Origin of the sequence: Halochromatium roseum (genome assembly GCF_016653315.1) — a bacterium.
Classification (GTDB): Bacteria; Pseudomonadota; Gammaproteobacteria; order Chromatiales; family Chromatiaceae; genus Lamprobacter; species Lamprobacter roseus.
On record NZ_NHSH01000048.1, the window covers coordinates 1,225 to 182,714 of the forward strand.

142 protein-coding genes, 1 tRNA gene, 2 pseudogenes and 1 CRISPR repeat array are annotated in these 181,490 nt (G+C 62.2%); of the genes and pseudogenes, 98 read left to right on the forward strand and 47 right to left on the reverse strand.

Translation table 11 applies throughout. The features are described 5' to 3' along the window. The first annotated feature begins 7 nt into the window (after nucleotides 1–7). The 9 genes from CCR96_RS07555 (at nucleotide 8) to CCR96_RS07595 (ending at nucleotide 18,465) form a co-directional block, all read left to right on the forward strand. Nucleotides 8–5,617: a choice-of-anchor D domain-containing protein gene (locus CCR96_RS07555; protein ID WP_207191911.1), complete on the forward strand. Its 5,610-nt coding sequence runs from the start codon at nucleotides 8–10 to the stop codon at nucleotides 5,615–5,617. Between the two features lie 112 nt (nucleotides 5,618–5,729). After that, nucleotides 5,730–6,170 (forward strand): hypothetical protein, encoded by a 441-nt coding sequence (locus CCR96_RS07560; RefSeq protein ID WP_201219452.1) that lies wholly within the window; start codon nucleotides 5,730–5,732, stop codon nucleotides 6,168–6,170. A 37-nt stretch (nucleotides 6,171–6,207) separates the two neighbouring features. After that, the gene (locus tag CCR96_RS07565; protein ID WP_201219454.1) at nucleotides 6,208–6,492 is read left to right on the forward strand and encodes a hypothetical protein; all 285 of its coding nucleotides are present in this window, start codon (nucleotides 6,208–6,210) and stop codon (nucleotides 6,490–6,492) included. A 360-nt stretch (nucleotides 6,493–6,852) separates the two neighbouring features. Then, nucleotides 6,853–10,386, forward strand: coding sequence for a helicase-related protein (locus CCR96_RS24495; protein WP_338035838.1), 3,534 nt, complete (start codon nucleotides 6,853–6,855; stop codon nucleotides 10,384–10,386). Further along, the gene (locus CCR96_RS07575; RefSeq protein WP_201219456.1) at nucleotides 10,383–12,476 is read left to right on the forward strand and encodes a DUF1998 domain-containing protein; all 2,094 of its coding nucleotides are present in this window, start codon (nucleotides 10,383–10,385) and stop codon (nucleotides 12,474–12,476) included. The genes CCR96_RS24495 and CCR96_RS07575 overlap by 4 nt, the downstream gene beginning before the upstream one ends. 5 nt (nucleotides 12,477–12,481) lie before the next feature. Beyond that, nucleotides 12,482–13,729, forward strand: a complete 1,248-nt coding sequence (locus CCR96_RS07580) for an ATP-binding domain-containing protein (RefSeq protein WP_201219458.1) — start codon at nucleotides 12,482–12,484, stop codon at nucleotides 13,727–13,729. Nucleotides 13,730–13,938: 209 nt separating this feature from the next. Further along, complete coding sequence (locus CCR96_RS07585; protein ID WP_201219460.1) at nucleotides 13,939–15,669, forward strand: hypothetical protein; 1,731 nt, start codon at nucleotides 13,939–13,941, stop codon at nucleotides 15,667–15,669. A 21-nt stretch (nucleotides 15,670–15,690) separates the two neighbouring features. Next, entirely contained in the window at nucleotides 15,691–17,322 is a 1,632-nt protein-coding gene (locus CCR96_RS07590; protein ID WP_201219462.1) for an NERD domain-containing protein, read from the forward strand. A 165-nt stretch (nucleotides 17,323–17,487) separates the two neighbouring features. Next, complete coding sequence (locus CCR96_RS07595) at nucleotides 17,488–18,465, forward strand: metallophosphoesterase (protein WP_201219464.1); 978 nt, start codon at nucleotides 17,488–17,490, stop codon at nucleotides 18,463–18,465. 8 nt (nucleotides 18,466–18,473) lie between these two features. Here the strand turns inward: CCR96_RS07595 and CCR96_RS07600 are convergent, their stop codons facing one another. Next, nucleotides 18,474–18,968 (reverse strand): CDP-archaeol synthase, encoded by a 495-nt coding sequence (locus tag CCR96_RS07600; protein ID WP_201219466.1) that lies wholly within the window; start codon nucleotides 18,966–18,968, stop codon nucleotides 18,474–18,476. A gap of 222 nt (nucleotides 18,969–19,190) precedes the next feature. Further along, nucleotides 19,191–19,622 (reverse strand): IS630 family transposase, encoded by a 432-nt coding sequence (locus CCR96_RS07605; RefSeq protein ID WP_201219468.1) that lies wholly within the window; start codon nucleotides 19,620–19,622, stop codon nucleotides 19,191–19,193. Between the two features lie 13 nt (nucleotides 19,623–19,635). On the opposite strand from CCR96_RS07605, the pseudogene CCR96_RS07610 reads away from it, so the two are divergent. Then, nucleotides 19,636–19,884, forward strand: a pseudogene (locus tag CCR96_RS07610) (tyrosine-type recombinase/integrase); the annotation flags it as partial. Nucleotides 19,885–19,978: 94 nt separating this feature from the next. Here the strand turns inward: CCR96_RS07610 and CCR96_RS07615 are convergent. Together CCR96_RS07615 and CCR96_RS07620 are read right to left on the reverse strand one after the other, a co-directional pair. Further along, nucleotides 19,979–20,055: transfer RNA gene (locus CCR96_RS07615), tRNA-Arg, on the reverse strand. A gap of 250 nt (nucleotides 20,056–20,305) precedes the next feature. Beyond that, nucleotides 20,306–22,315, reverse strand: a complete 2,010-nt coding sequence (locus CCR96_RS07620; RefSeq protein WP_201219470.1) for a UvrD-helicase domain-containing protein — start codon at nucleotides 22,313–22,315, stop codon at nucleotides 20,306–20,308. 115 nt (nucleotides 22,316–22,430) lie between these two features. Here CCR96_RS07620 and CCR96_RS07625 point away from each other — a divergent pair, with 115 nt between their 5' ends. From CCR96_RS07625 to CCR96_RS07635, 3 genes are all read left to right on the forward strand, one after another. Next, nucleotides 22,431–22,808 (forward strand): DUF2782 domain-containing protein, encoded by a 378-nt coding sequence (locus CCR96_RS07625; protein ID WP_201219472.1) that lies wholly within the window; start codon nucleotides 22,431–22,433, stop codon nucleotides 22,806–22,808. A gap of 103 nt (nucleotides 22,809–22,911) precedes the next feature. Then, nucleotides 22,912–23,496 (forward strand): TRAP transporter small permease subunit, encoded by a 585-nt coding sequence (locus tag CCR96_RS07630; protein ID WP_338035839.1) that lies wholly within the window; start codon nucleotides 22,912–22,914, stop codon nucleotides 23,494–23,496. Then, complete coding sequence (locus tag CCR96_RS07635; RefSeq protein ID WP_201219474.1) at nucleotides 23,489–24,871, forward strand: TRAP transporter large permease; 1,383 nt, start codon at nucleotides 23,489–23,491, stop codon at nucleotides 24,869–24,871. The genes CCR96_RS07630 and CCR96_RS07635 overlap by 8 nt, the downstream gene beginning before the upstream one ends. Before the next feature lie 23 nt (nucleotides 24,872–24,894). Here the strand turns inward: CCR96_RS07635 and CCR96_RS07640 are convergent, their stop codons facing one another. Beyond that, nucleotides 24,895–25,245: a PilZ domain-containing protein gene (locus CCR96_RS07640; RefSeq protein WP_201219476.1), complete on the reverse strand. Its 351-nt coding sequence runs from the start codon at nucleotides 25,243–25,245 to the stop codon at nucleotides 24,895–24,897. Between the two features lie 248 nt (nucleotides 25,246–25,493). On the opposite strand from CCR96_RS07640, the gene CCR96_RS07645 reads away from it, so the two are divergent. The 3 genes from CCR96_RS07645 (at nucleotide 25,494) to CCR96_RS07655 (ending at nucleotide 28,703) form a co-directional block, all read left to right on the forward strand. Beyond that, on the forward strand, nucleotides 25,494–26,663 hold the full coding sequence (locus CCR96_RS07645) for a PilT/PilU family type 4a pilus ATPase (RefSeq protein WP_201219478.1): 1,170 nt from the start codon (nucleotides 25,494–25,496) through the stop codon (nucleotides 26,661–26,663). A 127-nt stretch (nucleotides 26,664–26,790) separates the two neighbouring features. Continuing rightward, nucleotides 26,791–27,846, forward strand: coding sequence for a PilT/PilU family type 4a pilus ATPase (locus CCR96_RS07650; protein ID WP_201219480.1), 1,056 nt, complete (start codon nucleotides 26,791–26,793; stop codon nucleotides 27,844–27,846). Nucleotides 27,847–28,121: 275 nt separating this feature from the next. Beyond that, nucleotides 28,122–28,703 carry a peptidylprolyl isomerase gene (locus CCR96_RS07655; RefSeq protein ID WP_201219482.1) on the forward strand — a complete coding sequence of 194 codons (582 nt, stop codon included), beginning with the start codon at nucleotides 28,122–28,124 and terminating at the stop codon, nucleotides 28,701–28,703. 192 nt (nucleotides 28,704–28,895) lie between these two features. On the opposite strand, the gene CCR96_RS07660 is transcribed toward CCR96_RS07655, so the two are convergent. Next, entirely contained in the window at nucleotides 28,896–30,497 is a 1,602-nt protein-coding gene (locus tag CCR96_RS07660) for an AmpG family muropeptide MFS transporter (protein ID WP_201219484.1), read from the reverse strand. A gap of 269 nt (nucleotides 30,498–30,766) precedes the next feature. On the opposite strand from CCR96_RS07660, the gene CCR96_RS07665 reads away from it, so the two are divergent. The 5 genes from CCR96_RS07665 (at nucleotide 30,767) to CCR96_RS07685 (ending at nucleotide 34,717) form a co-directional block, all read left to right on the forward strand. Continuing rightward, on the forward strand, nucleotides 30,767–32,218 hold the full coding sequence (locus CCR96_RS07665) for a phospholipase D-like domain-containing protein (protein WP_201219486.1): 1,452 nt from the start codon (nucleotides 30,767–30,769) through the stop codon (nucleotides 32,216–32,218). Nucleotides 32,219–32,326: 108 nt separating this feature from the next. Continuing rightward, complete coding sequence (locus tag CCR96_RS07670) at nucleotides 32,327–32,764, forward strand: secondary thiamine-phosphate synthase enzyme YjbQ (protein ID WP_201219488.1); 438 nt, start codon at nucleotides 32,327–32,329, stop codon at nucleotides 32,762–32,764. 6 nt (nucleotides 32,765–32,770) lie between these two features. Beyond that, the gene (locus CCR96_RS07675) at nucleotides 32,771–34,063 is read left to right on the forward strand and encodes a RuBisCO large subunit C-terminal-like domain-containing protein (RefSeq protein WP_201219490.1); all 1,293 of its coding nucleotides are present in this window, start codon (nucleotides 32,771–32,773) and stop codon (nucleotides 34,061–34,063) included. Between the two features lie 94 nt (nucleotides 34,064–34,157). Beyond that, a complete protein-coding gene (locus CCR96_RS07680) occupies nucleotides 34,158–34,403 on the forward strand; it encodes an addiction module protein (protein WP_201219492.1) in 246 nt (81 codons plus the stop codon). After that, nucleotides 34,403–34,717: a hypothetical protein gene (locus CCR96_RS07685; RefSeq protein ID WP_201219494.1), complete on the forward strand. Its 315-nt coding sequence runs from the start codon at nucleotides 34,403–34,405 to the stop codon at nucleotides 34,715–34,717. Before CCR96_RS07680 ends, CCR96_RS07685 begins: the two co-directional genes overlap by 1 nt. 64 nt (nucleotides 34,718–34,781) lie before the next feature. Here CCR96_RS07685 and CCR96_RS07690 read toward each other — a convergent pair whose 3' ends face one another. After that, nucleotides 34,782–35,990 (reverse strand): TsoY family (seleno)protein, encoded by a 1,209-nt coding sequence (locus tag CCR96_RS07690; protein WP_201219496.1) that lies wholly within the window; start codon nucleotides 35,988–35,990, stop codon nucleotides 34,782–34,784. A gap of 266 nt (nucleotides 35,991–36,256) precedes the next feature. On the opposite strand from CCR96_RS07690, the gene CCR96_RS07695 reads away from it, so the two are divergent. Then, nucleotides 36,257–37,570 carry a molybdopterin-dependent oxidoreductase gene (locus CCR96_RS07695; protein WP_201219498.1) on the forward strand — a complete coding sequence of 438 codons (1,314 nt, stop codon included), beginning with the start codon at nucleotides 36,257–36,259 and terminating at the stop codon, nucleotides 37,568–37,570. Between the two features lie 94 nt (nucleotides 37,571–37,664). Then, nucleotides 37,665–38,582: a c-type cytochrome gene (locus CCR96_RS07700; RefSeq protein WP_201219500.1), complete on the forward strand. Its 918-nt coding sequence runs from the start codon at nucleotides 37,665–37,667 to the stop codon at nucleotides 38,580–38,582. Here the strand turns inward: CCR96_RS07700 and CCR96_RS07705 are convergent. Further along, nucleotides 38,553–39,932, reverse strand: coding sequence for an ABC1 kinase family protein (locus CCR96_RS07705; protein ID WP_201219502.1), 1,380 nt, complete (start codon nucleotides 39,930–39,932; stop codon nucleotides 38,553–38,555). The two genes, CCR96_RS07700 and CCR96_RS07705, sit on opposite strands and share 30 nt — an antisense overlap. A gap of 252 nt (nucleotides 39,933–40,184) precedes the next feature. On the opposite strand from CCR96_RS07705, the gene CCR96_RS07710 reads away from it, so the two are divergent. After that, on the forward strand, nucleotides 40,185–40,568 hold the full coding sequence (locus tag CCR96_RS07710) for a hypothetical protein (RefSeq protein ID WP_201219504.1): 384 nt from the start codon (nucleotides 40,185–40,187) through the stop codon (nucleotides 40,566–40,568). 25 nt (nucleotides 40,569–40,593) lie between these two features. On the opposite strand, the gene CCR96_RS07715 is transcribed toward CCR96_RS07710, so the two are convergent. Together CCR96_RS07715 and pmbA are read right to left on the reverse strand one after the other, a co-directional pair. Next, a complete protein-coding gene (locus CCR96_RS07715; RefSeq protein WP_201219506.1) occupies nucleotides 40,594–40,866 on the reverse strand; it encodes a hypothetical protein in 273 nt (90 codons plus the stop codon). Between the two features lie 154 nt (nucleotides 40,867–41,020). Next, nucleotides 41,021–42,370 (reverse strand): metalloprotease PmbA, encoded by a 1,350-nt coding sequence (gene pmbA / locus CCR96_RS07720; RefSeq protein WP_201219508.1) that lies wholly within the window; start codon nucleotides 42,368–42,370, stop codon nucleotides 41,021–41,023. 349 nt (nucleotides 42,371–42,719) lie between these two features. On the opposite strand from pmbA, the gene CCR96_RS07725 reads away from it, so the two are divergent. From CCR96_RS07725 to CCR96_RS07745, 5 genes are all read left to right on the forward strand, one after another. After that, nucleotides 42,720–43,871, forward strand: coding sequence for an ATP-binding protein (locus tag CCR96_RS07725; RefSeq protein ID WP_201219510.1), 1,152 nt, complete (start codon nucleotides 42,720–42,722; stop codon nucleotides 43,869–43,871). 128 nt (nucleotides 43,872–43,999) lie between these two features. Beyond that, on the forward strand, nucleotides 44,000–46,630 hold the full coding sequence (gene cas3 / locus CCR96_RS07730; RefSeq protein ID WP_201219512.1) for a CRISPR-associated helicase Cas3': 2,631 nt from the start codon (nucleotides 44,000–44,002) through the stop codon (nucleotides 46,628–46,630). Nucleotides 46,631–46,702: 72 nt separating this feature from the next. Then, nucleotides 46,703–48,358, forward strand: a complete 1,656-nt coding sequence (gene casA, locus CCR96_RS07735; RefSeq protein WP_201219514.1) for a type I-E CRISPR-associated protein Cse1/CasA — start codon at nucleotides 46,703–46,705, stop codon at nucleotides 48,356–48,358. Between the two features lie 28 nt (nucleotides 48,359–48,386). Beyond that, entirely contained in the window at nucleotides 48,387–48,605 is a 219-nt protein-coding gene (gene relB, locus CCR96_RS07740) for a type II toxin-antitoxin system RelB family antitoxin (RefSeq protein WP_201219664.1), read from the forward strand. Beyond that, nucleotides 48,505–48,855: a type II toxin-antitoxin system RelE family toxin gene (locus CCR96_RS07745; protein WP_201219516.1), complete on the forward strand. Its 351-nt coding sequence runs from the start codon at nucleotides 48,505–48,507 to the stop codon at nucleotides 48,853–48,855. The genes relB and CCR96_RS07745 overlap by 101 nt, the downstream gene beginning before the upstream one ends. 109 nt (nucleotides 48,856–48,964) lie before the next feature. Next, a CRISPR array of direct repeats spans nucleotides 48,965–54,161; the repeat unit is 28 nt; unit sequence TTTCTGAGCTGCCTATGCGGCAGTGAAC. Between the two features lie 130 nt (nucleotides 54,162–54,291). Here the strand turns inward: CCR96_RS07745 and cas6f are convergent. The 13 genes from cas6f to rlmH all read right to left on the reverse strand — a co-directional run bounded on the left by cas6f (nucleotide 54,292) and on the right by rlmH (nucleotide 76,212). Next, nucleotides 54,292–54,858, reverse strand: coding sequence for a type I-F CRISPR-associated endoribonuclease Cas6/Csy4 (gene cas6f, locus CCR96_RS07750; RefSeq protein ID WP_201219518.1), 567 nt, complete (start codon nucleotides 54,856–54,858; stop codon nucleotides 54,292–54,294). Between the two features lie 4 nt (nucleotides 54,859–54,862). Beyond that, entirely contained in the window at nucleotides 54,863–55,903 is a 1,041-nt protein-coding gene (gene csy3 / locus CCR96_RS07755; protein WP_201219520.1) for a type I-F CRISPR-associated protein Csy3, read from the reverse strand. A 17-nt stretch (nucleotides 55,904–55,920) separates the two neighbouring features. Beyond that, entirely contained in the window at nucleotides 55,921–56,982 is a 1,062-nt protein-coding gene (gene csy2, locus CCR96_RS07760; protein WP_201219522.1) for a type I-F CRISPR-associated protein Csy2, read from the reverse strand. Beyond that, nucleotides 56,972–58,252, reverse strand: coding sequence for a type I-F CRISPR-associated protein Csy1 (gene csy1, locus CCR96_RS07765; RefSeq protein WP_338035840.1), 1,281 nt, complete (start codon nucleotides 58,250–58,252; stop codon nucleotides 56,972–56,974). The genes csy2 and csy1 overlap by 11 nt, the downstream gene beginning before the upstream one ends. Before the next feature lie 251 nt (nucleotides 58,253–58,503). Next, nucleotides 58,504–61,890 carry a type I-F CRISPR-associated helicase Cas3f gene (gene cas3f / locus CCR96_RS07770; RefSeq protein ID WP_201219524.1) on the reverse strand — a complete coding sequence of 1,129 codons (3,387 nt, stop codon included), beginning with the start codon at nucleotides 61,888–61,890 and terminating at the stop codon, nucleotides 58,504–58,506. Then, the gene (gene cas1f, locus CCR96_RS07775) at nucleotides 61,887–62,876 is read right to left on the reverse strand and encodes a type I-F CRISPR-associated endonuclease Cas1f (protein WP_201219526.1); all 990 of its coding nucleotides are present in this window, start codon (nucleotides 62,874–62,876) and stop codon (nucleotides 61,887–61,889) included. Before cas1f ends, cas3f begins: the two co-directional genes overlap by 4 nt. Before the next feature lie 120 nt (nucleotides 62,877–62,996). Continuing rightward, entirely contained in the window at nucleotides 62,997–65,852 is a 2,856-nt protein-coding gene (locus CCR96_RS07780) for a UvrD-helicase domain-containing protein (RefSeq protein WP_201219528.1), read from the reverse strand. Between the two features lie 170 nt (nucleotides 65,853–66,022). Continuing rightward, the gene (tldD, locus tag CCR96_RS07785) at nucleotides 66,023–67,480 is read right to left on the reverse strand and encodes a metalloprotease TldD (RefSeq protein WP_201219530.1); all 1,458 of its coding nucleotides are present in this window, start codon (nucleotides 67,478–67,480) and stop codon (nucleotides 66,023–66,025) included. Between the two features lie 104 nt (nucleotides 67,481–67,584). After that, nucleotides 67,585–68,412, reverse strand: coding sequence for a carbon-nitrogen hydrolase family protein (locus CCR96_RS07790; RefSeq protein ID WP_201219532.1), 828 nt, complete (start codon nucleotides 68,410–68,412; stop codon nucleotides 67,585–67,587). A 136-nt stretch (nucleotides 68,413–68,548) separates the two neighbouring features. Further along, a complete protein-coding gene (locus CCR96_RS07795; RefSeq protein ID WP_201219534.1) occupies nucleotides 68,549–73,279 on the reverse strand; it encodes a YhdP family phospholipid transporter in 4,731 nt (1,576 codons plus the stop codon). Between the two features lie 203 nt (nucleotides 73,280–73,482). Beyond that, the gene (gene rng, locus CCR96_RS07800) at nucleotides 73,483–74,937 is read right to left on the reverse strand and encodes a ribonuclease G (protein WP_201219536.1); all 1,455 of its coding nucleotides are present in this window, start codon (nucleotides 74,935–74,937) and stop codon (nucleotides 73,483–73,485) included. 55 nt (nucleotides 74,938–74,992) lie between these two features. Then, nucleotides 74,993–75,691 (reverse strand): Maf family protein, encoded by a 699-nt coding sequence (locus tag CCR96_RS07805; protein WP_201219538.1) that lies wholly within the window; start codon nucleotides 75,689–75,691, stop codon nucleotides 74,993–74,995. Next, nucleotides 75,688–76,212, reverse strand: coding sequence for a 23S rRNA (pseudouridine(1915)-N(3))-methyltransferase RlmH (gene rlmH / locus CCR96_RS07810; RefSeq protein ID WP_201219540.1), 525 nt, complete (start codon nucleotides 76,210–76,212; stop codon nucleotides 75,688–75,690). Before rlmH ends, CCR96_RS07805 begins: the two co-directional genes overlap by 4 nt. A 150-nt stretch (nucleotides 76,213–76,362) precedes the next feature. Between rlmH and CCR96_RS07815 the strand changes: the two genes are divergently transcribed. Beyond that, nucleotides 76,363–78,045: a lytic transglycosylase domain-containing protein gene (locus tag CCR96_RS07815; RefSeq protein ID WP_242518723.1), complete on the forward strand. Its 1,683-nt coding sequence runs from the start codon at nucleotides 76,363–76,365 to the stop codon at nucleotides 78,043–78,045. A 68-nt stretch (nucleotides 78,046–78,113) separates the two neighbouring features. On the opposite strand, the gene CCR96_RS07820 is transcribed toward CCR96_RS07815, so the two are convergent. Genes CCR96_RS07820 through CCR96_RS07830 form a run of 3 tightly spaced genes read right to left on the reverse strand, consistent with a single transcriptional unit; the run spans nucleotide 78,114 to nucleotide 82,532 of the window. Further along, nucleotides 78,114–80,474: a transglutaminase TgpA family protein gene (locus CCR96_RS07820; protein WP_201219542.1), complete on the reverse strand. Its 2,361-nt coding sequence runs from the start codon at nucleotides 80,472–80,474 to the stop codon at nucleotides 78,114–78,116. Beyond that, nucleotides 80,471–81,562 carry a DUF58 domain-containing protein gene (locus CCR96_RS07825; protein ID WP_201219544.1) on the reverse strand — a complete coding sequence of 364 codons (1,092 nt, stop codon included), beginning with the start codon at nucleotides 81,560–81,562 and terminating at the stop codon, nucleotides 80,471–80,473. Before CCR96_RS07825 ends, CCR96_RS07820 begins: the two co-directional genes overlap by 4 nt. Then, a complete protein-coding gene (locus tag CCR96_RS07830; RefSeq protein WP_201219545.1) occupies nucleotides 81,543–82,532 on the reverse strand; it encodes an AAA family ATPase in 990 nt (329 codons plus the stop codon). The genes CCR96_RS07825 and CCR96_RS07830 overlap by 20 nt, the downstream gene beginning before the upstream one ends. A 220-nt stretch (nucleotides 82,533–82,752) precedes the next feature. Here CCR96_RS07830 and CCR96_RS07835 point away from each other — a divergent pair, with 220 nt between their 5' ends. From CCR96_RS07835 to glmS, 17 genes are all read left to right on the forward strand, one after another. Beyond that, a complete protein-coding gene (locus CCR96_RS07835) occupies nucleotides 82,753–83,610 on the forward strand; it encodes a Uma2 family endonuclease (RefSeq protein WP_201219546.1) in 858 nt (285 codons plus the stop codon). Nucleotides 83,611–83,813: 203 nt separating this feature from the next. Continuing rightward, complete coding sequence (locus CCR96_RS07840; RefSeq protein ID WP_242518724.1) at nucleotides 83,814–84,692, forward strand: Rpn family recombination-promoting nuclease/putative transposase; 879 nt, start codon at nucleotides 83,814–83,816, stop codon at nucleotides 84,690–84,692. Between the two features lie 150 nt (nucleotides 84,693–84,842). Further along, entirely contained in the window at nucleotides 84,843–86,861 is a 2,019-nt protein-coding gene (mnmG, locus tag CCR96_RS07845) for a tRNA uridine-5-carboxymethylaminomethyl(34) synthesis enzyme MnmG (RefSeq protein WP_201219548.1), read from the forward strand. 1 nt (nucleotide 86,862) lies between these two features. After that, entirely contained in the window at nucleotides 86,863–87,594 is a 732-nt protein-coding gene (gene rsmG, locus CCR96_RS07850; protein WP_201219549.1) for a 16S rRNA (guanine(527)-N(7))-methyltransferase RsmG, read from the forward strand. Next, complete coding sequence (locus CCR96_RS07855; RefSeq protein ID WP_201219550.1) at nucleotides 87,587–88,381, forward strand: ParA family protein; 795 nt, start codon at nucleotides 87,587–87,589, stop codon at nucleotides 88,379–88,381. Before rsmG ends, CCR96_RS07855 begins: the two co-directional genes overlap by 8 nt. A 129-nt stretch (nucleotides 88,382–88,510) precedes the next feature. Then, the gene (locus CCR96_RS07860; RefSeq protein ID WP_201219552.1) at nucleotides 88,511–89,434 is read left to right on the forward strand and encodes a ParB/RepB/Spo0J family partition protein; all 924 of its coding nucleotides are present in this window, start codon (nucleotides 88,511–88,513) and stop codon (nucleotides 89,432–89,434) included. Nucleotides 89,435–89,730: 296 nt separating this feature from the next. After that, nucleotides 89,731–90,078, forward strand: a complete 348-nt coding sequence (locus CCR96_RS07865; RefSeq protein ID WP_274601087.1) for an ATP synthase subunit I — start codon at nucleotides 89,731–89,733, stop codon at nucleotides 90,076–90,078. A gap of 15 nt (nucleotides 90,079–90,093) precedes the next feature. Next, nucleotides 90,094–90,960, forward strand: coding sequence for a F0F1 ATP synthase subunit A (gene atpB, locus CCR96_RS07870; protein ID WP_201219556.1), 867 nt, complete (start codon nucleotides 90,094–90,096; stop codon nucleotides 90,958–90,960). Between the two features lie 56 nt (nucleotides 90,961–91,016). Continuing rightward, the gene (gene atpE, locus CCR96_RS07875) at nucleotides 91,017–91,250 is read left to right on the forward strand and encodes a F0F1 ATP synthase subunit C (RefSeq protein ID WP_200246175.1); all 234 of its coding nucleotides are present in this window, start codon (nucleotides 91,017–91,019) and stop codon (nucleotides 91,248–91,250) included. A gap of 61 nt (nucleotides 91,251–91,311) precedes the next feature. After that, the gene (locus CCR96_RS07880; RefSeq protein WP_201219558.1) at nucleotides 91,312–91,782 is read left to right on the forward strand and encodes a F0F1 ATP synthase subunit B; all 471 of its coding nucleotides are present in this window, start codon (nucleotides 91,312–91,314) and stop codon (nucleotides 91,780–91,782) included. Nucleotides 91,783–91,791: 9 nt separating this feature from the next. Further along, entirely contained in the window at nucleotides 91,792–92,331 is a 540-nt protein-coding gene (locus CCR96_RS07885; protein WP_201219560.1) for a F0F1 ATP synthase subunit delta, read from the forward strand. Nucleotides 92,332–92,344: 13 nt separating this feature from the next. Beyond that, entirely contained in the window at nucleotides 92,345–93,886 is a 1,542-nt protein-coding gene (gene atpA / locus CCR96_RS07890; RefSeq protein ID WP_201219562.1) for a F0F1 ATP synthase subunit alpha, read from the forward strand. Between the two features lie 115 nt (nucleotides 93,887–94,001). Then, nucleotides 94,002–94,871, forward strand: a complete 870-nt coding sequence (gene atpG / locus CCR96_RS07895; RefSeq protein ID WP_201219564.1) for a F0F1 ATP synthase subunit gamma — start codon at nucleotides 94,002–94,004, stop codon at nucleotides 94,869–94,871. 114 nt (nucleotides 94,872–94,985) lie between these two features. Beyond that, nucleotides 94,986–96,362: a F0F1 ATP synthase subunit beta gene (gene atpD, locus CCR96_RS07900; protein ID WP_201219566.1), complete on the forward strand. Its 1,377-nt coding sequence runs from the start codon at nucleotides 94,986–94,988 to the stop codon at nucleotides 96,360–96,362. A 29-nt stretch (nucleotides 96,363–96,391) separates the two neighbouring features. Further along, entirely contained in the window at nucleotides 96,392–96,814 is a 423-nt protein-coding gene (locus CCR96_RS07905) for a F0F1 ATP synthase subunit epsilon (RefSeq protein ID WP_201219568.1), read from the forward strand. Nucleotides 96,815–96,995: 181 nt separating this feature from the next. Next, complete coding sequence (gene glmU, locus CCR96_RS07910) at nucleotides 96,996–98,363, forward strand: bifunctional UDP-N-acetylglucosamine diphosphorylase/glucosamine-1-phosphate N-acetyltransferase GlmU (RefSeq protein ID WP_201219570.1); 1,368 nt, start codon at nucleotides 96,996–96,998, stop codon at nucleotides 98,361–98,363. A gap of 130 nt (nucleotides 98,364–98,493) precedes the next feature. Further along, entirely contained in the window at nucleotides 98,494–100,383 is a 1,890-nt protein-coding gene (gene glmS, locus CCR96_RS07915; RefSeq protein ID WP_201219572.1) for a glutamine--fructose-6-phosphate transaminase (isomerizing), read from the forward strand. Nucleotides 100,384–100,561: 178 nt separating this feature from the next. On the opposite strand, the gene hemE is transcribed toward glmS, so the two are convergent. Continuing rightward, nucleotides 100,562–101,626: a uroporphyrinogen decarboxylase gene (gene hemE / locus CCR96_RS07920; RefSeq protein ID WP_201219574.1), complete on the reverse strand. Its 1,065-nt coding sequence runs from the start codon at nucleotides 101,624–101,626 to the stop codon at nucleotides 100,562–100,564. Nucleotides 101,627–101,801: 175 nt separating this feature from the next. Here hemE and uvrD point away from each other — a divergent pair, with 175 nt between their 5' ends. From uvrD to hemW, 3 genes are all read left to right on the forward strand, one after another. Then, nucleotides 101,802–104,030 (forward strand): DNA helicase II, encoded by a 2,229-nt coding sequence (gene uvrD, locus CCR96_RS07925; protein ID WP_201219576.1) that lies wholly within the window; start codon nucleotides 101,802–101,804, stop codon nucleotides 104,028–104,030. Between the two features lie 203 nt (nucleotides 104,031–104,233). After that, entirely contained in the window at nucleotides 104,234–105,316 is a 1,083-nt protein-coding gene (locus CCR96_RS07930) for a TRAP transporter substrate-binding protein (RefSeq protein WP_201219578.1), read from the forward strand. Nucleotides 105,317–105,354: 38 nt separating this feature from the next. Continuing rightward, on the forward strand, nucleotides 105,355–106,632 hold the full coding sequence (gene hemW, locus CCR96_RS07935; RefSeq protein ID WP_201219586.1) for a radical SAM family heme chaperone HemW: 1,278 nt from the start codon (nucleotides 105,355–105,357) through the stop codon (nucleotides 106,630–106,632). 298 nt (nucleotides 106,633–106,930) lie between these two features. Here the strand turns inward: hemW and CCR96_RS07940 are convergent, their stop codons facing one another. Beyond that, nucleotides 106,931–107,410, reverse strand: coding sequence for an Hsp20 family protein (locus CCR96_RS07940; RefSeq protein WP_201219588.1), 480 nt, complete (start codon nucleotides 107,408–107,410; stop codon nucleotides 106,931–106,933). 215 nt (nucleotides 107,411–107,625) lie between these two features. Next, nucleotides 107,626–108,315, reverse strand: a complete 690-nt coding sequence (locus CCR96_RS07945; protein WP_201219590.1) for a TetR/AcrR family transcriptional regulator — start codon at nucleotides 108,313–108,315, stop codon at nucleotides 107,626–107,628. A gap of 460 nt (nucleotides 108,316–108,775) precedes the next feature. Between CCR96_RS07945 and CCR96_RS07950 the strand changes: the two genes are divergently transcribed. After that, the gene (locus CCR96_RS07950; RefSeq protein ID WP_242518725.1) at nucleotides 108,776–111,163 is read left to right on the forward strand and encodes a penicillin-binding protein 1A; all 2,388 of its coding nucleotides are present in this window, start codon (nucleotides 108,776–108,778) and stop codon (nucleotides 111,161–111,163) included. Between the two features lie 94 nt (nucleotides 111,164–111,257). Here the strand turns inward: CCR96_RS07950 and manA are convergent, their stop codons facing one another. Continuing rightward, nucleotides 111,258–112,625: a mannose-6-phosphate isomerase, class I gene (manA, locus tag CCR96_RS07955; RefSeq protein WP_201219592.1), complete on the reverse strand. Its 1,368-nt coding sequence runs from the start codon at nucleotides 112,623–112,625 to the stop codon at nucleotides 111,258–111,260. 356 nt (nucleotides 112,626–112,981) lie between these two features. Here manA and CCR96_RS07960 point away from each other — a divergent pair, with 356 nt between their 5' ends. Then, nucleotides 112,982–113,827 carry an amidohydrolase family protein gene (locus tag CCR96_RS07960; RefSeq protein WP_201219594.1) on the forward strand — a complete coding sequence of 282 codons (846 nt, stop codon included), beginning with the start codon at nucleotides 112,982–112,984 and terminating at the stop codon, nucleotides 113,825–113,827. A gap of 268 nt (nucleotides 113,828–114,095) precedes the next feature. Further along, complete coding sequence (locus CCR96_RS07965) at nucleotides 114,096–114,833, forward strand: competence/damage-inducible protein A (protein WP_201219660.1); 738 nt, start codon at nucleotides 114,096–114,098, stop codon at nucleotides 114,831–114,833. Between the two features lie 48 nt (nucleotides 114,834–114,881). On the opposite strand, the gene CCR96_RS07970 is transcribed toward CCR96_RS07965, so the two are convergent. Both CCR96_RS07970 and CCR96_RS07975 read right to left on the reverse strand, forming a co-directional pair. Beyond that, on the reverse strand, nucleotides 114,882–115,334 hold the full coding sequence (locus CCR96_RS07970) for a DNA polymerase III subunit chi (RefSeq protein ID WP_201219596.1): 453 nt from the start codon (nucleotides 115,332–115,334) through the stop codon (nucleotides 114,882–114,884). A 51-nt stretch (nucleotides 115,335–115,385) separates the two neighbouring features. Next, a complete protein-coding gene (locus CCR96_RS07975) occupies nucleotides 115,386–116,885 on the reverse strand; it encodes a leucyl aminopeptidase (protein WP_201219598.1) in 1,500 nt (499 codons plus the stop codon). Nucleotides 116,886–117,167: 282 nt separating this feature from the next. Between CCR96_RS07975 and lptG the strand changes: the two genes are divergently transcribed. The 16 genes from lptG to CCR96_RS08055 all read left to right on the forward strand — a co-directional run bounded on the left by lptG (nucleotide 117,168) and on the right by CCR96_RS08055 (nucleotide 133,631). Beyond that, the gene (gene lptG / locus CCR96_RS07980) at nucleotides 117,168–118,229 is read left to right on the forward strand and encodes an LPS export ABC transporter permease LptG (protein WP_201219599.1); all 1,062 of its coding nucleotides are present in this window, start codon (nucleotides 117,168–117,170) and stop codon (nucleotides 118,227–118,229) included. 225 nt (nucleotides 118,230–118,454) lie between these two features. Beyond that, nucleotides 118,455–119,348 (forward strand): cysteine synthase CysM, encoded by an 894-nt coding sequence (cysM, locus tag CCR96_RS07985; protein ID WP_201219601.1) that lies wholly within the window; start codon nucleotides 118,455–118,457, stop codon nucleotides 119,346–119,348. 102 nt (nucleotides 119,349–119,450) lie between these two features. Then, nucleotides 119,451–119,834, forward strand: a complete 384-nt coding sequence (locus CCR96_RS07990) for a CCDC90 family protein (protein WP_201219603.1) — start codon at nucleotides 119,451–119,453, stop codon at nucleotides 119,832–119,834. 34 nt (nucleotides 119,835–119,868) lie between these two features. Beyond that, the gene (rlmD, locus tag CCR96_RS07995; protein ID WP_201219605.1) at nucleotides 119,869–121,308 is read left to right on the forward strand and encodes a 23S rRNA (uracil(1939)-C(5))-methyltransferase RlmD; all 1,440 of its coding nucleotides are present in this window, start codon (nucleotides 119,869–119,871) and stop codon (nucleotides 121,306–121,308) included. Between the two features lie 193 nt (nucleotides 121,309–121,501). After that, nucleotides 121,502–121,969 (forward strand): CYTH domain-containing protein, encoded by a 468-nt coding sequence (locus CCR96_RS08000; RefSeq protein ID WP_201219607.1) that lies wholly within the window; start codon nucleotides 121,502–121,504, stop codon nucleotides 121,967–121,969. 60 nt (nucleotides 121,970–122,029) lie between these two features. Beyond that, nucleotides 122,030–123,694: an ABC transporter substrate-binding protein gene (locus CCR96_RS08005; protein WP_338035841.1), complete on the forward strand. Its 1,665-nt coding sequence runs from the start codon at nucleotides 122,030–122,032 to the stop codon at nucleotides 123,692–123,694. 248 nt (nucleotides 123,695–123,942) lie between these two features. Continuing rightward, complete coding sequence (locus CCR96_RS08010) at nucleotides 123,943–124,488, forward strand: C40 family peptidase (RefSeq protein ID WP_201219608.1); 546 nt, start codon at nucleotides 123,943–123,945, stop codon at nucleotides 124,486–124,488. Between the two features lie 437 nt (nucleotides 124,489–124,925). Continuing rightward, complete coding sequence (locus CCR96_RS08015) at nucleotides 124,926–125,282, forward strand: high-potential iron-sulfur protein (RefSeq protein ID WP_201219609.1); 357 nt, start codon at nucleotides 124,926–124,928, stop codon at nucleotides 125,280–125,282. Between the two features lie 373 nt (nucleotides 125,283–125,655). Continuing rightward, nucleotides 125,656–126,432, forward strand: a complete 777-nt coding sequence (locus tag CCR96_RS08020; RefSeq protein ID WP_201219610.1) for a hypothetical protein — start codon at nucleotides 125,656–125,658, stop codon at nucleotides 126,430–126,432. 63 nt (nucleotides 126,433–126,495) lie between these two features. Further along, nucleotides 126,496–127,119 carry a 23S rRNA (uridine(2552)-2'-O)-methyltransferase RlmE gene (gene rlmE / locus CCR96_RS08025; RefSeq protein ID WP_201219611.1) on the forward strand — a complete coding sequence of 208 codons (624 nt, stop codon included), beginning with the start codon at nucleotides 126,496–126,498 and terminating at the stop codon, nucleotides 127,117–127,119. A gap of 89 nt (nucleotides 127,120–127,208) precedes the next feature. Further along, nucleotides 127,209–129,131, forward strand: a complete 1,923-nt coding sequence (gene ftsH / locus CCR96_RS08030; RefSeq protein ID WP_201219612.1) for an ATP-dependent zinc metalloprotease FtsH — start codon at nucleotides 127,209–127,211, stop codon at nucleotides 129,129–129,131. 88 nt (nucleotides 129,132–129,219) lie between these two features. Next, on the forward strand, nucleotides 129,220–130,017 hold the full coding sequence (folP, locus tag CCR96_RS08035; RefSeq protein WP_242518726.1) for a dihydropteroate synthase: 798 nt from the start codon (nucleotides 129,220–129,222) through the stop codon (nucleotides 130,015–130,017). Nucleotides 130,018–130,148: 131 nt separating this feature from the next. Continuing rightward, nucleotides 130,149–131,489: a phosphoglucosamine mutase gene (glmM, locus tag CCR96_RS08040; protein WP_201219614.1), complete on the forward strand. Its 1,341-nt coding sequence runs from the start codon at nucleotides 130,149–130,151 to the stop codon at nucleotides 131,487–131,489. Between the two features lie 4 nt (nucleotides 131,490–131,493). Continuing rightward, complete coding sequence (locus CCR96_RS08045) at nucleotides 131,494–132,861, forward strand: sodium-dependent transporter (protein WP_201219615.1); 1,368 nt, start codon at nucleotides 131,494–131,496, stop codon at nucleotides 132,859–132,861. A 1-nt stretch (nucleotide 132,862) separates the two neighbouring features. Beyond that, nucleotides 132,863–133,297 (forward strand): SRPBCC family protein, encoded by a 435-nt coding sequence (locus CCR96_RS08050; protein ID WP_201219616.1) that lies wholly within the window; start codon nucleotides 132,863–132,865, stop codon nucleotides 133,295–133,297. A gap of 7 nt (nucleotides 133,298–133,304) precedes the next feature. Then, nucleotides 133,305–133,631 (forward strand): RnfH family protein, encoded by a 327-nt coding sequence (locus CCR96_RS08055; protein ID WP_338035842.1) that lies wholly within the window; start codon nucleotides 133,305–133,307, stop codon nucleotides 133,629–133,631. 199 nt (nucleotides 133,632–133,830) lie between these two features. Here CCR96_RS08055 and CCR96_RS08060 read toward each other — a convergent pair whose 3' ends face one another. Beyond that, complete coding sequence (locus CCR96_RS08060; protein WP_201219618.1) at nucleotides 133,831–134,226, reverse strand: outer membrane protein assembly factor BamE; 396 nt, start codon at nucleotides 134,224–134,226, stop codon at nucleotides 133,831–133,833. Between the two features lie 219 nt (nucleotides 134,227–134,445). On the opposite strand from CCR96_RS08060, the gene fur reads away from it, so the two are divergent. The 9 genes from fur (at nucleotide 134,446) to CCR96_RS08105 (ending at nucleotide 142,028) form a co-directional block, all read left to right on the forward strand. After that, the gene (gene fur / locus CCR96_RS08065) at nucleotides 134,446–134,892 is read left to right on the forward strand and encodes a ferric iron uptake transcriptional regulator (RefSeq protein WP_201219662.1); all 447 of its coding nucleotides are present in this window, start codon (nucleotides 134,446–134,448) and stop codon (nucleotides 134,890–134,892) included. Nucleotides 134,893–135,045: 153 nt separating this feature from the next. Next, nucleotides 135,046–135,516, forward strand: a complete 471-nt coding sequence (locus tag CCR96_RS08070; protein WP_201219619.1) for a L,D-transpeptidase — start codon at nucleotides 135,046–135,048, stop codon at nucleotides 135,514–135,516. Nucleotides 135,517–135,526: 10 nt separating this feature from the next. Then, entirely contained in the window at nucleotides 135,527–136,447 is a 921-nt protein-coding gene (nikB, locus tag CCR96_RS08075; RefSeq protein WP_201219620.1) for a nickel ABC transporter permease, read from the forward strand. A 3-nt stretch (nucleotides 136,448–136,450) separates the two neighbouring features. Beyond that, on the forward strand, nucleotides 136,451–137,248 hold the full coding sequence (locus tag CCR96_RS08080; protein WP_201219621.1) for an ABC transporter permease: 798 nt from the start codon (nucleotides 136,451–136,453) through the stop codon (nucleotides 137,246–137,248). Nucleotides 137,249–137,539: 291 nt separating this feature from the next. Continuing rightward, nucleotides 137,540–138,589, forward strand: a complete 1,050-nt coding sequence (gene nagZ / locus CCR96_RS08085; RefSeq protein ID WP_201219622.1) for a beta-N-acetylhexosaminidase — start codon at nucleotides 137,540–137,542, stop codon at nucleotides 138,587–138,589. Between the two features lie 167 nt (nucleotides 138,590–138,756). Beyond that, complete coding sequence (locus CCR96_RS08090; protein ID WP_201219623.1) at nucleotides 138,757–139,317, forward strand: hypoxanthine-guanine phosphoribosyltransferase; 561 nt, start codon at nucleotides 138,757–138,759, stop codon at nucleotides 139,315–139,317. Nucleotides 139,318–139,447: 130 nt separating this feature from the next. Further along, entirely contained in the window at nucleotides 139,448–139,891 is a 444-nt protein-coding gene (locus CCR96_RS08095) for a hemerythrin domain-containing protein (RefSeq protein WP_201219624.1), read from the forward strand. A gap of 365 nt (nucleotides 139,892–140,256) precedes the next feature. Then, nucleotides 140,257–141,012, forward strand: a complete 756-nt coding sequence (locus CCR96_RS08100) for an S-methyl-5'-thioinosine phosphorylase (protein WP_201219625.1) — start codon at nucleotides 140,257–140,259, stop codon at nucleotides 141,010–141,012. A gap of 149 nt (nucleotides 141,013–141,161) precedes the next feature. Further along, entirely contained in the window at nucleotides 141,162–142,028 is an 867-nt protein-coding gene (locus tag CCR96_RS08105; RefSeq protein WP_201219626.1) for a hypothetical protein, read from the forward strand. Nucleotides 142,029–142,259: 231 nt separating this feature from the next. On the opposite strand, the gene CCR96_RS08110 is transcribed toward CCR96_RS08105, so the two are convergent. The 3 genes from CCR96_RS08110 to CCR96_RS08120 all read right to left on the reverse strand — a co-directional run bounded on the left by CCR96_RS08110 (nucleotide 142,260) and on the right by CCR96_RS08120 (nucleotide 144,708). Continuing rightward, nucleotides 142,260–143,429, reverse strand: a complete 1,170-nt coding sequence (locus CCR96_RS08110) for an ABC transporter permease (protein WP_201219627.1) — start codon at nucleotides 143,427–143,429, stop codon at nucleotides 142,260–142,262. A 21-nt stretch (nucleotides 143,430–143,450) separates the two neighbouring features. Then, nucleotides 143,451–144,338 carry an ABC transporter ATP-binding protein gene (locus CCR96_RS08115; protein ID WP_201219628.1) on the reverse strand — a complete coding sequence of 296 codons (888 nt, stop codon included), beginning with the start codon at nucleotides 144,336–144,338 and terminating at the stop codon, nucleotides 143,451–143,453. A 169-nt stretch (nucleotides 144,339–144,507) separates the two neighbouring features. Further along, nucleotides 144,508–144,708 (reverse strand): YgaP family membrane protein, encoded by a 201-nt coding sequence (locus tag CCR96_RS08120; protein WP_201219629.1) that lies wholly within the window; start codon nucleotides 144,706–144,708, stop codon nucleotides 144,508–144,510. Between the two features lie 367 nt (nucleotides 144,709–145,075). Here CCR96_RS08120 and CCR96_RS08125 point away from each other — a divergent pair, with 367 nt between their 5' ends. Beyond that, on the forward strand, nucleotides 145,076–146,203 hold the full coding sequence (locus CCR96_RS08125; protein WP_201219630.1) for a S1C family serine protease: 1,128 nt from the start codon (nucleotides 145,076–145,078) through the stop codon (nucleotides 146,201–146,203). Nucleotides 146,204–146,214: 11 nt separating this feature from the next. Here CCR96_RS08125 and CCR96_RS08130 read toward each other — a convergent pair whose 3' ends face one another. Continuing rightward, nucleotides 146,215–146,478, reverse strand: coding sequence for an FmdB family zinc ribbon protein (locus CCR96_RS08130; RefSeq protein ID WP_201219631.1), 264 nt, complete (start codon nucleotides 146,476–146,478; stop codon nucleotides 146,215–146,217). Between the two features lie 126 nt (nucleotides 146,479–146,604). Further along, nucleotides 146,605–147,159 (reverse strand): protein disulfide oxidoreductase, encoded by a 555-nt coding sequence (locus CCR96_RS08135; protein WP_201219632.1) that lies wholly within the window; start codon nucleotides 147,157–147,159, stop codon nucleotides 146,605–146,607. A 183-nt stretch (nucleotides 147,160–147,342) separates the two neighbouring features. Between CCR96_RS08135 and CCR96_RS08140 the strand changes: the two genes are divergently transcribed. Next, nucleotides 147,343–148,032, forward strand: coding sequence for a rhodanese-like domain-containing protein (locus CCR96_RS08140; RefSeq protein ID WP_201219633.1), 690 nt, complete (start codon nucleotides 147,343–147,345; stop codon nucleotides 148,030–148,032). On the opposite strand, the gene CCR96_RS08145 is transcribed toward CCR96_RS08140, so the two are convergent. Together CCR96_RS08145 and cysG are read right to left on the reverse strand one after the other, a co-directional pair. After that, nucleotides 147,953–148,888 (reverse strand): substrate-binding periplasmic protein, encoded by a 936-nt coding sequence (locus CCR96_RS08145; RefSeq protein WP_201219634.1) that lies wholly within the window; start codon nucleotides 148,886–148,888, stop codon nucleotides 147,953–147,955. The genes CCR96_RS08140 and CCR96_RS08145 overlap by 80 nt on opposite strands. A 15-nt stretch (nucleotides 148,889–148,903) precedes the next feature. After that, nucleotides 148,904–150,331, reverse strand: a complete 1,428-nt coding sequence (gene cysG / locus CCR96_RS08150; RefSeq protein WP_201219635.1) for a siroheme synthase CysG — start codon at nucleotides 150,329–150,331, stop codon at nucleotides 148,904–148,906. Nucleotides 150,332–150,568: 237 nt separating this feature from the next. Here cysG and CCR96_RS08155 point away from each other — a divergent pair, with 237 nt between their 5' ends. The 3 genes from CCR96_RS08155 to dsrE2 all read left to right on the forward strand — a co-directional run bounded on the left by CCR96_RS08155 (nucleotide 150,569) and on the right by dsrE2 (nucleotide 151,846). Next, nucleotides 150,569–150,895: a rhodanese-like domain-containing protein gene (locus CCR96_RS08155; protein WP_201219636.1), complete on the forward strand. Its 327-nt coding sequence runs from the start codon at nucleotides 150,569–150,571 to the stop codon at nucleotides 150,893–150,895. A gap of 177 nt (nucleotides 150,896–151,072) precedes the next feature. Continuing rightward, nucleotides 151,073–151,303, forward strand: coding sequence for a sulfurtransferase TusA family protein (locus tag CCR96_RS08160; protein WP_201219637.1), 231 nt, complete (start codon nucleotides 151,073–151,075; stop codon nucleotides 151,301–151,303). Nucleotides 151,304–151,366: 63 nt separating this feature from the next. Next, on the forward strand, nucleotides 151,367–151,846 hold the full coding sequence (gene dsrE2 / locus CCR96_RS08165) for a sulfur carrier protein DsrE2 (RefSeq protein ID WP_200236251.1): 480 nt from the start codon (nucleotides 151,367–151,369) through the stop codon (nucleotides 151,844–151,846). 239 nt (nucleotides 151,847–152,085) lie between these two features. Here the strand turns inward: dsrE2 and CCR96_RS08170 are convergent, their stop codons facing one another. Next, nucleotides 152,086–153,402 carry an OmpP1/FadL family transporter gene (locus CCR96_RS08170; protein ID WP_201219638.1) on the reverse strand — a complete coding sequence of 439 codons (1,317 nt, stop codon included), beginning with the start codon at nucleotides 153,400–153,402 and terminating at the stop codon, nucleotides 152,086–152,088. Nucleotides 153,403–153,608: 206 nt separating this feature from the next. On the opposite strand from CCR96_RS08170, the gene CCR96_RS08175 reads away from it, so the two are divergent. The 3 genes from CCR96_RS08175 (at nucleotide 153,609) to CCR96_RS08185 (ending at nucleotide 156,167) form a co-directional block, all read left to right on the forward strand. After that, nucleotides 153,609–154,514 (forward strand): LysR family transcriptional regulator, encoded by a 906-nt coding sequence (locus tag CCR96_RS08175; RefSeq protein WP_201219639.1) that lies wholly within the window; start codon nucleotides 153,609–153,611, stop codon nucleotides 154,512–154,514. A gap of 72 nt (nucleotides 154,515–154,586) precedes the next feature. Continuing rightward, nucleotides 154,587–155,000, forward strand: a complete 414-nt coding sequence (locus CCR96_RS08180) for a hypothetical protein (protein ID WP_338035843.1) — start codon at nucleotides 154,587–154,589, stop codon at nucleotides 154,998–155,000. Nucleotides 155,001–155,075: 75 nt separating this feature from the next. After that, the gene (locus tag CCR96_RS08185; RefSeq protein ID WP_201219663.1) at nucleotides 155,076–156,167 is read left to right on the forward strand and encodes an AI-2E family transporter; all 1,092 of its coding nucleotides are present in this window, start codon (nucleotides 155,076–155,078) and stop codon (nucleotides 156,165–156,167) included. 158 nt (nucleotides 156,168–156,325) lie between these two features. Here the strand turns inward: CCR96_RS08185 and CCR96_RS08190 are convergent, their stop codons facing one another. The 5 genes from CCR96_RS08190 to trxA form a co-directional block, all read right to left on the reverse strand. Then, complete coding sequence (locus tag CCR96_RS08190) at nucleotides 156,326–157,765, reverse strand: glutamate-cysteine ligase family protein (RefSeq protein WP_201219641.1); 1,440 nt, start codon at nucleotides 157,763–157,765, stop codon at nucleotides 156,326–156,328. Nucleotides 157,766–157,812: 47 nt separating this feature from the next. Then, nucleotides 157,813–158,610 (reverse strand): nucleotidyltransferase family protein, encoded by a 798-nt coding sequence (locus tag CCR96_RS08195; RefSeq protein ID WP_201219642.1) that lies wholly within the window; start codon nucleotides 158,608–158,610, stop codon nucleotides 157,813–157,815. Beyond that, the gene (locus tag CCR96_RS08200) at nucleotides 158,607–160,025 is read right to left on the reverse strand and encodes a paraquat-inducible protein A (RefSeq protein WP_201219643.1); all 1,419 of its coding nucleotides are present in this window, start codon (nucleotides 160,023–160,025) and stop codon (nucleotides 158,607–158,609) included. The genes CCR96_RS08195 and CCR96_RS08200 overlap by 4 nt, the downstream gene beginning before the upstream one ends. Before the next feature lie 73 nt (nucleotides 160,026–160,098). Then, nucleotides 160,099–161,355, reverse strand: a complete 1,257-nt coding sequence (rho, locus tag CCR96_RS08205) for a transcription termination factor Rho (protein ID WP_201219644.1) — start codon at nucleotides 161,353–161,355, stop codon at nucleotides 160,099–160,101. A 191-nt stretch (nucleotides 161,356–161,546) separates the two neighbouring features. Continuing rightward, the gene (gene trxA, locus CCR96_RS08210; RefSeq protein WP_200344569.1) at nucleotides 161,547–161,873 is read right to left on the reverse strand and encodes a thioredoxin TrxA; all 327 of its coding nucleotides are present in this window, start codon (nucleotides 161,871–161,873) and stop codon (nucleotides 161,547–161,549) included. A 473-nt stretch (nucleotides 161,874–162,346) separates the two neighbouring features. On the opposite strand from trxA, the gene CCR96_RS08215 reads away from it, so the two are divergent. The 7 genes from CCR96_RS08215 (at nucleotide 162,347) to CCR96_RS08245 (ending at nucleotide 171,617) form a co-directional block, all read left to right on the forward strand. Beyond that, a complete protein-coding gene (locus CCR96_RS08215) occupies nucleotides 162,347–163,978 on the forward strand; it encodes a DEAD/DEAH box helicase (RefSeq protein ID WP_201219645.1) in 1,632 nt (543 codons plus the stop codon). Nucleotides 163,979–164,298: 320 nt separating this feature from the next. Beyond that, nucleotides 164,299–165,354, forward strand: coding sequence for a thioredoxin family protein (locus CCR96_RS08220; RefSeq protein WP_201219646.1), 1,056 nt, complete (start codon nucleotides 164,299–164,301; stop codon nucleotides 165,352–165,354). A 186-nt stretch (nucleotides 165,355–165,540) separates the two neighbouring features. Then, the gene (gene pta / locus CCR96_RS08225) at nucleotides 165,541–167,637 is read left to right on the forward strand and encodes a phosphate acetyltransferase (RefSeq protein ID WP_201219647.1); all 2,097 of its coding nucleotides are present in this window, start codon (nucleotides 165,541–165,543) and stop codon (nucleotides 167,635–167,637) included. Next, a complete protein-coding gene (locus tag CCR96_RS08230) occupies nucleotides 167,634–168,833 on the forward strand; it encodes an acetate/propionate family kinase (protein ID WP_201219648.1) in 1,200 nt (399 codons plus the stop codon). The genes pta and CCR96_RS08230 overlap by 4 nt, the downstream gene beginning before the upstream one ends. Before the next feature lie 86 nt (nucleotides 168,834–168,919). Then, the gene (ilvB, locus tag CCR96_RS08235; protein WP_201219649.1) at nucleotides 168,920–170,662 is read left to right on the forward strand and encodes a biosynthetic-type acetolactate synthase large subunit; all 1,743 of its coding nucleotides are present in this window, start codon (nucleotides 168,920–168,922) and stop codon (nucleotides 170,660–170,662) included. A gap of 189 nt (nucleotides 170,663–170,851) precedes the next feature. Further along, entirely contained in the window at nucleotides 170,852–171,298 is a 447-nt protein-coding gene (locus CCR96_RS08240; protein WP_200236298.1) for a hypothetical protein, read from the forward strand. 16 nt (nucleotides 171,299–171,314) lie between these two features. Continuing rightward, entirely contained in the window at nucleotides 171,315–171,617 is a 303-nt protein-coding gene (locus tag CCR96_RS08245) for a 4a-hydroxytetrahydrobiopterin dehydratase (protein WP_201219650.1), read from the forward strand. A gap of 74 nt (nucleotides 171,618–171,691) precedes the next feature. On the opposite strand, the gene ppk1 is transcribed toward CCR96_RS08245, so the two are convergent. Further along, nucleotides 171,692–173,923, reverse strand: coding sequence for a polyphosphate kinase 1 (ppk1, locus tag CCR96_RS08250; protein WP_201219651.1), 2,232 nt, complete (start codon nucleotides 173,921–173,923; stop codon nucleotides 171,692–171,694). 150 nt (nucleotides 173,924–174,073) lie between these two features. On the opposite strand from ppk1, the gene cmoA reads away from it, so the two are divergent. From cmoA to CCR96_RS08275, 5 genes and pseudogenes are all read left to right on the forward strand, one after another. Then, entirely contained in the window at nucleotides 174,074–174,811 is a 738-nt protein-coding gene (gene cmoA, locus CCR96_RS08255; protein WP_201219652.1) for a carboxy-S-adenosyl-L-methionine synthase CmoA, read from the forward strand. After that, on the forward strand, nucleotides 174,811–175,983 hold the full coding sequence (gene cmoB / locus CCR96_RS08260; protein ID WP_201219653.1) for a tRNA 5-methoxyuridine(34)/uridine 5-oxyacetic acid(34) synthase CmoB: 1,173 nt from the start codon (nucleotides 174,811–174,813) through the stop codon (nucleotides 175,981–175,983). The genes cmoA and cmoB overlap by 1 nt, the downstream gene beginning before the upstream one ends. 358 nt (nucleotides 175,984–176,341) lie before the next feature. After that, nucleotides 176,342–177,670, forward strand: coding sequence for an efflux RND transporter periplasmic adaptor subunit (locus CCR96_RS08265; RefSeq protein ID WP_201219654.1), 1,329 nt, complete (start codon nucleotides 176,342–176,344; stop codon nucleotides 177,668–177,670). A 12-nt stretch (nucleotides 177,671–177,682) separates the two neighbouring features. Continuing rightward, the gene (locus tag CCR96_RS08270; RefSeq protein WP_201219655.1) at nucleotides 177,683–180,925 is read left to right on the forward strand and encodes an efflux RND transporter permease subunit; all 3,243 of its coding nucleotides are present in this window, start codon (nucleotides 177,683–177,685) and stop codon (nucleotides 180,923–180,925) included. 39 nt (nucleotides 180,926–180,964) lie between these two features. Beyond that, nucleotides 180,965–181,490, forward strand: a pseudogene (locus CCR96_RS08275) (hypothetical protein); the annotation flags it as partial.

The window sequence follows — 181,490 nt, forward strand, 5'->3', positions numbered from 1 at the left end:
CGATGCGGTGACGCTGATCAACGACACGGATCATCGCATCCGTGGCGCTCAGGATGGCGGCACGGCGACGCTGTCGATGGATAACAATGTCACCTTGGTCAACCGTGGGCTGATCCAGGCTGATAGTGGTGATACGGTTGCACTTAGCGGTGGGCAGCTGGATAACACGGCAACTGCCGGCGGCACGGTTCAGGCTACTGGCGGCGGAACCCTCGCGCTGAATGCGATTGGGGTCGATAACGCTGGAGGTTTGATCCAAGCACTCGATGGGTCAAGACTGGAGATCCGTGAGAACACCAGCATCAGCGGTGGACTGCTCAGCACGGCGGGCACCGGGGTGATCGAGGTCACCAGCTCAAGCTACAGCAATTCCGCTCGACTGACTGATGTCACCAATGAAGGCCGCATCGAGCTGCAGCACTACGATGGTCTAACGCTGGAAGGCACCATCACCAACGATGGCACCATTGGCCTGAATTCCAGTGCTGGCTTTGGCTATCTGCACGTCGATGACGGCGGCACGGCGACGCTCACCGGCGCAGGGGCACTAGTCGTCGATGGAACCACCTATGTCGATAACCGCAGCAACAGCAGCGATTCCGGCGATGCGGTGACGCTGATCAACGACACGGATCATCGCATCCGTGGCGCTCAGGATGGCGGCACGGCGACGCTGTCGATGGATAACAATGTCACCTTGATCAACCGTGGGCTGATCCAGGCTGATAGTGGCGATACGGTTGCACTCAGCGGCGGACAGCCGATTGATAATACTGCCGGCAGGATCGACGCCCAGGATGGTTCTGCAGTAGCCATCCGCGATAACACCAGCATCAGCGGCGGACTGTTCAGCACGGCGGGCACCGGTGTGATCTCGGTCACTAGTGGTACATATAGCAATTCCGCGAGACTGACCAATGTTACCAATGAAGGCCGCATTGAGCTACAGACCATCTATGACGGCCTGACGCTAGAAGGCACCATCACCAACGATGGCACCATTGGCCTGAATTCCAGCGCTGGCTTTGGCTATCTGCACATTGATGACGGCGGGGCGGCGACGCTCACGGGCACAGGGGCACTAGTCGTCGATGGAACCACCTATGTCGATAACCGCAGCAACAGCAGCGATCCCGGCGATGCGGTGACGCTGATCAACGACACGGATCATCGCATCCGTGGCGCTCAGGATGGCGGCACGGCGACGCTGTCGATGGATAACAATGTCACCTTGGTCAACCGTGGGCTGATCCAGGCTGATAGTGGTGATACGGTTGCACTTAGCGGTGGGCAGCTGATTGATAACACGGCCGGCAGGATCGACGCCCAGGATGGCTCAGCATTGGCCATCGGAAATAACACCAGCATCAGCGGCGGACTGCTTAGCACGGCGGGCACCGGTGTGATCTCGGTCACTAGTGGTACATATAGCAATTCCGCACGACTGACCAATGTTACCAATGAAGGCCGCATTGAGCTACAGACCATCTATGACGGCTTGACGCTAGAAGGCACCATCACCAACGATGGCACCATTGGCCTGAATTCCAGCGCTGGCCATGGTTATCTGCACGTCGATGACGGCGCCACGACGACACTCACCGGCAGCGGGGCGCTGATCGTCGACAATACGACCTACCTTGATTCCCGCAGCAACAGCAGTGATCCCGCTGATGCGGTGACGCTGATCAACGATACGAACCATCTCATCCGTGGCGCTCAGGAGGGCGGTACAGCGACGCTGTCGATGGATAACATCGTCACCCTGGCCAACAGTGGCACGATCCAAGCCGACAGCAGCGACACCCTCAACATCAACGGCGGCACCTTCAGCAGCACCGGAACCGTGCAGGCTAGCGATGGTTCGACAGTCGCCTTCGGCTCTTCGGTCAACCAAGCCAACAACCAATCCGGTGTGCTGACCGACGGCCGCTGGGTCGCGGAATCGACCGGCAATGGGGCGACCATCGAGCTGAGCGGTGATGCCATCACGGAGAATGCGGCGGAGATTGTTTTGAGCGGTGCTGGTTCTGTGGTTGGTGTGCGAGAAAGCGCAAGCAGCTTTACCGCCCTTGAAGACAGTCTCACCAACAACCAGGCGGATGGCACCCTGCGTGTGCTCGATAACCGCGACTACAACAACAGCAATGCACTGACCAACGCCGGTGTGATCGAACTGGGTGGTGGCACCCTGGATACACAGGGGCTGACCAACGAGGCCGATGGCCTGATCACCGGCCATGGCACGGTGGCGGATCGGCCGCTGAACAGCGGCACCATCGAAGCCACCGGCGGCACCCTGACCATGCAGCAGGGCATTCAAGGCGGCAGCGGCACCGTGACCATCGCGCCCGATGGCGCGCTCGACCTCAGCAGCGCCACTCAGGCCAGTAGCGCCGATTACCTGGATCATCAGGGCGCTGCTACGAATAGCCTGAATCTGGGCGATCAGGACTTCGTGGTCTCGGTCGATTACACCAACGCCAACAGCGGCACGGGCAATGCTTACGATGCCCGCGCCAATGTGGTCGGCAGCGGCCAGATCATCGGCGAGAATGCCGACATGATGATCACCGGCGATGTCGCCAGCACTGGCACCGATACGGTGACCCTGGATCTCGGTCGGGTGCGCGAAGGCGAGGTGGTGACGGTCAATTATCAGATCGCCAATATCGGCACCGGCGCCGACATTCGGGGTGCTATCCAGACCGATGCCAATGGGGCCACCATCACCGACAGCCGTTTGAGCGGCAGCGGTGTGACCGCGCAAAACTTCGACGCCATCGGGGCGGGCGCGGACTCGGGGGATTTCAGCGTCACCTTCGCGGCGACCGAGGGCGGTTCGCTGGACGGGCAGCAAATCGCGGTGGTTAGCAACTTTGACAATGTGGCCCAGCAGACCATCACCCTCACCGGCGTGGCCTCCAGCTTGGCGCATGGCAACCTGTCGCCCGTGTCAGCCGACCTGGGCCACTTCCGTGTCGGCCAGGACGGCCTGTCGCAGAGCTTCCAGGTCACCAACACCACGGTTGGCGACCATGGCGAGCAACTCGGTATCGGCAGCGTCAGCACCAGCGGCAACTTCAGCGCCACCAACGACCTGGGCAGCGGCTTGGTCGACGGCGGCGACATTTACGCCAATGCCGCCACGGCGTCCATCAGCGGCGGCACGGCTGGGGTGAACAACGGCAGTGTCACCATCCAGTTCACCAGCGATGGCTCGGCGATCGATTCCAACTTCACCGCGGTGGATGCCAATGCCGAGACCGTCAACCTGACCGCCACGGGCTTCAACATGGCTCAGGGCGGCGCCACGCCGGACCCGGTAGTGGTCGCGAACCAGCGCGTGGGTGGCTCCGCGACCCAGACGCTGACAGTGAGCAACGCGGCTGAGGCGGGAGACTATACCGAGGGGCTGAATGCCAGCTTCAGCGGCAGCACGGGTGATGTGCACACCAACGGTGGCAGTATCGCGTTGCTCGCGGGCGGCGCCAGCGACAGCAGTGCCATGACGGTTGGCGTGGATACCTCCAGCGCCGGCGCGCGCACGGGCACCGTGACGCTGAACTATCAGACCGACGGCACCGGGACCAGCGGACTGGGCACGCTAGATGTGGGTAGCCAGACTGTCGAGGTTACGGGCAATGTCTATCAGGTGGCGGAAGGCCGACTGGACACCACGGCGATGGACTTCGGCACCGTGCAGGTGGGCCAAACGGTCAGCGAGGTACTGTCCATCAGCAATGTCGCCACCGGCCCTGATGGCTATGTCGAGGATCTGAATGCTTCCTTTGGTAGCAGCAGCGGGACCGGTGCCGGCCAGATCAGCGGCAGCGGCTCCATCAGCGGTCTGGTGGCTGGCGACACCAACAACTCGGACATGACGGTCAGCGTCGACACCAGCACCGCCGGTTCCATCGATGGCTCGATCGGGATCAACTACTACAGTGCCGGCACGGTCGCGGGCGTCAGCAATGGTCTTGGGCAGCTTTATGTCGGCTCCGACGCCTTCGGCGTGCAGGGGCTGATCGAGGCCACGGCCAACGTGATCGACGCGGCCAACCCGGTTATCGATACCGCGCAGCCGATCCTGCTCGGCAATGTGCGACAGGGCGCCAGCTCGCCGACGGCCCTGGTGAGCCTGACCAACCAGGCCACGGGCAATGACCAGGCGGCGCTCAATGCCTCCATCAGCGGCAATGGCGCGGTGACCGGGAGCGGCAGCTTCGACCTGCTGGGTCCGGGCGACACGGATGCGAGCAGTCTGCAAGTCGGGATGGACACCAGCACCGCCGGCGCGGTCAATGGAAATGCCACCATCGCCTTGGTCTCCGATGCCAGCAATGTCGGCGGATGCGAGCCGAATTGCGAGATGGCACTGGCCTCGCAAACAGTCACGGTTGAAGGCGCGGTCTATCGCCTGGCCAATCCCTCGGTGGATCCCACCGAGGTGGTCCTGGCCGCTCGCGTGGGCGATAGCGGGCCCAGTGCGAACATTGGCGTGACCAACCAGTCGCCTGATGCCTACACCGAGGCCCTGGACGCCAGCATCGCGACCAGTGCCACGGGCTTTAGCGCCAGCGGCAGCGTTGATAACCTGGCCGCGAGCGCAAGCGACAACAGCAGCCTGACGGTGGGGCTGGACACGGCCACGGCCGGCGAGTTCACCGGGACGGCCTCGGTGAGCCTGACCTCCACCGGTGAGGGGACCACGGGTGCGGCGGACTATGATCTGGGCAGCACGGATGTCGACCTAACCGGTCGCGTTTACACCGCCGCCTCAGCAGATGTGGTCGATACCCTCGACTTCGGCACCGTGCACGTCGGCGATTCGGTGACAGAGATGCTGAGCATCCTGAATGATGCCGAACTCACCGCGCTGAACGACACCCTGGCCGGCAACCTAACCGGGACGACCGGACCCTTCAGCGGCAGCGGCAGTTTCAGTGGACTGAGCGCGCAGGACAGCACCTCGCTCGGCATTGGGCTGGATACCTCGACGGCGGGTGTGTTCAACGGTTCGAGCAGTCTGTTGATGTCTTCGCAGAACCCAGATATGGCCGACCTTGATCTCGGGACGTTCGGGGTCGATCTGTTCGCTCAGGTCAACCACTACGCCAATCCTTGGTTCGAGCTGCTGAGTGGGCCGGGCTCGCTGATCGCCAGCAACACGGGCGGCTACAGCTTCACGCTGGATCTCGGCACCCTCTACAGCGATCAAGACAGCGTCGAGCTCAATCTGAGCTTCTTGAACGATGTCGATGGACCTGCTGACTGGCTCCGAGGCGATTTCGATCTCACGGGCGTGGATGCATTCGGCCTCGCTGGCTTTGATGATAGCTTCTCAGACCTCGGCTGGGGCGGCTCGATCGATGACTTGATGGTGTCGTTCAATCCGTTCGACTACGGGCTTGGTCTCTACGAGGAAACGATCTCGCTCACCGCCTTTGGCTACAACGACAGCGGATACGAGGAGCAATTCGACATCACGCTCGCCATGGCCGTCACCGTGCAGGATCGAGCGACGCAGGCAGTGGATGAGCCGCCGGTGTTGGTGTTGATGCTGATCGGGCTGGGTGCCTTGGTCGGTCTGCGCCGCCGGCAGATGATCGCGTAAAGCTGGAAAACGGCTCGGATCGCAGGACAAGGCAGGACAGTGCATCGATCGCATCGCCCTGTGATTCGAGCCTCATCAGCGTCTGGAAACTGGAAACCGATGGAGACTCTGTATGGATCGAATCCGCTATTGGATGCTGACCGCGATGGCTGCGGTCTCGTTGCTGTTGGTGCTGTTCAACATCGTCTTGCAGGCTGGTAATCGCAGCCTGCAAGCGGAGATCGCGGAGCGCAACCTCTACATTCAACAAAGCACCCAGTTGGAGGGCATCTACCAGCCATTGCTGCGGACGCTGGCTGAACTCTCGGTGCGACATCAGGATGCCGAGCTCAGTGCGCTGCTGGCTGAACAGGGCATCAGGATCAGCGTCAATCAAGCTGCGACGCAGCCCGCTGGGGTCCAGAACACCGGCAGGGTTAGGGCGCCAGCCGCGACGGTGAGCCCGGAGGCTGAGCCCACAGCCGCTAACGAGGAGCTTGGTGCCTCGATCGAAGAGCCTGCTGCCTCTGCTGAGGAGCCCGCGACCGCCACGGAGGAACCGAGCAGTGACTGATACCGACTTCAACTCCGAGGGCGCAAGGCGTTCGACCATGCCTGCACAGATCAACCGCTATTCTGGTTTTCTCCCCTTACTGATCCTGATTGCCGCTTGGCTGCTTTGGAGCGGTTTCCAATCGATCCAACTGCTTCAAGAGCGCGCTCAGCTCAAACAGCTGCACGACAATCAGGAGCAGACCGTGCAAACGGCGCAAAAGATGCGTCAACAGCTAGATGCCATTGCCGCTGGCACCAAACGACTGGCGGAAGCAGGCAACACGCATGCGCAGCAAGTAGTTGAGGCATTGGCCGAGCGCGGCGTCCAGATCAATCCTTGATCCCAAATAGCCTTGATCCCAAACACCCTTCTTGAGAAGCTTGGTGAAGCTCTGCCTCTGGTGTTGCAGGGCTTAGGGCAATGGCACCGCATCGGCATTCCAGCTGAGGGGCACGCATCCGCAGAAGCTGTCCACGACCACAAGGTCCGCGGCTGACCCTTCTCTGCGCTCTACCGTTATTGGCAGATGTGAGAAGACCGGCGGCGAGTGCCGGCTTCCGCCAATGTCTTGTCATAACTGACCGGTGATCCACTGATCCTGCGTCCTGGATTCGCATGCGATGACTTGGCGCCAACGCTCATTGGTGTACAGTGCGGCACTGGAGGGCAACGCGATTGGGAAAGAGCGGACATCGCACCTGTGAACTGGTCAAATGAGCGCGAGCGCGTTTATCGTTGGCTGCGGCATGCGCTGCTGGGTCCGTCTGCACCACCAAAAGCTGTTGCGGGTGCGACGCACCTGAACGGTATCAAGCCGCTGGAACGGTTTCAAACCGGCATCCTGTTTCCCATTGCCAGTGACGAATTCGGTCTCGATGCCGGCGAAGACGATAGCGGCGGGCCAGGGTCCAGTCTCGACGAGGCCAACAGCGATGGCGACAAGATTGCGTTCGCTTCCAGCGCTGGTCAGCCTCAGCGTCGAGTGGTGCCACCGGCATCGGTTGGGTTCTCGTTCTTCGTGCAAGGCGATCGCGCCGAGCTCCAGCTTATTCCCACTGCCGTGCGCTACGAGCGACGCGCAGACCGGCCGCGAGACCAGGCCGATCAGTGGCTGCGCATCCCGCTCGGAGAGGCGGACAGCGAAGCACGCGATGTTCGCGCGCCAATCTCCGCGCGGCCCTGGGCACGGATTCGGGCGGCGCCCGTCGTGGTCTTTGACGGCCGCGCGCGTTTGGATGTGCTCTGGCGCGCCCGGTCCGATGGCTGGCTGATCACCGTATCGCTCAGTAATCTTCAAGCCATGCCGGCGGCTGCGAACGCCAACACTGGCGCTAGCAACATCAGCGCTGGCGCGACCATGAATGCGCTTCTGAATCAGCAGAACGAGCGTGCACTGTTCGAAGTTGCGCTCGACTGCGTGATCGATCGCGGGCGCGTTGGCCCTTATCCTCGGGCCGACTTCCATCTGCTGGATGAGGAAGAACAAGAGCTGGAGCTGCGCTACCGCAGGCAGGTCATCTATGCCATTGGCCATGGTGCCGCGGTGGACTGGGCGCTGCGCGAGGATCGCGTCGTGCGTATCCACACCGAGTTTCTGCCCAAGGTCGAGGTCCCGCGCGTCGATCCCACCGCTGGCGTCGTCGAGGGTGCCGAGCTTGATGTCGAGCGCCTCGCGGCGATCGAGACCGATCGGGATCGCCTCTGTGACGCGCTGGAGCGATTCGCCGCTGGCTACCGCACCTGGAGCGATGCGCAGTCCAAGGTCGCTGATGGCCTGGAGGTGCGTTACCAAGCCCCAGCCGATCGGATTCGCGCTCGCATCGAAGCGGCTGCTGAACGGATGCTCGCAGGCGTTGCCTTGCTGCGCCAAGAGCCGTTGCTATTGCACGCGTTCGCGCTCGCCAATCAGGCCATGGCCCGACAGATGCGCCAGGCGGGCCGCCTGGCGCCGCGCTGGCGCCCGTTCCAGCTCGCCTTTCTGCTGCTGACGCTCGAGTCGGCGACCGATCCCGACGCCGAGCACCGTGATGTCCTCGATCTGATCTGGTTCCCGACCGGTGGTGGCAAGACCGAGGCCTATCTCGGACTCATGGCGCTGGTGATCTGGTGGCGGCGCCTGAAGTACAAGGCCAGCGGTGGCGGCACCACGGTGCTGATGCGCTATACCCTGCGCCTGCTGACCAAAGACCAGTTTCGACGCGCGGCCCGCCTGATCTGCGCCATGGAGCTGATGCGCCGCGAGCAGCCCGGCGGTCTTGGCCTCGAGCCGATCACGCTCGGCCTCTGGGTCGGGGGAGACTCGAGCCCGAACAGCTTCGCCGATGCCAAGGCCTGCATCGATGCGGCGCTGGCCGATGATTGCAGCCGTCCACCGAGCCTGCTGGTGTTGGAGTCCTGCCCCTGGTGTGGCACGCCATTCCGAGTGCCCGACAACCTGGATGCCAGCCGCCAGCACTTCGCCTTCCGCTGCACCGCCGCCGGCTGTGCCTTTGCCGCGACCGGCGATGGCAGACTGCCCTGCAACCTGGTCGATGCCGCGCTCTACGAGGCGCCACCGACGCTGCTGCTGGCCACCATCGATAAGTTCGCCAGGCTCGCCTGGGAGGAGCGCAGCTCGGCCTTCTTCGGCCGTAACGGTCAGCGGCCGCCGGAGCTGATCATCCAAGACGAGCTGCATCTGATCGCCGGCGCCCTCGGCTCGGTCGCCGGGCTCTATGAGGCGGGTTTGGAGACGGTGCTCTGTCGGCGCGGTGTCTATCCAAAATATATCGCCTCCACCGCCACCATCCGCATGGCGCAGGAGCAGGTCAGGCGGCTCTACGGTCGCGAAGCAGCGGTGTTTCCACCGCCTGGTCTCGATGCCGATGACGCCTATTTCGCGCGTACGATCGCGCCGACGCCCGAGCATCCAGGCCGACTCTATGTCGGTTATCTAGCCCCGGCGCGCAACCGTCGGCGCTGCCTGGCACCGCTGGCGGCGGCCCTCTTGTCGGCACCGGAGGCGCTATTCGGTGATCTCAGCGCAGACCGCGAGGCATTGCTCGATGCTTGGTGGACCTTGCTGGTCTATCACGGCAGCCTCAGCGGCATCGGTATCAGCCGCCATGCGCTGCGCGAGATCGAGGAGCGTATCGAGCGGCTGCAGCGCGAATGGCAGGATCTGCAGGCCCAGCAGGAACAGCCGGAACTGCAAGGTCAACAGGAGTGGCGAGCCGAGCAAGTACGGAGAGGACACCAAGCACACCAAGGTCGACAAGCACAAAAGAGAGAGCAGGCACACGAGGGTCGGCAAGCAAAGCAGGAACAGCAAGGACGGCCGGAACAACAAGCGCATGACACGCCAGATCAGCAAAAGCGGGCGCAGCAGGCACCGTCTGGCGAATTCGAGCAGGCATCTGCTCACCGGCGTTACGCGGGTCCGCGCTGGCGAACGCAGCTCGCTGAACGCCTCGCGCAGCTCACCAGCCAGATGTCGGCCGATGAGAACGCGCAAGGCTTCGAGCGCTTGGCGAAGAGCCGCGAGGCGCCGGATGCGCTGGACCTGGCCTTGGCCACGAATATGGTCTCGGTAGGCCTGGATGTGTCCAGGCTCGCGGTGATGATCATCAACGGTCAGCCGTTGACGACGGCTGAGTACATCCAGGCCAGCTCCCGCGTCGGCCGCGGCGAGGTGCCCGGGATCGTGGTCGCCAACTACTATCGCGATCAGGCCCGCAGCCTATCTCACTACGAGGACTTCCGCGCCTATCATCAGGCCTTCTATCGCTTTGTCGAGCCCACCAGCGTCACGCCCTATACCTATCAGGCGCGCTTGCGGGCGCTGCATGCCGCCTTGGTCATCGCGGTGCGCCATGCGAGCGATGCGCTGACCGCGAATGAACGGGCACAGGCCTTTGATCCGACCCAGCCGGAGACAGCGAAGGTGATCGAGGCATTGATCCGACGCACCCGCCAGGCCGATCCGGAGCGTGCTGACCAGACCGAGGCGCATCTGCGCCGTTTGGTCGCGCACTGGAGCGACTGCGCCCGACGCGCCAGCGAGCAGCGCCAGCGTCTGGTCTATTCCGGCCCGGATCGGGACCGCCGCGATCTGCGTCTGCTCTCTGCGCATGGGGCTCGGGTGACTGGCGAATGGGTCACGCTGCAGAACATGCGCAATGTTGAGAAGACGGCGTTGATCAAGATCCTGCCCACCAACCCCTCCCGGCATGGGTTGCTCGCGCAAGACGGATGAAACGCTTCATCCCAACGCGTTGGTCCCATCTGCTCGCGTTCAGCGGCGTCGGTGCGCTGGTGCGCGCCGACAACGATCTGTTCGTGGTGATGGATATCCGGCATTGGACCGATCAGGCTGGCGAGCTGGCCGGTGAGCCGTTGTGTTATGTCGACCTGCTCCGTGACGCGCTCGGTCTCGACGGCAAGCGACTGCTGCAACCGCCGCTCGCCCGGCTGGTCGATAACGGTGCTGGCGATGGCGCTGTTGATGGGACCTGCGTGCCGGCGATCCGTTTTCCGCGCTGGACGCGTTGCCCAAGCTGCGGGCTGCTCCATTACCGGCCATGGGACAACGGCGAGCGCGGTCGGCGCTCACTCGAAGACCCCCGCTGCAGCTGTGAGAAGCGCTCGCGTCTGCGGCAAGTGGATTGGGTCGTCGCGCATCCTGAGGGTGGGCTCTGGGAGGTGCCCTGGCATCTGCTCGCGCACAAAGACACCGAGCATCGCGATGCCTGCCGCCCGATCCGCGAGCAGCCCTACCTGCGACTGCGTCGCGACGCCGCTGGCTATTGGCAGTTGCGTTGCGAGCGCTGCCAGTCTCAGCAACCCTTTAGTCGAAACCAGCAGTTCAAGGATGCACGGCGCGCGCGCCTGCAGCCCTGGCAACAGGGCGAGGCCGCCCCGACCGTGCCAAGCCAACGCCCAGCGGCGATCATCGAGGTCAATGACTCGCGGCTCTATTCCGCTCGGGTGCGCGGTGGCTTGGTGATCCCGCCGGAGTCCCAAATAGCGCGGGGCGGCGTGCTGGATCGGTTGTATCGCCAGCCAGCGGCGCGACGCGAGCTCGAGCGCTGTCGCACCGAGCTGGCACGTAGGGCGCTGCTGCGGCGCTTGTCCGATGAGTTGGGCTGCACGCGCACTGACGTGGAGGACGCGCTGCAGCAGATCGAGGATGGCTGGCCACTCTACGGCGAGATGGCGACGCCTGGCCTGCTGTTGGAGAAGGAGTACCGCGCCCTGACAACGCCGATTCCGGATCAGCTCGAGAGCGAGGATTTCGTCACCGAGCATCACAGTCAGGCTTGGCGATCGCTGAAGTTAGTGCAGATCGACGCTTCACAGGTGCAAACTGACGCGTCTTCTGCGAAGACTGATACATCGTTCGCGCAGGCCGAGGCGTCTCCTGCCAAGACCGATTCATCCTTTGCGCAGACCGACGCCCCGTTTGCCCATGCTGATACGACAGGGGCGCAGACCGATCCGTCACCGATGCCGGCCGATCCGTCATGGGTATCGCCCGAGACAGCGCGATTGCAGCCGGTACGCGACAGCATCCAACAGCTTGTCTCTGTCAGCCGCCTGCGCGAGATCCGGATCTTCACCGGCTTCCATCGTGTCGAGCAATGGTTCGAGGACGGCATCAAGCCCGATCATGACGACGCCGCCGAGCCCGAGACCTCGCGCTTGGTGCCGCCGGATCTCGATGGACGTTGCGACTGGCTGCCGGCGATCGAGCTCTATGGCGAGGGCCTCTTCTTTACGCTCGACGAGGCGCTGCTGCGGCGCTGGGAGGCGCAAGATGGCTTGTGGCGCCGGGCCGAGCAGCTGCAAGCGCGTTTCGAGCGCACTGGTATTCGTCTGGCGGAAGACCCGCCGCTGCCGCTGACACCGCGTTTCATCCTGTTGCATACGCTGGCCCATCTGCTGATCCGCCATCTGGAGACCGCGGCGGGCTATCCGGCGGCCTCGATCCGGGAGCGCCTCTATTGCAGCAGCGGCGCCGAGCCGATGGCCGGCGTGCTGGTCTATGTCGCGGTCGCCGACGTGGCTGGCTCGCTTGGTGGTCTGGCCGAGCTGGCCGAGCCCAGGCGTTTTCTCGAGTTGCTGGTGGCGGTCTTCGATCATGCGAACTGGTGCTCGCTCGACCCGGTCTGTGCCGAGCATCCGGGGCAGGGGCCGAGCCAGCTTAATCGTGCGGCCTGTCATGCCTGCGCGCTGGTGCCGGAGCCGAGTTGCCAGTTCAGCAATGTGCTGCTGGATCGGGTCTTCATCGCCGGCGATCTCAGTGGCACGATCCGGCCGCTGTTGGACTTTGCGGTTGAGCGCTGATCGCGATGGCGGCGCGCAACTGGACCCTGCCCGACATCCAGAACCTGAGCAAGGAGCAGGAGCGCGCCCGCTTGCTGCCGCGTGAAGGCTGCCATCTGATCGTCGGTGGACCCGGCACCGGCAAATCGGTGCTCGCCCTGCTGCGCACCCGCCGTCATCATCGCGAACGAGGGGCGCAGGATTATGTCTTCCTGGTCTACAACCGGCTGTTGTTGGAGGCGAGTCGTGAGCTGGTCGGCGGCGCGGTCAATGCGCATCCTTGGATCAGCTGGTTTCGCGCCATGTTCAAGCGGGCCTTGGCGAAGCAGGCCTTGTCTCATCAGGCCTCGTCTCAGCAGGCCAGGTCGAAGCCGGCCTTGTCGGTGTCCTATGCCCAGGTCGCTGGACAAGGCTATCGTCTCGATTGGACCGCGATCCAAGATGCCATCGCTCGCGCTGCCGAGCTGCCAGCGCCGCTGACGCCCTTCCTGATCATCGATGAGGGGCAAGACATGCCGCGCGACTTCTATCAGGCGCTGGCGCAGCTAGGGTTTGAGCATGTCTACGTGGTCGCCGATCAGAATCAGCAAATCACCGACGAGTGCAGCACGCTGAGCGAGATTGCGACAGCCCTGGATATCGACGCTCGAGACCGCATCGAGCTGACCGAAAACTATCGCAACTGCGATCGCATCGCCCGCCTGGCGCTCGCCTTTTGTGTCGAGGATCTGGCCAGCCCCTGCGTCAAGCTGCCAAGCGCACGCCCCTGTGCGCGGGCCCCGATCCTAGTGGACTATGGCGCCGGCTGTCGCTGGAGCGCCGAGCAGCTGATCACGCGGATGCTGAAGCTGGCCGATCGTGATCCGGCGAAGCTGATCGGCATCATCACGCCGAACAACCAACGCCGTGAGTATTGGTTTCAGGCGTTGCGACAGCCGCGACTTGATCTGCACCTCGACCACGGACCTCCTCGGGTTCTGACCTATGCCTCGGGGCTTGAGGATGGCGACCATCGCTTCTCGGAAGGCGGTCTGTTCGTCATCAACGCACAGTCCGCGAAGGGGCTCGAGTTCGATATCGTCTTCCTCGCCGACATCCATGCGTATCCTTGCCAGCTCGAGAACAAGGCATGGATGGACGACCTGCGACGACGCTTCTATGTGATGGTCTCCAGGGCGCGGGAGCAAGTGATCCTGCTGCGCCAAGCCGGCCAGGAGTGCCCGGTCGAGGCGATCCTACCGAATGATCCGGACATCCTCAGACGTTGGAGATGACAGTGGCCGACCCCGAGAAACCTTCCCTGGAATTGACCCAGCCTGCGAGTGCTGCGGCGCCGACTGCGGCAGGCAGCGCGACCGCAGCGCCAACTTCGACTGCGACTGCGACTGCGACTGCGGTGCCGGCTGCCGCTGCCGTATCGGCTGCCACGCCGGGTCGAGCGCGATCGGGGCCTTGGTACTTCGTAACCAATCAGCTCAACCTGATGTACCTACTGGCCATGGGCTTGGTGACCGGTCCCAAGGGCTTTGGGTGCAAGTATTACGCCGATACGCTCGCTTGGGCGCCGGGCTGGATTCCGTTGTTTGCCGACGGTATCCCACCGGCGGCCCTGGCGCAGGTCACCTCCGAAGCGGACCATCTGCAGCCGGTGATCGCCAGCGTTGATCTGGGCGCGCTGCGGGGTCCGATTCAGGCGCTCGATCCACAGGGTCGGTTGCGCGCCCTGTGCTGGCCTGAGGAGGCGCAGGGCGACGAACCCCTGCTCTGCATCCCCGCGCCGCTGCCGATCGGCTGGCTGCAAGCGATCATCTTTGCGTCCAAGGAGCAGAAGGCGCTGATCCGCGAGCAAGCCGCCGATTATGCCAACGTCCCCCTCGGCGCTTATAAGCAGCGCGTCAACGCGCGACTGTTCGCCGCCGCGTCGAAGTCGGCATCGGCCTTGGCATTGAGATCCGCGTCGACGTCCGGATCGGCATTGAACTCGCCATCGGCATTGAGATCTGCATCGACATCCGAATCGGCATTGAGTTCTCCATCGGCATCGCTGTCAGCATCGATCTTGCCCGAGCCGATTGATGGGCTGTCGCTACCGCTGCCGGATCAAGACGCGTCGGTGCAGCAGGTCTCCGCGGTCGGCGCGGTGCAGGCGATGCTGGTCGGGCTTGGCAATCGCGGTGACGCCCTGGTGACTGCGGGGCAATCGCTGAGCGATCCTGAGCTGCCCAAGCCTGAGCTGCCCAAGCCTGAACTGCCCAAGCCTGAACTGCCCAAACCAGGGCTGACCGACCCTGAGGAGACGGCATCGCAGTCGTCCGTCGAAGACCCGCTGCTGCGTGCGCTGCTGGCCTGGGCGCTGGGCGAGAACAGCGCGGCAAACGCCGATCTGCATGGCCGCATCCTGGCGCAGTTGCTCAGCGCGATCGTTGATGCCAAGACTCAGGCTGACGAGGCGCCAGCGGGCGAGGGCTGCCCGCCGGATATCCAGCAGGTCATCTTGGATCTGCTCGAGGCCGAGCGAACCAGGCTCGCGGAGCCGAAATGGCAGGAGGCCCTGAAACGACTGATTGCTGATCTCAAGGGATGCCTTGGGCTAGGCGACGCGACCATCTCCGAGCTGTTTCAACGCCATCAAAAGCCGTTCTCCCGCGGGCTGCTGCTCTTCTTCCTGCGTCAGCGCGGTCAGGAATTGCTCGAGCTTTCGGAGCGCTTCGATCAGCCCCTGTTGACCGATCAGGATCTGGTGGTGGCGGCAGCCCTGTTCGGCGCCCGCGGTGGTTGGCTGGAGCTGCCAGGGTCGATCAAAGACCTGCCAGGTCTGCGTTCGGCGATTACCCATCGTATGGCCGCGCTGGCGCACCGGCAGCGCGGGACCGGTCTTGACTTAGGGCCTGCACCGGAACGTGTCGAGCCGCTGCGCGAACTGATGACGAGAAAGGGCGGGGGAGGTGGCTGGAGCAAGCGGCAGCAGGAAGGCGCGCTCGCGTTGGCCCGTGGCATGGGCTGGCAGGAGGTGCTGAAGACCAGAATCAGTCTCGGCAAAGGCGATTACCGGCTGCAGGTTGCTGGCAATGGCGTTCAACTGCTGCTCGACGGCGAGGTCAAGGCCGTGACCGTCGATGTTGATCAGGCGCAGTTGCTTACGCTGCTGGCGCGAACGGCGATTCCAGGCCGCATTGATGCCGAGGTGCGCAAGGCGTTGACGGGGCAGCGTTAAACGCTGACGCTTACTGCGACCATGAAGCTCATTCCCTCGACACCGCGAGAGACCAATAGCAGCGCCGAGCGTCGCGTCTTCGACCGGCTGCGAACGGCATTCAGGCAGGATCAATCCTCTGGCCGGGAGCAAGCTCCTTTCGAGCTTGGTCAACAGTCCGCATTGACTGCGTTTCACTCGCTGAATCTGACCCGCCATGCCTATAAGCGCTTCGGTGAGATCGATTTCGTCATTGTTGGGCCGGACGGGATCTTGGTGTTGGAAGTCAAGGGTGGCGGCATTGCTTGCCATGATGGCGTCTGGTCGACGAGCGATCGTGGCGGGGCCTTGACCCGGCTCAAGGAAAGTCCGTTTCGGCAGGCTGAATTGGCCATGCATGGCCTGCGCAGCCGCTTGGAATCGGCGTTGCCGCCGGGCATTGTCGGACAATTTCTCTGGGGCTATGGTGTCGTCTTTCCCGATTGTGATTGGTCCATCCAGGGGGCTGAGTGGGACCAGCCGATGGTGGCCGACGCGAGGGCGAGCCGGAACATGGCGTCTTGGCTCTCTAGGCTGTACCGTTATTGGCAGGAGCGGGAAGGCCGGCGGCGAGCGCCAGCGTCCGCCGACGCCCTGACGCAGGTGATCGGCTTCTTGCGCCCAGAGGTCGATGTCGGTATCCCGTTGCATTGCGTCTTGGATGAACTGGAAACGCGTGTCGCCTCGCTGACCGAAGAGCAGATGGCGCTGCTCGATATCGTCGACGCCAATGCCCGCGTCCTCTGTAGCGGTGGCGCAGGCACTGGCAAGACCTTTCTCGCGCTAGAATTGGCGCGCCGCTGGGCGGCTTCTGGCTGGCAGGTGTTGCTGGCCTGTCAATCACCCTGGCTGAAGCACTGGCTAGAGAAGCACTTCGCCATCGCCGGTGTCAGCGTCAGTGTCGCTCAGCACGTGCGATCCGCGGCACGGCGTGCTGGTCTCGATCGCTTCGATGCATTGATCCTGGACGAGGGGCAGGATCTCTTGACCATGGACCGGCTGCGGGATCTCGACGGCATCCTCTGCGGCGGCTTGCAGGCCGGGCGTTGGTGCTTCTTCCATGACGTCAACCATCAAGCCGGCTATTTTGGGCCGCCAGATGCCGCTGCATTGGCGTTGTTAGCGTCTTTCAGTGCAGCCAAGATGCCGCTCAGGCGCAACTGCCGAAATACACGCCAGATCATGGAGGCGATCCAGTCGAGATTAGGCTTGGACATGGGGGCGCGCGGGACTGGCGATGGCCCCGAGGTCGTCCATCATCAAGCCAAGGGCAGCGAGGAGGCGGCCAAACTATTGGCTTCGGAGCTCGAGCGGTTGATCGATCGCGGGGGACTCTCGCCAAGCGAGATCACCATCCTCTCGCCGCAGCCCTTTGCCGACTCGACAGCCGCTCGCCTCGCCGGCAAGCATGCCGCTGGATTGATCGAGCTTGATGAGTTCGCGCTGCGCCATTTTCCGCCCGCAAAGGTCAGCTTCGCCGAGATCGCCAGCTTCAAGGGCTTGGAGAACGAGGCCGTGATCCTAGTCGACCTTCCCCAGACCAGCAGTGCGCCTCGATCGGTTGCTGATCAGTACGTCGGCATGAGCCGCGCCCGCTCACTGCTGATCATCATCGTGAGCGAGGTTGGAGGTTAAGCTGAAGCTGACGCGATTCATGTTCAGAGGTGGATCATCGATGAGCTTCAACTCGAGTCGCGCGCGATTCATCTGCTGGGGCGTCCTGCCCCTTGCCGTGCTCGTGAGGGTGCTTGATGGGCTCGTATCACTTCAATCCGCAACGTCACAGAGGCAACGGCATCGATGACCACCGCACCGCTCCCGCCAGAACTCGAAGCACTGATCCCACGCATCGGCCGCACCCATCTGCGCCGGCGCCTTGGCCTCGAGCAAGAGCATGACGCCTTCGCCTTCAATCGCCCCGGCGCGCATTTCTTCTATCCGGAGAACTGGTATTCGGTGCATGGCTTTATCCGCCATGCGCTGCGCCTCGTTGGGTTCTATCAGCGGGCGCAAGAGAACACCCGCAAGATCCGGATTCAGCCGCACCGCTTGCTGATCCGTGGGCTGCCGGAGGCCTTCGTCGGCCTGCGCATCCTGCACCTGAGCGATCTGCATACCGATCTCGACCGGCGCATCACCACCGCCATCGCCGAGCGGCTCACCGGGCTCAGCTACGACCTCTGCGTGCTGACCGGCGATTATCGCGCCAAGACCTACGGCCCGATCGACGAGGCGCTGTCCGGCATGGCCAGCATCCGCACCCAGTTGCAAGGCCCGGTCTATGCGGTGCTCGGCAATCATGACAGCATCCGGCTGGTGCCTGGGCTGGAGGCGATGCAGATCCAGGTGCTGTTGAATGAGACCGCGGTGATCGAGCGCGAGGGCCAACGGCTGTATCTCGCCGGTATCGACGATGCGCACTACTACCAGGTGCACAACATCGACAAGGTCGCTGCTGAGATCCCCGAGGGGGCTGCCGCGCTGCTGCTCTCGCATACCCCGGAGATCTATCTGCATGCCGCCTATGCCGGCTTTGCCGCGATGCTCTGTGGCCATACCCATGGTGGCCAGATCTGCCTGCCTGGGCAGATCGCGCTGTTTTGGGATGCGCGTTGCCCGCGACGTCTCGCCGCAGGTGCCTGGCGGCATGGCGAGATGATCGGCTACACCTCGATGGGCACCGGTTCATCGGTGGTCCCGGCGCGCCTCAACTGTCTGCCGGAGATCACCCTGCATGAGCTGGTGGCGGCTGACGCGCGAGGGGACGGGGCGCGGTGACCCGCGCGCTAGTGGTCCGCCGAGCGCAGCAACCTCGGCAGCAGTTGGGTCAGCAGCAGATGGCTGATCAGAAAGGTCAACACCACCAGCGTCAGATCCCACCAGTCGAGATTCAGCCACAGGCTTGCGACCAGCGCCGGAAACAAGGCCTCCGGGATCTGATCGAGTCCCGGCGCGTTGGTGGTCGAGGCAAGGCCGAGTCGGCGCTTGAGGAAACTCGCCAGCAGATCGCCGATCATCGCCGCGCCGGCGATGGCGACGCCCAACTCGGCTGGCCAGCCGATCAGCCAGGCGAGCAGTGGTGTCGCGAGCAACGCCGCGGCCAGTCCGCGCCAGGTCTTGGATGGACCGAGCAACGGCTGGCCGTTGGCGAGTCGCCAGCCGCCATCGACAGGCCAGGCATCGTGGCGACCGAGCCAGCGTCCAAGGACCCAGGGCGCGCCGTTGGCCGCGGCGATCAGCGTGACTAAGAGCAGGTCGATCGTTATCCTGGATGTATCCATTACGCGCTCGTCGTGAAAGCGGATGAGTTGGCATGACAGGCAGCCGTCAAAACTATAAACGGTCTGATGCGATGTTTCGATCCGCCTCTACCCTGGCTACACGGACAGTCCTTCCGCCTTAAGCCTTGTGTTGGGCCACAACAGTGCTGACCGCTGGTTTACGCGGTGGGAAGGCGACGACGCGCTCGGGATGCGCGGCTTACTTTGCCATCAAGTCTATAGTCATCCGCAAAAATCCTTATAGTCTAAGATATGCGGCACCAAACGCTCCATCCAGTTGCGCGCATAGGAACAGTATTGGCTGGCTTCCTTGAAGGTCACGCGGATGTGGTGTTTCAGTTCGTCGAGCGAACCGATGAAGTTCACCGAGATGACCCGCTTGATGGTCTTCCAGATGATTTCGATCGGATTGAGGTCTGGTGCATACGGCGGCAGGAAGACCAGCTCGATGGCCTGTTCTTTGGCTGCCTTCTGGACGTCAGCGGCGTGATGGCTGCTGAAGTTGTCGAGGATCACGATGATGGCCCGGTAGTCGGCATTGGCGGCTCGGATGGCTTGGAAGAACTCGGCGATGGCCGTCTGATTGGACCGGGGCAGGAAATCCTGCACGGAGGCGCCAATGAGGGCGTAGAAGCCGATGGCGTTGGCTTTCATGCGCGCGGTTTGGCACCACCTCCATGAAAATGGGTTGCAGAAGGCGATCAAGCTTGCCGCTGAGCGTGCGGGTATCAACAAAAAGGTGAATTGCCACTGCTTGCGACATTCCTTTGCAACGCATCTGCTGGAGTCTGGCTACGATATCCGCACCGTGCAGGAACTGTTCGGTCATGCGGATGTGTCGACCACGATGATCTATACCCATGTGCTGAATCGCGGCGGGCAGGGTGTGCGGAGCCCCTTGGATCATCTGGGCTGAGGCGCGCTTAAAAGCTAAGGTCAGATGCGGTTTGACAGCGGATGGCGGCAAGCAGCGAGGTTGCAGCAAGCAGGGTTGCGTTGCGCCGCGAATTTGGCGCGCCCGACAGGATTCGAACCTGTGACCCCTGCCTTCGGAGGGCAGTACTCTATCCAGCTGAGCTACGGGCGCGTGTTTGGAGGGGTGCCCTGAATGGGGGCATGTGCTGCGGCTGTTTGCACCACTGCAAGGCCGTTAAGGATAACCCGATCGCTGGCGGCCGTCCATGGCCGTTGCGAGCCCGATGACGCAGCAGGCGGCGAAGAAGATCGAGACGGCTGAGCGGGGCGGGATTATGAGCCTGCCAAAATCGATAGGATGCGGCTCGACCCTAATGTGCCAGCTCGGCTGCCGGGCGGCCGGATAGGATAGTTGCACAGCATCAGCTCGGCCGCGCCAGCAACGCCTTCAGTGCCGAGAGATGAGCCTTGCCGCGCTCGCGTCGCTCTGACTCGTCCAGGGGCTCTTGATCGACGCGGTGCAGGTCAGCGATCGGCAGTTCGTCGAGGAACCGGCTCGGCTCGCAGAGCACCTGCTCGCCGTAGCGCCGACGGTGGCGCGCGAGGCTGAGGTTGAGCCGATTGCGGGCGCGGGTGATGCCAACATAGGCCAGTCGGCGCTCCTCTTCGATGTTGTCGTCCTCGATGCTGTTGCGATGCGGCAGCAGCTCTTCTTCCATGCCGACGAGAAAGACTTCGGGGAATTCGAGTCCCTTGGCGGCGTGCAAGGTCATCAGCGAGACGCGGTCGCCGCCTTCCTCCTCGTCCTGGCGCTCGAGCACGTCCATCAGGGTGAGATGGGCGACCATCTCCGGCAGCGTGCCCTCCTGCAAGGCGCCCTTGTGCAGTGCCTCGAGCCAGCCGATCAGCTCGTGGACGTTGTCGATGCGCCGCTCGGCGACCTTCAGGCTCGAGCTGGTGTCCTTGAGCCAGCCGCGATAGTCGCTCTGATCGATCAGGGCGCGGACGCTGCCGATCGGATGCGCATTAGCCTGCTGCTGATAGTGCTCGAGCCAGGTCTTGAACTCGGCCAGCCGCCGCCGCTGGCGTTCTGTCAGATGCTCGGCCAACGCGAGATCGGTGCAGGCGCTGAACAGGCTGGTCTGGCGCTGTGCGGCGACCGTTGCGAGCTTTTCCAGCGTACCGGGGCCGATCTCGCGGCGCGGTACGTTGATGATGCGCAGGAAGGCGGCATCATCGTCTGGGTTGGCGATCAGGCGCAGATAGGCCATTACGTCCTTGACCTCGGTGCGGGCGAAGAAGGCGGTGCCGCCGGAGAGGAAGTAGGGGATATTCAGCGTCCGCAGCGCCTTCTCGAACGGGCGCGCCTGATGATTGCCACGGTAGAGGATGGCGAAATCGCCGTAGGCGCGGCCTTTAGTCTGGTGCCCGTGCAGGATCTCGGTGGCGACGCGCTCGGCTTCGTGGGTCTCGTCGCGGCAGTGCAAGACGCGCGCGCGCTCGCCGGGCTCGAGCGCGCTCCACAGGCGTTTCTCGAACAGATGTGGATTTTTCGCGATCAGACCGTTGGCGAGGTTGAGGATGCGCCCGGATGAGCGGTAGTTCTGCTCTAGCATGATCACCTTGAGCAGCGGGTAGTCGTCCTTGAGGCGGGCTAGATTCTCGGGCCGCGCGCCGCGCCAGGCATAGATCGACTGGTCGTCGTCGCCGACCACGGTGAAGCGGCCGTCGGGGCCGACCAGGAGCTTGACCAGCTCATACTGAGCGTTGTTGGTGTCCTGATATTCGTCGACCAACAGATGCCGGATGCGCCCTTGCCAGTACTCGCGCACCGCCGGCACCTCGCGCAGCAGGCGCACCGGGCGCAGGATCAGGTCATCGAAGTCGACTGCATTGTAGGCGGCGAGGCTGCGCTCATAACGCAGATACAGTTGGGCAAGACCGGCCTCGAAGTCATCCTCCGCTCGGCTCTCAGCACGGGCTGGATCGACCATGCCGTTCTTCCACTGCGAGATGCGCGCCAGTGCCGCCGCCGGGCTGGTGGCTTCGCTCAGCCCGGCCTCGCGCAGATGCTCCTTGAGAATCTGCTCACCATCTTGCGGATCGACCAGCGAGAAACCGGGGCGGAGCGCGCCGTGGGCGGTTTCGCGCCGCAGTAGCTCGAGGCCGAAGGTGTGGAAGGTCGAGACCCGCAGTCCATGACCGGCGCGGCCTTTAAGCAGGCGTCCAACCCGCTGCTTCATCTCGCGCGCGGCCTTGTTGGTGAAGGTTAGCGCGACGATATTGCGTGCTGGCAGACCACGCTCGCCGATCAGATGGGCGATCTTCTGCGTGATCACGCGCGTCTTGCCGGAGCCGGCACAGGCGATGACCAGCAGCGGACCCTGAGCGTAGCGCACGGCCTCGATCTGCCGTGGGTTGAGGCCTTTCATCGAGTACTCCGGTGGAAAAGTTGACCATCTGAACAGCTGAGCAGCAGGCGGTTGGGCGCGGGGAGCCGCAGCGGGCTAAACTAGGCCATCACCCTATGCACCGAGTCCGAGGACTATGTCAGCGTCTGCCTCTATACCGCCACCCGCCCGTCACAGCCTCGCGGCCCTGTTCTTGCTTGCCCTGGCGCTCGCACCAGCGGCGTTGCTCGCGCAGGGTGACGCTGGCAGCTTCCTGTCCGCGCCTGAGGTGCCATCGATCCCCGGCCGCTATGCCGGCGATAGCGCGAGCGCTCCCGAGGTCACCATCACCGAGACCGAGGAAGGGACCGTCTACGAGTATCGCGTCAGGGGCCAAGTCTACATGGTCAAGATCCAGCCCATCGTCGGACCGCCCTATTTCCTGTTGGACACCAATGGCGACGGTGTCCTCGATGTGGACGAGCGGCGGGCGCCTGATCTCGCCGTGCCGCAATGGCTGTTATTCAGTTGGTAGGTCGCAATGTGCGAATCCTTACCGTGGCACAAGTGCTTCATTGTCCAGGTGCTGCGAGGCGCGATGTCCATTCGGCGTTCGATCTCATGAAGGACTGGAGCCAGTGACTCGCGTCTCTCCGGCGCCGGTAAAAGGCGGCTTGTTGCGGCTAGCGCAATGGCTGGAGTGGGTGAACCGTGCGGTCGGCGCGGTGGTGTCCTGGCTGGCGTTGGCGATGGTGCTGATGACATTCATCGTCGTCGTGCTCCGCTACGTCTTCGACTCCGGCTCGATCGCGCTGCAGGAATCGGTCACCTATATGTACGCGATGCTGTTCATGCTCGGCGCCGCCTATACACTGCAGCAGGACGGCCATGTGCGTGTCGATATCCTCTACCAAGGGTTTTCTCGGCGTGGCCGAGCCTGGGTGGATCTGCTTGGCACTCTGTTCCTTCTGGTCCCAGTGGCGGTGTTTCTGCTGGCCTCGTCTTGGACGTATGTCGCTGATTCCTGGGCCGTGTTCGAGGGCTCGCGCGAGGCAGGCGGTATTCCTGGGGTTTGGCTGCTCAAAACGCTGCTGTTGGTGATGCCGGTGCTGATGCTGGTGCAAGGGCTGATCTGGGTGCTGCGCAACGGGCTGTTTCTCGCCGGTGTCGATGCCGCCCTGGGTGAGCCGGACAAAGCTTCCGCGGGCAACGCCGATGGCTGAGTTCATGCCCCTCCTACTGGTCTTGGCGCTCGGCGTTGTACTGCTGCTCGGCTATCCGGTCGCGCTGTCTTTGGGCGGTACCGCGCTGGTGATGGCACTGGTTGGTGAATGGTTGGGCTATTTCGACCATGCCTTCATTGAGGCGCTGCCCAATCGGGTCTATGGCGTGATGACCAACGAGACCCTGATCGCGGTGCCGCTGTTCGTGTTCATGGGGGTCATGCTGGAGCGCTCGCGCGTCGCCGAGAACCTGCTCGACACCATGGCGCTGCTGTTCGGGCCGATGCGCGGGGGGCTCGGAATTTCGGTGACGGTGGTGGGCATGCTGCTCGCGGCCAGTACGGGCATTGTCGGCGCCACCGTGGTCACCATGGGGCTGCTGACCTTGCCGACGATGCTGAGGCGCCATTACGACCCCAGCGTGGCCGCTGGCACCATCTGCGCCTCAGGTACCCTGGGGCAGATCATCCCGCCGTCGATCGTGCTGGTGTTGCTCGGTGATGTGCTGTCGTCGGCCTATCAACAGGCGCAGCTCGACATGGGCATCTTCTCGCCGGACACGGTCTCGGTCGGCGATCTGTTCATTGGTGCGTTGATCCCCGGGCTGATGCTGGTGAGCGGCTACATCGCTTATCTGGTTGGCGTGGCCATCTTCCGCCCGCAGGCGGTTCCAGCCATCCCGGCCGCCGAGCGGCCACAGCACGATGCGCGCTTCTGGCTGCGGGTGCTGCAGGTGCTATTGCCGCCGCTGGCGTTGATCGTGGCGGTACTGGGCTCGATCCTGTACGGCATCGCGACCCCGACCGAGGCCGCCTCGGTCGGCGCGGTTGGGGCCATGCTGCTTGCGGCCGTGCACCGAGAGTTGAGTCTGGAGACGCTGCATGCGGTGATGCGTCAGACCACCATCGTCACCAGCATGGTGTTCCTGATCTTCATCGGCGCGGCGATCTTCTCGTTGGTCTTCCGCGGCTTCGGTGGGGACGAACTGGTGACTGAGTTTTTGAGTGACTTGCCGGGTGGCACGGTGGGCGCGGTCGCGCTGGTGATGGTGGTGCTGTTCCTGCTTGGCTTCATCCTTGACTTCATTGAGATCACCTTCGTGGTGGTACCCATCGTTGGCCCCGTGCTGTTGGCGATGGGGCTCGATCCGGTCTGGCTTGGGGTGATGATCGCAATTAACTTGCAGACCTCGTTTCTGACGCCGCCGTTTGGCTTCTCGCTGTTCTATCTGCGCGGTGTCGCGCCGCCTACACTCAGCACCGGCCAAATCTACCGCGGTGTCGCTCCGTTCATCCTGATCCAGTTGCTGATGCTCGCGACCTTGGCACTGTTCCCAGCGCTTGCGACCTGGCTGCCGGATCAGGTGTATCAGTAGGGCAACCGCAGATGAGTCTTTGATCAGGCTCGTATCTGCTCGCCGGTCTCGCCAGCGATGATCGGCGGCATTGCAGCCGTGTGTTGGTGCATCAGTTCGTGGAATAGGGCGTTTTGAGGGGATTCGAACATCACCCCGATACCGTTGTTGTCTCCATGGATCACGATCGCGGGCAGCAGCCAGCGCTTGCCAAGTGAGCGCAGCTCGAGTTCGATCGGTGTTCCGGCGGGTAGGGTCAAGGCCTTGACCGACAAGAACATGCCGCCGGCCGAGAGCGTGCGCGCCGTCGCCGTCAGGAATGGGCGCTTGTGGTAACGGATATAGACTGGCAGATCGAGCCGATGTCGTGCGTCATAGCGTCGTTCCCTTGGCATCTTTTATCTCCTCATTTTCTATGTTTCTATTGGTGAGACGAGATGTTAGACGCTTAACCTTACCATCAAGTTCAACTTTGATGACGAATGGATGACCGGAGTTGGCCTGCGCAGGTTGCCGTCGGTCGATGTGGCGCGGATACTGCCGTAGCGCTCGACCAAGTGCTGTTCGCAATCAGGCTAAGGATTAGAGCGCGTCGTCTCTACCGGAAGAGGCGGCGATCGCTTCACGATGACAGAGACCGCTTATGGATCGCCAACAAGCTGCCAAGTTCGTGCTCGATTGCTTGCGCACCATGCTTGCGCGCAAGGGCTCAGACCTGTTTATCTCGGCGGGCTTTCCACCCGCCTGTAAGTTTGATGGCAAGCTGACGCCGCTGAGTCAGCAGGCCTTGAAGCCGGAGCAGACGGCGCTCTTAGCGCGCTCGATCATGAATGATCAGCAGGTGCGTCAATTCGATGCCAGCAAGGAATGCAACTTCGCCATCAGCCCGCCTGGGATTGGCCGCTTTCGTGTCAATGCCTTCGTCCAGCAAGGCCATCCCGGCCTGGTCCTGCGCACCATCCCGACCGCGATCCCGACCGCCGAGCAGCTCGGTCTGCCAGCCATCCTGCCGGAGCTGGTGCTCTCCAAGCGTGGACTGATCTTGGTGGTCGGCGGCACCGGGTCGGGTAAGTCGACGACGCTAGCCGCCATGCTCGGGCATCGGAACCGCGAGACCTATGGCCATATCATCACCATCGAAGACCCGGTCGAGTTCGTCCACGCGCATCAGCATTGCCTGATCACCCAGCGCGAAGTGGGCGTGGATACCGAGACTTGGGACAACGCGCTGGTGAACACCCTGCGTCAGGCGCCGGATGTGATCCTGATCGGCGAGATCCGCGCGCGCGAGACCATGGAGCATGCGATCAACTTCTCCGAGACCGGTCATCTCTGCCTCTCGACGCTGCACGCGAACAGCGCCAACCAGGCCTTGGACCGCATCATCAACCTGTTCCCCGAGGAGCGCCGGGCGCAGCTGCTGATGGATCTCTCGCTGAATCTGCGCGCGATCATCTCGCAGCGGCTGTTACCGAAGGTCGGCGGTGGGCGCGTCGCCGCGATCGAGATCATGATCAACTCGCCGCTGATCCAAGATCTGATCTTCAAAGGCAAGGTGCACGAGATCAAGGCCATCATGCAGCGCTCCAAGGAGCAGGGCATGCAGACCTTCGATATGGCCCTGTTCGATCTCTATGAGGCCGGCGTGATCACCTATGAGGACGCGCTGCGCAGCGCCGATTCGATGAATGAGCTCCGGTTGCGTATCAAGCTAGAGGGCAAGGATGCGGTCGCGGCCGAGTCGTTGGGTGAGGAGGATGGCTTCTCGATCTTGGGCGAAAATGATCTGCCGGCCGAGCAGGATCACACCTAGCCGCGTCGTCACCCGAAATCAGCGCCTCATCGCCCGGGCGGCGAGGGGCGATGTCCGTTACTCTGAAATAGGCGCTGCATCGTCCGGGGTGGCGATGCACCATGTCCGTTAACCGAGCGAGGTCCGCATGGATTTCAAGCCCTATCTCGAGATGATGGTCGCAAAGAAGGCGTCTGACGTGTTCATCAGCGCGGGCTCGCCGGTGCAGATCAAGATCGACGGCAAGCTGCATCGGATCGGTGAGACCAATTACACGCCGGCGCTCTGCCGGGAGGCGGTCTACTCGCTGTTGAACGAGCCGCAGATCAGCGCGCTCGAGCGTGAGCGCGAGATCGATGTTGGTATTGGGCTGGAGGGGCGCGGGCGCTTCCGCATCAACGCCTTCCATCAATGTGGATCACTGGCGATGGTGATCCGCTATCTGCCGGCCGAGATCCCGAGCGTCGATGAGCTGGGGCTGCCGGAGGTGCTCAAGGGCATCGTCATGCAGCGGCGCGGCATCGTGCTCATGGTTGGCGCGACCGGTTCTGGCAAGTCGACCACGCTGGCGGCGATGATCGATCATCGCAACAGCAATAGCCGGGGCCACATCCTGACCATCGAAGATCCGGTCGAGTACGTGCATCCGCACAAGGGCTGCATCGTCAACCAACGTGAGTTGGGGATGGACACCCTGTCTTATGCAGCAGCGTTAGAGAGTTCGTTGCGTGAAGCCCCGGACGTGATTCTGATCGGCGAGATCCGCAATCGCGAGACCATGGAGGCGGCCATCGAGCTCTCCGGAACCGGCCATCTGGCCATCTCGACCTTGCATGCAAATAATGCCCATCAGGCCATGGAACGCGTGATCAATCTGTTCCCGCAAGTGATGCACAAGACCTTGCTGATGGACCTGTCGCTTAACCTGCGCGCAATCATCGCCCAGCGCCTAGTGCGAACGGTCGACGACAAACGTACCGCCGCGGTCGAGATCTTGATCAATACGCCGCATATCTCGGACTTGATTCGCGAAGGGCGGATCGATGAGATCAGCGAGGCGATGGCCGGCAGCAGCGAGGGTGGCATGGTCGTCTTCGACGATGCGCTGCTCGGGCTCTATCGCCAAGGGCGGATCAGCCTCGAAGAATGTCTGGCCCATGCCGATTCGGCGGCGAATCTGGAGGCGCGGATCAACTTTGGTTGATTGCTCCGCCGCGTCTCGCCGGCTTTAATCGAACAACTGCTGTTGCTCGTGGTGCCTTGATTCGGTGCTTGCTGTAACCTCTGCCAGCGGTTGACGCCCCGTCTGTTCGTCTTGCTTGATCACGGGGGTGTAGAGCGGCTTCCCCTGTCTAGCCGTTTGCAAGCCTTGCGTCGTCACGGCTTCTAATGTGGATGCCGTGCGGCCCAGATGGCCTAATGCCGCGTCATCAATTCATCCTGACCTTCGTCACCCATTCAAACTGAGGAGAGAGACCCATGGTCCGATTCAACACCCAGCCTGCTCGCCAGGCCCTTGCATTCAGTGCCCTACTGGCGCTTGGCAGCAGCGCGGTGCTGGCTGAGAACCCGAAGGTGGCGATGGATGTGACCATCGGCGGCGAGCCGGCTGGCACCATTGAGGCCGAGCTCTTCGCCGATGTGGTGCCGAAGACCGCCGAGAACTTCCGCGTGCTCTGCAGCGGCGAGCAGGGTGAAGATATGCGCTACGCCGGCAGCCCGTATCATCGCATCATCCCCGGGTTCATGATCCAGGGCGGTGACTTCACCAATGGTAATGGCACCGGCGGCAAGTCGATCTACGGCGACAAGTTCGCCGATGAGAACTTCGATCTCAAGCACACCGAAGCCGGTCTGCTCTCAATGGCCAACGCTGGGCCGAATACCAACGGCTCGCAGTTCTTCATCACCGTTGCGCCCACGCCTTGGCTCGACGGTCGCCATGTCGTCTTCGGCAAGGTGACCTCGGGAATGGATGTGGTCGAGGCAATGGAAGAGCAGGGTTCGCGCCAGGGGCGTACCAAATCTGAAGTGATGATGAGCGATTGCCGCGTGCTCTAATCGTTTTGCCGGGCCATACGATGTCGATCTGTTTTTAGCTCCAGCACCTCAAGTCGCTGGCTGCACGCTGACCTCGAGCCATTTCTGATACAGCGCTAGCCGCCCGTTGGACGGTGCCGGCGCCGCTAGCACAGCGTATTGAGATCTCTGCGTTAATCTGCGCCATCCGCGGCGCAGATGCTCCTTGCAGGATCAAGGCTCTTCCCTCAGTGCCAGCCGCCGTCCGGCGAGCCAGACCAGCAGCAGCACCGGCACCCCGATCAGCGTCGTGAAGATGAAGAAGCCGGGATAGCCGATGCCATCGACGATCGAGCCCGAGTAGCCGCCGATGACCTTCGGCAGCAGGGTCATCAGCGAGCTGAAGATGGCGTACTGCACGGCGGTGAAGGACACGCTAGTCAGGCTGGACAAGAAGGCGACAAAGGCAGCGCTGGCGAGGCCGGCGGCGAGATTGTCGGCGGCGACCGTCAGATAGAGCAGCGGCAAACTGTGGCCGACATAGGCGAGCGCGACGAAGATCAGATTGGTCAGCGCCGAGAGCACCGCGCCGAGCATCAGGATGCGCATGACGCCAAAGCGGGTTGCCATCAGGCCGCCGATGAAGCCGCCAGCGATGCTGACCACGACGCCGAAGGTCTTCACCGCCTGGGCGATCTCGGGCTTGGTGAAGCCCAGATCTTGATAGAAGACGTTGGCGATGACGCCGAGCACGATATCCGAGATCCGGTATAGGCCGATCAACGCTAGCAGCAACAGCGCGGTCTGCAGCCCGTAGCGGCGAAAGAAATCGAGCACTGGCGCCACCCAGGTCTGCCGGGCCATCTCGCGATTGACGGTGCCGAGGCGGACCAAGGCCCAGCCGACCAGCCCAGCGATGCCGAGCGCGAGCGCAAAATGCAGCGTTTCGAACAGGAAGGCGCCGAACGGACCGCCGCCGGCGGCCTGTTTGAGCGCGGCGACGCTGCTGCTGGTGAAGAAGAAGGTGCCGGCGAAGGCCGCCACAGCGAGCAGGAAGACCAGCACCAGACGGGCGTAGTCCGTGGGTCCATAGTGGTAGGCGTCGATGCGCTCCACCTCGGGCTCGCGCACCAGCAAGGTAGTGGCGACGCCGATCAGCATGGTTGCGGCCATGATCAGATAGGTCAGCCGCCAGGCCTGGTAGGAATACTGCTCCATCGATGACATGAACAGCGCTGCCAAGAACAGCGCGCCGGCACCGCTGGTGACCATGCCGATCCGGTAACCGGCGATATAGGCCGCAGAGAGCATGCCCTGCAGTGCCGGTGGCGCGATCTCGATGCGATAGGCATCGATGCAGATATCCTGAGTCGCCGCCGAGAACCCAAGCATCACCGCCGCCAGCGCCATCAGCACGAGACTGTGATCGCCCTGGGCCGGGTCGACCGAGGCCATCAGTGCGATGGCGGTGATGATCGCGATCTGCGACAGCAGCAGCCAGCCACGCCGACGCCCGAGATGGCGCGTCAACCAGGGCAGCGGCAGCCGATCGACCAGCGGCGCCCAGATGAACTTGAACGAGTAGCCAAGCGCAGCCCAACTGAAGAAAGTCACCGCACTGCGCTCGACCCCGGCCTCGCGCAGCCACAGCGATAGCGACGAGAAGATCAGTAGCAGCGGGATGCCAGCGGCAAAGCCGAGGAACAGCATCGTCAGCACGCGCCGGTCGCGCAGGGCGCTCAGTACCTTGCGCCAACCCTGATGTCCCTCGCCAGCGGTGGCTGAGAATGCGCTGGTCGTGGTCGATAAAGAGGCGCTGGTCTTGGAGGTCGTCATCAGGGTAGGCAGCTCGGTGAATGGCATTCAAGGTTGTTAGGATTGACGGCGTAGCCAATCTCAGCAAGGCGCGTCATGCTAACTGAATATTCAAGCGTAGCGCGAACCGAACAGGAGACAGGGGCACCATGTTGAGATCGATGATCTCAAGGATGCTGACAAAGCTGATAGCGTACCGACCAGCGTCGCTACCCCTAGCATCAGGCAGTTCACCACTCACCACTCACCACTCACCACTCACCACTCACCACTCACCAACCAACCGGCCCATGGACCTGAGCCACCTCTTATCCGACCTCTGGATCATCAGCTTTCTCGGCCTACAGTCGGCCGCGGTGATCCTGACCACCACGCATCTGGTCCTCAGCAACCGCGATGTGCCCTCGACCGTGGGCTGGACCGGGTTGGTGCTGCTGACGCCCCTGGTCGGCGTGGCGCTCTACTGGGTATTCGGCATCAATCGGATTCAGCGCAAGGCGCATCGGCTGCGGCCGGAGACCTCGATCCTGAGCGATGAGGCCAGCGTGCGCGCCGAGCAACGCGCCCATCGCCTGCTCGCGAGCCGCTTCCCGGGACTCATCCCGCTTGGGCATCTGGGCGATGAGTTGACCTACTCGGTGCTCGAGTCCGGTAATCGGCTGACACCACTGGTCAATGGCGATGCGGCCTATCCACAGATGCTCAGTGCGATCGATGGCGCGCAGCGCAGCGTCGCGCTCTCGACCTACATCTTCGATAACGACTTCGCCGGCCGCTTGTTCATCAACGCGCTGCAGCGGGCGCAGCAGCGCGGTGTCCTGGTGCGGGTGCTGATCGATGGTGCCGGTCAATGGTACAGCCGCCCGCATACACCCAAGGTCCTGCGCCAGCTTGGCATCCCGACCGGGGTCTTTCTCGAGTCCGCGCTGCCGATCCGTAACCCGTACCTGAACCTGCGCAATCACCGCAAGATCCTGGTAGTCGATGGACGCTTAGGCTTCACCGGCGGGCTCAATCTGCGCGAAGGCTGTCTGCTCGAGCGCAATCCGCCGAATCCCGTGCAGGATCTGCATTTCAAGGTCGAAGGGCCGGTGGTGCGCGGCTTGATGGATACATTCGGGCTCGACTGGGCCTTCACCACTGGCGAGCGGCTTGGTGGCGATGACTGGTACCCAGTGTTGGAGTCGGTCGGCGACAGCATTGCGCGCTGCGTGCCAGATGGTCCGGACGAAGACTTCGACGTGCTGCGCCGTTTGATCATGGGCGCGCTCGCCCATGCGCGGCAGCGGGTGCGGATCATCACGCCCTATTTTCTGCCGGATCTGACCTTGATGGCGGCGCTCAATGTCATCGCGATGAGCGGGGTCGAGGTGCAGATCCTAGTCCCACAGCGCAACAACCTGCGCTTCGTGCAATGGGCGGCTGAAGCCCAGGCCGAGCAGATCCTCGAAGGCCGCAGCCGCATCTTCGCCACCCCGCCGCCGTTCGACCACAGCAAGCTGATGCTCATCGACGATGCTTGGTGCTTCTTCGGCTCGGCGAACTGGGACCCACGCAGCCTGCGCTTGAACTTCGAGCTGAATATCGAATGCTACGACTCCGCGCTGGCACGTCGCCTCCATGCGTTGGTTGATGAGAAACTGGCGAGTGCAATCGAGATCCACGCCGCCGATATGCGCGCCCGAACGCTGCCAGTTCGGCTGCGCGATGGCTTCGCGCGCTTGCTCACGCCTTATCTTTGAAGCGATGCGCTGGGTTCCTCAACCTTGCTATCGTTGATGCAGTAGACTCTGCCGTCTTGCTCGCTCGCTTGCTTGCAGATTTGAGATTCGTCTCTGGGAGCCATCAATATGCTGACCCGCCTAGACACCATCACCCTGCAGACCACCGCGCCGATCCAACTCATCGACATCACTGAACAACTGCGCGAATGCTGCGCGCGCAGCGGGGTGCGCAATGGACTGGTGACGCTGCTCTCGCGCCATACCACGGCCGCGATCTGCCTCAATGAGCGCGAGACCCAGCTGCAGCGCGACATGGTGACCTTTCTCAAGCGCTTGGTGCCGCGCGATGGCGACTATCTGCACAACCTGGCGCCGGTCGATGATCGCGACAACGCCCATGCACATCTGATGGCCTTGTTCACCAATGCCTCCGAGACCATCCCGATCGCCGACGGCGAGCTGTTGCTCGGTAGCTGGCAGTCGGTGTTCTTCGTCGAGTTGGATGGGCCGCGGCCGGAGCGCGCGGTGACCTTGCAGTTCCTTGGCCAGGCCGCGGAGGATTGAGCGATCATGAAAGCCGCTGATATCGACGGTTTCTACAGCGATGCGTCCGCGCTCGACGCCGAGGCGCATCTGATCCTCGACTATCGCATCGAGTGCCAGGGCGATCCACGGGTTGCCGCCGCGCATCTGTGCAGCGAGCAGTCGACCGCGCAATGGCGCCGGGTCGATGTCGATGAAGACTATCGCCCGCGCTTCGCCGCCAAGGTGCTGGATCTCGAGGTCGAGGCCGAGCAGTCGGGCACCAGCTATCCGCTGCTGCCGCCGGTTGAGGGTCCGGTGAGCGTCTGTCGCGTCCGCATCGCGCATCCGCATGCGAACTTTGGCCCGCGCATCCCGAATCTGCTCAGTGCGATCCTTGGCGAAGGCCCCTTCTTTGCCCCCGATGTGCCGCTGATCAAGCTGCTGGATATCCAGTTTCCCGATGTGTTTCTCGCCGCATTCCAGGGGCCTCAGTTTGGGCTGCAGGGGCTAAGGGCGCTCTGGCGGGTGCGCGATCGTCCGTTCTTCTTCGGCGTGATCAAGCCCAACATTGGCTTGGCGCCAGAGCCCTTTGCCGAACTCGGCCATCAGGCCTGGCTTGGCGGGCTGGATATTGCCAAGGATGACGAGATGCTGGCCGATCCCGACTGGTCGCCGATCGCGCGCCGTTCGGCGCTGCTGGGTGCCGCGCGGCTAGAGGCCGAGCAGGCGACCGGCGAGCCCAAGGTCTATCTCGCCAACATCACCGATGAGGTCGACCGGCTGCTGCCGCTGCACGATCTGGTGGTGGCCAATGGCGCCAACGCGGTGATGGTCAATGCACTGCCGACCGGGCTGAGCGCGGTACGCATGCTGCGCAAGCAAGCCCAAGTCCCGCTGGTGGCGCACTTTCCGTTGATCGCCGCCTCGAGCCGGCTGCCTTATTTCGGGGTGCATACAAGGGTTTGGACCAAGTTGCAGCGTCTGGCCGGATTCGATGTCATCATCATGCCCGGCTTTGGCCCGCGGATGATGACGGCGGAAGATGAGGTGCTTGAATGTCTTGCCGCCTGCGTCGAGCCGATGGGGCCGATCAAGCCCTGTCTGCCGGTACCGGGCGGCAGTGATTCAGCGGTGACCTTGCCCGGGGTGCATCGGCACGTCGGCAATGCCGATTTCGGCTTTGTTCCAGGGCGTGGGGTGTTCAGCCATCCGATGGGGCCGCGCGGCGGAGCAGCGAGCTTAAGGCAAGCCTGGGATGCGATCGCCGCTGGCGTGCCGCTTGCTGAGCATGCCGCTCAGCATCCAGAGCTGGCGGCTGCAATTGATGCGTTTGGATGAGCGTCTATTATTGATTGATGTCTCGGTGGGCGGGTGGTGCCTGTCGATGCAAGCGTTTAACACAAATCATCGCGCCATTTTCGGGGTATAGGTCATGGCAACTGGATTACTAGGGCGACTGCGATCTGAAGTGCTCGGCTTGTCTCTGGCCGACCGGGCCGCTTTAGCTCACGAACTGATTAAGAGCCTCGACGGCGTTGAAGATCATCCGGTCGCGGTGGCTGAGGCTTGGGATCGGGAGATCGTGCAGCGGATCGATGACATTGATGGTGGTCGCGCGGAGTTCTTGGACCGCGCGGCCTTTCAGAGGAGGATGCAGTCAAGGCTTGCGAGGGATTGATGCGCCGCGTCAAGCTCTTGGAGGTTGCTGCAGCGGAAGCGAGTGCAGCAGCTGCCTGGTACGAGCGTGAACGCTCCGGGCTTGGAGCGGAATTTGCCGCTGCTGTTGAGGCGGTCCTTGATCTGCTCGAAGATGAGGCGACGCCGCTTTTGCCAATGCCTGCTGAAGCGGGCACTCGTGGAGCCAAGCGGTTGATGCTTGAACGGTTTCCTTATGATGTCGTCGTGATCGAGCGTGATGCCGAGCACATCGTCGTGGCGATCGCTCACCAGGCACGTAAGCCCGGTTACTGGCGGGAACGAGAGTGCATCTGAGAGAAGCACCGCGCGGCGCCCGCGCTAGCGGACGCCCCGCGAATTGGGCAGCCTCTCAGTCGAATCAGCTCGCGTGCGCTGTGATTGGCTGCACGGATTTCCGCAACAGCTTGCGATTGAGCTTGAGCAGGGTCTCAAGACTCTTCCACTGCACCAACACCAGCGGCACCATCAGCACGAAGAAGGCCGGGGTCAGTGGGGTGACGATGTCGTTGCCAACCAGGCCGAACATGATCCAGAACCAGCCGAAGACGAAGAAGGCGACGCCGGGGCAGATCAGGCTATAGGCACCGGGGCTGTATTGATCACCGTGCAGATAGTCGCGGAAGTAACCGAGCCGGCGCATCACCACGTAGCCAAGCAGGCCGAACAGGATCTCCAGTGAGAGGATGATCGAGGTCAGCACGAACAGTGCGGGCTTTTGCACCTCCAGATCGAAACCATGCTGTAGGCCCATGATCAGCCGCATCAGGGTGATGCCGGACAGGGTCAGGATCGGGATCAAGATCCACAGGCTCGGCGAGGCACTGGGGCTGAGGCCATGGCGAAACATCGAGTTGACGCCGACCACCAGCTTGACCACTCCCAGCAAGGCCGAGAGACTGAGGAAGAAGATCGCGAAGAACAGCCCGATGGCGTTGATGAGCTGATTCTGGCTCATCGCGCCGGGTGCGGCGAAGGCGACCGCGATCATCGCGAAGGCGAAGATCGGCATCATCTGGCCAAGGTTGGCATTGCCAATGAAATCAAAGGAGCCGGTCACCATCAGCCGCGCCAGGTAGCGACCGTACATGCGCAGCGCCACCGCGCCGATCAGGATCAGCACCAGGAGCACGCCGGGGAACAGGTACTCGGCGATCTCCCAGAGTCCGGGGATGGTCGCCGCGCCGACCGCGAACAGGACGTTGATGGTCATGGTCAGGGTCAGTGGGATGGCCATCAGCGCCACGTCCTTGTTACCAGACTGCAACTGCTCATCGCTGATCGAGCGCCGCCAGCGCCGATAGCGCAGCAGGTTCCAGACCAACAGGCGGACATGCATCACCGCCATGATCAGCATGCCGCTGATGCCGAGGATGATCAGCGGGCGCAGCCAATCCGCGCCGTCGGCCCAGAGCGCGAGCAGATGCTTGGCGGTGACCACCGGTGCGTCTGGGTGTGGCACCAGGAACATGAAGTAGAGGAAGAAGGTGACGGTCAGGCCACCGGCGCCGAGCGCGGCAAGGAAGTACAGCGGGTGATAATCCAGCCGCGAGGTCGAGGTCTCAGTCATGGTACAACTCCGATCGAAAGGGATTGCGGACAGTATTTAAGTATCCTCTAATTTTCTCATTGATCAATCGCAAGACAGGCTCAGGTTCCTTGCTAGCACGCGCGGTGAAATCCGCGGGTCTTGACCCCAGTTCCAGCGTTCGCTACCGTCCGGCTTAGGTTAGGTTTTGACAATGATCAAGACTGGCTGATAAATCCCCGACAGGGGTGCCGACGGGCGCTGACAAGAAAAAACTGAACCACCAAAGACGCTGGAGCGATGGCGAGATGAAAAAGACTGAGCCTAACCAGACAGAGCGTAATCTATTCGAGCTCTATGCAGAGGACCCGACCGAGGCCGATCGCATCGTCTTCGGGCGCGTCCCGAACGCCGACCGCCGCGGTTTTCTCAAGGGCGCCGGGCTGGCCACCATGGCGGCCATGCTCGGCGGCTTCATTCCGTTCCATCGGAACATGCCGGCGGGGATGATCCCGGTCGCCTTGGCCGAGGAGGCCTTCTCGATCGAGGGCAAGGACGGACTCGTCGTACTCAATGATCGACCGCTCAACGCCGAGACCCCGGCGCATCTGCTCGACGATGCGGTGACCCCCACCGACCGCCATTTCATCCGCAACAATGGTCTGCCACCGGAAACGGTCGACGTCGACAGCTGGACCCTGACCATCGATGGCGAGGTCGACAAGCCGCTCGAGTTGTCGATCGCCGACCTCAAGAAGCAGTTCGAGGTCGTGACCCTGCAACTGCAACTCGAGTGTGGCGGTAACGGGCGCGCCGGCTTCGAGCCCAAGGCCAAGGGCAATCAGTGGACGGTTGGCGCCATTGGCTGCTCGAAATGGACCGGCGTTCGGCTGGCCGACGTCCTGAAAGCCGCTGGCGTCAAGGATACCGCGGTCTACACCGCCAACTTCGGGGCGGACACCCATCTCTCAGGGCAGGCGGACAAGCTGCCGATCTCCCGCGGCGTGCCGATCGCCAAGGCGATGAACCCCTACAACCTGATCGCCTTCGAGCAGAATGGTGCGCCGATGCATCCGATGAACGGCCATCCGCTGCGCCTGGTCATCCCCGGCTGGCCTGGTTCCTGCTCGCACAAGTGGCTGACGCGGGTGCAGATCCGTGATCAGGTCCACGACGGCGCCAAGATGACCGGCTCCTCCTATCGAGTGCCGCGTTACCCGGTGGCGCCTGGGCAGGAGGTGCCGGACGAGGACTTCGTGATCATCGAGTCCTTGCCGGTCAAGTCCTTGATCACCTATCCGGAGAGCGGTACCGAGGTCTCCTCGTCGCATCCGGTAGCCTTGGTCCGTGGCCATGCCTGGGCGGGTGACAATAAGGTGTCGAAGGTGGAGATCTCGACCGACTTTGGCTCCACCTGGACCGAGGCCAGCCTGACCGAGCCGGTCAATGACTTCGCCTGGCAGCACTTCAGTGCCGATGTGCGCTTCCCAATGGCTGGCTACTACGAGGTCTGGGCGCGGGCCACCGATGATCAAGGCCGCGCGCAGCCCTTCGAGCCGGCCTGGAATCCCAAGGGCTATCTCAACAATTCCATCCACCGTGTCGCGGTGCGGGTGGTCTGAGCCGGGGTTGCCGGTGTGATCGCGCGCGCTGATCGCTTGGCGAGCTTGCGCGCGGTGGTCGGGGGTTGATCGAGCAGAGGGGGAAGATCAGAGCATGCAGCGTTTTGTGTTAGGCCGCTGGCTGGCGGCCCTCGGCTTGGCCGGTCTCGGCGCCCTGAGTCAGGGCGCTGGCGCCGAAACCAAGCTCGACCCGATCACTCCGCGGCTGGCCGAGGCCGATGCGGCTCGGGGTGAGAAGGTCTTTCTACAATGCAAGGCCTGCCATGTCGCCGCGCCAGGAGCGGCGCCAACGGTTGGCCCGAACCTCTGGGGCGTGGTCGGTCGGCCGGTCGCCTCGCAGTCGGGTTTCGATTACACCGAGGGTCTACGCGCCATCGGCGGGGACTGGGATTTCGAGACCCTGAGCCGCTATCTGTTCGATCCAGCGGCGATGGCGCATAACACGCGCATGGTGTTTGCCGGGGTCAAGTCGGCGCAGGAGCGCGCCGATCTGATCGCCTATCTGGCGACCCTGAGCGACACCGCCGTCGCCCTGCCGGAACCGCCCGAGCGCGAGGGACCGGCCTATGGTGGGCTGCCCGCCGGCGAGGGGCGCGAGGCGGTCTACTTCACCTGTCGCGCCTGTCATGCGCTTGAGCAGTTCACCGATCGCAAGAAGTCGCGCGATCAGTGGCAGGCGATCATCGAGCAGATGATCGCGGAAAAGGGCATGATCGCGCCGGAACACTGGGCGCGTGAACAGATGTTGAGCTACCTGTCGACCCACTTCGGCCAAGAAGAGAAGCGCAACTGGAGAGGGTTGCCTCCCGGCCCTGGCCGAGAGGAGGTCTACTATACCTGCACCGCTTGTCATTCGATTCGCATGGTGACCCAGCAGGGTCTGAGCCGCGAACGCTGGGATGAGACCTTGGAGTGGATGGTCGAGGAGCAGGGGATGGCGGAGATTGAGGACCCCGCCGTGCGTGATCTGATCCTGGATTATCTAGCGACCCATTACGGTGGCGCGGGCTGAATCAGGCTCCAGCGACTCTGGCTCGACCAGGTAGGGCTCGAGCATCGCGCGCAGATCGACCTCGGCCCGCAGGCGCCGGCAGAGCATGAAGATGCCGGCGAACTTGCGCTGCAGGAACATGGTCGCCGGCTCCGGCATGTGGCTGAACTGCTTGTCTTGGAACATCTCCCGGCCACGCGCGAAAACCCGCTCGAACAGGGTCGAGTTGCCGAAGTCGTAAGGACCATCGCTGCTGATGACCTCGCCAGAGAGCGCGATCAGATCAATCAGCCGAGCGGCCTGCTCCTCAGCCACCTCGTCGCCGAGATAGCCCAGCGCAACCGCGCCCTGCCGCATCCCCGCTGGGTCAGCAGCCAGTGTCGCGCGGGCCAGCGCCCGATAGCCGTCGATCAGCGCCGGCGGCACCGCCTGGGTGGCGCCAAAATCGAGCAGGACGATGCGGCGCGACCCGGCATCGTAGAGGAAGTTGCCGAAGTTCGGATCAGTCTGCACCAAGGCGAAGTCGAACAGCTCGCGGATCATTAGCCGCGACATCAGCGTGGCGACGCGATTGCGCTCGCCGCGGCTGTACTGGCTGTCGGTCAGTTGGTCGATCGACACGCCCTCGGCAAAGTCCATCGCCAACACGCGCGAGGTCGAGAGATCCTCATGCACGGCGGGCACCAGGAAATCCGGATCATCGCCGATCAGCGCCCGATAGGCGCGCAGCGAGGCCGCCTCGGCCACATAATCGGCCTCCTCATGCAGTTGCTTGCGCGCCTCCTCGAGCATCGGCGTCGGGTCGAAGCCCTCCGGCATCATGCCGAAGTTGCGGCTCAGGAAGCTGAGATTGGCGATATCGCTATCGATGCTCTCGCGCACGCCCGGAAATTGCACCTTGAGCGCCAGGCGGCGACCATCGCGGGTCTCGGCGCGATGCACCTGGCCGATCGAGGCGGCGGCGATCGGCTGGAACTCGAAGCGTCTGAACTGCTTGTTCCAGTCCTTGCCCAGCTCGGCGCTGAGCACGCGATTGAGCTGGCTGAGCGGCATCGGCTCGGCGCGATCGCGCAGCGTGGCCATGATCTCGGCGGCCTCGGGGGTGAACACATCGGAGCCGTCCATCGACATCAACTGCCCCATCTTCATCACCGCCCCGCGCATGCGGGCCAGGCGATGGGTCAGGCGCTCGGTGGCCGCCGGACTCAGGCGGATGCGCTGGCCATCGCCCTCGCGGCTGCGGGCCAGCTCGATCATGCCGCGCAGGCCGATGCCGGCGGCGAAATCGGTGGTCGCGCGCCCCATGTGCCATAGGCGGCTCAGACGCTTGCTGGGAACCGAAAGCCCGGTTGTCGATGTTTTGCTCGCCATGGATGGCCTCATAATCGGTATTATGTCGAGAGTTGTCGTAGTGGGTGCTCGACAATTAATGCACAAGCCTAACAGCGCCCATCATCGGTTGTAGATGACAGATCGCAGCCGAGGCTCGAGGCCCGATACCCGATGCCCTGATCCGATGCGCTCGCGTTGCCGCCTGATGGACGTTGCCGGCTGATGGACGCTGCCGCCTGATGGACGCTGCCGCAATCGCAACCCCCCATGCCGATACGAGGACTACACCCGATGAGCACTCTGATGGCCGTGCTGCTAAACGGCATCGCTCAGGTCGAATACGACCGCAACAAGCCCCTGCCGGACTATCAGGGGGCCTATCTCGACAAGATGGATCGGAAGATGGAGGCCGAGGGGATCGATGTCGATGGCGTGCGCATCCGCGCCCCTGACCTTGGCCAGCGGGCGCAGTTCGTCGCCGCCAACCTGGCGCATGCGATCCGCGACAACGACGAGGCCCTAGTGGCCGCCATGACCACCTGGCTCGCGCAAAGGATGCCGGATCTCAAGCAGGTCAAGCTGCGTGAGTTAGAGGAGGGCTTCGAGATCGATCTCGACTTTGCCGAGGACTACATCAAGCAACATCCGGTTCAGATCAGCCCTCGGCGCAAGTAGGTTTCACCCTCGGCTTCCGGCCTCTTTAGACCCCCCGAATCGCGCGATCGATCCGCGCCTTGGCCTCGACCCAGGCCGGATCACCGATGCCCTCGACCACCGAGCGCTCCATCAGCCCGTAGGCGATCTGTCGCTGCTCAGCAGACAGGTCGCCGAGCTTGCTGAGCTTGAACAGACGGCCGGCGCGGTCGTATTCCAGCGTCGTCACCAAGGCATAGAGCGTGAGGGCGGCAGCGGATTCCGGCGCGGCCTCGATGATGGCGATGGTCTGCGCAATGGCTTGGCTAGGATCGATCATGTCTCCGTCTCTGCTCGTTGTCACCGGTGCGGTTTTCAGGCCGGGCGAACCTCGGGGCTCACTGTCTCGATTGAGCGTTCACGCGTCATGCCGACAGGCCCATTGCTGGATGTTCCGCACGGTCAGCGGAGGGCCTAGACCGGCGCATTGACGCTTATTCGCCAGCAATGGTCATCTCCTCCAGCAGCCAGGAGCCCGTCGTGGTGCTGCCGACGAAGTCACAATCATTGCCGATCGCCACCAGCCCCTTGAACATGTCCTTCAGATTACCGGCAATGGTGATCTCCTCGACCGGATACTGGATCTCGCCATGCTCGACCCAAAAGCCGGTGGCACCGCGCGAATAATCGCCAGTGACATTGTTCACGCCTTGGCCCATCAAATCGGTGACGAACAGCCCGGTGCCGAGTTCGCGCAGCATTGCTGCCCGATCCCGATCGCTCATGCCGACGGTGAGATTGCGCACGCCGCCGGCATTGGCGGTGGTGGTCATGCCGAGCCGACAGGCCGAGTAGTGATCGAGCAGGTAGGTCTGCAGCACCCCATCGCGCAGCAGATCCTTGGGCGCGGTCGCCACGCCATCACCATCAAAGGGCGCGCTCGAGAGTCCGCGTGGGCGCAGCGGATCTTCGCTGAGCTGCACGAAGTCGGGGAAGATCGGCTCGCCAAGTTGATCGAGCAGGAAGCTCATCTTGCGGTAGAGGCTGGAGCCATTGATCGCGCCGCACAGATGGCGCAACAGCCCCGCCGCCTGCTCGGCGCGAAACAGCACCGGCGCGCGCCGCGTGCCGAGCCGCCGAGCGCCAAGCCGGGCGACGGTGCGCTCGGCCGCGCGTCGGCCAACGCTCTCGGCCGATTCCAGATCCTCCGGCGCGCGCGCCGAGGTCCACCAATAATCGCGCTGCATGTCGTCGCCGACCTTGCCGACCACGGCGACGCTGAGGCCATGGCGAGTGCTCGGATAGCCACCGACGAAGCCATGGCTGTTGCCATAGACCTTGATCCCGGCATGGGTGCTGAGGCTGGCGCCTTCTGAGTTGACGATGCGCGCATCCTGCGCACGTGCCGCGTCCTCGCACTCGGTCGCTAGGCGCACCGCCTCCTCGACGCTGATCCCCCACGGGTGCTCGAGATCCAGGTTCGGAAACGCGCGTGCCATCAGCTCCGCGGGTGCCAGCCCAGCGCAGGGGTCCTCTTGGGTGTGCTTGGCGATGCTGCAGGCCTGCGCGACGGCATCGCTGATCGCCGCGGCACTCAGGTCAGAGGTGCTTGCCGAGCCCTTGCGCTTGCCGAAGTAGACGGTGATGCCGAGCCCATGGTCACGGGTATGCTCAACGGTCTCGATCTCGCCCATGCGCACCGCCACCTCGAGCCCGGTGCTGGCGCTGACGCCGGCCTCAGCGGCGCTGGCGCCGCAGCGCTTGGCCTCGTTGAGGAGATGATCGATCGCTGCTTCGAGTTTCTGGAGCTGGGTGCTGCTGTCTGCGGTGGCCAAATTTGCCATGATGTGATGTGTAGCGCTGCTTGCTGAGTGTGATGGTTGGTCGGGTTGGTCAGGTTGGACGATCTAGGCGCTGACCACTAACCCCGAGATTGAACTAGGAGGTGGCGATCAACGGTGAAATCATCAACGCGGAAGCGATTGCGGCACCGATGTCCCCGGGGCGGTCGCTCCGGGTCTGCGCAGCGGACAGGGCGCTCGCCAATCTCATGGTCACCATGAATCATAGCGCTCCTGATCGCTTCCAGTCAGTGGCGCTCGGGCTGCGTCCTGTCGCACCCTGCTTGAACGCCTGCTTTACAATTTGAAGGTCGAATCTTCAATTTGTAACGTCAATGTGCAACAGAGCGCCATGATACCCCGCCAAGCCGCCCACACCGCTCAGCGCCTCGCGCAGGGCTTCCCGGTACTGCTGATTACCGGTCCACGTCAGTCTGGAAAGACCACGCTCGCGCGCGCGCTGTTTGCCGAGCGACCCTATGCCTCTCTCGAGAACCCGGAGACCCGTGAATTCGCCCTCACTGATCCGCGTGGATTTCTCGCGCGGTTTCCGGATGGCGCGGTGATCGACGAGGTGCAGCGGGTGCCAGAGCTGCTGTCCTACCTGCAGGGGCATGTCGATGCGCGCCAGCGTATGGGTGATTTCATCCTGACCGGCTCGCAGCAGTTCGGGCTGATCGCCGGGATCACGCAGTCGCTGGCCGGGCGCGTCGGGCGCATCGAGCTGTTGCCGTTCTCGATCGCGGAACTCACCGCGGTAGACGCGCTGCCGCCGACCTTGGATCAGATGATGTGGCAAGGCGGCTACCCGCCGCTCTACGATCGTCCGCTCTCGCCACAGGACTGGTTCCCCAATTACATCGCGACCTACTTGGAGCGCGATGTCCGCCAATTGCTGGCGGTGCGCGATCTCAGCCTGTTCCAGCGCTTCGTGAGGTTGTGTGCGGCGCGCACTGGGCAATTGCTGAACCTGTCCGCGCTGGCCAACGATGCCGGCGTCTCGCACAGCACCGCGCGCGAATGGCTGGCCGTGCTTGAGGCGAGCTATCTGATCGTCTTGCTGCAGCCCTATCACGAAAACTTCGGCAAACGACTGGTGAAGACGCCCAAGCTCTACTTCCTTGATGTCGGACTGGCAGCGGCCTTGCTCGGCATCAAGGACATCGATGGACTCAGTATCCATGCGCAACGTCGTGCCCTGTTCGAGACGCTGGTGGTCTCGGAGTTGATCAAGCAGCGCTTCAACCAGGGGCAACCGGCGGAGTTGTACTTCTGGCGCAACAACACCGGTCAAGAAGTCGATGTCTTGTTCGAGGATGGCACTCGCTTGCGAGCGGTCGAGATCAAATCCGGGGCCACGCTGGTCAACAGCTGGCTGCGCAGCTTGCACCGTTGGCAAGCGCTGGTCGGTGACCGGGCGCTGCCGCCTTGGCTGATCTATGGCGGCGACGAGGCTTATCAGCGTGAAGGAGTCGAGGTTAGGCCTTGGCGTGCCTTGGGCTGAGCGATTGGCCGAGCCCGTCATGTCCCTGCCGAACGATCCAGATGCCCGTGAGATCGCGATGAAGAGGATCTCATGATCTCAGGCTGGTAGGATCAGCGGCTACAGGGTGAAGAAAAAGGAGCTTTGGTATGTCTGGGATCGCTCTTCCGTCGTCTAGGGCTTTCGGGAAGCTGGAACGAGATGCGGATGGCCATTTGGTCGCCTGGCTGCCGCTGCTCGATCACCTGATCGATGTGGCTGCTTGCTTCGTTCGATTGTGTGCCTGCCGAAGCGTCCGTCGCGCATTGGAAGGATCCGCCGGGCGCAGGCTCACGCCTCGAGATATCGAGCGCCTTGCGTTGCTGGTGTTCCTGCATGATCTCGGTAAGGCCAATAGCGGCTTTCAGGCAAAGCGCTGGCTGCTGCACGAAGTCCCGCAAGGCTGGCCGCGCCCTGCTGGACATGGTGGCCAAGCCTTGGATCTGGTCTTCCGAGACGAGCACTTTCTTGCCCCATTGCTTGAGTGTCTTCCGCTAGAGGCGATTGATCAGTGGGGCGATGCAATCCCGGCGCTGTTTCGCGCGTCCGTGAGTCATCACGGCCGCCCGATCGCCGATCCCGACCCTGGCGATTGGCCCCGCGCCAACTGGAAGCCGGTGATCGGCGCGGATGGTCAAGCCGTCTACGATCCCGTGCCTGTACTGACCGAGATCGGTCAAGGCGCCATCAATCTCTATCCAGAGGCCTTTGCCACAGGTGGCGAGCCGCTCCCGGATGCACCCGCCTTCGGTCATCTGTTCGCGGGCCTGGTGCAGTTGGCCGATTGGCTCGGCTCGGATACCCAGTTCTTTCCGCTCTCCAATGCCATCGGCGATCGCGCCCAGGATGCGCCCGCGCTAGCCGAGCAGGCGGTGATGGCGCTGGGCCTGGATGCGACTTGCTGGCAGACGGGGCTAGCGCAGACTTCCCCCAGCTTTGAAGCCGTATTCGATGGCTACCCGCCTTATCCGATCCAGGCCGCGATGGCGGATGCGGCGCTTGGCCCTTTGCTCGTGCTCGAATCAGAGACCGGCAGCGGCAAGACCGAAGCGGCGCTCTGGCGGTTCGTGCATCTGTTCCAACGCGGCGAGGTCGACAGCCTCTACTTTGCGTTGCCCACTCGGGTGTCTGCAAGCCAAGTCTACGAGCGCATCTTGTCGGCCGTCGGGCGCCTTTGGCCCACTGATCCACCTGTCACGGTGCGCGCGCTGCCGGGGTACGCCGGCGCCGATGGACAGGAGCCAAAAGCACTGCCCAAGTTCAAGGTGCTCTGGCCGGATGAGCCGACCGACGCCGAGGCGCATCGGCGCTGGGCTGCTGAATCGCCAAAGCGCTTTCTCGCCGCATCGATCGCGATCGGCACGATCGACCAGGCGCTACTCGGAGCCCTTCAGGTGCGCCATTCGCATCTGCGCCATGCGCTGCTCGCGCGCAGTCTGCTGGTCGTCGATGAGGTGCATGCCTCGGACCCCTACATGACGGCCCTCTTGGAGCGCTTGCTGAAAGCGCATCTCGGTTGTGGCGGCCATGCGTTGTTGCTGTCGGCGACGCTTGGTGCCAGTGCCAGAGCGCGTTATCTGGGTCTTGGCGCGCAGGTCAAGGCTGCGCTACCGGCGTTCGATGTCGCTTGCCAGATGCCGTATCCAGCGCTTGCCGATCGCGACGGGCTGCGCGGCATCGCGTCGACCACACCAGCCAAGACCGTCGCTTGGGGTGTGCGTGATCTGATCGATGATCCCGAGGCGATTGCCCGTTTGGCGATCGAGGCCGCATCAGTGGATGCCAAGGTGCTGATCGTGCGCAACACCGTCCCGGCCGCGTTGGCCGTCTTCCAGGCACTGGAAGCGCTGATCCCAACAGTCGACTGGCTGTTCGCCGTCAACGGCGTTGCGACACTGCATCACAGCCGTTTCAGCCGCGACGACCGGCCGCTGCTGGATCAGGCCATTCAAGCCCAGCTTGGCAAACATCGCCCGCCAGGCGCGCGCATCGTCGTCGGTACCCAAACCCTGGAGCAAAGCCTGGATCTGGATGCCGATCTGCTCATCACTGATCTCTGCCCGATCGATGTGCTCTTGCAGCGCATTGGCCGGCTGCATCGTCATCAGCGCTCCGATGACAAGCGCCCGCTGGCGTATCGGACCGCGCAAGCCTGGGTGCTGACACCGCCGGGTCAGGATCTATCACCGCTACTCAAGCGCGCCCAGCATGGACTCGGACCCTTTCGGGATGGCGACGGCATCTATCCTGACCTCCGCAGTGTTGAGGCAACGCGCCGGCTCATCCAGGAACGGCCAACGATCAGCATTCCCGCCGACAATCGGACGCTGGTCGAGGCCGCCACGCACCCTGAGCCATTACGAGCAATCGAGTCCTTGGGCGAAGACTGGCGGCGGCTTGGGCAACAGATTGATGGCCGAACCGGGGCAGAGCGCAGCATTGCCCAGTTGCACGGCCTGGATGTCGATACGCCCTTCGATGAGCAGCAAGGTTTTCCAACGGATTTGAAGATTGCCACCCGCCTCGGTGAGCGTGACCGGCTGCTGATGTTCGAGCCCGCGCCGATTGGCCCCTTTGGCCAAGCGCTGCGGCAGTTGGCGGTGCGGCATTTCCTCGTCAAAGGCATTGATCCCGATGCGCAGCCATCGGCCATCGAATGCCAGGATGGAACCGTTCTGTTCAGCCTAGGAAACACACGTTTCCGCTATAGTCGTCTGGGCTTGGAGAAGATCGACGGCTGAATCTAACGGGGATGGTGCAGCAGCACCCCGGCAGATGAATCTTGCGAGATTCACGTTAAGGAGAAACTCACGATGACTACGGCCTTGCGTTACTCACTGCTTGATGAACCGCTGATCGGTGCGCGTTTGACCGATGCTCACCGGGTTCACCTCAGCCTGCCAGCGCTCTTCGTCGCCTTGGCCGCGGATGGTATCCGCGACTTTCCGGCACTGCGGCCGCATCAACGCCATCCTTGGCATGCCTTTCTAGTCCAGCTCGCGGCCATTGCTTTGCATCAAGCTGGTCGGAGTGAGCCATTTGCCGCTGAAGACGAATGGAAGTCGGCCTTGTTATCGCTGACCCCTGATGATCCGGATGGCGCGGCTTGGTGTTTGATTGCGCCGCCCGAGCGTCCAGCCTTGCTGCAGGCACCGGTACTCGAGGGCGATATCTCGGCCTGGAAGGGCCGACTCGAGGCACCCGATAAGCTGGACATGCTGGTGACCTCGAAGAATCATGACCTGAAAGTGTCGCGCATGAAGCAGTCAGCGCCCGAGGACTGGTTGCTAGCGTTGCTCAGCCTGCAAACACAGGAAGGCATTCTAGGCTCAGGGAAGTATGGGATCTCGCGCATGAACAGTGGGTACGGCAATCGACCCTCGCTCGGGGTGATGCCAATGGGCGGTTGGGGACGACGCTGGCTGCGCGATGTCAGCGCCTTGTTGGCATCCCGGACCGAGATCGTCAATACACTGGAATTGCGCGACCAAGAGGGGATCGCGCTGGTTTGGCTGCGCCCCTGGAATGGCACCGAGAGCCTTGCCTTCGCCGCGCTCGATCCGTTCTACATCGAGATCTGCCGTCGGGTCCGTCTCATCGAGACGCCTGATGGAATCCAGTGTCTGTCGACTGGCAGCAAATGCGCCCGCATCGAGGCCAAGACCCGCAACGGCGTCACGGGCGACGCCTGGATGCCGGTCGAAACCGCAGAGGGCAAGGCGCTCACCATCAGCAGCAAAGGGTTCGACTACAAGCTCACATCGGAGCTGCTCTTTGGTCACAAGTACCGCGCGCCGATTGCGCAAACACTAACGAACGAGGATGGCAAGCAAGGCATTGTCATGCTGGCGCGCGGGGTGACAAGGGGCCAAGGCAAGACTGAGGGCTACCACGAGCGGCGTGTCCCGATCTCACCCAAGGTTCGTGCGTTGATGATCAAAAAGAGCACCGACAAACTCGCGAAGATCGCTGAAGGTCGAGTGTCCGACATCAGCAAGATGCGCAAGGTGCTGTGGAAGGCGCTTGCGACGCTGTTCGCAAACGGTGTGTCGGCCTTCAATGACAACGACAGCGTGACCGACAAAGCAAGTCGCTTCGCCAAAGCCTTCGAGCAGAACGAGGACGCCAGATTCTTCGAGGGTTCGCTCGGACTGAACGAGGAACTCGACGCTGAAGATCCCGAGGCCGTGCGCCTGGCCTGGTATCTGGACATGGCCAGCCGCGCTGAAGACATCCTGCACAACGCCTTCGAGGCTGGCCCCCGTAGCGGCGAGCAACGTTATCGTGCCCGCGCTGCCGCCTTGGGACGATTCCACGGCGGGTTGCGCAAGGAGTTTCCGACGCTGGCGGAATACTGGGATAACGAACGCAAGAAACGATCGTTAGAGAGCACATCCTCAGCGGTACTCTCAGCTCCTGAGCCAAGCCAGAACATCAGCCTGCCTGCCCAACTCGAATTCAATCTGTAACGATCGCCTGACGCATCAGGAGCCTTCCATGCTTGCTCTCAATCCAAATCTTGAACAACGTTTGAACGCGACCGCGCAATCGCTCGGCATCCCCGTGCAAGCATTGCTTGACGAGGCTGTCCTGAGCTACTTGCAGGATTTGCAGGATGTTCAGACAGCCGAGGAGGTCTGCCGGCAGCTTGAGTCTGGCGAGGAAACAACAACACCTTGGTCTGAAGTGGAAAAGCGCCTTGGTCTGGCACGTTGAGGTCACGGGTCGGGCGCAGCGCGATCTCAAGCGCCTAGATCGCACGACGCAACGGCGAATTGGCACGTTCATTCGCAAGCGTCTGATGACAGAAGACAGTCCTCGCCGTTTTGGCAAAGCCTTACAAGGCACGCTGACAGAGTTGTGGCGCTATCGCATCGGCGATTACCGGCTGATTTGCCGGCTCATCGATGACCGTTGCGTGGTGTTGGCGCTTTCTATCGATCACAGGAGCAAGGTTTACCGCTGACTCGCCATGACATCCACGATAACCGTATCATCCGATATCGTAATCGTTTAGCCCCCCTGGGTTTAGAGGGGGGCTAAACGATTACCTTGGGGGAGGTTCACATGCAGTCTTTCTGAGCTGCCTATGCGGCAGTGAACCTGGCGCGATGTGAATGCAACCGGAGGCGTTGTTTCTGAGCTGCCTATGCGGCAGTGAACTTGCGCAACGCGGGCCAGGCCTCGGCATCAAATTTCTGAGCTGCCTATGCGGCAGTGAACTCGCCGGTGGTCTTGTCGCGCCACCGCTCGGATTTCTGAGCTGCCTATGCGGCAGTGAACCGTCTGATGGCGGTTAAGCGTGTTGAATCCTTTTTCTGAGCTGCCTATGCGGCAGTGAACCGGCTGAATGTGGTGCTGCAGTGGCTGTGCCATTTCTGAGCTGCCTATGCGGCAGTGAACCGTCGGTTCCAGGCGTAAGCCGAGCCGTCATATTTCTGAGCTGCCTATGCGGCAGTGAACGTGACTGGCTATTCATCGCGACATGGCCAGCGTTTCTGAGCTGCCTATGCGGCAGTGAACATTTCGACCAGGTAGGTTCCGTCGACACTGTATTTCTGAGCTGCCTATGCGGCAGTGAACCGAACATCTCGCCAACGTGCCAGACGCTTGACTTTCTGAGCTGCCTATGCGGCAGTGAACAGATCAAGCAGACGTATCCGATGCCAGTTGAGTTTCTGAGCTGCCTATGCGGCAGTGAACTCGTCACGCGGGTCATGTTCCAGCCGCCGATATTTCTGAGCTGCCTATGCGGCAGTGAACCAGATTCCCCTCCAGGGTCTGGTGCTTCTCAATTTCTGAGCTGCCTATGCGGCAGTGAACTCACACGCTCGGCAGTCCCGCCGAGGTTCGGTTTTCTGAGCTGCCTATGCGGCAGTGAACACAGGCACCGTCTTTCAGATCAGTCCCGATCGTTTCTGAGCTGCCTATGCGGCAGTGAACCTGACAGATAGGCGCCAACCTTTGCCGCAGTCTTTCTGAGCTGCCTATGCGGCAGTGAACGCATCGCAAGCCAGGCGTATGCGATCCATTCGATTTCTGAGCTGCCTATGCGGCAGTGAACTTTTTCACTGATGCGTTTCGCCTGTTTCGTCCGTTTCTGAGCTGCCTATGCGGCAGTGAACGCAGAGAATCGGCGCGCCGATAAAGACCTCACCTTTCTGAGCTGCCTATGCGGCAGTGAACAGCTGTGTTGGAGCCAGTGCCCAGCCATCGATTTTCTGAGCTGCCTATGCGGCAGTGAACATTTGCGCGGGTGCAGCAACTACTCCGAGATCTTTCTGAGCTGCCTATGCGGCAGTGAACACAACCAAGCATCGAGCGTGATGTTTACGCGTTTTCTGAGCTGCCTATGCGGCAGTGAACGCTACGACTGAAAAGTGGACGCTGCCGAAAACTTTCTGAGCTGCCTATGCGGCAGTGAACCGTCGTTCGTGTTGCGGTGCGCTTCACTGCTATTTCTGAGCTGCCTATGCGGCAGTGAACAAAGCACATCGAAGCGTGGACGCTGTCTCAGATTTCTGAGCTGCCTATGCGGCAGTGAACAGAAACAAGCACGCCTGAATCATAGAGATTCATTTCTGAGCTGCCTATGCGGCAGTGAACGACCACAGGAAACGCCGGTAGCAGGTTCCCCATTTCTGAGCTGCCTATGCGGCAGTGAACACTCCGGTGTTTTGCCTGAGTTGACTGATTCATTTCTGAGCTGCCTATGCGGCAGTGAACGTGCCGCCGTACTCGCAGACCTGGCCTTGGCATTTCTGAGCTGCCTATGCGGCAGTGAACGCTGCCGTAGCTTCCCGCGGGCATGCGCTCAATTTCTGAGCTGCCTATGCGGCAGTGAACGATGCTGTGCCCGATCGTGATGTCCCGGTTCGTTTCTGAGCTGCCTATGCGGCAGTGAACAGGCGTGCGCTCTTGGCTATTGTTGGGAGATCTTTCTGAGCTGCCTATGCGGCAGTGAACCGCACCCACCGCCACCAGCGGAGACCCCCGATTTTCTGAGCTGCCTATGCGGCAGTGAACATGAGGGCTTTTTTTTGGCGCCCATGCTGGCCTTTTCTGAGCTGCCTATGCGGCAGTGAACTTGCTGAGGCCGCGCTAGAGCACCCACAACACTTTCTGAGCTGCCTATGCGGCAGTGAACCACCATCTAGTCATCATCAGAAGTCCCCAACTTTTCTGAGCTGCCTATGCGGCAGTGAACAATCTAGAGATGTGATCTGTGATTTTGGGGATTTTCTGAGCTGCCTATGCGGCAGTGAACCATCATCGACCATTGCGCCGCCATCTTGGGATTTTCTGAGCTGCCTATGCGGCAGTGAACCCGGCGGCGAGGTCAGCCTACACGGCTGGAGCTTTCTGAGCTGCCTATGCGGCAGTGAACTGACGTGGGGAGCCACACCGTCTGTGCCGAACTTTCTGAGCTGCCTATGCGGCAGTGAACATCACAAGCAGCACCGCGCCGCCCACTGTCGCTTTCTGAGCTGCCTATGCGGCAGTGAACGCTCATCGCCAAGACCCGCGTGATCTTCGCCTTTTCTGAGCTGCCTATGCGGCAGTGAACATGGAGATCGAATGGTACGGGGCGTTTCGGGGTTTCTGAGCTGCCTATGCGGCAGTGAACATCAATACCCGACTAAACCGCTTGTACTATCTTTTCTGAGCTGCCTATGCGGCAGTGAACGCGACACCAGCGGACTGTGCCTCACTGAATCGTTTCTGAGCTGCCTATGCGGCAGTGAACCAGAGCGTGTGCCATGTCGTTGGCACGCTCTTTTTCTGAGCTGCCTATGCGGCAGTGAACGTTTCGGGGGGATAGCCGGGGCGATCCGTCGGATTTCTGAGCTGCCTATGCGGCAGTGAACCCGAACAAGCGACGCGAGCGCTCGTTAGTCACTTTCTGAGCTGCCTATGCGGCAGTGAACAGCGACGGCGCCAAGAGCATGGTGGCCGGTTTTTTCTGAGCTGCCTATGCGGCAGTGAACTGGATTAAACGCCGCCTCGACCGCCTTGAGCATTTCTGAGCTGCCTATGCGGCAGTGAACGCCCCGGCTTCGTCGCCTTCGGCCTGCATGATTTTCTGAGCTGCCTATGCGGCAGTGAACTCCGCGAGCTGCGTGGTATTCGTGATGGCATTTTTCTGAGCTGCCTATGCGGCAGTGAACTAGGCGAACATCGACATGCAGTTGATCTCGACTTTCTGAGCTGCCTATGCGGCAGTGAACGTCGATCCGGCGAGATAGAATGCATTGTCGATTTTCTGAGCTGCCTATGCGGCAGTGAACGTGTTCAGCGCGCTGTATGTCCCGGCGTTTGTTTTCTGAGCTGCCTATGCGGCAGTGAACCCGGAGACTTGGGCGAGTAGCCGCTGCTCAATTTTCTGAGCTGCCTATGCGGCAGTGAACCTCGGCAAAGCGCACGGCTTGGCGCCAGGTGATTTCTGAGCTGCCTATGCGGCAGTGAACACCACATCGTGGGCCAGCACGAATCGCTCAATTTTCTGAGCTGCCTATGCGGCAGTGAACCATGAAAGCCCCGTCATTGCTGGACTTGCGGGTTTCTGAGCTGCCTATGCGGCAGTGAACATGCGTCCATGAAGCAGCGGTCCATCTGCGTCTTTCTGAGCTGCCTATGCGGCAGTGAACATTGGCACCCGAGTAGCCGGAGAACTCAAAAATTTCTGAGCTGCCTATGCGGCAGTGAACCTGCACAAATTGACTGCGCAAGAGGCACCCAGTTTCTGAGCTGCCTATGCGGCAGTGAACTGGGTGTTACGGGGTCACACGATGGGCAACTTTTTCTGAGCTGCCTATGCGGCAGTGAACCAACGCGTAACGCTCAAGACGGACTTCCGCAGTTTCTGAGCTGCCTATGCGGCAGTGAACTTGCTGAGGCCGCGCTAGAGCACCCACAACACTTTCTGAGCTGCCTATGCGGCAGTGAACGCTTGTGGAATCCAGCCCGAAACGCCCCGGAAGTTTCTGAGCTGCCTATGCGGCAGTGAACCGGCTTTGGTCTGGCTCTGAGTCTCACCGTTCTTTCTGAGCTGCCTATGCGGCAGTGAACGGATTGCAACAAAAACAGATGCCGCCGGATCATTTCTGAGCTGCCTATGCGGCAGTGAACGATCGGAGCGACGAGCGAGAACGCAGCAGCAGTTTCTGAGCTGCCTATGCGGCAGTGAACACCAGGAGCAGGCTAACCGCTGCTCGCGGAGTTTTCTGAGCTGCCTATGCGGCAGTGAACATACGACTATGTATCAAGGGAAGCCCCCCAAACTTTCTGAGCTGCCTATGCGGCAGTGAACGCATCACCCACACCACGACCACAGGCCCTATTTTTCTGAGCTGCCTATGCGGCAGTGAACGCTGTTGACCGATGCCGAGGGCCTAACGCGGCTTTCTGAGCTGCCTATGCGGCAGTGAACCGCTTGCTGCACTGCTTCCGGGTCGCCGGGTATTTCTGAGCTGCCTATGCGGCAGTGAACGACCAAACACCAACGACCAAAAGCAACATATCTTTCTGAGCTGCCTATGCGGCAGTGAACACGACGACGACATGAGCCAAATACCGAAAATCTTTCTGAGCTGCCTATGCGGCAGTGAACAGCCAGCAATAACAAGCAAAGCGAACCAAATATTTCTGAGCTGCCTATGCGGCAGTGAACGGGTTCTTTAATGATTTCGTTGTCTGGTTCATTTTCTGAGCTGCCTATGCGGCAGTGAACTCGCCACAGAGTTATAGGACTTCCCCGAGCCATTTCTGAGCTGCCTATGCGGCAGTGAACAAAGCGTTGGCGGGGTCTTGGATGCCTTTTGATTTCTGAGCTGCCTATGCGGCAGTGAACGCTCAATCTTTGCCGATGATGCCGATCGGCAATTTCTGAGCTGCCTATGCGGCAGTGAACTTTACCTGTGCCTGATGCGTTCGCCCAGGTCGTTTCTGAGCTGCCTATGCGGCAGTGAACGGCGTATCCGAAGAAACAAGCGAAAGCGTTGGCGTTTCTGAGCTGCCTATGCGGCAGTGAACGGGGGATCGGCCTTTGTTCACACGCAACTTGATTTCTGAGCTGCCTATGCGGCAGTGAACTTTCGGACGGTCTAGCGGCCTCATTTCCCATCTTTCTGAGCTGCCTATGCGGCAGTGAACATATCATCATGCGATCTATGACGTCTTGGGCTTTTCTGAGCTGCCTATGCGGCAGTGAACATGTCGGGCCGATTGTGATCCGGGTTCGTATTTTTCTGAGCTGCCTATGCGGCAGTGAACAAGGCCAAAATTGACCTAAAATCTTGGTTTTTCATGTTTTTATAGAACTATCGATGCCTACGCCCTCTGTAATTTTAGCTATGGAGGAGGCTTAAGAAACAATAGCTTATGAGGAACGCCAAGAAAAGGGTCAGAACCAGGGGACTGTCGCTGTACTGCTCAAGCCGTAAGCGTTGAAGTCGCCCCGCGGCTGTGCTAGCGGCACGGGTGGACCTAGCTGCAAAAAGAGCGGAAAGGTCTGACCGGTACTTGCGCTTCTCAGGGTCACAAAAGGGAGATGTAGCGCCTTAGCCGCGGTATCTGGGACGCGAGCGCGTGCTTGGTTTTCGCTGAGCCCATGTCGACGCATCTGTCGGCGCCTCAAGCGCTCTGGACTACTCTTGGCCTGAACCCTACGCAGGTTGCGATGAACAGCGTCCTTCGGCACAGGCGCAATGTCCTTGACTTCGGCATGATCGCGCATCCCCTGTAGCCACGATTGTGCCATCAAGCGCGCCAGATCCTGTTCCGATCCAATCAGTCGAAGCGTTTGGCCCAGTGATGGAGGCTTTTCCTGATAGCCAGGGAAACTCACGCCAATGCTGGTTAATTGAAGTTGTGCTAATCCTCGGTGCAGCTTGGCATAGAGGGCGGCCATGAGTTGGTGAGCGGGAAATTCCGGGTCAGGACGCAGATGGATGTCGATGTAGTGATCCATGCGATCAATCCTTTCCAGCATCCCCGAAAACGCCGCCTCGGATCAGTGTGGCCATCACGAAATGCTGCTGTTCAAGCGGTGGCGTCTTGTCTTTCAGCAACCAGCCGTCGAGCAGGTTGTAGAAGTCGAGCTTGTCGGTAGGCTTGCGACAGGCCTTTCCAAGCGTCGTCACCGAGCCATAGGGCTCGACAGCGATGGGGCCAAGCTCGGCCACGTCGGGATGCCAGGTGTCGATCGTGCGCAGCGCGTTACCGAGCTTCTGCGAGTGCATGCCCGCGATACCCTGCACATCGTAAAGGGTCTTGCTCTTCTTGCTGCCGCCTTTGTCGAGAATCAGCTCTTGAGACGGGTAGACTTCCTGCCCGGCGCCGACTCGGGCGTAGGCCGTGATTTGGAGCAGGACATGCTTCGTGCCGGCAAGCCCTTCGGTGATTAGATCGGCGACCGCTTGCACATCCGCTTGCATCGTGGCTGGAACGTCAAACGTGCGAAGCGGTAGCTCCAGGCTCGAAAAGGTCCACGATGAGGCTGCTCGGCCTTGCACGAGGTGCTGGATGTGCACCTCGATCTGTTCGGCGCCCATGCGGTTACGCCAGAGGAAACGGCCATTGGCGAGGTTGTGCGCGTAGCGTCGGCCCAGCTCGGCAAACCCCTGGGAGTCGACGTAGCCTTGAACCGTACTGATGAGCTTCGCTTGATAGGCGGCATTGTTGCAGGCCGAGGGCGTGCCGGCGCCGCCGAGCACGCGCAGGGTGAAGCTGACCTTCAGCGTATCCGCATCGGCTGGCAGCGCTGCGACATCAACGGTTTGAAGATTGGGGTTCTCGATTGCGGCATCGAGCTTTGCTGGGTCTTGGTCCTTGGTCTTGAGCCGGTTGGAGATCGTCCCGCGTACGGATTTCTCGCGCAGGCCGATGGCCGACCAGGCGTTGGAATCGGCACGCTGCTCCCAGTCCCCGCTGAAGAACAGGGCGTCAGAGGGGTCGAGCTTGCGCTCGAAAGCGAGAACGGTGGCGGTCTTGAGGGTCGCGTCTTTGCTTGCCATGGGGCTCTCCTGATGGCTCATTGGGTGCTGTCGTTGCTGGGGGTTGCCGGTTCGGGCGGCTCCGGTGGTGGCTGGTACCCGTTGTGGCAGCGGTAGAGGCCGGATGCCATCGGATGCTCGGGGTCATGGACGGGCTCCCAGAGCAGATCGTCCAAGCGCTTGAGGCGATGTGGGCTAATCCACTGCCCCACAGACCACACCGTCTCGACAAAACGGAAAGGGGTGGTCATGTCGCGAGCGCCCCGCACACTGCCGGGCGGCTGTAAGTCTGAAAGTGCCGAGAAACCGACCGGGATCGGCACGATCCAGCCGGGTCGGTGGTCGGTCTGCCACTCTACCTTTACGGATGGCTCGCCCTGTGCGTTTGTGGGAGGCGCATCGGCATGGCTGTTCCAGCGCGACAGGTCGAGCCAGGCGTCCAAAGCGGTCGCGGTGGGATTTTCGGCCCGCAGCTCTGCCAGGCGCGCCCGTAAAAGGTCGTCTCTCGACACCAAGGCGAAGCCGGGTAGCCAGCGGCGCGCTAAGCGTCGGAACCACTTGTGCTGTTCACCCGCGTCGTTGTCGTCAGCGTCAGGCACAGGCTCCAGGACAGGACGTGTCGGCACGCGCGGCGACGTGCCTTGCAGCCTGGGCATGATGCTGCCGCCTGCCAAACGCATTCCGGCGAGTTCATCGGCGATGCGTTGTGCCAATGCCTGGCGCGGCACATCGGCCAGATGCGCATCGCTGATCTCGACGTCGAACACTAGCGTGACCTCCAAATGCACTCGGCCTTCCTCGACGATGGCGGCTGAGCGGCCATCGTGCTGGACCGGATTGCGCGTGAGGCGGAAGGCGTGGGTAAAGCCGCCGTGGTTGATCTGCGCCTCGAAGTCATGGCAAACCACACCGACAGCAAAGAAGGCAATGCCGGGATCGAGTCCTAAGCGACGTTCAAGCGCTCGCATCAAGCCGATGAAGGCCGTCATCGCCGGAAAGCCCCAGGTCAGTGGGCTGGAGATCGCGTTGGCGTTCTGGACCCGCAGATGGGGCAACGCCAGCACGGCGCGATGCATGGGTTGGCTGCTCTCAGTGGTCATGGCTGGCCTCCCAGGCGTATTGCCGCAATTGTTCGCCGGCGAGCTTGCGCCAGTACAGATACTCGGCGTCGCCAAGCGGAAGCGGATGCCGCAGCCGGTTATTCAGCCAACGCGAGAAATCGTCCGCGAGTCCGTCGATGACCTCGTCGTTCTGTTGCTGTTCGGCGTCCGGGTCCAGCCACGCCCGTTGCGTGGGCGGTAAGGCGCATTCCTGGTCCTTGCTCCAGCCGGGCTCGAGTGTTCGCAGTTCGGCGCTGAACTGGATCAATTCATCGATGAGGGCGTCGACCAGGGCATCACGCCGCCGGCGTGTGCGCAGGTTGTTGCTGGGGTCGCTCTCCAGGAAATGACGTAGTTGGCGTGTTAGCGACTTAACCTCACGGCGCCAGCCAAAGACATTGAACAGGGATTCGACGGCCAACAAGGGCTTAATCGTCAGGGACTGCCAGACCGGTGGCAATGAGGCGAGCAGAACATTGTCGCCGCGGCGCTCGCTGTTGAGTTGGCTGATGTTCTGCGGTTTGGTGCCGCCTAGCTTTTGCACGGCGAGGTTCGGATATTCATGCACTGGGCGTTCATGCCACTGCTGCGCCTTGCGGGCTGCGCGAGCGGCCTTGGCGTCTTCACTGAAGCGATCGTCTTGGAGGGTTTGGTAGAGGCGGTGGACAAGGGAGGTGGGATAGAGCGGCGCTAGCAAGTGGTAACCGGCATCGTCGTGTGGGTCAGGGCCGATGAGCCAGTAGAACTGTTTCGCGTGGGTATGGCTGCGCAGCGGCAATCTTGGCTGGGCGAGACCTGCAAACGCCTGCATCCACGCATGCGCCAAATCAGGGTCGTCATCGAGTGCGGCGGTGAGGTCTGCATCCTGCTCGAGCGCTAAGCTGAGTAAAGTCCGCCCGTCGTATTCGATCTTGAGGAATTTGTAGACATCCAACGCAGCGGCGTTGCCGACGACATCGATCTCGAAGTCGGCACCGAGCACATGGCTGCCGACTTCTTCGAGCGCCTCTAGTGAGGTGGGCTCGCAGAACAGGCTGGTGCCTTTCGCCTCTGGATGCAGAGGCTTAAGGGAGTGGGTCACGACCTGGATCTGTCCAGCCCGGTGGGCGGCATCTTTGAGCCAGGCGGCGGGCTCAAACTGCGCGATCAGCGCAGCGCGCTTGGGATCGTCTTCGGGAAGTTTTTCTAATTTGGCGTTGATGCGTTCGGCTAGAAACGCCTTGATAAGGTTATGAATTTGCTGTTTTCGTCCGTTCGCTTGTGCTGACACATGGCGCTCCGCAGTTGTGCAGGCGGCCGCTTGGCCGGTTCCTGAAGGGCGGTAATCTAGCTCAATCTTACAAGTAAGTAAACCAATTATGTTTGACCAATATTTTTAGGAGATTGGGGAAAGGTAAACTTCAACGGACTGCTGAAAAGCAGCTCAGAAAAATTAGGCTTGGCCAAGAGGCCATGGCCATCAACTGCCGCATAGGCAGTCGGCTCAAGCACGCTGTGAGCCATCTCCAGGTCCTTGTAAGATCAAGGCCTTCGCAAGGCAAATCCCAAGGATGGGTGATAGCGCCAGCCGTTATCGCTGGGTCGTACAGACGTCATCCCAAAACGCTTGGCACAGGTGGAAAGCGGTAGATCCAAGGTCGTCGCCAGGGCAGACAAGGACGCCATGTAGTCGGTCGTCCCCCAAGGCTCGATGCGCGCTCCCTGCACTTGTGCGTCGAGTAGACGTGCGCACATGTGCTGGTACGGGACGTAGATCGATTCACCGCGGCGGGTGCCATCCATCACCTGATGCAGCACGGCCTTTTCTTCATCCTCGTCTGGAAGCAACACGAGCGTGACATCCTCAGGGAGGGAGGCTTTGCGGAATGGCTGCTGCTGCGGTAGCACGGCGCTCAGCAAGGCGTCTTGGGGTGTTTGCTGCCACCAGGTGCTGGCATTGAGCCTGGATGTTGGCGATTTGCTCGAAGCACGAGGACGGCGTCCCGAAGGTGTTGCGGTGACGGTCTGTAACAGCGGCAACATCTGGCCATGAAGCCGCGCATGCTCGATGTCGATGAGGCGCTCTTTAGGGCGCAGCGCGGCGGCTTCCAGGGAGACAATGCGCGCGCGGGCGTCGATAACAGCGATGTCTTCGGCGCTGAGCAGATCGCGCAGATCGTGCGAGATGAGATGGAAGCGCTCGTCATCTGTCTCGAAGCCGGGTTTGATGAATGCCGCCCGGCCTGGATAGCGGTAATGGCGCAGGTTGTGACTCAGCACCAGGATGTTGGGAGCGGATACGGGCTCGTTGCGATGCCGCTGGACGCGTCCACCGAGTTGGATCAGTGAGCGCATCGACGAGGGCTCGACCACGGCCCAGTCATAATCGTGATCACGACCGACTTCCGTCACTGGGGAGCCGAGTACGATGAAGAGCTGATCGGGTTCTTGGGTGCGCTGCAGACGGCTGCGGATGTCTGGCAGGGCGAAGACCGCCTCGGGCTGATGACGGCTCAACGTTTGGTCGAGTTGGGCCTCGATGGCGGAGCGAATCAGCAGGGGGTGACGGGAGTGATAGACGCAGAGATGCACACGCAGGCCCGTCGGCGGGCGGAGTTGGAACAGCGCTAACGCGGTCTCGAACAAGGGTTCGATGTTGGCCATGCGCACCAGGCCAAAGCTGACGCGCTTGCCCGTCAGCGGATCGACACTGTGATGGGCCGCGTGCAGGCTTGCTGCGGCATCGAGGACTTGGGGCGCGAAGGCGTCTGCGAGCGGTTGCCACTGACGCGCGGCTTGCATTCCCTGCAATGGATGGATGACGGCTCGCCGTCGCGGCTGCGTCGCCTGCTTGGCCAGCTCACCGACTCGACGCTGCGCGAATGTCTCATGCGCCTGAGCGAAACAAGCCGGGTCGGCGCAGTCTTGAACCGACTGATGAAACTCATCGAACCACGCGCAGCACACGACGGGTGGCGCCGCTGCGCGTTCTGGCTGGGCGCTACGGTTGTGCTGAAAGTGTTGGCGACCGTTGCGATAGGCCTCGAAAAGACCCCGCACCAGTGACGGCGGTAGGGTTGCGGATGATAGCAGCACGCGCGCTCCAAGCAGCCCAGCCCAGTGCACGAGTCGGGTAAGGGCGGGGAGGTCGTCGAGGCCGAAATCATCGGGCTCATCGAGCACCAGATCGCCGCTCATCAGGCGCAGCATGGGGGCGATCTGGCGACCGCCACGCTGGCTCTCGGTGGCTGGTGTCAAGTGGTCGATGGTGCAGACCAGCAGCGGGGCGACCAAGAGCTTCTTGATGTTTGGATCGGTCAGCGCCTTGCGCAGCAGAGGATGCTCGTCGAGCTGGCCCTCATAGAGCACATGCGTCTCTTCATCCAGCAACGCTTGCCGCGAGGCCGAACCGGTGGCCTCCGCCTCGGCTTCATAGTGCTCGAAGAGTGCGCGGTTCGCTGAGCCACCGACTCGAATGGCGAGCTTATCGTCCCCCAAGCCGAGCAGGTCGCGGAATGCCTGGCCGGTTTGTAGCGTCAGGGTGCGCAATCCCAACGCGAAAGCACAGCGCATGCCGAGGGCGGGGTCGGCCAATGCGTACATGATGCGTGCATTGCCGAGCGTCTTACCGCAGCCAGTCGAGGCCATGTTGATGATGAAGGCCCCCTGCTGTTGGGAGCGTTCGCGCATGCCAATGGCCGCTTCAAAAGCCTTATCCTGCCAACGGAAACGGTCGTTTTTAGCGCGTTGTTTGAGGCTCCGATGGCGGCCAAGTCGGGGTAGATGTCGCTCGAATCGGGGCAGAAAGTGCGCGATCTCCGCGCCATGACGCGCAACCCCGACGAGATGTTCATCGAGCGTTTGGTTCGGTGCGCCACCTTTGCAGGTATTGGCTAATAGCGCTGTCCCGGGCGAAACCTTGACCCGCTCGGCGTGATCGCCCTCAAGGCTAGAGTAGTGATGGTCCGCCAGCATCAAGCTGAGCCGGCTGAGATGCATCACGAAGGGATTGTTGAGCACTGAGGCCGCCGCCGTTTGGGCCTGCGTCGATACGGCGAATGCACACAGACGGCGTGCGAGACGGCTCGCGCGCTTACGCCAGTCTGGCGTGGTGGCCGGAAGACCCTCGGGAAACGCCCAGTAAGGCTTCAGCGCGTCTGGCTCCGCGCCTTGAAAGGCGCGTTCATTCCAGGATGGCTGAATCCGGGTGAGAAGCCCGGACAGCGCGGACATTTGAAAGGGCTCACCAGGCGGAAGCTCCGGCAAGCGATGGTGAGTGAGCACGAGCCAGGCCAAGGCCTGCGCAAGGGGGGCGTTGCTCAGCGTCTTGAACGGGGAGTCGAAGGCACCGTCCAGACCATCGCAGCGCAGATCCCTGAGCCAACGTGCGTCATCGTCTGCATTGGGAGCGGCCAAACGCGCTAGCCAGGCGGCATCGTCGTCGACCCCGACGAAGGCCTCGAAGAGGCGCACCGACACCCATTCATGTCGAATGAGGTTGCGCCCATCAAGCCTCCCTGTTAGACGCTGCTGAAAGGCTTGGATCGCTTTGCCGAGATCATGCAGCAGCCCGGCGAGATCGACCAGCAAGCGGATCAGCTCGCCGCTGTGCCAGTCGTTCTCGTCCTCGGTGCGTAGCACATTACGTTGGGTGGTATTGGTTGGAACGGCTCCGAGCGAGTTGAAGCGTTTGCGATCCCCGACCACCCAAAGTAGCTCGGAATGATCGATGCCACGAATCCAATGGCAAGCGACCGCCGTATTCTTGCGCGCCGACTTGCGTAGGAGTCGGTGCAGCGTCTCAAGGCCGTCACGGGTGATGGGGGTTTGCCAGGTCCGGGTACCACGGCGTTCGGCAAACTGATCAAGAATGCGGCGGGTCTGGGTGAGCGCTCGTTTGTCACATTGCGAGATGAGCAGGATGTTCATGGGGTGGCTTGCTGCACCATTGCGCCCATCTGCCGGGCGATGTCCTTGAGGGTGTCAATCATGGCATCGAGCGCCTCACTGCGTGTGAGGGCTTCGATGCAGGCCTGCCGAAACTCTTGCTCGGTGTCGCCCCGCACCGCTGAGAGGAAGGCTTGCGGGAGGATCAGCGCGTCCTTGACGAGATCGGCCACGTCGAAGACGAGGCCACCGCGGCGGGTCTTGCCGTGGAGCACGGCGAGGCCATGAGGAAGGCCGAGCACCCAGGTTGCGGTCGCTGCCAAGCCGTAAGCCAGGTAATTTCCGTGATCGAGAAACTGGTTTGCGGCATCGGTCCCTTGGCCGCGCTTACCGCGGACGAAGTCGCCGTATTGGGTCGCTCGAGCGGCGAGCTTGTAGAGCTCCTTGGTCAGCCGGGCTTCCTCCATCAGCAATGCGGTGTGGTCGGATGCGACCTGGATGTTCGAGCCAGAACGGCTGAGCAGTGCACTCAGAGCGCTCACATCAGGCTCAAAGCCGGTTGATTGCAGATGGCGGGACGCGCTCCAGTGCGCTTGGATGTGTTGAAGTCGCTGCTGCTGGAACCGTTTGGCGGCCTCCAGCCGGAGGTCTTCGTCGAACCAAAAACGCACCCATGCCTGCAGATACTCGGTCGATCGATATTCGCTCTGCGGGGAAAACCAAACGATGTCGGTATCGCGCTCGGTGGCCGTAAACAACGGCGTCCCACCGCCACCGCAGAAACCCACCAAGACGCCGGCTTTAGCCAGTTCGCGCATGGCTGCCTGAGTGACCGACGTGCCGGTGCCAAGCAGCACGCAGGTCGTGTTCGCAATGGGGATGTTCCAGTACAGCGAACGCCTGCCTTCGTCGGTAACGTACTCGACGCGGCCACCGTTGACCAAGACTCGGCAATGCTCCAGATAGTAAAGATTAGCTCGCTTGGAGTGGAGGATGGTCTTGAGATCGCTTGCGTGAATGTCGTCCATTCGTTTTACTCACGATTAAGGTCGTCCTCGGTCGGTGCTGATGTGGGGCAAGCGATTGACCTGCAACTGGATATGCACCTCTACCAGTAGAGACGAACAGAGGCAGCGACCAGCCGTCGATTAAAACAACGACTTCAAATCCGCCCCCTCATTGAGCTGCTGTAACATCCCACGCAGCTTTTCGATCGCCTTGTCACTGTACGCGTTGGGGTCCCAGACCTGTCCGCCCCAGTGGTAGACATCCTGTAACTGCGCGGCCAGCCGCTGCGGTTGTAACAGCTCGTAGATGCGCAGCCATTGGTCTTCGATGCGCAGCGCGAGTTGTGGGTTAAACAGATAATGCCCCTGCTTCCAGCGCTGGAACAGCTTGCGGTTGTAGGGCGCGTCGCGGTTGAGCTCGTTCTTGGACAGGATCGAGGAGATATAAGGGCGCTTCTTGCGCCGCTCGGGTACGATGGATTCCGGAAAATGCTCGAGCACGGCGGCGAAATCGGGCGCTGAGAGCAGGTGGCGGCGATGCGCCCAGCGCTCGCCGAGCCCTTGATAGAACAGCACCATGGCAATGCTGAGCATCAGATATTCCATCAGCCGTTGATCGAGCTTGATCAGGCGGCCGTCGACCTGGATGTCGATGCTCGGGGGCGCCAGGCGCTCGAACACCGCCGGCAGCTTGGTGCGCGCGAAGCGTTCATCGGCGCAGGCGCGGTCGAGGGCGATCTGAAAGGCGTTCAGGCCATTGCCGTCGACCAGACTGGTGTCGGCGTCGCGGTCGAGCAGCGCCTCGATCAGCTCGGCATTGCCGGTGCGGCTGGCGATCATCAACGGCGTCTGGCCGAAGACGTTGCGGAAGTCGACGCCGTATTGGTCGACCTCGCGCAGCACGCCGGTGGCATGCTTGAGGCCGTAGTTGAAGAAGTGTTTCTTCTCCAGCATCGACAGCGCCTTGTCCGGCTGCTTGGCGGCCTTGAGGCCCTGCTGGATCAGCCGGTTCATCAGGCGTTGGTCGCGGTAGACCAGCGCATACTCCATCAGCGCGATGCCGGCCTTCTTCTCGCCTTGGTCGAGCGCCTTCTGCTCCAGTTCGGTGAGCGCGTCACCACGCAGCACGGTCCAGGGCACCTGGCGTTGCTTGAGGATCTGCTCGCGGATGTCGGCGGCCTGCTCGTCCTTGCCCTGCAGCTCGAGGCGATGGGCCTCTTTGCGCCATTCCTCCAGGCTCGAGGTCTGCTCTTCGACATCGTCGACGCCTTCGTGGACCTCCGTCAGCCCCAGCAGGGCGAGCAGGTGCTGTTTGGGTCGCGGCTCGATCAGATACAGGTTCTTGACCGCGCGGGTCACCGCCACGTACAGCGCGTTGATGTAGAACTTATAGATCTCCAGCGATTTGTCGGTCTTGTCGCGGCTGCGGGCATAGCGCAGCTCGCCCTGCAGATCGGCCTCGCTGAGCTGACCGGCGATGTCGCGAAAGCGCTTTTCCTCGCTGGAGAGGAAGCCGTAGAGCAGCACATTCTCGTATTCCAGGCCCTTGGCCTCGTGGATCGAGAACACCAAGGGGGTGCGAAAATGCTTGCGCACCTCGGCCTTTTGCTCCGGGTGCAGCACCAGGATGGCGAAGCGCGCCGAGGCGGCGGTGCGCCGGTCGAGGTCGCGCTTGATCTGCTCGCTATCCTGCAACAGCCCGACACGGCCGCGCGCCGGGCCGCGGCTGCGCACCAGATAGTTGCTCTCCTTGTCGACCGAGCCGAAGCGGGCGTGCTTGATGTGCAACAAGCGGTTGGCGATCTCGGTGACCTGGGGCGAGTTGCGGAAGTTGGCGTTGAGGATGCGGATCAGCTCGGTGCCAGTCGCCGTTTTGGACGCATCGGCCTGCTCGCGCCAGAACAGCGTCTTGACCTTGGACCAGGAGAAGAAGTTGGGGTGGACGATCTGGTTCGAGTCGCCGCAGAGCAGGAAGCCGCTGCTGTCGCGCAGCGCGCGCAGGATCAGCAGCAGCTGCACATTGGTCAGGTCCTGCACCTCGTCGACGACGACGAAGTCATAGCGCGGCCGTACCCGCTCGAGCCAGGCGTGGCTGACCAGATTGGTGTCGAACCAGCCCTCCTCATCGAGGAAGCGCCGATACTTCTCGAACAGATCATAGACGCCGGCGCGGGTCTCGGGCGGGTAGATCGACTGCTTCACGCCGAGGCCGAGATAGGCCTCGCGGCTGAGGTAGGCGGACTCGGGGTCGGTGCCGGTGATGGCGCCTTGAAACTCCTCGAACAGCTGGTGGCTGTCTTTCAGATCCTTGGGCAAGCGCTGGCGCCCGGCCCAGCCGGCGAAGATGCGCGGCGTGATCTCCTTGCCCTCCGGCACCTGGATGCTCTCCAGATACTCGCGAAACGAGAGGAAGTCGACCTGCTGATCGTCGTTGGACCAACCGTTGGCGTAGTACAGCTCGCGGGCGTTTTGGACGAGGAAGGCCGAGCGCGTCACATAGAGGATGTCGCCGCTGGCATCCTTCATCTTCTCCAGCGTCAGCGCGGTCTTGCCGCTGCCGGCGGAGCCGATGATCACCAGCGGCGGTGGCTGCTGGTAGACCTGCTCTTGGTCGTCGTCGAAGGACAGCACCTTATCGAGCAGATGGAAGCGCGGCAGGCTCGGATTCAGGTACGGCAGCTCGGGCGCCTCATCGGCGGCGTCCGCGGTGACGGCGGGGATGCGCTCCTCATCGATCTGCACGCCACGGGCGAGAAAGCGCGATTTGTCGTAGGCGTGCTGCGGGATGTATTCCAACAGCAGCGCACAGCGCTCGCCCTCATGGCGATAGAGGGCGAACAGCAGGCGATTGCTGCGATCGAGCCGCGCGCGATAGAGGTTGTCGCCGATCTTCTTGACGTCGGCGGAGCGGAAGTCGTCGGCGCTGAGGTAGGCGACGAGCTTGTCGTAGCCGGGGATGGCGCTGGTGTTCAGGCCACGGTAGGTGAGAATCTTCATGGGCGTCCCAGGTGTCGGTGAGCGAGCCGGTCTCTTGCCGCACGCATCCTACCGCAAGATCCGGCCGACGCCCCGGTCTGGACACCGATCCGGCTGGCGCCCAATTCAGCAACCAGCCAGGGGGGCGCGCTCCCGATCGGTGTCCATCCCGCGCCTACGGCATCAAGGCTTCAGTCGCCACCGGCCCCACCAGTGCCGCCCACGGTCAGCGCATCGACCCGCAGCGTCGGCTGGCCAACCCCAACCGGCACGCTCTGGCCATCCTTGCCGCAAGTGCCAACACCTTCATCGAGCTTGAGGTCGTTGCCGACCATGCTGACGCGGGTCAGTACATCGGGGCCATTGCCAATCAGGGTTGCGCCTTTGACCGGGCGACCGATCTTGCCGTTCTCGATCAGGTAGGCCTCGCTGGCGGAGAAGGTGAACTTGCCGGAGGTGATATCGACCTGGCCGCCGCCGAAGTTGGCCGCGTAGAGTCCCTTCTCGACCGAGGCGATGATCTCGCCGGGATCATGGTTGCCGGCCAGCATGTAGGTGTTGGTCATGCGCGGCATCGGCAGATGGGCGTAGGATTCTCGGCGGCCGTTGCCGGTCGGCGCCATGCCCATCAGGCGGGCGTTGAGCCGGTCTTGCATGTAGCCGACTAGCACGCCGTCTTCGATCAGCGTGGTGCAGTGGGTCGGTGTGCCTTCGTCGTCGATGTTCAGCGAGCCGCGTCGACCGGGCAGGGTGCCGTCGTCGACGACGGTGACGCCCTTGGCGGCGACACGTTGATTGAGGCGGCCGCTGAACGCCGAGGTGCCCTTGCGGTTGAAGTCGCCCTCGAGCCCATGGCCGACCGCCTCATGCAGTAGCACGCCGGGCCAACCGGCGCCGAGTACCACGGTCATGGTGCCGGCGGGGGCAGGGCCGGCCTCCAGGTTGATCAACGCTTGGCGCACCGCCTCGCGGGCGAAGCCGAGCGCGCGATCCTCGGCCAGCATCCAGCCCAGATCCAGGCGCGCGCCACCGCCGCTATGGGCCTGCTCGCGGCGGCCGTTTTCTTCGACTACGGCGACCACGTTGAGGCGGATCAGTGGGCGGACATCGGCGCTCAGCCGGCCATCATCGGAGATGACGAGGATGGTGTCTTGCACGGCGACTAGGCTGGTCATGACCTCCTTTACGCGCGAGTCGATGCGGCGCGCCTCGGCGTCGACCCGATGCAGCAGCTCGAGCTTGGCCGCATCATCGAGACTCTCGATCGGGTTCATCGGCTCGTACAGCCGTTGCCTTGCCGGCATGCCGCTGCCGATGCTAACCGGCGCTGCACCACCGCCCCGGGCGATGGCGCGTGCGGCATCGGCGGCCTTGGTCAGGGCTGCGATCTCGAGTTCGTCGGAGTAGGCGAAGCCGGTCTTCTCGCCGCTGATGGCGCGCAGACCGGCGCCTTGCTCGATGTTGAAGCTGCCGTCTTTGACGATGCCGTCCTCGAGCATCCAGGATTGTAGCCGGCTGCTTTGAAAGTAGACGTCGGCGGCGTCGATCGCGGGGCTGCGGAGCGCGCCGATCAGGCGATCGAGGTCGCTGTCGCCAAGGCCGAAGGGCGCGAGGATGCTCTGGCGGGCGATGTCGATGGAGTCGGTCATAAGATTGCGTTGTTCGGTCTCTGGAGACGGTGGGCATTGGCCCGATATTGAAGGGAGTTGGGAGGTCAGCGTCGCTTTTTCCAGTGGCGGGCGCTGATTCCAAATCAGCGGCACTTGAGCCGCCGATGGTCGAGTACAGGGAAGGTGCGGCGGATCGAGGCCTGACGGTCGCGGTCGAGCGCGCAGCAGATTTGCCCGACGCCGCGCTCGATCTGTGCCAGCACATTGCCCCAGGGATCGACGATCATGCTGTGACCATGGGTCTCGCGGCCGCTGAGGTGGAAGCCGCCCTGTGCGGCTGCGACCACATAGGCCAGGTTCTCGATCGCGCGCGCGCGGATCAAGGTCTCCCAATGCGCCTTGCCGGTCAGCGCGGTGAAGGCGGCGGGAATCGCGAGGATCTCGAGGCCGCTATCGAGCATCCGGCGGGCGGCCTCCGGGAAGCGCAGATCGTAGCAGACCAGCACGCCGAGGCGGCCAAAGGGCGTGTCGACCACGGGGCTTTGATCACCAGATTCGATCGTCGCCGACTCCTGGTAACGCTCATTGGCGTCGGGCAGTACGACGTCAAACAGGTGCATCTTGTCGCAGCGTGCCACCCGATCGCCATGGGCGTTATAGATCAAGGTCGCTGAGCGCACTCGCGCAGGATTATTGGCGCGCAATGGGATGGTGCCGCCGACGATCCAGACGCCATAGCGGAGCGCGGTCTTGGCCAAGAAGTCCTGCAGCTGGCCGCTGCCATCGGACTCGACCAACGAGAGCATGTCGCGATCCTGCTTGCCCATGAAGGCAAAATTCTCCGGTAGCACCACTAAGCCCGCGCCGGCCTCGGCGGCACGGCCGATGAGGCGTTCGGCTTCGATGAGATTAGCGGTTGTGTTTGGGCCGGAGGCCATCTGCACGGCCGCGAGCTTGGAGATATCGGTCATGGGTATTCGATATGGTCAATTTTCCGTAACCATAGCACCACCGACCGAGTGGCTGCGATTCGCTTGTGGTACATATCTTGAATTGGCCGCAGTCTGCCGCGGCTTCTGCTGATGGGTTGCTCAGAACCTTGGTTGCTCAGAACCCCTCAAGGAATGGGTTCGATGCGTCTTCGGCGCCTGCGGGCGCTGGGGCTTTGGGTTTCGCTTGAGTGCCGGTGCTCGAGCCGGGGGCGGCGTCGGTCACCGCTGAGCCCCCGGCGGGTGCGTCATCGACAAACAGATTACCGACCGACGGCGAGCCAACGGTATCGACTCGCTTGATGACCGGGTCACGCCAGGGCCCGGTGACCTGGTAGGCATAGCGTCCGAGCCGCTCGACAGCCCCTTCGGTGACCTTGTCTGCCAGATAGACGGCGGCGCCGACCACGGGGCCACCTGCCACTGCGCTGGCGAGGGCAAGACCCACGCCGATCTTGGGCGTGACCTCGACCTGCTGGTCGAGCAGGCCGTCGACGAGGTTGGTACGGCCGGTGATGCGGATGTCGGCGGGAGGCGCCAGGATGTTGAGGTCGCGGATCGTCGCCTCGCCGCTGCCGATCGCGATCTCGCCGGTCATGCTGTCGAAGCTGAGGCCGTCTTCGAAGACATCACTGAAGTCGAGACTGAGCCTGCGGCTGAGTGCGCCGGTGTTGAGGATGCCGAGCATGCGGCCGACACCGGGCTCCATCGCGAGCATGCGACCGGAGCCGATCTCGATCTTCATCGAGCCGCGCGCCCGCGCCAAGGATAGGTCGCTCGGACCACCTGGCCAGCTAAGCGCAAGCTGCAGCGTGCCGGGCGCACCGCTCAACGCGCTGTAGAAGCCGCTCTCACGCAAGAGTTCGCCGACGGCGCTGCTCTTGGCGCTGACCTGGAGCGATGACTCGATATAGTCGGTGGCGTCGATCAGCCAGTCGCCGCTGCCGGTGGCGTCGACATGGGGGCCCGCCAGGGTCAGGGTTTCAAAGCGCACGCCGTTCGCAACCGCTTGGCTGCGGATGCGCAGTTGGCCAAGCAGATCCTCGCCATAGCGCAGTTGCTCGATCCTGAGGTCCAACGGGCCGAATTTCCGTGGATCGGCTCGCGCAAGGGGTTTGGGCTCGGGCGTTGCTCTGTCGTGCGCGGCGAGGATCGGCTCCATGTCGAGTCGATCAAGGCGGATTCGGCGCGGCTGCTCCGGATCGGCCGTCGTTGCTGGTAGTCTGATCTGACCGTCACCGGTCTGTTGGGCGCTGAAGCGAATATCCCAGCCGCCGGTCGGCTCAGGGGTGAGGACGGCCTCGACATCGTTCAGCTGTAAGTCACCGAGGTTGAGATCGGCGACCCGCAGCTGGACCGGCAATAGGCGAAATCCAGGCTCTGCGCCGTTACTTTGGTCGCCACCCCGCAGCGCCTTGAGATCCGCCTGGCCGAACCAGGTTATCCAGGGTTCGAGCGCTAAGCGTTCGAGCGCACCGCTAATCTGGATCGCGTTTTCTGGCGGCAAGGCCGTTGGCTGGCGGTTCAGATCGATCACCAACCGTGGCAGCTCGATCGCGCCATTGGGCTGTCGATCGATCTCGAGCAAGCCGCCAATAGCACCGTACTCGAGGTTGACGCTGAGCGGCCATTGGTTCTGGAATCGCCCGCTCAACTGGAGGTTGCGCGGCTCGCGGGCCGGCTTGCCAACCGGTGCGGGCAGGGCCAGGCCGAGGCCGCGCAGGTCTGAGCTAAAGGCAAAACGGATCGGCGGCTTTTGTGCCGCGGCGTCGCGGTTGTTGAGTGTCAGGCCGAGGTGCCAATCGAGCGTGCCGCTCACGAGCGACCAGAGCGGGCTTGGCAGCATATCGGAGAGCCGATCGACGCCGGTTCGGCCGCGAAGGCTGATTAGGGTGCGGCCATCGTCGGTGCCGCTGTCGAGCGTCTTGACGTCGACGTCGAGGGCCTGCCTGCCGAGCTGCGTTTGGATGCCGTCGGCCTCGATGCCGGTCTCGTCGAAGCGCAGGCGGCCAGTGATCTGGTCGAACTTGAGTTCGGTGCCGTTGATGCTGAGCGTTCGGTCTTGGCTTGGGTTGTCGCTGCCCGAGGCGACGGTCTCAAGGCTGAGGTCAGTGCTCCGATTCGCGTTCTGGTCGGCGCCTTCCTCGGCGCTAATTTCCTCGGCGCTGATTTCCTCGGCGCTGATCTGCGAAGGTGGTTCCCAGAGCAATTCGCCGGCGTAGCGAAAGGGCAGGGCTTGGTTCAGCGGTACGCCGAGCTGTAGACGGATACCGCCGTCGCCGCTGACCGCGACCGTCGAGGCGAGGCCGCCGAGCTGCTGTGCCAAAGGCGAGGTTGCTAGCAGATGCATCCCATCGGCAAGGGGGCCTTCGCCCTGGGCGTCGATCTCCAGATAGGTCGGTTGCCACAGGTTGGGCAGGCTGACGTGCCCGGCGTCGACCTGGCTGTTGAGGATCTCGGCGCTAGGGACATCGATCTCGAGGCTGCGGTTCTCGAACCGCAGGGTTGCCGCAATCTGCTGGAGCGGCGGCCAGCTGAGCGCCTGCGTCTGCTCGGCGTTGCTGAGGCCTGTTGTCGGCGGCTCTGCGGCCTGCGCAGCAACGCCGTAGTCGAGCACACCGTCGACAGCGCGTAGCTCGAGGATGAAGCGCCCTTCTTGGTCATCGAATGGAAAGCGTTCGAGGGGGCCGCGTAGCAGTAGATCCCCAGATTCCAGACGGCCAGCAACCACGGCCTGGAGCAGCCAATCCTCTAGGCGGTCATCCATGATTCCGACTGGCAGCCAGCGTGGGAGTGCCGAAATGCGGCCATTGCGTAGATGTGTGTGCAGGTCGATGAAGGGATTGACGCCAGAGGGGTGGAGACAAAGACTGAGGCGGCTGAGGGTTTCCAGATCCTGGGTCTCGGCGCTGAGTGCTTCGGTCCAGAGGTGGATCGAGCCGGCCGGCATCAGGCGCCAAGCGAAGCGGCCCTTGAAGCGGGTGAAACGATGCGGCTTGGCGAACAAGGGTTGCAGGTCGATGCCGACGTTGCTGTCATCGACGCTGGCGTAGCCACCGCGTGGGCCGAGATCGATGCTGAGATCGAGCCCGGAGAGTGACGGGAGGGCGGCGCCAGTCGATGTGGCAGGCGATGCGCGCTGTGCCTTGGTGTCGATCGTCAAGTTCTCGATCTCGGCACTGAGACGCCAGTCGCTGATCGTGAGCGCTGTCCAGTCCAGCTCAGTCTGGTGTGCAGAGCCACTGCTGTGCTCGAGATCCTCAGGCTCGGTGTTGCTCGTTCTGGTTTGCTGCTGGAGCTGTTCGATAGCGGCGGTGGGGTTGCCAGCGAGTTCTGGCAAGGCGGGTTCTGGCAAGGCGTCCGTTGGCGCGGTGAGCGTCATGCGAAGCGCGAGATTCCGGGTCAGCCCATGGAGCCCGCCCTGACCGAGCGCGACGATCGGTTCGGGGAGATCAGGCACGATCAAGCTGAGCGCCTCGGCAATTGGCCCAATCTCGAGCGTGCCAATGGTGGCAAAGAGGTCGGCGGCGGGCACAGAGGCATGCTCGGTCCCGGAGGCCTGGTTGTCTCCGGGGTCATGGTCGAGCGCTGCGGTATGGTCGGGCGCGGATGCATGATGAGGCGCGGATGTACGATCGCTGGATGAGCCGGGCGCAGTCGCTCGGGGTGGGGCCGAGACCCGCAGGTAGCGGACCTGTGCCTTGGTCGGCGCTGATCGGGTTTCCCCAGGCAGCTCGAGATCGCCGAGGTCGAGCTGCCAACCGCGTGCCTGTCGCTGCCAGCGTGCCAGGCCCGCGAGGTCGCCGAGGTTGATCTGATGAGGTTGCCGCTGGTTCCTGAGATGGAGCCCTTGGATTTCGACGCGTGCCAGGGATTGCGTGAGCCGACCCTGCTCGAGCTGATTCCAGCTCTGGATTCGGAAGCGGCTCGAGTCTGGCGCGAGCTGATTCGGCAAGAGCCCGCGCGCGATCAGTCCGAGATGGGTCCCGTCGGTTCGCGCGTAGAGGCGACCGGACCAACGCTCGGGATGCTGTGGTGGGCCGTCGAGCTGGCCCAAGATTTCAAGTGTGCTAGCCCGATTCGTCTCCGTTGGCGCCTCTTCAGCCGCAATGTTTTCGTTAGCCGCAATGTTTTCGTTTTCGGTCGTATCGGGGCTAGGGTCCTGGGGGCCGGGCGCATGGCGTCCTTGCGCATGGCGTCTTGTCGCATCGATCGTGGCTGGGTCGAGCGCAACCGCACGCAGGCGAAGGTCGTGGCGTTGACCGTGATTGGCGAGTTCGGCAAGCTCGATGCGGACGTGGTAGCTGAGATCCCCTGCACTCAAATCGCGCCAGCTCAGATGGCTGTCGAGCAACCGGAAGCGCCCCTCGCGGAGGAAAAAGTCCAGTGCCTGGGTATCGTTTCCCTGCATCGAATCCAAGCCGAGCAGCCGAATGTGGCCGTCTGCGTCGCGCCGCACCTGCAGCTCGGCGCCGACCAGGCTCATTGCTTCGATCCGCGGCCGCAGCGCATTCAGTGTGGCCAGCAGGTCGAGATCGATGCGCAGGATACGTGCCGAGAGCAGCGGCTGGCGCGGCGCTGAGGCAGCCGCAGGTGCCAAAAGCCGGGCATCGGCAAAGCTGAGTGTCGGCGTTAGCCCGCGTAGCTGGATCGATAGGCTGCCGACCTCAACCTCGACGCCCAAGGTATCGCTGAGGCGTGCAATCAGTGTTTCGCGCAGTCCATCTGCCTGTGGCAACAGCAGCCGCACGCTGACGGATAAGACCGCGAGCGCGATGATCGCGGCCGCGAGAACGGCAGCTGTGCCGCTAACTAAGCGCCTTGAGCGCCGATGCAAGGTTTGCGTCATCTCGCTGTTGTCGAGGTTTCGGGCCCTGGCGGCCGCTGCACCTGTGCCTGCCCCCGCCGCTTTGGCTGCCTGTTGTGGTCCCAAACGCCCGTGGCGCGGCCCCCGCCTGGAACAGGCATGGCCTGAGATTCAGGCATCCGTCTCCGGGGGCAGGCCGCGCTGGCGAGCAGTTTGTGTGATGCAACGCGCCATCCGTATGGCGATCAGATCAAGACCACATCGTATTGCTCTTGAGTATAGAGCGATTCGGCCTGTAGCTTGATCGGCTTGCCGATGAACTCCTCGAGCTCGGCGAGATGCCCTGATTCTTCGTCCAGCAGTCGATCGATCACCTCTTGTGAGGCCAGCACCAACAGTTGCTCGACCTCGAACTGGCGCGACTCACGCAGGATCTCGCGGAAGATCTCATAGCAGGTGGTCTCGGCGGTCTTCAGTGATCCACGCCCATTGCAGCAGGGGCAGGGCTCACAGAGGATATGCTCGAGTGATTCATGGGTGCGCTTGCGTGTCATCTCGACCAGCCCGAGCGCCGAGACCTCGGTGATGTGGGTCTTGGCGTGATCGCGCGCGAGGCACTTCTCGAGCGCGCGCAGCACCTGGCGCTTGTGCTCCTCGTCGGTCATATCGATGAAATCGATGATGATGATGCCGCCGAGATTGCGTAATCGAAGCTGGCGGCAGATCGCTTGCGCTGCTTCCAGATTGGTCTTGAAGATGGTCTCCTCGAGATTGCGATGGCCGACGAAGGCGCCCGTGTTGACGTCGATGGTGGTCATCGCCTCGGTCTGGTCGATGACCAGATGGCCGCCGGACTTGAGCTGGACCTTGCGCTGCAGGGCCTTCTGGATCTCATCCTCGACCCCGTAGAGGTCGAACAGCGGCCGCTCGCCGCCATAGTATTCGATACGATCGACGATCTCGGGGATGTACTTCACCGCGAACGGGCGCGCCTTGTCGACGGTGGCGCGCGAGTCGATCCGCACCCGCTCAACCTCAGGTGTCACCAGGTCGCGCAGTGCGCGCAACGCCAATGGCAGATCGTCGTGAATTAGGCCGGTCTCGCTGGTGTTGCCCGCGCGCTCGCGGATGCCGTTCCAAAGCTTGGCGAGAAAGGCCATGTCGCGGCAGAGGTTCTCGTCACTCACCGTTTCCGCTGCGGTGCGGGCGATATAGCCGCCGACACCTTCGTGCTCATCGACGTAGGCTTGCAGCACCTCGCGTAGGCGCTTGCGCTCGTCGTCGTCTTCGATCTTTTGTGAGACGCCGGTGTTGCCGAGTCGCGGCATGAAGACCAGGTAACGCGAGGCAATGGAGATGTTGGTGGTAAGCCGTGCACCCTTGCTGCCGAGCGGGTCTTTGACCACCTGCACCAGAATCGGGTCGCCTTCCTTCACGAGGCTGTTGATGTTATCGCTGCGCGCCTCGCCTTCCGGGCTCATGATGTCGGAGGCGTGCAAGAACGCCGCGCGATCGAGGCCAATCTCGACAAAAGCCGCTTGCATCCCGGGCAACACCCGGCAGATACGCCCGCGATAGATATTGCCGACTAGCCCGCAGCGCTCGGCGCGCTCGATGATGATCTCCTGCACGACGCCGTTCTCGACGACGGCGACGCGCGTCTCCGGTGGCGTGATATTGATGAGGATCTCTTCGCTCATCGTCGGGCCGCAAGCAGTGCGGCGGTGTGGCTCAGTGGCATGGGTCTTGACCTCGTTATGATTTGATGAGCGACGCGAGCGGGTCGATGCCATGCTCGCGTAGTAGCTGCGCGGTTTCGAACAGTGGCAGACCGACGACGTTGCTGTAGCTACCGCGTACCGCCTCGATGAAGATCGCTCCCAAGCCTTGGACCGCATAGGCGCCAGCCTTATCCGCGGGCTCGCCGCTCGCCCAATAGGCGCGTGCCTCCGCAGACCTGATTGGACGCATCTGGACCTCGGTCTCGACTAAGACCTGTCGCTGTAAGGGTGGGTTGTGCGTCGGTGGATCGCCGGTTATGGCTGGCGCCAGCAAGGTCACGGCTGTGAGTACCCGGTGCCGACGCCCGGAGAGCAAGGCTAGCATCCGCAGCGCCGCATCGGCATCTACCGGCTTGCCCAGGATCTGCGGGCCGATGACGACCACGGTGTCAGCGGCGAGCAGGGGTTTGCTGGCGCGCCCGTTCAATGTGGCCCAACCGGCATGCGCCTTGGCCTGTGCGATGCGGACTACGAAGCGCTCTGGCGCCTCGTGCTCTGCGGGTGTTTCGTCGATCTCGGCGATGACGACTTCTGACCTTAAGCCCAGCTGCCCCAGTAGCTCGAGCCGGCGTGGGGAGCGCGAGGCCAGATAGAGGTCGGTAGCACGGGGAGCCGGCGTCGACACCTTAGGATCAGTCGCTGGGTCATCAGGGCTGTGGTTGTGATCGGTCATGCTGATCCGCGGTGGTAAGGATGGCCCTGCGTCAGGGTCCAGGCTCGGTAGAGTTGTTCCGCGAGGATGACACGCACGAGTGGATGGGGAAAGGTCAAGGGTGAAAGCGACCAGCGCTGCTCGGCCCGCGCCAAGCAGTCGCGCGAGAGGCCGTCGGGTCCGCCGACCAAGAACGCCAGGTCCCGACCATCCGCCATCCAGGCCTCAAGCTCGCGCGCGAGCGCCTCGGTGCTCCAAGTGCGCCCGCGCACGTCTAGCGCAACCGCCAGCGCGGTGCTCGGGGTCGCTTTCAGGAGTCGCTCGCCTTCATCCGCCAGCAACCGGTCGCGCTCTGCCGGTGACAGCTGTGCGCGCTGACCCGACTTGCTGCGACCGCGGCCTAAGCCCTTGCCCCGCGCCGCGGGCTCGATCTCGACCAGCGACAGGGCGCAGCTCGGCGGTAGACGCTTCGCATACTCGGCAAAGCCTTCGTTGACCCAGGTTGGCATGCGTCGGCCGACGCAAAGGAGTTGGATACGCATCGGGTTGCGGTAAACGGCTGCTCATCAGCATCGGTGGAGTGTCAGTGGAGTATCGCAGCGAATGCCGATCAGCTCTTGCGAAATCGTCTCAGGTAGGCGAGGATTCTCGCTGTTTTCATTCACAATACCTGAGGAGGTCGCGGTTGCGCCATGAGCAAGCCACTAGGGACCCGCATCGAATCGCCGATTGATCAACTTGCCCTGGGTGCCAGCGGCAGCATGCCAGGTGGCTTGGCCGGTGGCATTCCCCGTCGTCTGATGGAAGAGGTGCGGTTGCGCTCTCAGGGTGTGATAGAGGCTAGAACCCGCAGCCTGTTGTGGGCGTTTGCCTTGCTGGCGCTGGTTGCTCTCAGCGGCTGCGGGGGTGGCTCCAATCTACGCGGCGACTCCGTCTCCAAGATCGAATACGACAACAGTGGCCCGTTCCCGGTCCCCGAAGAGATCCAGCCCAATGTCGACTTCTGGCGCCATGTCTACGGCATCTGGAGTCGCGGCCAGGTCGCCTTCCATGACAATGAGCACATGGGGGTGATCTATGAGGTTGGCGAGTTGCCCGGCGCGGTACAGGAAGGCTACACCAATGAACAGCGCGCCTGGGTCAAGGCGCGCGAGGCGATGTATCGGGATCAGCTGCGCTCCCTCGAGCGTAAGGTGCGCGAGCGCGCACCGCTCTCCTCTACTGACAAGGCGCTGCTGGCAAAGATCGAGCAGGGTGCAGGCAAAGGGGCGGTCTATGGGGCCTCTGATCGGCTTCGCAGCCAGCGTGGGGTGCGCGAGCGCTTCAAGCGCGGATTGGAGATCAGCGGCCGCTACGATCCCCATTTTCGCCAGATCATGACTGCGAAGGGCGTGCCTGAGGATCTGGCCTACCTGCCCCACGTCGAGTCTTCATTCCAGACCCATGCACGCTCGAGCGTTGGCGCCGCCGGCATCTGGCAATTCATGCCGGCGACTGGGCGTGAATACGGCATGCGGGTAGATCGGACCATTGACGAGCGGCTCGATCCCATCACCTGTGCTGACAGCGCGGCCAGCTATCTATCGGCGGCCCATCGCAAGCTTGGTAGCTGGCCGTTGGCGATCACTTCTTACAACCACGGCAAGGGCGGCATGGCGAACGCCAAGGCCCAATATGGCGACGACATCGGCAAGATCGTCAAGCACTACAAGGGGCGTGCCTTCGGCTTTGCCTCGCGTAACTTCTATGCCTCGTTCGCCGCTGCCCGCGAGGTGGCCGATCATCCGCAGCGCTACTTCCCGGAAGGGGTGAACTACGAGCAGCCCTGGTCCTATGAGCGCTTGGTGCTCCGTAGCCCGATGCCGGCGCATCACGTTGCGAATCACTACGGCGTCTCGACCGCCAGCCTGGCGCGCGCGAATCTGCACTGGCGTGATCCGGCTGTCGATGGTCGCGCACAGCTGCCGGCCGGGAGCACAGTCTGGCTACCCGCTGGCAGTACGCGCCGTGTTGCCGCCCATCCCCCGGCCTACCGAGATCGCATAAGCGTGCCGTCCACCGCGACCCTCGTGGTTCGCAACGACAGCGGCTCTGGGGCGCAGGCAGCAAAGACCGGCTCGGTGAGGCTGGCGAGTAGCAGTACCGCCAAGTCGACAAGCGCAAAGGCCCCGGCCGCTAAGCCGGCGAGCGCACAATCATCGGCAACGACTAAAGCGACGCCAAAGGCGAAGTATCACATCGTCAAACCGCAAGAGACCCTCTATCGCGTCGCGGTCAACAACGGTATCTCAGTCGACAAGCTGCGTCAGCTCAATCAGCTTGACCCGAATGACAACACCATCCGGGTTGGTCAGAAGCTTAAGGTGAGCGGCTAGAGCGTCTCGAAGAGGCCCGAACATGAACCCTCTCGCAGGACCGCTCTGGCGCGGTGCCGTCAGGGGGATTATGGAAGAAGTTGATGGGATAGTTGCTCATCGCGGGATTGGCTGGTCGCGGCGGTTTCTATGTCTGGAGATCGCGGTCTGGAGATCGCGGTCTGGAGATCGCGCGACGGCCGGAATCGGTTAACCTGCCGGCACAGTATCCGATGCTCGGTCTCTGTTGGAGGCGCTTGGTAGCGCAGCCTAAGATAGCTGTCGACGATGGCGTCGACCGTCGGCTCTAAGTCGGGCCGCGCCTTGAGGATGCGTGCGCGATAATGCAGCGGGGCTTCGTGGTGTTGCGGCCCAAGGCCGATGCGGCTGAGCCGTTGGCCAAAGCGTTGCCAGCAGCGTTGGATCGGATCGCGTGACCTTGGCCGGCGTGCGAGCGCGAATGCCCAGCCAAGCATCACCGCTGATCCGGCGACCGTCATCAGCAGCGCTAACCCGTACTCGCGGAGCTGTCCGAGGCCGAGTTGGTCCAGCAGCCGGAATTGGTCGCGGCTCGAATAGCCGAGCACCCAGTTCTTCCAGCTGGAGTCGAAGGCGTCGGCCAGGAAGCGGGCACCGCGGACCAGTCGGCCCAGGGCGCTGGTCTCTTCGACCCGGAAGCGCGCCGGGGCTGAGCGGCCCAGGGTATCAAAGCGCAGCTCGCGCTCGACGCGCGCGGGGTCGATCGCCGCGGTGGGGTCGACGCGGGTCCAGCCGCGCCCGTCGAGCCAGACCTCGGCCCAGGCGTGGGCGTCGGATTGGCGGATCAGATAATCGCCGCTGAGCGGGTTGTATTCACCGCCGAGATAGCCGAGCACGATGCGCGACGGGATGCCGGCAACACGCATCAGCAGCACGAAGCTCGAGGCATAGTGCTCGCAGAACCCGGCTTGGGTCTCGAACAGGAAGGCATCGGTTGGGTTGGCACCCAGCGCTGGCGGTAGCAGGGTGTAGCGAAACGGCGGTTGGCTGAAGAAGGTCAGCGCGTGCTGCACGATTTGCGTTGCTGTGTTCGAGCTTGCCTGCCAGTCGGCGACGAGCGTCTGCATGCGTTCAGAGATGTTCGGCGGCAGCTGCAGCGCGGCTTGCTCATGGGCTGGCGAGAGTTGGCGCATCCGCTCATCGATCACCGAGCTGGCGCGGTACAGCCGGAGATCGGTCACCGGCTCATCGGCGATGAGCTGGAAATCGGCGGTGAGCCGCGAGCGTTGCGGTAGCTCCGTGGGCAGCTCGAGTGCGAACAGCCAGCGCTGATCGGTCGGCTCGAGTACGACGGTATAGCTGATGGGCTCGCTGAGAAGTTCACGGATTGGCGCGCCATCAATGGGCTGACTGTTGTTTGCTCGCTTCGATGCCGATGCCGATGCCGATGCCGATGCCGATGCCGATGCCGATGCCGATGCCGATGCCGATGCCGATGCCGATGGTGTACGCGTGGGCGATGGGGTGTCGGCTGCTGAGGTCGGCGCTGGCGCGGGTGATTTGGAGACCGCTGGCGTTGGCGCTGGCATTGATGCCTGGGGGGCTGTCGACGCTTGCGCTGGCGCTGGCGTGGGCGCGGCGGAGGATGCATCGAGTGGTAGCCAGCGCTGACCATTGGTGCGCCAGAGCACGGGGCCGCGCCAATAGAGGTCGTTGATCGTCAGACCTTGGGGCAGCGGCGGCTCCTGGTCGAAGCGCACTCGAAAGGCATCCTCGCCAGAGAGGATCAGCTCGCTGATCGAGCCGGGCTCGAGCCAGTCCTTGAGTCCGCTGACCGCGCGTTCATTGCCAAGTCGCAGATCCCAGAGCGGGGCATCGAGGCGTGGAAACAGCACGAACAAGACCAAGGCCAGTGGCGCGGCCTGGACGGTCAGCATCAGCGCCATCCGGCCAGCAGCGCGCCAGTCCGCCAGGCGCTGATCGGAGCGTCCGGCAACGCTGAGGTCGGCGAGCAGGGCGACCGCGCCGATCAGCATCAGCAGCATCCAGGCCGTGAGCCAGGGTGAATCGCCGAACAGAAACTGGATCACCAACAAGAAGCCGAAGGCGGTGACCAGCACCCGCAGATCGCGGCGGCTGCGGCTCTCCAACCGCTTCAGCGCGATCATGGTCAGGAGCAGGGCGCTGCCGGCGTGTTGGCCGACCAGCGAGCGGTAGCTCTCGAAGACGATCAAGCCGCCGAGCAGGGTGAGCGCGAACAGACTCCAGCGATTCGGCTGTAGACGCGGCCAGCGAATCGCCGCGCCGCTGATCAGCAGGAGACCGAGGATGAAGAGGCTGACCTGCGCGCGCAGTTCGAGCAACAAGGGAGCGGCACCGAGCCCGAGCAGCAGGGTCGCGGCGGCGAGCTGCCAGCGATCTGAGGGGCGATCGCGGTAGCGGTCTTGATGTCGCTTGGGTTGCTGATTCATGTCGAGCCTCGCAACGTGCCAGCAAACGGGCTCTGGCTGGTGATATCAGGCGCGCTCTGGCTGGGATCAGAACCCGCACCAAATCTGCTGATATCAGCGACATCGGCCGGACAGCGGGCGAGCGCCTCCAGGCAGCGCCGCTGATGCGGCTCGCCCCGCCCGCTGGGGATCAACAGCGGGCCAAGCCTGAGCCCATAACGCAGACCGCGCGCATCGGCATCGAGCACCTGGCGCGTCAGCAGTGACAGCCGCTGTTCCAGGTCGCCAGGGTGTTGGCGCAGGTCGAGCTGCACCTGGGCGGATTGATCAGCGCCAAACTGCTTGGTCACCAGGCCGCGCTCGCGGGCCAGCACCTTCCAGTCGATCTGTCGTGGCGAGTCACCGTCGCGATAGGCGCGCGCGCCGATGTAATCATCGGCGCCTTGGTCTGGCGCGTCGCGAGCGGCTTCCAGCGCGTTGGCCCGCTGCGCTGCCGTGATCGCCAGTCCCGGTGGCGGTGCCTGCGGCGCCGGGCGCGGATAGACCAGCACCTTGGCCGGGGTGCGCACCAGCGCCCAGGCGCGGAACAGGCCGAGGGGATAGCGGGTCTCGATCAGCAGTTCCTCGAGTCGCATCAGCCCGCGCTGATCAGCGCTGACGGACAGGTCGATCTCGACATGGCGACCGGCGGCGACCTCGGCGCATTCGCCACCGCGCAGACACAGCTCGCCATGGCGCCGACCAGATTGATTCCAGAACTCGACCCGAAACCGCGCCGACTGACCGCGGAAGGTCGGCGCGGCATCGGCGCAGCGCACCGAGAGTCCGAGCAGGTTGTACCAGCAGTAGTGCATGCTCAGCAGCGCGATCCCGGCCATCAGAAAGGTCAGCAACAGCCCGAGGTTGTTCTGATAGTTGAGCGAGCCGAGCAGGGTGGCGAACAACATGGCGCCAAAGGTGACGCCGGTGCGGGTCGGCAGGATATAGATCCGCCGTGCGCCGATGCGCGTCACGCCCTGTTGATCGTGGGGGTTGCGGCGCATCAGTCCGTCGAGCCAGCGCTGGCGTGATGGTGTCACCGTTGACGCTTCAAGGGATGGGGACGGCATCGAGGATCTGCGCCGCAACGGCTGGATCAGTGCGCAGGCCCTGTTCGGTCTCTTGCGCCAACCGGTGCGGGACCACTGCCGGGAGTACCTGCTGGATGTCGTCCGGCGCGACATAGTCACGACCCTCGACCATCGCCCAGGCCCGGGCGGCGCGCAGCAGACCGAGACCGGCGCGCGGCGAGAGCCCATGCCGAAAACGGGTGCTGGAACGGGTGTACTGGAGGATGTGCAGGCAGTAGTCGATGATCGGCGGCGCGGCATGGATGCCATCCAGGCGTGCCTGCGACTGCGTCAGCGTCTCGGCGTCGATCAGCGGCTGCAGCCCGGCGACCATGGCGCGTCGATCCTCGCCGGCGAGCAGGATGCGCTCTTGCGCCTGGTCCGGATAGCCGAGCGCGATGCGCATCAGGAAGCGGTCGAGCTGCGACTCCGGCAGCGCAAAGGTGCCGATCTGGTGCGCTGGGTTCTGGGTGGCGATGACGAAGAAGGGCCGCGGCAGCGCCCGGGTCTCGCCATCGGCGGTCACCTGACGTTCCTCCATCGCCTCGAGCAGCGCGCTCTGCGCCTTGGGCGTGGCGCGATTGATCTCATCGGCCAGCACCAGCTGCGCGAACACCGGCCCGGGATGAAAGCGAAACTGCTCCGCGGCACGGTCATAGACCGAGACCCCGAGCACGTCGGCCGGCAGCATGTCGCTGGTGAATTGGATGCGCGCATACTGTAGTCCCAGCAGGCGCGCGAGCAGATGCGCGAGCGTGGTCTTGCCAACCCCTGGCAGATCCTCGATCAGCAGATGGCCGCCGGCGAGCAGGCAGACGAAGGCCAGTTTGATCTCATGGGTCTTGCCGAGGATCACCGAGCCGGCGGTCTCGATCAGTGCGGCGAAGGGGCTCGTGCGGGAGCTGCGATCCTTGCCTGTGGCGGGTTTGATGGGCGGGGGCTGGGTCGCGCGATTGTCTGCAATGGTCATAACGGGTTCCTGCGGTCATCGGCCCCTAGTCTAGCCTCTGATGGTGCTGCGAGAGGAAACGGTAAGTCCGGCTGTCCCGGTTGCCAGCGCGAAAAGCGGCCATCTAAGCCGGGAGGGGGTGACGCTCGTATTCGCCCTCGCTCTCAATCGCCTTCCTCAATGGCCTTTGGTATTGTCAGTTCACTGGATTGCTCAAGCGCGCCGAGGAGGGTCCGCGATCATGCCACCACCTGCCATCGCCCTGACCGATGCGCCCGCGATCGGTCTCGATCCCAATCCGCCAGCGGGCACGCGGGTCAGCGAGGCCGATTACTGGGCCTACTACTACGAGCACGAGAACGGTTACGAATGGAACGACGGTATCCTGGAGGTCAGGCCGGTGTCCGATACCTTGACCATGCGGGTTTACCACTGGCTGCTGCAGTTGCTGCAGTTCTATCTGCAGACTCACAACAATGCCCAGCTGACCACGCTGGAGATGGGTTTTCGCTTGCGCCTCGCCGACAAGGTCGCCATCCGCAAACCGGATCTCGGGATCGTGCTCGACAGCAACCCGATCCCACTCGCCGATCTCGATCGCTCCTACAAGGGCACCTTCGATCTCTGCGTCGAGGCCCTCTCCGATAGTACCCCGGCCGAGATCGCCCGCGACACCGAGCAGAAGCGGCGCGAATACGAGGCCGCCGGGGTGCGCGAATACTATATCTTGCACCATGAGCCGCACTGGCAGCGGTTCTATCGGCGCAACGCCTTTGGGCGTTATCAACCGATCCTGACCGACGAGGGCGTGGTGCAGTCCGAGGTGGTGCCGGGCCTGCGCTTTCGGCTTGAGGATCTGCGGCGTCAGCCGGGTCCAGCGGCGATGCTCGAGGATGCGGTCTATGCGCCCTTTGTGTTGCCTCAGTGGCAGCGGGAGCGGCAAGTGTTGGAGGCCGAGCGCCAGGCGCGCATATCCGCTGAGCAGGCGCGTCAGCAGGCTGAACAGGCGCGCCAGCAGGCCGAGCAGCTCGCGCAGCGGGAGCGTGCGGAGAAAGAGATCCTTCTCGCGGAGCTGGCTCGTCTGCGCGGTGGCTCCTGACGCCAATTTAGCGCAAAGCTCGCGACCCTGCCTCGCCGCTCGCCTAAGGTTCGTGACTCGGCGCCACCCGGACAATGAATCAAGCGAGAGTCAGGTTAACGCACAGGGTGCCGCGCCGCCCTGGCAGATGAATCGCGCGAGATTCACGTTAATTGCTTCGGTCAACCGAGACGATCATTACTCAACCTCGTGAGTCCATGCCCATGCCCCGCCGCCTGATCAGCTTCGACTGGGCCTTGAAGCGTCTGCTGCGCAGCAAGGCCCATTTCGGCATTCTCGAGGGCTTCCTCAGCGAGCTGCTGCAGGACGACATCCAGATCCTGGAGATCCTTGATAGCGAAAGCGGCCGCGATACCCCGCTCGAGAAGCTCAACCGGGTCGATCTGCGCGCACGCAACCAACGTGGCGAGATCATCCTGATCGAGGTCCAGTACGAACGCCAGTTCGATTATCTGCAGCGCATCCTCCATAGCAGCGCCCGCACGGTCGTCGACAACCTGCCCAAAGGCGCGCCTTACGAGGACATCGTCAAGGTCATCTCGGTCAGCATCCTCTATTTCGACTTCGGTCAAGGCGAGGACTACGTCTACCACGGCGCCACTCGGTTTATTGGTCTGCATCGGCACGACGAGCTGCAGCTCAGCGACAAACAACGTGAGCTGTACCAATGCGATCAAGCCCACCAGCTGTTCCCCGAGTACTATCTGATCAAGGTCAACCAGTTCGATGGCATCGCCCGCGACCCGCTCGACCAATGGATCTACTTTCTCAAGAACGAAGAGATCCAAAGCGACTTCACCGCCCGCGGGCTGCAGCAGGCCAAGGATGAGTTGGATGTGCTCAAGCTCCCCGAACCCGAGCGCCGCGCCTATGAGCGCTATCAGGACGACCTGCATCAGCAGGCGAGCATGGTGCAGTCGTCTTATGGTGTCGGGCGCATGCAGGGCCTTAAGGAGGGGCGTCGGATGGAGCGTGAGCGCATTGCCCAAAGCCTGCTCGATGTCATCGCCGATGACCTGATCCTGGCCGAGAAAACCGGCTTGAGCTTGGACGACATCCAGCGTCTTCGCGGTACTGGCTAGCGCATGGCGCTGCAGATCCTGTTGCCGAAGCAGCTCGCGGCTATCAACGCGCGATCTGCCTCCTGGGTCACGTCCAGCTCGCGAATCCCGCGTCTGATCGCGCATCGATTCGGATTATCATAAGCGCTCACTTGCGAAGAGAACTGGGGCATGTTGGCAGAACAGGCATATGACGTCATCGTCGTCGGCGGCGGTCACGCTGGTACCGAGGCGGCGCTTGCCGCGGCCCGCGTTGGCGCGCGCACGCTGCTGCTGACCCATAACATCGAGACCATCGGTCAAATGAGCTGTAACCCAGCCATTGGCGGCATCGGCAAGGGCCATCTGGTGCGTGAGATCGATGCGCTCGGCGGCTTGATGGCGCGCGCGACCGATCGCGCCGGCATCCAGTTTCGGGTGCTGAATCAGCGCAAGGGGCCAGCGGTGCGGGCGACCCGGGCGCAGGCCGATCGGATGCTGTATCGGGCGGCGGTGCGCGCGGCGGTCGAGACCGCGCCGAATCTGGATCTGTTTCAGCAGGCGGTCGATGATCTGCTGCTCGAGTCCGACGGCCAGGCGGAGCGCGTGGTCGGCGTGCGGACCCAGATGGGGCTGGAGTTTCGGGCGCGCGCGGTGGTGTTGACGGTCGGTACCTTCCTCGGCGGTAAGATCCATATCGGGCTCAGCAACTATCAGGGCGGGCGTGCCGGTGATCCACCATCCAATGCGCTCGCCGAGCGTTTGCGCGCCTTGCCATTCAGGGTTGAGCGGTTGAAGACCGGCACCCCGCCACGGATCGCCGCGCGCAGCATCGATTATACTCGTCTCGAGGCGCAGCCCGGCGATACCCCCGTGCCGGTGTTCTCCTATCTCGGCAGCGCCGCTGAGCATCCGCGCCAGGTCAGTTGCCATATCGCCCGTACCACCGAGCGCACCCATGAGATCATCCGTGGCGGCCTGTCGCGCTCGCCGATGTATTCGGGCGTGATTGAGAGCATTGGCCCGCGTTACTGTCCGTCGATCGAGGACAAGATCGTGCGCTTCGCCGACAAGACCTCGCATCAGATCTTCGTCGAGCCGGAGGGGCTGGAGAGCGGCGAGATCTATCCGAACGGTATCTCGACCAGCCTGCCGTTCGATGTGCAGCACGCGCTGGTGCGCTCGATCCCGGGCTTCGAGCAGGCGCATCTGACCCGACCCGGCTATGCGATCGAGTACGACTTCTTCGATCCGCGCGACCTTGCGCCGTCGCTCGAGACCCATTGCGTGCCAGGCCTGTTCTTTGCCGGCCAGATCAACGGCACCACTGGTTATGAGGAGGCCGCGGCGCAGGGGCTGCTGGCGGGCGTGAATGCCGCTCGGCAGGTGCAGGGGCTGGAGCCCTGGTCGCCGCGTCGCGATGAGGCCTATCTGGGCGTGCTGGTCGATGATTTGATCACGCGCGGCACCAACGAGCCCTATCGGATGTTCACTAGCCGCGCCGAGTATCGGCTGATGTTGCGCGAGGACAACGCGGATCTTCGCTTGACCGAGACTGGCCGACGGCTGGGGCTGGTGGATGACGCGCGCTGGCAGCGTTTCGAGGCCAAGCGCGAGGCGATTGAGCGGGAGCAGCAGCGGTTGCGTGCCTGCTGGGTGCGGCCGGGGACGGCGTTGGCGGCAGAGGTCGAGCAACGTACCGGCGAGTCGATCAAGCGAGAGGTTCGCGCGCTGGAGTTGCTGGCCCGGCCAGCGGTCGGTTATCGCGATCTGGTGGTCTGCGAGGGTATCGGTGATCCGCTCGGTGTGTCTGCTCGCGCATCGTCATCGCTGCCTGACCATGTTCAGGCTGACGCAAAGATGAACAAGCAGGATGCTGGTCGGGATGGCGCTGCGTTCAGGATTGATGATGGCGCCGGTGAAACCGATAGCGAGGATGCAGCAGCGATTGCCGAGCAGGTCGAGATCCAAGCGGCCTACGGCGGCTATCTTGCGCGACAGCTGGATGAGGTGGAGCGCCAGCGTGGTCAGGAAGCGCGTACACTACCGGGCGATTTCGACTATGAGAAGGTGCGCGGCTTGTCGTCTGAGGTGTCGGAGAAACTGCGGCGGGTGCGGCCGACAACGCTGGGCCAGGCGGCGCGGATTCCGGGGGTGACTCCGGCGGCGGTGTCGCTCTTGCTGATCCATTTGAAGCGACTGAGCGCCTAAGGTGTCGCCGCGATCAGGTCTTGATGCGGTTGATCCGACTGAGCTTCGAGCGCGGTTGGATGCGGGGCTAGCGCAGATGTCGCCGGAGATCGCTGAGCGGCTCGACGAGGCTGCGCGTGATCTGCTGATCCGCTATCTGCGCCTTCTGGCGCGCTGGAACCAGGCCTACAACCTGACTGCGATTCGTGATCCGCGCGAGCAGGTGGCGCGGCATCTGCTGGATAGTCTGGCGGTGCTGCCTTGGGTGACACGCGGGCCGGTGCTGGACTTGGGGACTGGCGCCGGGCTTCCCGGTATTCCCCTGGCCATTGCGCGCCCGGAGCTGACCTTCATCCTGCTGGATAGTAATGGCAAAAAGACACGCTTCGTGCGTCAGGCGGTGTTAGCTCTCGGCCTAGAGCATGTCGATGTGATCCAGATTCGACTCGAGGCGTACCGGCCGGAGCGCAAATTCGCTACTATTGTCGCCCGCGCTTTAGCGTCGCTGCCGAGCCTCTGCGCGAGCGCCCAGCGTTTATCGGCTGCTGACGGGTGCCTACTGGCGTTAAAAGGCCGTTTGGCTGAGGACGAGTTGGCGTCGCTGATCGCAAGCCGCAGCAGCGCCGAGTCTGACGCATCGTTAGCGGCTGAGACGCGGCGCGGCGGGCCCCGTCTCCACCCTCTCGTTGTTCCTGGTGTCGACGGCGAGCGTTTCCTGATTGAAGTTCCCCTCGACGGCAGTATCCATGGCTAGTATCCGAACCATCGCCATCGCCAATCAAAAAGGCGGTGTTGGCAAGACAACGACGGCGGTCAATCTCGCGGCCTCGCTGGCCGCGATGGGTCGACGCGTGCTGTTGGTCGACCTCGATCCCCAGGGCAATGCGACCATGGGTGTCGGCGTCGACAAGAACGGGCTCGAACGCACCGGCTGTGATCTCCTGATGGGCGAGGCCGGCTTCGCTGATTGTGTGGTGCGGATCGAGGCCCCAGCGCCAGGTTTCGATCTGTTGCCCTCGAACGGCGATATGACCGCCGCTGAGGTTGGGCTGATGCAGTCTGATCAGCGAGAGCGGGCCTTGGCGGAGGCGCTGGCCAGTGTCGCCGATGCCTATGAGGTCGTGCTGGTTGATTGTCCGCCCTCGTTGAACATGCTGACGGTGAATGCGTTGGTCGCCGCTGATGGGGTTCTGATCCCAATTCAGTGTGAGTACTATGCGCTGGAGGGTTTGTCAGCGCTGCTCGATACGGTCGAGCAGATCCGCGGCAGCCGCAACGCCGGGCTGCGTATCGAGGGCATCCTCCGGACCATGCATGATCCGCGTAACAATCTGGCCAATCAGGTCTCGACCCAGCTCGTGACGCATTTCACTGCTGAGGTTTATCGCACCATCATCCCGCGTAATGTACGGTTGGCCGAGGCGCCTAGCCATGGACTGCCAGCACTGCTCTATGATCAGAGTTCGCGCGGCGCTGTTGCCTATCAAGCCTTGGCGAGCGAGGTGTTGCGGCGGCGCGAGCGCACGCCGAGTGCGGCCTAGCGGCTTGCCGTGCCATCGTCTTGCTCATCGTCTCGCTCATCGTCTCGCTCATCGTCTCGCTCATCGTCTCGCTCATCGTCTCGCTCATCGTCTCGCTCATCGTCTCGCTATCTCGGAGCCCCAGTGCCGATGACAGTTGCTAAGAAGAAAGGATTGGGCCGCGGGCTCGATGCATTGCTCGGCGGTGCGCGCGAGGCCGCCTTGCCGGAATCCGGCGCGGAGCTAACGCCGGTCAGGGCTGAGGCGCTCATCGCCCCGACCGTCGGCGAGGCGGTCCGCGAGCTGCCGCTGGACCAGATCCAGCGTGGGCGCTATCAGCCGCGCCGCGATTTTGATGAGGAGCGTTTGCGCGAGCTCGCCGACTCAATCGCGGCCCAGGGTGTGATTCAGCCAATCCTGGTGCGACCAGTCGAGCCCGGGCGCTACGAGATCGTTGCTGGCGAACGCCGTTGGCGTGCGAGCCAGCAAGCGGGGCTCGAGCGTATCCCGGTGGTGGTGCGTGATGTCACCGAACAGGCCGCGCTGGCCATCGCGCTGATCGAGAACATTCAGCGCGATGATCTGCATCCGCTCGAGGAGGCCGGTGCGCTCCGGCGTCTACTGGACGAGTTCGGCCTCAGCCATCTGCAGGTGGCTGAGGCAGTCGGCAAGTCTCGCAGTACGGTGACGAATCTGCTGCGACTGCTTGAGCTCGAGGACGAGGTCAAGACGCTCTTGGACGACAAGCGCCTCGAGATGGGGCATGCGCGAGCGCTGCTTGGCTTACACGGAGAGCAGCAAATTAAGGCTGCGCGCCTGGTGGTCATGCAGGGTCTCTCGGTGCGCGACACCGAGCGCTTGATTCGCCGCCAACAAACCGATGCCGATGATCCGCCCACGGAGGCGCATGCCAAGTCGGCGCCCGACCCCAACATTCGCCAACTGCAAGACGATCTTGCCGAACGGCTTGGCGCCCGAGTGGCGATCAAGCACGGCAGCAAGGGCACGGGTCGACTGGTGATCAACTACAACAGCCTCGACGAGCTTGACGGCATCCTGGCACATATCCGCTAGCCCAAGAGCCATAAGCAATCTCGATGGACCCTATCAATATAAAACAGTTTATGGCTGTGTTCGAGTGCACTCTGATTCTTCGTTGATTATTGTTTTTAAAGTAATTTTATTATTTCTGCGTGGCTGTCTCGCACCTGTGGGCGGTGCTGTTTTGGCCTCATGAGGGCCTCTCAGTGGCCTATAGGCGTTGACCCGAATATTCAGCAGAACTTATACTTCTCGGGCTTTAGGAGGGCGGCCACATTTCAACCCACGCCGACAGTCTGAGTACTCCAGACCGCGTACAGCTCAAGCGGCTGCTCGTTTGGCAGGGTCTTGTGGCAGTGATGGTCGTATCAGCCGCCTTCCCGTTCGGTCTGGATGCAGTGCGCTCAGCAGCCGTTGGCGCTGGTGCCTGTCTCCTCGCGAATTGGTACTTCGCATACCGCGTCTTTCAGCGCTATCAAGCGCAAGAGCCGGGACGTCTGCTCGCTCGCATCTATGGCGCCGAGTTCGCGAAGATTGCAATTGCCCTAGCCGTTTTCGGCCTGGCGTTCGCGCTGCTGGACGACCTAAGACCGCTGGCGCTGTTTGGCGCTTACTTGTCGGTTCAAATGGTGCCAGCGGTGCTCGCGCAGCGCCCGGATGCACGCTCGAATAGCTAAGAAGAGACCTCATCGATGGCCACCGCAGAGCTTACCGCTAGCGACTACATCCAGCATCACCTGACCAACCTCACGCTGGGTTGGCTGCCGGATCAAGGTCTTGTCTTCGCGCACAATGCCGAAGAAGCAGCCGCCATGGGCTTTTGGGCATTGCATATCGACAGCTTGCTCTGGTCAATCGGCCTTGGTTATCTGTTCCTCATCGGCTTTCGCAAGGTCGCCGACAACGTGACTGCCGGCGTTCCAGGCAGGGCGCAGAATTTCGTTGAATGGATCATCGATTTCGTCAACGAGAACGTGCGCGGCTCCTTCAGCGCAAAGAATGATATGGTCGCCCCTCTGGCGCTGACCATCTTCGCCTGGGTATTCTTAATGAATCTCATGGACTTGGTTCCGGTGGATCTGATTCCCTGGGCCTTCGGTCAGTTCATGTCCCTCTTCGGCGCTGATCCACATCATGTCTTCATGCGTGTGGTTCCAACCACCGACCCGAACGTGACCTTCGGTATGGCCCTCGCTGTCTTCTTCTTGGTGTTGTACTACAGCATCAAGATCAAAGGCGTCGGCGGCTTTGTTGGCGAGCTGACCCTGCACCCATTCGGTAAGTTCGGCATCCCAGCCAACCTGGTTCTCGAGGGCATCAGCCTGCTGTCGAAGCCGCTCTCGCTCTCGCTGCGACTGTTCGGGAACATGTATGCTGGCGAGATGATCTTCATTCTCGTGGCGCTGATGTACGGCCATAATATGGTGCTGAGCCTAAGTGGTGGTGCATTGCAGCTGGCTTGGGCGATCTTCCATATCCTGATCATCACCCTACAGGCCTTCATCTTCATGGTGCTGACCATCGTCTATCTCGACATGGCCCATCAGACCGATCACTGATCTTTCCTTTCACTGATCCTTCCGATCACTCAACGCTCTCCCAAGGGGGAATTCAAATGGAAATCGCAGAAGCTCTTATCATCGTCGCGGCCGGTCTGATGCTGGGTCTTGGTGCTATCGGTGCCGGTGTGGGTATCGGTGTCCTTGGTGGACGTTTTTTGGAAGGCGCTGCTCGTCAGCCTGAGCTGATCCCGATGCTGCGCACCCAGTTCTTCATCGTCATGGGTCTGACCGACGCGCTGCCAGTCATCGCCATCGCGATGGGTCTGTACGCGATGTTCGCACTCTGATCTCGTCTCGTCCCGGACGGACAGCAACGCTCACCGCGCGTCCCCCAACGAGGCAATTAGGATGAACATCAATCTGACCCTCATCAGCCAGATGATCGCATTTGCGATTTTCGTGGCGTTTTGTATGAAATACGTCTGGCCGCCGATCATGAAGGCGCTGGACGAGCGGGCGACCAAGATCGCCGAAGGCTTAGCGGCCGCCGAGCGTGGCCAGCAAGAGCAAGAGATCGGCCGGCAGAAGGCGCTGGAAGAGATGAAGGCGGCGAAAGCCAAGGCGGCCGATATCGTTGCTCAGGCCCAGAAGCGTTACAACGAGGTCATGGATGAGGCCAAGCGTGATGCACAGGGTGAGGCCGACCGCATCAAGACGGCGGCCCATGCCGAGATCGAGCAGGAAACCAATCGGGCGCGCGAGGAATTGCGCGAACGCATGGCCGCGCTGGCCGTGGCCGCTGCCGAGAAGGTCTTGGAAAAAGAGATCGATGCCAATGCGCACAAGGCATTGATCAACTCCTTCGCAAAACAGCTTTAGGACACGCCGATGGCCGGAGACAGCACAACCATCGCGCGACCCTACGCCGAGGCCGCCTTCGAGGTGGCCCGCGCCAGCAAGCAACTCGATGCTTGGTCCGTCGCCCTGGCCAAGCTTGCCGAGATTGTTGCTGATCCGCAGGTCGCCTCGCAGATCGGGAATCCGAATCTCAGTGATCGCGACCTAGTGGATCTGATCTTTGCGGTCGCCGGTGAGGGGTTGCGTGTCGAGGTCCAGAATCTGGTCCGTCTGCTCGCCGAGAATGAGCGTCTGACGGTCTTGCCCGATCTCGCTCGCCTCTTCGAGGCCCGCAAAACCGCGATCCAGGGTGTTCGACACATCCAGATCCGCAGCGCTTATGCACTGTCGGCTGCAGAGCAGAAGACCCTTCAGTCGTCGCTGAAGAGCCACTTCGGCGCCGAGGTCGAGCTGACGGTCGAGGAAGACTCGAGCCTCATCGGCGGTCTCGAAGTCCGCGCTGACGACGTCGTCATCGACGGCTCGGTGCGCGGCAGGCTGCAGCAGCTGGCTAACGAATTGCAATTCTGAACGGGACACCGCCATGCAACTCAATCCCTCCGAGATCAGTGATCTCATCAAACAGAAGATCGAGCAGTTCGACATCAAGACCGAGGCGCGAGCCGAGGGCACGATCGTCAGCTTGACCGATGGTATCGTCCGCATCTACGGGCTCTCTGACGCTCAGTACTACGAGATGCTGGAGTTCCCGAACAACACCTTCGGGCTCGCGCTGAACTTGGAGCGGGACTCGGTGGGCGCCGTTATCCTCGGCGACTACACGCATCTCTCCGAAGGTGACTGGGCGCGCTGCACCGGCCGCGTGCTTGAGGTGCCGGTGGGTGAAGGCCTGCTCGGTCGCGTGGTTGATCCGCTTGGTACGCCACTCGATGGCAAAGGGCCGGTCAAGGCTGAGTCGCAGTCGTCGATCGAAAAGATTGCGCCTGGTGTTATCGCACGTCAATCAGTCGATCAGCCGATGCAGACCGGCCTCAAGGCCATCGACGCCATGGTCCCGGTCGGCCGCGGCCAGCGTGAGCTGATCATCGGTGACCGCCAGACTGGTAAGACCGCTGTCGCCCTGGATGCGATCATCAATCAGAAGGGGACCGGCGTTAAGTGTATCTACGTCGCTGTCGGTCAGAAGAACTCGTCGGTCGCCGCGGTGCAGCGCAAGCTCGAAGAGTTTGGCGCCATGGAGCACACCATCATCGTCCACGCCGGTGCGTCGGATTCGGCGGCACTGCAGTTCATCGCGCCCTACTCGGGTTGCGCGATGGGCGAGTACTTCCGCGATAAGGGCGAAGACGCGCTGATCGTCTATGACGATCTGACCAAGCAGGCTTGGGCCTATCGTCAGGTCTCCCTGCTGCTGCGTCGTCCGCCGGGTCGTGAGGCCTATCCGGGTGATGTGTTCTATCTGCATTCGCGTCTGCTCGAGCGTGCCGCGCGCGTCAACGCCGACTACGTCGAAAAGGCTACGGGCGGTAAGGTCAAGGGCAAGACTGGCTCGCTGACCGCTTTACCGATCATCGAGACCCAGGCCGGCGACGTCTCGGCCTTCGTCCCGACCAACGTCATCTCGATCACCGACGGCCAGATCTTCCTTGAGAGTGATCTGTTCAACGCCGGCATTCGGCCTGCGATCAACGCTGGTCTCTCGGTATCGCGTGTTGGTGGTGCGGCCCAGACCAAGATCATCAAGAAGCTTGGCGGCGGTATTCGTCTAGCACTAGCCCAGTTCCGTGAGTTGGCCGCCTTCTCGCAGTTCGCATCCGACCTGGACGAGGCGACACGTAAGCAGCTCGAGCGCGGCGAGCGCGTGACCGAGTTGATGAAGCAGCTGCAGTATCATCCGCTGAATGTGGGTGAGATGGCCGTCTCCTTGTTCGCGGCAAACGAGGGCTATCTCGATGACATCGAGGTCAAGAAGATCGTCGACTTCGAGCGCGCCCTGCAGAGCTATATGTCTAGCAGTCACAAGGCGCTGCTCGACGACATCAACGCCTCGGGCAAATACGACGACGAGGTTCAGAACGCGCTGCATAGCGCGCTGAAGGACTTCAAGGCCAACAATACCTGGTGATGTGCCGGCCCGGGCAGCTGTCCGGGCAGCGCGACAGATCAGTTGGCTCAACCGAGATAGAGGTCTGGCGTGAGCGCGTCCATCCGGGCGCGCCCGCTCACACACGGAGCACGCAATGGCAGGCGCCAAAGAGATCCGCACCAAGATTTCGAGCATCAAGAGTACCCAGAAGATCACGGGTGCGATGGAGATGGTCGCGACCTCAAAGATGCGTAAGGCGCAAGAGCGTATGCATGCTTCGCGTCCCTATGCAGAGAAGATGCTACAGGTGATTCGCCATCTGGCGAAGGCATCACCAGAGTATCGACACAGCTTCATGGCCGAGCAGCGCGAGATCAAGCGCGTCGGCTACATCGTCGTCTCCTCGGATCGGGGCCTCTGCGGCGGCTTGAACAGCAACCTGTTCCGGCGCCTGGTGGCCAACATCAAAGAGCAGAAGACGCAAGGCATCGAGCCGGTGTTTTGCACCATCGGCGGTAAGGCCCTGGGCTTCTTCCGCCGCTTTGGTGGCAAGGTCGAGGCGCAGGTCACACAGCTCGGCGACAAGCCGCACATCGAAGACCTGATCGGCACCGTCAAGGTCATGCTGAATGCCTTCGAGAACGGCGAGGTCGATGCGGTTTACGTCGTCTACAACGAATTCGTCAATACCATGACCCAGCAGCCGACGATTCGGCAGTTGGTGCCCTTGCAGGCTGGCGATGAAGAGCGCCCGTCGGGGCCGATCTGGGACTATATCTACGAGCCAGACGCGAAGCTGGTTCTCGACAATCTGCTGACCCGCTATATCGAGTCCCTGGTCTATCAGGCCGTGGTCGAAAACGGTGCCTGCGAGCAGGCCGCGCGTCGTGTAGCGATGAAGGCGGCCTCCGATAATGCTGGCGATCTGATTGACGAGCTCCAGCTGGTCTATAACAAAGCGCGCCAAGCGGCGATCACGCAAGAGCTGTCAGAGATCGTCAGCGGCGCGGCCGCCGTTGGCTAACGACTGATCTTGCTCGCGAGTTGTCAGGGCAAGCGCTTCTGATCGCGACGGCAACCGACTTCAAGCTAAACACGCCCTTGCGAACAGCCGCAAGGCAGAACAGAGGAATCCGCTATGAGTTCCGGTAAGGTGGTGGAAATCATCGGCGCCGTCGTCGACGTCCAGTTCCCGCGCGACGCGATGCCTAAGGTCTACGATGCGCTGCAGGTCGACTCGACCGGGCTGACCCTTGAGGTCCAGGCCCAGCTTGGCGACGGAATCGTGCGCACGATCGCGATGGGCTCGACCGACGGCCTCAAGCGCGGCATCGATGCGAGCAACACCGGTGCGCCGATCTCGGTGCCGGTTGGCCCGAAGACGCTTGGTCGCATCATGGACGTGCTCGGTCAACCGATCGACGAAAAGGGTGACATCGGCGCCGAGGAGTCTTGGCCGATCCATCGCGATTCGCCTTCATTCGAAGAGCAGGCCGGTGCCACCGAAATCCTTGAGACCGGTATCAAGGTCATCGACCTGATCATGCCGATCGCCAAGGGCGGTAAGGTTGGTCTGTTCGGTGGCGCCGGTGTTGGCAAGACCGTCACCCTGATGGAGCTGATCCGCAACATCGGTGCCGAGCACTCCGGCTTCTCCGTCTTCGCTGGTGTCGGCGAGCGGACCCGTGAGGGTAACGACTTCTACCATGAGATGACCGAGTCCAACGTCTTGGACAAGGTTGCCCTGGTCTACGGTCAGATGAACGAGCCTCCGGGCAACCGTCTGCGTGTGGCGCTGACCGGCCTCACCATGGCCGAGTACTTCCGTGAGGAAGGCCGTGACGTGCTGATGTTCATCGATAACATCTACCGTTACACCCTGGCCGGCACCGAGGTCTCTGCATTGCTGGGCCGCATGCCGTCGGCCGTGGGCTACCAGCCGACCCTGGCCTCTGAGATGGGCGCCCTGCAAGAGCGCATCACCTCGACGCATACCGGCTCGATCACCTCGTTCCAGGCCGTTTACGTGCCCGCGGACGACCTCACCGACCCCTCGCCAGCCACCACCTTCGCGCATTTGGACGCGACCCTGGTGCTCTCGCGTCAGATCGCTGAGCTGGGCATCTACCCGGCCGTCGATCCGCTGGACTCGACCAGTCGTATCCTCGATCCGAACGTCGTCGGCCAGGAGCACTATGACACCGCACGGGCGGTGCAGGGCACGCTGCAGCGCTACAAGGAGCTCAAGGACATCATTGCAATTCTGGGCATGGACGAGCTGTCTGAGGACGACAAACTGATCGTCTCCCGCGCGCGGAAGATCCAACGCTTCCTGTCGCAGCCGTTCTTCGTCGCTGAGGTCTTTACCGGCTCGCCCGGCAAGTACGTCAGCCTCAAGGACACCATTGCTGGCTTCCAGGCCATCGTCGCCGGTGAGCACGACAGCCTGCCCGAGCAAGCGTTCTACATGGTTGGCTCGATCGACGAGGCCGTCGCCAAAGCGGAGAAGATGTGATCGCGCAGCGATCGCGGAGGGCCTGAATCATGGCAATGACTGTACATGTCGATATCGTCAGCGCGGAGGGCGCGATCCACTCCGGCCTCGCGGCGATGCTCTACGCACCGGGTGAGATGGGCGAGCTGGGTATCGCGGCGCGTCATGCGCCGCTGATCACTCGGCTCAAGCCCGGTGATGTGCGGGTCGAGGACGAGCACGGCAAGCAAGAGCACTTTTACGTCTCCGGCGGCATGCTCGAGGTCCAGCCCGACATCATCACCGTGCTCGCGGACACCGCGATCCGTGCCGAGAATATCGATGAGGCCAAGGCCCTCGAGGCCAAGCGCCGCGCCGAGGATGCCCTGGCCGGCCAGACCGCGGAGTTTGAATACGCGAAGGCACAGGCTGAGCTCGCCGAGGCCATCGCTCAGCTGCGCGCGATCGAGAAGCTGCGCAAGATGAGAGGCTGATCGCAACGGCGATCACGCCGAGTTTGATCTGCGATCAACACCCCCGCCTCTAAAGCGGGGGTGTTTTGCTTTATGGGGCTCGAGGCGGTGAGCGCGTGGTGCGATGCAGTTGGGTTATCATCAGTGCTCGCGCCGCGCGCTATCACTGTTAGGCCGCAGACTGTTTGAAGGGGAAGCGTCGATGAAGCTCGGTGTTGTCATTCTTGCCGCCGGTAAGGGGACGCGGATGCGATCCACCCTGCCGAAGGTCCTCCATCCACTCGCCGGGCGCCCGTTATTGGGTCATGTGCTCGATGCGGCGGTGGCCTTGGGTGCGGCGCAGGTCTGTGTCGTTTATGGCCACGGCGGCGCGCAAGTGCCGGCCGCGTTCCCGCAGTCGCAGGCGGTTTGGGTTGAACAAGCCGAACGCTTGGGCACCGGTCATGCGGTCCTCCAGGCGATGCCGGCGATGGCGGCGATGGATCGGGTGTTGGTGCTCTATGGCGATGTGCCGCTGATCGAGCCCGAGACCCTGAATCGGCTCGTCGATGACACGGCTGAAACCCGCCTTGGCTTGCTGACCATGGAGCTGACTGATCCGACCGGCTATGGCCGGATCGTGCGTGATAAGAGCAATCGCGTGTTGCGGATCGTCGAGCAGAAGGATGCCAGCACCGCTGAGCGCGCCATCACCGAGGTGAACACTGGCATCATCGTCGCTGAGCGTGCCAGCCTGGCTGATTGGCTCGGCCGGGTCGGTAACGATAACGTGCAGCGCGAATACTACCTCACCGACGTCATCGGTCTGGCGGTTGGCGATGGCGTCGCTGTTGCGACCTGTGCGCCGGAGAGTCCGGAGGAGGTCGCTGGTGTCAACGACCGTGCTCAGCTTGCGTTGCTCGAGCGCCACTACCAACGCCGATTCGCCGAAAAGCTGATGCTTGACGGTGCCTCTTTGGCAGATCCAGCACGCATTGACGTGCGCGGCTCGCTGATTTGCGACCAAGATGTCTTTCTCGACGTCAATCTCGTTTGCGAAGGGCGGGTCCGCATTGGCGCACACTGCCGCATCGGGCCGAACTGCTTGTTGCGGGACTGTACCCTCGGTTCCGGCGTTGAGGTCTTTGCCAATTCGGTGATTGACGGTGCCACAGTGGCTGCTGGCGCCCGCATTGGTCCCTATACCCGCTTGCGGCCGGAGGCTGAGATTGGCGAAGATTGCCATATCGGTAACTTCGTCGAGGTCAAAAAGTCTCATATTGCCGCCGGAAGCAAGGTCAATCACCTGAGCTACATTGGTGATGCTGAGATTGGCGCAGGGGTCAACGTCGGCGCCGGCACCATCACCTGCAATTATGATGGCGCCAACAAGCATCTCACTCAGATTGGTGATGGCGCCTTCATTGGCTCGAACACGGCACTGGTGGCCCCAGTGACGGTTGGCACGGGCGCAACCATTGGCGCTGGCTCGGTGATCAGCCGCGACGCCCCGGCGGAAACGCTGACCCTCACCCGCGCTCGACAGGTGACGATAGAGGGATGGCAGCGTCCGCTGAAGTCGTCGAGTTAGGTGCGAACCCTTTTCATCCAGTCTCACAGCCGCTTTCCTCGGTCATAGCGAGCAGCATCGGCTGAACAGATCCGCGGCCTGGAGCGCTTCGGGGCCGGCGGTCAAGGTGAACGGCTAGAGGAGCTTCTCTATGTGTGGCATCGTTGGCGCCATTGCGCATCGCCCGGTCTCGCCGATCCTACTCGAAGGTCTGCGGCGCCTCGAGTATCGGGGCTATGACTCGGCAGGGCTTGCCGTTATCCAACCGGATGGACCGATTGGTCGCCTGCGCACCCTAGGTAAGGTCTCGACGCTCAGTGCCGCGCTAGAGGAGCAGCCACTTGCCGGAACCCTCGGCATCGCCCACACGCGCTGGGCGACGCACGGCGAGCCCTCGACGCAGAATGCACATCCGCACATGGCGCGTGAGCGCTGCGCCCTGGTGCACAACGGCATCATCGAGAACCATGAGGTATTGCGCCGCGAACAAACCGCGGCCGGACATCGTTTTACCTCGCAGACCGACACCGAAGTGGTGGTTCATGCGATCTACGACCAGCTCGAGGCCGGCCAGGATCTGACCGAGGCAGTCCGAGAGACCATCGCGCGTCTAGATGGGGCCTACGCCCTCGGGGTCATCGATACCCACTACCCCGATCGGCTCGTGGCCGCCCGCCAAGGCAGTCCGCTCGTGATCGGCGTCGGCTTCCAAGAATACTTCATCGCCTCCGATGTTTTTGCGCTGCTCCCGGTCACCAACCGCTTCATCTTTCTCGAAGAAGGCGATATTGCTGAGCTGCGCCGCGACCGCCTCAGTATCTGGAACGCCCAGGGCGAGCAGGTCGAGCGGCCGCTGCGTGAGTCGTCGGTGGCGGCGGACTCGGCCGAGCGCGGTCAGTATCGGCATTTCATGCAGAAGGAGATCTTCGAACAGCCGCGGGCCATTGCCGACACCCTTGAGGGCCGACTCAGTAGTGAAGGCGTACTGCCGGAAGCCTTCGGGGTCGACGCCGAACAGATCTTTACTGAGGCTCGGGCAGTCACCATCGTTGCCTGCGGAACCAGCTACCACGCCGGACTGGTGGCGCGCTACTGGATCGAATCGCTCGTCGGTCTGCCCTGCAATGTCGAGGTTGCCAGCGAGTACCGGTATCGCAAACACGTGGTGCCGCCGGGCTCGCTGTTCGTGACGATCTCACAATCGGGAGAGACCGCCGATACCCTGGCCGCGCTGCGCATCGCCAAGCAGAGTGGTTACGCGACCACGCTGGCGATTTGCAACGTGCCGGAAAGCAGCCTGGTACGCGAGTCTGATCTGGTGCTGTTGACCCGCGCTGGACCCGAGATCGGCGTCGCCTCAACCAAGGCGTTCAGCACCCAGCTGGTGGCACTGCTGCTGTTGACCCTGACACTGGCGCGTCTGCATCCGGCTGCACAAGATGATCAGGCCGATCAGCCCTCACCAGGGGATGACGCCATGCGGCCTGATGAACAGGCGCGTACTGCCCAACAGACCGAGCTGTTACGCTCGCTACCCGCGCAGTTGGAACGCGTGCTCGCGCTGGATGACCAGGTGGCTGCCCTCGCTGAACAATTCGTCGAGAAGCACCATTGCTTGTTTCTTGGTCGCGGCGAAGCCTATCCCATCGCCATGGAAGGGGCGCTCAAGCTCAAGGAGATCTCCTACATCCATGCCGAGGCCTATCCGGCCGGTGAGCTCAAGCATGGCCCACTGGCGCTGATCGACGAGGACATGCCTGTCGTCGTGGTTGCGCCGAACAACGCCCTGCTCGAGAAGCTGAAATCCAACCTCGAAGAGGTCCGCGCCCGTGGCGGCCAGCTCTTTGTCTTTGCCGATGACCAGGTCGCGTTCGAGCAAGGCCCCGGTGTCACCATTATCCGGGTGCCCGAGACCGACGACCTGATTGATCCGCTGATCTTCACCATCCCGCTGCAGCTACTGGCCTACCATGTCGCCGTGCTCAAGGGCACCGACGTCGATCAGCCGCGGAATCTGGCGAAATCGGTGACGGTGGAGTAACGGGCTTTCCGCGCTGGTCAACGCCTTAGGTTGCGTGTTCGCCAACGCGGTGTCGCCGGGCGCGAGTCCGTGGAACTGCGAGGGCGTTAGCAGCGGCGGCTCGGTGGCCGAAGCCGCTCGTTGAAGCGGCTTCACGGCAGCCGCTGTCAGCGGGCGGGCACGACGCGTCTCAGAGGATCTAAGCGTGATACGGCCGGCTCTGCTCGTGCACCGCCTTGACCATCGCCGCCGCATGCTCAGGATTGATGTCCGGATGGATGCCGTGACCGAGGTTGAAGACATGCCCGGTGCCGCGCCCGTAGCTGGCGAGCACGCGACCGACCTCGCGCTCGATGCGCTCCGGTGAGGCGTAGAGGGTGCAGGGATCGAGGTTGCCCTGCAGGGCGACCTTGTCGCGCACCAACTTGCGCGCATCGGCCAGATCCATGGTCCAGTCGACGCCGAGCGCATCGCAGCCGGTCTCGGCCATGCGGTCGAGCCATTGGCCGGCACCCTTGGCGAACAGCACCACCGGCACGCGGCGGCCATCGGCCTCGCGGGTCAGCCCTTCGACGATGCGCTCCATGTAGCGCAGTGAGAATTCGCGGAAGTCTGATGGCGTGAGTACGCCGCCCCAGGTGTCGAAGACCATCACCGCTTGAGCACCACGGGCGATCTGGGCGTTCAGATAGCTGGTGACCGATTCGGCGACCTTGCCGAGCAGCTTGTGCATCAGGTTGGGTTGATCGAACATCAGCGCCTTGCTGTGGGCGAAGTTCTTCGCGCTGGCGCCTTCGATCATGTAGGTGGCCAGGGTCCAGGGTGCGCCGGAGAAGCCGATCAGCGGCACCCGGCCGTCGAGTTCCTTGCGGATCAGCGCCACCGCGTCCATCACGTAGCGTAGCTCGTCTTCAGGGTCGGGGACGGCGATGGCCTCGATGTCGGCAGCGGTGCGAACCGGGCGGGCGAACTGTGGGCCTTCTCCCTCGGCGAACGAGAGGCCTAAGCCCATGGCGTCTGGGATCGTGAGAATGTCCGAGAAGAGGATCGCGGCATCGAGGGGGAAACGCTCGAGTGGCTGGATGGTGACCTCGCAGGCCAGCTCTGGTGCTCGGCACAGATCCATGAAGCTGCCGGCCTTGGCGCGTGTCTCGCGGTATTCGGGCAGATAGCGGCCGGCCTGGCGCATCATCCAAACGGGGGTGTAGTCGACGGGCTCGCGCATCAGCGCGCGCAGGAAGGTATCGTTCTTGAGCTCGGTCACAGGCAGGTTCCGGCAGCGGTGGTGAGTGGGTGTTGTTGTGCCGGCAGGATACTACGCTGGTTCGGATGCTGTCAGGGGTGGATGTGGCCGCTGAGCCAAGCGGCTCGCTCACGGATTGAGTAGCGGAACGGCGATTGGCTGCGAAAACCATGGGGGCTGCGGTTACAATCGTGCGATGGAAGACATCTCGCATATTCTCGATCCCCTGAACCCGGCCCAACGTGAGGCTGTGACTGCTGAGACCGGCAATCGCCTGGTGCTGGCCGGTGCTGGCTCGGGTAAGACCCGGGTGCTGGTGCATCGCATTGCTTGGCTGCTGCAGGTTCAAGACGTGCGGCCCTGGCGCATCCTGGCCGTCACCTTCACTAATAAGGCCGCGCGCGAGATGAAGGGCCGCATTGAGGAGATGCTCGGTGAGCCGATCGGCGGCATGTGGGTCGGTACCTTCCACGGGTTGGCGCACCGGTTTCTGCGCGCGCATTGGCAGGATGCCGGGCTGCCGCAGCAGTTCCAGATCCTGGATTCCGACGACCAGTTCCGGCTGATCAAGCGTATCTTGAAAGCGCTGGAGCTGGATGAGTCGCGTTGGCCGCCGCGTCAGGCGCAGGGTTTCATCAATAGCCAGAAGGATGAGGGCCGGCGACCGCAGCATATCGATGCGGTCGGTGATTTCTTCCTCGAGCAGCAGCTGCGGATCTATCGGGCCTACCAGGAGGCCTGCGAGAAGGCCGGCAGCCTAGACTTTGCCGAGCTGCTGCTGCGTGCGCATGAGCTGCTGCGCGACCGACCCGACATCCTGCATCATTATCGTGAGCGCTTCGCGCACATCCTGGTCGATGAGTTTCAAGACACCAATGCCATCCAGTATGCCTGGCTGCGGTTGCTCGCCGGCGATCGGGACAATCTGTTCCTGGTCGGCGATGATGATCAGTCGATCTACGGCTGGCGCGGGGCGCGGGTCGAGAATATCCAGAGCTTCCAGCGCGACTATCCGAACACCGAGATCGTCCGCCTGGAGCAGAACTACCGCTCCACCAGCACTATCCTCGGCGCCGCCAATGCGCTGATCGCGAACAACCCGAGCCGACTGGGTAAGAACCTCTGGACCGAGGACAGCGCCGGTGAGCCGATCCGCCGCTATGCCGCCTTCAATGAGATCGATGAGGCGCGGTTCGTGGTCGAGCGCATCCGCCGTGCGAGTCAAGATGAAGGGATGACGCGCAGCGACTGCGCCATCCTCTATCGCACCACGGCACAGTCGCGGCTGTTCGAAGAGGCGCTGATCCAAGCCGGGCTTCCGTATCGCGTCTATGGCGGTCAGCGCTTCTTCGAGCGCGCCGAGATCAAGGACGCCTTGGCCTATCTGCGCCTGGTTGCGAACTCGAGCGATGAGACGGCGTTTGAGCGCATCGTCAACCTACCGCCACGCGCGATCGGCCCGCGCACCCTGGATCTGCTGCGCACCCAGGCACGGGCCGATGGCAGCACGCTCTGGGAGGCTGCACGGGTTGCGGTGAGCCAGCCGCTGCTGCCCGCGCGAGCGACCGGCGCGCTACGCGGCTTTCTCGAGCTGATCGAAGGGCTTGCGGCGCGCGCTGAGGCCGATCAAGAGTTGCCGGACCTGGTGGCCGAGGTGTTGGAGGCCAGTGGGTTGCCGGCGCATTTCGAGAAGAACAAAGACGGTCGCGGGATCGAGCGGTTGGAGAACCTGGAGCAGTTGGTCGAGGCAACGCGGCGTTTTGCTGCCGAAGTCCCGAACGACGAGGGCGATATCCTTGGCAGCTTCCTCGCCCATGCGGCGCTCGAGGCCGGCGATGCCCAGGCCGATGGCTTCGAAGATAGCGTACAGCTGATGACGTTGCACAGTGCCAAGGGACTGGAGTTTCCATTGGTGTTTATCACCGGAGTCGAGGAGGGGCTGTTCCCCCACAGCATGTCGGCGACTGATCCGGATCGACTCGAGGAAGAGCGCCGGCTCTGCTATGTCGGTATGACGCGCGCCAAGCGGCTGCTCTATCTGACCCATGCTGAGAGTCGCCGCTTGCATGGGCGCGAGGATTACGCGGCGCCGTCGCGCTTTCTGCGCGAGGTGCCGGCGGAGCTGATCGAGGAGGTGCGCGGCGGTGGCGTCTCGCGATCGCAGGGGGGGCGAGCTGCATCGGGCTTTGGCGCGATGGGCTTCAGGGCTGCGCGTGCTGGGGCCGGGTCTAAAGTTGGTGCTGCCGCTGCCGATGCCAGTGGCGGATTTCAGCTCGGACAGCGCGTGCGGCATCCGAAGTTTGGCCCTGGCGTGGTCTTGAACGCCGAAGGTCACGGCAGCGGCGCCCGTATCCAGGTCAATTTCGAGTCGGCGGGTGCAAAGTGGCTGGTGCTTGAGTACGCACGGCTTGAGTCGGCAGACTGATTTTGCAGGGGGCTGTGTATGCGCTCTATTAAACGTATTATTGATCGAATCTGCTCGGTGCTATCGCCTGCTACAGAGCGGAGCGGCTCGTGTTGGATAGGCGATTGGCTGCCGCGAGACTCGGCGATGATGAATGAGGCTTACTCAGATCATGGTGAGTGAACAGCGGACTCACGAAATGGCCGCTTATTGAGGAGTTCAGAATGCAACGCAGAACCTTCCTGACGAGTGCGGGTGCCGCCACGGTCGCCTTGGGCGCTGGCGTGAGACCTGCCACGGCCAAGGCCGAGCACAGATGGAAGATGGTCACTACCTGGCCGAAGAATTTCCCCGGCATGGGCACCGGCGCCAACAAGCTCGCGGAGCTGATTGGTCAGATGAGCGGTGGCCGCATCGAGGTCAAGGTCTATGGTGCCGGCGAGCTGGTGCCGGCGTTTGAGATCTTCGATGCGGTCTCGCGTGGTACCGCTGAGATGGGGCATGGCGCGGCCTACTATTGGAAGGGCAAGAGCGAGGCGGCACAGTTCTTTGCCAGCGTACCCTTCGGGCTGACGGCACAGGAGATGAACGGTTGGCTCTACTACGGCGGTGGTATGGAGCTGTGGCAAGAGCTCTATGCCGGCTTTAACCTGGTGCCAGCCGCGGCGGCCAACACGGGCGTGCAGATGGGCGGTTGGTTCAATAAGGAGATCAACTCGGTGGATGATCTCAAAGGCCTGAAGATGCGCATCCCTGGGCTGGGCGGCGAGGTACTGAGGCGCGCTGGCGGCACGCCGGTCAGTCTACCTGGCGGCGAGATCTTCACCTCGCTACAGTCCGGTAACATCGACGCGACCGAATGGGTTGGCCCCTATAACGACCTGGCCTTCGGCCTCCATAAGGCGGCCAAGTATTATTACTACCCAGGTTGGCAGGAGCCGGGCACGACACTGGAGGCGTTTATCAACAAGGAGGTCTTCGATGATTTGCCGGATGATCTGCAGGCCATCGTGCTGAATGCCTGTAAGGTTGCCAATCAGGATGTGCTAGCTGAATACACGGCACGCAATCCAACGGCGCTGCAGACGCTGCTGAGCGAGCACGGTGTCGAGCTGCGCAAGCTCCCGGACGATGTGCTATTGGAGCTGCGCAAACTCTCGAATGAGGTGGTCGCCGAGATTGCCGAGAAGGATGCGTTCTCGCGTAAGACCTATGCGTCTTATCAGAAATTTCTCAGCAGTGCGAAAGAGTGGAGCGCGGTTTCGGAGCTGGCCTACCTAGAGGCGCGCGATCAGCTGACAGGGTAACGCTCTAGTGCGACGAGGTTGACCCAGCAGTCTGTCTGATGAGCCGGGACTCAGGACGTGCGTTTGATGCGCCACCGCCACTGGCACTCTATGTGCATATGCCCTGGTGTGTGCGCAAATGCCCTTATTGCGACTTCAATTCGCATGCAGTTCAGGGCGAGATGCCTGAGGCCGCTTATATCGATGCCTTGTTGAGCGACCTTGATGCTGAATGCCGACGGCTCGCGGCTGGACCAACAAGGCCGCTCAACTCGATCTTCATTGGTGGCGGCACGCCGAGTCTGTTCTCGGGGACGGCGATTCGCCGGCTGCTGGATGGCGTGAGGGAGCGGTTCGTGCTCGCTCCTGATGCCGAGATCACGCTGGAGGCGAACCCGGGCACGGTCGATGAGGCGCACTTTGCCGGTTATGCCGAGGCGGGTGTTAACCGGCTGTCGATCGGGGTGCAGTCGCTTGCGGCCGATGCGCTTGAGCGGCTCGGGCGCATCCATACGCCGGATGCCGCGCTGCGCGCAGTTGCAGCGGCGCGCGCGGCCAGGATCACCAACATTAACCTGGACCTGATGTTCGCACTGCCAGGCCAAGACTTGGCCGCTGCGCGCGATGATCTGGAGCAGTTAATCGCGCTCGAGCCCACCCACCTCTCTTATTACGAGTTGACCCTAGAGCCGAACACGGCGTTCTATCAACAGCCGCCAACCCTGCCTGATCCGGATCTGGCGGATGCGATCCAGCAGCAGGGGTTCGAGCTGCTGGCGGCGGCGGGGTTCGAGCGTTATGAGATATCAGCCTTTGCGCAGCCAGGCTATCGCTGTCGCCACAATCTCAACTATTGGCGCTTCGGCGATTATCTTGGGATTGGCGCTGGGGCGCATGGAAAGTGGAGCGCCGCGTGCTTTAGGGCAGTCGAGCGTCGGACAAAGCAGCGTCAGCCGGATGCCTATCTCAAGGCCTGTCAGAATGCCTATTTAAGCGACGATTCGAGGGACGATTCGAGCGCCAATGAGCCGACCAGCCAGAATCTCGATCTGGGAGCCAAAGCTCCGACGCGCTCGGTGCGAATCCTTTCGGAGCAGGATCTGCTCGAGGAGTTTGCGTTGAATGCCTTTCGGCTGGTCGATGGCTTCACCGCTGCGGACTTCGAGCACAGCACTGGGTTGAGTGCCAGCCATCTCAAAACGGGCTTGCGCGCCGCGCAAGCGCTTGGACTGGTGTCTTGGGTCGAGGCCGGAGGCCCTAGTGCGATTCATCCAACCGCGCGCGGTCTCGCGTTCTTGAACGACCTGATAGCCTGCTTCATGGCTCAGCGGCGCTGACGGTGATGTTCTTCACCGCCGTGTGTCTATTTGCCGTCTTCTAAGAAACTGTCCATCAACTTCTTCCTCGATTTGAGGGCCACTGTTGGGCGATGATCGGGAAGTCGATAGTGGACAGTCACTCAGGCAAGTGTTCAAGAGACTCGGGCAGGGCCGAAATCGAGAGGGTCTTGCTGGAAGCTGTGCGAATGAAAAAGGCCGGGCTAGGGCCCGGCCTTGGTCTCAGTCACCACTTGAGTTGACCCTGAGGGCTGACCACAGGGGGCAGCCGTGACAGGTCAGGGCGGTTACCGCGCGCTCAGGCGGCAGCACGCACCTCTTGTTGGCTGCTGGTGCCTTCGATATAGCGTCCATTGTCGCCGCGGATCTCGATCTTGCGCGGCTTCATGGCCTCGGGCACCTCACGCACCAGGTCGATGTGCAAAAGCCCGTTCTCGAGCCTGGCGTCGACCACCTTCACATAGTCGGCGAGCTGGAAGCGACGCTCGAAGCTACGGGTCGCAATGCCTCGATAGAGGTAGCGCCGGGCATCCTCTGCGTCGTCCTGCTGGCGCGAGCCGGTGACCGTGAGTAGGTTCTCTTTGGTCTCTAGTCCAAGATCGCTCTCGGCGAAGCCGGCGACTGCCATGGTGATGCGGTACTTGTTCTCGTCCTCAACCTCGACATTGTAGGGCGGATAGCCACCAGCCTCGGTGCGGTAAGCATTCTCGAGCGAGGGCGCCATCCGGTCGAAGCCGATCATGGAGCGGAACAAAGGTGAGAAGTCGATGGTTGTCATCTGCATATCCTCCGAATGAGCAATATGGGTTGGTTTGGCGTTCCAGTCGGAACCACCGGTTGTTTGCAAACGCCGTGTCGGCCGCCTGCGTTATGTAAAGTAGCGTGGCTTTAAGCACTTTGCAAGCCAACATGGAGAATTTGTAATGTTTTCCGCTTCAACGCCACCCTTTGAACCCCTGGAACCCTTGGGACAAGCATCGCCTGAGATTCAGGTTAGCAGCCTTGGTCGGCAGCGTCGTCCAACGGTTGGCTGAGGATGTCGCGTGACTGCTTGGCACGCTCGATGCCGCCAAGGGAGAATAGCCACACCTGTTCGATGATTGCGTTGAGCCGCTCGGCGACTGCGGGTCGGTCTGGATGCAGCCGCGTGAGGATCGGCATCGCATGGTGGTAGTACAGGATCTGCCCGATCACGCTCGCGGCACAATCAATGGTGAGTGGATCGGTGGGCGCAGTTTCAAGGAGCGCGGCGACGATCTCGTAGAGCATGTGGGCGTCCGGCTCGAAGTGTTCGATGACGATGCGGTCGAGTGCCTCGGTTGGGCGCACCATCTCGTTGAGGTAGAGTCGGCTGAGCTGCAGCTGGCGTTCGCTGTTGCCTTCGCAGCAGAAGATCTCCTCGAATAGGGTTCGAATGTGCACGCGCAAGCGCACTTCGGGGCTGGCATCGGGTGGCAAGAAGGCGGTACGCCGCTCGTGCAGGGTCTCGAACAGATGGCCATAGATGGCCTCGTACAATTTGCTCTTGTCACCGAAATGGTAATGCACGGCGGCCACGTTCGCGTCTGCGCGGCGGCAGATCTCGCGAATGGTGGCGGCGCGATAACCATGCTCGGCAAAGACCTCAAGGGCCGCCTGCAGCAGGCGTTCACGAGTACTGATGTTGTGCCCCTGCTCCGGCAAGATGTTGCTCCTGTACTGGCTGCTGACCCGCCAAGTTGCTGACCCGTTAAGTTGCTGACTTGCAATTGTAGATCAATGCTCTTGCTGGGGCTGTCGATAGCCTTAATTGCCGACTGAGGCTTCGTGTAGACTTTCTGCGCCCATCACTTAAGGCCATATCACTTAAGGCCATATCACTTAGCCCATACCACTTAGACCGCGATCGCTGTCGTTGGCTACCCAACCTCCGCGAGTCGATTGGCCTACTTTTAGGAGGTTGAGCCGGTTGGAGAATGATACGCGCGCGCAAGATCAGCGGGACTCGGAGAGTCCTGGTCAGGCCTCGGGCAAGGCTTCCAGTCAAGCAGAGCAGCCGCCGGGTTCAGCGCGACGATCGGCTTCGCGTTCAAGCCGGCCGTTTGCGGGCGTCCTGGGCTGGCTGGCTCGGCTGGTAGCAGCGGGCCTGGCGATTCCGTTCGACTTGGCGCTGATTGGTACCTTTGGCGCGGCTGTGGTGCTGAGCGCGATCGAGGCTGATCTGCCACAGGTTGACGCGCTGGCCGAGGTCGAGTTTGAGGAGCCGTTGCGCATCTTTACCGCTCATGGCGCGTTAATGGCTGAATTCGGCGTCCAACGTCGGCGCGCAGTGGCGTTTGAGGAGATTCCACCCCTGCTGATCAATGCCTTCGTTTCGGTTGAGGATAGCCGCTATTTCGAGCATTCCGGAATCGATATGATCGGTCTGGCGCGCGCCGCAGTCAGCGTTGCCAAGAGCGGTGAGGCAACTCAAGGCGGAAGCACCATCACGATGCAGGTGGCGCGAAACTTTTTCCTCAGTCCCGATAAGACGATCAAGCGCAAGTTGACTGAGATCTTGCTGGCTTGGCGGCTTGAGGCCCGGCTCAGCAAGGAAGAAATCCTCAGCCTCTACCTGAACAAGATCTTTTTCGGCCATCGCTCCTATGGCGTGGCCGCCGCGGCCGAGTTCTATTATCAGAAGACGCTCGATGAGCTGACTGTGGCCGAGATGGCCATGCTTGCCGGGCTGCCAAAGGCACCCTCGGCGAACAATCCGCTCTCCAATCCCGAGCGCGCGCTCGAGCGGCGAAACTTTATCCTCGAGCGCATGCGTGGCTTTGGCTATATCGACGATACGGATTTCTTGCTCGCGAGCACCGCGCCTCTGAGCGCTCGGCGTTATGTCCCAACCATCGAGCTCCACGCTGATTACCTGGCCGAAATGGCGCGTCAGGAGATCGTCCAGCGCTATGGCGAGGAAGACGCCTATCGGCTTGGCCTGAGGGTCTACACCACGGTCGATGAGACGCTTCAGCTCGAGGCGGATGCCGCGCTGCGCAAAGGACTCATGGCCTACAATCAGCGTCATGGCTACCACGGCCCCGAGGCCACGGTGGAGGATATCGCCGCCAAAGACGTCGACGCCCTAGATGCGATCCTTGCAGCGCGTCCTCGCGTGCCTGGCTTGCCGGTCGGGGTCGTGATCAGTGCCACTGGCTCGAGCGCCGAGGTCTATTTGGGCGATGGCGAGGTGCGCACTCTGGGGCTGGCACAGGTCAAATGGGCGCGGCGCTTCAAGACCGAGAATTGGCGTGGTGAGGCGCCGCGTCGGGTGACTGATGCGGTTGCGGTTGGTGATGTGATTCGGCTGCGGGAGGCCAAGGCTGGCGAGTGGGTCTTGGCTCAGGTCCCTAAGGTCAGCGGGGCGTTGGTTGCGCTCGCGCCCGAGGATGGCGCTATTCGTGCCCTCTCCGGCGGCTACGCCTTCGAATGGAGCAAATTCAACCGCGCCGTGGATGCGAAGCGGCAGCCGGGCTCGACCTTTAAGCCATTCGTCTTTGCAGCCGCCCTCGGCAAGGGCTACACACCGGCCAGCCTGGTCAAGGATGAGCGCTTCGAGATGCCATCCGCCAACGGCATCTGGCGGCCGAAGAATGCCGATGGCAAGTTCATGGGTCCGATCCGTATCCGCGTGGCGCTGTCGAAGTCGCGTAACCTCGCGATCGTGGATCTCGTCAATCGCATGAGCGTCGATTACGCGCGCGAATACATCCAGAATTTCGGCTTTGCGCTCGACAGCATGCCACCGGATCTGTCGATGGCGCTGGGCTCGGGCTCGGCGGCGCCGATCGAACTGGCGCGCGGCTTCGCCGCCTTTGCCAATGGCGGCTATCGGGTGTTGCCCTACCTGATCGACCGTATTGAGGATGCGCAGGGGAATCTGCTGTTCGACGAGCGGCCACCGCGCGCATGTATGGACTGCTGGATCGAGACCGATGAGGAGGAGGCAACAGTGTTGCCGATCGGTGCCTCCGATGACCCGCAGGCGCCGCGGGCGATCGATCCACGGATCGCCTTCAACATGGACTCGATGCTCAAGGATGTGATTCAGAGCGGTACTGCGACGCGCGCGAAACGCTTGCAACGTGATGATATTGCCGGCAAGACCGGGACCACCAATGAGTCGAGGGATTCCTGGTTTGCCGGTTATCAGCCAAGGCTGGTGAGCGTGGTCTGGGTTGGACGTGACGACAATAAGCCCTTGGGCCGAGGTGAGTGGGGCGGAACGGCGGCGCTTGGTATCTGGATGGACTTTATGGAACAGGCCCTCGCGGATATTCCGGTCGCGACGATCAAGCAGCCGGAAGGCATGGTGCCGGTTCGCATCAGTCTGCGCAGCGGCGAAAAGACGCGATCAAAGAGTGGCAGCCGGATCGAGTTCATTCGGGATGAATATCAACTCATGACCTTGGGGCCAGACCCGGTAAAATACGCGGCGCCGGTGGCGAGCAGGCCGCGCAAGACGGTTCCAAAGCGCACGGCACCACGGATGCTGGATGAGCTGTTTTAACCAGAATCTCGCGCGATTCTCTCGCGCGATTCATGTGCCGGGCTGGCGCCGGGGCCATGCGCGTTAGTGCGAGTGCCGGAAAGGTTCGACCTGATTAAGGCGCCCGCGCCGTGAACAGCACTGCGTGTTGCTCGCTGTGCAGCTCGACGGAGCAGGCGGCCGGAATCACGAAGGCTGAGCCAGGCTTTAGCCTGAGCGGCGTCTGTCCTGGACTGTGCAAGCTCAGTTGTCCATCCATCACCAGTCCGAGACGCAGCCTGGCGCCATCGACCGCGTCGCCGTCTTTGATGATGCTGGTCCCAGTGCAATGACCGATCTGGCGGTGCTCGCCGGCGCTGAGTCTGTGCCGTTCGAGCAGGAATTCGGCCGCTGGGGTGGGATAGGTCTCTGGCTGTGCAGGTCCAGCCGGCGGCTGCATTTGGTGCACCGCGCCGGGTGCCGGATTGACGCTGAGCGTGTTTAGCAAGGCCGGCACGTCAATGTGCTTCTGCGTCAGCCCTCCGCGCAGTACGTTGTTTGAATTGGCCATCAGCTCGATCGCGGCGCCGCGCAGGTAGGCATGCAATTCGCCGGCGGGTAGGAAAAGGGCTGCGCCGGGATGCAATGCGATGAGGTTCAGCAACAGCAAGGAAAATAGACCACGGTCGCGGTGGCCGTTGATGGAAAACAGCCGATCGGCCTCGAGCAGCCACGCGTGGCGATCCGTGGGGTCGAACGCGATGCCAGCCCGCTCGCGTTGCAGGCGCCTGATCAGCGGCGAGAGCAGGGCGTCAATCTGCGGCTGCTCAAGCTTCATGAGCCATTGGTACAGCTGAAACAGCCCGCTGACGCTCGGCTCGAACCCTGTTTTCAAGCTGGCGAGTTCGGGGGTGGCGGCCAGCTCCGCGCTCACCTCTGCAAGCGGTCGGAAGCCGCGCAGTGCATAGAAGTCGGTCAGCGCAACCAGCAGCTCCGGTTTATGGTTGCGATCACGGTAGCTGCGGCGCGGATCGGTCAGCTGAAGTCCGATGGCGTCTTCTCGCTGATAGCCGGCGATGGCCTGCTCGCGCGTGGGATGGGCCTGGATCGACAGGGGCTCGCGCGCTGCAATGATCTTGAGTAGGAACGGCAATTGGTGGTCGAAGCGGGCGGCCGACTCGGCGCCAAGCATGGTCGTTGGAGCGGCGCGGATGAGCTCGGCGAGTGATAACCGCCAGCCGTTGAGTTGAACCGTCGAGAGTAGGTCAGGATGGGCGCCGATCCAGAGTTCGGCGAAGGGCAGCCGGCGCGGGTTGTGAAGATCCATGAGCGCTGGGATGAAGTCGGGATCACCCCAACTGTAGTGTTGAACACCGCAGTGCAGGATCAGCGGCTGTGGCGCTGCCTCGAAGGCGCTGATGGCGGCCTGAAGCTCATCCGCCGCCGGTACAGAGGGGATAAAAGCGCGGCTTCCGACCGGGCTGTTCGATGGGGCGGGACGCATCGCAACGGCACTCCAAGCGGCAGGGCTTGCCCTTTAAGATTAGGGGCCGAAGATAGCGAGTTCCAGGATGCGGTTCCAGTGCCTGATCGCCATTGATATGGCTGGTCTGATGGGTCAGGTGCTTCGCCATCCGGGGGGTGAAGTGACTGTTTTGGTCGCCTACAGAAGCGCGTGTCGCCATCTCGGCGATGCAGCGCTCGCTTAACATTCAAGGGGATGGCTTGTTGCGGAGACGATGCTTTGTCGCAAGGTTAAGCGCTTTGGTTGATGGCGTGTGATGGCGTGTGATGGCATGTGATGGCATGTGATGGCGTGGCTCGGGGGAAATGCTGATGTTGAGATCAGGTGGTCTCTTGATGGGTGTTCGCTCTGTCGGATTCGCGCTCGTGTTGGCCGTGGGGTTAAACCTCTGGCCTTTGGCCTGGCCTGTGGCGGCAGCGCAGCCGTTGGTCGATGCCCATCTGCATTACAGTGGTGTTGATGCTGCTGAGCTGTCGCCAGAGCAGGTCATCGCGCTCTTCGATCGCAATCGTATCCAGGCTGCCGTGATCTCCGGGCAGCCGCAATGGGCTGTGGAGGCGTTGTATCGTGCGGCGCCAGATCGCATCCTGCCGTTCTTGAGCGTCTACCGCGGACCAGCCGACAAGGCCGGCTGGATGCATGACCCGGATCTGCCGAAACGGGTGGCTGAGGCCCTGCGCAGCGGCATCTACCGCGGTATTGGTGAGATCCACATCTTTGCTGAGGATCGTCAGAGTCCGGTGCTTGCGGCGCTGGTTGCGATCGCCGCAGAACAGGATCTGATACTCCAAGTCCATGGCGATGCGGCGGTGATCGAGGCGATTTTCGCCCAGGCACCGGAGGTGACGGTGCTCTGGGCACACCTGGGTACGGATCCGCGGCCTCAGGTATTAGCGCCGCTGTTGGCGCAGTATCCGCGCCTGTTCGTCGATACCTCGGTCCGCGATGAGCGTTTCGTCGATGACCAAGGTCGGCTCTGGGCGCAGTGGCGCAACTTCTTCATCGCCCATCAAGACCAGGTGCTGGTGGGCGTCGACACTTTTTGGACGCCGCGTTGGCGCCGATTCTCGGAGGTCACGGCTCGCATCCGGAGTTGGCTGGATCAGCTGCCACTGGAGGTTGCGGCTCGCTTGGCCTACGGCAACGCGGCCCGGCTATTCGGCCTTGATGGCTCGGAGTAGAGTGTCCAGGAGACAGGTACTTCACGTTCGGGGGGGGCGACGCGCCATGACGATTAGAAGCGGTTCAAAACAACCAGAACAGGTGGTTGGCTCGATTGGCTGAACCGCTGCGCTTGTAACGCCCCTATTTGCGCAGGTAACGGTTGCAGCGTTACTTAGGGCCTGATTGCAGTGCAGTGCAGAGGAGATTTTGCTGCTGATGATGTCTCGCAATCCCGGGCTGGAATCCGACCAGTCTAACAACCGTCACGTCGGCAGTGACAAGCCGATGGCCTTTGGCCTCATCGTTATCGGCGATGAGATCTTGAATGGCAATCGGCAAGATCGGCATCTTGCCGCCTTCAAGGGCATGATCACAGCGCGGGGGCATCAGCTCGGCTGGTGCTGGATCTTGCCTGACGAGCCTAAGCTCTTGGTGCGGCAGCTCCGTGCCTCAATGGCCGAGGACAGCCCGGTGTTTTGCTGCGGTGGGATTGGGGCAACCCCGGATGATCATACCCGCGCCTGTGTTGCGGCCGCCGCTGGGGTCGCGCTGGAGCGGCATGCAGAGGCGGCGAAGCTGATCGAGGGGCGCTTTGGTGCCGATGCCCATCCACAACGCATTCGGATGGCCGAACTTCCGGTGGGTGCCTCACTGATCCCCAATCCCGTCAACCAAGTGCCGGGGTTCGGACTCAATCAGCATTGGTTCCTGCCCGGTTTCCCGCAGATGGCCTGGCCGATGGCGGAGTGGGTGCTGGATCAGTATTACGGTCGCGCCGAGCCACTGCATGAGGTCGCCGTAGAGGTCCGGGGCGCGCCTGAGAGTCGCTTGATCCCGTTGATGGAGGCACTGGGGTCGCAATTTCCGGCGCTGAAGCTGTTCAGCCTGCCGCACCTCGGTGAGACCGAGGCCGACCGCTACATTCTGCTCGGTTTTCGCGGCCGTGGCGACCTCGACGCGGCGATGACCGCATTGCGCGCTGGCCTCGATGCCCAACAAGTTGAGTACCACCCGCGCGCCTGACGTTGAGGGCTTGCGCGGCTTGCAGCGATGACGCTCAGGCGGCTTGGCTCAGTTGACGTTGTGATGTTCCAGCGGATAACCGCAGTCACGATAATAGAGATAGCGCTTGCGACCCGCTTGGCGGATCTCGGGCTCATGATCGAGCGGCTCGCAGAGGCGCTCGAAGCGGCTGAAGAAGGGTGGTGCCTCGGGGCTCGGGCTGAGGTTGATCAGCACCTGGTCTTCGGTCTTAGGCTGATCGTTGGTGCTGATCAGGATCGGGGTCAGCGCTGGGTCAGTCTCGCCGACCAGCCCATGTGGTAAGAAGCTGTCTTCGCGGAAGCTCCAGAGGAGGCGGTCGAGATGGCGTGCCTGCTTGGCTTCGGGGCAGTAGATGAGCACGCGTGGTGGTTTAGCTCCATCTAGAGCGCCCTTATAGATACGCTCGACCAGACGGCAGCAGAGCCCGAAGCGGTCGCCGCGGCTGCCGTCCTTGAGCACGTAGAAGTCAATCCTGGTCATCAGCGGCGACCCTGCTGCGCTTGGCTGTTGAACTGCCCTACCAATGGATGCTTAAGCCCCGCGACCGGCGCGATCGAGCAGGAATTGGCTGAGCAGCGGCACTGGCCGCCCGGTGGCGCCCTTCTCCTTGCCGGTCAGCCAGGCGGTGCCGGCGATGTCCAGATGCGCCCAGGTGTAGGCCTTGGTGTAGCGCGACAGGAAGCAGGCGGCGGTGATGGCGCCACCGTCACGGCCGCCGATGTTGGCCATGTCGGCGAAGTTGCTGTCGAGCTGTTGCTGATAATCGTCCCAGAGCGGCATGCGCCAGACGCGATCGGCGCTGGCCTCACCGGCTTGGGTGAGCGCCTCGGCGAGCGCGTCATCGTTCGAGAACAGACCGGAGGGATGCCGTCCGAGCCCGACGATGCAGGCGCCGGTCAGGGTCGCCATGTCGACCACCAGGGCCGGCTCGAAGCGCTCGACGTAGGTCAGGGCGTCACAGAGGATCAGTCGGCCCTCGGCGTCGGTGTTGAGGATCTCGATGGTCTGGCCAGAGAGGCTGGTGACGATGTCGCCGGGCTTGTTGGCGGCGCCGTCGGGCAGGTTTTCCGAGGCTGGTACCACGCCGATGACATTGATGGGCAGGTCGAGTGCGCAGAGTGCTCGCAGCGTGCCGATGACGCTGGCGCCGCCACACATGTCGTACTTCATCTCGTCCATCGCCTCGGAGGGCTTGATCGAGATGCCGCCGGCATCGAAGGTGAGCCCCTTTCCGACGAGGACGATCGGCTTGTCCTCGTCGCTGCCGCCGCGGTAGTGCATGACAATCAGCTTGGCTGGCTGTCGGCTGCCGTGGCTGACCGAGAGCAGGGCGCCCATGCCGATCTCGGCCATGGCGTCTTCATCTAACACCTCGACCTTGAGCTTGTCGGACTGCTCGCCGACGGCGACGGCCTGATCGGCCAAATAGCTGGGTGTGCAGATGTTGCCGGGCAGGTTACCGAGCTCGCGCGCCAGTGCGACGCCCTCGGCGATGGCCAGGCCGTGTGCGACACCCCGCTCGGCAAGCTCGCTTTGGCCGGCATCCTCGATCCAGCAGTCGAGCGTGGCGAGCGGTGCCGGCGCGTCGGTTGCGGGTTTCTTGGTCTGGGTATAGCGATAGGCGCTCTGAGCGGCGAGCAGCAATGTATGGCGTACGCATTGGTAGCTGTCCATGCCGTTCGGCTCGAGCGCAGTCAGGGTACAGAGCGCGCTGTCGAGCCGCGCGCTATCGAGCCGCGCCAGGGTGCCTTTGATCGCCTTTTCGTAGGCGCTGCGATCAAATTCTTCATGCTTGCCGCAGTTCACCAGCAGCAGGCGCTCGGCGCTGACGCCGTTGATGCCATAGAGCATGAGCGTGCTGCCGGTCTTGCCGTCGAGATCGCCCTTTTCGAGCACAGCGGTGAGTGCCCCGTTGCTGGCGCTATCGATGGTCTTCGCTGCTTCTGAGAGCTGGCGCTCGCTGAAGACGCCGAGGATCAGGCAAGGGGTCACGAGCTGGCTGAGGTCGCCATGGATGATCTTGGATTGCATCGGTGCTCCTGGAGCTGTTTGCCGAGGGCTTGCGTTACTATGCGCGTCGCAGTTGGCCTATCGTCGCCAGGGCGGCGGCTCGCTGTGAACGATGGCGAAGACGCGATCGGTGTATCTGGTGCGCGCAGTCTACAGGAATCGCTGCAGCTGCCGCAGTGGCTGCGGTCGCAGGTGTCGCTGCCAGAGGGTCGCTGTCAGCCTTGGCGGCGACCCGTGAGCGCCGCTGATCGGCATCATTTGATCGAAACTCGGAACCAGGAAAGCCAGAAAGCCGGAAATCCGTTGCGCATCCTCGACCGATATCTTGCTGGCGCCGTGATCGGCGGCACGCTGTTGACCCTTGCGGTGCTGCTGCCCTTGCTAGCAGTCTTTGTGCTGACCGATGAGATGGGGCGGGTTGGCTCGGATGGCTATGAGCTGACCGACGCGCTCCTGTTCGTGACGCTGACGATGCCGCGTTATCTGTACCAGGTGTTCCCGATCGCGACGTTGATCGGCGCGCTGATCGGCTTGGGGCAGCTGGCCGCGCGCTCGGAATTGGTCGCGATGCGCGCGGCGGGGTTATCCATTGCGCGGATCGTGCGGGGGGCGATGCTCGGCGGTCTCCTGCTGGCGCTGCTCGCGACCAGTGTGGGTGAGCTGGTCGCGCCAGCCGCGGAACAGCGTGCATTGGCGGTGCGAGCAACCGCGACCAGCGGCGATGCGGTGAAGATCAGCGGTAGCGGCTTTTGGGCGCGGGATGGCAACGCCTTCATCAATGTGCGCCAGATCGAGCCCGGGGCCAAGCTGTCTGACATCGATATCTTCGTGATCGAGGATCATCGCCTGACCTCTGCGACGCATGCGCGCGAGGCGCGTTATCGTGACGGGCATTGGGTGTTATCCGATATCGAGCGCAGCCAAATCGGTCTCGATCGAGTCGATGTCGAGCGGCTCGATCAGGCGCGTTGGGATTCCCTGCTCAATCCGCGCTTGCTCGAGGTGATCGTCGTCGAGCCACACGCACTCCCAATCTGGGGGCTGTATCGCTATCTGCGCTACATGCAGGAGACTGAGCAGGACGCTGGCGCGCATGAGGTGGTGTTTTGGTCGAAGGTGGTGCAGCCGTTGTTGATCCTGGCGATGATCTTTGTCGCGATCCCGGTCTTGCTGGGCTCTGCACGCAGCACTGGAACGGGGATCAAGTTGTTCATCGGCATTGCACTCGGCATCCTGTTCTATCTGGTCAGTCGCACCTTCACCTACTTGGCGCTGCTGTATGGTCTGAACCCGGCCCTTGCGGCCTTTGTGCCGCTGGCATTATTGACGCTAGGGGCCGTCATTCTTTTGCGTCGGGTTGGCTGAGAGCGGCTTGCTCGCGTGCTGCGACTAGAGGTCTGCGCAATCTGTCGTGCAAGCAAAGCGCGTATAGCGCATATAGCGCGCAAAGACGCGAACGTGGATGCCGCGGGCTCGTAGGCGACACCGCCGTCGCTGAGCACTCGCTGAGCACTCGATGTGCGCGATCAACTGCGGCACAATGCGGTCGCTAAAGCCTTGCAACGCACCGAATCGGTTTGAGGTCATGCGATGCGCTATCCGACCATCGAAGATCAAGTCGGCAACACCCCGCTGGTGCGGCTGCAGCGACTGCCAGGTGAGACCAGCAACCTCATCCTGGCCAAGCTTGAGGGCAACAATCCGGCCGGCTCGGTCAAGGACCGCGCCGCGCTGAGCATGATCCGTCATGCCGAGCAGCGTGGCCTGATCCAGCCCGGCGATACCCTGATCGAAGCGACCAGCGGCAACACCGGCATCGCGCTGGCGATGGCGGCGGCGATCAAGGGCTACCGGATGCTGCTGATCATGCCCGAACACATGAGCGTGGAGCGTCGTCAGGCGATGGCCGCCTTTGGGGCCGAGATCCGGCTCACGCCCAAGCAAGGCAGCATGGAGGCGGCGATCGATCTCGCGGCCGAACTCGAGGCGCAGGGCGTCGGTGTGCGTCTCGATCAGTTTTCGAATCAGGACAATCCGCTGGCCCATTACGAGGGCACCGGCCCCGAGATCTGGCGTGATACCGCAGGTACTGTGACGCACTTCGTCAGTGCCATGGGCACCACCGGCACCATCATGGGCACCAGCCAGTATCTGAAGGCGCAGAATTCGGCTGTGCAGATCGTCGGTGTGCAGCCCGAGGAGGGCTCAAGCATCCCTGGCATTCGGCGTTGGCCCCAAGCCTATCTGCCGAAGATCTATGACGCCTCGCGCGTCGACCGCATCATCGATGTCTCGCAGGCCGAGGCCGAGGAGACCATGCGCGCGCTGGCCGCCCGTGAGGGTATCTTCGCCGGTGTCTCCTCCGGCGGCTCGATTGCCGCGGCGCTCAGGCTTGCGAATGAGGTTCAGGATGCGGTCATCGTCGCCATCATCTGCGATCGCGGTGATCGGTATCTTTCCACGGGTGTTTATCCGAGCGGTTGATCAGCGCTTTGGCATCGGCCTCAGCCCTTAAGGCCGTCAAGGGCAGGGCGCAATGCTCAATTCATCTTGCTGTAGCAACCTTCAGCTGGCACATTGTCTGACATGACTTCAAGTGTTGCCCTCTACGAAGCCCTCACCAACGCCTCAGATGAGCGGTCGCGCGCGCGGCTGATTGCGGAGGCGTTCGAGCGGCTTGAAGAGCGCTATCCGCAGTTGCCGGATCTGGCGACCCAGGCGGATGTGCGTGAGAGCGAGTTAAGACTGCGGCACGAGATCGAGCAGCTGCGCGTGGATTTGGCGCGCGAGATCGAGCAGGTGCGTGCAGACCTGACGCGCGATATCGAGCAGGTACGTGCAGACCTAACGCGCGATATCGAGAAACTGCGCACCGAGGTCGAGCGGGTCAAGTTTGAGCTGTTGAAGTGGCTGTTGCCGGTCATGGTAGGACAGGTGGTCGCGATCGCGGTACTGGTGAAGCTACTGTGAGTCGCGTCGCTTCAAACCCGCTGCGTGGCACGCGATGAGCAAGAAACGTAAACCCCTACCGAGTGAGCCCATCGAGGCTGAGATCGAGTCGCTCGCGCATGATGGGCGCGGGATCGCACGGGTCGAGGGCAAGACCGTCTTCGTGCACGGCGCCTTGGTCGGAGAACGGGTCCGGTTTCGACTGACGCGACGGTTGCGGCGCCATGATGAGGCGGTGGTGACCGAGGTACTGGAGCCCTCGGTGCAGCGGGTCGAGCCGCGTTGTGCGCACTTTGGTGTCTGTGGCGGCTGTGCGCTGCAGCACATGGAGCCGGCGGCGCAGATCGAGAACAAGCAGGCGATCCTGGCCGATGTGCTGCAACGGATCGGTGGGCTGGCGCCCGCGCGCTGGCTGCCACCGCTGGCGGCTCGCGATCTTGGTGCGCACTGGGGCTATCGGCGCAAGGCGCGGCTTGGGGTGCGTTGGGTACCGAAGAAGGGCCGCGTGCTGGTCGGCTTTCGCGAGCGCGGCTCGAGCTTCATCGCCGACGTGCAGCGCTGTGAGGTGCTGCATCCGGCCGTCGGTGAGCACCTTGAGGCGTTGGCGCGGCTGATCGAGGGTTTGAGTATCCGCGAGCGCCTGCCACAGATCGAGGTGGCGCAGGGCGACGGGCCGGTGGTGCTGGTGTTTCGTGTGCTCGACCCGCCCTCGGCGGCCGATTGCGATCGGCTGTTGAGCTTTGCTGCTCAGAGCGGGTTCCATGTCTATCTGCAGGAGGGAGGCGTCGAGACGGTTCGCCCGCTGCCGGGCCAGGAGATCGAACTCAGCTATCGCCTGCCGAATCAAGGACTGACGCTCGCCTTTGAGCCGAACGACTTTACTCAGGTGAACCTGGAGCTGAATCGGCAGATGATCGATCAGGCGTTGGCGCTGCTCGATCCACAGCCTAATGAACGTCTGCTTGATCTGTTTTGCGGGCTCGGCAATTTCACGCTGCCGCTCGCTCGCCGGGCGCGTGAGCTGGTGGGTGTCGAGGGGGATGCGGGTCTGGTGGCGCGTGCGGAGGCCAATGCGGTGCGCAATGGGATCGAGAATGTGCGCTTTTATACGGCGGACCTCTACGCTCAGGCTTCGCCGCGGACGGGTGCTAACTCGGAACCGCAAACGGCCCATCAAGCAGCTGCCCAAACCGGTGCACAGGCTGGACCGCACCCATCTCCATCGCTGCCTTTGACGGCAACCCCCTGGCTCGATGAGCCGTTCGATAAGGCACTCTTAGACCCACCGCGGAGCGGTGCACTTGAGGTACTCGACTGGCTAGCGAGTTCGGGCGTTCAGCGCATCCTCTATGTCTCCTGCTATCCAGCGACACTGGCGCGCGATGCCGCCAAGCTGGTTGGCGAGCTTGGCTTTCGCCTGGAGGCCGCTGGCGCGATGGACATGTTTCCGCACACCGCGCATCTGGAGGCGATGGCGTTGTTCGAACGGCGCTAGCGATAGACTCGCGATTTGTCCTGGCGACAGCTGGTGTTGAAACTATCGCCTCATCTTCTAGGGTGGCGACGCCCTATATGCGTTAACGGGAATCTCGCGCGATTCATCTGCCGGAGTGGCGCGGCACCATGAGAGTTAGGGTCCTTCGTTAGGAGCCTTCATTGGGGGCCTACAGTAGACAGAGGCATGACGAATGGCGATGGAGATCGAGCGCAAATTCCTGGTTTGCAACGACGATTGGCGCGAGCAGGTGCTGTCTGAGACGCATCTGATGCAGGGCTATCTGGCCTCGACAGCGGCGTTGACGGTGCGGGTCCGACTCGACGGTGGACAGGGCCGACTGACGATCAAGGGTGCGACGCGAGGGATCAGTCGCAGCGAATACGAGTATCCGATCCCTGCTGAGGACGCTCAGGCCATGCTGAACGAGCTGGCCGAGACCGCAATCATCGATAAAGTTCGTCATCGCGTGCGCTGCGGCGAGCATGTCTGGGAGGTGGATTGGTTCGCCGGTGACAATGCGGGCCTCGTGTTGGCCGAGATCGAGCTGGCTGCCGAGAACGAGTCCTTCGAGCGGCCGGCTTGGCTCGGTGCTGAGGTCAGCGATGATCCGCGCTATTACAACGCCAACCTGGCGCGTCATCCGTTCAAGGACTGGTGAAGAGGCTGGTAAAGGGCCTGGCGAAGGGCCAGATGAAGGGGCTGAAGAGGGAGCTGACGCGTGCGGCGCCGCGCCATCCCGGCAGATGAATCGCGTGAGATTCAGCTTAACGAAGGGCTTGGCGGTGATCTTGAGGGGCGGCATGACCAGTCTCGTCGATCGCATGCAGCAGTCACCGCGGTCTTGAGCGTGATTCCGCTATCGCCTCGGTTGATGCGCCCGGTCACGCTGCTGCGCTTGGTTGTCCTCTCGGCGCTGCTTTGCATCTTGCTTGTGCTATCTGGCTGTCCTCAGCCTGATGATGCCGATGCCATCGTGCTTGCCGTCTCCCAGGCCCCGGCGAATCTTGACCCGCGTCTGGCGACCGATGCCACCTCGGAGCGGGTCAATCGGCTGTTGTACGCGCGTCTGGTCGAGCTGGACGAGGCCGGGCGGCCAACGCCTGGTATCGCGCGCTGGGAGCAGCTGGCGCCGCTGCATTACCGCTTCGAGCTCCAGGCTGATCGCCTGCCTTTTAGCGATGGCCAGCCGCTTCGCAGCGCGGACGTCGCCGCGACCTACCGATCGATCCTGGACGAGGGGCTTGCGTCACCGCACCGGGCGCCACTGGCGTTGATTGAGCGCATTGAGGTGCTCGATGCGCGTCGACTCGACTTCCACCTGTCTGAGCCCGATCCGCTGTTTCCGGCCTACCTCAGCCTTGGCATCCTGCCGGCTGAGCAGATTGCGGCTGGGCACGCCTTTCAGCGCCAACCGATCGGCAGTGGCGCACTGCGCTTCGTGGCTTGGCCGAGCGCTGATCGGCTCCTGCTCGAGCGTCGCCGCGACGGGCAGTTGTTGATCTTGACCCGCGTCAAAGATCCCAACGTGCGCGTGATGAAGCTGCTGCGCGGCGAGGTCGATCTGCTGCAGAACGATCTGCCGCCGGAGCTGATCGGCCTCTTGCGCGAACACCCGGGGGTTCAGGTGCTGACGGCGCCCGGGATCAACTTCTCTTACCTGGGCTTCAACCTGGCCGATCCGGTGACGGGTGACCCGCGGGTGCGGCGGGCGATCGCGCACGCCATCGATCGTGAGGCGATCCTGCGCTGGCTGTTTCGAGATCAAGGGCGAACTGCTGAGGCCCTGCTGCCGCCGGAACACTGGGCTGGGGCGATTGGGCTGTCGGCCTACGCTCAAGATCACGCGCTGGCAAGGCGGTTGTTAGTCGAGGCGGGTTATGCCGATGGCGAGCGTCTGCGGCTCTCGTACAAGACATCGAGCGATCCGTTTCGCTTGCGACTGGCCAGCGTGCTGCAGGCGCAGCTAGCCGAGGTCGGTATCGATCTCAAGATCGAGAGCTACGATTGGGGCACCTTCTTTGGTGACATCAAGGCCGGGCGCTTTCAGCTGTTTGGTCTCACCTGGGTTGGGATTCGATTGCCCGACATCTTTCGCTACGCATTTCATAGCGCCTCGACGCCGCCGCGTGGGGCCAACCGCGGCCGCTACCTCAGCTCGGAGGCGGATCGGTTGATCGACGCCGCCCGCCGCGAGCCTGATTTGGGGCGCCAGGCCAGCCTCTATCAGGCGCTTCAGTCTTTGCTGCATCAGGACCTGCCGTATGTGCCGCTCTGGTACGAGGATCAGATTGCGGTGCTGCGCGAAGGGCTAACGGGCTATCGGTTGGCGCCGGACGGGAACTATGACGGGTTGGCTGAGATTGAGCGGACTAGCCCGCGCTAGCTCCTGTGCCTGAGCGTGCGTGCCCCACTCGCTGGCGTGTCGCGCTAGCGCGTCTTGCGACCTCGGGCTTTCGCGCCTGTTGGCCGCAGCGATTGTGCATGGGCACGTCTCAGGGTTCACAGATGAGTCCTTGCTGGCGGGTCTGGTCTGTCTGTTCGGATAGGCGGGGCGATGGCCTTGCTTGACAATAGCCCGTGGGGAACTAAACTTCGTTTTTACATTGGGTTATAAGATGTTTATCGGGTAAAATGTCAATAGAGATCGTGCCGTCCTGTTCCGCCAGCCCAGCCCGTTTGCTGTACAGGCCGCTGCTTTTAGGGGCCTTTCTGGGGTCAGCCTTGGTTCTGCTTGGCTGTGCCAGCGCGCCGTCCTCGCCGAATCGCAGCGTCCAGGTTGCCGGCGAGACCTTCGATCTCAGCAGTCTCGAGCCAACACGAGCAAACGTCGTGAAGGCGGCGTTGGCGCAGATTGGCACGCCTTATGTCTACGGAGGGGCAACGCCGCATCGGGCGCTCGATTGCAGTGGTTTGACCTTGGTGGCCCATCAGGCAGCTGGCATGAGCATTCCGCGCGTCTCGACTCAGCAACGGGCTGCGGCAACCCCGCTGCGCGGCCATCCCAAGCCGGGTGATCTGGTGTTCTTCAAGACTGGCCCGAGCCAGTACCACGTCGGGATCATGGTCGACGATCAGCGCTTTGTGCATGCATCAACCTCAAAGCGCCACGTCCGGCTCGCGAATCTTGGCAACAACTACTGGCGGCAGCGGTACCTCGGGGCAGGTAGTTACCTCTAACGCTCATGGCGCGGCGCTACCCTGGACAATGAATCGCGGAAAATTCACGGTGATGTAGATCGCGCGTCGCCGACCAACACGAAAAATCGCTTGTTTCAGCGTCACGTTGAGGGCGCGTTGCGAGTCCGGACTGAGAGGCGATTCATGAACATGAAGAAGCTGGTGAACAGGAGGCGGTTGCGATTGCTCCAGGGTCAGGACCCAGCCCTAGCGGGCGATCGGATTGGCGCCGGCTAGGAACACGCTCGAGGGTTGGTTGTCTACTAGACCGGATAAGGTGAGGCCTGAGCAGGTGAGGCCTGAGCCGTTGACGATTAATTGGCCGCCGTTCTCGCCTTTTCCAGATCGTTCGTGCAAAATGTCCGGCGGTCCGGGCCTGCGTGGTGACACCGGGCCGTTCGAGCAATCTCAGTCCACGCTCTGTAGGAGACGTCAGAATGTCCGATAAGCCAATGAATAAGAGCCGTCGTGACGCCGTCAAGATGATGCTTGGTGGTCTCGCCTCGGTGCCGCTGGTCAACCTCGTCGGTATTGCAGCCGCACAGGCCCAGGATCTGCCGCACGTTGATCCAGCCACCGATCCGACTGCAAAGGCACTGCAGTATCATCATGAGGCGACTGAGGCCAACCGCGCTGCCGCGAAACGTCCCGGTCTGCCCCCAGAAGAGCAGTTCTGCAAGAACTGCCAGTTCGTATTGGCTGACTCCGGCGAATGGCGCCCCTGTAGCCTCTTCCCCGGCAAGGCCGTGCATGAGACCGGCTGGTGTGCATCTTGGACCCTGAAGGCCGGCTAAGGTCTGACTGTCCTGCCGCGGCCTCCGGGCCCGGCGCGGGGTGCCTCGCGCCCCGCATGAAGATGCTCACCTGCCAAGGCCGATTCGCACTCTCATCCGACCCCAGCCCATCGTTCGGCGATAGCCGCCTCCAGTCGACTCCGATCTCTGTAGCAGAGACCCGCCACTGCGATGAGGCTTGTCCTCTCTGTGTCCGACCAGATCCAATGACGGTTCTCGTGTTGAACCCGTCGCTGCATGATCCTAACCTCATCAGCATCGATGAGCCGGCCCAGCGTTTCAAGCGCTGCCGCGGTTCCGCCAAGTCTCTGTTGTGCGAGAGACCGTTGCCGATCGTCCTAATCCCTTCTTCCTATCCGTTTGGAACTGAGTCATGAGCCTTGCGCTACTGCCAGTCACCCGCCAGCTGTTGATTCGCGCGCTGCTTTGGGCGCTGATCGGTGCGATTTATGCCCCTTTGTTGATCGTGCTCGAAGCGCTGTTTGCACCCTACCTGGGGGAGCTTGCCTTTGTTGCAGCGGCCGCCTGCGCCGGCGCGATCGGTGCTTCCTATTACAGCGCGCGGCAGGTGGCTTTGGTTGCCAGCCTGATCGGGGTCGTGACAACGTTGTTCTTACTGTTGCTGTTTTACGAGCAGGCAGCGTTCTGGCATGCCGCGCTGCTCTGTGGCGTCCTCGGCTTGGCGACCGGACTGCTGATCGAATTTCCGAGTCGCTGCACCGCGAACGTGCCGGCAAAGGCCCTGGTTGGGGCGTTGAGTGGGGCCGTATCTGGCGCGGTGCTGTCGCTGGTCGCGATGCTTGGCGTTGGGCTCTCGCCGGTGGTGGCGGTGGCTTTCCTGGTCTCGGTGAATGGCGTCATCTATGTCGCCTCGGTGCGCAAGGTGGCGACGACGACCGGTGGTCTACCGCGCAGTTGGTGTCCACTCGCTGAAGGTCTGGTGATCGGGATTGTCGCGATCATCGTTGGCGGCAGTTTCTGGGCCTTTGCCAACACCGTGTCCGGCTACGATCGGCCAGGCTTTTTCCTCCAGGTGATTGAAGGCACCTCATCGATCTTGCCGCTCGCGGTCGCATCTGGCATGGCGGCCGGGAGTGTCACGGGCGCGCTGCTCGAACTCTTCGACTTTGCCTGGATCGACGACCTGTGATCGCAGCCAGCCAAAGCCAAAGTACCCTAGACCTCGTGGCGGTGTGGCTTGAGGGACGATTGAATGGCTGGGCGTAAAGGCGATCGTCGCTGGATGCAGCGTCATCTCAATGATCCCTATGTCCAGCAGGCGCAGCGTGATGGCTATCGCTCACGCGCGGCCTACAAGCTCATCGAGCTCGATCAGCGCGACCGCTTTTTGCGCCCCGGCCAGTGTATTGTCGATCTGGGCGCTGCGCCTGGGAGCTGGTCGCAGGTGGCAGCGAAGCGCAACGGGCCAAGAGGTGCGATCGTGGCGATTGACCTCCTCGAGATGGAGCCGATTGCTGGCGTCGATGTCATCCAAGGGGACTTCCGGAAGGTCGAAGACCTGGCGCGGCTGAGCGAGCGTATTGGCGAGAACGGTGTCGATCTTGTGCTTTCGGATATGGCCCCAAATGTTTCTGGCATGACGGCGGTCGATCAGCCGCGGATGATGTATCTGGTCGAGTTAACCATTGATTTTGCAGTGCAGTACGCGAAACCGGGCAGTAACCTGGTAGTCAAAGCCTTCCAAGGCGAGGGTTTCGATGTTGTACTGAAAGAGTTCAGGCAGCGTTATCAGCAGGTCAAAATCCGCAAGCCGGATGCCTCTCGGGCGGCAAGCCGAGAGGTCTACCTGGTGGCGAAAGGGCGCCAAGTCCGGTAACGTCCAACTAAACCCGTATCTATATTCGCGATCCTTGGGCTGCTGCGCTCAAGTGTTGCAATGCTAAAGAGGCTGATGCCGTGAGCGACATGGCGAAAAATCTGATTCTCTGGGTGGTCATCGCGATCGTGCTGATGTCCGTGTTCAACAACTTCACGGCCACGCAGTCGAGCCCGCAGACCCTGGCCTACTCCGATTTCATCGCACAGGTCCAGCAAGGGCAGGTGAAAGAGGTGACGGTGCAAGGGCGTACCATCGATGGCGTCAACCAGAATGGTCAGCGCTTCACGACCTATAGCCCGGGCGACGATGGCTTGGTCGGCGACTTGCTCAATAATAATGTCGAGATTCAGGCTGCGCCGCCTGAGAAGCCCTCGGTGTTGATGCAGATCCTGATCAACTGGTTCCCGCTGTTCATCTTGATCGGTCTCTGGATCTTCTTCATGCGTCAGATGCAGGGCGGCGGTGGTGGCCGCGGCGCGATGTCGTTCGGCAAGAGCAAGGCGCGCATGCTGAGCGAAGATCAAGTCAAGGTCACCTTCGCCGACATGGCGGGTGCTGAAGAGGCGAAGGATGAGGTGGTCGAGGTTGTCGACTTCTTGAAGGACCCGTCGAAGTTCCAGAAGCTCGGAGGCAAGATCCCCAAGGGCGTCCTTATGGTCGGCCCGCCAGGCACGGGTAAGACCTTGCTCGCCCGCGCTATTGCTGGTGAGGCCAAGGTGCCGTTCTTCACCATCTCGGGTTCTGATTTCGTCGAGATGTTCGTCGGCGTGGGCGCCTCGCGTGTCCGCGACATGTTCGAACAGGCGAAGAAGCACGCGCCTTGCATCATCTTCATCGATGAGATCGATGCTGTCGGTCGCCACCGTGGCGCTGGCCTTGGTGGTGGACATGACGAGCGTGAGCAGACGCTCAACCAATTACTGGTCGAGATGGATGGCTTCGAGGGTAATGAGGGTGTGATCGTAATCGCCGCGACCAACCGGCCCGACGTGCTCGATCCTGCGCTGTTGCGCCCAGGTCGCTTCGACCGCCAGGTGGTGGTGCCGCTACCGGATGTGCGTGGCCGCGAGCAGGTGCTCAAGGTGCACATGCGCAAGATCCCGACTGCCGAGGATGTGACGCCGTCTTTGATCGCGCGTGGCACGCCAGGCTTCTCCGGCGCGGACTTGGCAAATCTGGTCAACGAGGCGGCTCTGTTCGCTGCACGTGCCAACAAGCGTCTGGTCGACATGGAAGATCTCGAGAAGGCCAAAGACAAGATCATGATGGGCGCTGAGCGCCGGTCGATGGTGATGTCCGAGGATGAGAAGAAGCTCACCGCCTACCATGAGTCTGGTCATGCCATCGTTGGACGTCTGGTACCGCAGCACGACCCGGTACACAAGGTCAGCATCATCCCGCGCGGACGTGCTCTAGGTGTGACGCTATTCTTGCCGGAGGATGATCGCTTCAGCTACAGCAAGCAGCGTCTTGAGAGTCAGATCTCGAGTCTGTTTGGCGGCAGGCTAGCCGAAGAGCTGATCTTCGGGCCGGAGATGGTGACCACGGGTGCCTCCAACGACATCCAGCGTGCGACCGACATCGCGCATAATATGGTCACTAAGTGGGGGCTGTCGGATAAGCTCGGTCCCTTGACCTATAGCGAGGATGAGCAAGAGGTCTTTCTTGGTCACTCGGTGACGCAACATAAATCGGTCTCGGATGAGACCACGCATCTGATCGACAAGGAGGTGCGCAGCTTCATCGATCGCAACTATCAGCGGGCGAAGACCATCCTCGTCGAGCACATGGAGCAGCTCCATGCGATGGCCGCGGCCTTGATGAAGTACGAGACCATTGATGCCGATCAGATCAAGGACATCATGGAAGGTCGGGAGCCTCGGCCACCCAAGGACTGGAGTAATGACGAGACCAAGCGCCCAGGTGGTGGTGCGGATGCGCCAATCACTCCATCGGCAGATGGACGACCCGCCTCGGGTCCGATTGGTGGTCCTGCCGGCGAGCATTGATGGCTTGGGTCCGGTTAAACCTTAGTCCTTGGCGATGACGACACTGCAGTGCGGGGCGCGGTCGATTGATTTGACTGAGCCCCGCGTGATGGGCATCTTAAACGTCACCCCCGATTCCTTCTCGGACGGGGGTGATTTCGTTTCCGTTACCCGCGCGCTCGAGCGCGCCGAGCAGATGGTTGCCGAGGGTGCGGCGATCATCGACGTTGGCGGCGAGTCGACGCGGCCAGGCGCTGAGCCGGTGCCCGAAGCGCTTGAGATCGAGCGCGTGGTGCCGGTCATTGAGGCGTTGGTGTCGCGCGTCGAGGTGCCGATCTCGATTGATACCTCCAAGCCGGGCGTGATGCGCGCCGCCGCCTGCGTTGGCGCCGGCTTGATCAACGATGTGTTTGCCCTGCGGGCGCCGCAGGCGCTTGCAGCAGCGGCTGAGACCGGCTTGCCCGTCTGTTTGATGCACATGCAGGGAGAGCCGCGTACGATGCAGCAGCAACCGCACTACGCGGAGGTGGTTGCTGATGTGATCGCGTTTCTGCAAGCGCGCGTCGATGCCTGCGAGCAGGCTGGTATCCCGCGCCAGCGGCTGCTGGTCGATCCCGGTTTTGGCTTTGGTAAGACGCTCGCGCATAATCTCACCCTGTTGGCGCGGTTGGAACAGTTCGCTGGGCTCGGGCTGCCGCTGCTGGTTGGTCTATCGCGCAAGTCGATGCTCGGTGCGCTGACCGGGAGGGATGTCGACGGGCGGCTCTCGGCCGGGGTTGCTGCGACCACCCTGGCACTCGCACGAGGCGTCGACATCATCCGAACCCATGATGTTGCGGCTGCCTACGATGCGATACGCGTCTACACTGCTGTTGCAGCCGTTGATCATTGCGGGATGTCAGGCTAAGCATCGGCCGCTGCTCGTCTCTTGGACTGGTTGGTCGTTGTGAGTTAGCAGATTGTCGTGAAGCAAGCGCTTGATCGTCCACGGTGGCGACGCGCGATGAATCTTATCTTCGATGAACCTTAGGTGAACAGTTGAAGCGCAAGTATTTCGGTACCGATGGGATTCGGGGGCGTGTCGGTGATCCGAGCGTCAGCCCAGATTTCGTTGTCAAGCTCGGCTGGGCGGCTGGTCGCGTCCTGGGTCAAGGCGACGGCAGTACGGTGTTGATCGGCAAGGACACGCGGATTTCTGGCTATATGTTCGAGTCGGCCCTCGAGGCTGGCTTGGTTGCCGCTGGCGTCGATATCCGACTGCTGGGGCCGATGCCAACCCCGGGCGTCGCCTATTTGACGCGCACCTTTCGCGCGGCCGCCGGCATCGTCATCACCGCATCGCACAACCCGTACGACGATAACGGCATCAAGTTCTTCTCGAGCGACGGCGACAAGTTGCCGGATGAGGTCGAATGCGCGATCGAAGCGGCGATCGATCAGCCCCTGCACACGGTCGCCTCGGCCGATCTTGGCAAGGTCCGGCGGGTGGATGATGCCGCTGGGCGCTATATCGAATTCTGCAAGAGCAGTGTCCCGGCATCGACCTCGTTAAAGGGTCTTAAGCTGGTTCTGGACTGTGCCAACGGTGCGACCTACAACGTCGCCCCTTTTGTCTTCGAGGAGCTCGGTGCCGAGGTGGTGACGATCGGCACGCGACCCGATGGGTTCAACATCAATCGCGAGGTCGGCTCGACCAAGCCTGGGGCCTTGACCGAGGCGGTGGTCGCTGAGGGCGCTGCACTTGGTATCGCCTTTGACGGCGATGGCGATCGGCTGATGATGGTTGATGCCAATGGTCAGGTGATCGACGGTGATGCCCTGATCTACCTGATCGCCAACTCGCGCCGTGCTGCGAATGAGCTGCGCGGTGCTGTCGTGGGCACCTTGATGAGCAACCTTGGGCTTGAGCTGGCGCTGCGCCGATTGGGCATCGACTTCACCCGCACCCAGGTCGGTGATCGCTACATCATGGAGCGACTCAAGCTCGATGGTGGCATATTGGGTGGCGAGCCTTCTGGACACATTATCTGCCGGGATCGAACCACCACTGGCGACGGCATTATCGCTGCGCTGCAGGTGTTGCAGGCATTGATCGATGCCGATACCACCCTAGCCGATGCCGTGCGTCCGGTCGAACGCTATCCTCAAGTCCTGATCAATGTCCGCTTGGAGCAGCGCATCGATGTGATGTCACGCCCGCGTATCCAAGATGCCGTGCGAGCGGCGGAGGCCAATCTTGGCGACCAGGGACGCGTCCTGCTGCGCCACTCTGGCACCGAGCCGCTGGTGCGCGTGATGGTCGAAGGTTTTGATGCCGCCAATGTGCAGGCGCTTGCTGAGGAGCTTGCTGGATTAGTGCGCGAGGAATTAGGGGCCTAGGCCGATGCAGACGACCTCGATGCATGGCATGTGGTCATCGCGCCTCGCGTTCATCTTCGCGGCGACTGGCTCTGCCGTGGGGCTGGGTAATATCTGGCGCTTTCCCTACACCGCAGGCGAATACGGCGGCGGTGCCTTTGTCATCGTCTACCTGCTCTGTGTCGCTGCCATCGGCGTGCCGATCATGATCGCCGAGATCATGCTGGGGCGACGCGGGCGGCAGAGTCCGATCAACAGCATGCGTGCGCTGGCTGAGCAAGCGGGCGCGAGCCGGGCCTGGCAGCTTCTTGGCTGGATGGGTATCCTGTCTGGCTTTCTGATCCTCTCGTTCTACAGCGTGATTGCTGGCTGGACCCTGGCCTATGTGTTTCGGGCTGGGGCCGGGCTATTCGAGGGTATCGACGGCGCGGCCTCGGAGGCGATCTTTAGTGCGCTGGTTGCCGACCCTGAGCGGCTCTTGGCCTGGCACACCGTCTTTATGGTGCTGGTGGTGATGGTCGTCGCGCGTGGCGTCGCCAGCGGCCTGGAAATGGCCGTGCGCGTGCTGATGCCGACCCTGTTCCTGTTGCTGGTCGTTATGGTGCTCTACGCCTCACAGGCTGGAGACTTCGCCGCTGGCCTCTCGTACCTATTCACCCCTGATTTTGGCGAACTCAGGGCCAACGCCGGCGACGCCATCTTGAGCGCGATGGGGCAAGCCTTCTTCAGCCTGAGTCTGGGCATGGGCGCGATCATGATCTACGGCTCTTACCTCAGCAGCCATGCCTCGATTGGCGGTAACGTGGCCATTATCGCCGGCATGGATACCCTGGTGGCCCTGCTTGCTGGGCTGGCGATCTTTCCGATCGTCTTTGCGCAAGGACTCGAGCCGAGCTCTGGGCCGGGCCTGATCTTCCAGACGCTGCCGGTTGCCTTCGGTCAGATGCCGTTTGGGGCCTTCTTCGGCGTGCTGTTTTTCCTGTTGCTCGCGTTTGCGGCCTGGACCTCGGCGATCTCCTTGCTCGAGCCGATGGTTGCTTATCTGGTCGAAAACAAAGGTTTTAGTCGGGTGCGTGCCGCGCTATTGGCTGGGGTTGCGGTCTGGCTGTTGGGTATTGCCTGTCTGCTCTCGTTGAACGCATGGGCGGGCTTTACGGTCTTTGGTAAAGGTATCCTCGACCTCTTCGATTACCTCACCGCGAACGTGCTGTTGCCGCTCGGTGGAATCTTTATCGCCATCTTCGCGGGCTGGGTGCTCGATGAGACGGTCTCACGGGATGAGCTCAGCGCGACTAATGGCGCTGTGCTTTACCGCATCTGGCGCGGGCTGATTCGCTGGCTCGCGCCAGTCTGCGTCGTCCTGGTCTTCTTGAACGCAGTTGGATTGATTTGACGTGCCGCTGGTAAAGAAAAGTGCGTTGGTGCGTCATTCGGCGCAACAGATGTTTGATTTGGTGGCGGACGTGGAAGGCTATCCGCGCTTTCTGCCTTGGTGCCACTCTGCGACCTTGCTGTCGCGAGACGAGCATGAGCTCTGTGGCCGCATCGAGGTCGCGAGACTTGGCGTGCGGCAGGTGTTCTCCACCTGCAACAAGCTTGAGCCGCCTGAGCGCATGTACCTGCGGCTGAAGGATGGGCCATTCCGCAAGCTCAGCGGGGTTTGGACCTTCACAGGTCTGCGTGAGGATGCCTGTAAGGTCGAGCTGCAGCTGGATTTCGAGTTTTCCGGCCGCTTGATCGACAAGGCCTTCGGCGGCGTGTTCGGTCAGATCGCGAACTCGATGGTGGATGCCTTTTGTAAACGAGCAGATGAGGTCTATGGTGACTGAGCAGAGCGTGAACGTCGAAGTCGCTTATGCCCGTGAGCGGGCGCAGGCGTTGATACCGGTTAAGGGGCAGCAAGGAATAACCCTGGCGGAGGCCATTGAACGCTCTGGCATCCTTGAGCGCTTTCCCGAGATCGACCTGGATGTCAACAAGGTTGGCATCTTTGGCAAGGTCGCCAAGCTCGATCAGGTACTCGCGAGCGGTGATCGAGTGGAGATCTATCCGCCGCTGATCGCTGATCCAAAGCAGGCGCGCAAACAGCGCGCGACTGGGGCTAAAGCCGAGGACGGCAAAGCTGCAGCAGAGGAGTCTAAGGCCTCTGCGGCGAACGCCTAACGCTCATGGTGCCGCGCCACCCCCAGCAGATCCATCATGCCGGATTCACGTTAAGGTTTAGGCCAAGCGACCGTGCCGCCTCTAGGCTGGCGAGCCGATTGGCGGAGGCGGAAACGCTGAGTCAGTTGACGCGACCCAAGCCGGTCGATTTCGATATCTAGCGCTGAGTATTACAACGGCGTTCCGACGCGTTTTGAGCTTATTCGGTGGTCTCGACGCCGACGGCGTTCAGCGTTCGGGAGATAATGCCGCGGTCATCGCGCCAATCTGGCACCTCGACCACGACCGTCTCCTGTTCGAGTGCGGCCAGTGCTGCGGCCGGATCGGGTTGCGCAAAGCCCTCGATGCTCACAAGCTGGTCCTCTTCGAACCAGAGCGTGAGCTGCTTGCGTTCCATGGGTTGATGTCCGCGGCGAATGGTGTAGATGTAATCCCAACGGTTGGTATGGAACATATCGGTCAGTAGTGGGGTTCCGAGCAGGTAGCGTACCTGCTCTCGATTCATGCCGAGTTGGACCTGATTCACCATTGGTTCAGTGATGATATTGCCCTGCTGCACCGTCATCTTGTAGACGAAGGGTAGGTTCGACAGCATGGAGCCGCTCGGTCGATCGTCTTGTCGCTTGTCGCGAGCACAGCCGCTTATCGCGAGCGCCGCGGCGAGGATTAGGATCGAGCTAAGAATGACAAGCCTTCGCATCAATCTGTTGTAAGGTAGGGCTGGAACAAACCCAGATGGTACCGCACATGAGAGCAGCGTATCAGTTTCTCGAACAGACTTTGAGCACGCATGAGTTCGATGGATAACAAGCCAATGGAGAACCAACGCCAGATCAAGCAGGCAGGCCTCAAGGTCACCGTGCCGCGGCTGAAGATCCTGCACATCCTCGAGACCAGCGAGCAGCGACATCTGAGCGCTGAGGAGGTCTACAAAGAGCTGCTTGCCGCCGACGAGGAGATCGGGCTAGCGACAGTCTACCGGGTGTTGACCCAGTTCGAGGGCGCCGGCTTGGTTGTCCGCCATCATTTCGAAGGTGGTCAGTCGGTGTTCGAGCTGAATCGGGGCAGCCACCACGATCATCTTGTCTGCGTCAAATGCGGGGCTGTGGTCGAGTTCTTCGATGAGGTGATCGAAGACCGGCAGCGGGCGATTGCCGAGCAGAATGGCTTTAAGATCGTTGAACATGCGCTGGTCATCTATGGCGATTGTCTGCAAGGTGAAGACTGCCCGCGGCGTGCCTCGCTTAAACGAGGCTCATGACGCGCAGCAGGACGACCTTGTCAGGCCTTCTCAGGCCTGGCTAGGGCGTTTAAGCGGGGTGTCCACGCGTGCTGCCAATGTGCTGATGTGATGGAGCCTCAGCACGCAGTTCGATCGTTGCCGGACTCGGTGCCCGTTGCAGATGCCGGGCTGATGATTCATATCAGCATTGCGCGGCAGCAGCTGGTACTCTATCGCGCTCATGAAGCAGTCGAGCGCGTCGCTGTCTCGACCGCACTGCAGGGGCCTGGTGAGCGCAATGGAAGCGGCTGCACGCCGCGTGGCCAACATCGCATTCGCCTCAAGATCGGCAGCGGCTGTCCGAGCGGTGCTGTATTTCGTGGGCGTCGTTGGACCGGTGAGATCTACTCTGCGGCGCTGGGCGCGGCTGCGCCGGAGCGAGATTGGATTCTCAGCCGTATCCTCTGGCTCACCGGCTGCGAGTCGGGGCGCAATCGCGGCGGAAAGGTGGATACCCTCAGTCGCTATATCTACATCCACGGCTGCCCGGATAGTGAGCCGATGGGCGTGCCGCGCTCGCACGGCTGTATTCGCATGCGCAATGCCGACGTGATTCGGCTCTGCGACTGGGTGCCGGTGGGTTGTCCGGTGTTGATCGACTGATCCTGCACCGATGCTGCGTCTTGTCGCTGTTCGCCTGAGTGCGATGCTGTTGGTGATGCTCGGCGCCTGTACCCTGGTCTTCCTGTTGATCCATCTGGTGCCTGGTGATCCGGTCGATGCCATGCTCGGCGAGACCGCTCGTGCTGCGGATCGAGCGGCACTGCGGGCTGCCATGGGGCTGGATGTGCCGCTCTGGCAGCAGTATCTTGACTACCTGGGCGGCCTGGCGCGGCTCGACCTCGGTGACTCCCTGCGCGAGCAGCGCCCGGTGGCGAACATCCTCGCCGAGCGTTTGCCGCCGACCTTGTTGCTTGCAGCTGCCTCGTTGATCCTGGCGCTGGCGATTGCGATCCCGCTCGGTGTGCTTGCAGCGCGGCATCAGCATCGGCTGCTCGACCGATTGGCGATGGGCTTTTCGCTGCTTGGCGTGGCGGTGCCGAACTTCTGGCTCGGGCCGCTGCTGATCCTGGTGTTTTCGCTTTGGCTCGGCTGGGCTCCGGTCAGCGGCATGCAGCAGCCCACGAGTCTGATCCTGCCTGCCATCACGCTTGGCACCGCGCTGGCCGCGGTCTTGGCGCGGATGGTGCGCAACAGTGTGCTCGAGGTCTTGGGCGATGACTATATTCGCACCGCGCGGGCCAAGGGCTTGTCCGAGGGAGCCGTGGTGCGTCGACACGCCTTGCGTAACGCCTGGCTGCCGGTGCTGACCCTGGTCGGACTGCAGCTCGGCGCACTCCTCTCGGGTGCGGTGATCACCGAAACTGTGTTCGCCTGGCCGGGTGTCGGGAGTCTGATGGTCGAGGCCATCCAGGCGCGCGACTTCCCAGTGGTCCAAGGTGCGGTGCTGCTGATCGCCGCGCTCTATGTGCTGGTCAATACGGCGACGGATCTCGCCTACGCCGCAATCGATCCGCGAGTGAGTCTGCGCTGAGCGATGCGTTTGATCCTACCGATCGGTATCCTCCTGGTCTGGGCCGTCGCGGCGCTGCTTGGCCCTTCGCTGCCGTTGGCGCCGAATCAGATCGATCTGCCGCAGATCCTTGAAGGCCCGACGCTGCTGCAGCCGTTAGGGACCGATGATCTCGGACGCCCGGTGCTCGATCGTCTGATCGTCGGCTCGCGGACCTCGTTTCTGGTCGCTATTGGCGTCGTGGCGTTGTCGCTGGTGGTTGGGGTGGCTGTCGGCGGCATCGCCGGCTATGTGGGCGGTTGGCTGGATCTGGTGACGGTTCGCCTGATCGATGTCTTCCTCGCCTTTCCCGGTATCCTGCTCGCGATTGCGCTCGCAGCGGTGCTGGGGCCCGGGCTTGGTAACCTGATCATCGCCTTGTCAGCGGTCGGCTGGGTCGGTTTCGCGCGTCTGACGCGGGCGCAGATCCTGTCGTTACGTGGTCGCGATCATGTGCTCGCGGCGCGCGCGCTGGCCGTGCCGCCGCAGCTTATCCTCATCCGCCATCTGCTGCCGTTAGCGGCCGCGCCCTTGGTCGTTGAGGCGACCTTCGGTATTGCCTCGGTGGTGGTCGCTGAGGCTGGGCTGTCCTTCCTTGGCCTCGGTATCCAGCCGCCGGCGGCGTCCTGGGGGAGCATGATCCGCGATGGCGTCGCCTACATGCTGGTCTCTCCGCACCTGGTTCTCGCGCCGGGACTGGCCCTACTTTTGGTTGTGCTCGCGGTTAATCTCGCCGGTGACGACCTGCGCGATCGGCTCGATGTGCGTGCTTCGCGGAGCTGAGGAAGTGGTGAGTGGTGAGTGGTGAGTGACGTGTCGTTGCTGGGGCAACACAGAGAGGGTGCTAGCGGTATGATTCGTTGCTGCATCCCCAACAGCGTCGTTGAGCCGAAGATTTCAAAGATGAGCGCAGAGGCTTGGTTAGGCGTCGAACAATCCCCGCTGTAGCGGTTTGGTGCCCTTGATGTCATCGCCAAGGGTCTGTTTCGAAAGAGTTTAATCTGTGTCTATCAAGGTCATCTTCGGTTTGCGGATGAATGATGAAACGCCAGTGCTGAGATGTGGAGTCGGTTCATGCTGAGTGCAGATCCTGGGCAATGGCCTAGCCAAAGGCCCCTCGGGCCGGTGATGCTCGATCTCAAGGGCATCGAGCTGAGCGCCGAAGAGCGTGAGCTGCTGCGCCATCCGGCGGTTGGTGGCGTGATCCTGTTCCGGCGCAATTTTGTCAGCCCGGAACAGCTTGCAGCGTTGACCCAGGCCATCCTCGAAGCCGACGAGCGACGCTTGTTGATCGCGGTTGATCAGGAGGGTGGGCGGGTGCAACGGTTCTGCGAGGGACTCACCCGCTTGCCAGCGGCGTCGCGGTTCGGTGCCCTTTATGAACGTGATCCGCGTTCAGCACTCGATGCGGTCCGCGCGGTTGGCTGGCTGATGGCCAGCGAACTGCGTCAGTTGGGTGTCGATTTTAGCTTTGCCCCGGTGCTCGACGTTGAGCAAGGCGTCAGTCGGGTGATTGGCGACCGCGCCTTTGCCACGACGCCGGAAGCGGTCGCGACGTTGGCATCGGCTTGGCTGGACGGTGTCCACGGCGCGGGCATGGCTGGCTGTGGAAAGCATTTCCCCGGTCATGGTGGTGTCGTCGCCGATTCTCACCTCGAATTGCCCGAGGATCATCGGTCGCTCAGTGCCCTTGAACAGGCCGATCTGTTACCGTTCCGTCGCCTCATTGCGCAAGGGCTTGAGGCCGTGATGCCGGCGCATGTGCGTTATGCCGCCATTGACCCCGAGCCAGCCGGCTTTTCGGTGTTTTGGCTGCGTGAGCTGCTTCGTAATCGCCTGCGCTTTGATGGCGCGATTATCAGCGACGATCTCAACATGGCTGGGGCGGGTGTTGCCGGGGGCCCCGCAGCGCGGGCGCTCGCGGCATTGCAGGCCGGCTGTGATCTGGCCCTGATCTGTAACAATCGCGAGGGGGCGATCGCCGTGGTCGAGGCGCTGGCGGACTGGCGGAAACCGGAGTCAGCGGCACGTTTGGAGCGTTTGCGAGCGCGATCCGGTTTCGCTCTGCACAATGCAGAACGTCGACAGGCTGCGTTAACGGCCATCGACCAATTGTCGGTCTGAGTCATGCGCCCAAACGCCGTGTAACTGCGATTTCTAGGATCATCGGGAACTCGCAATAGCAATCGACAGCCACTGAGCTGGTGCCGATGCGACGCCGATCATCCCCCCGCAGAATCATCGGGTGGGCCTCGATGAGACAATGACCCCTCCCGTACAGGAGATAAGCGATGAACAAGATGACGGCTGAGCAATATCGGGCGATCGCTGGCCGCGCTGAGTGCCTGGTATCACCAACGGATGTTGATGCAGCGCTGCAGCGGATGTGCGATGCCATTGGCGCCAGGCTCGGTGATAAAGACCCGGTCGTGCTCGCGGTGATGACCGGGGGCATCGTCGCAACCGGCTTGCTGCTGCCACGGCTCGATTTTGCGCTGCGGCTCGACTATGTGCATGCAACGCGTTATCGCGGCGGTACTCGGGGTGGCGAGATCGAGTGGCGCCATCGACCTGTGGATGCGGTGCGCGGCGAGCATGTGCTGGTGATCGACGACATCTTTGATGAAGGGCTGACGATGGAAACGATCGTCAAGGCCTGCCATGAAGATGGCGCGGCGTCTGTGGTCAGTGCCGTGCTGGTCGAGAAGGAGCGGGGGCGGGACTGTGACTATCGGCCTGACATTGTCGGTCTTCAGGTACCGGATCGCTACGTGATGGGCTTTGGGCTCGACTACAAGAGCTACTTCCGTAATGCGGATCGCATCCTAGCGGCCGATCCTGACGACATCTGAGTAGGGCCATGGGCGCCGTCGAACGGCTTGAGGGAGGTCTATAAAAAGCTAATATAATTAAGGGCTTTTTGACAATTGTCCGGTGATGCGCTAAACCCATCCTGAAGCTTTCGATAAGAGGAGGATGGTGATGCTAACACTCGACGGCTACCGCAGCAGTCATTCTGAGCTGCGCCAGATGATCGATGATCTCAGGCAGCTCACAGCACCCGAGCAGCTCAAGATCAGGCCCAATGCCAAGACCGCCTATCAGTTGCTTTGCGATCTTGCAAAGAAGGTCAAACTTCACCTCGCTGAGGAAGACAAGCAGCTCTATCCCAACTTGCTGATCCACGAAGACCCCAAGGTCAAGTCGATCGCTTGGGGCTTTATCAGCGGTGAGAAGCCACTGCGCCGCTCTTTCGACGAGTATTACAAGCGCTGGCTGAAGAACTGCGACTTCAACTTTAGCGACGAGTTCTTACAAGAGACGCACGAGATCTTCGATATGCTTGCCTACCGGATCGACCGGGAAGAGCAGGTGCTGTTTCCGAAATTGCTCGAGATTGGGATCTTTGCCGAGCAACGGGTCTGATCACCGGTCTGATTGACCTCGGTGAAAGTCCTGGCGGGACTGTTTTCATTCCGTTTTTACAACAACTTGCTCGTATTTTCACCCACTTGCGGTGTTGCGCCAACAGTTGCTCAATCCCACGGGGTATCTGTTGGCGCTCCTAGCGGGTGAAGGAGCAATCGAAGCAGGCTTTGTGGGAACAGGCTTTGTGCGAAACGCTTCGGCAATCGCCTGGACGCCTGCAAAAACTGATGTCGATCTGCCCATCGGGCCTGTCGGGACGAGGCTGCAGACGGCCACTTTGATCGCCGCAGCCTGTGGCGCAAGTGTTCAAGCCTTGCCCTAGTCCAGTACAATGTCTCTCCAGTATTCTAGGAGTGGCATTCATGTCTGTGTTGGCGATTATTGGTGGTTCTGGCTTCAGTGCCTTTCCAGGTCTTGAGGTGCGTGATCGCCAGCCGGTCGAAACCCGCTATGGGACGACCTCGGCGCCACTGGTTCAGGGGCGCATTGGCGGGCAGCCTGTTTGCTTCCTAGCGCGCCATGGTTCTGAGCATCGGTTGCCACCTCATCGCATCAATTATCGAGCGAATATCCAGGCACTTGCCGATGCCGGCTGTTCATCGGTGGTGGCGTTGGCTGCTGTCGGCGGTATCCATCCGGCCTGCTCTCCTGGAACGCTTTGCGTGCCAGATCAACTCGTCGATTATACCTATGGCCGGGCGCACAGCTTCTTCGACGATGAATCCGAGGGCGTTTGTCACGTGGATTTTACTGAGCCCTATAGCCAAGCTCTGCGGCAGCAGCTTCTAAGCGCGGCTGCCGCCGCTGGGATTGTGCTGCGTGATGGTGGAACCTACGCAGTGAGCCAAGGACCTCGGCTTGAGACTGCAGCTGAAGTGCGTCGCATGGCCCGCGATGGCTGTGATCTCGTTGGTATGACAGCGATGCCGGAGGCGGCGCTCGCGCGCGAGCGAGGTCTCGGCTATGCCACACTGGCGTTTGTCGTCAATTGGGGCGCAGGCCTCAGTGACGAAGCGATCACCATGGATGCGATCAACGCACAAATCGAGCGCTGTGCCGATGATATCGGGCGCCTCTTGGCGGTGTTTGCAGAGCAGCGTGCCGCGCCGGTTAGCTGAAACGGCGTTTAGTGGCTGACCATTTTCTACTTCCCGATCATCGCCCACCATGGGTCCTCAAAGCGGGAAGAACGGGAAGAAGTTGATGGACAGTTTCTTATTTGATCATTGTTCCTACACCCAACCCAAACAATTCGCGGAGAAAGACGATGGCTGACGACCAGGAGCAAAACCCGGTGGAAAATGCAGAAAAGAACCCAGTGGAAGCCCAGGAGCAGGCAAAGCCTCGGATGGGCTTCTTGCCAAAAATGGTCCTGTGGAGTCTCGTGCTCCTGTTCGGGTTTCTCTATCTCGGCTCTCTTGAGCGCAAGACCGGTGAGCCATTGATGCCGTTCTCTATGGGCGGGGGTCACCGTGAGGCACCGGCCGCTGCTGTGCCAGCAGCTGCAAGCGGCGCGGTCAGCGAGATAGCCAGTAGCGCTCCGTCTGCGCCTCCAGCTCAGGCGCAGCAAGCGGCCGCCACCTCTGAGCCAGAGTCGCCGCCCGCTGCTGCCAGCACTCCAGTCGCGGCTGTGCCTGATGTGAGCAAGCAGGAGGCGGAGGCCTTTGCCCAGGCAGTGATGACGAAGAAGCCTGAATCGACCGCGACGCCGGCTGCAGCGCCCGCTGCACCAGCTCCGGTCGCTCAGCAGGCCGCGCCGTCGCCGGTCGCTCAGCAGCCTGCGCAGTCAGTGCCGGCGAAGGCGCCAGCGGCGACGGCTCCAGCCTCTAATGATGCGCAAGCAGGTGTCGTCGCTGCGTCGAGTACTGAGGGAGCAAAGGCGCCCGCGAGCGCTGACGACTGGGCAGCGAGGCGTCGTGCGCAGGCTGAGGCTTACTATGCTGAGCAGAGGCGTCAGGCTGAGGCGGCCGCGCGCCAGCGCTGGGAGGCGATGCAGCAGCGCATGCCGCCCGTCCCTTGGCAAGCGGCGCCACCGGCCGCGATGCCTTATGGGGCTTACGGACGTTGGCCAGCACCCGCGGCGCCTGGCTATTATCAGCGCCCGGCGGGGCCAAGCGGCTCTTCATCGAACTGAGTCCGGCTCGGAGGAGGCTGCGGAAACGTTCATTGCGGTTCATTGCGCGCCACGCCTGAAGATGACCTGATTGCTTCAGGGTAAGTGCTTCGGACGAACCGCGCCTTCTTGCACTGGCGCTGAACTTGGTCGCTGTCCATTTTCGACTTCCCGATCATCGCTCAACCATGGCCCTCAAATCGTGAAGAAGTTGATGGACAGTGTCTTAGCCTGCGTTTGGCTGATCCAGTGCTACTCCCAACGGAAAAGCCGTGCTGCAATGGTGATTAGAATCGCAGCCATCGCCAGTAACAGGGCTAACTGCGGCGCGATCGCCATCAGGTTGGCGCCATCAATCATCACAGCCCGCGCGCTTTCGACAAGATAGGTCAGGGGCATGAGGTATGAGAGGGTTTGGGCGGCGGCGCTCGTGCCTTCCATCGAGAACCATACGCCTGCGAGCAAGAGCATTGGCCAGGATATGAGATTGAGCAGTCCGTCGGCGAGTTCTTCTGTGCGAAGTCTGGCGGCGATGATCAGTCCTAGGCTGATCATATTGAGCGCGCCGGCTACATAGATCAGGATGAGGGCGAGATACGAGCCACGCATCGGGAAATCGAGCAGCAGCATCGCGCCTGTGTAGACAACGAGGCTCGAGGCCAGTACCACGATCAGCCGCGATAGGATCTGCGCGATCAGGAATTCGAGCGGGGTTAGCGGAGTCGCCTTCAGACGTCGTAGGACGCCGTTTTTGCGGTAACGCACCACGACCCAGCCAACCCCCCACAGGCTGGAGAACATCAGGTTCATCGCAAGCACGCCGGGTACGGCCCAATCGGCGTAACTGAGTGCCTCGCCGCTTGCGGTCTCGCGCAGCGGCGTTTCTGTTGCCTTTATCCTTGCCGGTAGGGCGCTGGGGGAAGCACCAGTCGCCGCTGGTGCGCTGGCAATGGCGCCAAGCAGGAGGCGCTCGGCGATCGAGCCGTTCGCCGACTCAGGGTTGACCCAGTAGCGCACCAGCGCGCTTGAGGATGCCCGCGTATCGAGAAGTAGGTCGAGCTGATGTCGGGCGACCTTGGCAACGCCAGGGGCCTGCTCGGTGATTGGAACGAATTGGATGGTCTCGATTGAGAGGAAGTCGTCGATCCCGCGACCGGCGGTCGATGAGATTGGCGTCGCGCCGTCGTCGAGCAGGCCAACCTTGAGCAGGGTTTGGCTGCCTGAGCCGAAGATGAACGCGAAGGCGACGATCATCATGACCGGCATCAGGATGTTCCAGATCAGGCCCGCGCTGTCGCGGTAGAACTCGCGGTTGCGAGCGATGAAGATTGCCTGGATGCGTTTCCAGCTCGGTAGATTGGTGGTGTGCTTGCTCGTTCGGTGCAGCCGAACGGTGGCCGCTAGTTTCGTCGCGGGTTTCATTGCAGCTTTCATCGAGAGCGCTCAGGCTCTAAGGCTGTGGCCGGTGAGTTTGAGGAAGAGATCCTCGAGGCTCGGGCGGTCGACGCGCAGATCGATCAGCGAGGCCCCGTGCTGCTCCAACTGTTCGAGCGCGGTTGGCACCTCGTCGACATAGAACTCAATGCTGGTGTCTCGGCGCTCAGCGTTTTCCGGCAGCGGTGCATCATTGGGCCAGGCACTGCTCGGTAGTCTCAGGATCGCCGTCGGAAAATGCTCGCGAATCAGTGTGCTCGGGCGTCCTTGAATGAGGATGCGGCCGTGATCGACAATGGCGATCTCGTCACACAGGCGCTCCGCCTCTTCCATGTAGTGGGTGGTGATGAGGATGGTTTTGCCGCGCTCGCGGACGCGATCGATCAGCGCCCAGAAATTGCGCCGGGCCTGGGGATCGAGTCCAGTGGTCGGCTCATCGAGAAACACCAGGGTTGGCTCATTCACCAAGGCGATGGCGAGCAGCAGGCGCTGGCGTTGGCCACCTGAGAGTTTGCGTGTGTCGCGGGTGAGAATCTCTTGCAGATGGCAGAGCTGGATGAGCTCGTCGAGATCGACGTGGCGTCGGTAGAGGGCCGCGAACATCGCCAGAGACTCGCGGACGGTTTGGAAATCTTGCAGCGAGGTCGCCTGGAACTGGATGCCGATCTGTTCGCGGAAGTCGCGATCGAGTGGGCGGCCTCGGAACAGGACGCGGCCGCTTGTCGGTGTCTGGATGCCTTCAAGCATCTCGAGCGTGGTCGTCTTGCCAGCGCCGTTTGGACCTAAGAGGCCGAAGCACTGGCCAGGTCGAACCCCAAAGCTGATGTCGTCGACAGCGCGAACGCCTGGGAACTGCTTACCGAGCCCGTCTGCGGCGATGAGAAGGTCGTCTGTCATCAGGTTATCAGGTCATCAGGGGGCGGTGTCTTGATGGTTGGTGTAGTCAGTAGGTCGCTGATGACCCGTGCCCCCATCCAGGAAGATGGGGGCAATGGCTTCACGGTCAGCGGCCAGGAAATGAGCGCAAGCGTCTCATTGGGCTCAGGCCGTCGCACCGTCGAGAGCCTTATTCCTTGTCGTTTTTGGTGGTGTCGATGCCGAGCGGCATGTAGGCCCCGCAGGTGCCGAAGTAGGCGGTGCCGAGCAGGATGAGTCCGACTAGGCCGAGCCACCAGGGGCCGCCGAGGATGCTGATCAGGATGAGGATGCCGCCGGCGGCGTATCGAATGTTGCGATCGGTCTGGCCGACGTTTTTGACGAGGTTCATAAGAAGCTCCAAAGGCTGGATGGTTTCGGATAATAACGCTGGCGGCTGCACCCTGGTCGATTGCTGGGGCGCGGCTGTCTTTGCGTGGCTACAAGCGTCGCTACAAGCGTGGCTACACGCGTGGCTACAAGTAAGATAGGGACGATGGCGTTAGGTTTCTCCGGCATCGGGGCCGATGCCGAGGACCATGCCCGTGATAGCGCAGTCGACTGCTGCCAGTGACCGCGTGTGTCTAAAAGTATATGGGGAGGCCGGCCGAGTGGGCGTTGCGATTGGACAATGGATGCAGCGAATCCACGACCTGTGCCCGCGAGACTTGGTTATCCTGAGCGTCTTGCCTGCCGTGAGAGTCCCTTCGAGCGTCGTCATGCACGGATTCCAGTTGTCCCGCGCCCTGTTTTGGGTGGTGATCGCCTTTCTGGCGTTGCTCGCGTTCCGGCCTTGGATCGATGGTTGGTTGATCGAGCGCGCAGCGGTGCCTAGGCCTGTCACAGCGCGTGGCGATCTGGCAGCCGATGAGCAGTCGACGATCGCGATCTTCGACGCAGTCAGCCCATCGGTGGTCTTCATCACCACCACCGAGGAGCTGGTCAACCCCTGGGCGCGCGACCCGAATGTCGTGCGCCGTGGGACCGGTTCAGGCTTCGTCTGGGATGGTCAGCGGCATATCGTGACCAACTGGCATGTCATTGCCGAGGCGAGCGCGGCCTGGGTGCGCCTGGCCGATCAGCGCCACTTTCGCGCTGAGTTGATCGGCAAGAGCCCGGCGCATGATCTGGCCGTGCTCAGGATCAGTGGCGCATGGCAGGCACCCGAACCGATACCGATCGGCCGCAGTGCCGATCTGCGGGTAGGGCAGAAGGTATTCGCGATTGGCAACCCGTTCGGCTTGGATTACAGCTTGACCAGCGGCGTGGTTTCGGCCCTCGACCGCGCCATCTACAACGAACGATCTGGCGAGATCCGCGGCCTGATCCAGACCGATGCGGCGATCAATCCAGGAAACTCGGGCGGTCCTTTGATCGATAGCGCTGGGCGCCTGATCGGCATCAATTCGGCGATCTTCAGCACCTCAGGTACCTTTAGCGGCATCGGTTTTGCCGTGCCTGTGGATACCATCAACCGGGTCGTGCCACAGTTGATCGCTCGCGGGCGTTATATCCGTCCGCGCATCGGCATCACGGCCGATGATGCCGTGAGCCGTCCGATACTGAGGCAGCTTGGGCTCGAGGGCGTTTTGGTGCTGGGTGTCGGGCCGGGCTCGCCAGCCGATAGCGTCGGGCTGGTCGAGACTCGGGTCAGCCCAACAGGCGAGATCGTGCCTGGAGATATCATCCACCGGCTGGATGGGCAGCCGGTCACCGAGATGGCGGATCTGATCGATATCCTCGAGGGTTACCAGGTGGGTGATCGAGTGACACTCTCGATCATCCGAGATGGCCGCTCCTTGGATGTGGCGATCCATCTCGGCGGTGAATCCGTCCGCTGGGATTGAGGCGATTTCTGTCAATCGAAGCCGCAGACGCCGCTCGGGCAGCAGCCGCCGGCACCACAGGCCGGCGCGGGTGCGCTACCACTCCCGAGTGTGCTGCTCGAGATCAGGTTGCCACCGGTGGCCATGCGGCTGACCGGGGTCGATGCGGGTGTATCGCCGCAGGGGATTGCGGCCCGCTCGCAGAGTTCGCCCCAAGTACTGATGGTCTCGCTCATTCGATGGCTCACCTCAACGACGCGGTCATTGGTGTCACAACGATAATCGTAGGTTGGCATGGTGGGATTCTCCATATATCGATGTTTGCTGATATACCAAGATTATACCAATCCGAGGGCGAACATCGACCTGTCTAGCCTAGCCAGCGCAGGTTGGCGTCTGTCTAGATGCTATCTAGATGTTATCTAGATGCCGATCTCGGCGAGCCAGAGTCTGGCGCGTAGTCCGAGGCCGGTGGTGTAGCCGACGCGTCGAAAGCGAATTCGGCCATCACGGTTGATGATGAAGCTGGCGGGGACCGCTTGAACGCCCCACTGCCGGGCGATCTCGCCGCTGGGGTCAGCGATCACGCGCAGATCCAGCGCTCGCTCGTCGAGGTAGCGGCTGATCTCTTCTTCAGTGCCGGATTGCATTGCGATCGTCGTCACCTGGTAACGCTTCGCGAGTGCCTCGATGCTGCCCTCCTCAAGCTTGCAGATTGGGCACCAGCTGGCCCAGAAGTGGATCAGGGTTGGCCCTTCCAGCGGCGGACTCAGGTTGATCTGCTCCAGGGTATCGATAGTATGGCCACTGAGCGTCGGAGCGATTCCTTCGGCGAGCGGTCTTGCTTTATACCAGTGCACTGCAGCGAGCACGAGGAGGACGATCGCGCCTTCGAGCCCCCATCGGCGCAGGCGTTGGCTCCAGCGACGCTTGTGCTTGCCGTTTGGCGCCTTGCTGTTGGTGGTTGATGCACGCATGCTCATCCGCTTGATCGCTTGGTGATCGGCTTAATGACAGTAACGAATCGAGCGTCACGGTGCGAGGCGCATGCGCAGTGTGCCACTTGAGCTGACCGGACCCCGCTAAGAGCGGTTCGGCTGTGAGCAAGCGTTTGCGTCTGTCGTTTCGACCTGTTTTGCAACCTGCAGAGAGGTGTCTTTATGCCATTGTCAGTTGTATTGCTCATGATGCTCGTCTTGCTCGGCGCCTGGTCCGCGCAGGCCGCGGAGCCCAGTGAGGGGCTCTTCGATCTCGATGCACTAGAGGTCATGATTGCGCCAGATCTGCCCTATATCGAGCTTCTTCAGGATGACGAGAAGGTGCTCCTGATGCGTCATCAAGACCCTGGTCATACCATCCGGCCGCCGTTTGAGAAGACAGCTCGACCTTGCCCGCCTTATTGTGTGCAGCCGATGCAGTTGGCGCCTGGCGTTGAGACCATCGGTGAACTCGAACTCATCGACTATCTGCAGCGGGCTGCGGGCGAACTCAGTGATGTGTTGGTGATCGACTCGCGAACGCCGGACTGGTTTGCGCGCGGGACGATCCCGGGTGCCATGAATATTCCCTACACGAAGCTCGACCCAGCGCATGCGAAGCCAGCGCAGATTGCCGATCTCTTGCAGCTTGAATTCGGCGCTGTTGCTGTTGACGGGCTTTGGGATTTCGATCACGTCAAGACCTTGGTGTTCTTCTGCAATGGCGCCTGGTGCGGCCAATCGCCGACCAACATCAAGGCGCTGCTCGGTTTTGGCTTTCCGGCGCACAAGCTCAAATGGTATCGCGGTGGCATGCAGGCCTGGGAACAGCTCGGCCTGACCACGGTGAGTCAGGCTCCTGATACTGACTGAACCGATCCTTGACCCGAATCTGGATCGGTATCCAACGCCGAATGATGCGCTCGAGTTCGCCTGAGCGTTGCCAGGCGTCGATGACCCGATTGAGACCTCGACGCAACTGGGCATCTTCGGTGCGCGTGATGAATCTCCATTTTTCAGTGGAGAGCGGTTGAAAGACCGCCGTGAGAGCGGTTTCTTCAGGGTCGGCAGCAAGTGACCAGGCGGTTGTCGCCTCATGGATAAAGACGGTGATCTCGCCATCACGCAGTGCGGCAAGACCCTCATTGGCATGTGCGAATGGAACCCGTTCCGCGCGTGGCAGTTGTGCTTGTACGAGCCTGGCGCCGAGGCTCCCGCGCTGATAGCCAACCCGCTCGCTGGTGAGCTTGAGGTCGATCAGGCGGGGGAAACGGGTGAGGTCGTCGGTGCGAATGATCGCCATCTGACCGCTGTCGAGCACTGACTGACTGGTTGCGAGCCCAAGCGCGGCGAGTTCGTCGCGCGGCAGCGCAGAGAGCGCGACGTCGACGCGGCCACCGCGTAGGGCGTCCATCAACCTGGGCTCCGGCAAGGCGTGGAGACTGAGCTCGAGTTCGAGCGCTGCGGCCAAGGCGCGGGCGAGGTCGATCTCGAGTCCCTTGACGACACCGCCTTGCTTGAACGCCAGCGGTGGGCTCTCGATGTTGACCGCGAAGGCGATCGTTGTCAGCGAGGTTGCCGCAGCCAGATCCTGGCTCAGGAGCAGCAGTAAGACGCAGAGTGCCGGTGCTACCCGTGGCGCGTTCCGGCGGCGTCCAAGGGCTGCTGCGGTGGTCGACTGGCTGGGCTCAGGGTTGCAGGCATGCTGCGCTGCGCTGGCGGCACCCATCGTTCGCCAGTGCGCTCAGTCGCCGGGCAGTATCGGGGTTGTCGCACCCTGTTCGGGATCAGGCTCGGTGCTAAACCAGGCGAGTTTATCGCGCAGGCGCACGACCTCACCGACGATGACCAGGGTCGGTGGCTGTGGTGGGTCATGTTCGACCTCGGCCAGGATCGTGGTCAGGGTGCCGACATAGACCTTCTGCATGTGCGTGGTGCCTTGCTGAACCAACGCGACGGGCATCTCGGGCGCGACACCATGCTCGATCAGTTTGTCGATGATCTGCGGCAGGCCGACGAGGCCCATGTAGAAGACGACGGTCTGATTTGGCTGTGCGAGCTGTGGCCAGTTGAGGTCGATGCTGTGGTCCTTGAGGTGACCGGTAACAAAGGTGACTGACTGTGCGTAATCGCGATGGGTCAAGGGGATGCCGCCATAGCAGGCACAGCCATTGGCGGCGGTGATGCCGGGTACGACCTGGAAGGGCACGCCCTCGGCTGCCAAGGTGTCGATCTCCTCGCCGCCACGGCCAAAGATGAAGGGGTCGCCGCCCTTGAGCCGCAGCACCCGGTGGCCCTCTTTGGCGAGTCGCGCGAGCAGCCGGTTGATCTCCTCTTGGCGCATCGTGTGCTGGTTGCGCTGCTTGCCGACGTAGATGTGCTCGGCGTCGCGGCGCACCATGTCGATGATCGGCTTGGCGACTAGGCGATCGTAGACCACCACATCGGCTTGCTGCATCAAGCGCAGCGCGCGAAACGTGAGCAGGTCTGGATCTCCTGGGCCCGCGCCGACCAGATAGACCTCACCCGTGCTGGGTCGGGTGCCGGATTCGAGCTCCCGCTCCATCGCGACCTTGGCCTCTTCTAAGTGGCCGGAGAAGATGCGCTCGGCGACACCGCCCTGCAGCACGCGGTCCCAGAAGCGCCGGCGATCGCGCTGCTGCTCGAAACGCGCCTTGACCTTGTCCCGATAATCGGCGCAGAGCTCGGCCAAGCGGCCGTAGCCGGCGGGCACCAAAGACTCGAGCCGTGCGCGGATCATACGGGCGAGTACTGGTGATGCGCTGCCAGTCGAGACCGCGACCACGACCGGTGAACGGTCGATGACCGACGGCATGATGAAGGTACAGTCTTCGGGCTGATCGGCGACGTTGACCGGGATGTTGCGGGCGTTTGCAAGCTCGGCGATGCGTCGGTTCACGTCGCGGTCGTCGGTCGCGGCGATCACCAGGCGCATGCCTTCGATGTCGCTGTCGGCGAAGGTCCGGGCATGAAAACGGATCTCGGTCTGGTCGATGCGCGCGCGAAATTCTTCGCTGAGGGTTGGCGCAACCACGATAAGCTGAGCGCCTGCGCGCCTGAGGTTTTCGAGTTTGCGCAAGGCGATCGGCCCGCCACCTACGATGAGGCAGGGCTTACTTTTGATATCGAGGAAGATGGGGAGATGTTCCATCGCTGACGCTGCCTCTGAAGGCGAATCTGTAGTTCTCTAGCCGGCCGGTTTGCATAATCAAAGCAGGCCTAGCGGGCCGGGTCTGTTGGGCCGAAGACTGGAATCAGTCGCCGAGCAGACCCAAGATCATACGCCTAGCCCGAGGCACTTGGGCAAGATTGCCAGCACATGAGCGGCGACGCTGCTTGATTGAGCATGTTAATATACTGAAATACTTGGTCATTGGGTAGTCTAACCTTGGTCACAGAGATCGATTCCGAAACCCTGAAGTCGCGTTTGAGCAACGGTGATGACGTCGTACTGGTCGATGTGCGCACGCCGGCAGAGGTGGCGCAAGGTGCCTTGCCAAACGCGATCCACATCCCGATGGCGGTGATCCCCGTGCGTGCCGCAGAGCTGCCGCGAGATCGCGATCTGGTGATCTACTGTCGCAGTGGCGCGCGCTCGTATCACAGCTGTCAATTCCTTGCCCAGCAGGGCTTTGATAACGCCTTCAATCTGCGCGGCGGCATCATCGCTTGGGTCCGCCATGGCTACGAGATTGGCCAGATCAACGCTGGCTGAAGGCCCACCACGGGCCTTGTTGGGGGATCAACTGGGCGCCGCCCATGTTGCCTTTTTGTCCGGTTTCGGCTAAAAATCAGAAGCTTCGTTTGTGCTGAAATACTAAAGCGTAAGCGTGGGTCTTGAGCTGAGACGGCTCGTCTAATTTTCTAACACATAGAGTGTGAGGTATATCCGATGGCAGACTTCAATCAAGAACTCGACGCAAGTGGTCTCAACTGCCCGCTGCCGATCCTGCGCGCGAAGAAAACGCTCAACGGCATGGAGGCTGGCGAGGTTCTGCACGTGATCGCGACCGATCCCGGCTCAGTCAAAGACTTTGATGCCTTCTCGAAGCAGACCGGCAATGAGTTGATGGAGTCGAAGGAAGACGGCGGCAAGTTCCACTTCATGATCAAGAAGAGCTGACCTCCGCCTTACCCCTTACAACACAACAGGGGCTCGGCGAACGGGCTCCACTGGGAGGAAACGATGGACGAAAAGAAACTGGCCATCATCGCCACCAAGGGCTCGCTCGATTGGGCCTATCCGCCGTTCATTCTGGCATCGACCGCGTCTGCCCTTGGCTATGAGACGCAGATCTTCTTTACATTCTACGGTCTTCAGCTGCTGAAGAAGAAGCTCGAGCTGCAAGTCACGCCGCTCGGCAACCCTGGTATGCCTATGCCGATGGGTATGGACAAGTGGTTTCCGATCCTTGGTATGACGCTGCCAGGTATGCAGGGCATGATGACCAAGATGATGAAGCAGAAGATGAAGGACAAGGGCGTCGCCAGCGTCGAAGAGTTGCGCGAACTCTGTCAGGAGGCGGAGGTGAAATTGATCGCCTGTCAGATGACCGTCGATCTGTTCGATATGGATTCCTCGCAGTTCATCGACGGCGTTGAGTACGCTGGCGCCGCGGCCTTCTTCGAGTTCGCGGGCGAGAGCGACATCTGCCTGTATATCTGACGGCAGCGGCGCTCGAGCGAGGCGCTAGTTATCTCGCAAGGGGGGTGGTCTCGACTGCTCCCCGGTCGATCCGCCAGGCGATCCTGATGTCACCGGCGTCTATCACAACGCCTTCTCTCGCGTATCCCCCTGCCGGTAGGCCAAAAAAAGGGCCGCTCATGGATGAGCGGCCTTGAAAATGCGCGGCGAGGTCTGCGCGCTTAGGGGGACTGGTTTGCCGTGCTGTTAGCCCGTGTTGATTAGAAGGCGTTGAACGACTTACTAATCTCGAGTCCGATCAGGTGTGCATTGGCCTCGTAGTCGCCATTGATGGCGTCAGTGCCGTTAGTGTCGCTGCCACCAAGGTAAGGCTTGGCGCTGCGATAGTTGCGGTCTAGGAACATCACGTACATGTAGCCGGCTTCGAGCTGCCAGCCATCGCCCAGGCTGTGGCCAACGCCGATGCCGAACAGGTGTCGATCGTTATCTGGCACGCGGGCGCTGAAATGGGTATCGCCTTGGGGCGTCTCGTCGAAGGAGTAGCCGAAGCGCAGCTGCGTCTGCTCTTGCAGTTGATAGGTCATGCCAAGCCGATAGGCATTGGCGTCATCCCAGTCGTTCACATCCGCGAAGAGGGTGGCGCCGTTGAGATCGCCCTTGACCTGGATCTCGTCGAAGCTGCTCCAACCAGTCCGCGTCCAGTCGAATTCGACTGCGAGTGCTGGTGTCAGCTCGTAGCGGGCGCCGAGCTGTAAGCGCCAAGGTAGGTCGAGGTCGAGTTCTGCGGTTTGGCTGGGCTGCAGTGCGCCAATCAACACCAGCGTCGGGTTGAGGGCGCTGTAGCTGCCGTCGATTTTAATGGTGCTGCTCGAGTGGAAGTTGATTCCGGCGCTGAAGGGGCCTTTTGCGTAGAGTGCGCTGAGATTGAAACCAAGGCCGGTGCCATCACCCTCGAGCTGGGTGATGGATGAATTCAGTGTGGCCGATTTTGCCCAATAGATGTCGGCGCCAAGTGCGACGGCCAACTCATCCGAGATGGCATAGGTGATGGTTGGCGTGAAGTCGATGATCTCAAGTTTGCTCTGCGTCGGCTGCGGGCTCGCCGGTACGCTACCGCCCGGTCCCAATGGCGGTGGCGGTAGTTGGATGCTGCCTGTCAGCGGCGGGAAGGTTTCGGTTTTCCAGCGAGTCTCGAGGCCAAAGGGTGCATTGACGCTGAGCCCGGCTGACCAGCGCTCATTGATTCGAATCGCGGCCTGGATCATCGGCGCGACAAGCCAATCGGCGCCCACGCTGTCGTGGCTGCCGCTCGCGTTATCGACTGAGAACGTCGGCCCGATCAGCAGGCTTCCGGCCGCTAGCCAGGACTGGTCGTGAAAGGCGATAGCGGCGGGGTTGTAAGGGACGGCACCACGGTCGACTGGGTTGGCAACGAGCGCGTTTGCCGTCGCGATGCCTGCGGTTGAGAGTTCGGGGACGGCAAATCCGGACGCTATTGCGCTCGAAGAAAGGCATCCGCCGAGGATTGCACCGGAGATGGCAAGCGCCGACAAATGGCTGTTGTGAGATACATACATTTAGCGTGACTCCTCAGGCCGCTGCATGGCTAGTATGGTGTTTTGCTAGCCTTTATTGTTGATGTTGTGAATATACACCGGGCTGTTGCAAAAAGCCAGGTTTGTTGTATATCCGCTGTCGCTGGCGCAAAAGACCTGCGCACGACGGGCTAGCGCGAGACGCCTGTGCTATAAGGGCAGACGCTGAAGACGGCTTCGAGGAGACCATGGCAGACCGCAGACTGCAGGTGTTTCATACGGTGGCGCGTCTGATGAGCTTCACCAAGGCGGCCGATGCGTTGCATATGACGCAGCCGGCAGTGACCTTCCAAGTCAGACAGCTTGAGGAGCAGTTCAATACTCGGCTGTTCGACCGAGGTCGCAATCGGATCAGCCTCACGGCTGCTGGCGCCCGGGTGTTTGAGTACGCGGATCGCATCTTTGGGCTTTATGCCGAGATGGAGCAGGGTGTGCGCGAACTCACAGGCGACATCAGTGGCTCGATCACCATTGGTGCGAGCACCACCATCGCTGAGTACATGCTGCCGACACTGCTCGGCGACTTCAAAAAACGCTATCCGGAGATTGGCATCCATCTCAAGGTCTCGAACAGCGAAGGCATCGTGTCGCTGGTCGAGCGTAATGCCATCGATCTCGGGGTGGTCGAGTCGCCCGTCGCGAATCGTCACCTGGTGGTCGAGACGTGCAAACAAGACGAGCTGGTTGCCATCGTCCCCACAGGGCACGACCTCGCGACCGGAGCCTGCGTCGCCTGTCGTCGTGTGCTCGAGTATCCCTTCATCTGCCGCGAGGAAGGCTCAGGGACGCGCGAGGTCATCAACGATTATCTCGACGAAATGGTCGGTGGCACGGGAGCGCTCAAGGTGGCCATGGAACTGGGCAGCCCAGAGGCTGTGAAAGGTGCGGTTGAGGCCGGGATGGGGGTCTCGATTGTTTCCAAGTTGACAGTTCAGAAGGAACTCAAGCTTGGCACGCTGGTCGCCTTGCGTCTCGAGCCACCACTGTTCCGTCCGCTTTCGTTTGTCCATCAGAAACACAAGTTCAGGATTCGCGTGATGGAGGAGCTGCTCGAATTTGCCCGCGCCTACTGTAAAGGCAACACGGCGCAATAATGGCACAGCATGACCGACTGATGACACAGCACGATGCACTGATGGCATGGGCGAGAGGCTGAAATGATCTCAATGGAGCGCGCATCGCCACATGAGCGGCGACTGCTGAAGATCCTGCGTGCCCTCGATGTCCAAGATCGAGCCACACTGATCGCCTTCGCTGAATTCCTGATGGCCGGGGGGGTGGCCGGTGCGGACTCGGTTGCGGGAGCCCTTGAGCGCACCCCGGCGCCGCCTGAGCCGCAACACGAGCCGCGTCCGCCGCAAGAGAGCGTGGTGGCGGCGATCAAACGGCTGCGCCGGGTCTATCCGATGCTTGATGCCGCTGAGATGTTGCAAGAGACTTCCGCGCTGATGGCGACTCACCTTCTCCAAGGGCGTGATGCTGCCGAGGTCATCGACGATCTTGAGGTCTTGTTCGTGAGACGCTATCAGGCCCGGCTTCCCAGCAACCCGGGGGCGCCGGTCACCGACGAGGATGCCTAGCCCCTGCACCGGCGTGATCGTCACGCTGCCGATGCGTTATCCTGACCGACCTCCTTAACTTCACCACCGATGCCCATGCGAGCGCTGAACCGCTGGCTGAGTCGTTACTTATCCGACCCCCAGATCCTCTTTCTCGTCTCAGCGCTGTTCGTGCTGTTTGCGATCCTGTTGTTTTTGGGCAGGATGTTGACGCCAGTGCTTGCCAGTATCGTGATCGCCTATCTGCTGGAAGGCCTCGTCGGTCTCTTGGAACGCCAACGCTGGCCGCGTTGGGCAGCGGTGTCGGTCGTGTTCGCTTTATTCATGTTGTTTGTGGCGTCGATGCTGCTTGGCGTGTTGCCATCGGTCTCCCGCCAGATCCGCGACCTCGTTCAGCAACTGCCCAACATGCTCGCCTATGGCCAGCAGGTGTTGATGCAGTTGCCGGAGCGTTATCCGGATCTGATCACCAGTGCTCAGATTGCCGAGTTAATCAATAGTATCCGCCGCGATATCGCCGGGCTTGGGCAGCAGTTGTTGTCATTGTCGCTGTCGTCGGTGGTCGGCGTGATCACGCTGCTCGTCTATCTGATCCTGATGCCCTTGTTGGTGTTCTTCTTCCTCAAGGACAAGGAGTTGATCTTCGCCTGGTTTCGGCGCTGGCTGCCGCGTCACCGGGCCATTGCTGGCGACGTTTGGAAAAAGGTCGATCGGCAGATCTCTAACTATGTTCGCGGCAAGGTCTGGGAGATCCTGATCGTTTGGCTGGTGAGCTTCGTGACCTTTTCGTTGTTTGGTCTGAATTACGCCCTATTGCTCTCGGTGTTGGTCGGGCTGTCGGTGATCATTCCTTACATCGGTGCCTCCATCGTGACCATCCCGGTGGTGTTGATCGCCTGGTTTCAGTGGGGTTGGGGGCCGGCCTTCATCTGGCTGACAGTTTCTTACATCATCATCCAGGCCCTGGATGGCAATGTGCTGGTGCCCTTATTGTTCTCAGAGGTGGTGGATTTGCATCCGGTGGCGATCATCGTTGCCATCCTGGTCTTCGGGGGTATTTGGGGGTTTTGGGGGGTGTTCTTCGCCATCCCACTCGCGACCTTGGTGCAGGCGATCTTGAGTGCGCTGCCGCGGCATCTCGATGCCGCGCGTGCCAAGGGCGAGACCACCGATTCAGCCCTCGAGTAGGGTCCATGTCTTTTCGCTCGCCTTCGGTGTTACCTCTTCGGTCAGATGGCCGGCCATGCTCCCGATGACGCTCCTTGAGGCAGACCAAAATCCTATGCAGCTTCTTCGATACGTGCTTTATCGGCAATCGCCTCATTTGCGGTTTAAAGCCGCCTCTGTTAGTCCAACGTCCATTCATGCACTGGCTTGCCGGTGGCCTGATGTGCGAGATAGGCCTCGGTGAGCGCGGCCATGTCTGGCCCGTGTCTGGCGACCCAGGCGCGCTGCCAAGCGGCGCCGGTGCGGCGCGTGGCTGCGCGGGCTTCGATCACGCCGAGCCAGGTGTCGATCTCGTCTCGATCGATGCCAAGCGCGTTCAGGCCACGGCGTGCCTTGGGCAGGATGTGTTGGCGAATCAGCTGGTGGATCGGCATCCGCGCTGGATGGTCGTACCAGGGGATCTCGGCATTCAGCCCCTTCTGAGCGGCGAGATAGAAGTTGATCCGCGCCTGATTAAACGGCAGCGATCGTTCTGGTGGTCTCGGCTCGCTGGCGAGTGCCTGCACAGCGCCGCAGTAGAAGGCGGCATTGGCGATGTTGTCGATCGCCGAGGGACCGGCTGCGACCACGCGGTGCTCCATGCGCAGGTGTGGGCATTGGGCACCGCTTGGGCCGGCATCGAAACCGATCAGCGGCCGATTCCAGCGCCAAATGGTGCCATTGTGCAGCCTGAGATGCGCGAGCCGTTCCACGGGCTCGTCCATCAGGTTCGGCAAGAGCACGGGATAGCGTGTGAGATTGGAGCGGAAGCACTCCATCACCGAGTCCTCTGCATAGCGGATGCCGAAGCCGACCCGCTCGCGCAAAGGACTGTCGCCCACCGAGACGGCCTGCTCGAACAGCGGGATGCGCGTCTCGCACCAGAGCTCGCGGCCGAATAGATAGGGCGAGTTGGCGCCGATCGCGACCGTGATCGCGGCCAGCAGCTTAGACGCATTGAACACGCGGGCCGACTCGACGGCAGCGATCTTGAAGTGGATCTGGAATGAGGTTGCCGCGGATTCGAGCATCACATCCGGCTGCTCGATCAATACCGGCCGCTCGCCCTCGATCTCGAGTCGGATCGGCTCGCCGTCGCGCAGGCGCAGGATCTGCTCGTTGAGCGCGCGATAGCGCGGCCGCGGCGTCATCTGCGCTGGGACCAGGTGATCCGGGCGGACTGTGGGCAGGATGCCGATGGTGCCGACCTGGGCGTTGAGCGTGGCGGCGGCGGCCTGGCAATGGGCCAGGGTGCGCTCGAGTTCGGCGTAGAGTCGGCTGAACGCCTGACCACAGAGGGGCTCGGGCGTGCTGTTCAGCTCGAGGTTGAAGCGCGCGAGTTCGGGGACGATGAGCGGATCTTGCAGCTGTTCGAAGAAGGCGTCGATGATGGGCGCCGGGGCCTGATGGCGGCGATCGATGAGCCAGGCCTCGAGCTCGAAGCCGGTCTCGCGCGGGCCGTCGGCGAAGACATTCTCGGCAAACCAGCGTTCGAGCAGTGCGGTCTCGGCCTGCAGGCGCGCTTCGAACTCGCGGAAGTCAGCCTGGGTGAATGCGTGATGCTGGATGTCCTGGCCCATCGCGATGCAGTGCCTCCAGTCGGGCGCGAGGCGACGTTTTGCCTGGCTCAGTGTTTCCTTAACATCCTGTCGAGTGCTTGTAAACGCTCGGGCGTGCCGATATCCAGCCATTGTCCGCGATGATGCAGTCCGCCGCAGCGACCGCTGGCAATGGCTGCGCGTAATACGGGGGCCAGCGGGAAGGCGCCAGGCGTGCAGTTGGCGAACAGTTGCGGCCGATAGAGCCCGATGCCGGAGAAGGTGAGGCGCTGGTCTAGGTTCCGCTGAGAATGATCTAAACCCTGTTTTTGCCCTTGTCCTTGTTCTTGCTGCTCGTGATCTCGTTCCCGATCCCGATCCCGATCCCGATCGAATTCGTGCTCTTGATCCTGTTCCTCTGCCTGTCTCTGTTCAAGAACCCGATCTCCGCGCAGCGTGAAATCGCCTGCTGGATGATGCGGCGGATTATCGACCAATACGATCAGCGCGAGATCTTGATCAGCGAGATGTAGCTGGCGGTAATCGAAGTCGCACCAGATATCGCCGTTGGTAACCAGAAAGGGGTCATCGCCGAGCAATGGCAGCGCGCGATAGATGCCGCCACCAGTTTCGAGTGCGCGTCCTTCGCCTTCCGCCGAGTACTGAATCCGCACGCCATGGGCGCTGCCGTCGCCTAACGCCTGTTCGATCCGTTCGCCTAGGTGGGCATGATTGATCACTAACTCAGTGAAACCGGCTTCGCGCAGGCGCTGCATCTGATGGACGATCAGCGCTGTGCCGCCTGCCTCAAGCAAGGGCTTCGGGGTCTGATCGGTCAGAGGCCGCATGCGGTTGCCACGCCCGGCGGCCAGGATCATTGCCTTCATTGTGGGGGTCTCGATTGCGGGGCTCGCGCCTCAAGCAGCGCCGAGAGGAACAGGCTGGCGATCACGAAGGCGAGGAAGAGGAAGAAGCCGAGCTGCAGGCTGGTGCCGTTGGTGCTGAGCAGGTCGACCTGTCGGCCGAGTCCGCTCAGCGCGGCGAGCTGGCTGCTGATCAGCCCGTCGAAGCCAATATAAGCCATCAAAATCGCGACCACTAGCACATCGGCCATCGACCATTTGCCGGAGCGCAGCGCGAAAAAACGCACCAGCGCGCGGCTGCGCCAGCCCTTCAGATTGGTGTAATAGATGAGGCTGGCCAGGATCTTGGCGGTTGGGAAGATCAGACTGAACAAGACTACCAGCGCCGCGACCAGGATCAGATCGGCGGTGCCGGTTGCGGTGAGCACCTGAACCAGGTCAAGGATGCTCTTGCTCTGGAAGTAGAGGACCTGGTCGGTGAAGACCACAGGCTGGCCGAGCAAGCTGAGGCTGAGCTCATCGATGCGCGCCTCGACCTCGATCATCGGCGTCATGACGCCGGCGGCGAGCAACAGCAGCGTGGCTGCGGAGAGCATCAGCATACTCTCAGGGGCGAGTTCGCGGTGTCGGGCGGTGCTCAACGTCATGGCCGTAGGTGTCTGTCCGCCCGGGCCTGCCCTGTCCTTGCGCTCGCTCTGCGTCTGCGGCAGGCGTGGATCGGGGCTCGAATGCAAACCCGGAGCGAGCCAGGCGAGGAGGAATAGCAGGCTCAGGCAGCCCAGTGTCCAGAGGGCATTCACCTGTGCCTGCGCTTGATGCGTGCTCGCAGCCTGGCCGAGGCGTTCAATGCAGTCAGCCGTGGTCGCGCAGCCATGGGCTTGCTCGATCTGGTGCTGAAGCGAACGGTCGACCTCGGTGAAGGTCGCCGCTGAGGCCTGCTTGATGGCCTGCAGTAGCTGGCGCTGGATCTCGCGACGGTTCTCCGGGCGGTCCAGCTCCTTGAGCACCGCATCGGCATAGCGCGGGACGCGGGCGCGAAGCTGGTCGAAGTCGACCAGCCAGTCCTGCACGCCTTGACGCAGACTGCCTTGGAGGCGGTCGACCCAGCTGTCGCCCGCGGCATTGCGACGGCGTAGCACCTGTTCGACCTCGGACAGCATCCGGTCGAGCACGACCTCGAGATTGCGCTTGATCTGTGGCCGATTCTGCTCGGTCAGCTCGAATTGCTCGATCTGCTCGGCCAGGATCGCGGAGATCTGTCGGACCCAGACATCGGCGTTGAGCAGACCGTATTTCACGTCCTGGAGTTCGGCACGCTGCACTTGTGTCAGCTGCAGCGTGCGCAGCTCGCGGATCAGCTGAGCGGTCGACAGCATCGCGCCGATCAGGAGCACCGCCGAGACCAGAGTAACGCTGATCCGTTGCAGCCGCGCAGACATTACGACCGCGGGTTACCGCGAAACAGAGGCTGCATCGTCCGAGTGGCGATGGGCGCGATACCTCAGCCCCACATCAGCCCCGCATCGAGTCGAAGAACTCGTTGTTGGTCTTCGTGGTCTTGAGCTTATCGAGCAGAAACTCAACCGCGGCGAGTTCGTCCATTGGATGCAGGATCTTGCGCAGAATCCACATTTTCTGCAGCTCGGCGGCCGGCATCAGCAGTTCCTCTCGGCGGGTGCCAGAGCGATTGATGTTGATGGCTGGGAAGATGCGCTTCTCGGCGATGCGTCGATCTAGATGCAGCTCCATGTTGCCAGTGCCCTTGAATTCCTCGTAGATCACATCGTCCATGCGTGAACCGGTCTCGACCAGCGCGGTCGCAAGGATGGTCAGCGAGCCGCCTTCTTCGACGTTACGCGCGGCGCCGAAGAAGCGCTTCGGCCGCTGCAGTGCGTTGGCGTCGACGCCACCGGTGAGCACCTTGCCCGAGGATGGCACCACCGTGTTGTAGGCGCGTGCCAGCCGGGTGATGCTATCGAGCAGGATGACGACATCGCGCTTGTGCTCGACCAGGCGCTTGGCGCGCTCGATCACCATCTCAGCGACCTGGACGTGGCGCGTCGCGGGCTCATCGAAGGTCGACGAGATCACTTCGCCGCGCACCGAACGGGCCATCTCGGTCACCTCTTCCGGGCGCTCGTCGATGAGCAGCACGATCAGAAAGACCTCGGGATGATTGTGCGCGATCGACTGGGCGATGTTCTGCAGGATCATCGTCTTACCGGCCTTGGGCGGGGAGACGATCAGCCCGCGCTGGCCCTTGCCGATCGGCGCGATCAGGTCGACGGTGCGTGCGGTGAGATCCTCAGTGCTGCCGTTGCCGACCTCGAGCCCAAGCCGTTGCTGGGCGAACAGCGGCGTGAAGTTCTCGAATAGGATCTTGGTCTTGGCGTTCTCGGGCCGGTCAAAGTTGATATCGCCGACCTTGAGCAGCGCGAAGTAGCGCTCGCCGTCTTTGGGCGGGCGGATCTTGCCGGTGATGTTGTCGCCGGTGCGCAGCGAGAAGCGTCGGATCTGGCTGGGGGAGACGTAGATGTCGTCGGGTCCAGCGAGAAACGAGGCGGTTGCGGAGCGCAGAAAGCCGAAGCCGTCGGAGAGGATCTCGAGCACGCCGTCGCCGTAGATATCCTCGCCGCGTTTTGCCTTAGCCTTGAGGATGGCGAAGATGAGATCCTGTTTGCGGGACCGCCCGACGCCTTCGAGCTCCATGGACTGCGCGAGATCCACCAGCGCAGGGACGGGCATCAATTTTAGCTCGGTGAGATTCATGGATGGTTGATTCGACGGGGCTCGGCTGCGCTCCCCGCGCGAGGATCGCGGAGGACTCGGCGGAGACGAGCTGAGCTCGTCAGTGGTGGGATCTTCGGAGTCGGCCTGGTTGCCTGGCTCCGTCTCGATGTTGCCGGATCGATTCCTGGGGTTATTCCCGGGCCGGCGCCGCGGGCGGGTGCGTGGCTGGTTCAAAGGTTGCTGTCGATGAAGACGGTGAGTTGGGACTTCGAGACCGCGCCGACCTTGATCGCCTCGGCCTCACCGTTTTTGAACAGGATCAGCGTTGGAATGCCGCGCACGTTGAAGCGCTCGGTGACCGCTCGGTTCTCGTCGATGTCGAGCTTGGCGACCTTGATGCGCCCTTCGTACTCCTCTGCGATCTCCTCGAGGACGGGGGCGATCATCTTGCAGGGGGCGCACCAGTTGGCCCAGTAGTCAACGAGTACGGGCTGGTCGGACTGCAACACGTCTTGTTCAAAGGTATCGTCAGTCACATGGACGATTCGGTCGCTCACTTCGGTATCTCTCCAGGTTGGGGGGTTATAGTCAGCGCTTGCAATGGCCTTTGGTTGTTCGCCAATGGGTTATGCTGGTGCGATGTTGTCTATGACGATCTTGGTGATTGCGCCGATGGCGAATCGGCTTCATGGGGCCGTTCTTCGGCAAGGCGCTACAAGTTGAGTGCTCAACAGCCGGATTGGCTCGCAACAGACGGTCCCGCTGGCTGTTGTCGTTTGATGTGCGGGCTGAGGCTGCGCTGTCCGAGCGCTCACCTGCTGCGCCAATGGTTCTTTGGCCGTGCGGTGAGACGGGATGGGGCGGGCTGGTGGCTGGCGTAAATGCCGCCGCCAGCGTTAGGATGCTATTTGAGCTAAAGATATCAAGTTTTGCAAGCCCTGCGCACCTCGTTATCACGACCCGTTATCACGACCCGTTATCACGACCGTCATGACGACGCGGGCCTCGTCCTCACCTGTTCGCCCTTTCTATGCCCCAGACTCACCTCACCGATACCCGTTTCGATCAGTTCGATCTTCACCCGAACATTCTTGCTGGCCTCGAGGCCGCTGGCTTCCACTATTGCACACCGATTCAGGCGGAGACGCTACCGGTTGCGTTGGCTGGCCAGGACGTTGCCGGCCAGGCGCAGACCGGGACCGGCAAGACCGCAGCCTTTCTGGTCGTTGCGCTGCAGCGTCTGCTCCGGCAGGACATGGCTAGTATGTCAGCGGCGTCACCGGCCGAGGCCTCGCCGCAGATCGAACCGGCCGCCGACGCTGGCGCCGAGCCCTCAGCCGAGGTGGCTAGCGAGTCTCGTGCTGAGCCGGTGTCGAACAGGCCGCGACAGCCCAGGGTGTTGATTCTCGCGCCGACGCGTGAACTCGCGGTCCAGATCCACAAGGATGCGAAACTGCTGGCCGCGCATACCCACTTCCGACTCGGGCTGGTCTATGGGGGCACTGGCTATCAGGCACAACGCGATGAGATCGCGGCCGGTGTCGATCTCTTGATCGGCACGCCGGGACGCTTGATCGACTATTTGAAACAGCGGGTTTTCGATCTACGTCAGGTCGAGGTCGTGGTGCTCGATGAGGCCGACCGGATGTTCGATCTCGGTTTCATCAAGGATATCCGATTCGTGCTGCGACGCCTGCCGCCGCCCAGCGAGCGGCTCGGCCTGCTGTTCTCGGCGACACTCTCCTATCGGGTCATGGAGCTTGCCTATGAGCACATGAACGATCCGAAGATGATCGAGATTACCCCGGAGCGGGTGACTGCAGAGCGCGTGACCCAACGCGGCTACATGGTGGCCAATGCGGAGAAGGTGCCGCTGCTGATCGGCCTGCTGCGTCGGTTTGAGGGCGCGCGCACTATGGTCTTCGTCAATACCAAACGCGAAGGTGAGCGCGTCTGGGGCTATTTGGAAGGCAACGGACTCAAGGCGGCCATGCTCTCCGGTGATGTGCCGCAGAAGAAGCGGCTCAGTCTGCTCAAGCGGTTTCAGGAGGGCGAGCTTGCGATTATGGTTGCAACCGATGTCGCTGCCCGTGGTCTACATATCCCAGGTGTTACCCATGTGATCAACTATGATTTGCCGGATGACGCCGAGGACTATGTGCATCGGATAGGCCGCACTGCGCGCGCGGGCGCGGCCGGCGATGCGATCAGCTTTGTCTGCGAGAGCTACGCGATGTGCTGGCCGGATATCGAGGCTTTTATCGGCGCGCGTATTCCAATCAGCACCGTCGAGCCGGAATTGCTTGCTAAAATCGACCCTAAGAGCCGCGTACGGGTTGAGCGGCGTCCGCGTGACGAGGGACGCCAGTGTCGGCGTGATGCGGCGCGCGATCGCTCAGCGCGGCCGGGAGGCCCGCGTGATGCCCGCGGACGTTCTGGACCTCGACGCGAGCCTGGGACAGGGACCAAGCCGGCCCCTGCGGTCGAGCAGGCGGTCGCCTCAGGCGCAGCGCCTGATCGCTCGGCTGCCGTGGTGCCCGCAGCAAAGCCGGCGACAGCATCAGCCGGCTCGGTAGCGGAGGCGCCAAAGAGGCGTCGACGTCGCGGTCCGCGACGTCGCTCGGCCAGCGCGAGTGCGCCCGAGCCCGATAAGCAGACCTGACGTGCATGGCGCGGTGTCACCGCGGACAATGAATCGCGTAAGGTTTAAGTGAAGGACGGGTGCAAGAATAGCCGGAGTATCTACAGGCCGGCCAAGCCCGGCTTGAGCTGGCTTCCGAGCTGGCTTCCGAGCTGGCCTCAATGAGTGGAGTTGTGCTGCTTGTTCCTGAGCCTTTGCTGTTTTTAGGCCTTGCTGTTTCCTGAGCTGTTTCTGAGCCTTTGCTGTCTTTGAGCCTTTATTGTTCTCTGAACCTTGTACTTTAGCGACTTATGCCAAGTCTTCTTGCCATGCAGCGCACGTCTTTGGAGCCGATCGAGTCGATGCCTCGTTCCCGTCTCTACTACCGGTTGATCTGTCTGCCAACCATCGTCCATCTCCTGATGGCGCTGTTGCTCAGTGTGGCGCTGCCCGTGAGTGCTGCGGGCGATGATGCCGACCCCGTCAATTTCAGCGATCTCCCGCGTGATGAGCTGCTGAGCTATCCGGAGTGGTTCAATGATCCGTTCTTGGACCTGCGCGCTGATCTCGAGGCGGCGCGTGAGGCCGGTAAGCGGCTGATCCTGTACTTTGGCCAGATGCGCTGCCCCTACTGCCACCAGCTCATGGACGTGAATTTCGGCACTGAGGCAGACATCGTTGAGTACACGCGTCGTCACTTCGATATCACGCCCATTGATATCTGGGGCGTGGCTGAGGTGACGGATCTGCGCGGTCGGAGCATGACCGAACGCGGCTTTTCGCTGCGGGAGCAGGCCGACTTTACGCCAACGCTGATCTTCTACGACGAGCGTGGCGATGAGGTCTTGCGACTGCGCGGTTACTATCCCCCGTATCAGTTCCGAGCTGCGCTCGAATACGTAGCCGACGAGCATTACCAGCGCGAATCGCTGCGAGACTATCTGGCGCGCGGCGACAACCGGATGGTCTTCGATGCGGCAGACCTCAACGATGCGCCCTTCTTCCAGCCTCCGCCCTACAACCTCGACCGTAGTCGGCTGCCGGCGGAGCGCCCACTGGCGGTGTTCTTTGAGCAGGGTGATTGTCATCCCTGCGACGTTCTTCATGGTCAGTCGTTACAAGAGCAGGCCATTGCTGAGGGTTTTGCCAACTTTGATAGCATCCAGCTTGATATGTGGTCGCAGACGCCCGTGATCACGCCCTCTGGGGCGCGCACCACCGCGAGCCGTTGGGCCTCGGAGTTGGGACTTTTCTACGCACCAGCCGTGATCTTTTTTGATGAGCAGGGCCGCGAGATTCTGCGCGTCGACTCGGTGGTTGGCTTCTATCGGCTGCGCAACGTGCTGAACTACATCACGAGTAAGGCCTACCTTCAGGAGCCCAGCTACCAACGCTGGCGGGTGCAGCGCGCGTTCTAAGTAGATGCCTTCTAAGTAGATGCCTTCCGGTGAGCCTGCCTGAGACGCGGTCTCAAACGCAGTCAGGGCGCGTTCTCTGGTTACCGTCAAGGCACCGTAACCTCTCCTGTTGGACCTTGCGGCATCATGATCAAAACTTGACTTGGCTGAGCACCGTTGGTGCTCAGCCCTTAGGAAATCCGTTTTATGCAGAGTATCTATATCGCTGGCGCCGGTTCGGGCAGCGGAAAATCGGTCGTCGTGCTTGGGTTCATGGAGATGCTCTCCGCCGTGAATCGGCGTGTTGGCTTCTTTCGGCCGGTGGTGAGCGGGTCGGTTGAACAGGACAATCTGACCTCCCTGATCCGTGAGCGTTACGATCTGCCGTTTCCGGCCGAGATGCTCTATGGCTGCACCTCGCAGATGGCCAGCGAGCTGGCGGCGGCCGGGCACTATGACGAGCTGCTGAAACTCATTCTGAATAAGTTCATGCTGCTCGATGAGCAGTGTGACCTCATTCTCTGCGCTGGCACCGACTACGACGGTCTCGTGCCCTCACTGGAATTCGACTTCAACGCCGATCTGGCCAACAACTTCGGCTGCAGCATTGTGGTTGTGGTCAAGGGTTTCCAGCGCAGCTCTGAGGAAGCGCTGCATGCTGTGCACATGGCGCACGAGTCAATGATCGACCGCGGTGGTGATCTGTTGGCAACGGTCGTCAATGGGGTCAATCCAGACTATGTCGATGTGGTCAAACGGCGGGCACGCGCGGTGCTCCCGCAGACCGAAACCCTGCATGTGTTGCCCGAGACCGAGGCACTCGGTAAGCCCACCATCGGCGAGATCCATAAGATGCTGCAGACCGAGCTGCTCTGCGGTGAGGCCGATGCCCTCAATCAGATGGTGAGCAATTACAAGGTTGCGGCAATGGAAGTGCCAGACTTTCTCAACTATGTCGAGGACGGCTGCCTGATCATCACCGCTGGCGATCGCAGCGACATCATCCTCGCCAGTCTGGCGGCCGATGTCGCCGACTCCTTTCCGCGTGTCGCGGGGCTGTTGCTCACTGGGGGCTTGAAGCCGGCCGAGAATGTTCAGCGTCTCCTATTTGGCCTGCGACGCAGCAAGGTGGCGGTGCTCTGCACCCAACGCGATACCTTCCAGACCGCATTGGCGGTGAATAAGGTTGAGTCAGTGATCTTGCCTGGTGATGACCGGAAGATCGCCGCTGCCCTTGGTGTGTTCGAGAGTTCCGTCGACATCAAAGGTTTGCAAGAAAGCATCGCCTTGCATCAGTCAGCACGGATTACCCCGCTGATGTTCGAGTACGAGCTGATCCAGCGCGCCAAGTCGCAGCGCAAGCGCATCGTGCTGCCCGAAGGGCAAGACGAGCGCGTCCTGCGTGCCGCTGAGATCCTGATGCTGCGCGGCGTCGCCGAACTGATCCTGCTGGGAAGTCCGGAGAAGATTCGGCGTCGAATCGGCGAGATGGGCCTGCAGCTCGAAAGCATTCAGATCATCGACCCCATCAACTCACCAAAGCGCGCTGAGTATGCGGCTGTCTACCATGAGCTGCGGGCGCACAAGGGTATCTCGGAGCAGGGTGCATTCGATGCGCTCGAGGATGTGAGCTACTTTGGCACCTTGATGGTCTATACCGGCGATGCCGATGGCATGGTTTCGGGTGCCTTGCATACCACCCAGCATACCATTCGCCCATCCTTCGAGACCATTCGCACCAAGCCGGACACCAAATTGGTCTCGAGTGTCTTCTTCATGTGCATGCCGGACCGCGTCTTGGTCTACGGCGACTGCGCCGTGAACCCAAACCCAGACGCTGAGCAACTCGCCGATATCGCGATTACCTCAGCCGGCACCGCTGCCGCATTTGGGGTCGAGCCTCGGATTGCGATGCTATCGTATTCGACCGGCTCCTCTGGCAAGGGCGCTGATGTTGAGAAGGTCCGTGAGGCGGTTGCGATTGCGCGTAAACGTCGCCCTGATCTCAAGCTCGAGGGACCCATCCAGTACGATGCCGCGGTCGATGCCAGTGTTGCGCGCTCGAAGATGCCGGATAGCGAGGTTGCCGGACAGGCCACGGTCTTTATCTTCCCGGACCTCAATACCGGTAACAATACCTACAAGGCGGTGCAGCGGAGCTCTGGCGCTGTCGCGATCGGTCCGGTCCTGCAGGGGCTGAACAAGCCGGTCAATGACCTCAGCCGCGGTTGTAGCGTCACGGATATCGTCAACACGGTCGCCATCACCGCGATCCAGGCGCAGTCAATCGAGGAGACATCATGAAGGTTTTGGTGCTGAACTCGGGCAGCTCATCGATCAAGTTTCAGCTGTTCCGAAACGATGATTGGACGGTACTTGCCTCGGGCTCGGTGACTCGGATCGGTGAGCCCGAGGCCCTGATGCGGTGCCGTTGGGCCGATGCGGAAGGGACTCAGAAGAGTCTTGAGGACCGTGCCGCAATACCGGATCATCAGCAGGGACTGCAGCGCATTGCCGAGGCCTTGGCGCAGACTGGGGCGCTTGCCGATACCTCGGAGTTGCTGGCGGTCGGCCATCGGGTGGTGCACGGTGGCGAGGCCTTCCATGCGCCGACGTTGGTCGATGACGACATCATCGAGGTAATCCGCCAAGTCATTCCGTTGGCGCCGCTGCACAATCCAGCCAACCTCGATGGCATCCTGGTGGCGCGTGAATTGTTCCCAACGATTCCGCAGGTCGCCGTCTTCGATACCGCTTTTCACCAAACCATGCCGCGTACCGCTTACCGTTATGCGATTCCAGACTATCTCTATCGCGAGCACGGGGTTCGGCGCTACGGTTTTCATGGCACCTCGCATCATTACGTCGGCCGGCGGGCTGCGGAGCTGCTGGACAAGCCGTTCGAGCACTGCAATCTGATCACGCTGCATCTTGGCAACGGCGCTAGCGCTACCGCGATCCGGGAAGGCAGCAGCATCGATACCTCGATGGGCATGACCCCCCTCGAAGGCCTGGTCATGGGGACCCGCAGCGGTGATATCGATCCGGCCGTGCCCTTCTACCTGAGTAAGCATCTGGGGCTTGACAACGCCACGCTGGAAGGACTTCTGAACCGCCAAAGTGGCCTGCTCGGCCTCTGTGGTGACAATGATCTGCGCGAGATTCAGCGCCGGGCCGAGGCCGGTGACGAGGCTGCAGAGCTTGCGCTTGGCGTCACCGCGCATCGGCTGAAGAAATACATCGGCGCCTATCTCGCTGAGCTCGGTCGCACCGATGCCTTGGTCTTCACCGGCGGCATCGGCGAGAACTCAGCAGAGCTACGCGCGCGGGCCTGCGCAGGTCTCGACAATCTCGGCATCCGCATCGATGCGGCGGCGAATACGGCCGCCTCTCAGTCTGAGCGGGCTGTTTCGTGCGCGGAGAGTCCCATCCAGGTCTGGGTGATCCCGACCAATGAGGAGCTGCAAATTGCGCGCGAAGCGGTCGCGGCGGTGAGCTGAGCGATTGTTTTGATTGGCTCGGATCAACACCAAAAGCGCTTGCGCGGTTATCATTCATGGTCCGCTCTTCGATAGATCCGTCCCCGATGAACACTCCCGTCCGCCTTCATCCAACTGGCGCCGCCTTGCTCTTCGATGTCCTTCGGGATCTCGGTGTCGACGTTATCTTCGGGCATACCGGTGGCGCGGTGATCCCGCTGCACGTTGAGCTGAATAAGCGCATGCGCCGGGGCGAGCCCGTGCCGCGTTTTGTGCTGTGTCGGCAAGAGGGCGGTGCTGGCCATGCCGCTGAAGGTTATGCCCGCGCCAGCGGTCGCGTTGGGGTTGCACTCGCCACCTCTGGGCCCGGCTCGACCAATCTGGCGACGCCGATTGCCGATGCGTACAAGGATTCGGTGCCGACGGTGTTCATCACCGGCCAGGTGCCGAGCCATGCGATTGGGAGCGACGCCTTCCAAGAGGTCGATACGGTTGGCTTTACCCGGCCGATCTCCAAGCATAACTATCTGGTGCGTGACGTCGGCGATCTCGAGTGGGTGCTGCGTGAGGCCTTTGCGTTGGCCCAGCAAGGTCGGCCCGGTCCGGTCGTGGTCGACATCTGTAAAGATGTGCAATTGAGCCAGTGCATGAAGGCGCGCCCGGCGCGGCGTCGGCACCGGCCAGAGGTGCCCTTCGAGACTGAGCGCGCCGACGCCATCTTGGATGCGCTGTGCAGCGCCGAGCGACCGGTGATCAAGGCCGGTGGCGGCATCATCCACGCTGGCGCTGCGGCAGCCCTCTGTCGCCTGGCCGAGCGCTTCGAGGTGCCGGTCACCACCACCTTCAACGCCTTGGGCGCAGTGCCCTTCGATGCGCCGTATTATCTTGGCATGCCTGGGATGCATGGCAGTGTGCCGGCCAACTATGCGCTGCGCGATGCCGATCTGATCCTGACCTTGGGCGGGCGCTTCGATGATCGGGTTGCGGTCAAGGATTTCGCGCTGGGCAAGCGCATCGCGCATGTCGATATCGATCCCTCTGAGATCGACAAGGTCGTCAAGACTGATCTACACCTGATCGCCTCCTTGAACGCGTTCCTCGATCATGCACTCGCCAGCACCCGCCATGCTCGGCATCCGCATTGGCTGGCGCAGGTGGCCGACTGGCGGCGGCAGTTGCCGTTACCTTTTGGCAGCGGCGATTACATCAAGCCGCAAGCGGTGGTCGATACGCTCTCCGAGTTGACCGCTGGTAACGCCACGCTGGTGACCGGGGTCGGCCAACATCAGATGTGGTCGGCGCAGTATTATCGCTTCCAGCGTCCGCGCCAGTGGATCAGCTCCGGTGGGCTCGGCACCATGGGTTTTGGGCTGCCGGCCGCCATCGGTGCCTGGTACGCGGCCCCGGATTTGCCGGTCGTTCTGATTGACGGTGACGGCAGTTTCCAGATGAATATCCAGGAACTAGCGACTGTGGTCGCGAACGCCATCCCGCTGAAGATGTTTGTGCTCAACAACAGCTTCCTCGGCATGGTACGTCAGTGGGAAGACATGATGGATGCGGGTCACCATTACGAGACCTGCCTGGCGCGTCGCGAGGACTGTGATCCGCACTGCACCAAGGTCGATCAGACCTGTCGGCGCCAGTTGCCGAATCTGCTCGGGCTCAAGTCCGTCTATCCGCGGCTCGAGACCCTGCGGGTCAAAGATCCACAGGAACTGCGCGCCGTGCTCGATCAGGCATTGGCGTTATCCGGGCCGGTCCTAGTGGACGTTTGGATTGACAAGTCTGAAGATGTGCTACCAATGGTGCTTCCCGGCGGCCGGTTGGATACCATGATCGAGTCTTGATCGCGGCTCGCCTCGCCCGAACGCGTCGCCGCTGCTGGCGAGGTTCGGATACAGCTTGGCATGGATGTCCGCATGCCGGACGCTTTCTTGTGCCTTTGAGGTCACTGTGCTAGTTGTAATCAGTAAAAAACAGCCAAGCTACTCTTTGCCCCATTGGGGAACCTATCGCTTTAGGAGGATAACTGCAAAATGACCGCTTTTTCCCAACTCCACGCGCAAAACCATAAGATCACTGAACTCTCGAACGTCTTTCTCTATCTGATCCAAAGTCGGGAGATGTGCGATACCGAGACGGCTTGCGACGTCTTCTTCGAGTACACCGGCAAGGTGCGCGAGCACATTGAGCTGGTTGATCGCGAACTCTGTGGTCGCTTGATCTCGTATCCCGATCAGTCAGTTAAGAACACGGCGAACCGCTTTCTCTCCGGCTCGACCGAGATCAAGCGCATCTTCAACAAGTATCTGAAGGATTGGTGCTCGGAGCCCCATCGTCGGCTGCAGATCCGGGATTACAGCGAGTTCTTGAATGAGACCGAACAGATGTTCGCCTTAGTGCTTGATCGCATCCAGCGCGAGACCGAGCATCTCTACCCGCTGATCCGAAAGCTCGAAGAAAAGGACAAGGTCGCCGCCTGAGACCATGCATCGAACCATGCATCGAACTAAGCTCGACGACGCTGCGATTGCAAGCTCCTTGCAATCGCTCAATGCCTCGGCCGGCGCGCCATGGACGGTCAAAGACGGCAAGCTCCACAAGAGCTTCCAGTTCCGCGACTTCAGCGAAGCCTTCGGATTCATGGCTCGGGCTGCGCTCGCAGCCGAGTCGATGGACCACCATCCAGAGTGGCTGAACGTCTACAAGACGGTTCGCGTTGATCTCAGCACCCATGACGCCGGCGGCATCACCGAGCTGGATTTCGCGCTCGCCGGGCGGATGGAGACGATTGCCGGCTAGGTCCCCTGGAAAATCGTGAATCAGCTTGGCTTCCTTGGTTCCCCCGCGCTCGCGGGGATTTAGCCCCTCATCGGCTAAGAGGTCGTTGCCAGCCGATGCTCGAAATGGCTCAGCAGCCGCGAGCGTAGGTTCTTCTCCTTATGCTTGGCCGCTGCTGAGAGGCGCTTCTCGGCTACCCCCATCAGGGTATCCTGCGCGCCCTTGGCATGCTCGTCCTCAGGCTGGCGCTGGACATAGCTGCCATCGGGCTGCATGTCCCAGGCCGAGCGCTGATCGGCGAATTGCACGTCGAGGATCAAGCGCAGCTCTTGGCGCAACTCCGGGTCCTCGACCGGCGCATGCACCTCAACGCGACTCTCGAGATTACGTCGCATCATGTCCGCTGAACCGATGAAGTACTCCTCGTCGCCACCGTTGCGGAAGTAGAGGATGCGGCCGTGCTCAAGGAAACGGCCGACGATGCTGACCACCCGCGCGTTCTCACTGAGTCCGGGTATTCCCGGTCGGAAGCGGCAGGTGTCACGCACGATCAGGTCGACCTTGACCCCGGCCCGGCTCGCCTTGTAGAGGGCGCGGGCGATGTCCGGGTCTTCGAGCGCGTTCATCTTCATCTGGATCAGACCCCCGCCACGCTCGCGCTGGTGGACGGCGATCTCGCGGTCGATCTTCTCCAGGATGCCGCGCTTGAGCGTGTAGGGCGCGGCCAGGATCTTGCGATAGCTCGGCGGTGGGGAATAGCCGGTGAGGTAATTAAAAAGCTCGGTCAGGTCTTGGCCGATGTCTTCGTCGCAGCCAAACATGCCGAGGTCGGTATAGAGCTTGGCGGTGCCGCCGTGATAGTTGCCGGTGCCGATATGGTAGTAGCGACGCAGCTGCGAGTAGTCGCGTCGCACCACGAAGATCAGCTTGCAGTGGGTCTTGAGGCCGAGCACGCCATAGGTGACATGGATGCCCTCGCCCTCAAGCCGGCGCGCCCAGCCGATGTTGGCGGCTTCATCGAAGCGTGCCTTGAGCTCAACCATCACCGCGACCTGCTTGCCGTTGCGCGCGGCCTTGATCAGCGCATCCAGGATGGCCCCACCCGAGGTCCGGTACAGGGTCATCTTGATCGCCAACACCTTCGGGTCCTTGGCGGCGGTGGTCAGAAAACGCTCGACGGTGGTCGAAAAGGATTCGTAGGGATGCTGCAGTAGCAGTGGGCCGTTCTCGCGGATGATATGGAAGATGTTGCGCCGATCGTTGCCGAGCACCGGATGATCGCCGGAGCGATGCGGCTTGTCGTGGAGCTCAGGGATGTCCAGGCTGGCCAGCTCGAACAGGTCGCGACGGCCCATGAGCCCGCCGACCTCATAGACGTCATCGGCCTCGTTCAGGCCCAGCTCAGCGGCGAGCATGCCGCGATGGACGGGGTCCATCCCAGCTTGCACCTCCAACCGAACGATGGGCGCGAAGTGGCGCTCGCGCAGCTCGGTCTCGATCATCTCGAGCAGGTCTGAGGCGGCTTCCTCCTCCGGCTCGACGATGGCGTTGCGCGTGACCCGGAACAGCTCGCAGCTGACGATCTCCATGCCCGGGAAGAGCATGTCGAGGTTGTGGACGATGAGGTCATCGAGGGTGACGAAGGTATTATCGAGTCCGTCGACCTGGATCAGCCGCTTGGAGACATCCTTGCTCACCGGAACCTTGATGCGCGCCATATAGCTATCGCTGCCGCCCGGGAAGCGTAGCCGCACCAGGAGATTGAGCGCCAGGTTGGAGATGAACGGAAACGGATGCGCGGGGTCCATCGCCAGCGGCGTGATCATCGGGAAGATGTTGGTGCGAAAATGCCCGCGCAGGCGTTCGCGGACCTCGGCCGTGAGCGAATGAATCTCTACCAGCTGGATATCCTGCTCCCCGAGCGCCGCCATCACCTCGCCATAGATGCGCTCCTGATCGGCCTGGATCGCGGCGATCTCGGCGCGGCATTCGTCGAGCTGTTGTGTGGGGGTGCGGCCGTCGACGGTTTGGCTGTGCACGCCAGCGGCAATCTGCTGCTTCAGGCCGCCGATGCGCTTCATGAAGAACTCATCGAGGTTGTTGCTGACGATGGCCAGGAACTTCACCCGCTCCAGCAGCGGTGTGCGCGGATCATCCGCTTCGTGTAGCACGCGTCGGTTGAACGCAAGCCAGGTCAGCTCGCGGTTCAGGTACAGTGCCGGGTCGTCGAGATCGGGCTCCGGGTTGACGATGGGCGCATCGGTGTCGACGGACTCGATATCGGTCTCGTCGTCTTCTACGATCGGTTGTGCGCTGGTATCGGTCATCTTTGGTTCCCCGGTGTTTGCTGGTCTATTTTTTGCGGCTCGATATCCTAACAGCGCACTGTTGTGGCCGTCTGTTCGTACTTGCTTTGGCGGTGACATCTGCGCTGGTGACGGTTGAATTCTGCGCCTCTGACGATTGAATGGTTATTCATGCCTCATCCCCACTGTGATCAAGTGTACGCCGGCGCTGATGCGCCGCTCGGCGATTTTGTCTTTGACGAGCGTGTCGCGAGCGTGTTCTCTGACATGATCGCGCGTTCGGTTCCTGGCTGGGCCGAACTGGTGCGCCTGATCGGGCTGATCGGTGCGCACCTGGCACAGCCGGGCGCCTGTATCTATGATCTGGGCTGCTCGCTCGGAGCCACTAGCGCGAGCCTCCTAGCGCGCCTGCCCGCAGGCCCAGGGGGCGATGACATCCGGGTCTATGCCATCGATCGGGCGCCGGCGATGCTCGACGAGCTGCGCCTGCGGCTCGAGACGGAGATCCAGCAGCGCCGGCTGCAACCGATCTGTGCGGATCTGCTCGACCTCAGGATCGTTGATGCGAGCTTGGTGGTGATGAACCTGACGCTCCAGTTCATCGAGCCCGCGCAACGCTTGCCGCTGCTGCGTCGCATCCGCGCCGGCCTGCGTCCTGGCGGGGCACTGATCCTGGCTGAGAAGGTGGCGGTCGCCGACGACGATGGGCTGCTTGCTCAAGTGCATGCCGACTTCAAGGCCGCGCAGGGCTACAGCCAGCTCGAGATTGCACGCAAGCGCTCTGCGCTGGAGCAAGTGCTGATTCCGGATACTGTGGCGGAGCACGATGCCCGGCTACGTGAGGCTGGCTTCGAGCGCATTGAGTCGTTCTTTCAGTGTCTCAACTTCGTTGGCTGGATTGCGCGCTGATGGCGGCGAGCGGAGGCCAACCGCGCCGACCGGAAGGGCTTGGCTCAGTCGAGCGCGTCTTGCTGCAGCGATTCGAGCCGTTCCTCGATGTGCTACGCGCGTCAGCGCTAGCGGACTGGGTGAATCCCTTGCGCCAGCTGACCTTGGAGCGGTTACAGCCTGCCCGGCATGGTGATCTCGGCGACTGGGTCGAGACCTTAGAGCGCCTCTCGGCTCTCTGCCTGCCCGACCCTTGCGACTCCAGCCGGGTGCTCGATCAGCCCTGTGTCGGGGTTGCTGCCGAGCAACCCCTGTCGCCCGCGGTGAGTGCTCAACTGCGCCAGGTTCTCGAGCAGCTGCACCCCTGGCGCAAGGGGCCGTTTTGTCTGCACGGGATCGCGATCGACGCTGAGTGGCGCTCGGATTGGAAATGGGCGCGTCTGGCCGATGCCATCGCGCCACTGCCGGGGCGCCGGGTGCTCGACGTGGGCTGTGGCAATGGCTATTACGGCTTTCGTGCGCTCGGCGCTGGTGCTGACTGGGTGCTCGGCATCGACCCCACCTTGCGTTTCGTGATGCAATTCTTGGCGCTCGAACAGCTGATCGGCGCCGAACGCCTAGCGGTGTTTCCGCTCGCCGATGATGATTTGCCGGGGCTCTGCGCCGCTGCCGGTAGTCAGTTCGATACCCTGTTCTCGATGGGGGTGCTCTATCACCGCCGCGATCCGATCCAACATCTGGCCCGGTTGCGGGACTGTCTTCGACCGGGTGGCGAACTCGTCCTCGAAACACTCGTGGTCGATCGTCCAAGCGACGAATCGATCGTCTGTGAGCCTCCAGAGTGTGAGCGTCTGCTCGATAAGGATGCCGAAAAACAAGCCTTGGAACGAAGGCAGCCCGGCTGTGGACCCGCACCGGCTGAAACGCTGATACCCGCTGGACGCTATGCGCGCATGCGCAATGTGCATGCGATTCCAAGCGTCGCGGTCCTCGGCGATTGGATCAGGGCTGCGGGCTATCGAGATCTGCAGTTGGTGGGTCTGTCCCGCACCAGCATAGAAGAGCAGCGTGCAACGCCCTGGATGCGCTTTCAGTCCCTAGCGGACTTCCTCGACCCCAATGACCCAAGCCTGACCATCGAGGGCCATCCGGCCCCAGTGCGTGCGCTGCTGCTAGCGCAGCGTGCCGGTTGAGCGTGCGAGTCACTCGCCGCGGACGCCGTCCCCGTTGCACTGGCTGGGCGGCTTGGCGAAGCCCTGAATTCTGCTGAGGGATCGCTGTCGAAGCGCTGGCGGCTGAACCCAGTAGAGATCTGGATGAGGCCGTGACGAGGCCGCGATGTCGTCGTGAGACGCTGTGATCGGGGTTTCACTGAGCTTCGTCGTTGTCATCCTGGGTCTGCGCCACGACACTAAGGAAGGCACACGAGGTAAGCACGAGGTAAGAAATGAGTCTCCAGCGTCTCCCGGCGACAAGCGGCCGCCCGGAGCGAGCGCCGTCTGGCGGATTGCTGATGGTTGCGCCGCCTTTCGTCTGTACAGAGCATCCTGAGTGAGCCGTCTTCTAAAAGTTATCCTTCCCGTTCTCATCCTTGCCGTCGGCTTTGGCGCGTTTCGCTTGCTGGTCGCCACCAAGCCAGAGAAGGCATCACCGTCGATCCAAGAGCGCGTGTGGCGGGTTGCCGTTGAGCCGGTCGAGCTCTTAACCGCGGCGCCGCAGCTTGAACTCTATGGTCGAGTCGAGACCCCGGATCTGCTTCGCGCCACCGCGCCGGCCTCGGCCTGGGTGACCGAGGTGCTAGTCCAAGACGGCGACGTCGTCGCTGAAGGCGATGTGCTGTTGCGCCTGGACGAGCGCGACTTCGAGCCGCGCATTGCCCAGGTTGAGGCCGAGGTCGCTGATCTGGAGGCGCAGATCGCCAGCGAGAAGAATCGCTTCGAAACCGATCGGTTGGCGCTGGAGCAAGAGCAGCAACTGCTCGAGCTTGCGCAGGACGCGGTTGAGCGCCAGCAGCGCCTGAAGACGCAACGGGTTGGCGCCGAGCAAGCCTTGGACGATGCCAAGCGCACCGAGGCGCAACAGCAGCTGACGGTGACCAATCGCGAGATGAGCATCGCCGATCATCCGAGCCGCTTGCGTGGTCTCGAGGCGCGCCGGGCCAGCGCCAAGGCGCGGCTGGCGGAGCTTCGGCTCGAGTTTGAGCGCGCCACCTTGAAAGCCCCCTACGCCGGCATCGTCACCGGTGTCGAGGTGACCGAGGGGGACCAGGTGACCAAGGGTGAGGCCTTGGTGCGCCTCTACGCCACCGAGAGTCTGGAGATTCGGGCGCGCATCCCGGCGCCCTATCAGGACGAGCTGATTGAGGCTGTGAAGCAGGATCTGTCGCTGTCGGCGAGCGCCACCATCGGTGGCGAGTCCTTGCAACTGCGCTTCGATCGCCTGGCCGGAGAGGCCGATCCGAGTGGCGTTGATGCGCTATTCAAGCTCGACGGCGATCCGACTCTGTTGCGTTTAGGGCAGCTGCTGACCGTCTCGCTCGAACGCCCGATGCGCGAGGCGGTGGTCGAGGTGCCGTTTCGGGCCGTCTACGGCGGCGATCGCATCTATCTGGTCGAGGATGGCCGCATGCGCGGCATCGACATCGAGAGTCTCGGTACCCGCATCAGTGCCGATGGCGAAGAGCGGCTCTTGGTCAGGTCTGATCAGCTGGCTGCCGGCGATGCCCTGGTGACCACGCACATGCCGAACGCGATCGAGGGACTGCGGGTTGCGATCGTCGGCGCTGAGCCGCCGGATGGCAGTCGTGAGCCGACAGCGGGATTGAAACCGGAGCCGGATGTCGCCGAAGCCAGGTCGGACGCTCCCGACAGCTCTAACTAACGGCCATTACGCATGGATACCGCAAGCCTGGATACCAAAAGACCAGACACCCAACGTCCGGATGGCGACGCCAGCCCAGACGGCACCAGCCGGGACAGCGCCAGCCGACATCGCACCGACATCATCGGCATCTTTGCCCATCATAAGGTTGCGGCGAACCTGTTGATGGTGATCATGCTGCTGGCCGGCGCCTTCGCGCTGGATCGGCTCAACGTGCAGTTCTTCCCGACCTTCGAGCTGGATATCGTCAGCGTGCGTGTGGTCTGGTCTGGCGCCAGCGCCGAGGATATCGAAGACGGCATCACCAATCCGCTTGAGCAGCGGCTGCGCACGGTCGATGACCTCGACAAGATGACCTCGACCTCAAGTCAAGGTGTCTCGGCGATCACCCTCGAGTTCAAAGAAGGGGTTGATCCGCTGCTGGCGCTGGACGAGGTGCGGCGCGCGGTGGATGAGTTCCGCAACTTCCCGCAGGACGCCGAGAAGCCCCAGGTGGCGCTCGCCAGCCGCTACGAGCAGGTCGCGCGGCTGCTGGTCACCGGGCTCCAGGACGCCGGCGAGATGCGCAAGCTGGCGCGCCGCTTCGAGACTGAACTGCTTGAGCGTGGGCTCGATCAGGTCGAGATCAAAGGCCTGCCACAGGAAGAGATCCGCATCCAGGTCGATAATGACCAACTCGAGCAGCTCGGCGTCGGCCTGCAGGAGATTGGCCGCCGGGTGGGTGACTTCAGTCTGGATCTGCCAGCCGGTTCGATCGGACTCGATGAGGGCTCGCGCGAGCTGCGCAGTCTGGATAAGCGGCGCGAGGCGCTTGGCTTTGAGCAGATCCCGATTCGGGCCGACCAGCAGCTGCGCGTCGAGCTGGGCGATGTGGCCAAGATCGAGCGCGTCGCCCAAGACCGCTCGGTGTTGGTGTCGGTCGATGGCGAGCCGGCGGTCGAGATCGTACTGCAGCGTAGCGATCGCGGTGACACCCTAGAGGCTGCGCGTGCCTTCCGGGAATGGCTCGATGACACCCGGCCAACGCTGCCGCCCGGGGTTGAGATCAGTGTCTACGACTCCTCCTGGGAGTTGGTGCGCGACCGCATCATGTTGTTGGTGACCAACGGTCTTGGCGGCCTGCTGCTGGTGGTCGCCATCCTCTATCTGTTCCTCACCGGCCGCGTCGCCTTCTGGGTCGCCTGGGGGATTCCGGTCTCCTTTGCCGCGACGCTGTTCATCCTCTACCTGATCGGCGGCAGCATCAACATGATCAGCCTGTTCGCGCTGATCATGGCACTCGGCATCATCGTCGACGATGCCATCGTCGTCGGTGAGGATGCGATGGCGCATTATCAGATGGGCGAAGATCCGCTGCTCGCGGCCGAGGGTGGGGCGCGGCGCATGCTGGCACCGGTCATCGCCTCATCGCTGACCACCATCGCCGCGTTTCTGCCACTGATCATCGTTGGTGGCCGCATTGGTAACATCCTGGGTGCCATCCCGATCGTGATCATCTGCGTGATCCTGGCGTCGCTGGTCGAGAGCTTCCTGGTGCTGCCGGGCCACCTGCGCAACGCCTTCGTGCACACGCATAAGATCAAGCCGAACTCGATCCGCGCCCGACTTGACCGCGGCTTCGAGTGGTTCCGCGATCGTGCCTTCCGTCCCTTCGTCATCTTGGCTGTGCGCAACCGCTTCGCGACCGTGGCCGCGGCGATGGCGATGCTGATGCTGGCGATTGGTTTGTTGGCGGGCGGTCGGCTTGGCTTCGTCTTCTTCCCGACGCCCGAGTCGCAGATCATCAATGCCAATGTGTCCTTTGCCGCCGGCACGCCGCGCGCCCGCGTCGATCAGTTCCTGCTCCACTTGGAGGAGACGCTGTACCAAACCGAGCAGGCGTTTGAGCAAGGCGAGCTGATCAACGTCGTGTTGGCTTATCACGGCTCCAAGAGCGGCAGTGGGCCCGGTGGCGGCGCCACCGCGGACCAGCTCGGCTCGCTGCAGATCGAGCTGGTCGAGCCGGACTCGCGCAGCGTGCGCAATCACCAGCTGATCCGGGCCTGGCGCGAGCGTATCCAGATGCCCGCGGGACTCGAATCGCTCAACATCACGGCGCGGCGGGTCGGTCCGCCTGGGCGGGATCTCACCATCCGCCTGACCGGGGCCTCGGCGGATGAGCTGAAGGCGGCAGCCTTGGCGCTCTCGGAGACGATTGCTGGAATCGATGGTGTGCTCGAGGTCGATGACGACATGGCCTATGGACGCGAGCAGCTCATCTATGCGCTGACGCCGGTCGGCGAGGCTCTGGGGCTGACCGTCGCTGATCTTGGCCGCCAGCTGCGCACCGCCTTCGATGGCCAGTTGGTGCAGATCTTCCAGGATGGCGCGGATGAGGTCGAGGTGCGGGTCACGCTGCCGGCGGCCGAGCGCGGCACCTTGGCCAGTCTCTATCGGCTCAACGTGCGCACGCCGGATGGCGATTCCGTGCCGCTGACCGCGGTGGCGCAGTGGCGCTCGCGGCAAGGCTTCGAGGTCTTGCGTCACGCCGATGGCAAGCTTGCGGTCGAGGTCACCGCCGATGTCGATACCAATGTGACCACCGCCGGTGAGGTCACCGCTGGCCTTGAAGAGGGCACCCTAGCTCAGCTACAGAGCGACTTCGGCGTCAATTACTCCTTCGAGGGGCGCTCGGCTGACCAGCGCGATACCCTGACGGATATGCGCAAGGGGCTGATACTGGGTCTGATCCTGATCTATCTGATCCTGGCCTGGGTGTTCTCGTCCTATGGCTGGCCGCTGGTGGTGATGGCGGTGATCCCGTTCGGCCTCACCGGCGCCATCCTCGGGCACTGGGCAATGGGCATCGATCTCACCATCCTATCGCTGTTCGGGATGTTTGGTCTGTCCGGCATCGTCGTCAACGACTCGATCATCCTGGTCAGCTTCTACAAGCAGCTACGTGGCGAGGGACTGTCGATCCAGGAGGCGTTGATCGAGGCCGCCTGCCAGCGTCTGCGCGCGGTGTTGCTGACCTCGCTGACCACCATTGCCGGCCTCATGCCGTTGTTGTTCGAGACCTCTTATCAGGCGCAGTTCTTGATCCCGATGGCGACCTCGCTTGCGTTTGGCCTCGGCTTCGCAACCTTGCTGGTACTGCTGGTCATTCCGTCGCTGTTGTCGATGCACGAGAGCGCGCATGGGCGGCTGCAGCGCTGGTTTGGGCGCTCTGCGAGCCTGTCGACGCCGCCGTCGGCGCCGGCTGAATCGGGATAGAATGCGGCCTTGATTCAGCGGAGACGATAGGAGTCTTGAGTGAACCTGGCCCGATTCGATCAGCGCTTTCCTCGGGCCAAGACCTGCCCGCGTCCGTGCTCCCTTCACCCTAGACGCATCCGCGGGCTTGCCTGGAGGCTCACCGGTGGGCTGCTCCTTGCGCTCTGCTTGTGGCTGCCGCTGACGGGGCCGCTACTGCTCGCCGAAGAACTCGGTGCTCGGCTGCCGGCTGCGATCGAGCCCGCGATCAACCCGCTGCGTCCACCTGATACCTCCAGCCCGAGGGCGACCATTGCCAGCCTGATCCTGAACCTGGACCGCGTCTATCTGATTGGCAAGGACCCCGAGCAGTCGGGTCGGGAGACGCTGCAGCCCCTGCGCCGCGCGGTGCGCACCTTGGATCTCAGCGAGGTTCCGCGGGCCTTTGCCGAGGGGGTCGGGGCCGAGGTCGCGCTCTTGCTGAAAGAGGTCATCGACCGCGTTGGGCTGCCGCCCTACGCCAGTATTCCGGATGCCGAGCAGGTCGAGCGCGAGGACTTGACCCAATGGCGGATCCCCAATACCG

Excerpts from the sequence above, each read along its gene's own strand:
- CCR96_RS07560 (WP_201219452.1), top strand. The coding sequence starts at position 5,730 with ATGGATCGAATCCGCTATTGGATGCTGACCGCGATGGCTGCGGTCTCG.
- CCR96_RS07565 (WP_201219454.1), top strand. The coding sequence starts at position 6,208 with ATGCCTGCACAGATCAACCGCTATTCTGGTTTTCTCCCCTTACTGATC.
- CCR96_RS07575 (WP_201219456.1), top strand. The coding sequence starts at position 10,383 with ATGAAACGCTTCATCCCAACGCGTTGGTCCCATCTGCTCGCGTTCAGC.
- CCR96_RS07580 (WP_201219458.1), top strand. The coding sequence starts at position 12,482 with ATGGCGGCGCGCAACTGGACCCTGCCCGACATCCAGAACCTGAGCAAG.
- CCR96_RS07585 (WP_201219460.1), top strand. The coding sequence starts at position 13,939 with ATGTACCTACTGGCCATGGGCTTGGTGACCGGTCCCAAGGGCTTTGGG.
- CCR96_RS07590 (WP_201219462.1), top strand. The coding sequence starts at position 15,691 with ATGAAGCTCATTCCCTCGACACCGCGAGAGACCAATAGCAGCGCCGAG.
- CCR96_RS07595 (WP_201219464.1), top strand. The coding sequence starts at position 17,488 with ATGACCACCGCACCGCTCCCGCCAGAACTCGAAGCACTGATCCCACGC.
- CCR96_RS07600 (WP_201219466.1), bottom strand. The coding sequence starts at position 18,968 with ATGGATACATCCAGGATAACGATCGACCTGCTCTTAGTCACGCTGATC.
- CCR96_RS07605 (WP_201219468.1), bottom strand. The coding sequence starts at position 19,622 with ATGAAAGCCAACGCCATCGGCTTCTACGCCCTCATTGGCGCCTCCGTG.
- CCR96_RS07620 (WP_201219470.1), bottom strand. The coding sequence starts at position 22,315 with ATGAAAGGCCTCAACCCACGGCAGATCGAGGCCGTGCGCTACGCTCAG.
- CCR96_RS07625 (WP_201219472.1), top strand. The coding sequence starts at position 22,431 with ATGTCAGCGTCTGCCTCTATACCGCCACCCGCCCGTCACAGCCTCGCG.
- CCR96_RS07635 (WP_201219474.1), top strand. The coding sequence starts at position 23,489 with ATGGCTGAGTTCATGCCCCTCCTACTGGTCTTGGCGCTCGGCGTTGTA.
- CCR96_RS07640 (WP_201219476.1), bottom strand. The coding sequence starts at position 25,245 with ATGCCAAGGGAACGACGCTATGACGCACGACATCGGCTCGATCTGCCA.
- CCR96_RS07645 (WP_201219478.1), top strand. The coding sequence starts at position 25,494 with ATGGATCGCCAACAAGCTGCCAAGTTCGTGCTCGATTGCTTGCGCACC.
- CCR96_RS07650 (WP_201219480.1), top strand. The coding sequence starts at position 26,791 with ATGGATTTCAAGCCCTATCTCGAGATGATGGTCGCAAAGAAGGCGTCT.
- CCR96_RS07655 (WP_201219482.1), top strand. The coding sequence starts at position 28,122 with ATGGTCCGATTCAACACCCAGCCTGCTCGCCAGGCCCTTGCATTCAGT.
- CCR96_RS07660 (WP_201219484.1), bottom strand. The coding sequence starts at position 30,497 with ATGACGACCTCCAAGACCAGCGCCTCTTTATCGACCACGACCAGCGCA.
- CCR96_RS07665 (WP_201219486.1), top strand. The coding sequence starts at position 30,767 with ATGGACCTGAGCCACCTCTTATCCGACCTCTGGATCATCAGCTTTCTC.
- CCR96_RS07670 (WP_201219488.1), top strand. The coding sequence starts at position 32,327 with ATGCTGACCCGCCTAGACACCATCACCCTGCAGACCACCGCGCCGATC.
- CCR96_RS07675 (WP_201219490.1), top strand. The coding sequence starts at position 32,771 with ATGAAAGCCGCTGATATCGACGGTTTCTACAGCGATGCGTCCGCGCTC.
- CCR96_RS07680 (WP_201219492.1), top strand. The coding sequence starts at position 34,158 with ATGGCAACTGGATTACTAGGGCGACTGCGATCTGAAGTGCTCGGCTTG.
- CCR96_RS07685 (WP_201219494.1), top strand. The coding sequence starts at position 34,403 with ATGCGCCGCGTCAAGCTCTTGGAGGTTGCTGCAGCGGAAGCGAGTGCA.
- CCR96_RS07690 (WP_201219496.1), bottom strand. The coding sequence starts at position 35,990 with ATGACTGAGACCTCGACCTCGCGGCTGGATTATCACCCGCTGTACTTC.
- CCR96_RS07695 (WP_201219498.1), top strand. The coding sequence starts at position 36,257 with ATGAAAAAGACTGAGCCTAACCAGACAGAGCGTAATCTATTCGAGCTC.
- CCR96_RS07700 (WP_201219500.1), top strand. The coding sequence starts at position 37,665 with ATGCAGCGTTTTGTGTTAGGCCGCTGGCTGGCGGCCCTCGGCTTGGCC.
- CCR96_RS07705 (WP_201219502.1), bottom strand. The coding sequence starts at position 39,932 with ATGGCGAGCAAAACATCGACAACCGGGCTTTCGGTTCCCAGCAAGCGT.
- CCR96_RS07710 (WP_201219504.1), top strand. The coding sequence starts at position 40,185 with ATGAGCACTCTGATGGCCGTGCTGCTAAACGGCATCGCTCAGGTCGAA.
- CCR96_RS07715 (WP_201219506.1), bottom strand. The coding sequence starts at position 40,866 with ATGATCGATCCTAGCCAAGCCATTGCGCAGACCATCGCCATCATCGAG.
- pmbA (WP_201219508.1), bottom strand. The coding sequence starts at position 42,370 with ATGGCAAATTTGGCCACCGCAGACAGCAGCACCCAGCTCCAGAAACTC.
- CCR96_RS07725 (WP_201219510.1), top strand. The coding sequence starts at position 42,720 with ATGATACCCCGCCAAGCCGCCCACACCGCTCAGCGCCTCGCGCAGGGC.
- cas3 (WP_201219512.1), top strand. The coding sequence starts at position 44,000 with ATGTCTGGGATCGCTCTTCCGTCGTCTAGGGCTTTCGGGAAGCTGGAA.
- casA (WP_201219514.1), top strand. The coding sequence starts at position 46,703 with ATGACTACGGCCTTGCGTTACTCACTGCTTGATGAACCGCTGATCGGT.
- relB (WP_201219664.1), top strand. The coding sequence starts at position 48,387 with ATGCTTGCTCTCAATCCAAATCTTGAACAACGTTTGAACGCGACCGCG.
- CCR96_RS07745 (WP_201219516.1), top strand. The coding sequence starts at position 48,505 with ATGTTCAGACAGCCGAGGAGGTCTGCCGGCAGCTTGAGTCTGGCGAGG.
- cas6f (WP_201219518.1), bottom strand. The coding sequence starts at position 54,858 with ATGGATCACTACATCGACATCCATCTGCGTCCTGACCCGGAATTTCCC.
- csy3 (WP_201219520.1), bottom strand. The coding sequence starts at position 55,903 with ATGGCAAGCAAAGACGCGACCCTCAAGACCGCCACCGTTCTCGCTTTC.
- csy2 (WP_201219522.1), bottom strand. The coding sequence starts at position 56,982 with ATGACCACTGAGAGCAGCCAACCCATGCATCGCGCCGTGCTGGCGTTG.
- cas3f (WP_201219524.1), bottom strand. The coding sequence starts at position 61,890 with ATGAACATCCTGCTCATCTCGCAATGTGACAAACGAGCGCTCACCCAG.
- cas1f (WP_201219526.1), bottom strand. The coding sequence starts at position 62,876 with ATGGACGACATTCACGCAAGCGATCTCAAGACCATCCTCCACTCCAAG.
- CCR96_RS07780 (WP_201219528.1), bottom strand. The coding sequence starts at position 65,852 with ATGAAGATTCTCACCTACCGTGGCCTGAACACCAGCGCCATCCCCGGC.
- tldD (WP_201219530.1), bottom strand. The coding sequence starts at position 67,480 with ATGACCGACTCCATCGACATCGCCCGCCAGAGCATCCTCGCGCCCTTC.
- CCR96_RS07790 (WP_201219532.1), bottom strand. The coding sequence starts at position 68,412 with ATGACCGATATCTCCAAGCTCGCGGCCGTGCAGATGGCCTCCGGCCCA.
- CCR96_RS07795 (WP_201219534.1), bottom strand. The coding sequence starts at position 73,279 with ATGACGCAAACCTTGCATCGGCGCTCAAGGCGCTTAGTTAGCGGCACA.
- rng (WP_201219536.1), bottom strand. The coding sequence starts at position 74,937 with ATGAGCGAAGAGATCCTCATCAATATCACGCCACCGGAGACGCGCGTC.
- CCR96_RS07805 (WP_201219538.1), bottom strand. The coding sequence starts at position 75,691 with ATGACCGATCACAACCACAGCCCTGATGACCCAGCGACTGATCCTAAG.
- rlmH (WP_201219540.1), bottom strand. The coding sequence starts at position 76,212 with ATGCGTATCCAACTCCTTTGCGTCGGCCGACGCATGCCAACCTGGGTC.
- CCR96_RS07815 (WP_242518723.1), top strand. The coding sequence starts at position 76,363 with ATGAGCAAGCCACTAGGGACCCGCATCGAATCGCCGATTGATCAACTT.
- CCR96_RS07820 (WP_201219542.1), bottom strand. The coding sequence starts at position 80,474 with ATGAATCAGCAACCCAAGCGACATCAAGACCGCTACCGCGATCGCCCC.
- CCR96_RS07825 (WP_201219544.1), bottom strand. The coding sequence starts at position 81,562 with ATGCCGTCCCCATCCCTTGAAGCGTCAACGGTGACACCATCACGCCAG.
- CCR96_RS07830 (WP_201219545.1), bottom strand. The coding sequence starts at position 82,532 with ATGACCATTGCAGACAATCGCGCGACCCAGCCCCCGCCCATCAAACCC.
- CCR96_RS07835 (WP_201219546.1), top strand. The coding sequence starts at position 82,753 with ATGCCACCACCTGCCATCGCCCTGACCGATGCGCCCGCGATCGGTCTC.
- CCR96_RS07840 (WP_242518724.1), top strand. The coding sequence starts at position 83,814 with ATGCCCCGCCGCCTGATCAGCTTCGACTGGGCCTTGAAGCGTCTGCTG.
- mnmG (WP_201219548.1), top strand. The coding sequence starts at position 84,843 with ATGTTGGCAGAACAGGCATATGACGTCATCGTCGTCGGCGGCGGTCAC.
- CCR96_RS07855 (WP_201219550.1), top strand. The coding sequence starts at position 87,587 with ATGGCTAGTATCCGAACCATCGCCATCGCCAATCAAAAAGGCGGTGTT.
- CCR96_RS07860 (WP_201219552.1), top strand. The coding sequence starts at position 88,511 with ATGACAGTTGCTAAGAAGAAAGGATTGGGCCGCGGGCTCGATGCATTG.
- atpB (WP_201219556.1), top strand. The coding sequence starts at position 90,094 with ATGGCCACCGCAGAGCTTACCGCTAGCGACTACATCCAGCATCACCTG.
- atpE (WP_200246175.1), top strand. The coding sequence starts at position 91,017 with ATGGAAATCGCAGAAGCTCTTATCATCGTCGCGGCCGGTCTGATGCTG.
- CCR96_RS07880 (WP_201219558.1), top strand. The coding sequence starts at position 91,312 with ATGAACATCAATCTGACCCTCATCAGCCAGATGATCGCATTTGCGATT.
- CCR96_RS07885 (WP_201219560.1), top strand. The coding sequence starts at position 91,792 with ATGGCCGGAGACAGCACAACCATCGCGCGACCCTACGCCGAGGCCGCC.
- atpA (WP_201219562.1), top strand. The coding sequence starts at position 92,345 with ATGCAACTCAATCCCTCCGAGATCAGTGATCTCATCAAACAGAAGATC.
- atpG (WP_201219564.1), top strand. The coding sequence starts at position 94,002 with ATGGCAGGCGCCAAAGAGATCCGCACCAAGATTTCGAGCATCAAGAGT.
- atpD (WP_201219566.1), top strand. The coding sequence starts at position 94,986 with ATGAGTTCCGGTAAGGTGGTGGAAATCATCGGCGCCGTCGTCGACGTC.
- CCR96_RS07905 (WP_201219568.1), top strand. The coding sequence starts at position 96,392 with ATGGCAATGACTGTACATGTCGATATCGTCAGCGCGGAGGGCGCGATC.
- glmU (WP_201219570.1), top strand. The coding sequence starts at position 96,996 with ATGAAGCTCGGTGTTGTCATTCTTGCCGCCGGTAAGGGGACGCGGATG.
- glmS (WP_201219572.1), top strand. The coding sequence starts at position 98,494 with ATGTGTGGCATCGTTGGCGCCATTGCGCATCGCCCGGTCTCGCCGATC.
- uvrD (WP_201219576.1), top strand. The coding sequence starts at position 101,802 with ATGGAAGACATCTCGCATATTCTCGATCCCCTGAACCCGGCCCAACGT.
- CCR96_RS07930 (WP_201219578.1), top strand. The coding sequence starts at position 104,234 with ATGCAACGCAGAACCTTCCTGACGAGTGCGGGTGCCGCCACGGTCGCC.
- hemW (WP_201219586.1), top strand. The coding sequence starts at position 105,355 with ATGAGCCGGGACTCAGGACGTGCGTTTGATGCGCCACCGCCACTGGCA.
- CCR96_RS07940 (WP_201219588.1), bottom strand. The coding sequence starts at position 107,410 with ATGACAACCATCGACTTCTCACCTTTGTTCCGCTCCATGATCGGCTTC.
- manA (WP_201219592.1), bottom strand. The coding sequence starts at position 112,625 with ATGCGTCCCGCCCCATCGAACAGCCCGGTCGGAAGCCGCGCTTTTATC.
- CCR96_RS07960 (WP_201219594.1), top strand. The coding sequence starts at position 112,982 with ATGGGTGTTCGCTCTGTCGGATTCGCGCTCGTGTTGGCCGTGGGGTTA.
- CCR96_RS07965 (WP_201219660.1), top strand. The coding sequence starts at position 114,096 with ATGGCCTTTGGCCTCATCGTTATCGGCGATGAGATCTTGAATGGCAAT.
- CCR96_RS07970 (WP_201219596.1), bottom strand. The coding sequence starts at position 115,334 with ATGACCAGGATTGACTTCTACGTGCTCAAGGACGGCAGCCGCGGCGAC.
- CCR96_RS07975 (WP_201219598.1), bottom strand. The coding sequence starts at position 116,885 with ATGCAATCCAAGATCATCCATGGCGACCTCAGCCAGCTCGTGACCCCT.
- cysM (WP_201219601.1), top strand. The coding sequence starts at position 118,455 with ATGCGCTATCCGACCATCGAAGATCAAGTCGGCAACACCCCGCTGGTG.
- CCR96_RS07990 (WP_201219603.1), top strand. The coding sequence starts at position 119,451 with ATGACTTCAAGTGTTGCCCTCTACGAAGCCCTCACCAACGCCTCAGAT.
- rlmD (WP_201219605.1), top strand. The coding sequence starts at position 119,869 with ATGAGCAAGAAACGTAAACCCCTACCGAGTGAGCCCATCGAGGCTGAG.
- CCR96_RS08000 (WP_201219607.1), top strand. The coding sequence starts at position 121,502 with ATGGCGATGGAGATCGAGCGCAAATTCCTGGTTTGCAACGACGATTGG.
- CCR96_RS08010 (WP_201219608.1), top strand. The coding sequence starts at position 123,943 with ATGTCAATAGAGATCGTGCCGTCCTGTTCCGCCAGCCCAGCCCGTTTG.
- CCR96_RS08015 (WP_201219609.1), top strand. The coding sequence starts at position 124,926 with ATGTCCGATAAGCCAATGAATAAGAGCCGTCGTGACGCCGTCAAGATG.
- CCR96_RS08020 (WP_201219610.1), top strand. The coding sequence starts at position 125,656 with ATGAGCCTTGCGCTACTGCCAGTCACCCGCCAGCTGTTGATTCGCGCG.
- rlmE (WP_201219611.1), top strand. The coding sequence starts at position 126,496 with ATGGCTGGGCGTAAAGGCGATCGTCGCTGGATGCAGCGTCATCTCAAT.
- ftsH (WP_201219612.1), top strand. The coding sequence starts at position 127,209 with ATGGCGAAAAATCTGATTCTCTGGGTGGTCATCGCGATCGTGCTGATG.
- folP (WP_242518726.1), top strand. The coding sequence starts at position 129,220 with ATGGGCATCTTAAACGTCACCCCCGATTCCTTCTCGGACGGGGGTGAT.
- CCR96_RS08045 (WP_201219615.1), top strand. The coding sequence starts at position 131,494 with ATGCAGACGACCTCGATGCATGGCATGTGGTCATCGCGCCTCGCGTTC.
- CCR96_RS08060 (WP_201219618.1), bottom strand. The coding sequence starts at position 134,226 with ATGCTGTCGAACCTACCCTTCGTCTACAAGATGACGGTGCAGCAGGGC.
- fur (WP_201219662.1), top strand. The coding sequence starts at position 134,446 with ATGGAGAACCAACGCCAGATCAAGCAGGCAGGCCTCAAGGTCACCGTG.
- CCR96_RS08070 (WP_201219619.1), top strand. The coding sequence starts at position 135,046 with ATGATTCATATCAGCATTGCGCGGCAGCAGCTGGTACTCTATCGCGCT.
- nikB (WP_201219620.1), top strand. The coding sequence starts at position 135,527 with ATGCTGCGTCTTGTCGCTGTTCGCCTGAGTGCGATGCTGTTGGTGATG.
- CCR96_RS08080 (WP_201219621.1), top strand. The coding sequence starts at position 136,451 with ATGCGTTTGATCCTACCGATCGGTATCCTCCTGGTCTGGGCCGTCGCG.
- nagZ (WP_201219622.1), top strand. The coding sequence starts at position 137,540 with ATGCTGAGTGCAGATCCTGGGCAATGGCCTAGCCAAAGGCCCCTCGGG.
- CCR96_RS08090 (WP_201219623.1), top strand. The coding sequence starts at position 138,757 with ATGAACAAGATGACGGCTGAGCAATATCGGGCGATCGCTGGCCGCGCT.
- CCR96_RS08095 (WP_201219624.1), top strand. The coding sequence starts at position 139,448 with ATGCTAACACTCGACGGCTACCGCAGCAGTCATTCTGAGCTGCGCCAG.
- CCR96_RS08100 (WP_201219625.1), top strand. The coding sequence starts at position 140,257 with ATGTCTGTGTTGGCGATTATTGGTGGTTCTGGCTTCAGTGCCTTTCCA.
- CCR96_RS08105 (WP_201219626.1), top strand. The coding sequence starts at position 141,162 with ATGGCTGACGACCAGGAGCAAAACCCGGTGGAAAATGCAGAAAAGAAC.
- CCR96_RS08110 (WP_201219627.1), bottom strand. The coding sequence starts at position 143,429 with ATGAAACCCGCGACGAAACTAGCGGCCACCGTTCGGCTGCACCGAACG.
- CCR96_RS08115 (WP_201219628.1), bottom strand. The coding sequence starts at position 144,338 with ATGACAGACGACCTTCTCATCGCCGCAGACGGGCTCGGTAAGCAGTTC.
- CCR96_RS08120 (WP_201219629.1), bottom strand. The coding sequence starts at position 144,708 with ATGAACCTCGTCAAAAACGTCGGCCAGACCGATCGCAACATTCGATAC.
- CCR96_RS08125 (WP_201219630.1), top strand. The coding sequence starts at position 145,076 with ATGCACGGATTCCAGTTGTCCCGCGCCCTGTTTTGGGTGGTGATCGCC.
- CCR96_RS08130 (WP_201219631.1), bottom strand. The coding sequence starts at position 146,478 with ATGCCAACCTACGATTATCGTTGTGACACCAATGACCGCGTCGTTGAG.
- CCR96_RS08135 (WP_201219632.1), bottom strand. The coding sequence starts at position 147,159 with ATGCGTGCATCAACCACCAACAGCAAGGCGCCAAACGGCAAGCACAAG.
- CCR96_RS08140 (WP_201219633.1), top strand. The coding sequence starts at position 147,343 with ATGCCATTGTCAGTTGTATTGCTCATGATGCTCGTCTTGCTCGGCGCC.
- CCR96_RS08145 (WP_201219634.1), bottom strand. The coding sequence starts at position 148,888 with ATGGGTGCCGCCAGCGCAGCGCAGCATGCCTGCAACCCTGAGCCCAGC.
- cysG (WP_201219635.1), bottom strand. The coding sequence starts at position 150,331 with ATGGAACATCTCCCCATCTTCCTCGATATCAAAAGTAAGCCCTGCCTC.
- CCR96_RS08160 (WP_201219637.1), top strand. The coding sequence starts at position 151,073 with ATGGCAGACTTCAATCAAGAACTCGACGCAAGTGGTCTCAACTGCCCG.
- dsrE2 (WP_200236251.1), top strand. The coding sequence starts at position 151,367 with ATGGACGAAAAGAAACTGGCCATCATCGCCACCAAGGGCTCGCTCGAT.
- CCR96_RS08170 (WP_201219638.1), bottom strand. The coding sequence starts at position 153,402 with ATGTATGTATCTCACAACAGCCATTTGTCGGCGCTTGCCATCTCCGGT.
- CCR96_RS08175 (WP_201219639.1), top strand. The coding sequence starts at position 153,609 with ATGGCAGACCGCAGACTGCAGGTGTTTCATACGGTGGCGCGTCTGATG.
- CCR96_RS08180 (WP_338035843.1), top strand. The coding sequence starts at position 154,587 with ATGGAGCGCGCATCGCCACATGAGCGGCGACTGCTGAAGATCCTGCGT.
- CCR96_RS08185 (WP_201219663.1), top strand. The coding sequence starts at position 155,076 with ATGCGAGCGCTGAACCGCTGGCTGAGTCGTTACTTATCCGACCCCCAG.
- CCR96_RS08190 (WP_201219641.1), bottom strand. The coding sequence starts at position 157,765 with ATGGGCCAGGACATCCAGCATCACGCATTCACCCAGGCTGACTTCCGC.
- CCR96_RS08195 (WP_201219642.1), bottom strand. The coding sequence starts at position 158,610 with ATGAAGGCAATGATCCTGGCCGCCGGGCGTGGCAACCGCATGCGGCCT.
- CCR96_RS08200 (WP_201219643.1), bottom strand. The coding sequence starts at position 160,025 with ATGTCTGCGCGGCTGCAACGGATCAGCGTTACTCTGGTCTCGGCGGTG.
- rho (WP_201219644.1), bottom strand. The coding sequence starts at position 161,355 with ATGAATCTCACCGAGCTAAAATTGATGCCCGTCCCTGCGCTGGTGGAT.
- CCR96_RS08215 (WP_201219645.1), top strand. The coding sequence starts at position 162,347 with ATGCCCCAGACTCACCTCACCGATACCCGTTTCGATCAGTTCGATCTT.
- CCR96_RS08220 (WP_201219646.1), top strand. The coding sequence starts at position 164,299 with ATGCCTCGTTCCCGTCTCTACTACCGGTTGATCTGTCTGCCAACCATC.
- pta (WP_201219647.1), top strand. The coding sequence starts at position 165,541 with ATGCAGAGTATCTATATCGCTGGCGCCGGTTCGGGCAGCGGAAAATCG.
- CCR96_RS08230 (WP_201219648.1), top strand. The coding sequence starts at position 167,634 with ATGAAGGTTTTGGTGCTGAACTCGGGCAGCTCATCGATCAAGTTTCAG.
- ilvB (WP_201219649.1), top strand. The coding sequence starts at position 168,920 with ATGAACACTCCCGTCCGCCTTCATCCAACTGGCGCCGCCTTGCTCTTC.
- CCR96_RS08240 (WP_200236298.1), top strand. The coding sequence starts at position 170,852 with ATGACCGCTTTTTCCCAACTCCACGCGCAAAACCATAAGATCACTGAA.
- CCR96_RS08245 (WP_201219650.1), top strand. The coding sequence starts at position 171,315 with ATGCATCGAACTAAGCTCGACGACGCTGCGATTGCAAGCTCCTTGCAA.
- ppk1 (WP_201219651.1), bottom strand. The coding sequence starts at position 173,923 with ATGACCGATACCAGCGCACAACCGATCGTAGAAGACGACGAGACCGAT.
- cmoA (WP_201219652.1), top strand. The coding sequence starts at position 174,074 with ATGCCTCATCCCCACTGTGATCAAGTGTACGCCGGCGCTGATGCGCCG.
- cmoB (WP_201219653.1), top strand. The coding sequence starts at position 174,811 with ATGGCGGCGAGCGGAGGCCAACCGCGCCGACCGGAAGGGCTTGGCTCA.
- CCR96_RS08270 (WP_201219655.1), top strand. The coding sequence starts at position 177,683 with ATGGATACCGCAAGCCTGGATACCAAAAGACCAGACACCCAACGTCCG.